144 protein-coding genes and 4 pseudogenes (2 of these 148 running past the window's edge) are annotated in these 163,962 nt (G+C 59.1%); 66 read left to right on the top strand and 82 right to left on the bottom strand.

All coding sequences use genetic code 11. The annotated features are described in order from the left end of the window. Positions 1-662: the 5' portion of an acyl-CoA dehydrogenase gene (locus AC0IXS_RS15330; protein WP_029241618.1), read on the bottom strand. It extends 520 nt beyond the left edge of the window; 662 of the gene's 1,182 nt are visible here — the first part of the coding sequence; it begins with the start codon at positions 660-662; its stop codon lies off the left edge, out of view. A 155-nt stretch (positions 663-817) separates the two neighbouring features. On the opposite strand from AC0IXS_RS15330, the gene AC0IXS_RS15325 reads away from it, so the two are divergent. From AC0IXS_RS15325 to AC0IXS_RS15280, 10 genes are all read left to right on the top strand, one after another. Then, positions 818-1,726, top strand: a complete 909-nt coding sequence (locus tag AC0IXS_RS15325) for a LysR family transcriptional regulator (protein ID WP_122668863.1) — start codon at positions 818-820, stop codon at positions 1,724-1,726. A 426-nt stretch (positions 1,727-2,152) separates the two neighbouring features. Continuing rightward, on the top strand, positions 2,153-3,274 hold the full coding sequence (locus tag AC0IXS_RS15320; RefSeq protein WP_122668862.1) for a Re/Si-specific NAD(P)(+) transhydrogenase subunit alpha: 1,122 nt from the start codon (positions 2,153-2,155) through the stop codon (positions 3,272-3,274). 10 nt (positions 3,275-3,284) lie between these two features. Then, the gene (locus tag AC0IXS_RS15315; RefSeq protein ID WP_004881581.1) at positions 3,285-3,608 is read left to right on the top strand and encodes an NAD(P) transhydrogenase subunit alpha part 2; all 324 of its coding nucleotides are present in this window, start codon (positions 3,285-3,287) and stop codon (positions 3,606-3,608) included. After that, positions 3,605-5,059: an NAD(P)(+) transhydrogenase (Re/Si-specific) subunit beta gene (locus AC0IXS_RS15310; RefSeq protein WP_057409707.1), complete on the top strand. Its 1,455-nt coding sequence runs from the start codon at positions 3,605-3,607 to the stop codon at positions 5,057-5,059. The genes AC0IXS_RS15315 and AC0IXS_RS15310 overlap by 4 nt, the downstream gene beginning before the upstream one ends. A gap of 180 nt (positions 5,060-5,239) precedes the next feature. After that, complete coding sequence (locus AC0IXS_RS15305; RefSeq protein ID WP_122436825.1) at positions 5,240-6,733, top strand: acetyl-CoA hydrolase/transferase family protein; 1,494 nt, start codon at positions 5,240-5,242, stop codon at positions 6,731-6,733. Between the two features lie 320 nt (positions 6,734-7,053). Continuing rightward, on the top strand, positions 7,054-7,269 hold the full coding sequence (locus AC0IXS_RS15300) for a DUF1127 domain-containing protein (RefSeq protein WP_004881584.1): 216 nt from the start codon (positions 7,054-7,056) through the stop codon (positions 7,267-7,269). 319 nt (positions 7,270-7,588) lie between these two features. Continuing rightward, positions 7,589-7,909 (top strand): DUF2388 domain-containing protein, encoded by a 321-nt coding sequence (locus tag AC0IXS_RS15295; RefSeq protein ID WP_025995428.1) that lies wholly within the window; start codon positions 7,589-7,591, stop codon positions 7,907-7,909. A gap of 92 nt (positions 7,910-8,001) precedes the next feature. Further along, complete coding sequence (locus AC0IXS_RS15290; RefSeq protein ID WP_449122155.1) at positions 8,002-8,307, top strand: DUF2388 domain-containing protein; 306 nt, start codon at positions 8,002-8,004, stop codon at positions 8,305-8,307. A 38-nt stretch (positions 8,308-8,345) separates the two neighbouring features. After that, positions 8,346-8,666 carry a DUF2388 domain-containing protein gene (locus AC0IXS_RS15285; RefSeq protein WP_004881587.1) on the top strand — a complete coding sequence of 107 codons (321 nt, stop codon included), beginning with the start codon at positions 8,346-8,348 and terminating at the stop codon, positions 8,664-8,666. Further along, positions 8,663-10,624 carry a DUF7844 domain-containing protein gene (locus AC0IXS_RS15280; RefSeq protein WP_025995430.1) on the top strand — a complete coding sequence of 654 codons (1,962 nt, stop codon included), beginning with the start codon at positions 8,663-8,665 and terminating at the stop codon, positions 10,622-10,624. The genes AC0IXS_RS15285 and AC0IXS_RS15280 overlap by 4 nt, the downstream gene beginning before the upstream one ends. Here the strand turns inward: AC0IXS_RS15280 and AC0IXS_RS15275 are convergent, their stop codons facing one another. The 5 genes from AC0IXS_RS15275 to AC0IXS_RS15255 form a co-directional block, all read right to left on the bottom strand. Beyond that, positions 10,625-11,002 (bottom strand): SCP2 sterol-binding domain-containing protein, encoded by a 378-nt coding sequence (locus AC0IXS_RS15275; protein WP_004881594.1) that lies wholly within the window; start codon positions 11,000-11,002, stop codon positions 10,625-10,627. A 168-nt stretch (positions 11,003-11,170) separates the two neighbouring features. Then, the gene (locus AC0IXS_RS15270) at positions 11,171-11,611 is read right to left on the bottom strand and encodes a hypothetical protein (protein WP_057408736.1); all 441 of its coding nucleotides are present in this window, start codon (positions 11,609-11,611) and stop codon (positions 11,171-11,173) included. A 268-nt stretch (positions 11,612-11,879) separates the two neighbouring features. Next, the gene (locus AC0IXS_RS15265; protein WP_004881597.1) at positions 11,880-12,179 is read right to left on the bottom strand and encodes an HU family DNA-binding protein; all 300 of its coding nucleotides are present in this window, start codon (positions 12,177-12,179) and stop codon (positions 11,880-11,882) included. 188 nt (positions 12,180-12,367) lie between these two features. Next, complete coding sequence (locus AC0IXS_RS15260) at positions 12,368-13,513, bottom strand: NAD(P)/FAD-dependent oxidoreductase (protein WP_471825031.1); 1,146 nt, start codon at positions 13,511-13,513, stop codon at positions 12,368-12,370. A gap of 23 nt (positions 13,514-13,536) precedes the next feature. Further along, entirely contained in the window at positions 13,537-13,704 is a 168-nt protein-coding gene (locus tag AC0IXS_RS15255) for a rubredoxin (protein WP_002555879.1), read from the bottom strand. 186 nt (positions 13,705-13,890) lie between these two features. Between AC0IXS_RS15255 and AC0IXS_RS15250 the strand changes: the two genes are divergently transcribed. Beyond that, the gene (locus tag AC0IXS_RS15250) at positions 13,891-14,451 is read left to right on the top strand and encodes a chorismate--pyruvate lyase family protein (RefSeq protein WP_471825028.1); all 561 of its coding nucleotides are present in this window, start codon (positions 13,891-13,893) and stop codon (positions 14,449-14,451) included. Next, entirely contained in the window at positions 14,451-15,341 is an 891-nt protein-coding gene (gene ubiA / locus AC0IXS_RS15245) for a 4-hydroxybenzoate octaprenyltransferase (protein ID WP_122668861.1), read from the top strand. Before AC0IXS_RS15250 ends, ubiA begins: the two co-directional genes overlap by 1 nt. 20 nt (positions 15,342-15,361) lie before the next feature. On the opposite strand, the gene AC0IXS_RS15240 is transcribed toward ubiA, so the two are convergent. Beyond that, complete coding sequence (locus AC0IXS_RS15240) at positions 15,362-15,739, bottom strand: COG4315 family predicted lipoprotein (RefSeq protein WP_057408739.1); 378 nt, start codon at positions 15,737-15,739, stop codon at positions 15,362-15,364. Positions 15,740-15,901: 162 nt separating this feature from the next. Between AC0IXS_RS15240 and phoB the strand changes: the two genes are divergently transcribed. From phoB to AC0IXS_RS15225, 3 genes are all read left to right on the top strand, one after another. After that, the gene (gene phoB / locus AC0IXS_RS15235; protein WP_004881608.1) at positions 15,902-16,591 is read left to right on the top strand and encodes a phosphate regulon transcriptional regulator PhoB; all 690 of its coding nucleotides are present in this window, start codon (positions 15,902-15,904) and stop codon (positions 16,589-16,591) included. Positions 16,592-16,652: 61 nt separating this feature from the next. Then, positions 16,653-17,975: a phosphate regulon sensor histidine kinase PhoR gene (gene phoR, locus AC0IXS_RS15230; protein ID WP_057408740.1), complete on the top strand. Its 1,323-nt coding sequence runs from the start codon at positions 16,653-16,655 to the stop codon at positions 17,973-17,975. 99 nt (positions 17,976-18,074) lie between these two features. After that, positions 18,075-19,415, top strand: a complete 1,341-nt coding sequence (locus tag AC0IXS_RS15225) for a hemolysin family protein (protein ID WP_025995438.1) — start codon at positions 18,075-18,077, stop codon at positions 19,413-19,415. A gap of 546 nt (positions 19,416-19,961) precedes the next feature. On the opposite strand, the gene AC0IXS_RS15220 is transcribed toward AC0IXS_RS15225, so the two are convergent. The 10 genes from AC0IXS_RS15220 to AC0IXS_RS15175 form a co-directional block, all read right to left on the bottom strand. After that, a protein-coding gene (locus AC0IXS_RS15220) for an IS3 family transposase (protein WP_424481808.1) occupies positions 19,962-21,316 on the bottom strand; the annotation gives its coding sequence in 2 pieces (ribosomal slippage) (positions 19,962-20,842 and positions 20,842-21,316; 1,356 coding nt in all). A gap of 234 nt (positions 21,317-21,550) precedes the next feature. Further along, entirely contained in the window at positions 21,551-22,453 is a 903-nt protein-coding gene (locus AC0IXS_RS15215; RefSeq protein ID WP_025995439.1) for a peptidoglycan DD-metalloendopeptidase family protein, read from the bottom strand. A gap of 138 nt (positions 22,454-22,591) precedes the next feature. After that, positions 22,592-27,820, bottom strand: coding sequence for a deaminase domain-containing protein (locus AC0IXS_RS15210; RefSeq protein WP_471825024.1), 5,229 nt, complete (start codon positions 27,818-27,820; stop codon positions 22,592-22,594). A 468-nt stretch (positions 27,821-28,288) separates the two neighbouring features. Further along, a complete protein-coding gene (locus AC0IXS_RS15205) occupies positions 28,289-29,185 on the bottom strand; it encodes a response regulator (RefSeq protein ID WP_122668858.1) in 897 nt (298 codons plus the stop codon). Between the two features lie 204 nt (positions 29,186-29,389). Then, positions 29,390-30,154, bottom strand: coding sequence for a phosphate signaling complex protein PhoU (gene phoU, locus AC0IXS_RS15200; protein ID WP_004881622.1), 765 nt, complete (start codon positions 30,152-30,154; stop codon positions 29,390-29,392). A 70-nt stretch (positions 30,155-30,224) separates the two neighbouring features. Next, the gene (pstB, locus tag AC0IXS_RS15195) at positions 30,225-31,058 is read right to left on the bottom strand and encodes a phosphate ABC transporter ATP-binding protein PstB (protein ID WP_057408787.1); all 834 of its coding nucleotides are present in this window, start codon (positions 31,056-31,058) and stop codon (positions 30,225-30,227) included. Between the two features lie 70 nt (positions 31,059-31,128). Then, positions 31,129-32,745 (bottom strand): phosphate ABC transporter permease PstA, encoded by a 1,617-nt coding sequence (pstA, locus tag AC0IXS_RS15190; RefSeq protein ID WP_449117662.1) that lies wholly within the window; start codon positions 32,743-32,745, stop codon positions 31,129-31,131. A gap of 69 nt (positions 32,746-32,814) precedes the next feature. Next, positions 32,815-35,100, bottom strand: a complete 2,286-nt coding sequence (locus AC0IXS_RS15185; RefSeq protein ID WP_161987328.1) for an ABC transporter permease subunit — start codon at positions 35,098-35,100, stop codon at positions 32,815-32,817. 138 nt (positions 35,101-35,238) lie between these two features. Beyond that, positions 35,239-36,237 (bottom strand): phosphate ABC transporter substrate-binding protein PstS, encoded by a 999-nt coding sequence (locus AC0IXS_RS15180; protein ID WP_471825020.1) that lies wholly within the window; start codon positions 36,235-36,237, stop codon positions 35,239-35,241. A gap of 153 nt (positions 36,238-36,390) precedes the next feature. After that, on the bottom strand, positions 36,391-37,680 hold the full coding sequence (locus AC0IXS_RS15175) for an MFS transporter (RefSeq protein ID WP_057408791.1): 1,290 nt from the start codon (positions 37,678-37,680) through the stop codon (positions 36,391-36,393). Positions 37,681-38,108: 428 nt separating this feature from the next. Between AC0IXS_RS15175 and AC0IXS_RS15170 the strand changes: the two genes are divergently transcribed. Together AC0IXS_RS15170 and AC0IXS_RS15165 are read left to right on the top strand one after the other, a co-directional pair. Then, on the top strand, positions 38,109-38,510 hold the full coding sequence (locus AC0IXS_RS15170; RefSeq protein WP_004881633.1) for an acyl-CoA thioesterase: 402 nt from the start codon (positions 38,109-38,111) through the stop codon (positions 38,508-38,510). A gap of 109 nt (positions 38,511-38,619) precedes the next feature. Continuing rightward, on the top strand, positions 38,620-39,531 hold the full coding sequence (locus AC0IXS_RS15165) for a D-hexose-6-phosphate mutarotase (protein WP_057408793.1): 912 nt from the start codon (positions 38,620-38,622) through the stop codon (positions 39,529-39,531). 12 nt (positions 39,532-39,543) lie between these two features. Here AC0IXS_RS15165 and AC0IXS_RS15160 read toward each other — a convergent pair whose 3' ends face one another. The 4 genes from AC0IXS_RS15160 to purE form a co-directional block, all read right to left on the bottom strand. Then, entirely contained in the window at positions 39,544-40,077 is a 534-nt protein-coding gene (locus tag AC0IXS_RS15160; protein WP_057408794.1) for a DUF3299 domain-containing protein, read from the bottom strand. 83 nt (positions 40,078-40,160) lie between these two features. Next, positions 40,161-40,406 (bottom strand): GlsB/YeaQ/YmgE family stress response membrane protein, encoded by a 246-nt coding sequence (locus AC0IXS_RS15155; protein ID WP_004881638.1) that lies wholly within the window; start codon positions 40,404-40,406, stop codon positions 40,161-40,163. Between the two features lie 336 nt (positions 40,407-40,742). Then, positions 40,743-41,825 carry a 5-(carboxyamino)imidazole ribonucleotide synthase gene (locus AC0IXS_RS15150; protein WP_057408795.1) on the bottom strand — a complete coding sequence of 361 codons (1,083 nt, stop codon included), beginning with the start codon at positions 41,823-41,825 and terminating at the stop codon, positions 40,743-40,745. A gap of 9 nt (positions 41,826-41,834) precedes the next feature. After that, a complete protein-coding gene (gene purE, locus AC0IXS_RS15145; RefSeq protein ID WP_004881642.1) occupies positions 41,835-42,326 on the bottom strand; it encodes a 5-(carboxyamino)imidazole ribonucleotide mutase in 492 nt (163 codons plus the stop codon). A 363-nt stretch (positions 42,327-42,689) separates the two neighbouring features. Here purE and AC0IXS_RS15140 point away from each other — a divergent pair, with 363 nt between their 5' ends. Beyond that, positions 42,690-43,325, top strand: coding sequence for a hypothetical protein (locus AC0IXS_RS15140; protein ID WP_057408796.1), 636 nt, complete (start codon positions 42,690-42,692; stop codon positions 43,323-43,325). A 40-nt stretch (positions 43,326-43,365) separates the two neighbouring features. Here the strand turns inward: AC0IXS_RS15140 and AC0IXS_RS15135 are convergent, their stop codons facing one another. Next, positions 43,366-44,271, bottom strand: a complete 906-nt coding sequence (locus tag AC0IXS_RS15135; RefSeq protein WP_004881646.1) for a LysR substrate-binding domain-containing protein — start codon at positions 44,269-44,271, stop codon at positions 43,366-43,368. Positions 44,272-44,556: 285 nt separating this feature from the next. Here AC0IXS_RS15135 and aspA point away from each other — a divergent pair, with 285 nt between their 5' ends. The 3 genes from aspA to AC0IXS_RS15120 all read left to right on the top strand — a co-directional run bounded on the left by aspA (position 44,557) and on the right by AC0IXS_RS15120 (position 48,748). Then, positions 44,557-45,981: an aspartate ammonia-lyase gene (gene aspA, locus AC0IXS_RS15130; RefSeq protein ID WP_004881647.1), complete on the top strand. Its 1,425-nt coding sequence runs from the start codon at positions 44,557-44,559 to the stop codon at positions 45,979-45,981. A 283-nt stretch (positions 45,982-46,264) separates the two neighbouring features. Next, on the top strand, positions 46,265-47,716 hold the full coding sequence (locus AC0IXS_RS15125) for an alanine/glycine:cation symporter family protein (protein ID WP_029242125.1): 1,452 nt from the start codon (positions 46,265-46,267) through the stop codon (positions 47,714-47,716). Positions 47,717-47,743: 27 nt separating this feature from the next. Continuing rightward, on the top strand, positions 47,744-48,748 hold the full coding sequence (locus AC0IXS_RS15120; RefSeq protein WP_471825016.1) for an asparaginase: 1,005 nt from the start codon (positions 47,744-47,746) through the stop codon (positions 48,746-48,748). A 67-nt stretch (positions 48,749-48,815) separates the two neighbouring features. On the opposite strand, the gene AC0IXS_RS15115 is transcribed toward AC0IXS_RS15120, so the two are convergent. From AC0IXS_RS15115 to pdxR, 3 genes are all read right to left on the bottom strand, one after another. Beyond that, positions 48,816-49,691, bottom strand: coding sequence for a bestrophin family protein (locus tag AC0IXS_RS15115; RefSeq protein WP_162850630.1), 876 nt, complete (start codon positions 49,689-49,691; stop codon positions 48,816-48,818). Between the two features lie 140 nt (positions 49,692-49,831). Beyond that, the gene (locus tag AC0IXS_RS15110; RefSeq protein ID WP_004881656.1) at positions 49,832-51,043 is read right to left on the bottom strand and encodes a YeeE/YedE family protein; all 1,212 of its coding nucleotides are present in this window, start codon (positions 51,041-51,043) and stop codon (positions 49,832-49,834) included. A gap of 53 nt (positions 51,044-51,096) precedes the next feature. Then, positions 51,097-52,659: a MocR-like pyridoxine biosynthesis transcription factor PdxR gene (gene pdxR, locus AC0IXS_RS15105; RefSeq protein ID WP_471825013.1), complete on the bottom strand. Its 1,563-nt coding sequence runs from the start codon at positions 52,657-52,659 to the stop codon at positions 51,097-51,099. Between the two features lie 90 nt (positions 52,660-52,749). Here pdxR and AC0IXS_RS15100 point away from each other — a divergent pair, with 90 nt between their 5' ends. The 3 genes from AC0IXS_RS15100 to AC0IXS_RS15090 are packed head-to-tail and all read left to right on the top strand — an operon-like array spanning position 52,750 to position 54,518. Beyond that, positions 52,750-53,388 (top strand): FMN-binding negative transcriptional regulator, encoded by a 639-nt coding sequence (locus tag AC0IXS_RS15100; protein ID WP_122446443.1) that lies wholly within the window; start codon positions 52,750-52,752, stop codon positions 53,386-53,388. Next, the gene (locus AC0IXS_RS15095) at positions 53,388-53,834 is read left to right on the top strand and encodes a GNAT family N-acetyltransferase (protein ID WP_057410541.1); all 447 of its coding nucleotides are present in this window, start codon (positions 53,388-53,390) and stop codon (positions 53,832-53,834) included. The genes AC0IXS_RS15100 and AC0IXS_RS15095 overlap by 1 nt, the downstream gene beginning before the upstream one ends. A gap of 12 nt (positions 53,835-53,846) precedes the next feature. Beyond that, positions 53,847-54,518 (top strand): GNAT family N-acetyltransferase, encoded by a 672-nt coding sequence (locus tag AC0IXS_RS15090; RefSeq protein ID WP_057410540.1) that lies wholly within the window; start codon positions 53,847-53,849, stop codon positions 54,516-54,518. 332 nt (positions 54,519-54,850) lie between these two features. Here the strand turns inward: AC0IXS_RS15090 and oadA are convergent, their stop codons facing one another. Continuing rightward, entirely contained in the window at positions 54,851-56,659 is a 1,809-nt protein-coding gene (gene oadA, locus AC0IXS_RS15085) for a sodium-extruding oxaloacetate decarboxylase subunit alpha (RefSeq protein ID WP_057410539.1), read from the bottom strand. A gap of 10 nt (positions 56,660-56,669) precedes the next feature. After that, positions 56,670-58,085, bottom strand: coding sequence for an acetyl-CoA carboxylase biotin carboxylase subunit (locus AC0IXS_RS15080; RefSeq protein WP_025995457.1), 1,416 nt, complete (start codon positions 58,083-58,085; stop codon positions 56,670-56,672). 195 nt (positions 58,086-58,280) lie between these two features. On the opposite strand from AC0IXS_RS15080, the gene AC0IXS_RS15075 reads away from it, so the two are divergent. Next, entirely contained in the window at positions 58,281-59,216 is a 936-nt protein-coding gene (locus AC0IXS_RS15075; protein WP_206336075.1) for a LysR family transcriptional regulator, read from the top strand. Here the strand turns inward: AC0IXS_RS15075 and AC0IXS_RS15070 are convergent. Next, a complete protein-coding gene (locus AC0IXS_RS15070) occupies positions 59,170-59,391 on the bottom strand; it encodes a PA3496 family putative envelope integrity protein (RefSeq protein WP_050575475.1) in 222 nt (73 codons plus the stop codon). The genes AC0IXS_RS15075 and AC0IXS_RS15070 overlap by 47 nt on opposite strands. Before the next feature lie 221 nt (positions 59,392-59,612). Here AC0IXS_RS15070 and AC0IXS_RS15065 point away from each other — a divergent pair, with 221 nt between their 5' ends. After that, positions 59,613-59,924, top strand: a complete 312-nt coding sequence (locus tag AC0IXS_RS15065; protein WP_057410537.1) for a hypothetical protein — start codon at positions 59,613-59,615, stop codon at positions 59,922-59,924. A gap of 98 nt (positions 59,925-60,022) precedes the next feature. Here AC0IXS_RS15065 and hexR read toward each other — a convergent pair whose 3' ends face one another. Continuing rightward, positions 60,023-60,889 (bottom strand): transcriptional regulator HexR, encoded by an 867-nt coding sequence (hexR, locus tag AC0IXS_RS15060; RefSeq protein WP_004881672.1) that lies wholly within the window; start codon positions 60,887-60,889, stop codon positions 60,023-60,025. A 183-nt stretch (positions 60,890-61,072) separates the two neighbouring features. Then, entirely contained in the window at positions 61,073-63,565 is a 2,493-nt protein-coding gene (locus tag AC0IXS_RS15055) for a putative bifunctional diguanylate cyclase/phosphodiesterase (protein WP_471826238.1), read from the bottom strand. A gap of 288 nt (positions 63,566-63,853) precedes the next feature. Here AC0IXS_RS15055 and uvrD point away from each other — a divergent pair, with 288 nt between their 5' ends. The 3 genes from uvrD to AC0IXS_RS15040 all read left to right on the top strand — a co-directional run bounded on the left by uvrD (position 63,854) and on the right by AC0IXS_RS15040 (position 67,833). Continuing rightward, positions 63,854-66,037 (top strand): DNA helicase II, encoded by a 2,184-nt coding sequence (uvrD, locus tag AC0IXS_RS15050; protein WP_025995461.1) that lies wholly within the window; start codon positions 63,854-63,856, stop codon positions 66,035-66,037. 414 nt (positions 66,038-66,451) lie between these two features. Further along, on the top strand, positions 66,452-67,294 hold the full coding sequence (locus tag AC0IXS_RS15045; protein ID WP_471825008.1) for a Tim44 domain-containing protein: 843 nt from the start codon (positions 66,452-66,454) through the stop codon (positions 67,292-67,294). Positions 67,295-67,425: 131 nt separating this feature from the next. Next, positions 67,426-67,833, top strand: coding sequence for an SMI1/KNR4 family protein (locus AC0IXS_RS15040; RefSeq protein WP_004881680.1), 408 nt, complete (start codon positions 67,426-67,428; stop codon positions 67,831-67,833). Between the two features lie 40 nt (positions 67,834-67,873). Here the strand turns inward: AC0IXS_RS15040 and AC0IXS_RS15035 are convergent, their stop codons facing one another. Further along, positions 67,874-69,640 (bottom strand): cation:proton antiporter, encoded by a 1,767-nt coding sequence (locus tag AC0IXS_RS15035; RefSeq protein WP_057411022.1) that lies wholly within the window; start codon positions 69,638-69,640, stop codon positions 67,874-67,876. Positions 69,641-69,942: 302 nt separating this feature from the next. Here AC0IXS_RS15035 and AC0IXS_RS15030 point away from each other — a divergent pair, with 302 nt between their 5' ends. After that, entirely contained in the window at positions 69,943-70,428 is a 486-nt protein-coding gene (locus AC0IXS_RS15030) for an acyl-CoA thioesterase (RefSeq protein ID WP_004881681.1), read from the top strand. Positions 70,429-70,475: 47 nt separating this feature from the next. Here the strand turns inward: AC0IXS_RS15030 and pdxY are convergent, their stop codons facing one another. Next, a complete protein-coding gene (gene pdxY, locus AC0IXS_RS15025) occupies positions 70,476-71,342 on the bottom strand; it encodes a pyridoxal kinase PdxY (protein WP_025995464.1) in 867 nt (288 codons plus the stop codon). A gap of 114 nt (positions 71,343-71,456) precedes the next feature. Here pdxY and AC0IXS_RS15020 point away from each other — a divergent pair, with 114 nt between their 5' ends. Next, complete coding sequence (locus AC0IXS_RS15020; RefSeq protein WP_004881684.1) at positions 71,457-71,849, top strand: DUF3301 domain-containing protein; 393 nt, start codon at positions 71,457-71,459, stop codon at positions 71,847-71,849. Between the two features lie 335 nt (positions 71,850-72,184). Here AC0IXS_RS15020 and AC0IXS_RS15015 read toward each other — a convergent pair whose 3' ends face one another. After that, entirely contained in the window at positions 72,185-73,168 is a 984-nt protein-coding gene (locus AC0IXS_RS15015; protein WP_122668849.1) for a CobW family GTP-binding protein, read from the bottom strand. Positions 73,169-73,229: 61 nt separating this feature from the next. On the opposite strand from AC0IXS_RS15015, the gene AC0IXS_RS15010 reads away from it, so the two are divergent. Next, entirely contained in the window at positions 73,230-73,592 is a 363-nt protein-coding gene (locus AC0IXS_RS15010; RefSeq protein WP_162999137.1) for an NADH:ubiquinone oxidoreductase, read from the top strand. A gap of 6 nt (positions 73,593-73,598) precedes the next feature. Here the strand turns inward: AC0IXS_RS15010 and AC0IXS_RS15005 are convergent, their stop codons facing one another. Beyond that, positions 73,599-74,249 carry a DUF1826 domain-containing protein gene (locus tag AC0IXS_RS15005; protein WP_057408801.1) on the bottom strand — a complete coding sequence of 217 codons (651 nt, stop codon included), beginning with the start codon at positions 74,247-74,249 and terminating at the stop codon, positions 73,599-73,601. After that, entirely contained in the window at positions 74,249-75,457 is a 1,209-nt protein-coding gene (gene zigA, locus AC0IXS_RS15000; protein WP_057408802.1) for a zinc metallochaperone GTPase ZigA, read from the bottom strand. The genes AC0IXS_RS15005 and zigA overlap by 1 nt, the downstream gene beginning before the upstream one ends. A 142-nt stretch (positions 75,458-75,599) precedes the next feature. Between zigA and AC0IXS_RS14995 the strand changes: the two genes are divergently transcribed. After that, complete coding sequence (locus AC0IXS_RS14995) at positions 75,600-75,989, top strand: hypothetical protein (RefSeq protein WP_004881693.1); 390 nt, start codon at positions 75,600-75,602, stop codon at positions 75,987-75,989. Between the two features lie 6 nt (positions 75,990-75,995). Here AC0IXS_RS14995 and AC0IXS_RS14990 read toward each other — a convergent pair whose 3' ends face one another. Then, the gene (locus AC0IXS_RS14990) at positions 75,996-77,222 is read right to left on the bottom strand and encodes an N-acetylmuramoyl-L-alanine amidase (protein ID WP_025995471.1); all 1,227 of its coding nucleotides are present in this window, start codon (positions 77,220-77,222) and stop codon (positions 75,996-75,998) included. A 198-nt stretch (positions 77,223-77,420) separates the two neighbouring features. Continuing rightward, positions 77,421-77,942, bottom strand: coding sequence for a DUF3617 domain-containing protein (locus tag AC0IXS_RS14985; RefSeq protein WP_004881696.1), 522 nt, complete (start codon positions 77,940-77,942; stop codon positions 77,421-77,423). Positions 77,943-78,108: 166 nt separating this feature from the next. On the opposite strand from AC0IXS_RS14985, the gene cls reads away from it, so the two are divergent. From cls to AC0IXS_RS14970, 3 genes are all read left to right on the top strand, one after another. After that, positions 78,109-79,548 carry a cardiolipin synthase gene (gene cls, locus AC0IXS_RS14980; RefSeq protein WP_122668848.1) on the top strand — a complete coding sequence of 480 codons (1,440 nt, stop codon included), beginning with the start codon at positions 78,109-78,111 and terminating at the stop codon, positions 79,546-79,548. Between the two features lie 73 nt (positions 79,549-79,621). Continuing rightward, positions 79,622-80,086: a YhfG family protein gene (locus tag AC0IXS_RS14975; RefSeq protein ID WP_029244171.1), complete on the top strand. Its 465-nt coding sequence runs from the start codon at positions 79,622-79,624 to the stop codon at positions 80,084-80,086. A gap of 4 nt (positions 80,087-80,090) precedes the next feature. Next, a complete protein-coding gene (locus tag AC0IXS_RS14970) occupies positions 80,091-80,678 on the top strand; it encodes a putative adenosine monophosphate-protein transferase Fic (protein ID WP_471825003.1) in 588 nt (195 codons plus the stop codon). 44 nt (positions 80,679-80,722) lie between these two features. On the opposite strand, the gene cfaB is transcribed toward AC0IXS_RS14970, so the two are convergent. The 5 genes from cfaB to hflK (AC0IXS_RS14945) form a co-directional block, all read right to left on the bottom strand. After that, positions 80,723-81,910 carry a C17 cyclopropane fatty acid synthase CfaB gene (gene cfaB, locus AC0IXS_RS14965; RefSeq protein ID WP_471825001.1) on the bottom strand — a complete coding sequence of 396 codons (1,188 nt, stop codon included), beginning with the start codon at positions 81,908-81,910 and terminating at the stop codon, positions 80,723-80,725. A gap of 293 nt (positions 81,911-82,203) precedes the next feature. After that, positions 82,204-84,129 carry a cation-translocating P-type ATPase gene (locus AC0IXS_RS14960; protein ID WP_471824999.1) on the bottom strand — a complete coding sequence of 642 codons (1,926 nt, stop codon included), beginning with the start codon at positions 84,127-84,129 and terminating at the stop codon, positions 82,204-82,206. Further along, positions 84,126-85,196 carry a protease modulator HflK gene (gene hflK, locus AC0IXS_RS14955; RefSeq protein ID WP_449117644.1) on the bottom strand — a complete coding sequence of 357 codons (1,071 nt, stop codon included), beginning with the start codon at positions 85,194-85,196 and terminating at the stop codon, positions 84,126-84,128. Before hflK (AC0IXS_RS14955) ends, AC0IXS_RS14960 begins: the two co-directional genes overlap by 4 nt. Beyond that, a complete protein-coding gene (gene hflC / locus AC0IXS_RS14950; protein ID WP_043305365.1) occupies positions 85,193-86,221 on the bottom strand; it encodes a protease modulator HflC in 1,029 nt (342 codons plus the stop codon). The genes hflK (AC0IXS_RS14955) and hflC overlap by 4 nt, the downstream gene beginning before the upstream one ends. Positions 86,222-86,232: 11 nt before the next feature. Then, the gene (gene hflK, locus AC0IXS_RS14945) at positions 86,233-88,188 is read right to left on the bottom strand and encodes a protease modulator HflK (RefSeq protein ID WP_122668867.1); all 1,956 of its coding nucleotides are present in this window, start codon (positions 88,186-88,188) and stop codon (positions 86,233-86,235) included. Between the two features lie 292 nt (positions 88,189-88,480). Between hflK (AC0IXS_RS14945) and AC0IXS_RS14940 the strand changes: the two genes are divergently transcribed. The 10 genes from AC0IXS_RS14940 to AC0IXS_RS14895 all read left to right on the top strand — a co-directional run bounded on the left by AC0IXS_RS14940 (position 88,481) and on the right by AC0IXS_RS14895 (position 101,720). Then, positions 88,481-89,098 (top strand): CDP-alcohol phosphatidyltransferase family protein, encoded by a 618-nt coding sequence (locus AC0IXS_RS14940; protein WP_004881711.1) that lies wholly within the window; start codon positions 88,481-88,483, stop codon positions 89,096-89,098. Positions 89,099-89,131: 33 nt separating this feature from the next. Beyond that, a complete protein-coding gene (locus tag AC0IXS_RS14935; protein WP_471824996.1) occupies positions 89,132-90,889 on the top strand; it encodes a bifunctional alpha/beta hydrolase/class I SAM-dependent methyltransferase in 1,758 nt (585 codons plus the stop codon). After that, on the top strand, positions 90,886-92,241 hold the full coding sequence (locus tag AC0IXS_RS14930) for a phosphatase PAP2/dual specificity phosphatase family protein (protein WP_471824994.1): 1,356 nt from the start codon (positions 90,886-90,888) through the stop codon (positions 92,239-92,241). The genes AC0IXS_RS14935 and AC0IXS_RS14930 overlap by 4 nt, the downstream gene beginning before the upstream one ends. Positions 92,242-92,336: 95 nt before the next feature. Continuing rightward, on the top strand, positions 92,337-92,792 hold the full coding sequence (locus AC0IXS_RS14925; protein ID WP_057408810.1) for a hypothetical protein: 456 nt from the start codon (positions 92,337-92,339) through the stop codon (positions 92,790-92,792). Positions 92,793-92,800: 8 nt separating this feature from the next. Next, positions 92,801-93,433: a lysophospholipid acyltransferase family protein gene (locus tag AC0IXS_RS14920; RefSeq protein ID WP_439885016.1), complete on the top strand. Its 633-nt coding sequence runs from the start codon at positions 92,801-92,803 to the stop codon at positions 93,431-93,433. After that, positions 93,433-94,362, top strand: coding sequence for a phosphatidate cytidylyltransferase (locus AC0IXS_RS14915; protein WP_025995482.1), 930 nt, complete (start codon positions 93,433-93,435; stop codon positions 94,360-94,362). Before AC0IXS_RS14920 ends, AC0IXS_RS14915 begins: the two co-directional genes overlap by 1 nt. A gap of 410 nt (positions 94,363-94,772) precedes the next feature. Further along, a complete protein-coding gene (locus AC0IXS_RS14910; protein ID WP_122690509.1) occupies positions 94,773-96,392 on the top strand; it encodes a glucan biosynthesis protein D in 1,620 nt (539 codons plus the stop codon). A 656-nt stretch (positions 96,393-97,048) separates the two neighbouring features. Next, positions 97,049-98,350 carry a hypothetical protein gene (locus AC0IXS_RS14905; protein ID WP_471824991.1) on the top strand — a complete coding sequence of 434 codons (1,302 nt, stop codon included), beginning with the start codon at positions 97,049-97,051 and terminating at the stop codon, positions 98,348-98,350. A 10-nt stretch (positions 98,351-98,360) separates the two neighbouring features. Further along, positions 98,361-99,689: a glycoside hydrolase family protein gene (locus AC0IXS_RS14900; protein WP_449122070.1), complete on the top strand. Its 1,329-nt coding sequence runs from the start codon at positions 98,361-98,363 to the stop codon at positions 99,687-99,689. A 147-nt stretch (positions 99,690-99,836) separates the two neighbouring features. Then, positions 99,837-101,720 carry an acyltransferase family protein gene (locus AC0IXS_RS14895; RefSeq protein ID WP_122668841.1) on the top strand — a complete coding sequence of 628 codons (1,884 nt, stop codon included), beginning with the start codon at positions 99,837-99,839 and terminating at the stop codon, positions 101,718-101,720. A 199-nt stretch (positions 101,721-101,919) separates the two neighbouring features. On the opposite strand, the gene AC0IXS_RS14890 is transcribed toward AC0IXS_RS14895, so the two are convergent. From AC0IXS_RS14890 to AC0IXS_RS14875, 4 genes are read right to left on the bottom strand one after another with little or no spacing between them, the layout of a single operon-like run. Continuing rightward, a complete protein-coding gene (locus AC0IXS_RS14890) occupies positions 101,920-102,558 on the bottom strand; it encodes a response regulator transcription factor (RefSeq protein WP_057409831.1) in 639 nt (212 codons plus the stop codon). Beyond that, complete coding sequence (locus AC0IXS_RS14885) at positions 102,558-103,622, bottom strand: sensor histidine kinase (protein ID WP_471824988.1); 1,065 nt, start codon at positions 103,620-103,622, stop codon at positions 102,558-102,560. The genes AC0IXS_RS14890 and AC0IXS_RS14885 overlap by 1 nt, the downstream gene beginning before the upstream one ends. A gap of 51 nt (positions 103,623-103,673) precedes the next feature. Then, the gene (locus tag AC0IXS_RS14880) at positions 103,674-104,975 is read right to left on the bottom strand and encodes an ABC transporter ATP-binding protein (RefSeq protein ID WP_088236329.1); all 1,302 of its coding nucleotides are present in this window, start codon (positions 104,973-104,975) and stop codon (positions 103,674-103,676) included. Positions 104,976-104,999: 24 nt separating this feature from the next. Then, entirely contained in the window at positions 105,000-106,754 is a 1,755-nt protein-coding gene (locus AC0IXS_RS14875) for an ABC transporter permease (protein WP_191957954.1), read from the bottom strand. A 247-nt stretch (positions 106,755-107,001) separates the two neighbouring features. Between AC0IXS_RS14875 and AC0IXS_RS14870 the strand changes: the two genes are divergently transcribed. Next, positions 107,002-107,787, top strand: a complete 786-nt coding sequence (locus AC0IXS_RS14870; protein ID WP_057409834.1) for a substrate-binding periplasmic protein — start codon at positions 107,002-107,004, stop codon at positions 107,785-107,787. Positions 107,788-107,838: 51 nt separating this feature from the next. On the opposite strand, the pseudogene AC0IXS_RS14865 reads toward AC0IXS_RS14870, so the two are convergent. From AC0IXS_RS14865 to AC0IXS_RS14840, 6 genes and pseudogenes are all read right to left on the bottom strand, one after another. Further along, positions 107,839-108,432: pseudogene (locus AC0IXS_RS14865) on the bottom strand (methyl-accepting chemotaxis protein); the annotation flags it as partial. A 309-nt stretch (positions 108,433-108,741) separates the two neighbouring features. After that, a pseudogene (locus AC0IXS_RS14860) lies at positions 108,742-109,719 on the bottom strand (methyl-accepting chemotaxis protein); the annotation flags it as partial. A gap of 292 nt (positions 109,720-110,011) precedes the next feature. After that, a complete protein-coding gene (locus AC0IXS_RS14855; RefSeq protein ID WP_414709719.1) occupies positions 110,012-110,722 on the bottom strand; it encodes a methyl-accepting chemotaxis protein in 711 nt (236 codons plus the stop codon). 159 nt (positions 110,723-110,881) lie between these two features. Continuing rightward, positions 110,882-111,049: pseudogene (locus AC0IXS_RS14850) on the bottom strand (HAMP domain-containing protein); the annotation flags it as partial. A gap of 1,322 nt (positions 111,050-112,371) precedes the next feature. Continuing rightward, entirely contained in the window at positions 112,372-112,635 is a 264-nt protein-coding gene (locus AC0IXS_RS14845; RefSeq protein WP_122668837.1) for a hypothetical protein, read from the bottom strand. A gap of 58 nt (positions 112,636-112,693) precedes the next feature. Further along, positions 112,694-112,918, bottom strand: a complete 225-nt coding sequence (locus AC0IXS_RS14840; RefSeq protein ID WP_004882389.1) for a DUF6555 family protein — start codon at positions 112,916-112,918, stop codon at positions 112,694-112,696. Between the two features lie 429 nt (positions 112,919-113,347). On the opposite strand from AC0IXS_RS14840, the gene AC0IXS_RS14835 reads away from it, so the two are divergent. Continuing rightward, a complete protein-coding gene (locus AC0IXS_RS14835) occupies positions 113,348-114,229 on the top strand; it encodes a manganese catalase family protein (protein WP_122668836.1) in 882 nt (293 codons plus the stop codon). A 36-nt stretch (positions 114,230-114,265) separates the two neighbouring features. Beyond that, positions 114,266-114,445: a hypothetical protein gene (locus AC0IXS_RS14830; RefSeq protein WP_029244195.1), complete on the top strand. Its 180-nt coding sequence runs from the start codon at positions 114,266-114,268 to the stop codon at positions 114,443-114,445. A 188-nt stretch (positions 114,446-114,633) separates the two neighbouring features. Here the strand turns inward: AC0IXS_RS14830 and AC0IXS_RS14825 are convergent, their stop codons facing one another. Next, entirely contained in the window at positions 114,634-115,149 is a 516-nt protein-coding gene (locus AC0IXS_RS14825) for a DUF4142 domain-containing protein (protein ID WP_057409839.1), read from the bottom strand. 242 nt (positions 115,150-115,391) lie between these two features. Here AC0IXS_RS14825 and AC0IXS_RS14820 point away from each other — a divergent pair, with 242 nt between their 5' ends. The 8 genes from AC0IXS_RS14820 to AC0IXS_RS14785 all read left to right on the top strand — a co-directional run bounded on the left by AC0IXS_RS14820 (position 115,392) and on the right by AC0IXS_RS14785 (position 124,255). Then, on the top strand, positions 115,392-115,877 hold the full coding sequence (locus AC0IXS_RS14820) for a CinA family protein (RefSeq protein WP_471824984.1): 486 nt from the start codon (positions 115,392-115,394) through the stop codon (positions 115,875-115,877). A gap of 145 nt (positions 115,878-116,022) precedes the next feature. Beyond that, positions 116,023-117,474, top strand: a complete 1,452-nt coding sequence (locus AC0IXS_RS14815; protein WP_471824982.1) for an iron-containing redox enzyme family protein — start codon at positions 116,023-116,025, stop codon at positions 117,472-117,474. Further along, positions 117,471-118,415 carry a methyltransferase gene (locus tag AC0IXS_RS14810; protein ID WP_471824980.1) on the top strand — a complete coding sequence of 315 codons (945 nt, stop codon included), beginning with the start codon at positions 117,471-117,473 and terminating at the stop codon, positions 118,413-118,415. Before AC0IXS_RS14815 ends, AC0IXS_RS14810 begins: the two co-directional genes overlap by 4 nt. A 180-nt stretch (positions 118,416-118,595) precedes the next feature. Next, complete coding sequence (locus AC0IXS_RS14805) at positions 118,596-120,743, top strand: TonB-dependent receptor (RefSeq protein ID WP_241088900.1); 2,148 nt, start codon at positions 118,596-118,598, stop codon at positions 120,741-120,743. Next, entirely contained in the window at positions 120,743-121,522 is a 780-nt protein-coding gene (locus tag AC0IXS_RS14800; RefSeq protein WP_057409843.1) for an ABC transporter ATP-binding protein, read from the top strand. Before AC0IXS_RS14805 ends, AC0IXS_RS14800 begins: the two co-directional genes overlap by 1 nt. 1 nt (position 121,523) lies before the next feature. After that, the gene (locus tag AC0IXS_RS14795) at positions 121,524-122,483 is read left to right on the top strand and encodes an ABC transporter substrate-binding protein (protein ID WP_057409844.1); all 960 of its coding nucleotides are present in this window, start codon (positions 121,524-121,526) and stop codon (positions 122,481-122,483) included. Then, positions 122,480-123,520: a FecCD family ABC transporter permease gene (locus tag AC0IXS_RS14790; RefSeq protein WP_057409845.1), complete on the top strand. Its 1,041-nt coding sequence runs from the start codon at positions 122,480-122,482 to the stop codon at positions 123,518-123,520. Before AC0IXS_RS14795 ends, AC0IXS_RS14790 begins: the two co-directional genes overlap by 4 nt. Positions 123,521-123,808: 288 nt before the next feature. Continuing rightward, entirely contained in the window at positions 123,809-124,255 is a 447-nt protein-coding gene (locus AC0IXS_RS14785) for a DMT family transporter (RefSeq protein ID WP_025996061.1), read from the top strand. A gap of 199 nt (positions 124,256-124,454) precedes the next feature. Here AC0IXS_RS14785 and AC0IXS_RS14780 read toward each other — a convergent pair whose 3' ends face one another. Beyond that, positions 124,455-125,378, bottom strand: a complete 924-nt coding sequence (locus AC0IXS_RS14780) for a LysR substrate-binding domain-containing protein (protein ID WP_137202747.1) — start codon at positions 125,376-125,378, stop codon at positions 124,455-124,457. 54 nt (positions 125,379-125,432) lie between these two features. Between AC0IXS_RS14780 and AC0IXS_RS14775 the strand changes: the two genes are divergently transcribed. Continuing rightward, positions 125,433-125,846: a VOC family protein gene (locus tag AC0IXS_RS14775; protein ID WP_025996055.1), complete on the top strand. Its 414-nt coding sequence runs from the start codon at positions 125,433-125,435 to the stop codon at positions 125,844-125,846. Between the two features lie 85 nt (positions 125,847-125,931). Next, a pseudogene (locus AC0IXS_RS14770) lies at positions 125,932-126,201 on the top strand (efflux RND transporter permease subunit); the annotation flags it as partial. 115 nt (positions 126,202-126,316) lie between these two features. Here AC0IXS_RS14770 and AC0IXS_RS14765 read toward each other — a convergent pair. After that, positions 126,317-126,976 (bottom strand): hypothetical protein, encoded by a 660-nt coding sequence (locus AC0IXS_RS14765; RefSeq protein WP_231500921.1) that lies wholly within the window; start codon positions 126,974-126,976, stop codon positions 126,317-126,319. Positions 126,977-127,378: 402 nt separating this feature from the next. Between AC0IXS_RS14765 and AC0IXS_RS14760 the strand changes: the two genes are divergently transcribed. Beyond that, positions 127,379-128,878, top strand: coding sequence for a Fic family protein (locus AC0IXS_RS14760; protein ID WP_122690943.1), 1,500 nt, complete (start codon positions 127,379-127,381; stop codon positions 128,876-128,878). 172 nt (positions 128,879-129,050) lie between these two features. On the opposite strand, the gene glmS is transcribed toward AC0IXS_RS14760, so the two are convergent. From glmS to rpmH, 21 genes are all read right to left on the bottom strand, one after another. Next, positions 129,051-130,886, bottom strand: coding sequence for a glutamine--fructose-6-phosphate transaminase (isomerizing) (gene glmS / locus AC0IXS_RS14755; RefSeq protein ID WP_191957343.1), 1,836 nt, complete (start codon positions 130,884-130,886; stop codon positions 129,051-129,053). Positions 130,887-130,895: 9 nt separating this feature from the next. Beyond that, complete coding sequence (locus AC0IXS_RS14750; protein ID WP_004882433.1) at positions 130,896-131,663, bottom strand: DeoR/GlpR family DNA-binding transcription regulator; 768 nt, start codon at positions 131,661-131,663, stop codon at positions 130,896-130,898. A 420-nt stretch (positions 131,664-132,083) separates the two neighbouring features. Continuing rightward, positions 132,084-133,451: a bifunctional UDP-N-acetylglucosamine diphosphorylase/glucosamine-1-phosphate N-acetyltransferase GlmU gene (gene glmU / locus AC0IXS_RS14745; RefSeq protein ID WP_122668573.1), complete on the bottom strand. Its 1,368-nt coding sequence runs from the start codon at positions 133,449-133,451 to the stop codon at positions 132,084-132,086. A gap of 120 nt (positions 133,452-133,571) precedes the next feature. Beyond that, a complete protein-coding gene (locus tag AC0IXS_RS14740; protein ID WP_004882435.1) occupies positions 133,572-133,997 on the bottom strand; it encodes a F0F1 ATP synthase subunit epsilon in 426 nt (141 codons plus the stop codon). A 44-nt stretch (positions 133,998-134,041) separates the two neighbouring features. Then, positions 134,042-135,421: a F0F1 ATP synthase subunit beta gene (atpD, locus tag AC0IXS_RS14735; RefSeq protein WP_025996049.1), complete on the bottom strand. Its 1,380-nt coding sequence runs from the start codon at positions 135,419-135,421 to the stop codon at positions 134,042-134,044. Between the two features lie 27 nt (positions 135,422-135,448). Beyond that, positions 135,449-136,309 carry a F0F1 ATP synthase subunit gamma gene (atpG, locus tag AC0IXS_RS14730; protein ID WP_004882437.1) on the bottom strand — a complete coding sequence of 287 codons (861 nt, stop codon included), beginning with the start codon at positions 136,307-136,309 and terminating at the stop codon, positions 135,449-135,451. A 50-nt stretch (positions 136,310-136,359) separates the two neighbouring features. Beyond that, a complete protein-coding gene (gene atpA / locus AC0IXS_RS14725; protein ID WP_025996048.1) occupies positions 136,360-137,904 on the bottom strand; it encodes a F0F1 ATP synthase subunit alpha in 1,545 nt (514 codons plus the stop codon). Between the two features lie 21 nt (positions 137,905-137,925). Then, positions 137,926-138,462, bottom strand: a complete 537-nt coding sequence (locus AC0IXS_RS14720; protein ID WP_004882439.1) for a F0F1 ATP synthase subunit delta — start codon at positions 138,460-138,462, stop codon at positions 137,926-137,928. A 12-nt stretch (positions 138,463-138,474) separates the two neighbouring features. Next, positions 138,475-138,945, bottom strand: a complete 471-nt coding sequence (locus AC0IXS_RS14715; RefSeq protein ID WP_004882440.1) for a F0F1 ATP synthase subunit B — start codon at positions 138,943-138,945, stop codon at positions 138,475-138,477. 57 nt (positions 138,946-139,002) lie between these two features. Further along, positions 139,003-139,260 carry a F0F1 ATP synthase subunit C gene (gene atpE, locus AC0IXS_RS14710; protein WP_002555987.1) on the bottom strand — a complete coding sequence of 86 codons (258 nt, stop codon included), beginning with the start codon at positions 139,258-139,260 and terminating at the stop codon, positions 139,003-139,005. Between the two features lie 139 nt (positions 139,261-139,399). Continuing rightward, positions 139,400-140,269, bottom strand: coding sequence for a F0F1 ATP synthase subunit A (atpB, locus tag AC0IXS_RS14705; protein WP_004882441.1), 870 nt, complete (start codon positions 140,267-140,269; stop codon positions 139,400-139,402). 16 nt (positions 140,270-140,285) lie between these two features. Then, on the bottom strand, positions 140,286-140,693 hold the full coding sequence (locus AC0IXS_RS14700; RefSeq protein ID WP_004882442.1) for a F0F1 ATP synthase subunit I: 408 nt from the start codon (positions 140,691-140,693) through the stop codon (positions 140,286-140,288). Between the two features lie 146 nt (positions 140,694-140,839). Further along, on the bottom strand, positions 140,840-141,712 hold the full coding sequence (locus AC0IXS_RS14695; RefSeq protein WP_004882443.1) for a ParB/RepB/Spo0J family partition protein: 873 nt from the start codon (positions 141,710-141,712) through the stop codon (positions 140,840-140,842). 9 nt (positions 141,713-141,721) lie between these two features. Next, positions 141,722-142,513 (bottom strand): ParA family protein, encoded by a 792-nt coding sequence (locus AC0IXS_RS14690; protein WP_004882444.1) that lies wholly within the window; start codon positions 142,511-142,513, stop codon positions 141,722-141,724. Between the two features lie 18 nt (positions 142,514-142,531). Then, complete coding sequence (gene rsmG / locus AC0IXS_RS14685; RefSeq protein WP_057409850.1) at positions 142,532-143,188, bottom strand: 16S rRNA (guanine(527)-N(7))-methyltransferase RsmG; 657 nt, start codon at positions 143,186-143,188, stop codon at positions 142,532-142,534. Next, positions 143,185-145,077, bottom strand: a complete 1,893-nt coding sequence (gene mnmG / locus AC0IXS_RS14680; protein WP_471824971.1) for a tRNA uridine-5-carboxymethylaminomethyl(34) synthesis enzyme MnmG — start codon at positions 145,075-145,077, stop codon at positions 143,185-143,187. The genes rsmG and mnmG overlap by 4 nt, the downstream gene beginning before the upstream one ends. Positions 145,078-145,733: 656 nt before the next feature. Continuing rightward, the gene (mnmE, locus tag AC0IXS_RS14675) at positions 145,734-147,104 is read right to left on the bottom strand and encodes a tRNA uridine-5-carboxymethylaminomethyl(34) synthesis GTPase MnmE (protein ID WP_057409851.1); all 1,371 of its coding nucleotides are present in this window, start codon (positions 147,102-147,104) and stop codon (positions 145,734-145,736) included. 79 nt (positions 147,105-147,183) lie between these two features. Then, positions 147,184-148,869: a membrane protein insertase YidC gene (gene yidC / locus AC0IXS_RS14670; RefSeq protein ID WP_057409852.1), complete on the bottom strand. Its 1,686-nt coding sequence runs from the start codon at positions 148,867-148,869 to the stop codon at positions 147,184-147,186. Between the two features lie 2 nt (positions 148,870-148,871). Beyond that, on the bottom strand, positions 148,872-149,117 hold the full coding sequence (gene yidD / locus AC0IXS_RS14665) for a membrane protein insertion efficiency factor YidD (protein ID WP_004882449.1): 246 nt from the start codon (positions 149,115-149,117) through the stop codon (positions 148,872-148,874). Beyond that, positions 149,110-149,511: a ribonuclease P protein component gene (rnpA, locus tag AC0IXS_RS14660; protein ID WP_004882450.1), complete on the bottom strand. Its 402-nt coding sequence runs from the start codon at positions 149,509-149,511 to the stop codon at positions 149,110-149,112. Before rnpA ends, yidD begins: the two co-directional genes overlap by 8 nt. 16 nt (positions 149,512-149,527) lie before the next feature. After that, positions 149,528-149,662 (bottom strand): 50S ribosomal protein L34, encoded by a 135-nt coding sequence (rpmH, locus tag AC0IXS_RS14655; protein ID WP_002551315.1) that lies wholly within the window; start codon positions 149,660-149,662, stop codon positions 149,528-149,530. 584 nt (positions 149,663-150,246) lie between these two features. On the opposite strand from rpmH, the gene dnaA reads away from it, so the two are divergent. The 4 genes from dnaA to gyrB are packed head-to-tail and all read left to right on the top strand — an operon-like array spanning position 150,247 to position 156,467. Continuing rightward, entirely contained in the window at positions 150,247-151,779 is a 1,533-nt protein-coding gene (gene dnaA, locus AC0IXS_RS14650; protein WP_057409853.1) for a chromosomal replication initiator protein DnaA, read from the top strand. A gap of 38 nt (positions 151,780-151,817) precedes the next feature. After that, the gene (dnaN, locus tag AC0IXS_RS14645; RefSeq protein WP_057409854.1) at positions 151,818-152,921 is read left to right on the top strand and encodes a DNA polymerase III subunit beta; all 1,104 of its coding nucleotides are present in this window, start codon (positions 151,818-151,820) and stop codon (positions 152,919-152,921) included. Between the two features lie 20 nt (positions 152,922-152,941). Then, positions 152,942-154,045 carry a DNA replication/repair protein RecF gene (gene recF / locus AC0IXS_RS14640; RefSeq protein ID WP_004882453.1) on the top strand — a complete coding sequence of 368 codons (1,104 nt, stop codon included), beginning with the start codon at positions 152,942-152,944 and terminating at the stop codon, positions 154,043-154,045. A 4-nt stretch (positions 154,046-154,049) separates the two neighbouring features. Beyond that, on the top strand, positions 154,050-156,467 hold the full coding sequence (gene gyrB, locus AC0IXS_RS14635; RefSeq protein ID WP_004882454.1) for a DNA topoisomerase (ATP-hydrolyzing) subunit B: 2,418 nt from the start codon (positions 154,050-154,052) through the stop codon (positions 156,465-156,467). A gap of 102 nt (positions 156,468-156,569) precedes the next feature. Here the strand turns inward: gyrB and AC0IXS_RS14630 are convergent, their stop codons facing one another. From AC0IXS_RS14630 to glyQ, 5 genes are all read right to left on the bottom strand, one after another. Beyond that, positions 156,570-157,103 (bottom strand): glyoxalase superfamily protein, encoded by a 534-nt coding sequence (locus AC0IXS_RS14630; protein ID WP_191957345.1) that lies wholly within the window; start codon positions 157,101-157,103, stop codon positions 156,570-156,572. A gap of 391 nt (positions 157,104-157,494) precedes the next feature. Further along, the gene (locus tag AC0IXS_RS14625) at positions 157,495-158,265 is read right to left on the bottom strand and encodes a lysophospholipid acyltransferase family protein (RefSeq protein WP_004882466.1); all 771 of its coding nucleotides are present in this window, start codon (positions 158,263-158,265) and stop codon (positions 157,495-157,497) included. Positions 158,266-158,319: 54 nt separating this feature from the next. Beyond that, a complete protein-coding gene (gmhB, locus tag AC0IXS_RS14620) occupies positions 158,320-158,877 on the bottom strand; it encodes a D-glycero-beta-D-manno-heptose 1,7-bisphosphate 7-phosphatase (RefSeq protein ID WP_471824967.1) in 558 nt (185 codons plus the stop codon). A 10-nt stretch (positions 158,878-158,887) separates the two neighbouring features. Continuing rightward, complete coding sequence (glyS, locus tag AC0IXS_RS14615; protein ID WP_025996514.1) at positions 158,888-160,942, bottom strand: glycine--tRNA ligase subunit beta; 2,055 nt, start codon at positions 160,940-160,942, stop codon at positions 158,888-158,890. Next, the gene (glyQ, locus tag AC0IXS_RS14610; RefSeq protein ID WP_004882469.1) at positions 160,939-161,886 is read right to left on the bottom strand and encodes a glycine--tRNA ligase subunit alpha; all 948 of its coding nucleotides are present in this window, start codon (positions 161,884-161,886) and stop codon (positions 160,939-160,941) included. Before glyQ ends, glyS begins: the two co-directional genes overlap by 4 nt. A gap of 79 nt (positions 161,887-161,965) precedes the next feature. Here glyQ and AC0IXS_RS14605 point away from each other — a divergent pair, with 79 nt between their 5' ends. Continuing rightward, positions 161,966-162,517 (top strand): DNA-3-methyladenine glycosylase I, encoded by a 552-nt coding sequence (locus AC0IXS_RS14605; RefSeq protein WP_057409856.1) that lies wholly within the window; start codon positions 161,966-161,968, stop codon positions 162,515-162,517. Positions 162,518-162,554: 37 nt separating this feature from the next. Further along, a complete protein-coding gene (locus AC0IXS_RS14600; protein WP_004882471.1) occupies positions 162,555-163,442 on the top strand; it encodes a lysophospholipid acyltransferase in 888 nt (295 codons plus the stop codon). 247 nt (positions 163,443-163,689) lie between these two features. Here the strand turns inward: AC0IXS_RS14600 and trkA are convergent, their stop codons facing one another. After that, positions 163,690-163,962, bottom strand: the 3' end of a protein-coding gene (gene trkA / locus AC0IXS_RS14595) for a Trk system potassium transporter TrkA (protein WP_004882473.1). 1,101 nt of this gene lie beyond the right edge of the window; 273 of the gene's 1,374 nt are visible here — the last part of the coding sequence; its start codon lies beyond the right edge, outside the window; the stop codon is at positions 163,690-163,692.

Raw genomic sequence — 163,962 nt, 5'->3', positions numbered from 1 at the left:
TCGCCGGTGATGGATGCCCGCAGACCGACCTTGCCGTGGATCGCCGGAGCGCTGAGACCCGCCCAGCCTTTCTCGAGAACGAAGCCGCGGATATCACCCGCGTCATCCTTCGCCCAGACCACGAACACGTCGGCAATCGGGCTATTGGTGATCCACATTTTGCTGCCAGTCAGTCGATAGCCGCCCTCGACACTCCTGGCGCGGGTAATCATGGCGCCCGGATCGGAACCGTGGTTGGGCTCGGTCAGACCGAAACAGCCAATCCATTCGCCGGAGGCCAGTTTGGGCAGGTACTTCTGTTTCTGCGCCTGCGTACCGAATTCATTGATCGGCACCATGACCAGCGAAGATTGCACGCTCATCATGGAGCGATAACCGGAGTCGATACGCTCGACCTCACGGGCAATAAGGCCATAGCACACATAATTGAGACCGCTACCCCCAAACTCTTCTGGAATGGTCGCGCCCAGCAATCCCATTTCGCCCATCTCGCGAAAGATGGCCGGGTCGGTCTGCTCGTGACGAAAGGCTTCCAGTACTCGTGGGGCAAGCTTGCTCTGGGCGAACTGTTCGGCGCTGTCACGAACCATGCGCTCTTCTTCAGTGAGCTGCTGATCCAGCAAAAGAGGATCGATCCAGTTGAAACTCGCTTTGCCGCTCATAACCTGCCCTCACGTATGCCTGAATGGTGTGTGCCTGATCCTAGACCCGGATCGCCGCATCGACAAACGAGGAATCCTCAACCTGTTGTGCTAATTTCTCACTCCGAAACGTTGCAAGGCTCGAAAAATCAGAGCGATCAGTGAGGACACCGTACATGAGACGCAAGATACCCAGCACCACCGCACTGATCAGCTTCGAGTCTGCCGCGCGCCACGAGAGCTTCACCAGGGCCGCCGAGGAACTGTCGCTCACCCAAGGGGCCGTATGCCGACAGATCGGCAGCCTGGAAGCGTTTCTTGGCCTCGAGCTTTTCCGACGCTCACGGCGCGGCGTGAAGCTGACGGAAGCCGGACTTTCCTACAGCCGTCGGGTCGCACTGCAGCTGGATGCCGTGGAGCGCGACACGCTGTCGATCATGGGTCAGCAGGGAACGAGCGTCATCGAGCTTGCCGTGGTGCCAACCTTCGGCACTCAGTGGCTGCTGCCTCGCCTGAGAGACTTCCAGAACAGGCACCCTGAAGTGACAGTCAACCTCACCAATCGCACACGTCCGTTCCTGTTCGCCGATACCGACTTCGACGCTGCGATCTACTTTGGCGATGCCGAGTGGTCGGGCACCGAAGCACATCGGCTGATGAGTGAGAATTCCATGCCCGTCTGCAGCCCCGCCTTCATGCAAGGCCGCGAGCATCTCGATGCGAGCGAACTGGCCGAACTGCCGTTGCTTCAGCAGACCACGCGCCCCTACGCCTGGCGACAGTGGTTCAACGCTCAGAACCTCAACATCGCACGCGACATGACAGGCCCTCGCTACGAGTTGTTCTCCATGCTTGCGCAAGCCGCCATGCACGACATGGGCCTGGCGCTGATCCCACCCTTTCTCATTCAGCGTGAGCTGCATGAAAAACGCCTTGTGATTGCCAACGCCCGTTCGTTACCGAGTAACAAGGCTTATCACTTGATGATTCCGGAGCGAAAAGTCGAATCAGCATCATTGCGGGCTTTCCGTGACTGGCTCATTGATCAGGCAAATGGCTACACGCTGCCATCCGTAAGGGCTTGAGCCTCTGTGATAGCGTGTAGTGCATGATGCTTATTACCTACAGATATAAGCATATGTCGCATATAAAACAGTTGTACGATAACGCTCAACAATGCCTTAAACCTTCTATTTATAAGGGTTAAAGCCCGGTTTTTCAGTTCTGCGGCTGCGCGCGGGAAAAACGTCGGTCTTTAGCCCGATTCAGCTATAAACCTAAAAAAACCCCGTAAACAAAGGCTTGAAGGTGACCCTTGCGACAATAGGTCACAGGATGACTTGTAGTTAATTTTCAGTCTCGTTACATAATATGTTGAAGCCCTTTGACTTCGCCTGCAAAATGCGGCGCTCCCTGTATTCAGGGGCGTGCTGGCCGGCTACTCCAGACGCACCAGCCGTAGTGCACTGGTTTATTCATGAAGATAAAAAGATCGCGCAGGAGATTCTGTCGTGCACATTGGTGTTCCTCTCGAAACCCAGTCAGGTGAAACCCGGGTGGCTGCCACCCCGGAGACCATCAAGAAGCTGATCAGCCAGGGACATAGCGTCACTGTACAAAGCGGAGCAGGCATTCATGCCAGCGTACCGGACAGTGCCTATGAGGCCGCAGGCGCCGCCATAAACGGAGCCGACGACACCTTCGCCAGCGAACTTATCCTCAAGGTCGTGGCCCCGAATGAAAGCGAACTGACGCTTATAAAGAGCGGCACGATCGTGATCGGGATGCTCAACCCCTTCAATAACGAGAACATCGCCCGGATGGCCGAGCGTGGCATTACCGCCTTCGCGCTTGAAGCCGCTCCAAGAACGTCGCGAGCACAGAGCCTGGACGTGCTGTCGTCGCAGGCCAACATTGCCGGTTACAAGGCCGTCCTGCTCGCCGCTCATCACTACCCGCGCTTCATGCCGATGCTCATGACGGCCGCCGGAACGGTGAAAGCGGCCAGGGTGCTGATCCTCGGCGCCGGTGTGGCCGGCCTGCAGGCGATTGCTACTGCCAAGCGTCTGGGTGCAGTGGTCGAAGCGTCGGACGTGCGACCGGCTGTGAAAGAGCAGATCGAATCGCTGGGTGCGAAATTCATTGATGTCCCTTACGAGACCGACGAAGAGCGCGAATGCGCTGAAGGCGTCGGCGGCTATGCACGCCCCATGCCCGCCAGTTGGATGCAGCGTCAGGCTGTCGCCGTGCATGAACGCGCAAAGCTTTCGGACATCGTCATCACCACCGCGCTGATCCCCGGCCGCAAGGCACCGGTACTCCTGAGCGCCGAGACCGTGGCACAGATGAAACCGGGCTCCGTGGTGATCGACCTCGCTGCCGCGCAGGGTGGCAACTGCCCTCTGACTGTGGCGGATCAGGTCACGATCGAGCATGGCGTGACCATCGTCGGCCACACCAATCTGCCAGCGCTGGTCGCCGCCGATGCCTCGGCGCTGTATGCGCGCAACCTGCTGGACTTCATGAAGCTGCTGTTCGACAAGGACGGCGCATTCTCGATCAACCTGGAAGACGACATCGTCGCCGCGTGCCTGATGTGCCGCGACGGCCAGGTCATCCGCAAGAACGGCTGAGGACACACCAATGGAAGAGTTGATCTCCCCCGGCATCTACAACCTGATCATTTTCGTGCTGGCGATCTATGTCGGCTACCACGTGGTCTGGAACGTGACGCCTGCGCTGCACACGCCATTGATGGCCGTGACCAACGCTATCTCCGCCATCGTGATTGTAGGTGCGATGCTCGCCGCCGCGCTCACGGTCACTCCGCTGGGCAAGACCATGGGCACGCTGGCGGTCGCGCTGGCCGCGGTCAACGTGTTCGGCGGCTTTCTGGTTACCCGGCGAATGCTGGAAATGTTCAAGAAAAAGGCACCCAAAGCGAAAGACGAGGTGCAGAAGCCATGAGTATGAATCTGGTGACGCTGCTGTATCTGATCGCGTCGATCTGCTTCATCCAGGCACTCAAAGGCCTGTCCCACCCGACGACTTCGCGCCGTGGCAACCTGTTCGGCATGCTGGGCATGGGGCTGGCAGTCATCACGACGATCGGCCTGGTGTTCAAGCTCGCGGCCCTGTCGACCGCTGAAGGCACCAGCGCAGGGATCGGCTATATAGTCGTCGGCCTGTTGGTCGGTGGCACAGCCGGTTCCATCATGGCCAAGCGCGTCGAGATGACCAAGATGCCCGAGCTTGTGGCGTTCATGCACAGCATGATCGGTCTGGCAGCGGTGTTCATTGCCATCGCGGCGGTGGTCGAGCCCCAGTCGCTGGGTATCGTTCGCAACCTGGGCGACGCCATCCCGACCGGCAATCGTCTGGAACTGTTCCTGGGCGCGGCGATTGGTGCGATCACCTTCTCCGGCTCGGTGATTGCGTTCGGCAAGCTGTCAGGCAAGTACAAATTCCGCCTGTTTCAGGGCGCACCCGTACAGTTTGCCGGACAGCACAAGCTGAACCTGATTCTCGGCCTGGCCACCCTGTTCTTCGGTCTGACGTTCATGTTCACCGGCAGCCTGAACGCGTTCGCCATCATGCTCGCCCTGGCATTCGTGATCGGCGTTCTGCTGATCATCCCGATTGGCGGGGCCGACATGCCGGTGGTGGTCTCGATGCTCAACAGCTATTCGGGCTGGGCGGCGGCGGGCATCGGCTTCTCGCTGAACAACTCGATGCTGATCATCGCCGGCTCGCTGGTGGGCTCGTCCGGCGCGATCCTGTCGTACATCATGTGCAAGGCGATGAACCGCTCCTTCTTCAATGTCATCGGCGGCGGCTTCGGTGGCGCAACGGACACGGCAGGCCCGGCAGGTGCCAAGGAAGCACGCCCGGTGAAATCCGGCTCGGCGGACGACGCCACCTTCCTGCTGACCAATGCCGACACCGTCATCATAGTGCCGGGCTACGGTCTGGCAGTGGCACGTGCCCAGCACGCGCTCAAGGAGTTGACCGAGAAGCTGGTGCATCACGGCGTCACGGTGAAATACGCGATCCATCCGGTGGCAGGCCGCATGCCAGGCCACATGAACGTGCTGCTGGCCGAGGCGGAAGTGCCTTATGACCAAGTGTTCGAGATGGACGACATCAACTCCGAGTTCGGTCAGGCAGACGTGGTGCTGGTGCTCGGCGCCAACGACGTGGTCAACCCGGCCGCCAAGAACGATCCGAAATCGCCGATTGCCGGGATGCCGATCCTCGAAGCATTCAAGGCCAAGACCATCATCGTCAACAAGCGCTCGATGGCCAGCGGCTACGCCGGTCTGGATAACGAACTGTTCTATCTGGACAAGACCATGATGGTGTTCGGAGACGCCAAAAAGGTGATCGAGGACATGGTGAAGGCGGTCGATAACGCATAGCCTGCATCTGCTTCAGCACAGCCCCGGCTCGCGTTGCGACCGGGGCTTTTTGCATTTCACGTAACAGTGTTTTGCGCTGAGACCCGCTAATTAGAGCCCTCAAATGCGACCATGGTAGCGGGACGAACAAGGCCCGACTCTCTAGACTTGTCGCTCGTCTCCACCTCCGAGAAAGAATCCATGTACCGTGACCGTATCCGCCTGCCCTCCCTGATGAGCAAGGTAATGAGCGCAGCCGACGCCGCTGCCCTGATCGAAGATGGCATGACCGTCGGCATGAGTGGCTTCACCCGCGCAGGCGAAGCCAAAGCCGTTCCCCAGGCGCTGGCCGAACGCGCCAAGACCTCGCCACTGAAGATCAGCCTGATGACAGGCGCCAGCCTGGGCAACGATCTGGACAAGCAACTCACCGAATCCGGTGTGCTTTCCCGGCGCATGCCGTTCCAGGTGGACAGCACGTTGCGCCGCGCCATCAACGACGGCACCGTCATGTTCATCGATCAGCACCTGTCCGATACCGTCGAGCAACTGCGCAATCGCCAGATCAAGGCCGTGGACCTGGCCGTGATCGAATGCGTCGCCATCACCGAGGACGGTCATCTGGTGTTGAGCACCTCGGTGGGGAACTCCGCCAGCTTCGCCATTCTCGCCAAACAGGTGATTGTCGAGATCAATCTGGCCCAGCCGCTTGAGCTGGAAGGCCTGCATGACGTCTACATTCCGAGCTACCGCCCTACACGTCTGCCGATTCCGGTGCTGGAAGCCGATTCACGGATTGGCAGCCATGCAGTGAAGATCGATCCGGCCAAGATTGTCGGCATCGTCATCAGCAACCAGCCTGACTCCCCGTCCACCGTGCTGCCGCCGGATGTGGAAACCCAGGCCATTGCCCAACACCTGGTGGAGTTCTTCAAGAATGAAGTGCGTGAAGACCGGCTGACCAACACCCTGATGCCGTTACAGGCAGGCATCGGGACCATTGCCAACGCAGTGATGCACGGTTTGCTGGATTCGCCCTTCCATGACATGACCATGTATTCGGAGGTGTTGCAGGATTCCACCTTCGATCTGTTCGATGCAGGCAAATTGAGCTTTGCCTCGGGTAGCTCCATGACGCTTTCAGCCTCCAAGCACGCTCAGGTGTTCGCCGACTTCAATCGCTACAAATCCAGACTGGTGCTGCGCCCGCAGGAAATCTCCAATCATCCGGAGGTCATTCGCCGCCTGGGTATCATCGGGATCAACACAGCCCTGGAGTTCGACCTGTACGGCAACGTGAACTCCACCCATGTGTGCGGCACGCGAATGATGAATGGCATCGGCGGCTCCGGCGACTTCTCACGCAACGCGCATCTGGCCATCTTCGTGACCAAGTCGATTGCCAAGGGCGGCTCGATTTCCAGCGTGGTGCCAATGGTGAGCCATGTCGATCACACCGAGCATGATGTGGACATTCTGGTGACCGAACAGGGTCTGGCGGATCTGCGTGGCCTGGCGCCGCGTGAGCGCGCCCGGGTGATCATCGACAACTGTGTTCATCCTGATTATCGCGCGGCGCTGAATGACTACTTCAACGCCGCCTGCCAGCGCGGTGGTCATACGCCTCACATACTGCGCGACGCACTGAGTTGGCACCTGAATCTGGAAGAGACCGGTCGCATGTTGCCCGCCTGAACAAGACAGTTTGAGGTGAGCAAGTGGTTTTATTGCCCACCTTCCCTTCACCATTCCCTGTACTTGAAAAAACTGTACTGCTGTACTGGTAAAAAACAGCCTGATGCGCGCCAGATTCAGTGCGACCTCTCGCAAAATGCACTAAAAATGTGCAGACCGGTACAGTTGCCCCAATAACGAACAAAACAGTCCCTATAAACAGTTAACTGAACCCTCACAATACAGATGAACTGTGTCTATGGGGACTGGCCAATCAAGCGGAGAATGGGCACCAGTCAAGCAACTCACTTATCCCGCCACAAGCGGAAGGAAGTCACACCATGGAACGTACAATCAGTTCCGATCTGTTCAGCGAAAGCACCGCCACTACTGCCAAATCGTCCTTGCCTCTGCGCATGTTCGCTAACCTGATGCTCTGGCAGCGCCGTCTCTCCAGCCGCCATCAACTGGCTCGCCTGGATGCACGTTTGCTGGCCGACGCAGGTATCAGCGAAGCACAGCGTTACGAAGAGCTGAGCAAGCCGTTCTGGCGCTAATGCAGCGCCCGCTGGCCCCAGACTGCTGAAGTCTCCCGCCAGCAACCCGAATTGCTTCATACACGACCCGATTCAGGCAACTGAATCGGGTCTTGTCATTTGTGCGGCAAGGATTTCAAAAGCAAAACAAGTACAGTTTTAAGTGTTACAAAATAAAGCCAGTACAGTTACCATTTCATGTATGCCGTATGGCGTTTCAACGCGGTATTGCAATAGCAAGCCCGACAGCGCTGATATAGGCTGGACGCCTGATCGGCCTGGCACACAGCCTGTGCCTCCCGCAACCTCTGCCTGTAACTCCATCTGACGGAATTCGACCATGTCCCTGCTACGTACCTTTGGCGCTGCCGTTCTGCTGACTGCCGCTGCCGCAAGCGCCAACGCCTCCAGCTTCATCGTAACGACCGACACAGTCGTCGGCGCTGTCGCGGCATCGACCGATGCGACCTCCGATATTTCGTCTTCGTTCAAGGACGACAAGATCGTTCGCGCAGCACGTGACGATGCGGCCAGCTTCGTGGCCAGCGCCGGCGATATCCGCGGTGCGCAACTGGAAGGCGCCTTCCAGCACATCCGTCAGCAGTTGCCTGAACTGCACGCCACCGATGCCCAGCTGGCTCAGGCCATTCTGGCCATCTGACGAGTGCCTCCGGCGGCCTGCAAGCTGCCGGGGTAGCTCCGGCCAGAGCATTGCGCTAGCCTTGACGCCTGTTTTGCCGGTACGTGAAAGCCATGCGTTCATTGCACTCTCTTTTGCTCGCTTCTCTCGCCATCCTGGTCTGGACGGGTTCTGCCCATGCCTTCGACTCAACCACGCAGGGCCTGGTCAAGACCGGGTATGCCACCAGCCAGGTCAGCAGCTCACCGTTCGATAACAAGCAGATCATGGCAGCTCAGGATGATGCTGCTGCGTTCATCGCCAGCGACGGCAAGATCCGCGGGGCCAGACTCGAGTCGGCCTTGCGCAGCCTGCGCCAGGCTGATGAAAAACTTCGTGCCAGCGACCTTGAACTGGCGCAGGCAATCCTCGTCCAATAGCCACTTTGCCTTTCTGCGTAACTGGAGATGTTACTGACATGCGTACGCCGCTGATTGCTGTTTCCCTTGGCCTGCTGCTGATGGCCGACCTGGCCCAGGCTCAGACCGTTGTTGCCACGAGTAACATCATTGTCCGTGCGTTTGGTCGTACCATCGACTTCACCTCGGACACCACCACCTCGATCCGCGACTCCAAGGTCGTGCGCGAAGCCCGGGACGATGCAGCCAGCTACGTCGCCAGCAACGGCGACATCCATGGCGCCCAGCTCGACGCGGCCTTCGATACGCTGCGTGCCCGCGTGCCGGAAGCGCGCGATGCCAGCGACCAGACACTGGCTGAAGCCATCCTCGCACTGTGAGGCGACTTGGCGTCTGGCTGCTTGCCGGCGCATTGTCGCTGGTCGGGACTTATGCTTCAGCCAGCCTGAAGCTTGAGCTGCAGACCAACGGCCTTGATGCGGCCCAACAGCAAGCCAGCCAGGCGCTGATCGACGAGGCCATGCGCGCTCTGCCGCCCAGCTTCGTCGAGTCGCTGGACCGCACTGTCAACGTGAGCTGGTCCAGTGACATGCCGCAAAACGCCTACGGCCAGGCGGCAGGCCCTTATCAGCTGTACCTCAATACCCATCTGTTGCCTGCGCTGACCGACGGCTCTGCCGCGACGACGCAGACTGGTCGGCCGCACGGCACGGTACGCCGGGAAATGCTCGCCACCGTACTGCATGAGCTGACTCACATTTATGACCGCGCACGCCTGTGGTCGGCGAGCGAGCGGGCGACGCTGGTGCGCTGTTCCCGTCGCAACAGCTCGCTGGGCAACGTCGGCCTGCCCGATGACTGCCGCGGCCAGACCGAACGACGTTTCACTCTGAGTGACGATCCTCGCCTGTTGGACCTTGCCGGCTGGCAGCAGTACGTCGGGCGCCGTGGCGAGCGGGAAGAACATAACGGTCAGGTTGCCCGCAGTCCCGACATCTATGAGACCACCAGCCCGCTCGAGTTCGTGGCGGTAAACATGGAGTACTTCCTGCTCGACCCGGCCTACGCCTGTCGTCGTCCTGCGCTGTACGCCTACTACAAGGAGCGTTTCGGCTGGGCACCTGCTGCAAAAGAGACCTGCCCCACCTTCTATCCCTACCTGAACGCGGGCAGTGATTTTGGCCGGGAGCCTCTGGGCAAGCTGGACCCCGAACGCGTCTACGCCGTCGACTACCTGTTGGCCGAGGCGAATCAGAACTGGGTGAGCCGTTGGGGCCACAGCATGCTGCGTCTGGTGATCTGCAAGCCGGGTCGCCCACGCGGGCCGGACTGTCGGCTCGACCTGGACCAGCATCTGGTCCTGTCCTACCGCGCTTTTGTGGGAGACGTACAGTTATCCAGCTGGGACGGCCTGATGGGCGCGTACCCTTCGCGACTGTTCGTGCTGCCGCTGGCGCAGGTAATCGACGAGTACACCAAGACAGAACTGCGCAGCCTGGCGTCGGTACCGATCACGCTGTCGCGCCCTGAAATCGAAGGGCTGGTCCAGCATGCCGCCGAAATGCACTGGAGCTACGACGGCAACTATTACTTCCTGTCGAACAATTGTGCGGTGGAGAACCTCAAGCTGCTTCGCAGCGGCACACATAATCCCAAGCTGGTTGGTCTGGACAGCATCCTGCCCAACGGTTTGCTCGAAGTGCTCAAAGGGCGCGGCCTGGCTGATACCAGCGTGCTGGACGATCCCAAGGAAGCGCTACGTCTTGGCTACCGCTTCGATTCCTATCGCGACCGCTATCAGGCCATGTTCGAGGTGCTGAAGAAACAACTGCCGATCCGGCAGACCACCGTCGAAGACTGGATGAGCCTGCCCGCTCACGAGCGCAGTCAGTGGTTCGACAAGGCAGACCTGCGCACCAGCGCCGCCATTCTGCTGCTTGAACAGGCCAGCCTGCGTCGGCAGTTGCTGCTGGCCCAGGACGAAGTTAAGCAGAGCTATCTCGGGGCTCGGGAGCAGAAAGACGGCCGCGTCTCGAAAGCAACCGGCACCTTGCAGGAACTGCTGGCCAGCAGCGGCTTTCTCAGCCGCCCTGCAGAATTGCTCGGCAGCAGAGGTTACGGCTTGCCGCAGGCTACGGAATGGCAACAGCTGGAAAGCGAGAGCAGCCAGCGCCAGAAGCAACTCAAGCGCCTGACGGGCGACCTCGACAAGGAAGTACGCGCGTTGCTGGGCCCGGAACGTGCGAAGGAAATCGCCGCGAACGAAGCCAACCTCAAGCAGATGGGTGATCACCTGCGCGCCTTGCACAAGGCATCGGGCGGATTGCAGCTGCCTTGATCAACCGGTCTTCTTTTTAGGCTTGAGATATTTGGTGAGGCCCTGGAACCAGATCACCAGGGCCGGATTGCCCTTGATCTGAATGTCCTTGTCCTGAATACCCTGCATGAAGGCCAACTGCTTGTTCTTGGCCTGCAGGGTGGCAAAGCCGAATGCGGCATCGCGAAACGAGATGGCAAACGCAGGCTCTGCAGCCAGCCCTTTCACACTGTGAATACGCTGATCACGAACCACGAAGTGGCGGGCGATCCTGCCGTCTGTTGTCTGCAACTGGAACGTCAGGTCCTTGCCCGCCAACTGTTGCTGGAACGCAGGGTTGTTACGACTGGCGCGGCCCATCAGCAGGCCCAGCATCCAGAGAAGAAAGCGAAATTTCATGTAACAGCCTCAGCAAGAGTTCGAACCGGCGGTCAGAATCGGCGGCGCAGTGTAGCGGTTTAGCCGCCTGCTTCCTGTAGGAAAATTCTTATTTTCGGCGAGAATCGCGACAATTGTTTCAGCTCGTGAGTGCTGCCCTGGCAGGCAAGGCAGCACTCCGGCGATCAATCAGCGGATGCTGCTGATGCTGCCCTTGTTACCCGTAACCTTTACATCCACCTTCTTGAAGATGAAGTAGTCCTTCACGTTGACTTCATAACGTGGAGCGACGATCAGGTCGGCACCGGAAGATTTGACAGCCTTGTAGGCTGCGGCAGCCTTGGCCGTCGATACCGGGTCTGGAAGTGCCAGGCCCATTCCGCCGCCGCTCGCACCGCCGTAGGCAACGCCGTCCGCGAACTGGGTATCACCGCCGATGCTCAGGAAGTTGAACAGCACGTTGGTCGAGGATTCACCACTGATGATGCCGCCCACTTTCACGTCAGCCTTCAGATCGGTTTTGACGGTGCCTTCCAGTGGTGCAGTCGGCTGGCTCACGTTGTAACTCACGCAGCCCGAGGTGGCGGCGATCAGGGTTGCAACAGCAGCGAACTTCCATAGCTTATTCATTTTTGACTTCCCAAGATTTAGTGTTCAGCGCCGCGAGCCAGAAGAGCTGCGGGAGCGGGACTTTAAGGGAATGGGCAACGATAAAAAGTCAGGAAAGGCTGAGCTGTTGGAAGGCAGACGAGTGCAATCAAGTAGGAAACTTCTTACGCGAAGTCAACGCAACGTCATTGGCGCAACGGTTGTTCTGCGCGCATGAAAAAAGGGCACCCAGTCTGACTGATGTGCCCGTCGCTCACTGCTCACCTCCCGCCGAGGCAAGCCGTTGTTATCAGGATTTCTTCTTTTTGGCTGGCTCGGGATTGACGCTGTCTTTCAAGGCTTTGCCCGGTTTGAAGGCTACCGTGTTGCTTGCCTTGATTTTCACCGGTTCGCCGGTTTGCGGATTCTTGCCGGTACGGGCTCCACGATGGCGTTGCAGGAATGTACCGAAGCCAACCAGGGTGACACTGTCCTTGCGAGACAGAGCGCCGGTGATTTCTTCAAGAATGGCATTGAGAACACGGTTGGATTGATCTTTGGTCAGATCCGCCTTTTCAGCAATGGCGGCTGCAAGTTGTGGTTTACGCATATGAAGCCTCTTTTACGGTTTTTGTTTTTATGTTCCGTACTGCTTATGGCAAACAGTAACAAGGCGCCGCGACGGCTCTACGTAGCGGCAGACGAGAGCGAGGATGGCATGCCGACGTTACCTGCGCCAGTGGATGGACGAGGTTTATCGGTACAAATAAGTGTCCTATCCGACAAAATGACGCGAAATTATGCCAATAACGCAGGTAACGCCTTGTTCAGGGCGAGTTTTTCCATAACGGCGGCCCCGGTCAACGCATAACCCAGCAATTGTCCCTCGGCGTCGTGACACAGTGCCTTGATGTCAGCGCCCTGCCCCTCGACGCTCCAGACACCCTGTGTTCCACGCGGAGGCGGCGAAACCACCAGCGGGCAGGCAGGCGTCTTGACAGTGATCGGCATCGGCCCGTATTTCACCGACATTGGCGTTCCGGCCAGGGTCTGGGCCAACGCTCTTGCGCAGCTCATCAAAGGCATCACGTACAACAGGTTCAAGCCGTCGACTTCCGCACAGTCACCCAGCGCATGGATGTTGGCGTGCGACGTCTGCAGATAACGATCAACCAGAATGCCGCGTCCGGTCTGCAAACCTGCGGCTGCCGCCAGATCGATTCTGGGCCGCAGGCCGATGGCCGACACCACCAGATCGCAGCTGATTACCTGACCGTCGGACAAATGAGCTTCCAACCCCTCACCACTGCGTTGCAGGCGCGTGAGCACCGGCCCCAGGTGGAAACGCGCGCCCAGCCCTTCGAGCCCGTTCTGCACAGCCGCCGCGGCGGCGGGCAGCAGTGTTGGCATGACGTGTTCACAGGGCGCGACCAGATCCACTTCGTAGCCGCCCAGCATCAGGTCGTTGGCAAATTCGCAGCCGATCAGGCCTGCACCCAGAATCAGTACACGGCGCTTGCCTACAGCGGCCGCTCGAAAGCGCGCGTAGTCCTGCAGATCGTTGATCGGGAACACCGCATCTGCTGCGTCGCCCTCGATCGGCACGCGGATGGTTTCAGCGCCCCAGGCCAGCACCAGATCGCGATAATACACAGCCTCTTCACCGACCCACAGGCGATTGTGGCCGGGATCGATACCGCTGATGCGCGTGTGCGTGCGCACTTCAGCCTTCAACTGGTCGGCCATGGCGCCAGGCTCGGCCATGCTCAGTCCGTCGGCCTCCTTGTTCTTGCCGAACCCGGTGGACAGCATGGGCTTGGAGTACGACCGGCCGTCATCGGCAGTGATCAGCAACAGCGGCGTTTCGCTGTCCAGCTTGCGAAATTCCCGAGCGAGGTTGTAGCCCGCAAGGCCAGTACCGATGATGACGACAGGTGCGCTCATTGCTGTTTCCCGAGTGAGGTGGATCAACCGATTTCGATCATTTCAAAGTCCATCTTGCCGACGCCACAGTCGGGGCACAGCCAGTCTTCCGGTACATCCTGCCAGAGCGTGCCCGGCGCGATGCCGTCATCCGGCCAGCCATCGGCTTCGTTGTAAATCAGACCACAGACAATGCATTGCCACTTCTTCATGGTTCGGTTCTCTATTCATCAGGCTGAGTATTGGCGCAGCGGTCGTTCGCCGCTTGAAGGGGCGTTGTACTGATCGGCAGTCCGGGATGCAAGCCCGTTTATATAACTGGCTGTCTTCCCCCCGGCTGTCGGGGTCATCAATCGTGATAAGCTCGCCGCCCCGATAACTGCCGACGCATGCTTACCGTGACCCAGCAAAACCCCGCCTTTACGACGCCAGTCTGGCTTGAGCGCGACCGGTTGCTCGATGCACCCGCGCCGGTGATTCTGGACTGGCTGTTCAATCAGGATTCCCTGACCCGTCGCTTGGACCGTCTGTCCGACGGAGGATTCAGCGTCATTCCGCTGTTCGAAGGCTGGCAGTCATTACGCGATGACGAATGCGCCGCACTGGCGCTGCCCGAGGCGAGCGAGGGTTGGGTTCGCGAAGTGTATCTGCTCGGCAATGGCAACCGCTGGGTCTTCGCTCGCAGCGTAGCGGCCCGCAGCGCCCTGCAGAACGGCGGGTTGCAGATGGACACGCTGGGATCGCGTTCACTGGGTGAGTTGCTGTTCAGTGACCCTGCATTCGACCGTGGCCCGCTCGAAGTCTGCCGTTACCCTGCCACCTGCCTGCCGCCTGCCGATTCTGCCAAAGGCCTGTGGGCACGCCGCTCCTGCTTCAGTCGCGGCCCGTTGCGCGTGCTGGTCGCCGAAGTCTTCCTGCCGTCTTTCCTGAGCCTGGTTCAGAACAAGGACCCCGTCTGATGTACCTGTCGTTGCTCAAATCACTGAATCGCCTGAACCCACGCGTCTGGGACTTCGTCCAGCTGACACGAATCGACAAGCCGATCGGCGTCTATCTGCTGCTGTGGCCAACATTGTGGGCGCTCTGGATAGCCGGCAAGGGCTCGCCGTCGCTGGCAAACGTGCTGATCTTCACGGTCGGTGTATTCCTGATGCGCGCAGCAGGCTGCGTGATCAACGATTATGCCGACCGCAAGGTGGACGGTCATGTGAAGCGTACCGAGCAGCGGCCCCTGGTCAGCGGGAAGGTCAGCGGCCGGGAAGCACTGATTCTGTTCTCGGTGCTGGTGGGCCTGAGCTTTGTGTTGGTGCTGTTCACCAATGCCACGACCATCTGGCTGTCATTCGGCGGTCTGGCGCTGGCGGCCTGCTACCCCTTCATGAAGCGCTACACCTATTACCCGCAGGTGGTGCTGGGCGCGGCCTTCTCTTGGGGCATGCCGATGGCGTTCACTGCCGAGACCGGCGAGCTGCCTGCCGCTGCCTGGCTGCTGTACATCGCCAACCTGTTGTGGACAGTCGGATACGACACCTACTACGCCATGGTGGACCGCGACGACGACCTGAAGATTGGTGTGAAATCCACCGCCGTGCTGTTCGGCGATGCGGACCGCGTGATCATTCTGACGTTGCAGGGTCTGGCACTGGGATGCCTGATGCTCGCCGGTTCGCGGTTCGAGCTGGGGATGTGTTTCTACGCAGGTCTGGCAGTCGCCGCAGGCTGCTTTGCCTGGGAGTTCTGGAGCACGCGCCTGCGCGAGCGGGACGCGTGCTTCAAGGCCTTTCTCCATAATCATTGGGCAGGGTTGGCGATATTCCTGGGAATCGTCGCCGACTACGCGGTGCGCTGATCACCCAATGGCTTCACGCCTCAGGGTTTGGCCACGTGCCAGACACCACCCTTGCCGTCACCGGTGACTTCGCCCGCCTTGGTGTCGCTCTTGAAGGTGTAGAGCGGCTTGCCGTCGTAAGCCCATTGCCGGCTTTTGTCGTCACGGGTGATCACTGTCCATTTGCCCTCGGCCGAACTGTCGGCTTCCGCGGCAAGCGGCGGCCAGTTGATCGCACACTGATCGTTACAGGCGGATTTGCCCGTGCTGTCCTTGTCGAAGGTGTAGAGCGCCATGCCTTTATGATCGACCAGTTTGCCGTCCTGCTCCATGGCAGGCTCGGCCGCGAAGGCCAGTGCGGACGATACAAGGGCAGCGGCAGCCAGCAGACACTTGAGTGAAGTAGAGACATTAGCCATCGGGTACATCCTCTTTTTTATCGTAGAAATGAGTTCGAGACAGCCCACCCAGCTTAGTCCGCCGATGGCATGCGTGATAGCCTCATCCCAACCTGTCACACGACTGCAATAATTCCGTTATCTAATGCGCCCCAAGACAGTTAAATGACACGAGGTTCAAGCATGGTTGGCAGGAGCATTCTGATCGTTGACGACGAAGCGCCTATTCGCGAAATGATCGCCGTTGCGTTGGAAATGGCCGGCTACGACTGTATTGAAGCCGAAAACTCTCAGCAGGCCCACGCGATCATCGTTGATCGCAAGCCGGACCTGATTCTGCTCGACTGGATGCTGCCCGGCACCTCAGGCATAGAACTGGCGCGTCGCTTGAAGCGCGATGAGCTGACCGGGGATATCCCGATCATCATGCTCACGGCCAAGGGCGAGGAAGACAACAAGATCCAGGGCCTGGAAGTGGGCGCTGACGATTACATCACCAAGCCGTTTTCCCCCCGCGAACTGGTGGCGCGCCTCAAGGCCGTGCTTCGTCGTGCCGGGCCGACGGACGGTGAAGCACCCATCGAAGTCGGTGGCCTGCTGCTCGACCCGATCAGCCATCGCGTTACCATCGATGGCAAACCGGCAGAAATGGGCCCGACCGAATACCGCCTTCTGCAATTCTTCATGACCCATCAGGAACGCGCCTACACCCGTGGTCAGTTGCTGGACCAGGTCTGGGGCGGCAACGTTTATGTCGAGGAGCGCACTGTGGATGTTCACATTCGCCGCCTGCGCAAAGCCCTGGGTGACGCTTATGAAAATCTGGTACAAACCGTGCGCGGCACCGGCTATCGCTTTTCCACGAAAAGCTGACAGTCGTTTTCGCAGACACAGGGCACCGGCCAGCGTGCACCAGACAAGGATTTACCCTTAATTGAACCAAAATTGGCATGGCACGCTGATACGCCACATGTTGTTGCTGGTGACCGCCTGCCTGCTGGTCGGCCTGATCAGCGGACAGTATGGCTGGAGCCTGTCCATCGGACTGGGCCTGTATCTGGCCTGGACCCTCAAACAACTGTTGCGTCTGCACGAGTGGCTGAGCAGCCACAAGGCTGACGAACCGCCACCGGATGGCTACGGCCTGTGGGGCGAAGTCTTCGACAGCATCTATCACCTGCAACGCCGCGACCAGCGTGTCAGAGGCCGTCTGCAGGCCGTGATCGACCGAGTCCAGGAATCCACCGCTGCCCTCAAGGATGCGGTGATCATGCTCGACAGCGAGGGCAATCTGGAGTGGTGGAACCGCGCTTCCGAAACCCTGCTGGGTCTCAAGACGCCGCAGGACAGCGGCCAGCCGGTGACCAATCTGGTGCGTCACCCGCGCTTCAAGGAATACTTCGCGCAGGGCAATTACGCCGAGCCGCTGGAAATCCCCTCGCCCACCAACGATCACTTGCGCATCCAGTTGCTGATCACCCGTTACGGCAACAACGAACACCTGATGCTGGTGCGCGATGTCACGCGCATCCACCAGCTGGAGCAGATGCGCAAGGACTTCGTCGCCAACGTCTCCCATGAATTGCGCACACCGCTGACGGTGATCTTCGGCTACCTGGAAACCCTGCTCGATAACGTGGATGAAGTGAATCCACGCTGGGTACGGGCGCTGCAACAGATGCACCAGCAGGGCGGGCGCATGCAGACGCTGCTCAACGACTTGCTGTTGCTGGCCAAGCTCGAAGCCACGGATTATCCGTCTGACAACCATCCGGTGGTCGTCAGCAATCTGCTCAAGACCATCAAGGCCGACGCCAACGCGCTGTCAGGCAGCAAGAATCAGCAGATCAGCCTCAGCATCGAAAGCGATATGCGGCTCAAGGGCAGCGAAACCGAGCTGCGCAGTGCGTTTTCCAACCTGATCTTCAACGCCGTCAAGTACACGCCTGCAGAAGGCACTATCCGCATCCGCTGGTGGGCAGACGAGCGTGGCGCGCACCTGAGCGTGCAGGATTCGGGGATCGGCATCGAAACCAAGCACCTGCCGCGTCTGACCGAGCGCTTCTACCGGGTGGACACCAGCCGTGCGTCGAATACCGGCGGAACAGGGCTGGGACTGGCGATCGTCAAGCACGTGCTGCTGCGTCATCGCGGCACCCTTGAAATCAACAGCGTGCCGAACAAGGGCAGCGTTTTCACCTGCCATTTTGCCACCAGCCAGATGTCCAAACCCGAAAGCGACGACTCAGACTACTAGGCAATCGCTTGTACAGCCGCTACATTGCCGGGTTCATGGCGCTTTTTCAGCGCAGCACCACCTCTTATTCTGTTAGAACGGACCCCGTAAAACCCCACCATGGACCCTTCCCCTAGTTTCAACCTGGCTTCACTCTTTGCCGACTTCGGCATGATTCTTTTTGCGCTGTTCCTGGTTCTGCTCAACGGTTTCTTCGTTGCGGCAGAATTTGCCATGGTCAAACTGCGTTCCACGCGGGTCGAGGCGATTGCCGACAAGAACGGCTGGCGCGGACACATCCTGCGCAAGGTACACGGCCAGCTCGACGCCTACCTGTCGGCCTGTCAGCTGGGTATCACCCTCGCCTCCCTGGGGCTTGGCTGGGTCGGTGAGCCGGCCTTCGCTCACCTGCTGGAGCCGCTGCTCAGTGCGATGGGCGTCGATACGCCGGAACTGGTCAAAGGTATTTCGTTCTTCACTGCCTTCTTCATCATCTCTTATCTGCACATCGTGATCGGTGAGCTGGCACCCAAATCCTGGGCGATCCGCAAGCCGGAGCTGCTGTCGCTGTGGACTGCTGCGCCGCTGTACCTGTTCTACTGGCTCATGTACCCGGCGATCTACCTGCTCAACGCCAGCGCCAACGCGATTCTGCGCATTGCCGGCCAGGGCGAACCCGGCCCGCATCACGAACACAGTTACAGCCGCGACGAACTGAAACTGATTCTGCACTCCAGCCGCGGTCAGGACCCCAGCGACCAGGGCATGCGCGTGCTGGCCTCTGCCGTGGAAATGGGCGAGCTGGAAGTCGTGGACTGGGCCAACTCTCGCGAAGACATGGTCACGCTGGATTTCAACGCACCGCTCAAGGAAATCCTCGCGCTGTTCCGTCGCCACAAATTCAGCCGTTACCCGGTGTACGACGCCGAACGCGGCGAGTTCGTCGGTCTTTTGCACATCAAGGATCTGTTGCTGGAACTGGCGGACCTGGACCACCTTCCCGAATCGTTCAACCTCGCCGAGCTGACCCGCCCGCTGGAACGTGTTTCCCGGCACATGCCGCTGTCCCAATTGCTCGAGCAGTTCCGCAAGGGCGGCGCGCACTTTGCCGTGGTCGAAGAAGCCGATGGCAAGATCATCGGCTACCTGACCATGGAAGACGTGCTGGAGGTGCTGGTCGGCGACATTCAGGACGAACACCGCAAGGTTGAACGGGGCATCCTGGCCTATCAGCCGGGCAAGCTGCTGGTGCGGGGCGACACGCCGCTGTTCAAGATCGAGCGTCTGCTGGGCATCGACCTGGACCACATCGAAGCCGAAACCCTGGCAGGCCTGATCTACGAAACCCTCAAACGAGTGCCGGAAGAAGAAGAACAGATGGAAGTCGAAGGCCTGCGCATCATCATCAAAAAGATGAAAGGCCCCAAGATCGTCCTGGCCAAGGTGCTGAAGCTGGATTGAGGCGGGCTTCGCCAGTCCTTGATTGATCGTGCCCATCGCTCCGCTTGGGCACGATCGGGTACAGATGCCAGCCCTCACACTGATCGTTCCTCACGCTCTGCGTGGGAATACCGCCCAGGACGCTCCGCGTCCGCTCTCGAATGTGGCGCAGATGTGCGCCCAAGCTCCAGGGTTATCCGCGTCATGCGCCCGGCTTACTGAATCCGCAATCCGTGCCATTTGCGACGCGGAGCGTCACGGGATGCATGCCCACGCGGAGCGATGGGCACGATCAGTATCGGGAATGATCGTTCCTCACGCTCTGCGTGGGAATGCCGCCCAGGACGCTCCGCGTCCGCTCTTGAATGTGGCGCAGATGCGCGCCCAAGCTCCAGCGCTATCCACGTCATGTGCCCGGCTCACTGCATCCTTGGTCTGTGCCATTTGTGACGCGGAGCGTCACGGGCGGCATGCCCACGCGGAGCGGTGGGCACGATCAGTATCGGGAATGATCGTTCCTCACGCTCTGAAGTGACCCCGTAAAGCTGGACAGTAATACGCCTATCTCTAAGCGGCCTGCATTCTGTAATCCACAGGACTCAGGCCGTTTAGCTTCAGCTTGATGCGTGAGTGATTGTAATACTGAATGTACTCGACGATGCCCGCCTCAAGCACATCCAGATCATCGAATGTGTTCAGGTAGAAAAACTCGGACTTCAGTGTGCCGAAGAAGCTTTCCATGGCTGCGTTGTCGTAGCAGTTACCCTTGCGCGACATGCTGGGTGTGACCGAGCCTTCCTGCAGCGCCCGCAGGTAAATCGGCATTCGGTATTGCCAGCCCTGGTCGGAATGCAGGATCGGTTTGTCACCGCACTGGAGTCGGTTGAACGCCTCTCGCAGCATGGCGTCGACCATGGAGTACAGAGGCTTTCGAGCTATCTGGTAGGAAATGATTTCGCCGTTGTACAGATCCATGATGGGCGATAGATAGAGCTTTTTACCCCCTACCTTGAACTCCGTCACGTCAGTGGCCCACTTCGTATTAGGCGACAGCGCCTTGAAGTTGCGCTCCAGAAGATTGGGCGCAGCCTTGCCTGTTTCACCTTTGTAAGCACGGTATTTCTTCGCGCGCACAAGGCTCTTGAGCCCCAGTTGAGCCATCAACTTCTGCACCGTCTTGTGAGTGACAAGGTAGCCAGCACGGCGTACCACAAACGTGATGCGACGGTAGCCATAACGTCCCTTATGCTCGTCGAACGTGTTTTGAATCAAGCTCTTGAGCTCAGCGTACTTATCCACCGCCTGCGCAGCTTTTTGCTGATAGTAAAAGGTGCTGCGCGCCATCTCGGCAAACTTCAGCAGGCTTTCCAAAGGATAGAGCGGCCTCAGTTCAACTACGATTTGCGCTTTTTCTGCTGCGCCAATCGGGTTTTTTCCTGAACCAAGGCATCGAGCTTTTTTAGGTAATCGACCTCCATGCGCAGCTGTCGCACTTCGGCCAGAAGCTCATCACGCGAGCGTGATTCGTCATCAATGAGCGTGGACTGAGGGGTAGAAGGTGGCTTACGCATTTTTGGGGCACGTCCGACTTTATCAGGAGAGCTCAACGCACCTTCATCCTGAAGGTGCTGCCATGAGACGATGATGCCGAACTGGCGAATGTCGAACAAGGCTGCCGTTTGTCGCAACGACAAGCGCTCATCGTGCATCCGCTTCAGGACCGTCTGCTTGAACTCGTCACTGTAACGCTGCCGCCCTTTCTTCTTAAGGGCAGAAGGACCGTGTATCTGATACCCGGCGACCCATTGGCGCAAGGATGAAAAGTCCACCTGATGACGCTCTGCAACATCCCTTAAACCCGTTTTGCCGGAACAATAATCCAGCACGGCTGCGAGTTTGATCTGCTCTGTATATTTGCGCATGACACCTCCAAAGTTGTGTTCAACTTTTGGGGGTCACTTCACTCTGCGTGGGAATGCCGCCCAGGACGCTCCGCGTCCGCTCTTGAATGTGGCGCAGATGCGCGCCCGAGCTCAAGCGCTATCCACGTCATGCGCCCGGCTAACTGAATCCTTGGTCTGTGCCATTTGCGACGCGGAGCGTCCCGGAATGCATGCCCACGCGGAGCGATGGGCACGATCAGGGTGAGCTTCAGACTAATTCCCGCCTACCGCAAAGTTGGGCAGGCTCTGCACAGGCTGGGCGAATTCGTAGGGGATGGAGACCAGTTCATGGCCGGTGTTGCGCTGCACGACGAAGTGCAGATGCGGGCCGGTGCTGTTGCCGGTATTGCCGGAGCGCGCCAGCGGACTGCCCACCCTCACCCGCTGCCCTTCATTGACGCTCACCGAGCCCTGCATCAGGTGCAGATAGACGCCCATGGTGCCGTCGTCATGCAGGATGCGCACGAAGTTACCCGAGGCGTTCGAACCCCGGCCTGACTGGCTGTTCTCGACCTTGATCACCGTACCGCCACGCGCCGCGATGATCGGTGTGCCCTCGGGCATGGCGATGTCCATTGCGTAGCGTCCTTTGACACCGAAGTGGCTGTACTTGCCATTCGGCCCCTGGGTCAGGCGAAACGGGCCGCCGATCCAGGGCAGCGGATAGCGGTAGGACTGCGCCGTGCTGCGTGGGTCGCCCAGGGTCGAGGTCAGCATCGACGCGTAATTCATCGCCTTGCTCGCCACCTTGGGGCTCAACACCACCACACGCTCGTTGGTTCGCGCCGGGATCGTGCGGCGCAGGGTTGTCGACGAGCCTGCCACGCCCAGCACGTTGGTCACGCTGGACAGTTTCAACTCGACCTCGACAGGCGCATACAAGTCGTTGCGCACGTAAAGGCTGTGTACACCCCTGTCACGCCGGATGCTCAGGTGCACCTGCTGATCGATGCGCTCCACCATCCGGTCCCGGAACACCATCACGGACGCACCAGGCGAAGCGCGGTCCGAGAACGAGACGACGCCATCGGCATCAGTGGTTTTATAGATCGTGATCGCCCAGGCCACAGGCGTGGCCAGGGTCAGGGCGATCAGGATCAGCAGGCGTTCGAGCATCGGAAGGTTCGGGTTCATGGGCAATGGATGCCAAGCCTAGCAGCGTTAGAGCCCGAACAGCACTCAACGGTATCAATCGGCAACAGACGTCACGCCAAAAACTGCGCGTCAGAAAGCCTGCGAGATGCTCAAAGCGCATCAGCCCGGCGTGTAATCCTTCATATACGTCACCGAGAACAGCGCATCGGGAAAGTCGAGCTTCAGACGCGGCAAGACAAAACCGCCGCACGACCGGCAGGTATCGAGCACCGTAAAGACCTTGATATGAGTCAGCGGGGTCGACGCCATGTCTTGCTTCACGACGGTCGCGATCAGGCGCTCGGAATCCACGTGACGCGAAAACTCCCTGACCACAAGGTGGTTTGCATCACGCACCACCGGCAGGCTGGTGAACGTCGGGTCAGGCTCACGACCCGCCATACGCGCACGCGCGTCGCGAAAGATCACGCCATCGATGACGCGCTCGCTGCCTTCGGCCATGTCGAGTTGCAGCTTAAGGTCCCTGGCGCGCTGCCCGCCGGACAGCGCGTAATACACCATTCGCTCTCCCGACTCGGCATGAATCTGCGCAAACGCAAGGTTGGCACCTTTGATCTGCCCGAGAACCGTCTTCGCCGCCTTGGGCGTGACCACACTCTGCAGATTCAACGCCTCCCACTTGGCCTTTGAGCCCTGCACCGGCAAAAGTTTATTGAGCACCTCCACAATGTGCTGTTGCTCGGGCACGCTTCGTTCGGCAACTTTCATGAAGTCAGGCACGCTGACCTTGACCAGATCGACGAATTTTTTCTGGATTTCCTCACCCGACAGCACGTTACGACCAATGGCCAATAATTCGTTCTTCTCGCCATTGGCCTTGCACCATTGCACATAGTCGTCATAACTTTCGATGGCCCTGTCCCATGAGAGATTCCACGCAGCCCTTTCAGAATCGTCCAGCAGATCAAACAGCAGACGGGCGATGTTTTCCTGATCCACCACGACATTGGGACGCTCGCGAAACACTCGATACTGCTCCGAAACCCGAATGAACTCATTGATCTCGTCTGCCGCTTCAACACGGGCAAACCTGAGTTCCGTGCTGCCTTCGGCTGGCGTGAGGGCCTTGTAGAACACACCGCTATCAGGTTCGATGAAAATCCAGTCTTCTTCAGCAATCTGCAGCCGAATGCCACGTAACGTGCGGGCATCGTTCACGCCTGAAGCCAGGGGTCCAAGCTTGATCACCGGGATATGCTGATAGATCCACATGGCGTCATCTTGGGAAATGTTCGCAGGGAGACCCAACACGTCATCGCGGGACAGCGTCCCCTCCAGCACAGGCAGATACTCGGGCGTTTCAGACAGGGAGAAATGTGCAAGCTCCTGCTCCGAAAGCGGACTGACGACCTTGCCGCTGGACGCTGACGTGGTTGCCCTGACCTCGGCCGGCTCGGCCCACTTGCAGAATTTGCCCTCATTGACGAAAACATCAATGCTCGGCTCGTCATTCGCACGCGTTGAAAGCCTGGCCAGCGTGAACTCACGGGCATCCATGGCCTGACTGGGGTACTTGCCGGTTCGCGTCGGAGACGTCGAGCCTGCCGGAACCGGCTCGGGCACCGGGGTAACAAGCTTGATCCCCGTGGCGCAGACAACCGGCTCCAGATCACGACGAACCCGGCACAGGTTTTCCACCTCCTCCAGAGTACCCGATGCCGTGGAGAGCTTTTCGACCGCCCGCTTGCGTAACGCTGCATCCGGCGCGCCGGAGTCCAGGTGATAGACCTGACCGTCGACCAGAATGTCGTACTCTCCCTCGCCCCTTTCAAGGGTGCTGACGGTGGATGCGCGGTCGACGCGCACCTCATGAAAGCCATCAGCCCTGGAGGTGATGGGCACAACAGCCGGATAGCGATCAGGACCTGTCCCGTCAGCGGCCGATATGGAAGACAGCTCAAGGCGCTCGCCCTGCGACACAGGCGTGAGTGACTTGCCGAAAACGCGGTCATAATCCGGGTCGAGCAGTCTGAAATCGGGTGCCTCCGGGCGGCCGATGTTCCTGACAGCCACAGCCGGGCGGCCATCCACCGCTGCATGGCTGTCCGACGCCACACGCAGCGGCTGCCAGGGGCGTTCGACACTGTCGAGCACCCGATACATGCCCTTGTCGAAGCCGAAGACACTTTCAACCACCGCTCGCGATGAAAATACCGTTTTCAGCGAGGGCGAGACGTGCAGCAGTGCAGCCCAGCCAAGCCTGCTCAGTTTCACACCGGCCTTGCCCAGGTCACGCAACACCGCCAAGCCGCTTTGCTCTGCAAGACCGACCATCAGTCGCCCGAGCGCCTTGCCTGTCAGCCGAGTGATCGACAACACCGTCAGCTCCCCGGCCCGCATCACGATACGAGCGGTTGCGCCTGCAAACTGCCCCAGCGGGACAAGAGCGAATACCCCGTCCAGCACGCACCCCACGACCACCCCGGCGGAATGCTCGCCCGCCCGCAGATCCTGAATGCACCCATAGAACGGAATAAGAAACCGCGCAGCAGTATCGGCATACTCACGCTCCTTCGCCCAGATATACTCCCAGGGGGTTTCGTGTGAATGCTCGGTGTTGCTCTGCTCCAGAAACCGGGCAAGCAGATGTGTGGCGGCGCTGCGGGCCAGCGTGTCGATGCGGGTCTGTTCATCGGCATCCGGCAAATAGATCAGCTTCGCCGAAGGAATCAGCGTTCCTTGCAACGGGGTATGTGGAACCGTGGAGCTGCGCGATACCGTGCCCGTGAGGTACGCGTCGCTGTCCATGGGCAGCAACGGCGTGGTTCTGGCTGCTTCGATACGTTGTTGATGGGCTTCGCGCCGACGTAGCGCCTCAGGAATCGAAACAGGGCCTGACCAGGTCACGCCCTCGACCGAGTAGGTGAACGACTGGCTGACCTCTCGCACCACGCCGCACGCGGGAATCAGCTCGAAAAAGGATTCTTTTACCGAGTGGCCCTCGAAGTCATTGAGGTGATCGCCCTCCTGGCAGCGGACGAAGATGCCCTGAACGCCCTCTTGCGCTTCGAAGCGGACGCGACTGACCTCGCAGGTAGAGCCCGACAGCTTCGCCCGAAGATCGGGCTGCGCCTCGGACAACAGCCTTTTGATGACGTCGATTTCGGCACTCACCAGCGATTCGCCGAACGTCTTGAAAGCAGTGGCATAGGCCTGCGCAACGGTCGGCGTGCCGGAGAGGTAGACCTCTCCCATCATGACCAACTGGATGACGGTAGCCTGGGGTTGACCCACTGCGGTCAGGCGATCAATGGAATAGGAGGCGGCGACCGTAAATCCACAATTCTGCAGGACCGGCCAGTGGTCGATATTTACGGCCTGCTCCCATAGCCATTCCGGCACGTCCGCCTCGGTGAGCATTTGCGCTGCCAGGGCCTTGCGGTCGGGCGGTTTGATTGCCAACAAACGGTTCAATTCCTGAGCGTGCAATTCCTGCTGTGTCTGCAAATAACTCAGGGCCTGAGCAACCTGTGCAGCGGATGCCTGTTGAAGATCATCACTGGCTGCGCCTTCAACAGCGCCATGCGCCGTGGCGTAGCGCCAGGCAGGCAGGGCCAGCGTTCTTGCCCAGAGCGCCTGGACCCCGGGATCATCGGACTCGGCCAGCTCTGCACTGACCTTGATCAGCTCATCGCAAGACGTAACGACCGCAAGCCCCGGCGTCATCGCCTCGACCAGCGCGACGCCCTGAAGCAAGGCAACGCTCTGCAGGGATCGCCCGTACTGCAAATGATCGGGTACGCCGTCTACCAACAGTTCGGGCATCGTTTCGCGCAACAACAGGTAATGCAGCAGGTCGACCGTGCTTGGTGATGCACCGGGCTGCCTGTTCCGTATCAGGTCCCGGACTTTCTCTCTCAGTTGCACATGGCTGTAGTCCAGCACCCAACCGCGTCCAATGAAGGTTTCCAGAGATTCGCCATCGGCTTCTGGAGCGCCCAGGAAAAAGTCGATGATCGAACGCCCGACCAGTGCCTGAGTGATACGGGGAGAAGCCTGCTCTCCGGGATGCGCGCCGTACCAGTCCATGGCCTCGAGCAAGGGCACCACGGCGGACTGAAACTGCACGGTATGGGTCAGCGCATGCCAGGTTTGCTGGGGTGACAAGCGAAGCGTACGGCCTGCTTCGTTTGAATCGCAAAGCAGTTCGATGCCCATTTGAGAGAACAGGTAGTCCGCATTGTGCATCGGACTCCAGGCATCCAACGGCGGGACCTGACTGTTCAGGGTATGAGCTGTGGGTAAGGCATCGTCCGGTTCGACGCTCGTTTCAAGTGCCGGCATCAGTAACAGCGAAGCAAGCATCATGGCTGGCCCGAACGCCAGGTTCCAGTGCTCGAATCGAAGCCTGATGGCCAGCGACAGCGCCCGCATGGCGGGCGCTTGTTCTGCACTGGCGATTGCAGGCGCCAGCCAGTGCTCGTTATCCGGGTTCACGACGAAGGCCGCCAGCTTGCGCAGGTATTCAGCCCGGGTCGGCAATGACATATGCGTGCCCGCATCGATCTGCAGACCGCCAAGGCTCGGCTCGCTGTGCTCGATGCTTGTCAATACATCCATGCAGACGGACCAGCCACCTGGCGTTGCGAGCAGCGGATTCAGCCAGTCGGATAATGCCCGGTCGCGATAGAGATCCGCCGGTATCAGGGCTGAGAAGGTGTCGCAGAGCAGGCTCAAGGCGTCAGGCGTATCGAGGTCGGACTCGCGCGCATGCCGTGCCGTCAGGCCGTTATAGAGCGACTGTGCCGAGCAGTGCTCGATCCACTCGGCGACCGGCACCAGACGAGCACCACGTTTGAACTGCACCATCCACAGACGCAAATCTTCCGGGATAGGCGTAAGCAGCTCACCCAACGCTGTATAGCCCGATTTTCCAGGCACCGCCGCAGCGCCCCAGAACGGCAGTGACTTGAACACATAGTGTTCCAGTTGCGCCCTGGCCGCTTCGCCAGTGACCGTCGATTCATTCAGCCAGGCGATACGGGCGTAGAACTGATGCATGTGCCAGGGGCTGACACCGGTCTCCTCCACGCCCAAGGCATCCGCGTAGAGTTTACGGGCCTTGGCGCTGCGATACAGGAGTGACAGCCTTTGTTCCTGCTCAGCATCTGCGGCAGCCAGATCGCGTGTCGAGAACCGGATGTCCTCGCCCAGCAGGTGAATCAGCACCCGCCTGACGATCCGAAACTGATCGTCTGGCATAACAATGCCATCCGTGATGTAGGACGCCGAATCGCTGGATGCACCCAGTGCACGTTCGATGGCGAGAAGCAGTTGGTTGGCGTCGATCGCCAGGATGTCGGGGGATTGGAACGATGTGGATAACATTCAGTGATTTTCCAGTAGCCTCACGAACGGTGAGGGACTGAAAAAACTAAATAGAACCTGCAGGTTCCGGGAAAGCAGACGACTCGTCTGTATTGGCGAGAAAGCTCATCCCGACCTATCGGACGTCAAACAGACGGGTGTGGGCGTTATCTTCCAGCGGTAACAGCAGCACCACATGTGCCGGTTCCCGGCAGATAGCCGGCAAGCCGCCTCTTATCAAACAACCTGTAACTTACTGAAGGAAAGAGTTTTTTTGTAGGAGCGCGCTTGGTCTGGGCGGCAATCCGACGATAGGATCTTACAGATAGAAAATCAGCGACTGACATAACGCAATCGCGGGCAAGCGCGCTCCTACGGTCCGTGTTTGCTGCGCGACAGCGCTACGTCGAAGACGTGGTGGGGCCTCCCACACTCCCGCTATCGTGGGCAAACGCGCTGTCTGGCAGCGCGTTTCGACAGAATCGAGGATCAAGCCCCCGGAACGAAGTGCTTCTGGGCTGTGCCGCGGGCAATCAGGCGTGACAGGTAGTCCATCTTCTGCGCGTCCTGGTCGACGAAACGGAAGATCACTTGCAGCCAGTCGCTGTCGGGTTTCTGTTCGAAGGCCGCAACCGAATGCAGGTAGCCGTTCAAGCGAGCGGTCTCATTGCTCTCGCCCTGCTCCAGGTCCAGCACAGCGCTGTCGAGGACTTGCGGCAGGTTATCGCTGCGACGCACGACCAGCGACGCTTCCTTCAGGCTCAACGCCTTGATCACGCAGGACTGAATGCCGTTGGGCAGACGCAACTGGCCTTGTCCGCGACCCGAAGGCTCTGCGGTCTTGGCAACCACAGGCGGCGCCTTGGAAATTCCGCCGGAAACCGGAGCAGCGGCTGGTGCAGCACGAACAACTTCGGCCTTGCCACCGGTCAGCGCGCTCAGCGAGTCGTTCAGCGGCGAGTTCATGCGGGCCGGAGCGGTGGACATGACCGCGTCCAGCTTGCCGACCTTGGCCAGGGCTTTCTTGACCTTGGAAAGCAGTTGTTCATTGGTGAACGGCTTGCCGACGAAGTCACTCACACCGGCCTGAATGGCCTGCACAACGTTTTCCTTGTCGCCACGGCTGGTCACCATGATGAACGGCACGGTTTTCAGGTAATTGTCTTGCGAGCGGCACCAGGCCAACAGCTCAAGACCGGACATTTCCGGCATTTCCCAGTCGCACAGAATCAGATCGAACGTATCTTTGCTCAGCACCGCCTGAGCTTTGCGACCATTGACTGCGTCCTCGGTGTGAATCCCGGGAAAATAATTGCGCAGACATTTCTTAACCAAGTCGCGAATGAACGTCGCGTCATCCACCACCAATACACTGACCTTACTCATCGACGCTCCTGCGGACGTGTTCACCCTGGAGGCGAACTGCAAAATGCCAACACGCCCTTTGTTTCGGCAAGCATAGCGTTGACCAGTAGCCAACTGCCATATTGATTGACTGCGCCATGGGATTTAATCCGCAGGCGGCTGAGAATGTACTTCTGCACAACGAAAAACGCCCGGCAGGTGCCGGGCGTTTTATTGCAGGCAATCTTACTTATCGTCAGCGTCGCCCGGAACATTAGCCTTTTCGCTCGCAGAAATGCCCTGCACTTCTTCCTTCATGCGCTTGAGGCCCATGTGACGGACGTCAGTGCCGCGAACCAGGTAGATCACCAGCTCCGAGATGTTGCGGGCGTGATCGCCGATTCGCTCCAGCGAGCGCAGCACCCAGATGACGTTCAACACGCGGGAAATCGAACGCGGATCTTCCATCATGTAGGTCGCCAGCTCGCGCAGGGCGGTCTTGTACTCGCGGTCGATGATCTTGTCGTACTGGGCCACCGACAGGGCCAGCTCGGCATCGAAGCGGGCGAACGAGTCGAGCGCGTCACGCACCATGTTGCGCACCTGATCGCCGATATGCCGCACTTCGACGTAGCCGCGTGGCGACTCGCCCTCTTCGCACAGCTGGATGGCACGACGGGCGATCTTGGTGGCTTCGTCGCCGATGCGTTCCAGATCGATCACCGACTTGGAGATGCTGATGATCAGACGCAGGTCCGACGCAGCAGGCTGACGACGGGCCAGAATGCGCAGGCACTCTTCGTCGATGTTGCGCTCCATCTGGTTGATCCGGTCGTCGACTTCACGAACCCGCTGGGCCAGGCCCGAGTCGGCTTCGATAAGCGCCGTGACCGAATCGTTGACCTGCTTCTCGACCAGGCCACCCATTTCGAGCAAATGGCTGCGAACGTCTTCGAGTTCAGCGTTGAACTGTTGGGAAATGTGATGCGTGTGGCTGTCTTTGTGGATCATGCTGGGTGTCCTTGGAACGTCCGGTTAATTGCGAAAACGCAGCGGTGGTTCAGGTCTGACGAAGCACGTCCTAGCCATAACGACCGGTGATGTAGTCTTCAGTCTGTTTTTTGGCCGGGTTGGTGAACAACGTATCGGTGTCACCAAACTCGACGAGCTTGCCCATGTACATAAACGCGGTGTAATCCGACACCCGAGCCGCCTGCTGCATGTTGTGAGTAACGATCACAATGGTGTATTTGGATTTCAGTTCGTAGATCAGCTCTTCGACTTTAAGGGTCGAAATAGGGTCGAGTGCCGAACAGGGTTCGTCGAGCAGCAGGACTTCCGGCTCCACGGCGATGGTTCTGGCAATGACCAGACGCTGTTGCTGACCGCCAGACAGGCCCAGTGCCGACTCATGCAGTCGGTCCTTGACCTCATCCCACAGTGCAGCGCCTTTCAAGGCCCACTCGACCGCTTCGTCGAGTACGCGCTTTTTGTTGATCCCTTGAATGCGCAGTCCGTAGACCACGTTTTCATAGATCGTCTTGGGAAACGGGTTCGGCTTCTGGAACACCATGCCGACGCGACGGCGCAACTCGGCAACTTCCTCGCCCTTGGTATAGATGTTGTGGCCGTACATATTGATCGCGCCTTCGACACGGCAGCCATCGACCAGATCATTCATGCGGTTGAAGGTGCGCAACAGCGTGGACTTGCCGCAACCCGACGGACCGATGAACGATGTCACCTTCTGCTTGGGAATGTTCAGGGCGATGTCGAACAGCGCCTGTTTTTCGCCATAGAACAGATTCAGCCCCGGCACTTCGATCGCCACGGTTTCGTCGGCCAGATACAGGTTTTGCTTGTGACGCCTCAGAGCCGACATGTTCATGCCGTGATTCGGGCTTTCGTGTTGCATGGATTGCTCCTGTGCGAACCATTCGTTTCATCGGGCCGCCCGCCTCGCTTGAGGGGGCGGCACTCAGGGATCAGTTGTCGAGCGCCTTGTACTTTTCTCGCAGATGGTTGCGAATGCTGACCGCCGACAGGTTGAGCAAGGCGATCACCAGCACCAGCAACAGCGCCGTTGCGTAGACCAGCGGTCGGGCAGCCTCGACGTTGGGGCTCTGGAAGCCCACGTCGTAAATATGGAACCCCAGGTGCATGATCTTCTGATCGAGGTGCAGGTAGGGGTAATTTCCGTCCACCGGCAACGACGGCGCCAGCTTGACCACCCCGACCAACATCAATGGCGCGACCTCGCCTGCGGCACGGGCCACGGCCAGAATCAGTCCGGTCATCATCGCCGGGCTGGCCATGGGCAGCACAATCTTCCACAACGTCTCGGCCTTGGTGGCCCCCAGGGCAAGCGAACCTTCGCGCAGGGTCAGCGGAATACGCGCCAGCCCCTCTTCGGTCGCCACGATCACCACCGGGACTGCCAGCAGCGCCAGGGTCAGCGATGCCCATAACAGGCCCGGCGTGCCGAAGGTCGGTGCAGGCAAGGCTTCGGGGAAGAACAGCCGATCCACCGAGCCGCCCAGCACGTAGACGAAAAACCCCAGGCCGAACACGCCGTACACAATCGCAGGCACGCCCGCGAGGTTGTTGACTGCAATCCGGATCAGGCGGGTAAGCGGACCCTGCCGGGCATATTCGCGTAGATACACCGCCGCCAGCACGCCAAATGGCGTGACGATGACGGCCATGATCAGGGTCATCATCACCGTGCCGAAGATGGCCGGAAAGATGCCGCCCTCGGTGTTGGCTTCACGGGGATCGTCGCTCAGGAATTCCCAGAGCTTCTTGAAATAGAAACTCAACTTGGTGAGCGTACCCATCGCGTTGGGCTGATAGGCATGCACCACCTTGCCCAGACTGATTTCGACTTCCTTGCCATTGGCATCGCGCGCGGTGAGGCTGTCGCGATCGAAGGCCTGATGCAGCGAACTGAGGCGATCCTCGATGGCAGCGTAACGGGCGTCGAGTTCTGCACGCTCGACCGCCATGTCGGCCTGTGCGGCGGCATCGAGTCTGCCGTCGAGTTCCAGCTTGCGGGCCTGTAAGCGCAGACGCTCGATGCCATGGTTGATGGCGCCAATGTCTTTCTTTTCCAGCGCATACAATTCGTCAGCCAGCTTTTCGACGCGCTTGATGCGCTCCTGCAGGGTCGGCCAGGCCGCTTCGCCTTCGGCGACAACTCTGCCGCCCTCCTTCACATTGACCAGATAGCCATAGAAGTTGCCCCACTCGCGACGCTCCAGGGTCATGAGGTCGGCAGGTCGGCTTTCATCCGTCAGCCATTCGCCGATCACCCAGGTAAAATCGCTGGGGTTGAGGTCACGATTACCAACCTTGAACAGCTCACGGGTCATGAATTCAGGGCCCGACTCGGGCACCGGCAGACCTGCATCCTTCAAGCGCACACGCGGCACCTGTTCCTTCTCGACCAGTTCACCCACCAGCACGTGCTTCGCCTGGCCGGGCACGTCGTATTGCGCCGCGATCACATCGGCGGGCCAGAAGTGTCCCAGGCCACGCACGGCAATCACGGCCAGCAGGCCGATGGTCATGATCACGGCGATGGAAACGGCACCCGCACTCATCCAGACGCCGGGGGCGCCGCTTTTGAACCAGCCTTTGAGGGAGTTCCTTTTCACGAACGTCTACCTTCCTTAAAGCGACGAGTATTTCTTGCGCAGGCGCTGACGAATCAGCTCTGCGACGGTGTTCATGACAAAGGTGAACATCAGCAACACCAACGCCGCCAGAAACAACACTCGATAATGACTGCCGCCCACTTCCGACTCCGGCATCTCCACGGCGACGTTGGCCGCCAGCGTGCGCATGCCCTCGAACAGGTTCATGTCCATGATCGGCGTATTGCCGGTCGCCATCAGCACAATCATGGTTTCACCCACGGCACGACCCATGCCGATCATCAGGGCCGAGAAAATGCCCGGGCTGGCGGTCAGGATCACGACACGCGTCAGGGTCTGCCAGGGCGTGGCACCCAGCGCCAGCGAGCCCAGGGTCAGGCTGCGCGGCACGCTGAACACCGCATCTTCGGCAATCGAATAAATGTTGGGGATCACGGCAAAGCCCATCGCCAGCCCGACCACCAGTGCGTTGCGCTGATCGTAGGTAATGCCCAGGTCGTCACGTATCCAGCTGCGCATGTCGCCACTGAAGAACCAGTTTTCCAGATGCGGGCTCATGCTCAACGAGAACCAGCCAACCAGCAGAATGACCGGAATCAGAATCGCGCTTTCCCAGCCGTCCGGCACACGCAGGCGAATCGAATCCGGCAAACGTGTCCAGAAGAAGCCCGCCAGCAGGATGCCGATGGGTGTCAGCAACAACAGGCTGAAAATACCGGGCAGATGGGCTTCCAGATACGGGGCCAGAAACAGGCCGGCAAAAAAGCCGAGAATGACCGTCGGCATCGCTTCCATCAGCTCGATCACCGGCTTGACCTTGCGGCGCATGCGCGGTGCCATGAAGTAGGCCGTATAAATCGCAGCGGCGACCGCCAGCGGTGCCGCCAGCAGCATCGCGTAGAACGCCGCCTTGAGCGTGCCGTAGGTCAGCGGCGCCAGGCTCAGCTTGGGCTCGAAGTCACTGTTGGACGCCGTGGACTGCCAGACGTACTTGGGCTCGTCGTAGTTTTCGTACCAGACCTTGCCCCACAGCGAACTCCAGGACACTTCCGGGTGCGGGTTATCCAGCGTGAGCGGTAACAGCGTACTGCCGCTTTCTACCAGCACTTGGTTGGCACGAGGCGACAAGGCCAGAATGCCCGGGCCGTCAACGACCTTATCGATCAGCAGGGTGCGGTGCGCGGTACTGTGGAACACCCCCAGCTTGCCCGACGCATCCAGTGCGATGAAGCCTTTGCGACGTTGCTCCGGCTTGATCTGCACGATGGGCGCACTGCCCATTCTGAAATCCCGAACGCGCATGAGGCGCTGCTCGCCGTCGGTGTCGCGGGCCATGAACCATTGGGTCATGCCGCCCTTCGAGCTGCCGACGATCAAGGAAATGCCGCCCACCAGTTGCGCGCTGGCAGTGGTCTCGGCGTTGCCGTCTTCCAGCAGTTTATAGCGACCGTTGAGCGTGCGGTCACGCAGACTGAATACGTCGGCCTGAGCGCGACCATTGATCACGTACAACCAATGCTGACGCGGGTCGATGTAGATGGCTTTGACCTCGGCGGACATCTGCGGCAGCTCGATACGGCTCTGCTCGCGGGTCACTTCGCCCGTCATCATGTTTTCGGTCTGATCGAGCGCCATGACATGCAATTGCGTACCGGTGGAACCCGCCAGCTTGAGGCTTTCCCCGTCGGCGCTGACCGTCACGTGCTCGACGGCACGCCCGGCCTCATCCAGCACCAGCGGCGTCTCGCCGAATGGCCAGGCAACGCTTGGCGTGATGGTCTTCTGATTGTTCGGGTAGGTCGTCAGGTACGAGTGCCTGAATATCAGCACCTGCCCGTTGGACAGGCCCAGGGCAATCAGCGGCGCACCCGGCTGGTCCTTGCCGATGGACACGACGCTCGCGCCAGCAGGAATCGGCAGGGCGACACGTTGCAGCTCCGCGCCGTCACTGATGTTGAAGAACACCACTTCGCCCTTGTCGGAGATGCGCATCCCGATCTGGTTCTGTTCTTCAATGGCGAGCATCAGCGGCTTGCCGGCGTCCTGCAGCCAGGCGGCATTCAGTGGCGCAGCGGCGGTCAGGCTCGCGCCCTTGAAAAGCGGAGCCACCACGTAAGCGAGGTAAAAGAAAATCAGGGTGATAGCGGCCAGCACCGCCAGACCACCGATGGCGACATACCAGTGAGTCAGGCGATCCTTGAACGCGCGTAAACGACGCTTGCGCAGCATCGCAGGCGTATTGAAGTCAATACGCTCTGGAGGTGAGTCCTGATTCATTGCGGCTTTAGCCAACTCATTCATGCGCACACACCGTAGCGGCCTTGTATGACAGAAACATTACAGAAGAGTGACGCAAGAAAGCCCGCTGCCCAGGAAAACCGGCGGCGGACTGTTCAACGTGTGACAAGGCCAGTCCATTGAGCCTCGTTGATGCGTCTGTTACTTCGCTGCCACTCCAGCGGCACTCTGCAGGCCGAGGTCGGTCAGCGCCTTCTCGACCACGCGAGCGGGCAGCGGAATGTAACCATCTTTCATCACCACTTCCTGCCCCTGTTTCGAAAGCACCAGCTTGATGAATTCGGCTTCCAGCGGTGCCAAAGGCTGATTGGGCGCCTTGTTCACGTAGACGTACAGGAAGCGGGACAGCGGGTACGTGCCGTTCAAGGTGTTGGCTTCATTGTCTTCGACAAATTCTGCGCCTTCCTTTTTCGCCAGCGGAACCGTCCTGACATTCGAGGTCTTGTAGCCAATCCCCGAGTAACCGATACCGTTCAACGAGTTACTGATCGAACTGACCACCGAGGCCGAACCTGGCTGTTCGTTGACGTTGGGCTTGAAGTCGCCTTTGCACAACGCCTCTTCCTTGAAATAACCGTAGGTACCGGACACCGAGTTGCGGCCAAACAGCTGGACCGGCTTGCCCGCCAGATCGCCGGTCACGCCGACATCGCCCCAGGTCTTCGCATCCGCCTTGGCACCACAAAGGCGCGTCACGGAAAAAATGGCATCGACCTGCTGCAGCGTCAGGCCCTTGATCGGGTTGTCCTTGTGGACGAACACCGCCAAGGCATCCACCGCCACCGGAATGGCCGTCGGCTTGTAACCGTGCTTTTGCTCGAACGCCGAGAGTTCGCCGTCTTTCATCTTGCGGCTCATCGGCCCCAGATTGGCCGTGCCTTCGGTCAGCGCGGGTGGCGCTGTCGATGAGCCGGCTGCCTGAATCTGGATGTTCACGCTCGGGTATTCTTTCTTGTAAGCCTCGGCCCACAAGGTCATCAGGTTGGCCAGGGTGTCGGAGCCGACACTGGAGAGATTGCCCGACACACCGGAAGTCTTGGTGTAGGCCTTGATGGCGGGGTCGACAGCAGCGAACGAATTGGCAGCGGCAACTCCGGCCGCAACGAATGTCAGTGCAGTCATCCAACTCTTGAGTGTCATGCCTTGCGCTCCTGGCAGGGTATGTAGGGATCCAGACGCGCCAGGGCGAGTCTTGTGACCACTCTATGAATTGATTGTGACAATAAGATGAAAAGGCCATCACTCCTGATCGGAGTGATGGCCTTTATCGAATTGCCAGCCGGGGCTGACGTATCAGCGCTTTTTCGAAATCAGGTAGACGCCGATTGCCATGCCTACGCCACACAGGATGGCCACGTACCACGCCGGTCCCATCGGGCTGCTCTTGAGCATGAAGGTCACGACCATCGGGGTCAGGCCGCCGAAGATTGCGTACGCAAGATTGTAGGAAAACGACAGACCCGAGAAGCGCACTACCGGCGGGAAGGCCTTGACCATCACATACGGCACCGCACCGATGGTCCCGACGAACAGGCCGGTGATCGCATAGAGCGGAAACAGCACGCCAGGGTTGTCAGCAAGGATGTGATAGAAGGTCCAGGAACTCGCCAGCAGACCGGCGCAGCCCAGCAGAAACACCCACCCGGCGCCGACGCGGTCAGCCAGCGCACCCGCCGCGATGCAACCAATGCTCAGGAAGACAATGGCCAGACTGTTGGCTTTCAATGCCGTAGCCGCCGGGAAACCGTAAATGGTCTGCAGGATGGTCGGGGTCATCAGGATAACGACGATGATGCCGGCCGACAGCAGCCAGGTCATCAGCATCGACAGCGCGACCGCGCCACGATGGTCACGCAGTACCGCCTTGAGCGGGACTTCTTCAGCCAGCGCCTTGCGCAGTTGCAGCTCGGCGAACACCGGCGTTTCATGCAGAAGGCGACGCAGATAAACCGACATCAGACCGAACACGCCGCCCAGCAGGAACGGGATACGCCAGGCGTAGTCCGCAACCTCGACAGGGCTGTAGACCGTGTTGATCGCCGTAGCGACCAGCGAGCCCAGCAGAATGCCGGCCGTCAGACCCGCCGTCAGGGTCCCGCAGGCATAGCCGATGTAGCGTGCCGGCACGTGCTCGGACACGAACACCCAGGCGCCAGGGACTTCACCACCAATCGCCGCGCCCTGAATGACGCGCATCAGCAGCAGCAGAATCGGTGCCCACATGCCGATCTGTGCGTAGGTCGGCAGCAGGCCCATGATCAGGGTCGGCACGGCCATCATGAAAATGCTCAGCGTGAACATTTTCTTGCGCCCCAGCAGGTCGCCGAAGTGCGCCATGATGATGCCGCCCAACGGGCGTGCCAGATAACCGGCAGCAAAAATACCGAAGGTCTGCATCATGCGCAGCCAGTCAGGCATATCCACCGGGAAGAACAGCTTTCCGACCACCGCCGCGAAAAACACGAAAATGATGAAGTCGTAAAACTCCAGCGCGCCACCCAGGGCGGAAAGCGACAACGTCTTGTAATCGCTACGGGTCAAGGGTCGCGACGGCTGTGCGGTACTGGAAGAAACAGATGACATGACAAGGCTTCTCTTTGCTTGTTCTGAAAGGGCATGCGACAGCTACGCTGGCTGCGGCGGGGTGGCGTGCAGAAGCGATTGTCCGGGGCAACTGTGCAGATAGGCACCAAAATTGCGTGTACAGGCAGTCTTGTCACCTGTAGAGGTCCAGCAAGATAACAAATTGTCTCAAAAAACACCTAGCGAGAACTTCGCAGGGGCAAAAAGAGAACCCGGCGGTCGTTCTATGACGCAACGCCCGATATACTCGCAGGCTGTCAACCGCAGTGGGAATTTGTGCGAAAACGTCTGAATCAGCGGTTTTCGCAGAGTTTCCCTCAAGGGCCATCCCGGCAGCGGAACATACAATGTTCACGTGTGTGGGGTTGAATGGCGCCAGTCAACCGCGGCAAAAAATAATAGAGTCATGGGTCAGAGGCACCCTAGGCATGATCGAGCTCGAACAAGAAGATCCAACTCCGCAAGGCGATCTTGCGTTGCAAATCACGGCCCTTCCCCGTGAAACCAACGGCTTCGGCGATATATTCGGCGGCTGGCTGGTCTCCCAGATGGACCTGGCCGGCACGGCCATGGCCAGCAAAGTGGCAGGCGGACGTGTCGCCACGGTTGCCATCGACCGCATGGCCTTTCTGGTACCAGTGGCCGTCGGCGAACAGCTGTCCTTCTATACACGCACCCTCGAAGTCGGACGCACCTCGATCAAGATGATGGTCGAAGTGTGGAGCGATGACCCTGTGACCAGCGAATGGCGCAAAGTCACCGAGGCGGTTTTCGTCTTCGTGGCCATCGACACCAGCGGCCGTACGCGTTCGGTTCCCGCGCGCCGCTGAGCCGGTCCTGCCTGAGAGCTGGCGCCTGCAAGGGTCGCAGCCTCTCGGGTAAACTCATCCCGTCCATAACGGTCTATTTTCGTCACGGCCCTTGAGTGAGAGATTTCGCATGTCTACATCCCCGGTTGAATCCAGCGTCGAACCCGTCCAGTACGATGAACTGAACTGCTGGCGCATTCGTCATGGCGATGCAGAACTGATCGTCGCTCAGCAAGGTGCGCACATCCTCAGCTACCAGCGCGACGGTCAACAGCCTCTGGTCTGGCTGAACGAAGAAGCGGTCTTCAAGCAGGGCAAGCCGATTCGTGCGGGCATGCCGATCTGCTGGCCGTGGTTCGGCAATCTGGAGCGCAACCCGGAAAGCGTGCAGGCCATGCGTCAAAGCGACGAGCCCGCCAAGGCCCACGGTGAAGTACGCGCGCTGGACTGGGAACTGCTGGGCGTCGGCGAAGATGGCCCCGCCCTGCTGGTGGAGTTCGTGCTGCCGCAGGCCGAAGGCAAATTGCCGGGCTGGCCGCACAACGTTGCGCTCAAGCTGAGCATTCGTCTGGACGATGCGCTGAATGTGAGCCTGGTCAGCTACAACTGCGGCACCGAACCGGTCACCATCAGTCAGGCGCTGCACACCTACTTTGCGGTCAGCGACTCACGTCAGGTCAGCGTCGAAGGGCTGGGCGGTTTGCGCTACATCGAAACCCTGGAGAACTGGGAAGAGCGTCAACAGGCGGGCGACCTGACGTTCACCGGCGAAACCGACCGCATCTATCTGGACACGCCCGGCCTGCTCAGCATTGTCGATCCGCAGTGGCAACGCCGTATCCAGATTCACAGCACCGGCTCGAACTCGGCCATCCTGTGGAACCCCTGGATCGAAAAGACTGCACGCTTCACCGACATGGCGCCGGACGGCTGGCAGCAAATGGTCTGCGTCGAAACCGCCAACGTCATGAGTGATGTGGTGACACTGGCACCGGATGACATGCATATTCTGGGTGTGAGCATCTGGAGCGAACCGCTCTAGATTGGCAACGCATCAAAGGTCCGATTCGACAACGACCCGGACCTTGGCCGCATCCATCGCATAGGCCGCATCGGCCAGATCGTTACTGATCTTCTCGACCTTCAGGGTGCCTTCGACCCACAGCGGTGCGTAGATATCGTCCAGCTTCAAGCCTTTGGGATAGCGCACCAGCACCATCTGGTTGGGTGGCGGTGGCGGAACGTGGATGCAGGCGCCCGGATAAGGCACGAGAAAGAACAGCGTGCTATGGCCTTTGGCATCGGTTTCGAGGGGCACAGGGTAACCGCCCAGACGAATGCTTTTGCCATTCATCGCGGCGACAGTCTTGGTGGAGTACATGACAGCAGGCAAGCCCTTGCTCTGCTTCAGCCCGCCCTTGCTGTCGAAGGTACCCATGGCTTCAGGGGAGTTGTGATCAATTTCGGGCATGGCCTCGAGGGCCTTCTGGTCCGACTTGGGCATGAGTTCCAGCCAGTCGGTTTCCGGCATCTGGGCCTGTGCAAGCCCCGATACCAGCAGCAAAGTCATTAATAGAAAGCGACGCATGATAGTGCTCGGCAAGGGGAAGAATAACTGCCGCGCATTCTAGCCCTCTGCGCAGTACAAAACAGAGGGCTGACGCTGGATTATCAGCGCTTTTTGATCATGCCGTAGATGACCAGCAGGATGATTGCACCGACCAGTGCGCCCAGGAAACCTGCGCCTTCGCCCGCCTGATAGATACCCAGAGCCTGGCCACCGTAGGTCGCAGCCAGCGAACCGGCGATACCCAACAGAATGGTCATGATCCAGCCCATGCTGTCGTCGCCCGGCTTCAGAAAACGAGCCAGCAGGCCGACGATCAAGCCAATGAAGATGGTTCCGATGATACCCATGCCATTTCCCTCTGTATGAATTGAACGTGCCACGACCCAATGCAGCCTTGGCTTACTGCTATCTGAGAACGGCGAAAGGGAATGGTTCCGGCGCAAATGAAGATTGGCGAATGATCGTGTCGCACGCTCTGCGCTCGTCGTTCTGCACACGTATAGCTGGATAACTGCAAACGCTGTGGGAGGCGGCTTGCCGGCGATGCGTTTTTCAGTCAACTCTTCAGTGACTGGACTGACGCTATCGCCGGCAAGCCGCCTCCCATCCTGTGTTCAGCCAGCCTCTACCGCTTCAGATCCGCTTTCCAGAGCCTTTGTCAGCGGTGAGCATGAAAAGCTTGATCAGCCCTTGATCAACGCCTCGACAAGCTTGACCTGACGATCCAGCGTGGCGCGGTCGTGGCTGCGGACGGTGGCGTGACCGACCTTGCGGCCTGTCTTGAACGCCTTGCCGTAGTGGTGCAGGTGGCAGTCTTCAACCGCGATCACCTTGTCCACGGCAGGCACTTCACCGATGAAGTTCAGCATCGCGCTTTCGCCCACCTTGGCGGTAGAACCCAGCGGCAGGCCGGCGACGGCACGCAGGTGGTTTTCGAACTGGCTGCACTCGGCGCCTTCGGTCGTCCAGTGGCCGGAATTGTGCACTCGCGGCGCGATTTCGTTGGCTTTAAGGCCGCCATCGACTTCGAAGAATTCGAACGCCAGCACGCCCACATAATCCAGTTGCTTCAGCACGCGACCCGCGTAGTCCTCGGCCAGCGCCTGCAACGGGTGATCCGTGCTGGCGATGGACAGGCGCAGGATGCCGCTGTCATGGGTGTTGTGCACCAGCGGGTAGAAACGGGTTTCCCCATCGCGTGCGCGCACGGCAATCAACGACACTTCACCGGTGAACGGCACAAAGCCTTCCAGCAGACACGGCACGCTGCCCAATTCGGCGAAGGTGCCGACCACGTCGGCGGCCGAACGCAGAACCTTCTGACCCTTGCCGTCATAACCCAGCGTGCGGGTCTTGAGAACGGCTGGCAGACCGATGCTGACCACCGCAGCGTCCAGGTCGGCTTGCGACTGAATGTCCGCGAAGTCAGGCGTCGGGATGCCCAGGTCCTTGAACATGCTTTTCTCGAACCAGCGATCCCGCGCAATGCGCAAGGCCTCGGCGCTCGGGTAGACCGGCACGAACTGGGACAGGAACGCCACGGTCTCGGCCGGAACGCTCTCGAATTCGAACGTCACCAGATCGACTTCATCAGCCAACTGGCGCAGGTGATCCAGATCACCGTAATCGGCACGCAGATGCTCGCCCAAAGCCGCCGCACAAGCGTCCGGCGCGGGATCGAGGAAGGCGAAGTTCATGCCCAGCGGGGTGCCCGCCAGAGCCAACATGCGGCCCAGTTGGCCGCCACCGATTACACCGATCTTCATGGAAAAACCTCAGGCGTGGCGTGGGTCTGGATTGTCCAGGACGCTGTCTGTCTGCTCGGCGCGGAATTTCTTCAGCGCAACGTGGAATTGCGGGTGTTTGGCGCCCAGGATGCTCGCCGACAACAAGGCCGCATTGATCGCGCCTGCCTTGCCGATGGCCAGTGTTGCAACAGGGATACCGGCAGGCATCTGCACGATGGACAGCAGGGAATCGACACCCGACAGCATCGACGACTGCACCGGAACGCCCAGCACAGGCAGGTGGGTCTTGGCCGCACACATGCCCGGCAAGTGAGCGGCACCACCGGCACCCGCGATGATCACCTCGATACCACGGCCTTCCGCTTCGTCGGCGTACTGGAACAGCAAATCCGGTGTGCGGTGCGCAGACACCACTTTCACTTCGTAGGGAATGCCGAGCTTTTCCAGCATGTCGGCGGTGTGGCTAAGGGTGGACCAATCGGACTTGGAGCCCATGATCACGCCAACCAGTGCGCTCATCGTCGTGCCTCTCATCGGGCGCCCGCAGGCGCGTCTAAAAACAACAAGCCACGCAGGAGGACCGGCGTGGCTTGCTGTACGAATAATGACCGATTCAACCGGCCAAAGGCCGCGCAGTATACCTCAAAGCGGCAGGATGACAGCCCCCTCGACGACCATCCGCACAAGGTTTTTGCAAAGCCTGCGACAGGCGAAGCATGGGACGACACGTCGAGTCGTTCACGGCCTGCAACATCCCGCAAACAAGACTACAGCCGCCGCTGCCCATCCTGACTGCCTGCCGCAGAACATTGCTATTAAGTATTCATGGCCTGACCCAGTCCGGGCAGGCAGACCGTTATATCTACTCAAGGATGAGTATTCATGTTGAAAATCGTAACAGGCCCCCTGCTGTTGATCGCTGCGCTCTTGATGGGCCAGAGCGCACTGGCTGATGGACCCGCCGCAAAACGCCCGCTGTTTCTCTTTCTGTTTCTGCACGACGATGTCAGAGAAAACGACCTTGAGCGTCTCGCCAAGGATTACATCACCTGGTTCGTGACAGACCTTGAAAGCTTCACGCATCGGCGTGTCCAGCTGGAGTTCATCCGCCATGTCCCGACATTGACGGACTTCGCTTATAAAGGTGACGATCTGGAAAGGATCTCAGTGGATTTCAGGAATCGCGTGGATCAGTACATCGACGCGCGAAACCTGCCCAACAATCCGACGACCAAATACATGCTGCTGACTCAGGACATGATCAATCGGGAGGTAGGAGGCGTTGCGCTCATCAAGGGCTACACGGCCATCGCGTCATTGACGACCTATAACGCCACGGCGCACGAGCTTGGCCATATGCTCGACGGGACTCATGAAGCGGCAGAGGTTCTGTACCGCGGCGGCTGGTGGTGTGAGACCAATATGCTGGAGGTCCGCAATCAGATTCGCGCCAACTGCTACGTCTACAGCAATGAGAACAAGCGGCGCATCGAAGCTCACCTCAGTCAGTATCCCTGACTGAAACAAGGGCCGCTCGTGCAAGCGGCCCGTCATGCAATCACTCCTGAGCGGCCGCACTTTCCAGCTTGCGCCACAGCAATCGCACATTGGCCTTGCGCACCAGTGCGCAGCGGTACAGACGAATCTCCAGCGGCACATGCCATTCCGGGCCGCCGCACACCACCAGCTCGCCACGCGCAAGCTCGGCACGAACACTCAACTGCGGCACCCAGGCGATGCCCAGCCCTTCCAGCGCCATGCTTTTCAGGCTGTCGGCCATCGCCGTCTCGTAAACCGTGGTGAAGCGCAAGTTGCGCTGGCGCAGCAACATGTTCACCGAGCGGCCCAGAAACGCACCGGCGCTGTAGGCCAGCAGCGGCACACTGGCCTCGCCGTCCATATCGAACAGCGGCTGGCCCTGAGCATCGGCGGCGCAGACCGGCAGCATCTGGGTTTGCCCCAGATGCAGGGACGGAAAGATTTCAGCGTCCATTTGCAATGCGGCATCAGGATCATAGAAAGCCAGCATCAGGTCGCAGCCGCCTTCACGCAACGCATGCACCGCATCGCCCACGTTGGTCGCGACCAATCGGGTCGCAATGTTCAGGCCTTCATTGCGCAGTTGCGCGATCCAGCGTGGAAAGAAGCCCAGCGCCAGGGAGTGCGCCGCCGCGACCTGCATGACTTCGCCCTGCCCGCCTTCCAGGTGATGCAGATGGCGAACCACCTCACCCAACTGCTCGACCACCGTACGTGCCGTGACCAGAAACAGTTGCCCCGCAGCCGTCAGCTCGACCGGCGTGCGTGACCGATTGACCAGCGTCAGCCCAAGCGCGGCTTCAAGGCTGCGGATACGCCGACTGAACGCCGGTTGCGTCACGAAACGACGCTCGGCGGCCTGGGAAAAACTGCGGGTTGCAGCCAGAGCGCTGAAATCCTCCAACCACTTGCTTTCCAGATTCATCAGGTCCTCCCGGACAATGGCTGACTGCATCAACAGGCGACTGCGGTTAGAGACGATGCCTTTCGCGATGACGCTACAAAAACCTTTTACGTCCTGTCCGCGACAAGAACATGTGAGGGTGCGACATTTTGTCCCCTTTACGCACGGCACAAAAGCCGAGTCACACACCTGTTATGCCGTTTGTGCATAGCCCAGCGTTTAACAGCATTGGTCAATTTTAAACGCAAAGCCCAACATCCGCTGCGTTCCGGCATCGTCCGTACCTAATTTGAGACTTTTTTTATCATGTCCTCGCCTGCATCATCGCGCATCGAAAAAGACCTGCTGGGTGTTCTCGAAGTACCGGCAAACGCCTACTACGGCATCCAGACTCTGCGAGCGGTCAACAATTTCCACCTGTCCGGCGTGCCGCTTTCGCACTACCCGAAACTGGTCGTGGCGCTGGCCATGGTCAAGCAGGCTGCGGCCGATGCGAACCACCAGCTCGGACACCTCAACGATGCCAAGCACGCCGCCATCAGCGAGGCCTGTGCCCGCCTGATTCGCGGTGACTTCCACGATCAGTTCGTGGTTGACATGATTCAGGGCGGCGCTGGCACTTCAACCAACATGAATGCCAACGAAGTGATCGCCAATATCGCGCTGGAAACCATGGGTTTCGAGAAGGGCGAGTACAAGCACCTGCACCCGAACAACGACGTGAACATGGCCCAGTCGACCAACGACGCCTACCCGACGGCCATCCGCCTGGGTCTGCTGCTGGGTCACGACGCTCTGCTCGCCAGCCTCGACAGTCTGATCCAGGCGTTCGCGGCCAAGGGCCAGGAATTCAACCACGTTCTGAAAATGGGCCGTACCCAGTTGCAGGACGCTGTTCCGATGACCCTGGGCCAGGAATTCCGCGCCTTCGCCACCACTCTGACCGAAGACCTGAACCGCCTGCGCAGCCTGGCGCCGGAGCTGTTGACCGAAGTCAACCTGGGCGGCACTGCAATCGGTACCGGCATCAACGCCGACCCTGGCTATCAGCACCTTGCGGTAGAACGTCTGGCGACCATCAGCGGCCAGCCGCTGGTACCGGCTGCCGACCTGATCGAAGCGACCTCCGACATGGGCGCCTTCGTGCTGTTCTCGGGCATGCTCAAGCGTACTGCGGTCAAGCTGTCGAAGATCTGCAACGACTTGCGCCTGCTGTCCAGCGGCCCACGCACCGGCATCAACGAAATCAACCTGCCAGCGCGTCAGCCAGGCAGCTCGATCATGCCTGGCAAGGTCAACCCGGTGATTCCGGAAGCGGTGAATCAGGTGGCGTTCGAAATCATCGGCAACGACCTGGCACTGACCATGGCGGCCGAGGGCGGCCAGTTGCAGCTCAACGTGATGGAGCCGCTGATCGCCTACAAGATCTTCGACTCGATCCGCCTGCTGCAGCGCGCCATGGACATGCTGCGCGAACACTGCATCGTCGGCATCACCGCCAACGAACAGCGCTGCCGTGAACTGGTCGAGCACTCGATCGGTCTAGTCACGGCCCTGAACCCCTACATCGGTTACGAGAACTCGACCCGTATCGCCCGCATCGCGCTGGAAACCGGCCGCGGCGTGCTGGAACTGGTTCGCGAGGAAGGCCTGCTCGACGACGCCATGCTCGATGACATCCTGCGCCCTGAGAACATGATCGCTCCCCGTCTGGCGCCGTTGAAGGCCTGACAGGGAATGACCTGCGCAACAAGCTCACCAGATTGAGGGCCTAGACACCCCTCAATTTTTTGAGGGTCTGGGAGTGATTCTCCAGACCCTTTTTTTTGCCCGCTGGCAAAAAGTGGATCCGATAGCGATTCACAGCCTCTGGCACAACGCTTTGCGGAGTTATCCACAGAGCATTCATTCAGCGCCGTAAATGAAGAATCAGTCTCACAAGAAAGCGGCTACAGACGTAAAAACTTTGCACCGGTATAGTGCGCCCCCTCAAAAGTAGCGAGGAATAACAAAAATGCTGGAAATGATTAACGACTTTCTCTCCGGTAAAGTACTGATCGTACTTATCGTAGGCCTGGGTAGTTACTTCACGATCCGCTCACGTTTCGTTCAGTTTCGACACTTTTTCCATATGTTTGCGGTATTCCGCGACAGCTTGAAGAGCAGCGCAGGTCAACTGAGTTCCTTTCAGGCCCTGATGCTCAGCCTCGCAGGCCGCGTAGGTGCGGGTAACATCGCAGGCGTCGGTATTGCAGTAACACTTGGCGGCCCGGGTGCCGTGTTCTGGATGTGGGTGACCGCACTGGTCGGCATGTCCAGCAGTTTCATCGAGTGCTCCCTCGCTCAGCTCTACAAGCGCAAGGACTCTGAAGGCCAGTTCCGTGGCGGTCCGGCGTTCTACATCCAGCACGGCCTGGGCAAGCGCTGGCTGGGCATGGTCATGGCGGTTCTGCTGCTGGTGACTTTCGGTTTCGCCTTCAACGGCCTGCAATCGCACGCTGTGACCGACTCCCTCAAAAGCGCCTTCGGCGTTGACACCATGACCACCGGTATCTGCCTGGTCGTGCTGCTGGGCCTGGCGTTCATTGGCGGCATCAAGCGTATCGCTGCGATCTCCGACCTGCTGGTACCGGTCAAGACCCTGATCTACATCGCAGTCACTGTCTACGTGATCGTTCTGCAGATCGATCACGTTCCAGCCATGTTGATGACCATCGTGCGCAGCGCCTTCGGTCTTGACCCGGTGTTCGGCGGTCTGGTCGGCAGCGCAATCGTCATGGGCGTCAAGCGTGGCGTGTTTGCCAACGAAGCCGGTCTGGGCAGTGCTCCAAACGTGGCTGCGGTCGCTCAGGTCGAGCACCCGGTTGCCCAGGGCGTGGTTCAGGCATTCAGCGTGTTCCTCGACACCTTTGTGATCTGCACCTGCACCGCCCTGCTGATTCTGCTGTCCGGTATCTATGACGTTGGCTACGACGGCAACGGTATCGTGCTCGCACAGAACTCGCTGGCTGCCGTGGTCGGTGACTGGGGCCGCATCTTCATCAGCGTGGCACTGGCGCTGTTCGTATTCACCTCGATCCTCTACAACTACTATCTGGGTGAAAACAGCCTGCGTTTCCTGTTCGGTGAGAAGAAGAACGCGATCATCGGTTACCGCATCGCGGTACTGGTGCTGATTCTGTGGGGCGCGGTGGTCGATCTGAAAGATGTGCTGGCCTTCGCCGACATCACCATGACCATGCTGGCCTTCGTCAACCTGATTGCACTGGCGATGCTGTTCAAGATCGTGAAGCGTATTCTGGGCGACTACGATGCCCAGCGTCGTGCAGGCATCAAAACGCCGGTGTTCGATTCCAGCAAGTTCCCTGATCTGGATCTGGACCGCACCGCATGGCCAGCCAACCCGTCGCAGACGCCGGTTCATGATGCTGAAGTGGCAGGCAAGCCTGCTCCAGAAGCACGCTAAGCACTCAACGCCATAAGGAGAAGAATCATGACTCATGAAGCACATCAACCCGCTCAGCGAGTGATGGTTCTTTACACTGGCGGCACCATCGGCATGCAGGCCAGCGCCAATGGCCTGGCCCCGGCGTCGGGCTTCGAAGCCCGAATGGCCGGGCAACTGGCCGAACTCCCCGAACTGGTCGTACCGCAGTGGCGCTTTCGCGAGATGTCGCCACTGATCGACAGCGCCAACATGACGCCAGCCTACTGGTTGCGTCTGCGTGAAGCGGTGATCGAAGCGGTCGATGTGCAGGGTTGTGACGCCGTGCTGGTGCTGCATGGCACCGACACCCTGGCCTACAGCGCTGCGGCGCTGGGTTTCCAGTTGCTGGGGCTCGATGCTCCTGTGGTGTTCACCGGCTCCATGCTGCCTGCCGGTGTGCCGGACAGCGATGCTTGGGAAAACGTCAACGGTGCCCTGCTCGCGCTCGGTAACGGGCTCGCGCCGGGTGTTCACCTGTATTTCCATGGCGAGCTGATGGACCCGACCCGTTGCGCCAAGATCCGCAGCTTCGGGCGCAACCCGTTCGCGCCGTTGCAGCGCTCGCGTGGCGGTCATGCTGCCGTTTCCCTGCCTGACGCACTCGACTACCGTCAGCCCAGGACAATGGCCAGCGTGGCGGTGTTGCCGTTGTTCCCCGGTATCGGCGCCGCTCAACTGAATGGCCTGATCGACAGCGGCATTCAGGGTCTGGTACTGGAATGCTTCGGCAACGGCACCGGCCCGAGTGACGACCCGCAGTTCATCGCCAGCCTGGAAGACGCCCGTGCCCGTGGCGTCTGCGTGATCGCAATCACGCAGTGCCATGAAGGCGGCGTGGAGCTGGATGTCTACGAAGCGGGAAGCCGCCTGCGTGGTGCCGGCGTGCTGTCCGGTGGCGGCATGACGCGTGAGGCCGCACTTGGCAAACTGCATGCCCTGCTTGGCGCAGACCTGACGACTGAAGAAGTCCGACGGCTGATCGAGCTGGATCTGTGTGGCGAGCTGCGCTGAGCATTTGAAAGGTTTCGGTGACTCAGGACTGGCCTGAGTCAACCGGAATATCGCATTACCCCTTCCCTCAGGAAACCTTGCTTTCCTCCTGCGCGCCACGAAGCATCGAGTCTAGATTTCGCTCGATATTTGCGCACAGCGCCGTCATCTGAATCTCATGCTCGCTGGCCTTGAACGGGCTTTGCAGATCGGTGCCGATCTTTTCGATTGCCAATAGCATGAAGCCCACCACAGTGGACGCCAGCGGCGTGAACCAGCCAAGGGTTTCGACCAGGCCGATCGGTACGATCAGACAGAACAGAGTGATGAACAGCCTTGGAAACGCCACGTACGGATAGGGCAGCGGCGTATTGGCGATGCGCTCCATGCCGCCCTGGCAGTTGGAAATGTCCACCATCGTCGACTCGAGACGGGCCAGACGGATGCTGTCCAGCCGGCCGGACTGGTATTCCTTGGCCAGCAGCGCGGCCGAGGTGTTAAGCAGGTCATTGGGAAAGTTGTTGGTGTCGAACCGACGCTCGAACTCTTCACGCGGGATCAGGGCCTGAACCTCATCACCGCAATGTCCGCCCTTGAGGTGCGCAGACAGGCATTTGACGTAGGCGACGTGACGGCGCAGCAATGTGGCCTTCACGGGATTGATGCCGCCCTCGTCGTCTTCGACCAGCGTCAGCACCTGACGGGCGAAGCTGCGCGAGCTGTTGACCAGCGCGCCCCACAAGGTACGGGCTTCCCACCAGCGGTTGTAGGCGCTGGAATTACGGAAGCTGGTCAGCACCACCAGCGCCGAACCCAGCAGGGTCAACGGCATGGACGGCAAGGTGATCTTGCGTTCCAGGTACAGCATGAAATCGACCGTGACAATCACGTCCCAAATCAGCAGCCAGAACAACGACCAGCCCACATAACCGATTGTCTTGCCGAGAAATCGGAATTTTCCCATGATCGTCTGCTGCAAAGGCCTACCCCATCGATAAATAAGCGAGACCGCATTCGGACATCCTCGCTACTGCATGGCCTTTGAATGCCATTCCGGGAGATGGTTCGCAAACGGCCCGCTTTATCTCAGGGGTTCGAACTTTTTCAGCAGCCGCTCAACGCCACTTGCGGACGCTCACCGGCAAAGAAGATCGGACGCAGCCGGACACCGATGACGTTACCGGCATAAGCCGCAACCAGCCACAGCCAGCCATGCAGACTACCGGACGCGATGCCGCTGAAATACGCCCCGATATTGCAGCCATAAGCCAGACGAGAGCCGTAGCCGAGCAACAGACCACCGATTACCGCGGCCACGATCGAACGGGTCGGGATATCAAGGTTAGGCGCGAAACGTCCGGCCAGGCCTGCGGCGAGCAACGCGCCGAGCATGATGCCAATGTCCATTACGCTGGTGACGTCTTCCCAGACCGGCGCGGCCAGTGCCTTGGCATTCGCCGCGCTTTGCCAGAACACCCAACTGCCGACATCCACGCCCAGCCCGCTCGCGACCTTCGCACCCCACAGCGCGAACGCTGAGGTGATGCCCCACGGCCGACCGGCCAGCGCGAGTGTGGCGTAGTTGAGGACGGCCAGTGCCACAGCACCCCAGACCAATACCCATGGGCCGCGCAGCAAGCGTCGAAGACCTGTGTGCTCGCTGGTGACAGGCGCTTCGAGTTCGCCATGACGACGTTTTTCAAGGCGCACCGTGACAAAGGCAATCAGGGCGAACAGGGCCAGGTTGCCGATCAGTGCCGGGATCACGCCAAAGCTCTTGACCAGCGAAGTGGCCGGAAACGACGGCAGCGCGAACCACCAATCGACGTGGTGAGTGGCGATCAGCGAACCGAGAATGAAGAACAGCAGGGTCACCAGCATTCGCGCATTGCCGCCGCCTGCCGTGAACAGGGTTCCAGAGGCACAGCCGCCGCCCAGTTGCATGCCGATACCGAAAATGAATGCACCGACTACCACCGAAACGCCGACCGGCGCGACCAGGCCCGTGACCGGTTGCCCGAACAGCGTGCCAGCGCCGAGCGCAGGGAAAAACAGCACCACAGCAACGGCCAGCATCACCATTTGTGCACGCAGGCCGGCACCGCGCCGCTCACGAATGAACACTCGCCAGGCCGACGTGAAACCAAACGCGGCGTGATACAGGGTGACGCCCAGCGCCGCGCCGACGATCCATAGCAGGACCTGATGAGCGCCGACGCTGAGCAGCAGAAACTGCGCGCCCATCAATAACAGAAACAACGCCGCCAGCGGCGCGCCGTAAGCACGGCCGGGTGTTGCAGAAGTGGAAGTGTTCATAGGTCTCTCGACGACAAGTAGCAGAAAGAAACGATTATACGTGTGCCACAGGCTTACTCGGACCAGACCTTGCGCAGCCTGTCCAGCGCATCGCTGATCTGCGCCTCGGGCACGGCGGCAAAACCCAGCACCAGCCCGGCCCGCTCATCCATGGGTTCGGTCGAATCCGGCAGCCAGTAGCTGCTCAGGGCATTGATCTCCACACCGACGCTGGACGCCTTTTCCACCAGCTCCTGCTCGCGTGCCAGACTGTCGACCTTGACCATCACATGCAGGCCCGCTGCCACGCTGGGCATCGCCGCACATCCTGCAAGATCGGTGGGCCAACCGGCGAGCAACGCGTTGCGCCGACTCAGCGCGGCACGACGCATACGCCGGATGTGGCGCTGGAAGTGCCCCAGGGCGATGAACTGTGCCATTACCGCCTGGGTGCTGACTTCGGTGTGGCGCATGTCCACAGCCTTGCGCTGACTGAAGGGCCGAACCAGTTCCTGCGGCAGCACCAGATAACCCAGCCGCAGCGCCGGGAAGACAATTTTGCCAAAGGTGCCGATGTACAGCACTCGCCCGCCTCGATCCAGTGCGGCCAGGGGTGCCAATGGCGCACCGCTGTAACGGTATTCGCCATCGTAGTCGTCCTCGACAATCCAGCCCTGACTCTTCTCGGCCCAGGCCAGCAGTTCAAGGCGTCTGGCCAGGCTCATGACCGTACCGGTCGGATATTGATGAGATGGGGTGACGTAAGCCAATTTACAACTGGCCTGGGCGAGATCGGCGCAGCGCAGCCCTTCCTCGTCGACGGCCACACCTTTCAATCGGGCACCGGCCACGGCGAATGCATGAGCGGCCGCACGATAGCCCGGATTTTCGACCGCAACGCTCTCGCCCGGCTCTATCAGCAGCTGTGCACAAAGGCTGATGGCGTGTTGGGCGCCACTGGTGATCACAATTTGCTCAGCGGTACATTGCAGCCCGCGCGATGAACGCAGGTACGCCGCGATCAGCTCTCGCAGCCTCGGCTCTCCGGCTGCGGCCCCGTAGCCCAGCGAGGCAGGGTCCGGACGACGCCAGAAAGCCGCGTAGAGCTTGCCCCACAAGGCGAAAGGAAACAGATCGAAGGCGGGTACCCCGACACGAAAAGCCTTGGGGCCCTGCTCTGAAGGGGCTGGAAGATGGTGAGTTTTGATCCGATCAAGCGCAGAGCTGTGGATAACTTCACCGTCCATATTATCCGCAGCCTGCTGCAAAACTGTGGATAAGCCTGTGGACAAAGGTGTAGACAAACCTGTGGACAAGTTGGTGGATAGTTTTCTTTTCCCAGCCTGATCGGACGCGCTGGCGCGGTCCGGCAAATGCGTGACATAGGTTCCATCCCCCACACGGGTTTCCGTGAAACCTTCGGCATACAACTGGTCGTAGGCGCGCATCACGCTGTTGCGGGAAATGGCCAGCAGGTCCGCGAGTTCGCGACTGGCGGGCAGGCGCGTTCCGCTGGTCAATCGAGCGTCCAGTATCTGCTGGCGCAGTTCACGATACAGCTGCTTGCTCAGGCCCTGACGCCTGTCCAGCCTGATGCCGGTCAACGTGGAGGGGAATGCAGGCGCATCGGACGTCATCGGATTGGCTCTATGAAATCTATTGAAAATGGATCTTACAACAGACCAATGCCTTGCCTAGGATCTGTTCATCGGCCAAGGAGTACCGCCATGTACACACCCGTAGCATTCCGAGACAACGAAACATCCAGACTCCATGAGCAGATGAACCAGACCCGCCTGGCGATTCTGGTCACTTGGAACGAAGACGGCATGCAGGCATCACACTTGCCCCTCCTGCTGCGCGAGGACCAGGGTCCCAACGGGACGCTCTACGGCCACCTGGCCAGGGGCAATCCACAGTGGCGGCAGCTGGAAACCTGCGCCGAAACGCTGGTGATCTTTCCCGGCGAGGACGCTTATGTCAGCCCGTCGTATTACCCGAGCAAAGCCGAGCATGGTCAGGTCGTGCCCACCTGGAACTACCTTGCGGTTCATGCCTACGGCAAGGCCGAAACCTTTACCGACGCGCCACGGCTGCGTCAGCTTCTGGATGAGCTGACGACCAGACACGAATCTGATCGGGCACAACCCTGGTCCATCGATGATGCCCCCGCCGAGTACATTGCGAAAATGCTGGGGGCTATCGTTGGCTTCGCCCTGCCCGTCCAGCGACTGGAAGGCAAACGCAAACTCAGCCAGAACCGCAGCGCCCCGGACATCGCCGGGGTCCGCGACGGTCTTGCCGCCAGCCCGAAAGTCAACGAACAGCAACTCGCCCGCTTGATGAGTACCCAGGAGAACGTTTGATGAGTGACATCCAGATTCGCCCAGTGACTGCTGACGACCACCACGCATGGCTGCCGCTGTGGCAGGCCTATCTGCGCTTTTACAAGACCGAACTGGCCGAAGGCGTCAGCGAAGTGACCTGGCAGCGCCTGCTCGACCCACAGGAACCGACCCACTCGGCCCTGGCGTGGGTGGACGGCAAAGCGGTGGGCATGGTGAACTTTATCTACCACCGCTCCAACTGGAGCATCAGGAACGCCTGCTACCTGCAGGACCTGATCGTTGCGCCGGAACAGCGCGGCACCGGGATCGGCAGGCAGTTGATCGAGCATGTCTACGTGACCGCCAAGGCCGACGACTGTGACAAGGTTCACTGGCTGACCCACGAAACCAACGCCACGGCCATTCAGCTGTATGAACGCATCGCCGATCGCGCGGGCTACATTCAATTTCGCAAGGCTCTTTGAAGGAAGCAATCGATGTCCGAGACTCCACTGGATTGGCAACCCGCGACATTGCCCGGCCCGCAGACCCTGAATGGTCGCTTCATTCGCCTGGAAAAGCTGGAGACAGCCCGACACGCGGATGATCTGTGGTCAGTGCTCCAGGGGCCGGCTGCCGACCCGAAGCTGTGGGACTACCTGCCCTATGGGCCGTTCAACGAGCGCAGCGCGTTCGACGCCTGGCTGGACGGGCATCAGGTGGCGACTGATCCATGGTTCTATGCCGTGATCAATCAGCAGACCGGCAAGGCCGAGGGCGTGATCAGTTACCTGTCCATCTTCGCGGCACACGGCCGGATCGAGATCGGCCACGTGACCTTCAGCGCCGCCATGCAGCGCACGCCCAAGGGCACCGAGGCGATCTACCTGCTGGCCAGGGAAGCCTTTCGACTGGGCAACCGCCGCCTGGAATGGAAATGCAACGCCAACAACGCCCGCTCCAAACGTGCCGCTGATCGCTTCGGTTTCAGCTACGAAGGCACCTTCCGCCAGCACATGGTGGTCAAGGGTTTGAACAGAGACACCGCGTGGTATTCGATCCTCGACAGCGAATGGCCCAGCCTGCAGACCGCATTCGAAGGCTGGCTGGCTGTGGATAACTTCAAGGAGGGCGTGCAGATCAAAGGGCTGGAAGCGTTTCGGCAGTAGGTTTCAGCGTGCGGGTCCGGGTCGGACACGGAGCGTTCTGAGCGGCATTCCCACGCAGAGCGTAGGAACGATCGTCGATCTCCCGCACACCGATCGTGCCCATCGCTCTGAAGTGGGCATGCATCCCGGGACGTTCCGCGTCCCATTCGAGAGCGGACGCGGAGCGTCCTGAGCGGCATTCCCACGCAGAGCGTAGGAACGATCATCGATCTACCCCACACCGATCGTGCCCATGCTCCGCGCCCCATCCCGGCTGTACGAATAAAAAAAGGGAGCCACGAAGGCTCCCCCAGAGGTAAACGGATCAGCTGTCGGATCGGCTCTCTGCCCGATCAGCCTTCGATTTCGATCAGGACCTCGCCCGGATTCACGCGGTCGCCCTTGGCAACGTGGATGGCCACGACCTTGCCGGCGATGGAAGCCTGAACTTCGGTTTCCATCTTCATGGCTTCGGTGATCAGTACGGCCTGGCCGACCTTGACCATGTCGCCTTCCTTGACCAGTACGTCAACGATGTTGCCCGGCATGGTGGTGCTGACGTCGCCCGGCGCATGTGCCTGTTTACGTTTGCTGGCGCCGCCACTGACGAATTCGTTGAGCGGTTCAAACACCACCTCTTCCGGCATGCCGTCAATCGACAAATAGAAGTGGCGCTTGCCCTCGGCCTTGACGCCCACACCGGTGATGTCCACGCGATAGGTCTCGCCGTGCACGTCGATCACGAATTCGGTCGGCACGCCCTCTCCGCCTGCACGGGCAACGCTGCCCGCTTCAGGGATCGGCAACAGCACCTCAGGTGTCAGCGTTCCGGCCGCACGCTCTTCGAGGAACTTGCGACCGATGTCCGGGAACATGGCAAACGTCAGGACATCCTCTTCGGATTTGGCCAGCGCGCCGATGTCAGCCCGCAGCTTGGTCATCTCCGGCTTGAGCAGATCAGCCGGGCGCACGTCGATCAACTCTTCGTTGCCGATGGCCTGACGGCGCAGTTTCTCGTCCACCTGACCCGGCGCCTTGCCGTAACCACCCTGCAGATAAAGCTTCACTTCATTGGTGATGGTCTTGTAGCGTTCGCCAGCGAGCACGTTGAAGAACGCCTGGGTACCGACGATCTGCGAGGTCGGCGTGACCAGCGGCGGATAGCCCAGGTCCTTGCGCACCCGCGGGATTTCAGCCAGCACTTCGTTCATGCGGTTGAGAGCGCCCTGCTCCTTGAGCTGGTTGGCCAGGTTGGAAATCATCCCGCCCGGCACCTGATTCACCTGCACGCGGGTATCGACAGCGGTGAATTCGCTTTCGAACTGGTGGTACTTCTTGCGCACGGCGTAGAAGTACAGACCGATTTCCTGCAGCAGTTCCAGATCCAGCCCGGTGTCGAACTCGCTGCCCTTGAGCGCCGCGACCATGGATTCAGTACCCGGATGACTGGTGCCCCAGGCGAAGCTGGAGATGGCGGTGTCGATGTGATCAGCACCGTTTTCGACCGCCTTGAGCTGACACATGGCAGCCAGACCGGCCGTGTCATGGGAGTGAATGAACACCGGCAGCGACTGTTCGGCTTTCAGCGCACGGACCAGCTCGCCGGTGGCGAAAGGCGTCAGCAGACCGGCCATGTCCTTGATGGCGACCGAGTCGCAGCCCATGGCTTCCATCTGCCGGGCCTGCGCCACGAACGCATCAATGGTGTGAACCGGGCTGGTGGTGTAGGCGATGGTGCCTTGCGCATGCTTGCCAGCCGCCTTCACCGCCTCGATCGCTACGCGCAGATTACGCACGTCGTTCATGGCATCGAAGATGCGAAACACATCGATGCCATTTACGGCTGCCTTGGCAACGAAGGCCCTGACCACGTCATCGCTGTAGTGACGGTAGCCCAGCAGGTTCTGACCCCGCAGCAGCATTTGCAGGCGGGTATTGGGCAGCGCCGCACGCAGCTGACGCAGGCGCTCCCACGGGTCTTCCTTGAGAAAGCGCACGCAGGCATCGAAGGTCGCGCCGCCCCAGACTTCCAGCGACCAGTAGCCGACCTTGTCGAGCTTTTCGCAAATCGGCAGCATGTCTTCGGTACGCATGCGTGTGGCCAGCAACGATTGGTGAGCATCACGCAGGATGGTGTCGGTAACAAAGATCTTCTTGGACATGGTGTATTCCTTACAGGCCTGCGTGGGCGGCAATGGCGGCAGCGATGGCCAGAGCCAGCTCTTCGGGTTTGCGCTTGATCGAGTAGTTGGTCAGTTCAGGGTGGCTTTCGACAAAGCTGGTGTTGAACTCACCGCTGCGGAATTCCGGGTTGCGCAGAATCTCCTGGTAATAGGCCGCCGTGGTTTTCACCCCTTGCAGGCGCATGTCGTCCAGGGCACGCAGGCCACGGTCCATCGCCTCTTCCCAGGTCAGCGCCCAGACGATCAGCTTCAGGCACATCGAGTCGTAGAACGGCGGAATGGTGTAGCCGGTGTAGATCGCCGTGTCGGTGCGCACGCCAGGGCCGCCGGGTGCGTAATAGCGGGTGATCTTGCCGAAGCTGGGCAGGAAGTTGTTCTTGGGGTCTTCGGCGTTGATGCGGAACTGCAACGCGAAGCCGCGATGGATAATGTCTTCCTGCTTGACCGACAACGGCTGGCCGGACGCGATGCGAATCTGCTCGCGAACAATATCGATCCCGGTGATTTCCTCGGTGATGGTGTGTTCCACCTGAACGCGGGTGTTCATCTCCATGAAGTACACCTCACCATCGGCGAGCAGAAACTCCACGGTGCCTGCGTTCTCGTAACCCACCGCCTTGGCCGCGCGCACCGACAGATCGCCGATGTAAGCGCGCTGTTCCGGCGTCAGTTGCGGGCTCGGCGCGATTTCGATCAGTTTCTGGTTGCGGCGCTGAATCGAGCAGTCGCGCTCGAACAGATGCACGACGTTGCCAAAACTGTCGCCCAGAATCTGCGCTTCGATGTGCTTGGGATTGACGATGCATTTTTCCAGGAAGACCTCGGCCGAACCGAAGGCCTTGGTCGCTTCCGAGATGACTCGGGGAAAGGCCTGCTCCAGTTCTTCACGGCTGTTGCAGCGCCGGATGCCACGTCCACCGCCGCCGGAAGTCGCCTTGAGCATCACCGGGTAACCGATGCGATCCCCTTCAATCAGCGCCTCATGGATGTCGGCCACGTTGCCTTCGGTGCCCGGCGTCACTGGCACACCGGCCTTGATCATGCTGCGGCGCGCCTCGGTCTTGTCACCCATACGGCGGATGACCTCAGCGGATGGACCGATGAATTTGATCCCGCGTTCGGCGCAGATGTCTGCCAGTTCGGCGTTTTCCGAGAGAAAACCATAACCGGGGTGCAATGCGTCACATCCGGTTTCCACAGCGAGATTGACCAGCTTGCGCGGGTTCAGGTAACCCGCGAGCGGCTCGGCACCAATGCTATAGGCTTCGTCGGCGCGTTTGACATGCAGGGCATGGCGATCGGCGTCGGAAAAGATCGCCACCGAGCGAATGCCCATCTCGGCACAGGCGCGCACGATGCGGACGGCAATCTCTCCCCGGTTGGCAATCAGTATTTTTGTTATCACTGGCGTTTCCTCGACCTTAAGGACTAACGTCCTGGCTGCTTTTTGTAACGAAGCATGTGACTGAATGCCGCAGGGACACCCTATGCCTGATCGAGAATTAATAAAAATGAGTAAAAGTTGGGTCAGCCATAAGTAAAAGCTTATAGTCATCATCCTGACCGGTAACCGGAACTTATACGAATGCGTAAGTCATTGATGCGTATGACATTGCGTCAACTGCGTATTTTCAATGAGGTGTGCGACCTGCGCTCCTACAGCCGCGCGGCTGAGGAAATGGCACTGACTCAACCCGCAGTCAGTCTGCAGATTCGCCAGCTTGAAGAACTGGTCGGGCAGCCGTTGTTCGAGTACGTCGGCAAAAAGCTCTACCTCACAGAAGCCGCCGAAGCGCTGCAGGCTGCCAGCAAAGATATTTTTGGCCGCTTGGAAAACCTCGATATGCAGCTCTCTGACATGCAGGGCTCGCTGCAAGGTCAGTTGAAGCTGGCCATCGAATCGAGCTGCAAGTATTTCGTCCCACACCTGTTTGCCGCCTTCAAACGCCAGCACCCGGAAGTCAGCCTGAACCTGACGGTGGTCAATCGTGCATTGGTGATCAGAAGACTCTCGGACAACCGTGACGACCTGGTGATCATGTCAATGGTGCCGCAGGACATGGGACTGGAGTTTCTGCCGTTCCTCAACAACCCCATCGTTGCCGTGGCGCCGCCGGATCATCCGCTGTGCAGCCACGCGTCACTGAGCCTGCGGGACCTGGAACCCTGGCCGCTGCTGACCCGCGAGCCTGGATCAGGCACACGTCGGGCCTGCGAGGAGTATTTCAAGGAGAAGCGTGTGCACTTCACTCAGACGTCGGAAGTGTCTTCAAGCGAGGCCCAGCGCGAATGCGTTGTGGCGGGGCTGGGACTGGCAATGCTGACACGTCATGCGGTGTGTCAGGAACTCGCCACCGGCGCGCTCGCGGAGCTGCCCGTGGCGGAGTTGCCGCTGTATCGAAGCTGGTGCGTGGTTCAGGCCAGAGACAAACGCCTGTCTCCGGTAGCCCACGCCTTTCTGGCATTCATTCGCAGTGAACGTGCGCAGATCAGCCAGCTTGTCGAACGTTTCGACGGCCGTCCTCGGACGGCGTGAGGGTCTGCCAGACGGTGCCGGTCACGCCATCCAGGTAATCAGACAGGTCCTGATTGAGCTGGCGCGCCTCACAGTAGCTCTCGATAGCGCGACGAAATTCCATGCGACGCTGATCTTCCTGCTGACGGCGGGTTTTCACGGTGCTGTTGGGTAAATCGTCGTAGTGCCGAGCCATGTCCTGTCTCCCAATACGTTTCGTGGAAGAGCATCTTCACACCTCGCTGTTACGGAGACGCGGCGAATGCATGACAAGGCCGTTACATTTTTCAAAGCTGTCGAGCAAGAAAAAATACATATGTATTCCGATTCGAGAGACCGATCGACAGACACTGGCCCTGCAGGACGCAAATCACCGGCAACCGGCCGGTGAGACCCTCTACAGCAAGGAGCTGAAAAATGACTATCGACAACAAGAACTGGCGTGCACGCGATGACCGGATGCCAGGTGTAAATACCTTTACAGTAACCGGCATCGTACCCACCAGTGCCAGCAACGATATTCCCACGCTGGCCCTTAGTGGCAAACCGGGTGCAGCGGGCCAGTTGAATCTGGAACTGAGCTACAGCAAAGAAGGCTTCGGCCTGCAGGTTCTGGGCGAGGCGCGAGTTACATACGCCCAGCCAAGCGACGCAACCATCACCACCGTTCATGTTTATCAGAACGACCAGTTGCTGGTATGCATTGACGATGTAGAAGTTACGCACTGATCGACGCGCAACACGCTCTCGAATGAAAACGCCCGCCAGTGACCTCAAGGTCTCTGGCGGGCGTTTCAGTTGCTGCCTGCTACTGACGGCGAACGCTGTCAGTCTTCGTGAGGCTTGATCGATTTCGGCGACAGACGCAGGCTGCGCAAGCTGCGCTTGACGCTTTTAAGGTGATTGACCAGGCTCGGACCACGCGCCATGGCAACACCCATCGCCAGCACATCGATCACCACAAGATGCGCGATGCGCGAGGTCAGCGGAGTATAGATCTCGGTGTCTTCGTGAACATCGATTGCCAGGTTGACCGATGACAGCTCGGCCAATGGTGTCTGACTCGGACAAAGCGTAATCAGGGTCGCACCGCTTTCACGCACCATATTTGCCGTGATCAACAGGTCCTTGGACCGGCCCGACTGAGAGATGCACACTGCAACGTCTGTCGGCTTGAGCGTCGCCGCCGACATGGCCTGCATATGCGGGTCGGAGTACGCCGCCGCCGTCAACAGCAGGCGGAAGAACTTGTGCTGTGCATCGGCTGCTACTGCACCGGATGCACCAAAGCCATAGAACTCGACACGATTGGCACCCGCCATGGCAGTGACTGCCAGTTGCAGCGCATGGGGGTCGAGGTTTTCGCGCACTTCCATCAAGGTATGCAGGGTGGTGTCGAAAATCTTCAGGCTGTAGTCAGCGACCGAATCGTCTTCGTGAATCGCGAACTGCCCGAAGCTGGCACCTGCGGCGAGGCTCTGAGCCAGTTTGAGCTTGAGGTCCTGAAACCCGGTGCAACCGATGGCGCGACAGAAGCGCACGATGGTGGGCTCGCTGATGCCCACACTATGGGCAAGATCAGCCATGGAACTGTGCATCACAGCCGCAGGGTCGAGCAGCACATGGTCGGCTACCTTGAGCTCCGATTTGCGCAGCAGATGACGTGACTGGGCGATGTGTTGCAGCAGATTCAAAAGGCAGACTCGATAATGAAGTGGTGGGCGGGTTGTAGCTTTCTTGTAGTTATACTACATGACCTGCGAGACGCCCAGTTAAACGAACGCGAAAGGTCTGACGCAGCATTTAGAAGGGCAAATCATAAAAATATGTGGGAATAATCCTACATACGCGAAATTCTCCCGCATACGACAGTCAGCTCAAAATGAGTGAAGCAGAATTCCAGCCATCGCGGTCGCTTCAATCGGGCGACTGATCAGATAACCCTGCACTTCATCGCAGCCATGGCTCCTGAGAAATTCCAGCTGGCTCTGGTTTTCCACGCCTTCGGCAACCACTTTCAACCCCAGGCTGTGGGCCATGGAGATAATCGCCTGAATGATGGCGGCGTCCTCGGTGCCATCGCCCAAACCGCTGATGAATGCGCGGTCGATCTTCACGTAGTCCACCGGAAACCGTCGCAGGTAACTCAATGAAGAGTAGCCGGTGCCGAAATCGTCGATGGCCAGTTTTACGCCCAGGTCGCGCAACTGTTGAAAGGTCGCAATGATGTGTTCGACGCTGTCGAGCAACTGGCTTTCGGTCAGCTCCAGTTCCAGCCACTGCGGTGCCAGTCCGGTTTCCTCAAGCACCTGGCGAACCAGGCTCACCAGCTTGCCCTGACGCAACTGATGCACCGAAAGATTGACCGACACCCTGATCGGCGCCATGCCCTGGCGCTGCCACTCACACGCCTGCCAACAGGCCTGGCGCAGCACGAACTCGCCAATGGCACTGATCAGCCCAGTCTCCTCGGCAAGCCCGATGAACTCACCCGGCGCAACCATGCCGCGCTGCGGATGGTGCCAGCGCACCAGGGCTTCGGCAGAATCCAGGCGCCCGGTCCTGAGGCACAGTTTGGGCTGATAGAAGACCTGGAGTTGCTGTTCGTCGACAGCCCTGCGCAGTTGAATTTCAAGCTGCAGGCGCTCGAGCGTGCTGGCCTGCAGGCTCTGGGTGAAAAACTGGAAGTTATTGCCGCCCAGGTGTTTGGCATGCTGCATCGCCATGTTCGCCTGACTCACCAGTGCAGGGACCTCGCGGGCCGAATCCGACAGCAGGCTGATGCCCACCGAAGCGCTGATCACCAGTTCGTGACCTGCCACCGACAGCGGTACGCGCAACTTGCCCAGCAGGCGACTGGTTACACGGGCCAGACTGGAAAGGTTCGAGTAACCGTCAAACAGTACGGCGAATTCGTCGCCGGAGAGCCTTGCGATGGTGTCGGCTTCCGGCATGGCGTTGCTCAAGCGACGAGCAATATGCTTGAGCAGTTGATCAGCGATTTCATGACCCAGGCTTTCGTTGAGCAATTTGAAGCGGTCGAGATTGATATGCAGCAACGCCAGACTTCTGCCTCCCGACCGGACACGCTCGCGAGCCTCACGCAGCCGTTCGTTGAACAGCGAACGATTGGCCAGTCCGGTCAGTTCATCGAAATATGCCAGGTAGCGCATGCGCTCCTCTGCCGCACGGCGCGATGAGAGATCGGAGAAGAAGCCGACAATGTGGCTTAGTTTCCCTGCCTTATCGAGCACAACGTTCAACTGCAGCCATTGCGGATACAGCTCGCCGTTCTTACGTGCTTCGACCAGCTCACCCTGCCATTGCCCGGTCTGTTCCAGGGATTGATGAATGGTCTGAAAGTGACGCCGCGCATCGCGGCTGCTGGCAATGTCGGTCACCCGGCGCCCGATCACATCTTCCGGCTGATAGCCACTGACCCGGCTGAAGGCCTGATTCACCGTGAGGATGCAGTAGTCCGGATCGAAGATCACGATGCCTTCGCTGGCAGCGTCAAACACGGTGGCTGCCAGGCGCGGCGGGCTCTTGCTCAACGCCTGATTGGCCTCCTCCAGCTCAAGGGTGCGCTGAGCCACACGGTCTTCCAGCCAGATCTGCGCCTCCCTCAAGCCGCGCTCGGCTTCGCGGCGCTGATCGATTTCATGAGCCAGTTCGGTGTTGAGCGCATCACTGGTCGCTTGCGCCTGCTGCAAATGCTCGATCAGGGCCTGGTTCTGGAAGCGCCTCAGCAAACTGCGCTCCAGCAGACGATTGACCTGCCACGCCACCACGCTCAAGGCAAACAACAGAATAAGGCCGAGCCACCCCCAACCGCGAAACGGAATGTCACCACCCCAGAACAGGTACAGGATCGGCGGCAACAGGCAAGACAGGCTGAACACCAGAAACGCGGAAATACTGACGGCGTAGGCAACGCTGGCAGACAGGATCGCAGCGCCGATCAGGCCGAATACCCAGGCCTGCTGCTCGAAATTTTCCACCGGGACCAGCACCACTGCCGCAGCGGCCAGGGTCAGGCCGCTGACACAGGCGCCCATGAGAAACATCCTGCGCCAGACCGGTTGCGCCTGACGCTCTCTGGAGGCCGCCTCGAACGCGGCGACCTGGGTGATCCGCAGGCAGACAAGCGCAGACAGCCAGCCCAGCCAGATCCACACCAGCAGATAGCGTTCGGCGCCCCAGAGCAGCCAGGCACAGACAAGACCGTTCAGAAACATGAACAGCGTCGGCAGCAGTGAGCCTTGATAAAGAAGACGCGTGCGTTCGAGCGCCAAAGGCGCGGCGAACTGCCTGTAGAGGTCGCGGCGAGTGTTTTCGAGGACCTCGCCCGCGCTGAAGCGGTATGTCATGGCGTCGTTCTTGTCGTTGATCAGACCCCGCATGCGCCCGGTCAGGAGCGTTCAAAAGGAGTCTTGGCCCTGAGCGTGTGCGGAGCATACACAAGGCCTCGGGCAGACCAAACTGCCGGACCAAACAAAAATATCAATATGCCACTGCGCTGAGTGATCTGCCCTCGCTCAAGGCACGGCGCGCAACGCTCGCTGCACTGACCGACCGGTCGTCAGCGCCAGCGATTTTTTATTGGCCCACGCAAAGCATGGTTTGCCCACCATGACGCAGCACCCTAGAATGCGCCGATGCGCGATGATCTCTCTCTTCTTCTTAATTCCCTCAACGATGCCCAGCGTCAGGCCGTAGCCGCCTCCCTGGGTCGTCAGTTGGTCCTGGCCGGTGCTGGCTCCGGCAAAACCCGTGTGCTGGTGCATCGCATCGCCTGGCTGATGCAGGTCGAGCAAGCCTCCCCGCACTCGGTCCTGTCGGTGACGTTCACCAACAAGGCCGCCGCAGAGATGCGGCACCGCATCGAGCAACTGATGGGCATCAGCCCGGCAGGCATGTGGGTCGGCACGTTCCACGGCCTGGCGCACCGCCTGTTGCGGGCGCACTGGCAGGAAGCCGGGCTGGTGCAGACCTTCCAGATTCTGGACAGCGACGACCAGCAACGACTGGTCAAACGCGTGATCCGCGAGCTGGGTCTGGACGAGCAACGCTGGCCGGCCCGTCAGGCGCAGTGGTTCATCAATGGCCAGAAAGACGAAGGGCTGCGTCCGCAGCACATTCAGGCCAGCGGCGACCTGTTCCTGACCACCATGCGCAGCATCTATGAAGCCTATGAGGCAGCCTGCCAACGTGCCGGCGTGATCGACTTCTCCGAACTGCTGCTGCGCGCGCTCGACCTGTGGCGCGACAACCCCGGTCTGCTGGCGCACTATCAGCGTCGCTTCCGCCACGTGCTGGTGGACGAATTCCAGGACACCAACGCCGTGCAGTACGCCTGGTTGCGTCTGCTGGCTCAGGGCGGCGACAGCCTGATGGTGGTCGGCGACGACGATCAGTCCATCTACGGCTGGCGCGGCGCGAAGATCGAGAACATTCACCAGTATTCGTCCGACTTCCCGGACACCGAAGTCATCCGTCTGGAGCAGAACTACCGCTCCACGGCGAGCATCCTCAAAGCGGCCAACGGCTTGATCGTCAACAACAGCGGTCGCCTGGGCAAAGAGCTGTGGACCGATGTCGGCGACGGCGAGCTGATCAGCCTGTATGCCGCCTTCAACGAACACGATGAAGCGCGCTATGTGGTCGAGACCATCGAGAGCGTGCTCAAGACCGGTATCTCGCGTAACGACATCGCCATTCTGTACCGCTCCAACGCCCAGTCGCGGGTGCTGGAAGAAGCCCTGCTGCGCGAGCGCATTCCATATCGTATCTACGGCGGCCAGCGATTCTTCGAGCGCGCCGAGATCAAGAACGCCATGGCGTATCTGCGCTTGCTGGAAGGTCGCGGCAACGACGCGGCGCTTGAGCGGGTCATCAACGTTCCGGCGCGTGGCATCGGTGAAAAGACCGTTGAAGCGATTCGTGAGCATGCCCGCCATGCCGACGTGTCGATGTGGGAAGCGATGCGCCTGCTGGTCGCCAACAAAGGCCTGACCGGCCGTGCGGCGACTGCGCTGGGCGGATTCATCGAGTTGATCGAGAACCTGTCGGCCAAGGTCATGGACATGCCGCTGCACCTGATGACCCAGACCGTCATCGAGCAGTCCGGACTGATCACCTATCACGAGCAGGAAAAAGGCGAGAAAGGCCAGGCCCGGGTAGAAAACCTTGAGGAACTGGTCAGCGCCGCGCGCGCTTTCGAGAACACCGAAAGTGAAGAAGACCTGACCCCGCTGGCCGCCTTCCTCGGGCATGCGTCGCTGGAAGCCGGTGACACTCAGGCCCAGGAGCACGAAGAAAGCATCCAGCTGATGACGCTGCACAGCGCTAAAGGTCTGGAGTTTCCGCACGTGTTCCTGGTGGGCATGGAAGAAGGACTGTTCCCGCACAAGATGAGCCTGGAAGAGCCCGGCCGTCTTGAAGAGGAGCGCCGTCTGGCTTACGTCGGCATTACCCGCGCCATGCAGCAATTGGTGATGACCTACGCCGAGACGCGTCGCCTGTACGGCAGCGAGACCTACAACAAGGTTTCGCGTTTCGTACGCGAAATCCCGCCCGCGCTGATTCAGGAAGTGCGCTTGTCCAACAGCGTCAGCCGACCATTCGGCGGCACGCAGAAGGTCAATAACAGCAGCCTGTTCACCGGTACCGGCATCCCGGAAACCGAGTTCACCCTGGGCCAGCGCGTGCAGCATGCCGTCTTCGGCGAAGGCGTGATCCTCAACTTCGAAGGCGCTGGCGCCCAGGCCCGCGTGCAGGTCAACTTCGCCGAAGGCAGCAAGTGGCTGATGATGGGCTACGCGAAGCTGGTGGCGTTGTAATCGGATCTGATTGTCCCAGCGCTCTGCGTCCGCCCTTGAAGGTGACGCAGAGCGTCACGGCTGCATGCCCACGCGGAGCATGGGCAGGATCGGTGTGCTTGAGATCACGCTGATCGTTCCCACGCTCCAGCGTGGTAACGCCGCCCAGGACGCTCCGCGTCCGCTCTGGAATGCGACACATATCTCCCTGACAACACGCCCACTTGGAGCATGGACTTAATCCACCATCAATCCGGGTTGTGCTTTCATTCAGCTGTACGCGCGTATAACTGAACGTGCAGACGACCAATCCCACAAGCTGTAGCGAAATGTCTTACGCTGTTTGTGTAAAAGTCCGAAACATTAACGTGCTGGTCATGCAGCCATGTGCTGTGCAACATGACGCGCGTGCAATCACAAAACGGGAATACCCATATGCAACGTTTTCTTAGCTTCGCGATGGCGCTGTGCATCGGGCTCACTCTGAGCCTGGATGTGAATGCCGCGCGTTTCGGTGGTGGCAAGAGCATGGGCTCGGCACCGACCCACCAGGCGCGCCAGACTGCGCCTTCCACGCCTGCCGCAGCCCCTAACGCTGCCGGTCGCCCGACGCCTGCCGCCAGCGGCGCATCACGCTGGCTGGGCCCATTGGCCGGCATCGCTGCCGGTGGCCTGCTCGCAGCCATGTTCATGGGCGACGGCTTCCAGGGCCTGCAACTGTTCGACATTCTGATCGTGGGCCTCATCGCCTTCCTGATCTTCCGCTTCATTGCGCGCAGACGTCAGCAGCAACAGCCGAAAATGGCCGGTGCCGGTGCGCCTTATCAGCGTGAAGCCAGCCAGCCTGCGCAGAACCCGATCTTCGGCAGCAGCCCGGCCGCTTCCGCAGCGCCTGTGATCAACGCACCTGCCTGGTTCAATGAGGAACGCTTCCTTGAAGCCGCTCGCAGCCACTTCCAGTCGCTGCAGCAGCACTGGGACGCCAACGAGATGGACAAGATTGCGGAGTTCGTCACCCCGCAAATGCTCCAGTTCCTGAAAAAGGAACGTGCGGACCTGGGCGATGGTTTCCAGTCGACCTACATCGATAATCTCAACGTCCAGCTGGACGGTGTGGATGATCGTGCCGACAAGACGATTGCGACCCTGACCTTCTCGGGCGTTTCCAAAACATCGCGCCTTGATCAGGGCGAAGTGTTCAGCGAAAGCTGGAACATGGAACGTGCGCAAGGCGACAACCAGCCATGGCTGGTCGCGGGAATTCGCCAGAACGGTTGAACCAGATTCCGTTATTGCGTTCAGAACCCCGGACATGTCCGGGGTTTTTTGTTTATCCGTTCGGATAGTTATTTTGAGAAAGGCTTTACGCTACTGTATAACCCGCGCCATCAAGTAAGAGGATCCGTGTCGTGGAAGAAGTCATCGAACAACTGCGTGAAGCAAACGAACCGGTTCCGGTTCCGCTCGAACTGCCCGATGAAGACCTGTTGGTCGAAATCGAGGAACAGCTGTTCATCAACATCCCGTTCGTCTTCAAGGAGTTTCTCCTGACGGTCAGCGACGTGGTGTACGGCAGCCTCGAGCCCGTTACAGTCACTGACCCGCAGTCGCACACCTACCTGCCGGATGTGGCCGCAACCGCCTGGGATGATGGTGTACCGCGCGAGCTGATCCCGATCTGCCAGGACGGCGACGACTACTACTGCGTCGAAGAAGACGGCACTGTGCTGTTGTGGTCCGCCGAAGAAGAACTGGTCACCGAAGAAAGCTGGGAATCGGTCTGGCACTGGGCGCGGGACGTCTGGCTGGAAAGCTGATACCCGTCGAGCCATGTCTGCAGAACGTGTGTCACCGGGCTCAATGCCCGGATGACTCCGGATTGTTGTTACCCAGTGTCTCTATCAGCGCCAGTTGCATGCGCGTGTGAACGCGGATGAACCAGCGCCACAGCAGCGCAGCGACAAGCGCCGCCACCAGCGTGATGACCAGCAACAGTTCGTTGGCCGGCAGAATGCTGGCTGACAGCGCAGCCAGCATGACGAAAATCAACGCCAGCGAAAGCAGTGGAATGACTTCGGACAGGACCTTGCGCACCCGCACCGTGTGACGCCCCGCCATCTCCGGTTTGACGCCCATCTCTGCCAGCAGCATCGACAACGCCTTGAGCTTGCGATACGCCGCAATCAGGAATGGCAACGACAGCAGCAACGCGGCACCGCAGATCAGCGCCTTCTGATAACTGACATCCCCGACCCATTCGCTCATGTAGCCGCCAATGCGCTCGGCGAAATATCCACCGCTGAAGAAGATCGCCATCACCAGCGCCAGATTGACGCCGACCTGCAGCAGGATGCGACGGATTATCTGCGCCAGCACCGCGCCTTCTCCCTGTGGCTGGATACTGCGCAGCCACTCACCGTACATGTTGAACACTCGCGCAACGCGCCCGGGCACCATCATGGCGAGCTTGTTCGACAGCGGATCGGCACCACGAATCAGGTACGGCGTCAGCAGGGTCGTGATGGCCGACACGGCGACGGCTACTGGATACAGGAAGTCGCTGGTCACCTGCAGCGTCATACCCAATGCCGCGATGATGAAGGAAAATTCGCCAATCTGTGACAGCCCCATGCCTACCCGCAGCGAGGTCCTGCCATCGTTACCGGCGAGAAACGCGCCCAGCCCACAGGACAGCATCTTGCCCAGCACCACGGCAACGGTAATTACGGCGATGGGCCAGGCGTAATCGAGCAGGATTTTCGGATCAATCATCAGGCCGATCGCCACGAAGAAAATCGCACTGAACATGTCCCGGATCGGCTCGATCAGGCGCTCGATTTTTATCAGCTCCCTGGATTCAGCCATGATCGCGCCGATCAGGAAAGCGCCCAGCACCATGCTGTATTCCAGCTTGACGACCAGCAGACAGAAACCGAAACACAGGCCCAGCACCGTCACCAGCAGCATTTCGTTGCTTTCGAATCTGGCCACGTAGGCCAGCACGCGCGGCACCAGCAGAATGCCGATCACCAGCGCGACGATCATGAACAGTGACAGCTTGCCGACGGTCGAGAACACCTCGCCGGAGCTGACCGATCCGCTGACCGCAATGCCGGACAACAGCGCAATGATGCCAATGCCGAGGATGTCTTCGACGATCAGCACCCCGAAGATCAACTGAGCGAAGCGCTCGTTCTTCATCTTCAGGTCGTTGAGCGCCTTGACGATGATGGTGGTCGAGGAGATCGCCAGAATCGCGCCCAGGAACAGCGAGTCCATGGTTTTCCAGCCGAAGAACTGGCCGATCTCGTAGCCGATCCAGATCATCAGGGCGATTTCGAGAAACGCGGCAATGAACGCCGTGGCACCGACCTTGAACAGTTTGCGCAAACTGAACTCAAGGCCCAGGCAGAACATCAGGAAGATCACCCCCAGCTCGGCGAGGGTCTTGATCGTGTCTTCATCGTGGATCAGGCTGAAAGGCGGCGTATGCGGGCCAATGATGAAACCCGCAACGATATAGCCCAGCACCACGGGCTGCCGCAGTCGATGGAAAAGAATGGTTACCACGCCCGCCACCAGCATGATCACTGCCAGGTCCTGAATGAAATTGACGGCATGCATTAGGATGGGGCTCCTTCAGGTGATGAGTTTCCTTGACCGGTACTGGACGCGCTTGCCGCGTCGCCTGCCGAAATTTCGTCATCCAAATCTGACGAAAACGTAGGAAAAAACCCGATCCACGGGTTTTTGAAGGTTAACACTGCACTCTTCGACAAAAAGCCGGTGCAATATATGGAAACAGATGGAATGACGCGTGACGGGCAGTGAATGGCCAGCGTCCCGATACTGTGCAGCCTGAGTGACTGCGACACCTCGAGCGCCAGCATAGGCGTCTTTGAACACCTTGACCGTGTGAGTACGCTATGGAACCCGGAAACGCCCAGCTGTCGATGACTGTATTGATGACCCCGGACATGGCCAACTTCTCTGGCAACGTGCACGGCGGTACGTTACTCAAGTACTTGGATGAGGTGGCTTACGCGTGCGCAAGCCGCTATGCCGGTCGCTATGTGGTCACGTTGTCCGTGGACCAGGTGATCTTCCGTGAGCCGGTGCATGTCGGCGAACTGGTGACCTTTCTGGCATCGGTGAACTACACCGGCAACACCTCGATGGAGGTCGGCATCAAAGTGGTGACCGAAAACATCCGCGAGCGCTCGGTACGCCACTCCAACAGCTGCTTCTTCACCATGGTGGCCGTGGACGACAACCGCAAACCGGCCAGCGTCCCGCCATTGGAACCGGAAAGCCCTGACGCCAAGCGTCGTTATATCCAGGCGCAGCAACGCCGCCAGCTCCGTCAGGAACTGGAAAAGCGTTACCAGGAAATCAAGGAAGAAGCGCTTTAAGGAACGGGCTCAGGCAGGGATGCCCGAGCCGCAGCAACAGTCGGCCGTTACAGCCTGACCGCTTCGAAACGTACCCGCGGATGAGCGATACGGTCCTGAGCACGAACCAGTTCCAGTTCGTAACTGCCGCACGCCTGGGTTTCCAGCAGCACTTCGTGCACGGCGGATGCAGTGAATTCGAACGCTGCGACCAGATTATCGCCCAGCAGGATGCGCGACAGGAACAGGCCCGAGGTCAGATCACCCACACCCACCGGCTGGCGCGGAAACGCCAGTAATGGCCGACGCAGATGCCAACTGGCGTCGGCGGTCACCAGCAGCATTTCAAAGCCGTCGGCCGCCTTGCCGGGGTAATCCAGATGCTTGACCACCACAGCTTTCGGGCCACGTGCCAGTAGCGCCTTGGCCATCCCCAGGCAATCGAGCAGCGACTCAGGCTTGCGCCCCGAGAAACTGTCCAGCTCCAACTGGTTGGGGCACAGGAAGTCGGCCATAGCGGCGGCCTCTTCCAGCAGAAAATCGCTGACTTCAGCCGGGACAATGCACCCCTTCTCGGGATGACCCATCACCGGATCGCACAGATACAGTGCCTTGGGATTGGCCGCCTTGATACGTGCAACGCCCGTCAGGATCGCCCTTCCTTGCGCGGCGCTGCCCAGATAGCCGGAAAGCACGGCATCGCAGTTGCCCAGCTCGCCGATGGCGGCAATGCCGTCGATCAGGGCCGGAATCTGCTGCGGGGCCAGCACTTCGCCGGTCCACTGCTTGTATTGCGTGTGGTTGGAGAACTGAACCGTGTTGAGCGGCCAGACATTGACACCGATACGTTGCATCGGAAACACCGCTGCACTATTGCCTGCGTGGCCGAAGACCACATGGGACTGGATAGCGAGCAAGTGGGGTGTACGTTTCATGGGAATATCCTGAACACGATGCAAATGCAGTAATGAGAAATATAAGTCGCACAGTATGGCTGTAAATCACTCAGGACAGTTAAGCTGGTGGCTCCTTTGCTGGAGCACTCCGTCATGCTGACCCTGGGAAACATTTTCGTGCTGATGCTGTTCGCAAGCGCTGCGGCCTGGTGGTGGCACGCCCATGGTCTGCGCGAGAAAGCGCTGGAACGCGTCAAACAGCACTGCGCCCGCCTTGAGCTCGAGTTGCTGGACGGCAACGTTGCCCTGCGCCGCCTCACCTTTGCACGTGATGCCCAGGGCCACAAGCGGCTCGCCAGGGTATATGGCTTCGAATTCACCGTCACCGGTGAACAGCGTCATCCCGGCACCATCACCATGTTCGGCGCACACACCGCTCAGATCGAACTGGCGCCCTACCCGTTCGAAATCAAGACTCCACCGCCCAGCGCCGAAATCATCCAGATGAGTGAATGGCGCCAGTCGCATCAGAAGTGGAAGCAGTAAGCGCTGTCTTTGTGGGAGGCACCACCACGTCTTTGTCCGCGAAAAGGCCGGTACATCCGATGCATATGCAGTGGCTGAAAAACTGTATTCGCGGACAAGTCCGCTCTTATCAAGCAACCTGTAACTTACTGAAGAAACGCGATTTTTGTAGGAGCGCGCTTGCCCGCGATAGGATCTTAAGGACAGAAAATCAGCGACTGAACTGACGCAATCGCGGGCAAGCGCGCTCCTACGGCCCGTGTTTGCTGCGCGACAGCGCTACGTCGAAGGCGTGGTGGCGCCTCCCACAGTCCTCGTGTGCTGTGAAACAGCGCTGTGCTCAGACAGACCTCCCGCTACCGCGTGTCCGCCAATAGGCATCCCACCATCTGCGCCTGCAACACTTCAGCATCCTGAGGTGTCGAGAAGATCAGCTCCAGACGCGAGTCCTGTCGCCATTCGCTGAGTTGCCAGGCCAGCGGTCCACCTTGCGCAACATTGCCTGAATACCAGCCGCCAGCGCTGTGGATAACCATTTTCGCGCGCTGCCAGTTCAGGCTTTCAAGCCAGAGCAGCAACCGCTGGAGGTCGAATTGCTGCGACGGGTGCCAGCGCCAGCCGATGCTCCAGCCGCCCCCGCCTTGATGGCTCAGGCACAGAGGCGTACGGGGATCGGGCCAGGCGGGGGGTAACTGGCTGATGCTGCGAGGCACGCTCAGGTTATCCACACTGCTTTTATCCACAAGCGTGGACGGCAAATAACCGGGCAGACGATCCAGCGGAAGTTCGCCAAAGCGCGTCCAGAGCAGAGAATGCCCCGCAAGCTCGCCAGCCAGCGCCTCACGGGAGGCCTCTTCCAAGTGTTCGGATTTGTTCATCACCAGCAAACCCGCCATGACCAGCGCTTCCTGCTGGGTCTCGGCCAGTGGCTGCCCGTTATGCATCGCCGCCGCATCCAGCACCATCACACTGGGCTGCACATCAAGCACGCCGAGCCAGGGTGCCTCGCGTAACTGCGCCATGAGCTGCGCAGGATGCCCCAGCCCGGACGGCTCGATCAGCAGGCGATCAGGCCTGGCCTTGCGCAGCAAGCGACCCAGCCCGATCTGGAAAGGCACGCCGTTGACACAGCACAGGCAACCGCCAGCCACTTCGCCAAGTGCGATACCATCCTCGGCCGTGGTCAACAGTGCGGCGTCCAGTCCGATCTGCCCGAATTCGTTGATCAACACCGCCCAACGCTCGCTGGAAGGCTTCTGGGCCAGTAACTGTCTGATCAGGCTGGTCTTGCCGGCACCCAGCGGGCCACCGATGACGTGAGTCGGAATGTTCTGCAGCATGACAATGATTTCTACGAGTGCGTTCGTGATTGAAGAGCAAGGAAAGGTAACCCTGCAAGCCATGAAACGGTCTGCAGGGCTGGCACTGATGCTGCTGGCGCTGTCTTCAGGTGAAACCTGGGCGCAGGCGTGCCTGGTACACAGCCAGGCCGAGCGGCTTGATGTAAAGGTATGTCAGGAGAATATCAATATCCCGGCAAACCTGTTCCACGACAGCTTCTGTCAGCCGCAACTGGCGGGTCAGAAAACCGAGGTCGCTTACTCGCAGGAATGCCCGACCGGCGCATTCGGCGTGTGCCGTAATGCGCAGGTCGCCAACATGCCTTATCGCGAGCATATCCATTATTACGGCGTGGCCAGTGACGCCTTGTACCTCAAGCCTTTCTGCGAAGGCCAGAGCAAGGGTCAGTGGATCACGCCGTAAACAACGCTAGGCCAGCCAGTCCAGCGTAAGGATCAGCCTGCGTTCGCTGCCTTCAAGTGCCGGCGAGCGATGCACCAGGCCTGCACCCTCGTTTCCACGCCAGCGCTCGCCCTTGAGCAGCGCCACGTCTGCGGTATTGATCTGCTGGATGACACTGACATCCAGCGGCTCGGCTTCCGCCCGACCCAGTTGCTTGCGATCAATATCACCTTCCTTGAGCCACTGACTGCCACACCCGGCATACGTGGTAATCAGACGCACAGGCACGTGATCGACGTGAAAGCGCGGACACATTGCCTTGTCGAGCACCCGCAACCGCAGCCCCACGCAGTCGGCACCCAGCAGGCAGGCGTAGGCACTGACCAGCCACGAGACGTCGGCGATGAAGCCATCGTATCCCTGCAGGTCGGCGTAGCCCGACGCCAGCGTACGCAGATCCGGTTCCAGATCACCGCCCTTCACGTCCAGGGTCAAGGACTCGGACAGCGGCTGTTCCATCGACAAGAGCAATGCGCCGAAGTCTTCGATGTGCGCCGGTAACTGACGCTGCCAGACGGCGAGGTTGACGCCGTCTTCCAATACTTCACCCAATACGTCAGGCGTAATCCCGCAGGCCTGCCGAATTGTCGGTTGATACTTCAGAAAATGGGCATGCATCAGGCAGCCACCTCTTCGTGCCAGGGACCGAACGGATCACGCAGGGCGCGCCAGCGTTCGGAACCTGCTGCCATCTCGTCATCGGTCAGCAGGCAGCCGTCCAGTTCAGCGGTCAGTTGGTCAAAATCGATGTTCTGGCCAATGAACACCAGTTCCTGACGGCAATCGCCAGTCTCCGATGACCAGTTGTCCAGGATGGACGCGACATTCTCCTGATCTTCAGGCCAGCTCTCACGCGCGACGAAACGCCACCAGCGGCCCGCAAACCCGTGTCTCATCAATCCACCTGCCTGAGACCAGCTGCCAGCATCCTTGTACTTGCTGGCCAGCCAGAAAAAACCCTTGGAGCGCAGCAGCTTGCCGTTGGTCCAGGGTCGGTTAATGAAGTCGAAGAATCGCTCCGGGTGAAACGGGCGGCGTGCCCGGTAGGCCGTGGACGCGATACCGTATTCCTCGGTTTCCGGAAGGTGTTCGCCGCGCAGCTCCTTGAGCCAGCCCGGTGCCTGAGAGGCGCGCTCGAAATCAAAACGACCGGTGTTGAGAATCTTCGCCAGCGGCACCTCGCCCATCACCATCGGAATGATTTCGGCGTCAGCGTTGAGGCTTTTCAGGATGGCCATCAGCTCTTCGCGCTCGCTGGAGCTGATCAGGTCAATCTTGCTGAGCAGGATCACGTCGGCGAATTCGATCTGCTCGATCAGCAGGTCGGTAATCGAACGGTCATCGTCTTCACCCAGGGTTTCACCACGCGTGTCCAGACCGTCGGCAGCTTCGTAATCGAGCAGGAAATTAACCCCGTCGACCACCGTTACCATCGTGTCGAGACGCGCCAGATCGATCAGGCTCTTGCCTGCTTCATCACGAAAAGTGAAGGTTTCTGCGATGGGCAGCGGCTCGGAAATACCGGTGGACTCGATCAGCAGATAATCGAAGCGCCCGTCCTGAGCGAGGCGGCTGACCTCTTCGAGCAGGTCTTCGCGCAAGGTGCAGCAGATGCAGCCGTTGCTCATTTCGATGAGCTTTTCTTCGGCGCGGTTCAGACTGACGTCGCGCTGGACTTCGCCGCCGTCGATATTGATCTCGCTCATGTCATTGACGATGACCGCCACGCGCAGGTTTTCACGATTGCGCAGCACGTAATTGAGTAAGGTGCTCTTGCCAGCGCCGAGGAATCCGGACAGCACAGTAACGGGTAAGCGGTTCGACATCAGGACTCTCCAACCAGTCTGCAAGGCTTCAGCCTTGTTCGTACTGGCTGCAACTGATCCATCTGGCAGCCAGCTCTAATCATCCACGAATGTTATAGTATAACAACACAAAATAGCTACACCGCTCATTCAAGGGTTCGTCATGAAACAGCTCTCGGCAGGATTGATCGCATTACTGGCTCTGGCCTGCACACAAGCAATGGCTGCCGGTGCACGGCCTGCCGCCGATCTTGCGCTGTGCACGCGCAGCGCTACCGTGCTGGCGTGCAGTGATGCGCAAGGCAATCACTACAGCGTCACCACAGCCGGGCAGACAACCTGGTTGAGAGGCTATGAAGTGCTGGATAAACGCCGCTGGGTGCAGACTAATAGTCGCTACGACCAGCTGACGTTCTTTACGGGATTGGCTTCAGATGGCGAGGCCTGGATCGGCACTATCCAGCGCGTGGGCTGGACGACGATCACGCGGGTTTCAAGCTCGGACGGTACGCGCAGCAAGATCACCTGCAGCCGCCTGAACGGCTGCAGGTAATGCAGATCAGGCCTGCTGTTCCTTCTTCTGCGCCTGCACCCAGGCCATATGCGAATCCATGGGCGGGTTGCGCTGGAAGTAGCGTTGCAGACCTTCGAACAATCCGTCGGCGACCGCTTGCTGATGACGCGCCGTGACCAGACGCTGGCTGTCACGCGTATTGGAGATGAAGCCCGTCTCGACCAGAATCGAAGGTACGTCCGGCGACTTGAGCACGGCAAAACCGGCCTGTTCCACGCGCTTCTGATGCAGCGTGGTGATGCCTTCAAGACTGCCCAGAATGGTATGACCCAATTGCATGCTGGCGGCGATGGTCGCGTTCATCGACATGTCAAGAATCACCCCGGCCAGCATCGGGTCCTTGTCTTTCAGGTTGAGCAACGAGCTTGCGCCCAGCAGGTCCGCGCCATTCTCGCGCTGAGCCATGAAACGCGCTGTGGCAGAGGTCGCGCCGCCTTCGGACAACGCAAACACCGACGCGCCGGACGCTGTCAGGCGCGGCGCGGCATCGGCATGCACCGAGATGAACATGTCGGCGTTGGACTTGTGCGCGAACTCGACACGCTTGCGCAGCGGTACGAAGAAGTCATCGTTACGTACCAGACGCACGTCGAAGCCTTTTTCGCGCTTGAGACGCTTGGCCAGCAACTGAGCGATGGACAGCACGACGTCTTTCTCTCGCTCACCACGAGAGCCGACCGCACCAGGATCCTTGCCGCCATGACCCGCATCGACCACGACCATGATGTCGCGCCCACCGGTACGTGCCTTGGCGGGCTCCTTCACCGGCACCGGTGGCGGTAGCTCGGCCATTTGCACAGGCGCACGTACTGTGGAACTCATGTCCAGCACAAGACGATGGCCCTGATCACCCTGCGGGCCGAGCAGAAAGCTGTTCAACTGCACCGGGGCCGTCAGGTCCAGCACGATACGTGTGTCATCGCCCGACCCGTAATGGCCGGAGCGAATGGACGTGATGACTGTCCTGTCCAGCGCCAACTGGCTGAAGTCACCGGTCAGGCGAGAGCCGCTGACGTCGATGATCAGACGATCCGGGGCAGTGAGCGTGAAGGTCTTGTATTGCACAGGTCCGCTGAGATCCAGGACCAGACGCAGCTTGTCGTTGGTCCGCCACAGGCGTGCGTTACGGATTTGCGTGGCGTAAGCACCCAGTGGCAAGGTCAGGGCCGCACCGGCCAGGAGCATATTGAGCAGCATTTGGCGTCTGTGCATGGGATGTCTCAAGCGCAAAAACGAGCATCCCGGCTCACGAAGGTTTCATCCATGACATTAGTAACAATATAACATGCAGTTACGAATGACATATGAAGCACTTCATGAAGATTAAGTCATGGAACACCCTTGCTGAACGACAATAAATCGTCCATTTTTCAAGAATGTTCCACGTGGAACGTAACTCTATGAATTGACTCAGGTACGTGGTGCAACGGTTCCGCACTGCGCGCCCAGCCAGACGGCACGGGTGTCCATGCTGCCGTTCTGTTGCTGACCAGTGGCGTTGAACGTGCCTACGACGTTGGTCGTGAACTCGCGATCACTGAGGAATTGCGCCTGTCCCGTTCCCTGAGCCTTGGGGCAACTGAACTGGAAGTTCCAGGTCTTGCCGTTACGCGCAGTGATTTTCTGCGTGCAACCCGACTTGGGGTCAGTCAACGGGATGTCGTCCGATTTCACCTGCGCAGGCGTCAGGCAAACACGTACACCCTTGCCGCCCAGCGTTACGCCCTGCTTTTGCATCATCTGCTCCATCATGGCTTGCTGCTCGGGCGGCAGGTTTTTCAGCTGGCCCAGCATCAGTTGCAGGTCGGGCAATTGCTGACCGTCCACTTTCATGTTGCTGGAAGTCAGTTCCCACAAGCCAGGTTGCAGCATCTGGGCCTGAGCCAGCGGCGTCGCCAGACAGAAAAACCACGCCAACATACGTTTATTCATTTGAGTATTCCTGAGCGGCAGTGACAGATACACAAGGCCGGGACAACCGGCCGGAAGATGAGCCTTAGACGACATAACCGCTGCCCAGTTGCACCCGGAATAAAATAGCGACATTCCGGTTCAGCTGTGGTCTGTTAGGCAGCAAAGCCGAGGAGCATTGTTCCACATGGATTATCACGACCCGTATTTTTTCGGTTACGTCCTGGGTTTCATTCATCTGTTGGGCACCGGTGCCGCCATTCACGCGCTGCTGACCGTACGCACCTCGCAAGGCGCCATTGCCTGGGCGATGCCGCTGCTGTTCATCCCCTATTTCACCCTTATTCCGTATCTGGTCTTCGGCCGCAGTTCGTTCGATGCCTATATCAAGGCGCGGCGTGACGCCAACCAGGAGATGCGTGTCGCCATCGGCAGCCTGAACTGGCGGCCCTGGATCGAGGAAGCCGTTGCGGCGCGCCGCTCTAAAGCCTACACGTCGCTACGGGCCATGCCCAAACTCGGAAACATGCCAGCGCTGGCCAATAACAAAGTCCGTCTGTTGATCAACGGCGAAGAAACATTTGGCGCGATCTTCGAGGCTATTGGTGCGGCCCGGCAGACGATACTGGTTCAGTTCTTCATCATCCATGACGATGCGCTTGGCCGGCAGCTGCAAACCCTGCTGCTGGAAAAAGCCGCTGAAGGCGTGTCGATCTTTGTGCTCTATGACCGGATCGGCAGCCACGCCTTGCCCGCAGCCTACATCGATAAGCTGCGCGCCGGTGGCGTGCAGATCAAAGCGTTCGCCACCCACGGTGGCTGGCTCAACCGTTTCCAGATCAACTTCCGCAACCACCGCAAGATCGTGGTCGTGGACGGGCTGAAAGGCTATATGGGCGGACACAACGTCGGCGATGAATACATGGGGCTCAAACCGCCACTCGCGCCCTGGCGGGACACCCACGTGGAAGTCATCGGGCCGGTGGTTGCCTGTCTGCAGGAGTCATTTGCCGAAGACTGGTTCTGGGCCACCCGCGAGCTACCGCCCTTGAGCCTGCCGGAAACCTTCCCTGAGGACGGCGTGCTGTGCCAACTGCTGGCCAGCGGCCCGGCGGATGCGCAGGAAACCTGCTCGCTGTTCTTCGTCGAAGCCATCCATGCCGCCGAAGAACGCGTATGGATCACCAGCCCTTATTTCATTCCGGATGAAGCTGTGTCCGCGGCCCTGCGTCTGGCGGTGCTACGCGGTGTGGATGTCCGCCTGCTGCTGCCCTCGCGCCCAGACCATTACGTGGTCTACGCCGCATCCAGCCTGTATGCCTTCGATGCGGTCCGCGCAGGCGTGCGGGTGTTCCGCTACGGCCCGGGCTTCCTGCACCAGAAAGTCGTGCTGGTGGACAACGAAATCACCGCGATCGGCAGCGCCAACCTCGACAATCGCTCGTTCAGGCTCAACTTCGAACTGATGCTGCTGACCGTCGACCCTGACTTCTCCAATCAGGTCGAGGCCATGCTGAATGCCGATTTCGCCCAGGCGCGGGAAATCTCCATCCAGGAAAGCCGCGAGACGCGGAGATTGCACCAGCTGGGTATGCGCGTGGCTCGGTTGATATCGCCGATCCTGTGAAGCAAAGGCGGGGAACATTCATTAAACTAGCGATGCGCACGGCTTTTGATAACCGTTAAGAGGCCCCGACACCATGGCAACGCTACAGCAGATATTACAAGCTGAGGACATTGAGGATCTGAAGAAGCTCGGAAAGTTCTTCGACCTGAAAAAAGCGGTTGAAAGCCAATTGATGCTCATCCTTGGCGTGAATGGCTGGGCCTCTTTATATCGTCAACTCAAACGCCTTGAACGGTCCATTTCATCGAACAAGGACAGCTTGTATAGGGCTGCTGAAACAAACGATTTCAAAAGCGTCAGGTATTCACTGTCAGAAACAATGGGCTTTACCCTGACCGTAAAAAGTCAGGCTGACCTCGACACGCTCATCAAAAATTGCCTGGCTTATGCCGTTGAACAGGACGTCAGTCCGTATAAGCGCTTCGAAGACAAAAAGATCAAAAACTTTATCAACAGCTCGAAGCTGGAAGGCATTCACCTCCCTTTCCCGGAGAGTAAGGCTTCGTTGGAAAGTGTTTTGGCCAAACACCGAAGGTAATGTCATGGATCGATATGATGCCTCTCAGGATATTTACTGCTACCCGAACTCCTCGGTGCTGAAAAACACATTAAACATACGAGATATGGAAAGTCTTGAGGCGGCGGAAAGAGAGATCACCGCTGTCACCATAGCTCGAGTGCATTACTGCGCCCCGCCCTACAGCCTGAACAATATAAGCACGCTGCACCTGCAGCTGTTTTCCGATCTCTATGAGTGGGCAGGGAAAATAAGAAGCGTCGACATCGCCAAAGGTGGTACTCGCTTTTGCACCTGTGGACGAATCGACGCTGAAGCACAAAAGATCTTCGACGCTCTTCAGAAAGATCATTGGCTGAGTGGACTAAACAAGGAGCGCTTCTGCGAGAAGCTGGCCGAGTATTACTGCGAACTCAACATGATCCACCCGTTTCGCGAGGGTAATGGCAGGGTTCAGCGAATCTTTTTCGAGCACCTTGCACTTTCGGCCGGCTATGAGCTTGACTGGGAAAACGTGAGTCGAGACGAGTGGATTCAGGCCAACATCGATGGCGTAAATGTAAATTACGGACCGATGGAAAAAATCTTCAAACGCATCGTGAGGCCTCTGTAAGAAGCCTCACTCATGGAATGCACCTCGCGCTCGACCATCTGCCATCACCGATAAACATCCTCCCGCGTCAACGGCAACCCCGTACCGCCATCAGCAAAAGGCTTCACCGCCAGAATCTGATGCAGATTGATCCAGCCTCGCGCAAACGCATAGGAGCAGCCTGCAAGGTAAAGCCGCCAGATACGCAAGGTGTGTTCGGGCACCATCGCGGCCGCTTCACTCAAGCGTGTTTCAAGGCGGGCGCTCCAGTGCTCCAGCGTTTTGGCATAATGCGGCCGCAGGCTTTCGACATCGACGACTTCCAGTCCGGCCTCGCTGATGTGGGCGCTGATCATCGCCATGTGCGGCAGCTCGCCGTTGGGGAACACGTAGCGGTCTATGAACTCGCCCGCCCCACGCCCGACGGGTCGTCCATCGGTGTGCCTGGCGGTGATGCCATGGTTCATCACCAGACCGCCCTCCTTCACCGCGCCAAACAGGCGTTGGGTATAGAGCGGCAGGTTGGCGTGACCAACGTGTTCGAACATGCCGACACTGACCACTTTGTCGAAGCGGCCGTCCTGGGGCAGGTCACGATAATCGAGCAGTTGAAGTTCGACCTGATCGTCCAGCCCCTCGGCCGTCACCCGTTCGCCGGCGAGCGCCAGTTGCTCGCGGCTGAGGGTGATGCCGAAAACCTTCGCGCCATATTCGCGGGCGGCGAAGCGCGCCAGACCGCCCCAGCCGCAGCCGACATCCAACAGGTAGTCACCGGGCTTGATGCGCAGCTTGCGGCACAGGTGATGAAATTTATCCTGCTGAGCCTGTTCCAGCGATTCGTTGCCCGTTTTGAAGTAGGCACAGGAGTAGACCATCTCCTTGTCGAGCCACAATTGGTAGAACTCGTTGGACAGGTCGTAGTGGTAAGAAATCGAAGCGGCGTCGGTGTCCTTGTCGTGCCGGGTGCGCACTGGCGTGTCGGACTCGTCTTCCTCCTCCACCAGCGCGTGGGTCAGCTCGTCGCAGACCCTGACCACTTCACTGATGGAGCCCTCGAGTTCCAGCCGTCCTTCCACGAACGCGCTGCCAAGCAGGTCGAGACTGGGGTGGGTGAAATCGGAGACGAGTCGTGGATCCTTCACGACAATCGTGACGCTGGGATCAGGCCCCAGGTCCATTTGATGACCGTCCCAGAGCTTGAGACGCAGCGGCAGATGAAGGTTTTGCAAGACCGACGGAAGTTGCGTAAGCATAATGAATCACCCCCTTATCCAGAAAACTCGAATAGAGCATCCAAGACAAACCCTCCAAAAAGGGCCGATAGGCTATTGGCGATGGCAAAACTGCTTTGAATCAACTTCGGGGGAACAGCCTTGTGCCCACTGACTCGAGCCAGACGACAGCCTGAATTTGGACCGCACTCTGTTGAATGACTCTTAATCTGTAACAGAGTTCTTCAAAGCTCAAGCCATTTCTTATACTTAAAAAAGATGTAATGGCTCAGGCTTTTCAGGCGAAACGGCAGTGCTCGCGATCTGCAGGCTGCTCACAATTTGATCAAGGGCTCCTGAAAGCGCAGCAGACGCCCGGCATTACCCAGGACCAGCAAGGTGCTCAGGTTATGCAGGATCGCTGCGATCATCGCCCCGGCCGCGCCCAGCAGACCGAAGGCTGCCAGTGCGACGATGGCCAGCGTCCAGCCCAGGCCAATGATCACATTGACCTGCAGGGTATGGCGGCAGCGGCGGCTCAGGCGTACGCAGGTGCCCAGACGACGCAGATCGCTACCGATCAATACAATATCGGCCGAAGCGAGTGCAATGTCGGCACCGCCCGCTCCCATCGCCACGCCCACGACGCCTGCCTTGAGCGCCAGCGAGTCGTTGACCCCGTCACCGACCACCATCGGCCTGAAGCCGTTGCCGATCTCGCTCATCACCCGGTTGAGCTTGTCCTCCGGCAGCGCCTGGGCATGGACGTCGGTGATTCCGACTTCTCGAGCCAGTTGATGAGCCACGCCCTGACGGTCACCGGTCAGCAGCAACTGCCTGCCCATGCCCAGTTCACGCAATTCCTGCAGCGCAGCCTGCGCTTCCGGTTTGAGGGTGTCGGCCAGCAACAACCAGGCGAGAAATTCGCCATTCAGCGACAGACCCGCCAGCGGGCCGTCGTGCTCGGGGACGCTGGGCGTCGCGATACCCAGTTGCTCGAACAATTCAGGACGACCCAGCGCCGCATCGCCCTGCCCGGTCGACGCCACAACGCCCAGCCCCTGACGCTCGCGAATATCGGTCAATGGCAGCAGCGCGCTCTTATCCACAAGCCCGGCCAGCGCGCGGCTGACCGGATGGCTGCTGGCCGATCCAAGGCTGGCCGCCAGCTCCAGCAATTGTGCATGCTGCGCCCCTCGCGCCTGTATCGACTGCAACCGCAGGCGTCCGAACGTCAACGTGCCGGTCTTATCCACAACGAGTGAGGTGAGGTCCGCCAGTTCCTCCAGGAAAGCCGAGCTGCGAATCAGGATCCCGTGACGCGCCGCGACGGCGATACCGGCGATGGCGGTTGCAGGAGCCGAAAGCACCAACGCGCATGGACAGGCGGCGACCAGCACTGCCAGCATCGCCTGCGCGTCATGGGTGATGAACCAGGTCAGTGCGGCAATCAGCAACACCAGCACCATGTAACTGCCTGCATAACGCTCAAGCAAGCGAGTGATCGGCGGCTTGGAGCGCTCGGCGCTCTGCATCAGCGCGATGACCTTGCCCAGCGTGGACTCATCACCAATGCGCGTCACTTCGATACGCAGCAGGCCATCGAGGTTGATCGCGCCCCCGAACACTTCCACGCCCACTGTGGCTTCCAGCGGCACGGACTCGCCGGTGATCGACGAGGTGTCGAGGCTGGCCTGACCGGACAGCACCCGGCCATCCGCAGGCACGCGGTCCCCGGCCCGCACTTCGACCTGATCACCCGCTTTCAGGGTGGTGTTGTCCACTTCGCGAATGCTGCCGTCGTCAGCCAGCAACCGGGCATGGCTGCGGGTCAGACGGCCCAGCGCCTCGATGGCTTCCTGCGAGCCGATCACGCTGCGCTCTTCCAGCACGTGGCCGAAGATCATGATGATCGGCAGCAACGCGGCGGTCATCAGATCGCCGGTAGCCCACGCGCCCAGCATCGCCAGCGCGATCAACTGATCAGTGATGCCATGCAGACTCGGGTGCCGCAGGCTGTGCCAACCGGCGCTGACCACCGGAATCGCCACCAACAGCGATGCCGCACCCAGCAGCAACTGGCTGACACCGGTCTGCTCCGGCGCAATAAAACGCCAGATCAGGCCCAGCCCCAGCAAGCCCAGCGCCAGCATTGCCAACGTCAACTGGCGGGCTGCACTTCGCTGTTCGGCACCGCTCAGCATGCTGCCGACCGCTTGCGCTTTGACAGGCTCGTGGGTGTGGACGGCTTCGCCACTCATTGTTGTGCTCCCTGAATGATCAGGCGGGAATCGTCTTTGGGATCGACGGTGGTCACGGAACCGGCCTGACGCAGAATCGCGGGCACCCGCTCGCGGTAGATACGCTGCAACAGATCGGGGTCGTTCCGGTTCTTGACGGACTGCGACAGGCTGACAACGGCAGCGGTGTCGGTCTGCGCCTTGGCCAGTCGTTCGGAAGCCTGAGCATGCGCGACCTGCAGGGTGCGGTCGGCTTGCTGGTTGGCGGTCTGGGTCAGTTTTTCGGCGTCAGTGCGCGCGTTGGCCACGGCCTGATCGGCCTGTTGGCTGGCAGTCAGCACCGCATTGAAGGCGTTGACGGCCGAGGGCGGCAGGCTCGACTGCACGTCGACGCGGGCGACCTCGATGCCGATGCTCATCCCGGCGTCTTTCAGCGCAGTCAGGCGCTGATTGATGCCGCGCACCAAGTCGCCACGCAGTCGTTCGCGGCGCTCGGCGGCCTGGCTGTCGGCGCCCATCAGCTCAGGACGGGCGACCAGAATCGTATCCAGGTCTCGCGCTGCGGCCAGCGCCACCGCACTGCGGTTGACCAGGCGGTCCAGTGCAGGCTCTACATGATCACCCTGCAACACGAAGGCATAAGGATCCGTGACCTTGTAGAACACCGTCACGTCCAGCTGGACCACACCGGCGTCACCCGTGAGCAGAAAGCCCGAACCTGCCAACGCGTCGCTGATCGGTGCCGACAGGGTCGCGATTTCATCCGCCTTCTGGGCCGCTGATGAACGCAACAGCGTTTCGACGCGACGCTCGATAACTCGATCCGCCGACGGCAGCAACACCACCTGCTCGAACGGCTGTGGCCAGGCGGTCAGCAAGCCTGCGTTCTGGATGCGTTCCAGCGCACCGAAACGCATGACCACCGCACGGTTCTGCGGGTCGATCTGCCGCACGTTGGAGGTGATCCAGCCCAGTGCCGCGAGCAATGTCACGCCGTACAAACCCAGAAAGGCCAGACGGCTGGCCTGCAGCCAGGGTCCGTTGACCGCAGGGCGCTGAGCCTTGGTGTCGTCAGCCGGATCACTCATGGCTGCGATCCGCTCTTGCCATCCAGCGTCGGCGGGCCGTCGACCAGCACGCGGAATGGCGCCGCATCAGTGCGCAGAATCAGCCGGGTGCTCGGCGTTACCACAGTGCCCAGCGTGTCCAGCGAGCGCAGCAGGTTGTAGAGCTGGGGCGAGCCGGCATAGGCGCGGCCGTAGATCTGCGCCGCTTCGACGCGCGATTGCGCCTCGATGTCCGCAGCCTTGACCGTGGCGTCGGCTTCCACAATGCGCGCATCGCGCTCGGCCGCGGAGCGAATCTGCGCCGCTTCGCGCTTGCCGACGGCGGTGCGTTCGGTGGCAATGGTTTCGCGTTCGGCGCGCATCCGGTCAACCGTGGCGTTGAGCGTCACCGACGGCAGGGTCAGGCGCTCGACGCCGACCTGCATCACCCGCACGCCGTAAGTGGCGAGCAGCTGTTGATCGATCTGCTGACGCAACTGGTTCTCGAACGCCGTGATGTTCACTTTGTTCGCGTCGGTGTTGATCAGGCTGGACAGGTCGAAGCTGCTGGCCGTGGTTTCCAGCGCCGAGCCGACAAAGGTCCGGATCTGCCGCGCGGCTTCATCCGGCTGGTTCTGCACCGCACGCATGAAGCGTTGCACGTTGTCGGCGTCGCCCTGAACCTGCCACGCCACATAAGCCTGAACGATGATCCGCAGGCCATCACGGGTGCCGACATCCTGCAGACCGCTGGAGGTCGTGCGCAGGCGCAGGTCCACCGGAATGGTCGCTTCGAACGGTGCAGGCCAGCGCCAGTTCAGGCCCGGCTCGAGCAGCACGCGGGACGGGTTGCCAAAACGGGTGACCACGGTCGCCTCGCCCGAACGCACCTGCACCAGACTGGCTGCGGCGATGGCGAACGCGATCAGGACAGCGGCCAGACTCGCCCGCCGCCAGGGAAACGCCGCCGGACCCGCCGCTTCATGATGATGGTGGTGATGGCCGTGACCGCTGTGGTCGTGAGCACCGTGGTCGCTGTGATCGTGATGATGATGGAACAGACTCAAGGGACGACTCCTTACTGAGCGGCTTTACGCGGCGCCGTTGGGTCTGCCGGTGGGGTGAAGGAACGCAGGTCGATGGTCGGCGCGTTATCGCCGCCCAGACGGTGATCGAGTATCAGCAATTTCGCATTGCCCAGGCCTTCGTTGAGGCGGGTCAGGTAGTGCTCCAGCAGGAACGCCTGCCCTGCACCGGTGTAAGCCTGACGCTCGGCGTCGAAACGCAGGTCCGCACTTCGAGCCGTGGCCAGCACTTCACTGGCCGTGGCGCTGGCCTGATCATGGGCGACGCTGGCGTTGAGCTGGGCCTGGTTGGCCTTGTCGCTGGCCGCGCCGCGCTCGCGGGCAATCAGGGCCTGCGCGCCAATCTGCGCGGCTTGTACGGCGTGATAGGCATTGGCGGCACCGGCAGGCGGATGAATCGCCTCGACCACAGTGGCGAGAATTTCCACGCCGCTGTCCAGACGTTGCAAGTCGGCCTGCACCGCCTTGCCGATGTCGTCCGACAGACCGGTGCGCTGTTCGCCAAGCAGTTCATCGAGCGTGCGTGAAGCGAAGTCGTGCACCAGCACGCGGCTGGCAGTGCTGCGGATCAGGGCCGGAATATCAGCGCTGTTGTAGGTCGCCGCCAGGGCTGCCGCATCAGTCAGGCCAATACGGTAGACGAAGCGCACGTCCATATTGACGATCTGGAAGCTCTGTTTGGCGCCAGCGCTGCTGGCGATGACCTGGGATTTTTCATTGATGTGGCTGGCGTCCCACAGGCGGTTGGCGCTGGCCGGTGGCGGACCTTCGGCCGGATCGGCCATCTGCTCGGCGGCACTGGCGGGCGACACGCTGGCGGCCAGCTCATGAACCACACCGTTCTCGACCGCCAGCACACGACCGAACGGCCATGGCAGACCCGCATGCAGGCCAGGACCGAAGACCTCGACCGGCTTGCCGAAGCGCTCGTAGATACCCCGCGCCTGTAGCGGGATTTCATGCACGCCGGTCAGCGCCCAGCCCAGCAGGGCCACGACCGCCAGCACGGGCAGAAAGGCCCGGCGCATGTAGGTGAACGCCCAGATCTGGCGCAAGTCGATGCCGAAGCGGTTATGCAGTTCGTACTGCAGGGCCATCAGCGGACGCGGCGGCCAGCGCAACAGGTCGGCAATGAAACTGCTGGCCAGCAGACGCGGCTCGATCCGCTCGTTGCGCGGGCTGAACAACGACAGCGCGGCGCGCACCAGAAACTCGATGGCGACCGCCATCGGCAGCACACCGATCAGCACAGCCAGACGTGCAGGCCAGACCCGATCGATCCGGGAGAAAAACAGGCACAGGGCTGCGACCAGAAACACGACGATTGTCATGCGCACCAGTCGCGACAACGGCTCGGCTTCGGGCCACTGTGCCTCGCCGCTCAGCTGCCGCTCCAGCACCAGCAAACCGAACGCCATCAACAGCAGCGCGCTGCCCGCAAGATTGGCGACTGGCGAAATGTCGTTGCCGAGCAGCGTCAGGTTCCAGATCGCCTGGACACTGATCAGAACCAGGAGCGCCCATCCGGCAAGCCACAGCGTCGAAACGCCGATCTGACGCAGCAGCGATTCACTGGAGTCGCTCAGGCGGGTGAGTAGCCGCTCATACCAGCCGCTGTCATCGACGTCAGCATCCCCATCAAGCGCAGACGGATCATGCTCTACCCGCGCAGGGACATCCAGCGCGCGGGCACGCCAGTTCGCGACGCTGCGGGCCGATTGCAAACCGGCAGCGAGCAGCAGAAGCGCTGCGCCACTGTTGACCAGCACGGCCATCCACAGCGAGCCGGGAGAGAACAGATCGATGAAAAACGCCAGCACCAGCCCGAAGAGGCCAAGCCCGGCGGCAACATACATCAGACGTGCGAGACGTCGCGCCTGACGCGCCGCCATTTGAAAACGCGGCAGACCTTCAAGGTCCGCATGTTCTACATCCAGATCAACCCGCATCATTACCCCGAACCTGCTCACTGTCGCCCTTGGCCCGCTGGAGGCCCGCATCGGCGGTCTGAATGCTGCCGCATCATAGCGTTACGATGTAACACTCGCCGTGAAATTTTCGTCAGGTTCAATGCCCGTTCAGGTCGGTATAGAGCGGTACGAAATTCTCGTCCCTGAGACATATCGCACAAACAGTACTGCATGGTACGGGTCACATTATGTTTCACTAGCGGCCTGGCCTGTGCCGCTTCGTTTGTTGCCGCAAGGTCGTGTAGTTATCCACAGACACGGATGCTCTTCGTTGATTTCTATCTACCAGCTCAAACCGCGCTTTCAGAACCTGCTGCGGCCCGCCGTGCAGCGCCTTTACGACAAGGGCGTGACGGCCAATCAGGTCACCCTCGCCGCCTGTGCCGTGTCCTTGCTGGTCGGTGCCATCGTCGCGCTGTCGGTGCCGCATTACGCACTGTTCGCGCTGATCCCGTTGTGGATGATCCTGCGCATGGCGCTCAACGCCATTGACGGCATGCTCGCCCGCGAATTCGGCCAGAAGTCCCGGCTCGGGGCTTATCTCAACGAGCTGACCGACGTCATCGCCGACAGCGCCCTGTTCCTGCCCTTCGCATTGATTCCCGATGTCAGCCTCGGGCTGGTACTGGCGGTGACTCTGCTGGCAATTTTCACTGAATACGCAGGTGTGCTCGGCCCGATGGTTGGCGCCTCCCGACGCTACGACGGCCCAATGGGCAAAAGCGACCGCGCGCTGGTGTTCGGCGTGCTGGGTGCTGGCGTGGCCGTTGGCTGGCTCGCGGCCCTGTGGATAAATATAGTGCTCGCCCTCGTCTGCGCACTGTTGGTGTACACGCTGTACAACCGCGTCCGGCGCGGCCTGGAAGAACAGACCTCGCCTCAAGAATAAGCAGCCAAAAGCCTCCGGCGTAAGGAAGTTGCAATGCGTGAGATGAATGATCGGCGCTTCACGACTCATGACGGCGTAGAGCTGTTCTACCGCCATTGGCCTGCCGTCACGCAGGTTTCCGATGCGCCTCGACAGGCCATCGTATTGTTTCACCGGGGCCACGAGCACTCGGGCCGCATTGCGCATCTGGTCGATGAACTGGACCTGCCGGGTTTCGATTTCTTCGCTTGGGACGCACGCGGCCATGGTCAGTCGCCCGGCGCTCGCGGCGACAGCCCAAGCTTTGCGACCAGTGTTCGGGACGTGCAGACCTTCGTCGACCACCTGAGCGTGACGTTCGAGATACCGGAAGAGAACATGGCGGTGATTGCCCAGAGCGTCGGCGCAGTGATCGCGGCCACCTGGGCGCATGACTACGCACCGAAGATCCGCTCGCTGGTCCTCGCCTCGCCGGCCTTCAAGGTCAAGCTGTACGTGCCTTTCGCTCGTTCGGGGCTGGCACTGCTGCGCAAATTCAAGGGCAACTTCTTCGTCAACAGCTACGTCAAGGCGCGCTTCCTGAGCCACGACCCCCAGCGCATCGCGTCCTATGACAGCGACCCGTTGATCACCAAGGCGATCTCGGTGAATGTGCTGCTGGGGCTGTACGAAGCCGCCGACCGGGTGGTTGCCGACGCGCAGGCCATTCAGATCCCGACTCAGTTGCTGATCTCGGGTTCCGACTTCGTCGTGCATCGCGGTCCGCAGGAACAGTTCTTCGAACGGTTGGGCAGCGTGCGCAAGGAAAAACACATTCTGCCGGGGTTCTTCCACGACACGCTGGGCGAGCGGGATCGTCATCTGGCGATCAGCCGTGCGCGACGCTTCGTGCTGCAGAACTTCGAGACCCCGGTGGCGCGCCCTTCCCTGCTCGATGCCGACAAGCTGGGAGTCACCTGCGCCGAGTCCGAAGAACTGGCCGCGCCGTTGCCGCACAACTCATTGCGCGATCTGTACTGGCGCATGACGCGCGCCAGCATGCGCCTGGGCAGCAAGTTATCCACAGGCGTGAAGCTGGGCTTCGACACTGGCTTCGATTCCGGCAGCACGCTGGATTACGTCTACCGCAACAAACCCACCGGCACCGGCGCGCTGGGCCGGATGATCGACAAGAACTATCTTGAGTCCATCGGCTGGCGCGGTATCCGTCAGCGCAAGCTGCACGCCGAAGAACTGCTGCGTCTGGCCATGGCGCACCTGCGCAATCAGGGCAAGCCGGTGCGTATCGTCGATATCGCTGCCGGGCATGGCCGTTACATTCTGGAATCGCTGCACGGCGTGGAACCGCTACCGGAGTCGATCCTGCTGCGTGACTACAGCGACATCAACGTGCGCGACGGCAGCCTGCTGATTGAGCAGAAAGACCTCGAAGACGTCGCACGCTTCGTCAAGGGCGATGCCTTCGACCGCGCCGACCTGGCAGCGCTGGACCCCAAACCCACGCTGGCCGTGGTCTCGGGTTTGTATGAGCTGTTCGCCAGCAATCAGATGGTCGGCGATTCGCTGGCCGGGCTGGCAGCCGCTGTCGAGCCTGGCGGTTATCTGGTGTACACCGGTCAGCCATGGCACCCGCAGTTGGAATTGATCGCCCGCGCCCTGACCAGCCACCGTCAGGGGCAGGCCTGGGTCATGCGCCGTCGCAGCCAGTCGGAGATGGATCAACTGGTCGAAGCCGCAGGCTTTCGCAAAATCACCCAGCGTGTGGATGAATGGGGGATTTTCACGGTGTCCCTCGCGCAGCGCATCCAGTGAACGCGTTTCGCGAGCCGGGCCTGTGGAAAAGAGCGGTGGTCTGGCTGCTGGTGCTGGCGCCGTTCTTCTTCGCCAGCTACGGCTTTGCCACGTGGTATACGGCTCAGCGCAGTGACGTCGGCAGCATGGCGTTCGGCTGGGAAAGCCATATGCCGTTCTGGGCCTGGACCATCGTGCCCTATTGGTCCATCGACCTGCTTTACGGATTCTCGCTGCTCGCCTGCCTGACGCGCCGTGAGCTGGATACCCACGCGCTGCGCCTGTTCAGCGCGCAACTGATCGCAGTCACCTGCTTTCTGCTCTGGCCGCTGCGCTTCACCTTTGAACGCCCGGAACTGGATGGCCTGTTCGGCTGGCTGTTCGCAGTGCTGGCCGGGTTCGACAAGCCGTTCAATCAGGCGCCCTCGTTGCATATCGCACTGCTGGTGGTGCTGTGGGTCTGCTACGACCGCTATGCGCGGCACTTTCACGTGGCGTGGCGCTGGTTGCTGCACAGCTGGTTCGCGCTGATTGGCGTGTCTGTGCTGACCACGTATCAGCATCACTTCATCGACTTACCCACAGGCGCACTGGCCGGTTGGCTCTGCATATGGCTCTGGCCGGATGAAGGTCGCAGCCCGCTGCTGGCCGCACGTCTGACACGTCAGCCGCAACGTCTCAAGCTAGCGCTGTATTACGGCATCGGCGCACTGCTGCTGGCGATACCCGTGTTTACCTTGGGCGGAAGCTGGATGTGGCTGGCGTGGCCTGTGCTGTCCCTGCTGATGGTCGCGCTGAATTACCTTTTGTTCGGGGCCGCTGGTTTTCAAAAACGTTCCAACGGGAAGTTATCCCCAGCTGCGTGTTGGCTGTTGGCGCCCTATCTGATCGGCGCGTGGATAAATTCAAGGGTGTGGACAAGGCAGAGGCCTGATCCCGATCAGGTTGTGGACAACATCTGGCTGGGCCGCATACCGAATCAAGCACAGTTGCAACCGTTCAAAGCGGTTGTGGATATGTGTGCTGAGTTACCGCTGAAATTGAGTACGCAAAGTTATCAACAGGTCGCTGCACTGGATCTGGTACCGCTGACCGTCGAGCAATGCCAACTTGCCGCTGAAGCCATCGAGCGTTTGCGCTCAAACGGCTCGTTGCTGGTGTGCTGCGCGCTAGGCTATTCGCGCAGCGCAATGTCGGTGGCCGCGTGGTTGTTGCTCACCGGAAGAGCGCGCTCTGTGGATAACGCAATCGAGTTGATTCGCCAGGCGAGGCCGGGTGTCGTCCTGCGTAGCGGGCATGTGGATATCTTGAATGCCTTCACAGGATATTCAGTCAAAGCGCCTATAACCGAGACACCGCGGGCCATGAGATGACACAGGATGGTGGGAGGCTCAACGCCGGCAAACCGCCTCCCACAATGGCTTTGCGCAGACCGTAAGAACCCGCTCAATCACAGGAGTGCTCATTCATGTCATTGGAAATGCAGTTGCACGTGGTTGCCGCGCTGCTTCGGCGCGGCAAGTCGCTGGACTATTTATCCACAGGGCTTTTGCTGCTGAGTTTGCTGTTTGGCCTGGCGCAGCTGTGGATAGGTTCTGTGAATATTCTGATGATGGTGTTTGTGGCCTGCATGGTCCTGACCGGGGCGCTGGCTAAATCCCAGGCGTTCAGGGTCGCGTTCGACGCCGATCTGTTCCAGCACATGGCTGACCGTCCCAGCCAGTTGAGCGATCGCACTCAGGAACTCGATCAGGTCCTGGCCGACCTCAAGCTTCAGCCCGCAGAGAAAGGCGGCCGCAACTGGGCGCTGCGCACTCAGGGTGCGCTTCGGCAGTTGCGCCTGCAGGTCCGCTACATCGTGCTGCAGCTGCTCTGGCTGCTGGGCATCATTTTCATTTTTCCCTGGCTGTCCTTCGCTCAATAGGAATTGTCATGTTCGAACCTCTGGTCGCCACGATCATCACTGCGGGTGCGCGCAGCATTACGGGTGCTCGCAGCCTGTGGCTGGGCTGTACGCCTGAACCCCGGCAGCGGATCTACTTTGCCAACCACAGCAGCCACGGCGACTTCGTACTGCTCTGGGCGTCACTGCCGCCCGCCTTGCGCAAAACCGCCCGGCCTGTTGCCGGTGCCGATTACTGGCAGTCCAGTCCGTTGCGCCGCTACATCATCAACCGCGTGTTCAATGGCGTACTGGTGGACCGTAAGCGCAGTACCGCAGTAGACACGCCGGCCAGCAATCCGCTGCAACCCATGCTTGAGGCGCTGGAAAGCGGTGACTCACTGATCCTGTTTCCGGAAGGCACACGCAACCCGGAGGAAGGCCTGCTGCCATTCAAGAGCGGGCTGTATCACCTGGCGAAAAGTTATCCCCAGGTGGATCTCGTCCCCGTGTGGATATCCAACCTGAACCGGGTCATGCCCAAAGGCCGAATGCTGCCGCTGCCGTTGTTATGCACAACCAGCTTCGGCGCGCCGCTGCGGCTGGACAGTGAAGAAAGCAAAGAGCAATTCCTCGCCCGCAGTCGTGATGCACTGCTGGCCCTGGCACCGGAGCCGCTGTAATGGATAACCAGACTCAACTGCTGTTCATGGGCATCGGCGCTGTTCTGCTGCTGGCCTCGCTGATCGGCTACGTTCTCAAGCGTCGGGCGGGCGGCCCGAACTCGGTCATCGACAACCTGAACGCGCGCATCAACGCGTGGTGGGTGATGGTGCTGGTGATCGGCATCGCCTTCTGGCTGGGCCAGGGTGCCGTCATTCTGTTGTTCTATGCGGTGTCGTTCTACGCCTTGCGCGAATTCCTGACCCTGACACCGACCCGACGCAGCGATTACCCTGCACTGGTGGCCGCGTTCTATCTGGCGCTGCCGTTGCAATACGTGCTGATCGCCATGAACTGGTACGGGCTGTTCTCGATCTTCATTCCGGTCTACGTGTTCCTGCTGCTGCCGATCCTCGCGTCACTGGGCGGTGACAGCAAACACTTCCTGGAACGCGCCTCGAAGGTCCAGTGGGGCCTGATGATCGCGGTGTTCTGCGTGTCCTACGTGCCAGCGTTGCTGACCCTTGAGATTGCCGGTTACGAAGGCCGCAACCTGCTGCTGATCGCCTATCTGGTGATCGTGGTGCAGATCTCGGACGTGCTGCAGTACGTGTGCGGCAAGTTGTTCGGCAAGCGTAAGATCGCGCCCAACCTGTCGCCCTCCAAGACGGTCGAAGGCTTCGTCGGCGGCATCGCTCTGGCTTCGCTGATCGGCGGCGCGCTGTTCTGGATTACGCCGTTCAACCCGTGGCAATCGGCACTGATCGCACTGCTCATCAACCTGCTGGGTTTTGCAGGCGGCATCGTAATGTCAGCCATCAAACGCGACCGGGGCGTGAAGGACTGGGGCCACATGATCGAAGGCCACGGCGGCATGCTCGACCGACTGGATTCGGTGTGTTTCGCTGCGCCGATCTTCTTCCACCTGGTGCGTTACTGGTGGACATGAGGACACTTGCCAGGCCCCAACAGGCTGATCAATCAGCGCGCAATCTGGCTTTTGGCGCGTGTCTGGCGGGTCAGTCTGCCAGCAAAATGATTGCTGGATATTGCATAGCCACTACGCTCTCGGCGCTCTGAAAAAAGATCAGGCGGGGTGGCTATTTGCGACCAAATCGCTTGCAGGCCTTGCGCCAAGCGGCGATGAGCGTGATCGGTCAGCCGACACAGACCTGAAAATCGCCCGATTTATGCTTGCGACGCCGTTTTTATTCAGCATGAGCGGCGTTTTTTTTCGGCCAATTTCCGAACCGGATCTCGTCTTTGTTATCTGTTGTGGGTAGTTTGCGTTCGGCAAGGAGTCGTTGGCGCGCCATTTTTTGTGCAGGACGCACAGAATTACCTAGAGGCTTCACCTTTATGAATCGCAGGAATCTCCTGAAAGCTTCCATGGCGTTGGCCGCTTATAGCAGCGTGTCGGCTTCAGGGCTTTTTGCTGCACGCGCACTGGCGGCAGCCGCTGATGGTGAAATCGAGCACTTCGATTTTGCAGAGTTGCAAGCTCACGCGAAGAAGCTGGCTGGCAAAGGTTATGTGAGCACCAAGCAGGTGTTGCCACCGGTGTTGGCGAACCTCACGCCACAGCAATTCAATGCCATTCGCTACGACCCGGAACACTCCTTGTGGAAAGACGTTCACGGCCAGTTGGACGTGCATTTCTTCCACGTCGGCGCGGGCTTCAAGACGCCCGTTCGCATGTACAGCGTCGATCCGCAGAACAAGCAGGCGCGCGAAGTGCATTTCCGCCACGACCTGTTCAACTACGAAAGCAGCGGCATCGACAAGAACCTGGTGAAAGGCGATCTGGGCTTTGCCGGCTTCAAGCTGTTCAAGGCGCCTGAAATCGCCATCAATGACGTGGTCTCGTTCCTGGGCGCCAGCTACTTCCGGGCGGTGGACAGCAACAAGCAGTACGGTCTGTCTGCACGCGGTCTGGCCATCGACAGCTATGCCAAACGTCAGGAAGAATTCCCGGACTTCACCAAGTTCTGGTTCGAAACGCCGGACAAGAACGCCACCCGCTTCGTGGTCTACGCCCTGCTCGACTCGCCGAGCGCGACCGGTGCCTATCGCTTCGACATCGACTGTCAGTCCGGGCAGGTGGTGATGGAGATCGACGCGCACATCAACGCCCGTGTGGACATCCAGCAGCTCGGCATTTCGCCGATGACCAGCATGTTCAGTTGCGGCACCCACGAACGCCGCATGTGCGACACCATTCACCCGCAGATTCACGACTCGGATCGTCTGTCGATGTGGCGTGGCAATGGCGAGTGGATTTGCCGCCCGCTGAACAACCCGGTCAAGCCGCAGTTCAGCGCGTTCTCTGACAATGACCCGAAAGGTTTCGGTCTGGTGCAGAGTGATCACGAGTTCTCCAGCTATCAGGACACGGTGGTCTGGTACAGCCGCCGTCCAAGCCTGTGGGTCGAGCCGATCACCCCTTGGGGCGAAGGCGAGGTCAGCCTGCTGGAACTGCCGACCACCGGCGAGACGATGGACAACATCGTGGTGTTCTGGACACCGAAGACACCGGTCAAGGCTGGCGACTCGATGAACTATGGCTACAAGCTGTTCTGGAGCCCACTGCCGCCTGTGAGCACGCCGCTGGCGCAGGTTCACGCGACACGTTCGGGCATGGGTGGTTTTCTGGAAGGCTGGGCACCGGGCGAGCATTACCCGAAAACCTGGGCCCGCCGTTTCGCAGTGGACTTCCACGGCGGCGGTCTGGACCGTCTGCCGGAAGGTACGGGTATCGAGCCGATCGTGACCGTGACCCACGGCAAGGTGCAGGACTTCAACATCCTCGTACTGCCGGACATCAAGGGTTACCGGATCACCTTCGACTGGGTACCTGACAGCGACTCGGTGGCCCCGGTGGAAATGCGCATGTTCATCCGCACCGGCGACCGCACACTGAGCGAGACGTGGCTGTACCAGTACTTCCCGCCAGCGCCTGATCGTCGCAAATACCCCTGACCGGTGATCACGCCCATGCTCCGCGTCACAGCACAAACCGGACGCGGAGCGTCCTGAGCGGCGTTACCACGCTCTGCGCTCGTCGTTATACACAAATCGACCTGAAGGAACGCGGTGCCCGAAAGTGATGATCGTTCCTACGCTCCAGCGTGGTAACGCCTCTCAGGACGCTCCGCGTCCGATCTTGAATGTGACGCAGAGCGTCGTGGGTTGCACGTCCAGGCTCCAGCGCTCGTCGTTACAAAGGTAATGCGCTCGGCTCACTGAATCCGCAAGCTGTGCCATTTGTGACGCGGAGCGTCACGGGAGGCATGCCCACGCGGAGCGATTGGCACGATCAGTGTTGAGGCGGATTTGTGTATAACGATGAGCGCAGAGCGTGGAACGATCAGAGGCCTCACGTACGCTGATCGTGCCCATGCTCTGTATTACCCCCAGGGGTGCGGCACTCATCGGATAATCCGCCAATCCTGACGAATTAATTGACAGTTTCCCGAACTGCGACTGATATACGTCTTGTCACGCCGTTGCGAGCATTCGCTCCAGACTTCTCATCATCCCCAAAGGCTTCTCCTTCCATCGACCCGCCTGTCGCGGTCGTCGGGCGGTAGCTTTGTCCGTTCGAATTTCCTGACGCCATTCAGAAGGCAGACATCATGGAGCTGAATCCAGCGAACAGCGCCGGCGATTCGTCGTCGATCATTTCCTTCGATAAATCCACAGTGGTCGTGCTGGTCGCGATCAGCCTGCTTCTGGTCGAGACCTTTTCCGGGGCCCTGCGCTTCTATTTCGACAAGGCGGGTATCAGTCCGCTGCTTTACCTGCCCAAAGTCGCCTGCATCCTGTTGTTCGCGCTGGAGCTGCGGACCTTCAAAGCCGGACGGCTGTTCTGGACCTTCGTTATCGTGTGGGCGGTCTCCGGGCTGATCGCCATGCTGCACCGCGCCAGTCCGCACAACCTGGCCTTCAGCCTGTTTGCCCTGAGCCCGCTGGTGTTCGGGCTGGTGTGCAGCGAGCACCTGATCCATCGCAAAAAACTGCTGTGCTGGGCCATCAGGTTCTGCCTGCTTGCCTCGCTGGCGGGGGTGGCGCTGGACAAGTTCACCGCGGTGCCATGGAAGGGCTACAGCTACAACGTCGGCGAAACCGAGCTGAGTGCCAACACTACGTGGAGCGCGGACGATGTGGACCGCGTCGCAGGCTTTGCGCGGGTGTCCAATGTGCTGTCGATCCTGATCGCTTTCTACACCCTGTACCTGTTCATGTTCCTGCGCTCGCGACTGGTGATGATGCTGCTCAGTGCGGTGGCGCTCTACGCCATTGTGCTGACTACCAGTAAAGCGCCGGCCGGGGCGTTCGCCCTGACCATGGGCCTGTTGATGATTCAGCGCATGAGCTGGACCTGCCGGATTCTGTGCGTGCTGGTGGTGTTCATCGGGCTATTGCTGCCAACGCTTGGCATGGTCATGAGCTTCGACGCACTCACGGTCAGCAGCAGCGGCAGCTCGCTGGCATCGCTCTACGACCGGCTGATCAACACTTGGCCCAACGTGATCAATGCCCTGATCCGCGAAGGCTGGGTGCTGACCGGCGCAGGCTTCGGCATGGTCGGCAGCACCATGGGCATCTTCCCGGTGGAAGGCTCTGAAATCTTTCTCGGTATGGACAACTCGGCCCTGTACCTGTGGGCGATGCTCGGCGTGGTCGGCGGCTTGCTGTACACCCTGCAGATCCCACTGCTGTTCAAGCTGATCGAGGATGAAAGCCGGGTCGGTCGCATGCTGCTGTCGATCAGTGTCTGCTGGTGCCTGATCAGTTGGACCACGGACATGTTCGAAGTCGCCGTGGCCAATCTGTTTGCAGGTCTGGCCATCGGTTATGTCATCACCGCAAAGCAGGAGGCCATGACGTCCAGACCGGCCGACCTGCAACTGACCGCCCTGCCGAACCTGCGCTGAGGAGGCCGCCATGAAGCGCGCTTTACGCCACACCGCGTATCTCCTGCTGCTGGGCTGCCTGAGCGGCATGCCTGTGGCTCAGGCCGAATCGCCCTTTATCGTCGGCATCGCGACGCACTTGATGAACTTCGACCGCAAGCTCAAACAACCACTGGACCTGACCGCTCAGGCCGGCTTCAACTCGGTCAAGGACGACGCTTTCTGGTCAACTGCGGCACCCTACCCTCACGAGTTACGCATCACCGACAACTGGCGCAACTACCTGACCATCGCCCGCGAGCTGGAGATGAGCCGCTTGGCGATACTGGGTTACAGCACCTACTTTCACGACAACAAGAAGCCCCGAGACCCGGTGGTGATGAGCGCGTTTCTGAATTACGTCGATTACGTCACCCGCCAGTTGGGCAACCGCATCAGTTACTACGAGATCTGGAACGAGTGGGACCTGGAGGCCTCCGACGACCCTCAATTGGCGCTGGACTACGTGACGCTGGTGCAGAAAACCGTGCCCGTGATTCGCAAGAACACACGCAACGTCACCGGCCCGCCAGCGAAGATTCTGGCAGGCTCGGTGACGCCCGACGGCATGAGGTTCGGCTTCGCCGACCCGTTGATCGAAAGCGGCGCGCTGGACCTGGTCGACGGTCTGTCCGTGCATCCCTACGTCCACTGCTCGGCAACCGATGGCAATACACCTGAAGCCTGGGTGGGCTGGATGGCCGACTACGAGCAGTACATCCGCACCAAGGCTGGTCGAGACGTGCCGATCTACCTGACCGAAATGGGCTGGCCCAGCCATCAGGGGCCATGCGGCAAGAGCGAGACAACCCAGGCGCTGTACATGGCGCGTATCTACTTTCTGGCCCGCACCATTCCCAACGTCAAAGGCATGTGGTGGTTCGACCTCTACAACGACGGCCCGGATCGCTATGACCAGGAACATAACTTCGGCCTGCTCAACGAAGACCTCTCGCCCAAACCCGCCTACACCATGATGAAAGCCATCGCGCCGGTGGTTCGCGACTTCACTTACGACGCTCAGGCCAGTTCGCTGGAGCCGAACCTCTATCAGCTGCACTTCACCAAGGGCAACGAGCGGGTGCTGGTGGCGTGGGCCATCGGCAAGCCGCGTGATGTGCAGGTAGTCAGCCAGGCCAACATGAGCGGCCCGGTGCGCATGATCGACACCGCCTATGCCGAACGCGGCGAAGTGGACAGTCGTCAGTCCTGGCGCTGTGAAAGCGGGCAGTGTTCGGCATCGATCAACCTGATCAACTTTCCCAAGATCATCCGGTTGAGCCCGGTGAGTCATGGCGGGCAGATGGTTCGCAAAGAATAGTTCGCGAAGACTGACGACCAGGCGACACCTGATCGACTGAAGAAACACCACTTTGCGGGAAGCCCCAGCACGTCTTCGACGTAGCGCTGTCGCCCGGCGGAATCCGCAGCTCAATCACCCCGATCATCCACTGGCCGGCACTCTCCCATGGACTTCAGAAAAGACATCAATGGCCTGCGTGCCATCGCGGTTCTCGCTGTGCTGCTGTTCCACTTCCATCCCGCCTGGCTGCCGGGCGGCTTTGCCGGGGTGGATGCGTTTTTCGTGATTTCGGGCTACCTGATCACCGGCATCATTCTGCGCGGCTTACACACCGGCACCTTCAGCCTGACTGCATTCTATCGATCACGGGCACGGCGCATCATTCCGGCGCTGGCGGTGGTGTGCATCGCCTTGCTGTCGCTGGGCTGGTTCTACCTGCTGCCGCTGGACTACAGCGCTCTGGGAACACATGTCGCGAGCAGCCTGGGGTTCGTCTCCAACTTCGTCTACTGGCGCGAAGCAGGCTACTTCACTGCCAATGCCCACGAGAAATGGCTGCTGCACACGTGGTCGCTGTCGGTCGAATGGCAGTTCTATCTGCTGTACCCGATCACCTTGCTGGTGCTCAGTCGCTTCGTGGCGCTGAGGAATCTGCGCTGGTGGATTCTGGGCGGCAGCGTAATCGGCTTCGCGCTGTGCGTGTTTGCTTCGGCACGCTGGCCCGAGGCGTCGTTCTATTTGCTGCCAACCCGGGCCTGGGAGCTGCTGTTGGGCGGCGTGGCCTGCCTGTTTCCCTTCAAGCTGCGCAGCGCTCAGAAGCGCATGCTGGAAGGCGTCGGGCTGGCGCTCATGCTGGCAAGTTTCTTTCTGGTGTCGGTGCAGGACCTGTGGCCGGGCTATCTGGTGCTGTTACCTGTGCTGGGAACATTCGCAGTGATCATCGCTGCCCGGCAGGACTCGTTTCTGACCACTAATGCGCTGTCGCAATGGACCGGCAAGCTGTCGTACTCGCTGTACCTCTGGCACTGGCCGGTGGTGGTGCTGATGAACTACGCCGGCTGGCTGGGCGATGCCGATAACGTGCTGCTGGGCATGGGCATGGCTTTCCTGCTGAGTGTGGCTTCGTACGGCCTGATCGAAAGGCCCACAGGCCGTTGGCGCGAAGGTGCCCGCTGGAGGTTCGCCACTCTCGGTACGCTGGTTGCCATGGTTTTCGGCGGCGGCGCGGCAGTGAGTGCGACACAGGGCGTGGTCTCGCCGATGCGCGAGATCAGTCTGTCCGAAAAAGCGTCGTTCATTCAAGACTACGTCAATCGACAGCAGAATCTGTACGAGCCTTACTGGCTCAAGTGCGACGCGTTTTCTGCGTTCACTCAGCGCGGTCAGTCGGGCATCGATGAGTCGTGTACGCGCAAACAGGGCGAAGGCGGCGTGTTCCTGTGGGGCGACTCGCATGCGCAGGCGTTGTCGCTCGGTCTGCGCACCTTGCTGACCAGAGACACGCCGTTCTATCAGGTCGCATCCGCCAGTTGCCGTCCCAGCCTGAGCGTTCATCAAGGCCGCACATCGCCGACCAGCCGGGCCTGTGACTATTCCAACAGACTGGCCCTGCACAGCATCGAAACGCTGCACCCCGACATCGTGGTCATCGCGCAAAAGGACGGACACGACAAGACCGACTGGAACGGCATCGCGATCCGGCTCAAGGGTTATGGCGTGAAACACGTGGTGCTGATCGGTCCGCTGCCCCAGTGGAGCCCTTCACTGCCCAGCGTCATCGCCAACCGCCATTGGGGGCTGAATGAATCACACATCAGCGACCCGGCCCTCGACCAGAGCGTCATGGCCGTGGATCAGGCGACCCGGCAACTGGCGGCATCGGCGGATATCCAGTTCGTCTCCCTGATCGACAGACTCTGCGTGGCCGATGCCTGCCTCGTGCGGCTCGAAGATACCGACTCGCTGCTACAGATCGATTCGGGGCACCTGAGTACCGAAGGCTCGCTGTTTGTGGTGAAGAACTATGTGCTGCCGGAATTGGTGAATTAGCACCGTGTGCTGCGTCCGCTCCACACCGAGATCCCCGATCGTTCATACGCTCTGCGTGGTAACGCCTCTCAGGACGCTCTGCGTCCGGCCGTGAGGTGACGCGGAGCATGGGTACGATCAGCGTGACTGAGATCACTGATCGTTCCTACGCTCCAGCGTGGGAATGCCGCTCAGGACGCTCTGCGTCCGCTTCACGCACTCAATCACCTGTCTGCAAACGCTCGGCAAACCTCACCAGCTCGGCCAGTGAGTCGGCCTCCATCTTGCGCATGACCGAGCCGCGGCGGACTTTGACGGTGATTTCGCTGACGTTCAGTCGGGCGGCTATCTGTTTGTTCAGCAGACCGGCGACCACCAGCGCCATGACCTGCTGCTCGCCCGTATTGAGGCTCGCATGCCTGCGCTGCAGCTCGGCTTGCACCGCCGCGCTCTGGCGCCGCACGCGGTCCAGCGCCAGGCCTTGCTGAATGGCGTCCAGCAGGTCCTGCTCGCGAAACGGCTTGGTGAGAAACTCCACCGCGCCCGCTTTCATGGCCCGCACCGACATCGGAATGTCGCCGTGCCCGGTGATGAAAATGACCGGCAGAAAAATCCCCGAGCGCGCCATCTGCTCCTGAAAATCCAGACCGCTCATGCCCGGCATGCGGATGTCCAGAATCAGGCAACCCGGCGCATCGGGCCGGGGCGTGTCCATGAACTGCTGGGTGGAGCCGAACAGCAGACTGCGCAGCCCGACTGAGGCCAGCAAGTCTTCCAGCGAAGTGCGCACCGACAGGTCGTCGTCGATCACGTAGATGATCGGCTCTTCAGCCTGCGCAGCGGGATCGGTCGTGTTCATCAGGTGTCCATCTTTCCGGTGGGCAGGGTGAAGTGAAACGTAGCACCGACTGACAGCTCGGGCATTACCCAGATGCGCCCGCCGTGTGCTTCGATAATCGACCGGCTGATCGCCAGACCAACCCCCATGCCCTCCTCCTTGGTCGTGTAGAACGCATCGAAGATACGATCAATGTTTTCCGGCGCCACGCCCATGCCATTGTCACGCACCGAAAACTTCACCTCCCCGCCTGCGTTCACGTCCACCGTCACCGCCAGCCGGGCCTGACCGGGCTCGACCCTGCGCATCGCGTCCACCGCGTTGAGCATCAGGTTCAGCAGCACCTGCTGGATCTGCACCCTGTCCGCCAGCAGCGGCGGTAACCCCTCCGACACCTCGACCGTGAGCACGACCTGCTGCTCGTCGATTTCACTGTGGGCCAGCGATACGATTTCGGCCACGGTATCGGCCACGTTGATCCATTCCTTGTGCGCCGCCGAGCGCTTGGCGAGCGCCCGCACCCGCACGATGATATCGCCCGCCCGGTTGGCATCGCCGATCATGCGCGCCAGCGCCTGCCGCGCCCGGTCCAGATTGGCCGGCTCAGCGGCCAGCCAGCGCGTGCAGGCGTTGCCACTGGTGACAATGGCCGACAGCGGCTGATTGATTTCATGGGCGATGGACGCAGTCAGCTCACCCAGCATGTTGACCCGGGCGATCTGCGCCAGCTGTGAGCGCGCCTCGTGAACGGAGCGGATCGCCACCGCCATGCGCAGCGCCAGATAGGTCACCATCGCAATCGCCGCCAGGCTGATGATGCAGTTGATCAGCGCCGCCTCGCTGCCGCGCGATATCGTCAACTCGTAGCTGAGCACCGTCAGCGCCATACAGGTCAGCGCGATGGCGATCACACCGGCAACCGGCAGAAACCGGACCGCCATGAGCACCACAGCGATCTGGAACACACCGACGGCAATTTCCAGATCGGTCAGGGTGTCGGCAATGGCGATCACCACGGCCAGCCCCAGCAAGGCGGCCAGCCGAATCGCCATCGCAGCCTTGCCAAAGGATTCAGGCTCGCGCATCTGCAACCTCTCGCTCGTTCAAAGGGCCAGCGCAGTATGCGCCGACACGCCTCAGGATGGGTTATCCAGACTGAACTGATCCGCCAGCTCATCGTAGGCGAACAGCTCGGCATAACGTCCCCACTGGGTTACCGAGTCGAGCGTCTGGCGGGCATCGCTTTCGGACATGAAGTCTTCCAGTTGATCCCGAAAGCGGCGTGCCGGAGCGGTGTGCGTCGAGCGATCATCCAGAACCCGGCGAATATGTGCCACCAGCGGCACGAAGCTCAGCAGGTGCTGGGCGAACAGGTGCTTGCGCTCATCCACGTCCGCCAGCGCATAACGGTTGGCCGCAGGCAGCAAACGAATGTCGCCGCCCTTGAGTTCGGCGAAACGCAGCAGTTGCAGGACTTCGGCAATCGGGAACAGCTCGTCCGCGTTGTAATGCAGCGCACTGGCCAGCTCCGGCAGGTCGGCCTTCATGCCGTAGGGCGGCGCATGAATCGCCTCGATCAGACCGGCCAGCGCGTTGGTGGACACATGCGGCAGCACCATGCCCAGCCCGGTTCCAGGGAATACGCCCTGACGGGTTTCGCCTGCGTCGCTGTCCTGAGTCATCAGCACGTAGATTTCTTCGACCAGCGCCTGAAAGATCGGGTCCTGACGGTTGCGCGGCTGAGGCAGATCCACCTTGATTTCACTGATCACCCGCCCCGGATTGGACGAGAACAGCAGGATGCGATCACACATCAGCACCGCTTCGGCGATGTTGTGCGTCACCATTAGGATCGACTTGATCGGCATGCGGCCTTCGCTCCACATGTCCAGCAGATCGGTGCGCAGGGTTTCGGCGGTCAGCACGTCGAGCGCCGAGAACGGCTCGTCCATCAACAGCACGTCCGGGTCGATCACCAGCGCACGCGCCATGCCGACCCGCTGGCGCATGCCGCCCGACAACTCCTTGGGATAGGCACTCTCGAACCCATCCAGACCGATCAGGTCAATCGCCGCCAGCGCCCGCTTACGGCGCTGTTGAGCCGGAACGCCCTGAGCCTCAAGCCCGACCTCGACGTTTTCCAGCACTGTCAGCCACGGAAACAAAGCGAAGCTCTGGAACACCATGCCCACCGACATGGCCTTGCCCGGCGTACGGTCAGGGAAAATCACTTTCCCTTCGGTCGGCACTACCAACCCTGCGATGGAGCGCAGCAGCGTGGATTTGCCCGAGCCGGAGCGACCCAGCAGGCCGATGATTTCGTTTTCGTTGAGTTGCAGCGTCACATCGTCCAGCACCAGCCGCTCTTTGCTGGCCTTGCCGTACACATGACGAACCTTCTGCACATCAACCAGGCAACGCTTTTCGACAGCCATCATCGTGGCATCCTCCACACAACTAAATCACACAAGACTCAGACGTCGCTCGGCAAACCCATACAGCGGGCGCCACAGCAACCGGTTGAACGCGATCACGAAGACCGACATGACGGCAATACCCAGCGCGACCCGTGCGTAATCACCTGCCTGAGTGGCGTTGGCGATGTACGAACCCAGACCGGCGGCTTCCAGATGTTTGTCGCCCCAGGACACGGCCTCGGCCACGATGCTGGCGTTCCAGGAACCGCCCGACGCTGTCAGCGCGCCGGTAACGTAGTAGGGAAATACGCCCGGCAACGCCACCCGACGCCACCACTGCCAACCGCGCATGTTGAACAGGGTGGCCGCTTCGCGCAGGTCGGTCGGCAAGGCGCTGGCCCCGGCGATGACGTTGAACAGGATGTACCACTGGGTGCCGAGCACCATTAGCGGTGACAGCCAGATATCGGGATTCAGGTGCAGACCGACAATGGCGATCACGGCAAACGGAAACAGCACGTTCGCCGGAAAGGCCGCCAGAAACTGCGCGACGGGTTGCAACCGCTCGGCCCACACCGGGCGCAGACCGATCCACACACCAATCGGCACCCAGATCACACTGGCCACGATGATCAGCACGATCACCCGCAGCATGGTGGTCAGCCCCAGCCCGAGCGCGGTGGCCAGATCGCCGAACCCGAGCGATGCTTCGATGAACCGGAACAGGCAGACGCTGGCTGCCAGGCAACCGGCAATCACCAGCCCAAGCCAGGCAGTATCGAGGAACCGGCTGACACCTGGCGCAGGCGTGACTTTCCAGAAGCGCGTCAAACCGCGCCCATTGATCAGCATCAGGCCCTTCCAGGGCGCGACCAGCACAGTGCCCAGCAGCGGCGCGAGTCGGGAGCGGCCCAGCAGGCTGTACATCCACGAGCGAGGGCGCTTTTGCGAAGCGGTCTGCTCGAAACGAAACTTGTCCGCCCAAGCCACGACCGGCCGGAATAGCAACTGGTCGTAGGCCAGAATCACCAGCGCCATGGCCGCAACAGCCCAGGCAATCGCCGTCAGGTCTTTCTGCTCGATCGCCAGCGCCAGCCACGAGCCGATGCCGGGCAGATTGACGGTGGTGTCGCCCACCGAAATCGCCTCGCAGGCCACCACGAAGAACCAGCCGCCGGACATCGACATCATCATGTTCCAGACCAGCCCCGGAATGGCGAACGGCAGTTCTAGACGGGTGAACCTGAGTACCGGCGACAGGCCGAACTGACGACTGACTTCACTCAGGTCATTGGGCACCGTGCGCAGCGACTGATAAAAGCTGAACGCCATATTCCAGGCCTGGCTGGTAAAAATGGCAAAGATCGCCGCGCACTCGACACCCAGTTGCCGCCCCGGAAACAGGCCAATGAAGAAGGTCACGGTGAAGGTCAGAAAGCCGAGCACCGGGACCGATTGCAGAATATCCAGCGCCGGAATGATCACCTGTTCGGCCTTGCGGCTTTTGGCGGCCAGTGTGGCCACGATCAGGGTGAAGACCAGCGAGGCCGCCAGGGCGATGAACATGCGCAGCGTGGTGCGCAGTGCGTATTCCGGCAGGTTCGCCGGATCCAGGGTCATCGGGCTTGAGGTCAGCAGCGACAGCGGCTGGAACATCTGTCCGACACCGTGCAGCAGCAACGCAACGACCGTTGCCAGCAGGCCCAGGCAGACGATATCGACCCCATAAGGTGTGCGCGTTCTGGCGTCGCCATATCGGGAGACTCGCAGACGCTTGCCGGACTCGAAAATAGACTGCATGGGCTCACCTCGACGCGGCTGCACGAGTACGCGCCGGCAGCGTTTCAGAAAACGGACTGTCAGCGGATACATAAAAAAGGGCAGTGAGTGTTTAACCACTCGTTGTATAAAAGCTTATAGACTTTTGACGGGTGTTTAAAACCTGCAAACGTAGACGCTGCAGACCCGAAAGTATGAGTGTCATATACGAAGGTATATAAAGGCTTAACGGCCAACTGCGTATGGATAAACCACGAAAGGATAGTGAATGAAGGTATTTCGTTTTCTCGTTCTGACGTGCGCCTGGGTCTGTTTTCAACCCACAGCACTGGCACAGCCCTACGTGGCGGCCAGCACCGAGTGGCGTCCCTTCATCTATACCGACGAATACAACACGCTGCGAGGCGTCTCGACCGATATCGCTCGTCAGGTCTTCAGGCAGGCCAATATCGATGTGCAATTTGTTTCCTATCCGGCCAATCGCATGCAAGTGATGCTGGACAAAGAACAGATCGATATCAGTTATGCCGAATCACCGGGCTGGACCCGCGAAGAGGCCGCGAGCCAGTATGTATTCTCGGTGCCTTATCTGGCGGTACGCGAACACTTGTACTTTGCTGCGGATGATCCACTTTCAAGCGTGCCATTGAATGAACTGCGGGATGTCACGATCGGCATGATCCGGGGTTATACCTACCGCGCCCTGGACTCGGCCTTTCAGGAAAAGCGCATCAGCAAACTTGAAACCTCGGAGGACTCGGCGCTGCTGGAGTTGCTCGCCAACAAACGCGTGAATGCCGTCGCCATGGTCGATGACCTGTACGACTACCTCGCCACTACCCATCAAATAGATCCCGACCGATTCCGGCGAGGCGCTCTGCTGAATGAGTCGAATCTGTCGATCATGCTGTTGAACAGGCACGCCTCGCTGCTGCCGAAGATCAATGCCGCAATCCTCGACATGCAGCGCCGCGGCGAACTGCAGCGCATCCGCGATGCCTACCTGCCCAGCGCATCGACTAAGGCATGCGTCGTCGGCGGCAAGTCCTGCTGAACGCGATTTTGTGGGAGGCAGCGCGCCTCAAAGGTCCCTTATGCTCAGCCATCATATCCGGAAGTGGCTGACCAGCATTTGCAACTGCCCACCCAGACGCGCCAGTTCAACGCTGGAGGCGGCGGTTTCTTCGCTGGCTTCTGCGGTCTGCTCGGACACGTCGCGCACATTGACAATGCTGCGGCTGATCTCGTCGGCCACCGAGCTTTGCTGCTCGGCGGCGGCAGCGATCTGCTGGTTCATGGCCTGAATGTTCGACACGGTCCGGGTGATGCTTTCCAGCGACACACCGGCCTTGCGGGTCAGCTCGACGCTGCTGTCGGTCAGCGTGCGGCTGCCGAGCATGATCTCCGAGACCTGACGGGTGCCGTTCTGCAGACCGGCGACCAGGCTCTCGATTTCCTCGGTCGATTGCTGAGTACGCTGCGCCAGGCCTCGCACTTCGTCAGCCACGACAGCAAACCCACGACCTGCCTCGCCAGCGCGTGCTGCCTCGATGGCGGCGTTGAGCGCCAGCAGGTTGGTCTGTTCGGCCACGGCCTTGATCACGTCCATGACCTTGCCGATCTTGTCGCTTTCCTGCTCGAGCACAGTCATGGCGTCGGATGAGCGCACGACCTCGGCAGCCAGTCGTTCGATCTGGCCGATGGCCTCACCCACGACCTTGTCACCGGCGCGAGCTTCCTTGTCGGCATCGGCGGCAGCAACGGACGCCTGCTCGGCGTTGCGTGCAACCTCGTGCACCGTGGCCGACATTTCATGCATGGCGGTGGCAACCTGATCGGTCTCGACCTTCTGGCTGTTCACGCCAGCGCTGGTCTGTTCAGTGACCGCCGAGAGTTCTTCAGCCGCGCTGGCAATCTGCGTTACGCCGTCGCGAATCCCGGAGATCAGATCCCGCAGGGTTGCACCCATGCGCTGAATACCTTGTTGCAGCACGCCCAGTTCATCGCGACGAGTAACGACTTCGTTGTGCGTCAGGTCGCCAGAGGCAATGCGGTCGACAATCGCCAGGGTTTCCTGCAACGGACGCGTAATCTGACGCGTGATGATCACCGCAGCCAGAATGCCAAGGACCAGCACCAGCAGGATGCAACCGATCTGCAGGCTACGCGCCTGAGCAGTGTCGTCATCGCCGAGTTTCATTTGCAGGTCGTACAGCTCATCGCCCAGCTTGACGATGGTTGCGCCCTGCGTGGTCAGGTCCTTGCGCACGGTTGCAGCTTCGACAGTTGTGGCCTTGAAGGCTTCGACCGAACTGCGATAGCTGCGCAGTCCGTTCTCCAATTGCGCGACTCTGGCCGCGCCAAACGTGGATTTGAGGCTGTCCAGGTGCTGAATGGCGGTGTCCAGTTGCTGGAAGGCGGCCCTTTCTGATTTGTCATCGGGCTTGCCGGTGTAACCACGCACCTCATAACGCACCAACGTCAGGTCCTGCCGAGCGGTGTTCACCCACTGGACCTGATCGAAGCGGGCCGGGTCCGATGGGTCCATCTGCAGAACGGCATTGTTGAGCGCATCGATCGACTGTGTGGCGGTCGTGGCATTGGCCGTCATCTCGGCACGCACTCTGGCGCTGGTCTGGTAGACCGCCCGCATCTGGTTCAACGACGCTTCATAAGCGCGAATGACGTCGGTGAGCTGGCCAAGAGGCTTGACGTTGACCGGGTTGGTGAACGTGCCGAGCAGCGATTGCTGGTGCTTCTTGAAGGTATCCAGCTTGCCCTGCATGTTCTGCGCTGCGGTTTCGTCGCCATCGGTCAGCATGTATTGCAGACGGGCAATGCGCAGGTCGGTCAGTTTGTTACCGAGTTGGGTGATGTCACCGATTCTGTCGGTGCGGTAGATGAGTTTGTCGAGGCTGGTCCAGCCGACGAGCGCGAGTATGGCAGTAAAAAAAAGGACCGCCCCAAAGCCCAGGGCCAACTTCATGTTGACGCTGATGTTCGCAAAGCTGCTGTTCATGCAATCTCCTGAATATGCTTTTTATGCGCAACGAAAGAGCTGAAGATTTGTTTTTATGAACAGCAAACCTGCGCGCCAGAGCTATCGGCCGGCATCAGGCATAACTTGACCAAAAAGACAGAATCAGCGGCAAGAGCGCTGATTCAGGGAGATTCGCTGTGCGTCGACACAGCGATTTGACGTGGCAAATGGGGAAGCGCGAGAGCGTCGCCTCCCACAAAAACGTGTTCGTTCAGCAGAGAACGTTTATTCAGCCAAATCACGTCCCAAGCTTGAAGCGCGACACCACCGAGCGCATTTCGCTGGCGACGCGGCCCAGTTCGCTGGCCGTGGTGGCGTTGTTTTCGATGCCCTGCATGAGCGTTCCGGAACTGGTGCGGATGCCCATCACGTTGCGGTTGATGTCTTCGGACACGGCATGCTGTTGCACGGCGGCGCTGGCGATCTGGGTGTTCATTTCCACGATCCGCTCCACGCCCTGACTGATGCTCGACAGACTGCCCGAAGCTTCGCCAGCGGCACTGATGCACGCCTGTGCTTTCTGCTGACCGGCCTGCATCTGCTGCACGGCAGCCTCGGTCGCACCCTGCAACTGCTGGATGATGTTGCGGATTTCTTCGGTCGACGACTGGGTACGCGACGCCAGCGTGCGCACTTCATCGGCCACCACGGCAAAGCCACGGCCCTGCTCGCCGGCCCGCGCCGCTTCGATGGCAGCGTTCAGCGCCAACAGGTTGGTCTGGTCGGCGATGGTGCTGATCACCTGGATCACGCCACCAATCGACTGGCTGTGCAGCGCCAGCGCCTGGACTTTCTGAGCGCTGAGTTCCACTTCTTCGGCCAGAGCCTGGATGGTCGAATGCGCCTGATGCATGACCCGCAGCCCGGTACGCGAAGCCGCGTTGGCTTCGTCAGCGGCCTGCGCGGCACCTTCGGTGTTTTGCGCGACGTCAGCGACGCTGGCAGTCATTTCGTTGATGGCGGTCGCCACCTGTTCGGTTTCGGCCTGCTGCGCGTTCATCGACTCTTTGGCCAGACTGATGGAGTTGCCCAGACGCGCAGCCACTTCGGACAGCTCGTAGGAAGTGCGATCCATGTGCGAGATGGAGCCGGAAAAAGCTTCGGCCATCATATTCAAGCCATTGCCGATATCGGCTACTTCGTCCTGGCTGGTGACATTGACGCGTGCACCCAGATCACCGTCGGCCAAACGGCGCGTGACCTCAAGCAAACCGTCGATGGCCAGACGCAAGGCCTTGTAGATGCTGCAGAACGCATAGAGCAGCAACAGGCCCATGATCACGCACATGCCGATGACGATTTCGCGTTGCAGCAGCAGTGCGTCGTAACGTGTGTCCAGTTCGCCTTGCAGCGATGTCTGGATTTCGTCCTGTGCTTTGTAGAACCCAGCAACCACTGCGTTGCCACGAGCACTGAACGATAGCCCTTGTTGAGTCGACAGGGAGGTGCCCGATACATAAGCCTTGAGGTCATCGCGATAGCTGTCCATCGCGGCAATGGCTGCTACGACCGGCGCGTTGACGCGTTCAGTCAGTTCAGGCGCACGACGCTTGAGCAAACGAATGCTCTGTTCCAGTTCAAGCCGGGTTTGCGCTTCCTGTTTGAACAGGCTGTCGAGCGAGCCTCGCATGCCGGGGCTCAGATTCTGCCCGGTGCTCAGGGCGGCAGATATTCCGCGGATCTGCCCGGCCATATTGATCTGGCGCGGCATGCGGATGGTGCTCAGATCGATCAGGAACAGCGACGCATAGTCTTCATCCAGCACCAGCCCGGACGTGGCCGACAGGTAATAAATGAAGTTGAGGGTCTGGGTCAGTTGCTCATTCCACTGAGCGAACGCTTCATCAGGCGATGCACCGGGCTTTACGCCGTCCATGATCGTGCGAGCACCGTCACGCAGGCGCTGAACGCGGCTTTCAGTCTCCAGCGTGCGGCCCTGACGAGCGTCAATCTCAGCCAGATTGGCGAACGCGGTTTCGAGCTGGCTGCGATTGGCGACGAGGTCTTGCGCGGCTGCGGTATCGCCCGTCAGCATGCGGTTGGTCAGTGCGCGCTGCAGCATGGAAAGGCGCAGTACCGGTGTCACGACATGCAGGTATTCACGACCCATACGCTCTTGCGCGACGGTGTCGATACTTGCATTTAAACTGTTGAACACGCGCATTCCGAGCACAAGCAGCGGAATCACGATGATGATGGCAAGGACAGCGAATTTGGCAGGAAAGCGCAGGCGGTTAGTCAGGTAGATACCGGGCGACAGAATATTCATATCGTTCTCTTTATAGTAAGGGGGCCTGATCCGGCTGAAAGAACTCCCTTCTTTACGTCGCGACAGGTGGCAATAAGTCACGTTTACAAATGGAGGGTGTACCTGACCAAGTGAAGGCATTGTGACATCACTTCAGAGCTTGCCCCGATTGGTTAGTTCAATGGGGGTCATGCAATCTGATACCGACCTATCGGCGTGCTGGCGAAAAACGTGAGGAAGGGAACCGGACAAAACCCGAGCATCTGTCAACTAGCTCAACAGGCGCCTTGTGTAACACACTGTTTCCAATACCAATTGGCGAGAACGTGCTGGAAAGCAGCCGTGGGTGGTTATTCGGAATCGCCTCTGGCGCCGTCCCGATTCTTTTTGAAACCCCGGAGATTGATGACGCAGAGACCTGCCTGCAGCACGATCAGCGCATAGGCATGGGCGTGAAGCCCCCAGATGATCCAGAGGACGTTGCTGAAGATGAAGCACCAGAAGGCGAGCATGCGCCTGGCAGGTCGTTGCGACCCGATGAACCAGGCTGCCAGTAACGTCACGGCCATTGCTGGCCACTGAATCAGATCAATCACATCACCTCCATCCACCATCGTGCGACATCGGACCTGCACGCTGGTGAACGTCTATCACCTGCTCGGTTATCGAACCCTACGCCCGTTTCCACTCCACATTCGAAAGCCCCAGTTTCTCGGCCTGAGGTTTGCTCAGCTTCGGTACTCTGTCGGAACGGTACTTGGGAATCGCGCCAAACCCTGCATCAACCGTCGCCCAATGCCAGGCTTCCTGATTGTCCATGTCGACGGCCCTGATGTAGAAAGTCTTATAGCTACCGTGCAATAAATAATCGATCCGGTAGTGTTTTTCATCAGCCATTTTGTTACTCCTGCTTTGTCCACTCGCAAAACAGATCGTGCTCATTTCAAAAAATTCCCAGTATTTTAAACCCTGTTTCAGGCGATATCATATAGCCATAATTCACGTACCCTCGTTTGGATTTAGACTCCACAAATTGATTCATAGGTATTATTAATAAGTGCAAAAAAACCGACGTCTCCAGACTGTCCCCGGCAACAGGATGCACTCCCCGTCATCAGGCGCTGTCCGCCGACTTTGTGAAACTTTCCACCTGCAAGTGGGGAATAACGAAATTCTATTGAACTCACTTTTTTCAACCATTCATCCCGTCACTGCATAGTTTCGAGCAACGTTCTGCGCCTCGCTCTTTCATAACCCATGACTGCACCGCATCGTGTTCAACCCATGGACACATGCTTACCGAAAGAGCCAGCCTGAGGAAATGATATGTTCATACATAACAAGCGCCTTCAGTACACCGTACGTGTAGCCCGTCCGAACCCGGGGCTTGCCAACCTTCTATTGGAACAATTCGGCGGCGCGCAAGGCGAGCTTGCCGCAGCAGGCCGCTACTTCACCCAGGGCCTGAGTGAGGACGATCCCGGTCGCAAGGATCTGTTGATGGACATCGCGACAGAGGAACTGAGCCATCTGGAAATCGTCGGCTCCATTATCGTGATGCTCAATAAAGGCGCCAAGGGCCAGTTGGCGGAAGGTATCGAGGAAGAAGGCGAGTTGTACCGGTCCCTGAACGGCGCTGGCAATGACTCCCATATCACCAGTCTGCTGTATGGCGCCGGAGCGCCGCTGGTCAACTCCGCAGGTGTGCCATGGACAGCTGCCTACATCGACACAATCGGCGAGCCGACCGCAGACTTCCGCTCCAACATCGCTGCCGAGGCACGGGCCAAGATCGTGTATGAGCGTCTGATGAACGTCACGGATGATCCGGGCGTAAAAGATGCGCTGGGCTTTTTGATGACGCGCGAGATCGCTCACCAACTGTCCTTCGAGAAAGCCCTGCACGCCATCCAGCCCAACTTCCCTCAAGGCAAGTTGCCCGGCATGCCCGAGTTCACCAACAAGTACTTCAACATGTCGGGCGAGCCCAATGTGCGCGGCGCCTGGAACCAGGGCGGCGAGTGGGAATACGTTGAGTCGCCACAACCGGCAGTGGATGGAGGCGACGGTTCCGCATCGGTGACGTTAAGCGCCAATGACGCCGAGGTTCTGGAAGCCATGAAAATCCGGACCATGTCCGACCCGGAAGCCAACCCCATTACCGGCGCAGACCTGGGATCAGGATTCGTGCAAGGTAAGGAAAGTTGATAACAGCGCGTTGAACCGTTATTGAGGATGAGCATCATGAAAACAAACCGTACACGTGTCACGACGAAGATAGAGATGGGTAACGCCGTCTTTGATAAAGGACTTCAATCTTTTGATGCAGAGGCACGTCTGGCCCGTCGAGGTTTTCAAGTAGTGATGGCCACCAAAGTATTCGGTGTTGCGTCGCTGCTGGATAATAACTTACCGAGTCGATAACGCTGCCATCACCATGAACGGCCTCGTTTAACGGCGGGGCCTGTTCAGGCAAACACGATAACCGGCCTTGCGCCGGTTTCTTTATGGATCAAAGAAAGGTTATTAATGGCTGATCAGGAACCGTATCAAATAACCGCATGACCCAGTTCCTCAACAGAGGTCCCGATCATGCGGCATTACTGCATACGTTACTGTTTGGCAGCGTCACCACCGTGAGCGGCGGCCAGTTTTTTGGCATGCTCCAGATGCCCTTCCAGCGTAGGAAGCGTTGCCTTGGCGAACGCCTTCAACTCTGGATCCTTACCATTCTCGGCTTCTTCCTTGAACAGTTTGATGGTCTGCTCGTGCGCCATAACCTGATTGTTCGCATAGGCTTGGTCAAACGATTTCTCGCGCATTTCCAGAATCAACGCTTTGGCCTGGTCCATCAGCATGGGGTCGTCGGAGACCTCAAGATTCTTGCTCTTTGCAATGCTGCTCAATTTCTCATTGGCTGCGGTGTGATCCTTTACCATCTGTTGGGCAAACGCTTTCACATCTGGTGAAATACCCTTCTCATCCTGGGCAAGCTTTCCGACTTGAACCTCGGCGATGCCTTTGGCAGAGGCATCTTTTACAAAGTCTTCAGCATCAGCGGCAAACGCCACCTGCGAACCCAGCGACAGCGTTACTGCAAGAGCGCTCATACGAAAATAGTTGGTCATTTTCGGTCATCCTTTTTTATGGGCCAGATACGTCGTCGATGACGACACGACTTTTACGACCCCTCTCGAAAATCTGCGTTCAGCCTTTTTGACCGTCGGCCTGCGCGCCGTCAATCAAGTTGCAACTGGTCGGGTGACCTGTCGGTTTTTCGGAACGGGACTATGCCTGCTCTGTCCACAGGCAAGTCACCGGGCGGCAAGCAGCGCGTCCCGAGAGAACAATAAGGACGGCAGGTTCAAGCATGAAGATCGTCGAAGACGTGGTGTCTTATCTACACAATGAAAAGTTGTTACTCGTCACTGCCGAATCCTGCACAGCAGGCGAGATCGTCACGCTGCTGGCACAGATTCCCGGCAGCGGCTCGCGGATCGAGTGCGGCTATGTGGTGTATTCCCCTGAAGCCAAACAGCGAGTACTCGGCGTCAAACCCGAGACCATTGAGCAGTTCAATCTGACCAGTTGCGAGGTGGCTCGGGAGATGGTGAAGGGGGCGCTGCATGAAAGCCCTGCAACTGTGGCTGTCGCGACCACAGGCATCTGCGGTCCTGACGATGTGGACGGCATACCCGCCGGAACCGTCTGCTTCGCCTGGGGTTTTGTGAAGGATGGACAGCAACACATCGTCAGTCGTCAGCATCGCTTTCAGGGAGACAGGGAATCAGTCCAGCATCAGGCGGCGTTATACGCGCTTGAGCACATTCCGGCGTTTCATCGGCAATGCAATTGATTGGACCAGCAAAACGCCACCCATCGGCCGCAGGCAAAAAACGCTGAATTTTCCAAACGGCCCGGCACTCTTTTTTCAATAGAACAACAGAAAGTCTCGTGCGACCGCTTCTCTCGTGACTCTCAACTGCCGAGGTACGATTTTTATGACGTCTCTTCAGCTGATGACAGGTAACACTGTCGTCAAACCGACTGTAGTGGAAGAAGAATCAAAGGCTGTCTATCAGTCCTTGTTGAGTGAGAGCACTGACGAGTCGCGGCACGAGGCAGTCGCTTTTCTTGAGCACTGCCTTGCGATGGCAGACCGGGAAAATTGCGAGCTGCCACCGCAGCCGGAAGCACTCGAACACTGGATCGAGCAGAACGTCGGCCAGGTCGCTGAGCAATACGCGACTTATCTGGAGCAGCGCCGCTCAGGTCAGCCGCGCCGTTTCTTCAAGAACAAAGCCCATGCGATGTATTTCATCCAGCAGGTCGCGCCCACCAAGCTGGTCGATGGCGCCTGGCTGTATGGACTGCTGCCGCATTGGGCGGACTACCGTTTTCACGGTCTGATTCGCACCTACCTCGAAGAGCTGGGCGATGGCGAGCAGGCGCAGAATCATGTGTCGCTGTACCGCAAGCTGCTGGCCGATCTGGACTGCGACACCAACGTACCGCTGCCGGACGAAGCCTACCTGCAAGGCGCTATCCAGCTGGCGTTGGGGCAGTCGGGCGATGAGTTTCTTCCAGAGGTGATTGGCTACAACCTGGGTTATGAACAACTGCCGTTGCACTTGCTGATCACCTCGTTCGAGCTGAACGAGTTGGGCATCGATCCTTACTACTTCACCCTGCACGTGACGATCGACAACGCCAGCACCGGCCATGCGCGCAAAGCTGCGCAGAGCGTCATGGCGCTGTTGCCGATGGGCCAGAAGCGTGACGCGTTCTACCGTCGGGTCGCCAGCGGCTACAAGCTCAATGAGCTGGGCATCGGTTCATCGGCCGTCATTCAGTCGTTCGACCTGGAGCAGGAAGTGATCGCCATGCTCGAGCGCAAACGCACCTTCGGCCAGCACATGCATTCCGACTACTGCCGCCTGGATGGCAAGACCGTCAACGAATGGCTCGCCAGCCCCGATCAGATTCCCGAGTTCCTTAGCGTTCTGGAAAACCGTGGCTGGATCAAGCGCCACGAAGACCCGATCCACAGCCGTTTCTGGCAATTGTTCGAAGGTGTCGGTGCACCGATGTTCGGTGTGTTCAACGGCTACGAAAAACAGCTGGTGCACGATTGGATCGCTGGTGACTGGCTGCCGGACGGCAGCGCCCAGCCCAGCACAGGCAAACGTCTGCCCGAAGCGTTCCGTTCAAGGTTCCGCAACCTGCCGGGCAGCGGCCAGCCTGTTCCTGCACAGGCAAGCGATGCCGCAGCGGACGCCGATCCGGATGTGCGTGAACTGCACCTGAAACTGGAGTCCGTGGCGGCAACCGAGAAGATGCCCGTGCTGATCGAAAGCCTGTCGCCCGCCCGCCATTCGAGCGCCGCAGGTCTGTACGCCACGCGCCTGTTCGTCTCGCACATGGCCGAGCGCATGACGGGAGTCCCAGCATGAGCCTGACCTTGCCGGACCGCATGGCACTGACCACCCTCGCCCAAAAACTGGCGGCGGGCGGTTATCGCTTCATCACCCCGACGCCACTCACTCACCAGCGCGTCAACGAGCGCCCGGAAAATCGCACGGCCCTTTCGCTGCGTGATGTCTTCGGCTGGAGCCGGATCATTCCCGAGTCCATGCTGCCAGCCTCTGAAGCCCAAGGCCTTCTGGAAGCCGGGATTCTGCAGCGTAGCGAGGACGGCTTGAAAAGTCGGGTCAGGTTCTCGAGCCTGGATGATCTGCTTTTGGTGCATTCCGCCTACCCGACCCACGATGAAGATTCGGTATTTTTCGGGCCAGACACGTACCGTTTTGCACAGTCAATCAAGGGCCATCTGCAACGCACATCGCACTCTATAAAACGCGCTGTGGACATCGGGTGCGGAACGGGGGCAGGCGCGTTGCTCATTGCACAGGCTCGTCCTGATACGCAGGTTCACGCGGTGGATATCAACCCCAGAGCCTTGCATTTTGCGCAGGTCAACGCCGCCATCGCGGGCATTGGAAATCTGACGTGCAGCCAAAGCGATATCCTCACCGGCCTGACTGAAAGCTTCGACCTGATCGTGGCCAACCCGCCCTACATGAAAGACACCCAGAAACGTGCCTATCGCCATGGTGGAGATTCGCTGGGCGCGGACCTTTCAGTGCGTATCGTGCACGAATCCATCGACCGCCTCGCCCCCGGCGGTTCGCTGCTGCTGTATACCGGTGTCGCCATGACCGGCGAGCGGGATCCTTTTTTCGAAGCTGTCAAAGACGCTATCGATCACGCCGAACTGACCTGGACGTACCGCGAGCTGGACCCGGATGTGTTCGGAGAAGAGCTGCTTGAAGAAGGTTACGAAGAGGCCGAGCGGATTGCAGCGGTCGAATTGATCGTGACACGTCGAGGCTGAATTAGACTTATCCACAGCCTGAAGCGGTCTTTGGAGCCTTGATATACCCACACGATGCCCGAACCCTGTTCGGGCATCGTGCTTTCAGGGCATCGAAAATCGTGGACGAACGGTCGCCAAATGTTATGTTATAACACTAGCACCTTTCTCAAACGCAGTTTCCCTGAGCGACCCGCCTCCATGATCCGCTCCTTTTCACGATCCAGAACCGCAGCCGCCAGCCTGTGTCTGCTGGCAGGCAGCAGCGCCGCTTACAGCAACGCTTCAGAACAGATAGAGCTTGCTCCGTCCATGATCAGATCCACCGCCAACGGGCAAGAAAGTAACGCTCTGGACGCCGTGACCGGTGCCGGATCACGCCTGCAACTGACAGCCTTGCAGACTCCGGCAAGCACCAGTTCGCTTGATGGCGATGAGGTGCGCAGCCGGGGCGACGCCAACGTGCAGCAAGCCGTGGCTCGCAGCCCGGGCATCACCGCTATCGGTACACCGGGTGATGGCGGCACAGCGTTGTCAGCTCGAGGTTTTACGGGACAGGGATCGGTAATGCAGCTGTATGACGGCAGCCGCATGTACAGCGCCATGGGCACTGTCACGATGCCGGTCGATACGTGGGCAATCGATCGCATCGAAGTACTGCGCGGCCCGGCTTCGGTGCTCTACGGCGAAGGCGCGACGGGGGCGGTGATCAACGTCATTCCCAAGAAGCCCTTCGAAGGCGAGATCCAGAACCACCTTCGCCTGGGCTACGGTTCTTACGACAGCCGCCAGGCAGCACTCGACAGCGGCGGCTCGTTGTCCGATCAGGTGAGCTACCGCTTGAACATCAACCAGCTGAACAGCAACGGCTGGGTGGATCGCGGCGATTCGGCCAGCACTTTCTTCAGCGGCGCACTGCGCTGGCAGGCCAGTGACACCCTGTCCTATACCCTCGCCCACGACGGCGGCAGACAGCGCCCGATGAATTATTTTGGCGTGCCGATGATCAACGGCCGTTACCACGAAGGCCTGCGGGACAAGAACTACAACATCCAGAATGACGTGCAACGCTACGACGATCAGTGGACGCGACTGACCACTGACTGGCAGATTTCCGATCAGGTGACGTCGTCCAACGAGCTGTATTACCTGACGTCGCACCGACGCTGGCAGAACGCTGAAAACTACAACTGGGATGCCGCCACACAGGAACTGTCGCGCAGCGGCTATTTCAGTATCAAACACAATCAGGAACAGGTGGGCGATCGCCAGACCTTCACGTTCAAGCACAGCCTGGCCGGCCTTGAAAGTCAGAGCGTGCTGGGCATGGACGTCAACCGTATCCGCTTCAAGCTGACCAACAATTCGCCGTATGACGACGTAAACCCGGCCGGCGATCCGATCGACATCGAAAACCCCGCGTCCGGTCGCTTCCAGAGCGCTTCGCCCTACTCCGAGCTGTTCAAAAGTACGACTCGGCAACTGTCGGTCTTCGGCGAAAACCGCACCCTGCTGACCGATCAGTTATCGATCATCACAGGCGTACGGCGCGACTACGTGAATATCGAGCGCAACGCGTTGCGTGACGACAGTCGAACCGAAAAGGACCTGATCGGCAACAACTGGAAAGTCGGCCTGGTCTACGCACTGACCCCGACCAGTTCGACCTACGCGCAATACTCGACCAGCACCGACGGCGTCGGCAGCTTGGTTTCACTCAATCCGGGCCAGCAACAATTCGATCTGGCGACCGCCCGGCAATCGGAAATCGGCTTCAAACAGGCGCTGTGGGATGAGCGTCTGGAATGGACGCTGGCCGCCTACCACATCGTCAAGAAGAAGCTGCTCACCACCGATGCCGGCAATCCTGATCTCACCCAACAGGTAGGCCAGCAGTCTTCCAACGGACTGGAAGCGAGCCTGAAGCTGCAGTTGCCGCAGGACTGGACGCTGACCGCCAACGCAGCTTTCGTGCGGGCTCGCTACGATCAGTTTGATCAGAGCGTTGCGGGTGTGGCCGTGTCGCGTGACGGCAACACTCCGGTCGATGTGCCGAAACGCACGGCCAACCTCTGGCTCGACAAACAGCTCAGTAGCGCGCTGCAGATCGGCGGCGGGCTGCGCTATGTCGACAGCCGTTACGCCGATATCGCCAACACCCGTGAGCTGCCCGCCTACACCGTGGCTGACGCGAGTCTTTCGTGGAAAGCGCTGCGCACTACCACGCTGGGTCTGCAGGTGCGCAATCTGTTCGACCGTCAGTACGCGGCCAGTCAGTACAACGAGGGCCAGCAATGGATCCTCGGGGAGCCGCGCGCTCTGTACGTCACTGCGGACATGAGTTTCTGATGCTTACCCTGAAGAACCTGGCCTGGGCGCCGGAACAAGCGTCTGTCTGCGACCACGAACATTTCGCCCTCAAGGACATCGACCTGCAGATTGCCGCAGGCGAGTTCGTGGGGCTGATCGGTCCCAATGGAAGCGGCAAGACCAGTCTGCTGCGCTGCGCGTTCCGCTACAGCCGTCCGCACAGCGGCAGCGTCACGCTGACCAACCATGACATCTGGAGCCGCAGCCCGCGCTGGTGCGCGCAGCATGTAGCGGTGGTTGCCCAGGAGTTTCCCGACGCCTTCGGCCTGACGCTGCTGGATGTCACGACGATGGGGCGCGCACCTCATCAGGGGTTTTTCGCAGCGGACAGTGCCGAAGACCGCGCCATCGTTCAGCAAGCGCTTAAAGCCGTCGGGCTGGAAGGTTATGAACAGCACCGCTTCGACACGCTGTCCGGCGGCGAAAAGCAACGTTGCCTGCTGGCCCGTGCACTGGTCCAGCAACCGCAATTGATGGTGCTGGACGAGCCGACCAACCACCTCGATCCGCGTCATCAGCTCGAACTGCTGGGGCTGGTCAGGCAGCTTGGCGTGGCAACGCTGGCCAGCATTCATGACCTGAACCTGGCGGCGGCATTCTGCGACCGGTTGTATGTCGTGCATCACGGTCGGCTGGTTGCCCAGGGCACGCCTTGGGACGTACTGACCCCGGACCTGCTGCTCTGCGTATTCGGCGCCAAGGCGCTGGTCGATTGTCATCCCCTGCGTGATTACCCACGCATCACCTGGATTCCCTGAAATGAAGCCTTTGTTGACTTGGCTGACCCTGGCCGCACTAACGATCAGCCCGATGGTGCACGCCCAAGCCACGAACTATCCGGTCACCGTGCAGAGCTGCGACCGCTCGGTGACATTCAACGCTGCGCCGCAACGCGCGGTCAGCAACGACGTCAACCTCACCAAAATGATGGTTGCGCTGGGCCTGCAATCTCACATGGTGGGCTACAGCGGCATCACCGGATGGAACAAACCCGATCCCGCGCTGCTGCACGATCTGGGCACGCTGCCCGAGTTGTCCAGCAAATACCCGTCCGTGGAAAACCTGCTCAGCGCCAACGCCGATTTCTATTTCGCTGGCTGGAACTACGGCATGCGGGTCGGCGGCGACGTCACGCCGCAGAGCCTGGCTACGCTGGGCATTCAGACCTACGAGCTGACTGAATCCTGCGCGCAGATCATGCCTCGCGCCGAAGCGACGCTGGATGACGTGTACAACGATCTGCTCAATCTGGGTCGCATATTCAATGTGCAGGACCGGGCACAAGCATTAGTGGCCGACATGCAGAACCGGGTGAGCCGGGTCCATGAGCAACTGGCAGACAAAGCGCCTTCACGAGTCTTTCTGTACGACAGCGGCGAAGACCGGCCCATGACTGCCGGGCGTCTGGCCATTCCGCAAGCGCTGATCAGCGCAGCGGGCGGACGCAATGTCATGGGCGACGTCGCAGCCAGCTGGACTCACGTGAACTGGGAGTCGGTGGTGCAGAGCAATCCCGAAATCATCGTGATCGTCGACTATGGCGAAGTCAGCGCCGCACAGAAGCGGCAATTTCTGGAAAACAACCCGGCCCTGCAATCCGTCGATGCGGTTCGCAACAAACGCTACGTCGTATTGCCCTACGTCGCCGTCACACCGGGCATCGATAACGTGGCAGCCATCGAGACTCTGGCGGCGGCCTTTCACGACGTGGCGCGATGACTCTGTCGCAGTGGCTCACGGAACGGCGGAGCCGCTACACCGGGTTGCTGATCGCTCTCACAATTGTGCTGCTGATCTCGTGCCTGGTGTCTGTCACCTTCGGCGCAGCGCCTGTGCCGCTGGAGCAGGTCATCGGCATCCTGACGCTCAAACTGTCAGGCGCCGGTCATGAGCCACACCTCTGGACAGCGGGACAGGAAACCATCGTCTGGCTGATCCGCATGCCGCGTGTGTTGCTGGGCGCTCTGGCAGGCGCAGGTCTGGCGCTCATAGGCTGCGTGCTGCAAGCCGTGACCCGCAACCCGCTGGCCGATCCGCATCTGCTGGGAGCCACCTCGGGCGCCACACTCGGCGCCGTGATTGTGGTCATGCACGTCGGCGAAATCCTCGGCATGCTGACCTTGCCACTCGCCGCGTTCGCAGGCTCGCTCGCTAGCCTGATCCTGGTGCTGTCGCTGTCCAGCCGCAACGGCCGCCTCGACAGCCAGCGCCTGCTGTTGAGCGGCGTCGCCGTGTCGTTCGTCATGATGGCCATCGCCAACCTGCTGCTGTTTCTGGGCGATCACCGCGCCAGCTCTTCCGTGCTGTTCTGGATGCTGGGCGGCCTTGGCCTTGCTCGCTGGGAACTGCTGCCAGTGCCACTGGTGACCGTGCTGGCAGGCTGGATATTGCTGCAGGGACTCGGGCGCGCGTTGAACGCCCTGATGGCAGGCGATCAGACCGCCGTGAGCCTGGGCCTGCAAGTGAGCAACGTCCGGTTGCTGGTGTTCCTGATCGCCTCGCTCATGACCGGCGTACTCGTCGCCCTGTGCGGCTCCATCGGCTTCGTCGGCCTGATGGTGCCGCACATCGCCAGACGCCTCGTGGGCTCGGAACACCGGCGGTTGCTGCCGGTTGCGACGCTGTTGGGCGCGTTGCTGATGGTCTGGGTGGACGTGGTATCGCGCACGTTGATTGCGCCTGAAGATCTGCCCATCGGGATTTCGACGGCGTTGCTGGGTGGGCTGTTTTTTATTTTCATGATGAGGCGGGGGTGAGGCAGCGGCTCATCAAAAGGGCTGAGACGATTCCACCTCATTACCGCAAGCGTGCTGCATTGTTTAAAGATGAGTCGATGAACCAATAACAGAATAAGTCTGACTATCTGGCAACACCACGACTTAATGACGCTCACGCCAGAGCCCGTTCAGGTCTCATCAGGTGCTCGGCTAGTTCCTAGCCAAAGGCCACTACTTAATAAGCCTCACTAATACCGCCCATCAGAACTGAGAATTGGTCAGTGCGCGTCCGGCTGGGTAACACTGAAAAAAAGAGGAACCTGTCTGATGAATGTAGTGACTGCTTTTGCTCTAAGTCTGGCCGCCGGTTTTGCAGTTCCGTTACAGGCGGGGACCAATGCAAGATTGGGCGTCGCCTTGGGACATCCTTTGTTGGCGACCACTGTTTCATTGATCGTCAGTCTGATCGCCGTGGTTGGCGTGATGTTGATTTTCAAGGTTCAGCGTCCGAGCCTGATGGCGCTGCAAGGTACGCCCTGGTGGGCCTGGCTGGGCGGAATAGCCGGCGTTTTCTACATAACAACTGCCCTGTTGATGGCGCCAAGAATGGGCACGCTCAACTTCATGATGGCGGTCATTGTCGGGCAATTGATTATCTCGTTGGTGATTGATTACTTCGGACTGGTGGGCCTGCCACGACAGCCTGTCAGTGGACAGAGAGTGATCGGTGCGCTGGTGGTTATTGCAGGTTTCCTGATCACCATTAGAAGTTAGTTAGACGGTCTGGATTCAACATGACAGAGGAAGTTAGTAATGCCTGCTCAATCCGCAACTTATGATTCCATTGGTGAACGTTTCGAAGCTTTTACCGACAGCGCTTCACAACGCTCGGTTGAAACTGAAACCTTTTTTCACATGGTCGGCGATATCAAAGGCAAGTCCGTACTAAACCGGACCTGCGTCTGCGCCCGACTCACCTGGCAGGGTCTCCATGAGACGCCACCTGTTCGACCTGTTCGCGTAGCCACTTATGGGCAGGGTCTTCGTTGAAGCGGTGGTGCCAGATCTGCACGAACGGAAACGGCGGTATGGCCAGCGGCGGGCTGAGCTTGATCAGCGTGTCGTCCACCTCCGCCTCATCCAGCGTGCGGGTGGCGACGGTGAGGATCAAATCGGTCTGGCTGATCATCCGGGGGGCCGTACGCCAGTGCGGCACGCTGACAGCGATGCGGCGATGCAGACCCTGAGCACGCAACAGGTTATCGATCTCGCCGATGCTTCCATTCATGGACACGGAAATGTGTGGACGCATCAGGTAACTGTCCAGGTCGAGCACGCCATTGGATGGCAGCGTCTTGCGATCAAGCAGGCACGAGAATGTCTCTTCGAACAGCGTGGACTGGGCGATGTCGGCGGGCAGACCGGGAAACACGCCAAGCGCCAGATCGATCTTGCCCTGAGTGACCTGCTCAAGCATGCCGGGGCGGCTGCCCTGCGTCACGACGACGGTGGTGTTGGGAGCCTGTTTGCGAATGCGCACCAGCAGCCTGGGCAACACGATGGCTGCACCGTAGTCGGACATTGCCAGATTGAAGGTACGTTGCGAGCTGGCAGGTTCGAAGGCAATGGAGTTGCCGAACAGGGTCTCGATCTGGCTCAGCACTTCCTTGACGGGCATCTGGATGTTGAGCGCCAGCGCGCTCAGGTAAACCTCGTTGCCCTTCCTGATCAGGATCGGGTCGTCGAGCAGGCTGCGCAGTTTGCTCAGGGAGTGGCTGATTGCAGGCTGACTCAGGTGCAGACGCTCACCCGTGCGGGTGACGTGCTTTTCTGTCAGCAAGGCATCAAGCACCACCAACAGATTCAAATCGATGTTACGCAACAAGACATTCACCATCCATGGCCTTCCAAACCCGAGGGGTTTCTTTGTCTCAAAAAAGGAGAGCGACACATGCCACGACTCAACAGGATCATTGAGACAGCGCTCTATGTGAAAGATCTTACAGAAGCCAAGAATTTTTACTACAACACGCTCGACCTTGAAGTCATGGTGGAAAGCAGTGTACTGGTCGCCCTGAACGTCGGAGGTCTGAACACGCTGCTGCTGTTCAAACGCGGTGCCTCGCTGGAAACCAAACACTTGAGCGGTGGGGAAATTCCGCCACACGATGCGAGCGGACGCATACACGTGTGCTTTGCTATAGACGCCCGGGAGATGGACGCCTGGGTGGAACGTCTCGATCAGGCTGACGTGCCCATAGAGGGCCGTACGGAATGGCCAAAGGGCGGATCGAGCATCTACTTCCGCGATCCGGACGAGAACCTGATCGAGCTTCTGACCCCTGGCTGCTGGCCAATCTACTGAACCATTGAGTCAAGGATGAACGTTGATGATTTACGTCGGTGCAGTGAAGCGCCATCCCTACGTGCTGATCGCCCTCAGCGGTAGCACATCCGCCCAAGACATCGTAAGCGCCTCACGCATCCGCCTGTGTACCATCCTGATGACCACAGCCGCAATGGTCGTGGGCCTTATCCCATTGCTGTTCGCATCAGGCGCTGGCGCCAACAGCCGCTTCGGCCTGGGTCTGGTGATCGTCATCGGCATGATGACAGGGACCTTGTTCACGCTGTTTGTGCTGCCTGCGATTTATACGGTGTTGTCGCAGAAGGGCAGATCGGTGGGCGAGGGAGCTGCGGGTGAATTGAGTAGGGTGTGATTTTTTGGAGCGGGGGGAAGTTGGCGCCTTCCTTTGGCTGGCTGCTGTTGCGACGCCAGAAAAGCCCGCAGTTTATCGTCCGGCAACGCGAGCTGGCGGCCGAGCCTCCCGGTACCTATTTGTTGCACCCATGCTCAGCGGCTTTCTTGAGATAGCGGAGTCTTTCCTGTCCATCGTTTTTCCTCGACATTTGAGTTGCATAGCTCATATAGAAATTGGCGCGAAAGCTTCTCTCGTCGATCCAGACAATCGGGTTGCTGCGAGAGCGACTGCCCTTATCGCAACTTGGCCTCATCGCGGGTTGTGGGTAATACTTGCCGTACAGCGTTTCATCGTCAGGTAAAGCATCGACGAGCGCCCGGAATTCAGGTGTTTTAACCTCATCGAAGCAGTACGAAAGCATCTGCAAGCCTGCCGGGGTAAAACTCTGGCTAAAGCTAGACCTGAGGAGGGTGCAGACTTTCTCGGCAGCCTGCTGGCCAGATTCGAAATTCGAGACCATCACGGCCAGTCGATACTGTGCAGCCGGGTTGAGTTCCTCGGCAGAACGCGTGAGCAAAGGCAATGCTTCTTTTAGAAGTCCCTGGAGCTCGGTTTTCACTTCCTCTCTTTTTTGATCCGGGAATTTTTCGTTGGCGGACAACTCGTCCCGGACACTGAATATTTCATTGTTCAGCTCATCAATCTTTTCCAGAGAAGGTAACGCTTTGAAGTAGAGCGATTCGCCTTCGGCGGACAGATTGAGTTCGGCAGCGTTTGTGATCGCTGAGAACATACAGACAGTCGCTAGAAAAGCTTTGAGGAAAATGCTTACCACTGGGGAACGTCCATTTTCATTTTCGTTGGGATTGCGACTCTAGCTGCAACCCTGTGTAAGTTGCTCAGCCGAGCAGTCGAGAATTGGGCATGGGAGGACGCGAAACAGAACACGTCCTCAGCCCTTTTTTTGCTGCTGGGCCTACCTTCAGGCTGCCACGCTGAGAGACCGGTGCCGTAATACATCCAGTAGAACAACACCCGATGACAACTACACAGATTCCCGGCGCGCCGATAAGCGGAAAGCCCAAAAATAGTGGAGGCACGGCCATTTTCGGTTAATATTTTCTGAGCGTTCGACGCATATTTTAAGAAAATCTTGGCTCGGTTAAGAAAATCTGGTCAGAGACAGGGGAAAACAATGGGGAATCTGGTGGGTTACGCCCATTTGATCAATGTGATGGGCCTGAAAGCTATCGGGGTCAAGAAACCTGCACTCGTTCAACCAGTCACACGCATTGAGCGGATCAGCGGCGCGCTTGCAGTGCCGCAGGCGGTTGCACCGGAGGCTGGGGATTTTCTCGCCCACATCATCTTTGCGCTCAAACATGAGGGCGTCAACCTCTCTATTTTGGCGCAGGCTCTGCCTCGTATTGATGGTCGACTACTTGTCGAGGCCATAACTCAATCTCCCAGCAGCGGCTATCTCCGCAAAGTCTGCTTCCTCTGGGAAGCCTATTCAGATCTTTTACTCGACTACACGGACAAGCCTCGGGGTCCCGGCGTCCTGCTGTTTGATCCTGAGCGGTACATCACGGGCCCATCTGTGCGAAACAACCGCTGGCGCGTGGACTTCAATGGGCTAGGGACGCTCCAATATTGCGCGACGGTAGAACGCACGCCTGAGGTCCAGGCCTTGCTTGAATACGACATTCTAGGGCGTTCGAAAGAGTTCATTGCTTCCTTGCCTAAGGAAATGATGGATCGCGCCATCAACTGGGCTTACCTGAGCGAAACAGATTCCTCATTTGCGATTGAAAAGGAAGCACCAAGCCAGCAGAAGTCAGAACGTTTTGTTCAATTACTGCGCCAGGCACATGACCGCCAGCCGCTCACCGAAGACTACTTGGTCTCTCTGCAAAACAATGCAATTTCCCAACAACTCGAATGGGCGGTGGCCTTCCGGCATGAACAAAACCATCTGACCAACTCCTTTCGAGGAGCGGCGGGGGTCACCTATATACCCCCTCCTCCAGATATTTGCCGGGAGCTGATGGTCGAACTCATGGCCTTCGCAAACCGTGCTCCCTTGGAGCTTGACCCGCTGGTGGCCGCCGGCATTGCCTCATTCGGATTTGTCTTCTTGCACCCCTTCATGGATGGGAATGGGCGACTGTCGCGCTTCTTGATACACCAGGCATTGTGCTGCAGCGGTGCGCTGGAGAACGGTTTGTTACTTCCTGTCTCCGTCGCCATGAAACGAGAGGAGCAACGCTATTTAGAAGCTCTGCAGAGCTTCTCGAAACCTGCACGGCAATTCTGGGACGTTCGTTGGATCGATGCCGACAACATGTCGCTTAACTTCACCGGCGACCCAAGCCTATATCGCTACTGGGATGCGACTGAGTGTGTGGCCTTCACGCTGGAAATGGCCAAGCGGGCATTGGAAGTCGAACTGAGGGAAGAAACCGAGTATCTGCAACGATACGACACGTTGCTCAAGGTGGTTAATGACAACTACGACGTGCGCGGTAGCCTCTTGAGTAAGCTGATTATGCAGTGCTTAGATCAGAATGGGGTCGTATCAAAGGGTCGGCGGAAGCAATACAACGGGTATATCCAAGAGGAAGTTTTCGACTTCCTTGAAGGTCACGCCCAGGCCCTACTGGCAGAAGCTTACGCAGAGTCTGACGACGAATAGTCCAGCGACCAGTTGACCACTACAAAGCGAAGCCGCTAATCCGAACCAACGGCTTGGTCCAGAAACAGAAAACCCCCGTATTTTCGGGGGGTTTTCGAGCTGTTTCAAACTTTAATAGGTTGTGTCAATCTTTATTCTGAACAGCCACCTGATGTCCGGCTTCTGTAGATAACTACTCCACCGTCACCGACTTCGCCAGATTCCGCGGCTGATCCACATCCGTGCCCTTCAACACTGCCACGTAGTACGAAAGCAGTTGCAGCGGAATGGTGTACAGAATCGGTGCCAGGGCATCGATGATGTGTGGCATGGCGACAACGTGGGTGCCTTCGCCGTTTTTCATGCCGGCCTGTTCGTCAGCGAATACCACCAGCTCTCCACCGCGTGCACGGACTTCCTGCAGGTTGGATTTGAGCTTTTCCAGCAGTTCGTTGTTCGGCGCGACGGTGACCACGGGCATATCGGCGTCGACCAGCGCCAGCGGGCCGTGTTTGAGTTCGCCGGCCGGGTAGGCTTCGGCGTGGATGTAGGAGATTTCCTTGAGCTTAAGCGCGCCTTCCATGGCGACCGGAAATTGCGCGCCGCGACCGAGGAACAGGGTGTGGTGCTTCTCGGCGAACAGTTCGGCGACTTTCTCGACGGTGGTGTCCATCGCCAGTGCTTCGCCCAGGCGGGTTGGCAGACGGCGCAGTTCGTCGACCAGTTGCGCTTCGACGCCCTCTTCCAACGTGCCTTTGACCTGGCCCAGCGACAGGGTCAGCAGCAGCAAGGCGACCAACTGGGTGGTGAATGCCTTGGTGGACGCTACGCCGATTTCCGGTCCGGCCTGGGTGAGCAGGGTCAGGTCGGATTCGCGCACCAGCGAGCTGATGCCCACGTTGCAGATCGCGAGGCTGGCGAGGAAGCCCAGCTCCTTGGCATTGCGCAGGGCAGCCAGGGTGTCGGCGGTTTCGCCGGACTGGGAGATCGAGACGAACAGGGTGTCCGGCTGGACCACGACCTTGCGGTAGCGGAATTCGCTGGCGACTTCGACCTGACACGGAATCCCGGCCAGTCCTTCAAGCCAGTAACGCGCAACCATACCGGCGTGGTAGCTGGTGCCGCATGCCACGATCTGCACGTTGCGCACCTTGGCGAACAGCTCGGCAGCCTGTGGACCAAAGGCATGGACCAGCACCTGCTGCTGGCCGAGGCGACCTTCAAGCGTGCGCTGCACGACCTTGGGCTGCTCGTGGATTTCCTTGAGCATGAAGTGGCGGTACTCGCCTTTGTCAGCGGCTTCGGCACCTTCGTGGTATTGCACGACTTCACGCTCGACCGGCAGACCGTCGACGCTCCAGATCTGCACGCTGTCGCGACGGATCTCGGCGATATCGCCCTCTTCCAGGTACATGAAACGGTCAGTGACCTGACGCAGTGCGAGCTGGTCGGAGGCGAGGAAGTTCTCGCCCAGACCCATGCCGATCACCAGCGGACTGCCGCTGCGTGCCGCCAGCAGACGGTCCGGTTGTGCAGCGCTGATCACTGCCAGTCCGTAGGCACCGTGCAGTTCCTTGACCGCAGCTTTCAGGGCCGCCGCCAGATCGGGCGTGTCCTTGAGTTTGTGGTGCAGCAGGTGAACGATGACTTCGGTGTCGGTATCGGACGAGAACACGTAGCCCAGAGCCTTGAGCTGTTCACGCAGGGCTTCATGGTTTTCGATGATGCCGTTGTGGACCACTGCCAGCTCGTTGGCCGAGAAATGTGGATGGGCGTTACGCTCGCACGGCGCACCGTGGGTGGCCCAGCGGGTGTGGGCGATGCCCAGACGACCCACCAGAGGCTCGCCAGCCAGTGCCTGCTCGAGTTCGCTGACCTTGCCCGAGCGACGGCGACGCTCAAGCGTGCCTTCATTGCTGAAGACGGCCACGCCCGCGCTGTCATAGCCCCGGTATTCAAGACGCTTCAGGCCTTCGAGCAAAATGGCCGTGATATTACGTTCGGCGACTGCGCCAACGATTCCACACATGGTTCTCTCCTAGCTGACAGCGGCACAAATCAGATTGATGCCGCGGGCCTGTATCTGGTCGCGCGCCTCGGTGGGCAGACGATCATCGGTAATAAGGGTGTGGATACTGCTCCAGGGCAGCTCCAGATTGGGAATCTTGCGGCCGACCTTGTCGGCTTCGACCATCACGACGACTTCCCGGGCAACTTCAGCCATGACGCGGCTCAGGCCCAGCAATTCGTTGAAGGTCGTGGTGCCACGGATCAGATCGATACCGTCGGCACCGATGAACAATTGATCAAAATCGTAGGAGCGCAGCACCTGTTCGGCGACTTGCCCCTGAAAGGATTCGGAATGCGGATCCCACGTCCCGCCAGTCATCAGCAGGACGGGTTCCTGTTCCAGTTCGGTCAGTGCGCGTGCGACGTGCAGCGAGTTGGTCATGACCACAAGGCCAGGCTGCGCGCCCAGTTCAGGGATCATCGCTGCGGTGGTGCTACCGCTGTCGACGATGATTCGGGCGTGCTCGCGAATGCGGGTGACGGCAGCGCGTGCGATTGCCTGTTTGTATTTGGAGACAGGTTGAGCACCTTCGCTGATCAGTTCGTGCGGCAAGGTGACTGCACCGCCATAGCGGCGAAGTAGTAGACCGTTGGTTTCGAGCGCGGCCAGATCCTTTCGAATCGTAACTTCTGAAGTTTCAAAGCGCTTTGCCAGATCGTCCACACTGACCTCACCCTGCTGGCTCAGCAGGGCAAGAATGTTGTGACGACGTTGGGGTGTATTGCGCTTCGACATGACAACCTTAAGTTTCGATTCGAAAGATAACGAAGGCAATCAAAACCTATTTGGAGGGATTGGTCAAGGGTCGTAGCGGTTTACTGTGGCATTCGGCATGTGGAGCAATTACCGATAAACAGAGTCGTGGGAGGCGCCACTATGTCTTCGACGTAGCGCTGTCGCGCAGCAAACACCGGACCGTAGGAGCGCGCTTGCCCGCGATTGCGTCATGTCAGTCGCTGATTTTCTGTCTGTAAGATCTTATCGTCGGATTGCCGCCCAGACCAAGCGCGCTCCTACAAAAAATCGAGTTTCTTCAGTAAGTTAAAGGTTGTTTGATAAGAGGCGGCTTGCGGGCGATGCATTCTTTCAGGCGACCTTGTCAGTGACTGAACTGACGCTATCGCCGGCAAGCCGCCTCCCACGGCCTGTGGATAACTAGTCTTTCCTGATCTTGACCGGCCGCTTCCAGCCGTCGATGTTGCGCTGGCGGGCTCGGCCGACGGCCAACTGGGACTTATCCACATTCTGAGTGATTGTTGATCCAGCCGCCGTATTAGAGCCGCTCCCGATATCCACAGGCGCAATCAGAGAGTTGTTTGAGCCAATAAAGACGTCTTCGCCAATAGTGGTCTGGTGTTTGTTCGCACCGTCGTAATTGACGGTGATGGTGCCCGCGCCGATGTTTGTGCGAGCGCCGATGACCGTGTCACCCAGATACGTCAGGTGCCCGGCTTTCACGCCTTCACCCAGCACGGCATTCTTCAGCTCAACAAAGTTACCCACATGCGCCTTGGCGCCCAACACGCTGCCAGGACGCAGACGCGCGAAAGGTCCGGCATCGCTGCCCTCGCCCAGAATCGCGCCTTCGATGTGGCTGTTGGCTTTCACCACGACACCTTTGCGCAAGGTGCTGTCCTTGATGACGCAGTTCGGACCGATGATCACGTCATCCTCGATCACGACCTTGCCTTCCAGTACCACGTTGATGTCGATCAGCACATCACGACCGACGCTGACTTCACCGCGCACGTCAAAGCGTGCAGGGTCGCGCAGGGTGACGCCAGCGGCCATCAGACGGTGGCCTTCGCGCAACTGGTAATGACGCTCAAGCTCGGAAAGCTGCTTGCGGTCGTTGGCGCCCTGCACTTCCATGGCGTCGTACGGCTGTTCCGTCGCAACCACCAGGCCATCGTTCACGGCCATGGCGATCACATCGGTCAGGTAGTACTCGCCCTGCGCGTTGTTGTTCGAAAGACGCCCCAGCCACTCGGCCAGACGCTTGCCGGGTACCGCCAGGATGCCGGTGTTGCCTTCGGTGATCGCCTTCTGAGCGTCGGTTGCATCCTTATGCTCGACGATAGCAGCCACCCGGCCTTGCTCGTCGCGCACAATACGGCCATAGCCGGTCGGATCCTTCAGGGTGACGGTCAACAGACCCAACTGCTCAGGGCTAACCAGTTTGAGCAGACGCTGCAGCGTGTCGACTTCAATCAGGGGCACGTCGCCGTAGAGGATCAGGACCGTTTCCGCCGTCAGTGCAGGCACGGCCTGAGCCACGGCATGGCCTGTGCCGAGTTGCTTGTCCTGCATCACGAAATTCAGATCATCAGCCGCCAGACGCTCGCGCACCACATCCGCGCCGTGGCCGATCACTACATGGATGCCGCTTGGGGATAACTGGCGGGCACTGTGGATAACATGGCCCAGCATGGAATTGCCCGCAACGGGGTGAAGTACCTTCGGCAGGGCCGAACGCATCCGGGTACCTTGGCCAGCAGCAAGAATGACAATATCGAGAGACATGAGGACTACCAACTGAGCGGCGCGGCAATCATAGCCAGCGGCCGGGGACGGGCTTATTCGGAAAAAGAAAAAGGGTAGCCGAGGCTACCCTTTTTCTCAATCGCGCATGAAGCAGCGGGGTTAGCCGCCGAACTTCTTGCGAATTTGCTGAACGGTACGCAGCTGGGCTGCGGCCTCGGCCAGACGAGCAGTTGCAGATCCGTAGTCGAAGTCTGCGCCTTTCTCGTTCAGGGCCTTCTCTGCAGCCTTTACAGCTGCTTGAGCGGAGGCTTCGTCCAGGTCGGCAGCACGTTGCACAGTATCGGCAAGCACCTTGACCATGTTCGGCTGAACCTCAAGGAAACCACCGGAGATGTAGAACACCTCGGCTTCCCCACCCTGCTTGATCAAGCGGATCGGGCCCGGCTTCAGATCAGTGATCAGCGGCGCGTGGCCTGGAGCGATACCGATATCACCCAGGTTACCGTGCGCAATCACCATCTCGACCAGACCGGAGAAGATTTCCCCTTCCGCGCTGACGATGTCGCAATGGACTGTCATAGCCATTTGCTTGCCTCAACCTGATTAGCGCCCGTTTCCGGGCGCCGGGATTACAGTTTCTTGGCTTTCTCGATCGCTTCTTCGATGCCGCCAACCATGTAGAACGCTTGTTCTGGCAGGTGGTCGTAGTCACCGTTGAGGATGCCTTTGAAGCCAGCAATGGTGTCTTTCAGGGAAACGTATTTACCCGAAGCACCGGTGAAGACTTCTGCCACGAAGAAAGGCTGGGACAGGAAGCGCTGGATCTTACGAGCACGGTTAACCAACTGCTTGTCGGTCTCCGACAGCTCGTCCATACCCAGGATCGCGATGATGTCTTTCAGCTCTTTGTAACGCTGCAACACGTACTGAACGCCGCGAGCGGTGTCGTAGTGTTCCTGGCCGATAACGTTCGGGTCCAGCTGGCGCGAAGTCGAGTCGAGTGGATCGACCGCCGGGTAGATACCCAGGGAGGCGATGTCACGGGACAGTACGACGGTTGCGTCCAAGTGGGCAAACGTGGTCGCTGGCGACGGGTCGGTCAAGTCGTCCGCTGGTACGTATACCGCCTGGATCGAGGTGATCGAACCGTTCTTGGTCGAAGTGATGCGCTCTTGCAGAGTACCCATCTCTTCGGCCAGAGTCGGCTGGTAACCTACTGCGGAAGGCATACGGCCCAGCAGTGCGGATACTTCAGTACCGGCCAGTGTGTAACGGTAGATGTTGTCGACGAACAGCAGAACGTCGTTACCTTCGTCACGGAACTTCTCGGCCATGGTCAGGCCGGTCAGGGCTACGCGCAGACGGTTACCCGGCGGCTCGTTCATCTGGCCGTAGACCAGAGCAACCTTGTCCAGAACGTTGGAATCCTTCATCTCGTGGTAGAAGTCGTTACCCTCACGAGTACGCTCACCCACACCGGCGAACACGGAATAACCGCTGTGCTCGATGGCGATGTTACGGATCAGTTCCATCATGTTTACGGTCTTGCCGACACCGGCACCACCGAACAGACCGACTTTACCGCCTTTGGCGAACGGGCAGACCAGGTCGATAACCTTGATGCCTGTTTCCAGCAGATCGTTGCCGCCCGCTTGCTCAGCGAAGGTTGGCGCAGGACGGTGAATGCCCCAGCGTTCTTCGGTGGCGATCGGACCGGCTTCGTCAATCGGGTTGCCCAGTACGTCCATGATCCGGCCCAGAGTCGCTTTACCGACCGGTACGGAGATGGCTGCGCCAGAGTCTGTTACTTCCAGACCACGCTTCAAGCCCTCGGTGGAGCCCATCGCAATGGTACGAACCACGCCGTCGCCCAGCTGCTGCTGAACTTCCAGGGTGGTTTCTGCCGCGCTCTGTACTTTCAGCGCGTTGTAGATACTCGGTACGCTATCGCGTGGAAATTCCACGTCGATCACGGCGCCGATGATTTGAACGATACGTCCGCTACTCATTAGCTGGTTCCTCTAATATTTGAACCGTTAAACCGCGGCAGCGCCGCCGACGATTTCCGAGATCTCTTGGGTGATCGCTGCCTGACGCGCCTTGTTGTAGATCAGCTGCAAATCGCTGATCAGATCACCGGCGTTGTCGGTGGCGTTCTTCATTGCAATCATCCGCGCCGCTTGTTCAGCTGCGTTGTTCTCGACCACCGCCTGGTACACCTGCGACTCAACGTAGCGAACCATCAAGCCATCGAGCAGCTCTTTGGCATCGGGTTCGTAGAGATAGTCCCAGTGGTGCTTGAGTTCCTGATCCGGGGTTGCCACCAGCGGAATCAACTGCTCCACCGTTGGCTGTTGCGTCATGGTGTTGATGAACTTGTTGGATACCACGGACAGGCGATCAATACGGCCATCCAGGTAGGCATCCAGCATCACCTTGACGCTGCCGATCAAATCATTGATCGACGGCTCTTCGCCCAGGTGGCTGATTGCAGCGACGACGTTACCGCCGAAGTTGCGGAAAAATGCCGCACCTTTGCTGCCAACCACGCACAGATCGATCTCTACGCCGTTTTCACGGTTTACCGCCATGTCCTTGACCAAAGCCTTGAACAGGTTGGTATTCAAGCCGCCGCACAGACCACGGTCACTGCTCACCACGACATAACCGACACGCTTTACTTCGCGCTCGATCATGAAAGGGTGGCGATATTCCGGGTTAGCGTTGGCAAGATGACCAATCACCTGGCGGATACGATCCGCGTAAGGACGGCTAGCAGCCATGCGCATTTGAGCCTTGCGCATTTTGCTGACCGCCACTTTTTCCATGGCGCTGGTGATCTTTTGCGTGCTTTTGATGCTCGCAATCTTGCTGCGAATCTCTTTTGCGCCTGCCATGTAACACCTATCAGGTTAGCAAGCGGGAGCCTTCCGGCCCCCGCTGCGGCTTACCAGGTTTGGGTGGCCTTGAACTTCTCGATGCCGGCTTTCATGCCAGAATCGATTTCGTCATTGAAGTCACCCTTCACGTTGATCTTCGCCATCAAATCGGCGTGATCGCGGTTGAAGTAAGCAATCAGCGCTTGTTCAAAGCTGCCAATCTTGGCGATTTCGATGTCGGTCAGGAACCCACGCTCAGCGGCATACAGCGACAGCGCCATGTCAGCGATCGACATTGGTGCGTATTGCTTCTGCTTCATCAGCTCGGTAACGCGCTGACCATGCTCAAGTTGCTTACGGGTCGCTTCGTCCAGGTCAGAAGCGAACTGGGCGAATGCCGCCAGTTCACGGTACTGAGCCAGAGCGGTACGGATACCACCGGAGAGCTTCTTGATGATCTTGGTCTGAGCGGCACCACCTACACGCGATACCGAAACACCGGCGTTCACAGCTGGACGGATGCCAGAGTTGAACATGGCCGATTCCAGGAAGATCTGACCGTCGGTGATGGAAATCACGTTGGTCGGAACGAACGCGGAAACGTCGCCAGCCTGGGTTTCGATGATCGGCAGTGCAGTCAGGGAACCGGTTTTGCCGGTCACTGCGCCGTTGGTGAACTTCTCTACGTATTCTTCGGAAACACGCGATGCGCGCTCCAGCAGACGGGAGTGGAGATAGAACACGTCACCCGGGTAGGCTTCACGGCCTGGTGGACGGCGCAGCAGCAGGGAAATCTGGCGGTAAGCCACTGCTTGCTTGGACAGATCGTCATAAACGATCAGCGCGTCTTCACCGCGGTCGCGGAAGAATTCACCCATGGTGCAACCCGAGTACGGTGCAAGGAATTGCAGCGCAGCGGATTCGGAAGCACTTGCAGCCACGACGATGGTGTTAGCCAGTGCGCCGTTTTCTTCGAGCTTGCGAACAACGTTGGCGATGGTCGATTGTTTCTGACCGATTGCCACGTAGACGCAGAAGATGCCGCTGTCTTTCTGGTTGATGATTGCGTCGATGGCCAGAGCGGTCTTACCGATCTGACGGTCACCGATGATCAGCTCACGCTGGCCACGGCCGACTGGAATCATGGCATCGACAGCCTTGTAGCCAGTCTGTACAGGCTGGTCTACCGACTTACGCCAGATCACGCCTGGAGCAACTTTCTCGACCGCATCGGTCTCGGTGTTGTTCAGCGGACCTTTGCCGTCAACTGGGTTACCCAGTGCATCGACTACGCGACCCAGCAGTTCCTTACCAACCGGAACCTCCAGGATGCGGCCAGTGCACTTGGCGCTCATGCCTTCAGCCAGAGTCGTGTAAGCGCCCAGTACAACGGCACCCACGGAATCCTGCTCAAGGTTCAACGCCATACCGTAGACGCCGTCCGGAAACTCGATCATCTCGCCGTACATTACGTCGGCCAGACCGTGAATCCGCACGATACCGTCAGACACGCTGACGACTGTGCCTTCGTTACGGGCTTGGGAGGTTACATCGAGCTTCTCGATGCGACCCTTGATGATTTCACTTATTTCGGAAGGATTGAGTTGCTGCATTGCTCTGCTGCCCCTTCAAACTCAAGATTTCAATGCTTCGGCTAGTTGCGCGATTTTGCCGCGAACTGAGCCATCGATAACCAGGTCGCCGGCGCGGATTACGACACCACCGATAAGGGTGGCATCCTCCGCAGCATGCAGGCGCACTTCCCGGCCGAGCCGTGCACTGAGAACCTTGGCGAGTTTGTCTTGCTGTTCTTGGTTCAATGCAAAAGCACTGGTGACATCCACATCGACCGATTTTTCCTGCTCTGCCTTGTACAGGTCGAACAGTTCGGCGATCTCCGGCAGAAGCGGGAGACGGTCGTTTTCAGCAACGACGTGGATGAAATTCTGTGCCTTGGCATCGAACTTGTCGCCACACACTTCAATAAAAGTGGTGGCCTTTTGTGCGCTCGTCAGTCGCGGGGCCTTGAGCATGCGCTGCATGGTGTCGTCTTGCGACACCGCAGCAGCCAGGCCGAGCATGGCTGACCAATTGGCCAGTTGCTGGTGGGCCTGCGCGTGCTCGAAGGCCGCCTTAGCGTAAGGTCGGGCCAACGTGGTCAGTTCTGCCATGATCGCCCTCGCTTAAATTTCAGCAGCCAGTTTGTTAACCAGCTCCGCGTGCGCGTTTTGATCGATTGTGGCACCCAGGATCTTCTCTGCACCATTGACTGCCAGGCTGCCCAACTGGGCGCGCAAGGCGTCTTTGACACCGTTCAGTTCCTGCTCGATCTCGGCCTGAGCCTGAGCCTTCACACGGTCAGCTTCAACGCGAGCCTGTTCACGGGCTTCGTCGACAATCTGAGTACCGCGTTTCTTGGCTTGCTCAATGATTTCAGCTGCTTGAGCCTTAGCTTCGCGCAGTTGTTGACCCACTTTGTCTTGGGCCAGCTCCAGGTCGCGAGCTGCTCGGGAAGCAGCGTCCAGTCCATCCGCGATCTTCTTCTGACGTTCGTGCAAAGCCGCGATGACCGGAGGCCACACGAACTTCATGCAGAACAGCACAAAAATGAAGAACGCAACGGACTGGCCAATCAGGGTTGCATTAATGTTCACGCCAACACCTCGCTCGTTCGTTGTCCATCACACCAATCAACTCGAAAATTCGAGTGATCAGCCAGCGAGTTGACCAACGAAGGGGTTCGCAAAGGTGAAGAACAGAGCGATACCAACACCGATCATGGTCACGGCGTCGAGCAGGCCCGCTACGATGAACATTTTAACTTGCAGCATTGGAACCATTTCCGGCTGACGCGCTGCGCCTTCCAGGAACTTGCCGCCCAACAGGCCGAAACCGATTGCAGTACCCAGTGCGCCCAGGCCGATCAACAGTGCAACAGCGATAGCGGTTAGACCAACTACAGTTTCCATCTTTCCTCCCGACTTTTACGTCGTATTGGTTAGGTTTTTTTAATTAAAGCGGTAAAGCAAAATCGTTTGTTACATCAGCCCTTGCGGGCACCGTCCCGCAGTTTGCGGGACGGTCATCAGATACGCCCGGAGGCGGATCTCAATGGTTATCTTCGTGAGCCATCGACAGGTAGACGATGGTCAGCATCATGAAGATGAACGCTTGCAGGGTGATGATCAGGATGTGGAACACAGCCCATGCCCATTGCAGAACGATACCCAGCCCGCTCAACCAGAGCAGACCGCTGCCGAACATGACGGCGATCAGGATAAATACCAGCTCACCAGCATACATGTTGCCGAACAGACGCAGTGCCAGAGAAATCGGTTTGGCTACCAGCGTCACGAATTCCAGCAGGAAGTTGACCGGGATCAACAGTGCCTGAACGAAGATGTTCTTGCTGCCGAACGGGTGCAGGGTCAGTTCGCCGATGAAGCCGCCGATGCCCTTGACCTTGATGCTGTAGAAAATGATCAGCGCGAAAACCGACAGGGCCATGCCCAGTGTCGCGTTAGGGTCAGTCGTCGGTACGGCACGGAATGGAATGTGCTCGTCACCGGAGATCAGCATCGCCAGCTGAGGAATCCAGTCGACCGGTACCAGGTCGACGGCGTTCATCAGGAATACCCAGACGAAAATGGTCAGAGCCAGTGGCGCGATGACCGCGCTGCGGCCGTGGAAGCTGTCTTTCACGCTGCCATCGACGAACTCGACCAGTACTTCAACGAAGTTCTGCAGGGCGCCCGGCTGGCCGGAAGTCGCCTTCTTGGCCGCCATGCGGAAAATCAGAACGAAAATCAGACCCAGCGCAACCGACCAGCCGAGGGTATCGACGTGGAAAGCCCAGAAACCCATTTCCTTGGCTTCTGCTGCGGTGTGGGCAAAGCCCCATTCGCCATTGGGCAGGTGCCCGAATGTCAGGTTCTGCAAGTGGTGCTGGATATAGCCCGAAGCTGTTTGCTCTGCCATGGTTGCCTCAAACGCCCTAAGGTCTCGAAAGTCTTGTTCTCGTAAGCAGTGGAGCGAACCAGTTGACCACCTGGATCAACATGAACACTCCGAAAACCGCCAGCGGTGCCAGCGGTTTCACGCCTGCAAACGTCAGTGCAAAAAGCACTGCCGTCAAAATAAGTTTGCCCGCCTCGCCAGCGTAGAACGACCGGACGATGGCTTGAGCGGCTCGGGCTCCGGAAAACCGGAAAGCCTTGTGAGCGAAGTATAAATTGGGCAGCCAGGCTATCAGGCCTCCGCAGAGCCCCGAATATCCCGCTACGACTCCACGCCACTGCCACAGCGCCAACGCGGCTATCAGCAGGACGATCAATTGAGCCAGCAAAACCGGAAAAACCGCCAGGCGATGAAACGGCAAGCGGTCTGGCATGCGTGATTCCATCGCATTTGCTCCTTCGCTGTCGGTCGCCATCATCTGTAACTTGGCATAATTTGTGCCGACAAAATGCGCGCAGAGTATAGGGGCGGTTAAGTCCCTATTCAACAGTCAGGTAGTGATTTCCGACTATACGCTACAGAGCAATTGTTTCAGCGGATGTGAGCAAGCACACCTTGCAACTCATCCAGCGAGTTGTAGCGGATCACCAACTGCCCTTTTCCCTTCTGCCCGTGGCGTATCTGGACCGCAGACCCCAAACGCTCGGCCAGACGCTGCTCGAGGCGGCTGATGTCGGGGTCGGCCTTGGCAGGTTCCGCAGGGGTTTCCTTGCCGCTGAGCCACTGCCTGACCAGTGCTTCCGTCTGGCGTACGGTCAGCCCGCGTGCGACAACGTGTCGCGCTCCTTCAACCTGCCTTTCCTCCGGAAGACCGAGCAGGGCACGTGCATGGCCCATCTCCAGGTCACCGTGGGACAGCATGGTCTTGATCACTTCCGGCAGCGCAATCAGTCGCAGCAGGTTGGCCACGCTGACACGGGACTTGCCGACGGCATCGGCCACCTGCTGCTGGGTCAGCTGGAATTCCTGCTGCAGACGCTGCAACGCCATTGCTTCTTCGATGGGGTTGAGGTCTTCACGCTGGATGTTTTCGATCAGCGCCATGGCGATGGCGGTTTCATCCGGCACATCGCGAACCATGGCCGGAATCGTCTCGACACCTGCCTGCTGACTGGCACGCCAGCGACGTTCACCGGCAATGATTTCAAAACGGTTGTTGCCGATCGGGCGAATCACGATCGGCTGCATCACGCCCTGGGACTTGATCGACTGCGCAAGTTCTTCAAGCGCCTGGGGATCCATGTCACGGCGCGGCTGGTACTTGCCGCGCTGGATCATGTCCAGCGGCACATGCTGCAGCTCACGTTCGGGGGCCTTGATGGCCTGTTCTTCCAGCGAACTGACGGTTGGACTGCTCAGAAGTGCGTCCAACCCACGTCCGAGACCTCGTTTCTTGACGGCCATGGAAATTCCTTAGGTAGGCTGAGCGGTTTTCGCGCCGCGACGTTGACGACGAACCAGTTCACTGGCGAGCGCCAGATAAGCCAGCGCCCCGCGGGAAGACTTGTCGTAGGCCAGCACCGGCATACCGAAGCTCGGCGCCTCGGCCAGTCTGATGTTTCTCGGAATAACGGTATCGTACAGCTGCTCGCCAAAGTGTTCCTTGAGCTGCGCCGATACATCGTTTATCAGGCTCAGACGCGGGTCATACATCGTGCGCAGCAGGCCTTCGATCTTGAGCTGCGGGTTGAGCAGTTGGCCGATCCGCTTGATGTTATCCACAAGGTCGCTCAGACCTTCCAGTGCGAAATACTCGCACTGCATGGGGATAATCACGCCATCAGACGCCACCAGGGCGTTGAGCGTGAGCATCGACAGCGATGGAGGGCAGTCGATGAGGATGTAATCGTAGTTTTCGCGGATTGGCGCCAGCGCATTGCGCAGACGGCTCTCCTTCATCTGCATTTCCAGCAGCACCACCTCGCCTGCGGTCAGGTCGCGGTTGGCCGGAAGCAGTTGGTAACCGCCGTGCTCGGAGAACTGCATGGCCTCGGCCAGATCGCATTCGCCAATCAGCAGGTCGTAAACGGAGTTTTCGAGGTTGTGTTTATCCACACCACTCCCCATGGTCGCATTGCCCTGGGGATCGAGATCGATCAGCAGCACGCGTCGTTTGGTAGCAACCAGTGACGCGGCGAGGTTGATGCATGTGGTGGTCTTGCCTACCCCACCTTTCTGGTTCGCTATCGCGAATACCTTAGCCATTATCGCTTGTGTTCCCAATCATGCCGTGCGGCGCAGTATCAGCAGATGGCGTTGGCCTTGGCAACCCGGAACGGTCAAGGCTTGTGCGCTATCAAGGTGAAAATCCGTGGGCAATGCTACCAGTTCATCGGCAGGATGCAGCCCTTTCATCGCCAGCCAGCGTGTCTGTGTGTCGCCCATGTGGCGAGTCCATCCGGCAAAGTCTTCCAGACTGCTGAACGCACGGGAAATGATTCCGTTGAACGGTACGTCCGGCTGGTAGGTTTCTGCGCGGCTGTGGATAACTTCGAGGTTATCCAGCTTAAGCTCCAGTTTGACCTGGGTCTGAAAGCGGGTCTTCTTGCCATTGCTGTCCAACAGCGAAACCTTCATCCGCGGAAACATGATCGCCATGGGAATACCGGGCATGCCGCCCCCGCTGCCGACATCGAGCCAGCGTTCGCCTTCGGCGCTACCTTCGATGAAAGAAATCACACTCAGGCTGTCGAGCAAATGCCGGGACACCATCTCGTCCGGGTTACGCACAGCCGTGAGGTTGTACGCCTTGTTCCACTTGATCAACAGCGCCAGATAGGCAAGCAGTTGTTCGTGCTGGACCTGAGTGAGCTCGATACCCAGAGCGCGGGCGCCTGTGGATAACTCTTCGGCGTGTTGCGGGGTAACCATAGAACTCAAGCGCTTTGCTCCAACTGACGGCCCGCGCCGCGTTTTTTCAAGTGAATCATCAACAGGGAAATCGCTGCAGGCGTGACACCCGGAATGCGCGAGGCCTGTCCGAGAGTTTCGGGGCGAGTTATCCCCAGCTTGCTTTGAATTTCTTTGGACAGACCGGAAATCCCGGCGTAATCGATGTCTTCAGGCAGCTTCGTGTCTTCGCTGGCACGCAAACGGGCGATTTCGTCCTGCTGCCGATCAATGTAACCGGCGTACTTGGTCTTGATCTCCACCTGCTCGGCAACCTGTGGATCAATGCAGCCCTCACCGGTAAGGGAAATCAGGCTGGCATAATCGATTTCCGGACGCGTCAGCAGATTGAGCAGGTTGTATTCGTGGGTCAGCGGCGTGCCGAAATGCGCGGCAATGGCATCGCCCTGTTCGGTACCCGGACGAACCCAGGTACTTTTCAGACGCTGTTCTTCCAGCGCGATGTTTTCACGCTTGGTACAGAACGCGGCCCAACGCGCGTCATCGACCAGACCCAGCTCACGGCCTTTTTCGGTCAGACGCAGGTCAGCGTTGTCTTCGCGCAGGATCAAACGATATTCGGCGCGGGATGTGAACATCCGGTAAGGCTCTTGCGTACCCAGCGTGATCAGGTCATCAACCAACACGCCGATGTACGCCTCGTCACGACGCGGGCACCAGCTGTCGCGACCTTGCGCACGCAATGCCGCGTTGGTTCCGGCCAGCAAACCTTGAGCACCCGCTTCTTCGTAGCCGGTTGTGCCGTTGATCTGGCCTGCGAAGAACAGACCGCCGATCACCTTGGTTTCGAGGCTGTACTTCAGATCACGCGGATCGAAGTAGTCGTACTCGATGGCGTAGCCCGGGCGAACGATGTGCGCATTCTCCATGCCGCGAATCGAACGAACGATCTGCAACTGTACGTCGAACGGCAGAGAGGTCGAGATACCGTTCGGGTACAGCTCGTGCGTGGTCAGACCTTCCGGCTCGATGAAGACCTGGTGGCTTTCCTTGTCGGCAAAGCGATGAATCTTGTCTTCGATCGATGGGCAGTAACGCGGACCGATACCCTCGATCACACCGGAATACATCGGCGAACGATCAAGATTGGACGCAATGATTTCGTGTGTCCGCGCATTGGTGTGGGTAATCCAGCAACTCACTTGCGACGGATGTTGTTCCTTGGAACCCATGAACGACATGACGGGAATCGGCGTATCGCCCGGTTGCTCGGTCATCACCGAGAAATCGACAGAGCGGCCATCGATGCGTGGCGGCGTACCTGTCTTCAAGCGCCCTACCCGTAATGGCAGCTCGCGAAGACGGCGTGCAAGCGCGATGGACGGCGGATCACCCGCTCGGCCACCCGAATAATTCTGCATACCGATGTGGATAAGACCGCCCAGGAACGTACCGGTGGTCAATACAACGGAATCAGCCAGGAAACGCAGGCCCATTTGCGTGACAACGCCACGGACCTGGTCCTGTTCGACAATCAGGTCGTCGCAGGATTGCTGAAATATCCACAGGTTCGGCTGGTTTTCAAGCGTCTCGCGAATAGCGGCCTTATACAGAACGCGGTCTGCCTGGGCACGGGTCGCACGTACGGCCGGGCCTTTGCGGCTGTTCAACACGCGGAACTGTATGCCGCCTTTGTCAGTGGCCATGGCCATCGCGCCGCCAAGGGCATCGATTTCCTTGACCAGATGACTTTTGCCGATGCCACCGATCGCAGGGTTGCAGCTCATCTGGCCGAGTGTTTCCACGTTATGCGTCAACAGCAGGGTTTTGATACCCATGCGTGCTGACGCAAGTGCGGCCTCGGTACCGGCATGACCGCCACCGATGACGATCACTTCAAAACGGGAAGGGAAATCCACCACGCACCTCGTGCCTGTTGTCGATGGGAAATTGGGATAGCTGACAAGTATAGGGACTTACCCCACCTGAATGAAACCCGTTGCACAAAATTTAACCAGCTGTGGAAAACTCGCGGATAAAAAAAATAAAAAGGAAAGAAAGTTTATAAAGCCTTGTTTTTATGTTTATTCTTACTGAGCCATGTTTCTGTGGATAGATTCCTACAGGCCTTTATTTTCAATGTGTACAGAGATTCAAAAGCCTGTGGTCATGTGCCTGTGAGGTGTTGGGATAACCGTCCTGAGCCTGTGGATTAAAGTGCGCTTTGTCCACAGGCGGGTTTATCTTCAGGTTTCAAGCCCGGTTATCAACCGAGCTGAGGCGTGGTTATGCACAGGGCTTATTTCACAGAAAATGATGAAATCGGCGGTTGGCCGACTGCTGGTCAGTGAAAAAAGGACTGTTGGATCGACGTGGGGAGAGCGTCTCGAGGCATCTGAAGGATTGAAAGCGATCAATCATCCACAGCTGAAACCGCGATCAGACCGTATGCGAGGGAAGGTTTTGGCTTTGCGGGAGGGTTATCAACAGGTAGCGGGACGATTGCCGTCCCTTTCAGACTGATTCGGATCTGATACCTGACGCTGTCAGAGGCGTGACAGCATCTGTTTCGTGACTATTTACCGATGCAGAAGCTGGAAAAGATCCTGCCAAGCAGGTCATCGGAGCTGAAAGCACCGGTGATTTCCCCCAGTGACTGTTGAGCCTGGCGCAAATCCTCTGCCAGCAGCTCTCCAGCACCGGCAAGCGTCAACTGTGCCCTGCCGTGCTCCAGGGAGTCACTGGCGTGGCGAAGCGCTTCAAGGTGGCGACGACGAGCGCTGAAGCTGCTCTCGGAGGTCTGCTCATAGCCCATGCACGCCTTGAGATGTTCACGCAGCAGTTCAAGCCCTTCGCCGCCAGCCTTGGCGCTCAGGCTGATGGTGACATGACCGTCGGGACTGGTTTCCAGGCCTGTAGTGTCGCCGCTCAGGTCAGACTTGTTTCGAATCAGCGTGACCTTGGCCGGATCAGGCCTCTGTTCCAGAAACTCGGGCCACAGCGCGAAGGGATCACTCGCTTCCGGTGCCGTTGCGTCTACCACCAGCAGGATCCTGTCCGCTTCGCCAATCGCCTTGAGTGCACGCTGCACGCCGATCATTTCAACCTGGTCCTGAGTGTCACGCAGACCTGCAGTGTCCACCACGTGCAGCGGCATGCCGTCGATGTGGATATGTTCACGCAGTACATCGCGCGTAGTGCCGGCGATCTCCGTCACGATGGCAGCTTCACGTCCGGCCAGGGCGTTGAGCAAGCTGGATTTTCCGGCGTTGGGTCGTCCGGCAATCACCACAGTCATGCCATCACGCAACAACGCACCCTGCCCGGCTTCGCGCAGGACTGTGGATAACTCATCGCGCACGTCATCAAGCATGCTTAACACATGGCCATCGGCAAGGAAGTCGATTTCCTCTTCCGGGAAGTCGATTGCCGCCTCGACATAGATCCGAAGACCGATCAGTTTCTCGGTCAACTTATCCACACGTTGGGAAAACGCACCCTGCAACGAGCGCAATGCATTGCGGGCAGCCTGTGCAGAACTTGCCTCGATCAGGTCTGCAATCGCTTCGGCCTGTGCCAGGTCCAGCTTGTCGTTGAGAAACGCGCGCTCGCTGAACTCACCAGGACGGGCCAGACGGCAACCCAATTCCAGGCAACGTTGCAGCAACATGTCGAGCACGATCGGACCACCGTGGCCCTGCAGCTCCAGAACATCTTCGCCGGTAAAGGAGTTGGGTCCGGGAAAGTACAGCGCGATACCCTCGTCCAGTGTCTGGCCCGATGCATCGGCGAAAGGTCCGTAATGGGCATAACGGGGTTTGGGCTCACGCCCGATTATCGCCTGCGCTGCCTGGCTGGCCAGCGGACCTGAAATACGGACGATGCCGACGCCACCACGACCTTGAGCAGTCGCGATAGCGGCGATTGTTTCACGAGGGACGTTCATGGTCCGCCTCCTGTACAACTGACAGATAGCAAAACGCCCCACTGAGGGGGCGCCTTGTAGAACTTATTCACAGGTTAGATCAGGCAGCTGCTTTCTTGGTAGCCGCTTCGATCTTGCGAGTGATGTACGCCTGCTGTGCGATCGACAGGGTGTTGTTCACAACCCAGTACAGAACCAGACCGGCAGGGAACCACAGGAAGAAGAACGTGAAGATGATTGGCATCATTTTCATGACCTTGGCCTGCATCGGATCCGGAGGAGTCGGGTTCAGACGCTGCTGAATGAACATGGTCGCGCCCATGATGATCGGCAGAATGAAGAACGGGTCCTTGATCGACAGGTCGGTTATCCACAGGATCCATGGAGCCTGACGCATTTCCACGCTTTCCAGCAGTACCCAGTACAGCGACAGGAAAACGGGCATCTGCACAAGAATCGGCAAGCAACCACCCAGCGGGTTGATCTTCTCTTTCTTGTACAACTCCATCATTGCCTGGGACATTTTCTGGCGATCATCGCCATGTTGTTCCTTCAGCAAGGCCAGTTTCGGAGCCACGGCGCGCATGCGGGCCATGGATTTGTAGCTGGCTGCGGAGAGCGGGAAGAACAGACCCTTGATCAGCATGGTCAGGACGATGATCGACCAGCCCCAGTTGCCAAGAATCGCGTGGATATGTTGCAGCAGCCAGAAAATAGGCTGGGCAATGAACCACAGAAAGCCGTAATCAACTGTCAGTTCCAGACCTGGGGATAACTCTTTGAGTACCGCCTGGCTTTTCGGACCTGCGTACAAGGTCGCAGTGGTCTCGCCTTTGGCACCCGGAGCAACGGTCAACGTCGGGCTGGTGAAGCCGATGATGTAATTGCCCTGGCTGTCTTTGCGGGTCTGAACCAGGTTGGTTGCGTTGTGATCAGGAATCCACGCAGTCACGAAGTAGTGTTGCAGCCAGGCAACCCAGCCACCTTGAACCGTTTCCTTGACCTGACCCTTGTCGATATCTTTCATCGACACTTTTTTGTAGGGCTCTGCAGCTGTCCATAGTGCCGCACCCAGATAAGTGGCGGTACCGGTAGCCGTAGTCGACGATGGATCGGAACTGGCGTCGCGCTTCAATTGCGCGAACAGGTTACCGGCCCATGGCTGAGCGCTCTGGTTATCCACAACGTAGGTCACGACCAGGTCGTAAAGGCCTCGTTTGAATGTGAAGCGCTTGATGTAATTGATGCCGTTTTCCGAGAATTTCAAGTCCACGACCATATCGTTCTGGCCATCAGCCAGTTGATAAGTCTTCTGTGTGGACGTGTAAACCGGACGACCGGCAGCGCGAGCATCGGGACCATTGGTACCTGTCAGGCCACTTTGTGCCAGAAAGGTACGCTCGCCACCGTTGTCGAACAGCTGAAACGGCACTTCAGGGCGGTCCTGACGACGTGGATAAAGAGGCAGACGAAGCTGAACCACGTCACCACCCACCGGATCGATCGCCAGATCGAGCACGTCGGTCTTGACCTGAATCAGGTCTTTGCTGGCTACGGCCGGAGTTTCAAGAGGAGCCGCGGCATTGGTCGCATTCGCGCTTGGAACATCAGCGCTGGCGGAACCATTATTACCAGCAGCCGTATCCGGAATACCCGGTGCGGTGTTGCTGGCTGCAACATTCTGGGTCGGCATGGCTGCCTGACCGTAGTCCTGGTTCCATTTCAGAACCCCGACGTAGGTCACGATTGCCAGGGCGACGATCAGGATCGTGCGTTTAATATCCATGATTACTCGGCCATCGAAGAAGAACGGGAGGTGGGGACAGGTGGAACCGGGTCATAACCACCGGGATTCCACGGATGACAGCGACCCAGGCGGCGCATTGCCAGCCAGCCGCCGCGCAAAAGGCCATGATTATCGATGGCTTCATACGCGTAGCAGGAGCAACTGGGGTAGAAACGACAGTGACTGGCCATCAGCGGGCTAATGGCATAGCGATAAAACTGGATCGGAACGAGTGCCAGTTTACGCATCGGGACTGTCCACCCCTGCAGGTTCGGTTTTTGTCTGTGGAGCAGGTTGGCTGCGTGCCAGACGTTTCCACAGCTTGCCGAAATGCTGAATCAGTTCAGGGTTTTCTACATCACCCAAACCTTTACGCGCGACGATAACGATATCCCAACCGACCAAACTGTCTTGGTGTTGGCGAAATGATTCGCGCATCAGGCGTTTCAAACGATTGCGCTGAACGGAGAGCTTGACGCTCTTTTTACCTATCACAAGCCCCAGGCGGGGATGATCAAGGTCGTTGTTGCGCGCAAGGAGCAGGAGATTTTTCCCCGGAACCTTGCCGGTAGGGGAGTCAAAGACTGCCTTGAAATGCCGGGGAGTCAGCAAACGCTTTTCCCGACTGAAGTCTCGACTCACCTCCTGTGCCGATTTATCAAACTGCCAGACGCTTACGGCCTTTGGCGCGACGACGCGACAGAACGGCACGGCCGTTTTTGGTGGCCATACGTGCACGGAAACCGTGGGTGCGGGCGCGCTTGATAGTGCTGGGTTGGAAAGTACGTTTCATGGCGTGTTACCTGGTTCGTCCACTACGGGCCGGAATGGCCCCCGTTTTAAGAGACCGGGGATTCTAGAGAAAGCAGGCCCGCAGGTCAATTTCCAACCAGCTTTTCTTCAATAACGTTCTATATGGCCAATTCGCCGGTCTTGAAGGGGACGAATCGTCATGCACACCGCACTGTTATAGAAATAAAAGAGAGAGAGTATTTAAAGCTTTTCTATAGAGCTTATAATTCTTACGTCGGGCATATCTGTGGATAAAATGCTGAGAGCTATGATATACAAGGTGTACAGCGTTTCAAAAGGCTGTCGAAAAACCGTGCTCTGCCTGTGCTGCACCCTCGGAAAAGCTGTGCATGAAAGGCTTTTTTATCCACAGCCATGTTATCCACAGACTTCAACCCCGACTTATGCAACGGGCTGAAGTGAGCTTATCCACAGAGCTTATGCACATACCGTTCGTCGTCTGTCATTCCTACAAATCAACGATTTATAGCCGACTGTTAGCAACCTACATGTGGATAAGTCTTCAGCGGACCGTTACAATGGCGGCTGTTTTTGCCACACCGGCTTTTGACTTAGGGGATATCCGTGTCAGTGGAACTTTGGCAGCAGTGCGTGGAGCTTTTGCGCGATGAGCTGCCTGCCCAGCAATTCAACACTTGGATCCGTCCGCTACAGGTCGAAGCCGAAGGCGACGAGTTGCGTGTCTATGCACCGAACCGCTTCGTGCTTGATTGGGTGAATGAAAAATACCTGGGCCGATTGCTCGAGCTCCTTGGCGAACACGGTCAAGGGATGGCGCCTGCGCTTTCCTTATTAATAGGAAGCAAACGCAGCTCTGCGCCGCGTGCCGCACCTAACGCCCCGCTCGCCGCAGCTGCTTCGCAAGCCTTGTCTGCGAATTCGGCCAGCAGCGTTCAGACTCCTGCCCCGGTTGCATCGCCCGTTGCCCAGGCGGCGTCGCCCTCTCCTGCTCAGGAACTGCCAGCTCACAACGAGCCATCGCGCGACAGTTTCGATCCCATGGCCGGTGCGAGTTCTCAACAGGCACCAGCCCGCGCTGAACAACGTACCGTGCAGGTCGAAGGTGCGCTCAAGCACACCAGCTACCTGAACCGTACGTTCACGTTCGAGAATTTTGTAGAGGGTAAATCCAACCAGCTGGCGCGCGCTGCTGCCTGGCAGGTCGCAGATAATCCGAAGCACGGCTACAACCCGCTGTTCCTTTATGGCGGTGTCGGTCTGGGTAAAACGCACTTGATGCATGCTGTGGGTAACCATCTGCTCAAGAAAAACCCGAACGCCAAGGTCGTCTACCTGCATTCGGAGCGTTTCGTGGCCGACATGGTCAAGGCGCTGCAGCTCAACGCGATCAACGAGTTCAAGCGGTTCTATCGTTCGGTCGATGCGCTGCTGATCGATGACATTCAATTCTTCGCCCGCAAGGAACGTTCGCAGGAAGAGTTTTTCCACACGTTCAACGCGCTCCTTGAAGGCGGACAGCAGGTCATCCTTACCAGCGACCGTTATCCGAAAGAGATCGAAGGTCTCGAAGAGCGTCTCAAATCGCGTTTCGGCTGGGGTCTGACCGTAGCGGTCGAGCCACCGGAACTGGAAACCCGCGTGGCGATCCTCATGAAGAAGGCGGATCAGGCCAAGGTCGATCTCCCCCATGACGCAGCATTTTTCATCGCGCAACGCATTCGCTCCAACGTCCGTGAACTCGAGGGCGCGCTCAAGCGAGTCATCGCGCACTCGCACTTCATGGGACGTGACATCACGATCGAACTGATTCGTGAGTCGCTGAAAGACCTGTTGGCTCTGCAAGACAAGCTGGTGAGTGTGGATAACATTCAGCGCACCGTTGCCGAGTACTACAAGATCAAGATATCCGACCTGTTGTCCAAGCGTCGTTCCCGCTCTGTAGCCCGTCCAAGACAGGTTGCGATGGCGTTGTCCAAAGAACTGACCAACCACAGTCTGCCGGAAATCGGTGACGTGTTTGGCGGTCGCGACCATACAACCGTTCTGCACGCGTGCCGAAAGATCAACGAGCTCAAGGAATCCGACGCGGATATCCGCGAGGACTACAAGAACCTGCTGCGCACTCTGACTACGTGATGACGCCAGTGCAGCTTATTAAGGCAAGGGACTAGACCATGCATTTCACCATTCAACGCGAAGCCCTGTTGAAACCCCTGCAATTGGTGGCCGGCGTGGTTGAACGCCGTCAGACCTTGCCGGTGCTATCCAACGTATTGATGGTCGTCGAAGGCCAGCAACTGTCGCTGACCGGTACCGACCTTGAAGTCGAACTGGTTGGACGCGTGCAGTTGGAAGAGCCGGCCGAGCCTGGGGAAATCACTGTCCCTGCGCGTAAGCTGATGGACATCTGCAAAAGCCTGCCCAACGATGCGTTGATCGATATCAAGGTTGACGACGCCAAGCTGGTGGTCAAGGCTGGCCGTAGCCGTTTCACCTTGTCCACGCTGCCTGCCAACGACTTCCCTGCCGTGGAAGAAGGTCCGGGTTCGCTGACGTTCCAATTGGGTCAGAGCAAGCTGCGCCGTTTGATCGAGCGCACCAGCTTCGCCATGGCTCAGCAGGATGTGCGTTATTACCTCAATGGCATGTTGCTTGAAGTCAGCGCAGGCGTACTGCGTGCTGTCGCGACCGATGGCCACCGTCTGGCAATGTGTTCCATGACTGCCGATATCGAACATGCCGACCGCCACCAGGTCATCGTGCCGCGCAAAGGTATTCTGGAAATGGCTCGTCTGCTCACCGAGCAGGACGGCATGGTCAGCATCGTACTGGGTCAGCATCACATCCGCGCAACCACAGGCGAGTTCACCTTTACCTCGAAACTGGTCGACGGTAAATTCCCTGACTACGAACGAGTACTGCCAAAAGGTGGTGACAAGTTGGTGCTGGGCGATCGCCAGGCGCTTCGCGAAGCCTTCAGCCGTACCGCGATTCTGTCCAACGAAAAGTACCGCGGTATTCGTCTGCAACTGGCCAGCGGTCAGCTCAAGATTCAGGCGAACAACCCTGAGCAGGAAGAAGCGGAAGAAGAAATCGGCGTCGAGTACAACGGTGACTCGCTGGAAATCGGTTTCAACGTCAGCTACCTGCTCGACGTTCTGGGCGTGATGACCACCGAGCAAGTGCGTCTGATTCTGTCTGACTCCAACAGCAGTGCGCTGGTGCAAGAGTCCGACAATGATGACTCGGCATACGTTGTCATGCCGATGCGTCTGTAACCATGTACAGCGCAACCTAGATGTCTCTCAGCCGCATCTCGGTCACCGGGGTGCGCAATCTGCACCCGGTGACCCTCTCCCCCTCTCCGCGTATCAATATCCTTTACGGCGCCAACGGCAGCGGCAAAACCAGCGTACTGGAAGCCATCCATCTGCTGGGCATCGCTCGATCGTTCCGCAGCAGCCGCCTGCTTCCAGTCATCCAGTACGAGCAACCGTCTTGCACGGTCTTCGGTCAAGTCGAGCTTGCCCAAGGCGGTCATAGCAGTCTGGGTGTAGCGCGTGACAGACAAGGTGAATTCCAGATCCGCATCGACGGGCAGAATGCGCGCAGTGCTGCACAGCTCGCTGAAATTCTGCCGTTGCAGCTCATCAATCCAGACAGTTTCAGATTGCTTGAAGGCGCACCGAAGATTCGCAGACAGTTTCTGGACTGGGGAGTGTTCCACGTGGAACCTCGTTTTATGGCCACTTGGCAACGGCTCCAGAAGGCCTTGAGGCAGCGAAACTCATGGCTTCGGCATGGTACACTTGACGCCGCTTCGCAGGCGGCATGGGATCGAGAACTGTGCCTGGCGAGTGATGAGATCGACGAGTTTCGTCGGGCTTACATCAAGGCATTGAAGCCAGTCTTTGAACAAACTTTGAGCGAACTTGTTGAGCTTGAAGGTTTGACCCTGAGCTACTACCGAGGATGGGACAAGGAAAAAGAGTTGAGCACCGTGCTCGCTTCTTCCCTGAATCGCGATCAGCAGATGGGCCATACACAGGCCGGACCACAACGCGCTGACTTGCGTCTTAGATTAGGCGCACACAACGCCGCGGACATTTTGTCCCGGGGTCAGCAGAAGCTGGTGGTCTGTGCGTTGCGCATCGCGCAAGGACATCTGGTTAGTCAGGTCCGGCGCGGCCAGTGTATCTATCTCGTCGATGACTTGCCTTCCGAACTGGATGACAACCATCGCCGAGCGCTTTGCCGTTTGCTGGAAGAATTACGCTGCCAGGTATTTATCACCTGTGTAGACCAAGAATTTTTGAGGGAAGGCTGGCAGACGGAAACGCCAGTCGCTTTGTTCCACGTGGAACAAGGCCGTATCACCCAGACCCACGACCATCGGGAGTGATTGCATGAGCGAAAATCAAACGTACGACTCGTCCAGCATTAAAGTGCTGAAAGGACTTGATGCCGTACGCAAGCGTCCCGGAATGTACATCGGCGATACAGACGACGGTAGCGGTCTGCATCACATGGTATTCGAAGTGGTTGATAACTCGATCGACGAAGCATTGGCAGGCCATTGCGACGACATCAGTATCATCATCCACCCTGACGAATCGATCACCGTCCGCGACAACGGTCGCGGTATTCCGGTAGACGTGCACAAAGAAGAAGGCGTGTCGGCAGCTGAGGTCATCATGACCGTGCTCCACGCTGGCGGTAAGTTCGACGACAACTCGTACAAGGTGTCCGGCGGCCTGCACGGCGTGGGCGTCTCGGTGGTGAACGCCCTCTCGGAAATTCTGCTGCTGACTGTGCGTCGCAGTGGGAAGATCTGGGAGCAAACCTACGTCCATGGTGTTCCACAGGAACCGATGAAGATCGTAGGCGAGAGCGATACCACGGGTACCCAGATCCACTTCAAGCCTTCTGCAGACACGTTCAAGAACATCCACTTCAGCTGGGACATTCTGGCCAAGCGGATTCGTGAACTGTCCTTCCTGAACTCCGGTGTCGGCATCATGCTGAAGGACGAGCGCAGCGGCAAAGAAGAGCTGTTCAAGTACGAAGGTGGTCTGCGTGCATTCGTTGAATACCTGAACACCAACAAGACGCCGGTCAACGAAGTGTTCCACTTCAACGTCCAGCGTGACGACGGTGTGGGTGTCGAGATCGCGTTGCAGTGGAACGACAGCTTTAACGAAAATCTGTTGTGCTTCACCAACAACATCCCGCAGCGCGACGGTGGTACTCACCTCGTGGGCTTCCGCTCTGCGCTGACCCGTAACCTGAACAACTACATCGAGCAGGAAGGCCTGGCCAAGAAGCACAAAGTCGCCACCACCGGTGATGATGCGCGTGAAGGTCTGACAGCGATCATCTCGGTGAAAGTGCCTGATCCCAAGTTCAGCTCGCAGACCAAGGACAAGCTGGTTTCGTCCGAAGTCAAAACTGCTGTCGAGCAGGAAATGGGCAAGTACTTCTCCGACTTCCTGTTGGAAAACCCGAACGAAGCCAAGGCTGTCGTCGGCAAGATGATCGACGCAGCGCGCGCGCGTGAAGCTGCTCGCAAGGCCCGCGAAATGACCCGCCGTAAAGGTGCATTGGACATCGCCGGTCTGCCAGGCAAACTTGCTGACTGCCAGGAAAAAGACCCTGCCCTCTCCGAACTGTACCTGGTGGAAGGGGACTCTGCTGGCGGATCAGCCAAGCAGGGGCGTAACCGTAAAACCCAGGCCATCCTGCCGCTCAAGGGCAAGATCCTGAACGTTGAAAAAGCGCGTTTCGACAAGATGATCTCTTCGCAGGAAGTGGGCACCTTGATCACTGCGCTGGGCTGTGGCATCGGCCGCGAAGAGTACAACATCGACAAGTTGCGTTATCACAACATCATCATCATGACCGATGCTGACGTCGACGGTTCTCACATCCGTACCCTGCTGCTGACCTTCTTCTTCCGTCAGTTGCCTGAGCTGATCGAGCGTGGCTACATCTACATCGCTCAACCGCCGCTGTACAAGGTCAAGAAAGGCAAGCAGGAGCAGTACATCAAAGACGACGAGGCCATGGAAGAGTACATGACCCAGTCGGCTCTGGAAGACGCCAGCCTGCACCTCAGCGAATCCGCACCGGGTATCTCCGGTGAGGCGCTGCAACGTCTGGTGAACGATTTCCGCATGGTCATGAAGACGCTCAAGCGTCTGTCGCGCCTGTACCCTCAGGAACTGACCGAGCACTTCGTCTACCTGCCTCCTGTCACGCTGGAACAGCTTTCCGACCATGCTGCCATGCAGTCCTGGCTGGACCTGTTCGATGCGCGCCTGCGCACCGGTGAAAAGTCGGGCCTGGTCTACAAGGCCAGCCTGCGCGAAGACCGTGAACGTAACGTCTGGCTGCCAGAGGTCGAACTGATCTCCCACGGTCTGTCGAATTACGTCACCTTCAACCGCGACTTCTTCGGCAGCAACGACTACAAGACCGTCACTGCCTTGGGCCTGCAGATCAGCTCCTTGCTGGAAGAAGGCGCCTACGTGCAACGTGGCGAGCGCAAGAAGCAGGTTACGGAGTTCAAGGACGCCCTCGCCTGGCTCATGGCCGAAAGCACCAAGCGCCACACCATCCAGCGATACAAAGGTCTGGGCGAGATGAACCCGGATCAGCTGTGGGAAACCACCATGGACCCAAGCGTGCGACGCATGCTTAAGGTCACCATCGAAGACGCCATCGGCGCTGACCAGATCTTCAACACCCTGATGGGTGATGCGGTCGAGCCACGCCGTGACTTCATCGAGAGCAATGCGTTGGCGGTGTCCAACCTGGACTTCTGATCCAGAACGCATGCTTCACCATCAACCCCGGCGAAAGCCGGGGTTTTTGTTTGTGTGCGTTATGGACGGGTTACGGGGTTACAGGATCAGGCAAGTGCCACTTCAACTCTCGCAAAACCGAATCCGATTCCCGAACGGGTCGTAGACCTCAAGCACTCTCCCCCACCCCTGCTCTACGATATCGGGACGTCCATACCCATAACGCTTGGCCTGCAATTCATCGCGCAGCATTTCGATATTCAGCATCGGGACAAACACTGTCGAACCAGGGCTGCTATCGCCGTGGTGCTCGGAGAGGTGAAGCCGCAAACCGTCCCTGATGATGCCCAGGTACAACGGCAGATCAGCTTCGAAGCGATGCTCGAACTCGACGCTGAAGCCTAGAAAGTCCAGATAGAATTCACGGGCCTTGGCTTCGTCGAACATCCGCAATATCGGGATTGGGCTTTTGAAGGTAATGGCTGTGGGCAGGGGCGTTTCTTGCGGCAGCAGGGCCGAGGCTGTGTTCCAGTCCTTGTAGCCCAGTTGCCGGGAAACCAGTTCCAGCGCCTCCGAGTGGGACACGTGCTGATCGTGCGCTGCCAGCGCGGTACGTAGCGCCTTGGCCAGCTCTTTGGCGTTCTCGATGGATGACATCATTTCTCCCTGAGTCGAAGCATGCTGGTGCCCGCGTTGCCAAGCCTCGACCGGTCGATAACGATGCAGGTGAGTTGGAAGTCGCAATGCTTTCACCTTTCCTTGCGGAGCGAGCGGCGGGCAGCATCGGCCTGAGTTGGATAGTACACAGGCGTCATTCGAGGCGAAAGTCGGCAACTGTGTACCGAAACCCTGAGGCCTGAGTTTTTATGAAAATCGTCATTTGAAAGGCAATAAAAAACCGACCTGAAACAGGTCGGTTTTTTTGTATCACCAAAACTTATGCACGTTTTTGGGTTGTTAATGGCTTAAAGAAATAAATAGCCCGATCAATACCTTACGTGCATTTTTCGCCGTTTATCTAAAAAGCGTACACAGGTTATCCACAAAATCAGGCTGGGACTTTTTCGCCGCTCGATACAGGTGCAGCCGGCGAACCCAGTGCACGCTGAGTCTCTTCATTCCACGTCTGAACGCGCTCATTCAGTGCGGCGATGGCGCGGGGGCCTGTGCCTTCGGCGTACATGGGTTCGCCGATCACAACCTGTATCGTTCCGGGCTTTTTCGCCCAACCGTCTCTCGGCCAGTATTTGCCTGCGTTATGAGCTACAGGCAGTACAGGCAGATCGGCATTGACTGCCAGCGCCGTGCCGCCACGGGAGAACTTGCCGACCTGGCCATACGGCACGCGAGTGCCTTCCGGGAAGATTAGAACCCAGACTCCGTCCTTGAGCAGTTCGTCGCCCTTCTTGGCGATTGCCTTGAGCGCAGCCTTGGGGTTATCACGGTCAATCGCAATAGGACGAAGCATGGCCATGGCCCAGCCAAAGAACGGCACATAGAGCAGTTCGCGCTTGAGCACCTGGCTCAGTGGCTCGAAGTAAGCCGATAGAAAGAAGGTTTCCCATGTGCTCTGATGGTTGGAGATGATCACGCACGGGGTTTTCGGGACATTCTCGGCGCCAGTGACTTCAACCTTGATGTTGAGAAACACACGGGTCAGCCAGATAGCGCAGCGGCACCAGTAGACGTTGATGAATCGATAACGAGCCTTGAACGGCAGGAACGGTGCGATGAAAAAGCTCAAGGTGCACCACAGCAGCGAGCTGGTGCCCAGCAACAGGTAGAAGAAGAAAGTCCTGATTGCCTGCATGATCGACATAGTTACGTTTACCGTACGGGCAGGTGCCCGCTCCTTGAGCGCTGCGGACCGAACTCAGTGGTTGTTCTGCGCAACGCTGGTGTGGATAAGTTCTGCGGCAACCGCCGCCAGATCGTCAAAAACAAGAGTGCCGGTCGGCACGCCACCGGCCAGGGTCTTCTGACCTTTGCCGGTCTTCACCAGAACAGGCTGAGAATCGACGGCCAAAGCCGCCTGCAGGTCACCTTTGCTGTCGCCCACAAACCATAGACCCTTCAGGTCCGCTGCGTAATGTCGGGCGATGGTCTGCAACATGCCGGGCCGTGGCTTTCGGCAGTCGCAGCATTCGTCTGGCCCGTGCGGGCAATAGACGATCAAGCCAACCTCGCCGCCCTGCTCTGCCACCAGCTCGCGCAATCGCGCGTGCATGGCGTCCAGAGTGGCCAAGTCGTAATAACCTCTGGCAATGCCGGACTGGTTGGTGGCAATCGCCACTGTCCAGCCGGCTTTGCTCAGCGCTGCGATCGCCTGGATCGAGCCGGGAATGGGAATCCACTCCTCCACCGACTTTATATAAGCGTCGGAGTCCTCGTTGATCACCCCGTCCCGATCCAGTATCAGCAGTTTCACCATGGACTCCTTGTCAGCCCAGCAGCGAGATATCGGCAACGCCGAGGAACAGGCCACGCAGGCGGGCCAGCAACGCATAGCGGTTGGCACGTACGTTGGCGTCTTCAGCGTTGACCATCACCGCTTCGAAGAACGCATCGACCGGCTCACGCAGACTGGCCAGACGCGCCAGCGATTCGCTGTACTGACGCTCGGCGGCCATTGGCTGCACAGCGTGGTCGGCCTGCTGAATCGCGGAATACAGCGAGAACTCGTTGGCATTGTCGAAGTACTTGGGCTCGACGGTCTGGGCAATGTTGCCCTCGGCCTTGCTCAGCAGGTTCGACACGCGCTTGTTCACCGCTGCCAGTGCGGCTGCCTGTGGCAGCTTGCGGAAGGCCTGAACGGCCTGCACGCGCTGGTCGAAGTCCAGCGCAGAACCTGGCTGCAGCGCACGCACCGACAGGTACACCGCCACTTCGACGCCTTCGTCTTCGTAACGCGCACGCAGACGGTCGAAGATGAACTCCAGCACCTGCTCTGGCAAACCGGCCGACTTCACCTTGGCACCGAATTGAGTGACTGCGAATTTCACCGTCTCGATCAGGTCCAGGTCCAGCTTCTTCTCGATCAAGATGCGCAGGATACCCAGCGCTGCGCGACGCAGTGCATAGGGGTCCTTGCTGCCGGTGGGCAGCATGCCGATACCGAAGATACCCACCAGCGTGTCGAGCTTGTCGGCGATGGCAACGGCGGCACCGGTCAGGGTGGTTGGCAGTTCGGCACCTGCGCCGCGCGGCATGTACTGCTCGTTCAGCGCCAGCGCCACATCTTCGGCTTCGCCGTCGGCCTTGGCGTAGTAGTAACCCGCCACGCCCTGCATCTCGGGGAATTCGCCGACCATTTCGGTCGACAGGTCGCACTTGGACAGCAGACCCGCACGCGCTGCACGCTGAGCGTCGCCGCCGATGCGTGGTGCGATGTAGGCGGCAAGCTTGGAAACACGCTCTGCCTTGTCGTAGACACTGCCCAACTGAGCCTGGAACACGACGTTCTTCAGGCGCTCGTTGAAGGTTTCCAGCTTCTGCTTCTTGTCCTGCTTGAAGAAGAACTCGGCGTCGGTCAGGCGTGGGCGAACCACTTTCTCGTTACCGGCGATGATCTGTGCCGGGTCCTTGCTCTCGATGTTAGCGACCGTGATGAAACGCGGCAGCAGCTTGCCGTCGGCATCCAGCAGGCAGAAATACTTCTGGTTGTCCTGCATGGTGGTGATCAGCGCTTCCTGAGGCACTTCAAGGAAACGTTCCTCGAACGAGCACACCAGCGGCACTGGCCATTCGACCAGACCGGTCACTTCGTCCAGCAGGCCTGGCGGCACGATGGCAGTGCCTTCCTGTTGGGTGGCCAGCTCTTCGACGCGTTTGCTGATGATCTGACGACGCTCGTTGAAGTCAGCCAGTACATTGGCTGCACGCAGGTCGCTCAGGTAGCCGGCAGGCGAGGAGATACGCACGTCTTCCGGATGATGGAAGCGGTGGCCACGCGAATGACGACCCGAGGTTTGAGCCAGGATTGTGCAATCGACGACCTGATCGCCGAACAGCATCACCAGCCACTGGGTCGGACGCACGAACTCTTCCTTGCGAGCACCCCAGCGCATGCGCTTGGCAATCGGCAGGTCATTCAGCGAGTCTTCGACGATGGTTGGCAGCAGCGACACGGTCGGCTTGCCGACGATGTTCTGGCTGTAACGCAGCTTCGGGCCGCTCTGATCGATTTCGCTCAGGTCAACGCCGCACTTCTTGGCGAAGCCCAGGGCAGCCTGTGTAGGGTTGCCATCAGCATCGAACGCCGCCTGACGTGGCGGGCCGTCCAGATTGACCGCACGATCCGGTTGCTGCGTGGACAGCTCGGTGATCAGCACAGCCAGACGACGCGGTGCGGCGTAGACCTGTTTGGCGCTGTAAGTCAGGCCGGCGCTCTGCAGACCCTTCTCGATACCGGCCAGAAACGCGTCGGCCAGCGAACTCAGGGTCTTGGGTGGCAGCTCTTCAGTGCCCAGTTCTACGAGAAAATCTTGAGCACTCATTGTGCAGCCTCCAGCTTAGCCAACACTTCGTCGCGCAGATCGGGCGGTGCCATCGGGAAGCCGAGTTTGGCCCGGGCTTGCAGATAAGCCTGAGCCACCGAGCGAGCCAGTGTGCGCACGCGCAGGATGTACTGCTGACGCGCAGTCACGGAAATGGCGCGACGGGCATCCAGCAGGTTGAAGGTGTGCGAGGCCTTGAGGACCATCTCGTAACCCGGCAATGGCAGCTCGAGTTCGATCAGGCGGGCCGCTTCGCTTTCGTAGAAATCGAACAGCTCGAACAGCTTGTCGACGTTGGCGTGTTCGAAGTTGTAGGTCGATTGCTCAACCTCGTTCTGATGGAACACATCGCCGTAGGTGACTTTACCGAACGGACCGTCAGCCCAGACCAGATCGTAGACCGAGTCCACGCCCTGCTGGTACATGGCCAGACGTTCCAGGCCATAGGTGATCTCACCGGTCACCGGATAGCATTCCAGACCGCCGACCTGCTGGAAGTAAGTGAACTGCGATACTTCCATGCCGTTGAGCCAGATTTCCCAACCCAGACCCCAGGCGCCCAGCGTCGGCGATTCCCAGTTGTCTTCGACGAAACGTACGTCGTGCACCAGCGGGTCGAGGCCGATGTGCTTGAGCGAGCCCAGGTACAGTTCCTGGAAGTTGTCCGGGTTCGGCTTCAGGATCACCTGAAACTGGTAGTAGTGCTGCAGGCGGTTGGGGTTCTCGCCATAACGGCCGTCAGTAGGACGACGGCTTGGTTGAACGTAGGCGGCATTCCAGGTTTCCGGGCCTACGGCGCGCAGAAACGTGGCGGTGTGGAAGGTGCCGGCGCCTACTTCCATATCGTAGGGCTGAAGTACCACGCAACCTTGTTCTGCCCAGTATTGCTGGAGGGCGAGGATCAAGTCTTGGAAGGTACGCACGGCTGGCGTAGGCTGGCTCACAAATTTCACCTGTGCTGGGCTGCGATTCAAAGAGCGGGAGTATACCCGATTCGGCTGCACGTCCACCCTTGGGAGCCCTATGACACGCTGCTTTTGGTGCAACGAAGACCCCCTTTACATCGCTTATCACGATCAGGAGTGGGGCGTGCCGCTGCGCGATGCGCAGAAGCTCTTCGAGTTGCTTTTGCTCGAAGGGTTCCAGGCCGGCCTTTCCTGGATCACGATTCTCAAACGTCGGGCCCGATATCGAGAGGTGCTGTTCGGTTTCGATGCCGAGCGTCTGGCGCAACTGACCGACACTGAAATCGATGCATTGATGCTTGATCCGACCATCATCCGCAACCGCCTCAAGCTCAGGGCCGTGCGCACCAACGCCAGGGCCTGGCTGGCGCTGAAGGATCCGGTTGACCTGCTCTGGTCGTTTGTCGGCGGTCAGCCGAAGATCAACCATTTCAAGGACCGCAGCGAGGTGCCCGCCATCACCGTTGAAGCCGAAGCCATGAGCAAGGCGCTGAAAAAAGCCGGCTTCATCTTCGTCGGTCCGACCATCTGTTATGCCTATATGCAGGCCAGTGGAATGGTCATGGACCACACCGTTGACTGTGATCGGTACGCGATCCTGAGCCGCTGACGGTACAATGCCTGCCTCAAGAATCCGGGAGTGATCTGTGGAAAAGTTCAAAGGCGCCATGATGGTCGGGGCGTTACGCCTGTTTGCCCTCCTGCCCTGGCGTGCCGTGCAGTGGGTCGGCACCGCCATCGGCTGGCTGATGTGGAAGCTTCCCAACCGTTCGCGCGAAGTGGCGCGGATCAACCTGTCCAAGTGTTTTCCGGAGTTGAGCGAGCCCGAGCTTGAAAAGCTGGTGGGTAGAAGCCTCATGGACATCGGCAAGACGCTGACCGAAAGCGCCTGTGCGTGGATCTGGCCTGCTCAGAAATCCATCAATCTGGTGCGCGAGGTCGAAGGCCTCGACGTGCTCAAGGACGCGCTGGCATCCGGCAAGGGCGTGGTCGGCATCACCAGCCACCTGGGCAACTGGGAAGTGCTCAATCACTTCTATTGCAGCCAGTGCAAACCGATCATTTTCTACCGTCCGCCAAAGTTGAAGGCCGTCGATGACCTGCTGCGCAAACAGCGGGTTCAGCTGGGCAACCGCGTGGCGGCGTCCACCAAGGAAGGCATCCTCAGCGTCATCAAGGAAGTCCGTAAAGGCGGTTCGGTGGGTATTCCGGCTGACCCGGAGCCAGCAGAATCTGCAGGCATCTTCGTACCCTTCTGCGGCACCGTGGCGCTGACCAGCAAGTTCGTGCCGAACATGCTGGCAGGCGGCAAGGCCGTTGGTGTTTTCCTGCACGCCATGCGCCTGCCGGACGGTTCCGGTTACAAGGTTGTCCTGGAAGCGGCCCCTGAAGCCATGTACAGCACTGATACCGAAACCTCGGCAGCGGCCATGAGCAAAGTGGTCGAGAAGTACGTACGCGCCTACCCGAGCCAGTACATGTGGACCATGAAGCGCTTCAAGAAGCGTCCTGAGGGTGAGAAGCGCTGGTATTGAACTGGCGCTTCAACCTCGCAGATTTGCGTGATCCGACCCACTGGGACGCGGAGCGTCCCGGGCGGCATGCCCACGCGGAGCGATGGGCACGATCAGTGTTGAGGCGGACGTATGTATAACGATGAGCACGGAGCATGGGCACGATAGGTGTGCTTCAGGCTTGTGATCGTTCCTCACGCTCCAGCGTGGGAATGAAGCTTGGGACGCTCCGCGTCCCGGCGACATCTGCAGCGAAATATCTGCCAGATCAGAAAAAGCTCAACCCCACCTGAAACAGCCGCTCTACGTCGCGGATGTACTTTTTATCCACAAGGAACATGATCACCTGATCGCCGGATTCGATCACGGTGATGTCGTGGGCGATAAGCACCTCTTCGTTGCGGATGATTGCGCCAATCATGGTGCCGGTCGGCAGGTTGATGTCCTTGATGGCGCGGCCGATGACCTTGCTGGATTTCGAGTCGCCGTGGGCCACGATCTCGATGGCTTCGGCTGCACCCCGGCGCAGGGAGTGGACGCT

The organism is Pseudomonas sp. AC016 (assembly GCF_979253365.1).
The sequence above is the reverse complement of the archived record's forward strand: the minus strand, read 5'-3'. Positions and strand labels throughout refer to the sequence as shown.

Excerpts from the sequence above, each read along its gene's own strand:
- AC0IXS_RS15325 (WP_122668863.1), top strand. The coding sequence starts at position 818 with ATGAGACGCAAGATACCCAGCACCACCGCACTGATCAGCTTCGAGTCT.
- AC0IXS_RS15315 (WP_004881581.1), top strand. The coding sequence starts at position 3,285 with ATGGAAGAGTTGATCTCCCCCGGCATCTACAACCTGATCATTTTCGTG.
- AC0IXS_RS15310 (WP_057409707.1), top strand. The coding sequence starts at position 3,605 with ATGAGTATGAATCTGGTGACGCTGCTGTATCTGATCGCGTCGATCTGC.
- AC0IXS_RS15305 (WP_122436825.1), top strand. The coding sequence starts at position 5,240 with ATGTACCGTGACCGTATCCGCCTGCCCTCCCTGATGAGCAAGGTAATG.
- AC0IXS_RS15300 (WP_004881584.1), top strand. The coding sequence starts at position 7,054 with ATGGAACGTACAATCAGTTCCGATCTGTTCAGCGAAAGCACCGCCACT.
- AC0IXS_RS15295 (WP_025995428.1), top strand. The coding sequence starts at position 7,589 with ATGTCCCTGCTACGTACCTTTGGCGCTGCCGTTCTGCTGACTGCCGCT.
- AC0IXS_RS15290 (WP_449122155.1), top strand. The coding sequence starts at position 8,002 with ATGCGTTCATTGCACTCTCTTTTGCTCGCTTCTCTCGCCATCCTGGTC.
- AC0IXS_RS15285 (WP_004881587.1), top strand. The coding sequence starts at position 8,346 with ATGCGTACGCCGCTGATTGCTGTTTCCCTTGGCCTGCTGCTGATGGCC.
- AC0IXS_RS15275 (WP_004881594.1), bottom strand. The coding sequence starts at position 11,002 with ATGAAATTTCGCTTTCTTCTCTGGATGCTGGGCCTGCTGATGGGCCGC.
- AC0IXS_RS15270 (WP_057408736.1), bottom strand. The coding sequence starts at position 11,611 with ATGAATAAGCTATGGAAGTTCGCTGCTGTTGCAACCCTGATCGCCGCC.
- AC0IXS_RS15265 (WP_004881597.1), bottom strand. The coding sequence starts at position 12,179 with ATGCGTAAACCACAACTTGCAGCCGCCATTGCTGAAAAGGCGGATCTG.
- AC0IXS_RS15260 (WP_471825031.1), bottom strand. The coding sequence starts at position 13,513 with ATGAGCGCACCTGTCGTCATCATCGGTACTGGCCTTGCGGGCTACAAC.
- AC0IXS_RS15255 (WP_002555879.1), bottom strand. The coding sequence starts at position 13,704 with ATGAAGAAGTGGCAATGCATTGTCTGTGGTCTGATTTACAACGAAGCC.
- ubiA (WP_122668861.1), top strand. The coding sequence starts at position 14,451 with ATGTACCTGTCGTTGCTCAAATCACTGAATCGCCTGAACCCACGCGTC.
- AC0IXS_RS15240 (WP_057408739.1), bottom strand. The coding sequence starts at position 15,739 with ATGGCTAATGTCTCTACTTCACTCAAGTGTCTGCTGGCTGCCGCTGCC.
- phoB (WP_004881608.1), top strand. The coding sequence starts at position 15,902 with ATGGTTGGCAGGAGCATTCTGATCGTTGACGACGAAGCGCCTATTCGC.
- AC0IXS_RS15225 (WP_025995438.1), top strand. The coding sequence starts at position 18,075 with ATGGACCCTTCCCCTAGTTTCAACCTGGCTTCACTCTTTGCCGACTTC.
- AC0IXS_RS15215 (WP_025995439.1), bottom strand. The coding sequence starts at position 22,453 with ATGCTCGAACGCCTGCTGATCCTGATCGCCCTGACCCTGGCCACGCCT.
- AC0IXS_RS15210 (WP_471825024.1), bottom strand. The coding sequence starts at position 27,820 with ATGTTATCCACATCGTTCCAATCCCCCGACATCCTGGCGATCGACGCC.
- AC0IXS_RS15205 (WP_122668858.1), bottom strand. The coding sequence starts at position 29,185 with ATGAGTAAGGTCAGTGTATTGGTGGTGGATGACGCGACGTTCATTCGC.
- phoU (WP_004881622.1), bottom strand. The coding sequence starts at position 30,154 with ATGATCCACAAAGACAGCCACACGCATCACATTTCCCAACAGTTCAAC.
- pstB (WP_057408787.1), bottom strand. The coding sequence starts at position 31,058 with ATGCAACACGAAAGCCCGAATCACGGCATGAACATGTCGGCTCTGAGG.
- pstA (WP_449117662.1), bottom strand. The coding sequence starts at position 32,745 with ATGAGTGCGGGTGCCGTTTCCATCGCCGTGATCATGACCATCGGCCTG.
- AC0IXS_RS15185 (WP_161987328.1), bottom strand. The coding sequence starts at position 35,100 with ATGAATGAGTTGGCTAAAGCCGCAATGAATCAGGACTCACCTCCAGAG.
- AC0IXS_RS15180 (WP_471825020.1), bottom strand. The coding sequence starts at position 36,237 with ATGACACTCAAGAGTTGGATGACTGCACTGACATTCGTTGCGGCCGGA.
- AC0IXS_RS15175 (WP_057408791.1), bottom strand. The coding sequence starts at position 37,680 with ATGTCATCTGTTTCTTCCAGTACCGCACAGCCGTCGCGACCCTTGACC.
- AC0IXS_RS15170 (WP_004881633.1), top strand. The coding sequence starts at position 38,109 with ATGATCGAGCTCGAACAAGAAGATCCAACTCCGCAAGGCGATCTTGCG.
- AC0IXS_RS15165 (WP_057408793.1), top strand. The coding sequence starts at position 38,620 with ATGTCTACATCCCCGGTTGAATCCAGCGTCGAACCCGTCCAGTACGAT.
- AC0IXS_RS15160 (WP_057408794.1), bottom strand. The coding sequence starts at position 40,077 with ATGCGTCGCTTTCTATTAATGACTTTGCTGCTGGTATCGGGGCTTGCA.
- AC0IXS_RS15155 (WP_004881638.1), bottom strand. The coding sequence starts at position 40,406 with ATGGGTATCATCGGAACCATCTTCATTGGCTTGATCGTCGGCCTGCTG.
- AC0IXS_RS15150 (WP_057408795.1), bottom strand. The coding sequence starts at position 41,825 with ATGAAGATCGGTGTAATCGGTGGCGGCCAACTGGGCCGCATGTTGGCT.
- purE (WP_004881642.1), bottom strand. The coding sequence starts at position 42,326 with ATGAGCGCACTGGTTGGCGTGATCATGGGCTCCAAGTCCGATTGGTCC.
- AC0IXS_RS15140 (WP_057408796.1), top strand. The coding sequence starts at position 42,690 with ATGTTGAAAATCGTAACAGGCCCCCTGCTGTTGATCGCTGCGCTCTTG.
- AC0IXS_RS15135 (WP_004881646.1), bottom strand. The coding sequence starts at position 44,271 with ATGAATCTGGAAAGCAAGTGGTTGGAGGATTTCAGCGCTCTGGCTGCA.
- aspA (WP_004881647.1), top strand. The coding sequence starts at position 44,557 with ATGTCCTCGCCTGCATCATCGCGCATCGAAAAAGACCTGCTGGGTGTT.
- AC0IXS_RS15125 (WP_029242125.1), top strand. The coding sequence starts at position 46,265 with ATGCTGGAAATGATTAACGACTTTCTCTCCGGTAAAGTACTGATCGTA.
- AC0IXS_RS15120 (WP_471825016.1), top strand. The coding sequence starts at position 47,744 with ATGACTCATGAAGCACATCAACCCGCTCAGCGAGTGATGGTTCTTTAC.
- AC0IXS_RS15115 (WP_162850630.1), bottom strand. The coding sequence starts at position 49,691 with ATGGGAAAATTCCGATTTCTCGGCAAGACAATCGGTTATGTGGGCTGG.
- AC0IXS_RS15110 (WP_004881656.1), bottom strand. The coding sequence starts at position 51,043 with ATGAACACTTCCACTTCTGCAACACCCGGCCGTGCTTACGGCGCGCCG.
- pdxR (WP_471825013.1), bottom strand. The coding sequence starts at position 52,659 with ATGACGTCCGATGCGCCTGCATTCCCCTCCACGTTGACCGGCATCAGG.
- AC0IXS_RS15100 (WP_122446443.1), top strand. The coding sequence starts at position 52,750 with ATGTACACACCCGTAGCATTCCGAGACAACGAAACATCCAGACTCCAT.
- AC0IXS_RS15095 (WP_057410541.1), top strand. The coding sequence starts at position 53,388 with ATGAGTGACATCCAGATTCGCCCAGTGACTGCTGACGACCACCACGCA.
- AC0IXS_RS15090 (WP_057410540.1), top strand. The coding sequence starts at position 53,847 with ATGTCCGAGACTCCACTGGATTGGCAACCCGCGACATTGCCCGGCCCG.
- oadA (WP_057410539.1), bottom strand. The coding sequence starts at position 56,659 with ATGTCCAAGAAGATCTTTGTTACCGACACCATCCTGCGTGATGCTCAC.
- AC0IXS_RS15075 (WP_206336075.1), top strand. The coding sequence starts at position 58,281 with ATGCGTATGACATTGCGTCAACTGCGTATTTTCAATGAGGTGTGCGAC.
- AC0IXS_RS15070 (WP_050575475.1), bottom strand. The coding sequence starts at position 59,391 with ATGGCTCGGCACTACGACGATTTACCCAACAGCACCGTGAAAACCCGC.
- AC0IXS_RS15065 (WP_057410537.1), top strand. The coding sequence starts at position 59,613 with ATGACTATCGACAACAAGAACTGGCGTGCACGCGATGACCGGATGCCA.
- AC0IXS_RS15055 (WP_471826238.1), bottom strand. The coding sequence starts at position 63,565 with ATGACATACCGCTTCAGCGCGGGCGAGGTCCTCGAAAACACTCGCCGC.
- uvrD (WP_025995461.1), top strand. The coding sequence starts at position 63,854 with ATGCGCGATGATCTCTCTCTTCTTCTTAATTCCCTCAACGATGCCCAG.
- AC0IXS_RS15045 (WP_471825008.1), top strand. The coding sequence starts at position 66,452 with ATGCAACGTTTTCTTAGCTTCGCGATGGCGCTGTGCATCGGGCTCACT.
- AC0IXS_RS15035 (WP_057411022.1), bottom strand. The coding sequence starts at position 69,640 with ATGCATGCCGTCAATTTCATTCAGGACCTGGCAGTGATCATGCTGGTG.
- AC0IXS_RS15030 (WP_004881681.1), top strand. The coding sequence starts at position 69,943 with ATGGAACCCGGAAACGCCCAGCTGTCGATGACTGTATTGATGACCCCG.
- pdxY (WP_025995464.1), bottom strand. The coding sequence starts at position 71,342 with ATGAAACGTACACCCCACTTGCTCGCTATCCAGTCCCATGTGGTCTTC.
- AC0IXS_RS15020 (WP_004881684.1), top strand. The coding sequence starts at position 71,457 with ATGCTGACCCTGGGAAACATTTTCGTGCTGATGCTGTTCGCAAGCGCT.
- AC0IXS_RS15015 (WP_122668849.1), bottom strand. The coding sequence starts at position 73,168 with ATGCTGCAGAACATTCCGACTCACGTCATCGGTGGCCCGCTGGGTGCC.
- AC0IXS_RS15010 (WP_162999137.1), top strand. The coding sequence starts at position 73,230 with ATGAAACGGTCTGCAGGGCTGGCACTGATGCTGCTGGCGCTGTCTTCA.
- AC0IXS_RS15005 (WP_057408801.1), bottom strand. The coding sequence starts at position 74,249 with ATGCATGCCCATTTTCTGAAGTATCAACCGACAATTCGGCAGGCCTGC.
- zigA (WP_057408802.1), bottom strand. The coding sequence starts at position 75,457 with ATGTCGAACCGCTTACCCGTTACTGTGCTGTCCGGATTCCTCGGCGCT.
- AC0IXS_RS14995 (WP_004881693.1), top strand. The coding sequence starts at position 75,600 with ATGAAACAGCTCTCGGCAGGATTGATCGCATTACTGGCTCTGGCCTGC.
- AC0IXS_RS14990 (WP_025995471.1), bottom strand. The coding sequence starts at position 77,222 with ATGCACAGACGCCAAATGCTGCTCAATATGCTCCTGGCCGGTGCGGCC.
- AC0IXS_RS14985 (WP_004881696.1), bottom strand. The coding sequence starts at position 77,942 with ATGAATAAACGTATGTTGGCGTGGTTTTTCTGTCTGGCGACGCCGCTG.
- cls (WP_122668848.1), top strand. The coding sequence starts at position 78,109 with ATGGATTATCACGACCCGTATTTTTTCGGTTACGTCCTGGGTTTCATT.
- AC0IXS_RS14975 (WP_029244171.1), top strand. The coding sequence starts at position 79,622 with ATGGCAACGCTACAGCAGATATTACAAGCTGAGGACATTGAGGATCTG.
- AC0IXS_RS14970 (WP_471825003.1), top strand. The coding sequence starts at position 80,091 with ATGGATCGATATGATGCCTCTCAGGATATTTACTGCTACCCGAACTCC.
- cfaB (WP_471825001.1), bottom strand. The coding sequence starts at position 81,910 with ATGCTTACGCAACTTCCGTCGGTCTTGCAAAACCTTCATCTGCCGCTG.
- AC0IXS_RS14960 (WP_471824999.1), bottom strand. The coding sequence starts at position 84,129 with ATGAGTGGCGAAGCCGTCCACACCCACGAGCCTGTCAAAGCGCAAGCG.
- hflK (WP_449117644.1), bottom strand. The coding sequence starts at position 85,196 with ATGAGTGATCCGGCTGACGACACCAAGGCTCAGCGCCCTGCGGTCAAC.
- hflK (WP_122668867.1), bottom strand. The coding sequence starts at position 88,188 with ATGCGGGTTGATCTGGATGTAGAACATGCGGACCTTGAAGGTCTGCCG.
- AC0IXS_RS14935 (WP_471824996.1), top strand. The coding sequence starts at position 89,132 with ATGCGTGAGATGAATGATCGGCGCTTCACGACTCATGACGGCGTAGAG.
- AC0IXS_RS14925 (WP_057408810.1), top strand. The coding sequence starts at position 92,337 with ATGTCATTGGAAATGCAGTTGCACGTGGTTGCCGCGCTGCTTCGGCGC.
- AC0IXS_RS14920 (WP_439885016.1), top strand. The coding sequence starts at position 92,801 with ATGTTCGAACCTCTGGTCGCCACGATCATCACTGCGGGTGCGCGCAGC.
- AC0IXS_RS14915 (WP_025995482.1), top strand. The coding sequence starts at position 93,433 with ATGGATAACCAGACTCAACTGCTGTTCATGGGCATCGGCGCTGTTCTG.
- AC0IXS_RS14910 (WP_122690509.1), top strand. The coding sequence starts at position 94,773 with ATGAATCGCAGGAATCTCCTGAAAGCTTCCATGGCGTTGGCCGCTTAT.
- AC0IXS_RS14905 (WP_471824991.1), top strand. The coding sequence starts at position 97,049 with ATGGAGCTGAATCCAGCGAACAGCGCCGGCGATTCGTCGTCGATCATT.
- AC0IXS_RS14900 (WP_449122070.1), top strand. The coding sequence starts at position 98,361 with ATGAAGCGCGCTTTACGCCACACCGCGTATCTCCTGCTGCTGGGCTGC.
- AC0IXS_RS14895 (WP_122668841.1), top strand. The coding sequence starts at position 99,837 with ATGGACTTCAGAAAAGACATCAATGGCCTGCGTGCCATCGCGGTTCTC.
- AC0IXS_RS14890 (WP_057409831.1), bottom strand. The coding sequence starts at position 102,558 with ATGAACACGACCGATCCCGCTGCGCAGGCTGAAGAGCCGATCATCTAC.
- AC0IXS_RS14885 (WP_471824988.1), bottom strand. The coding sequence starts at position 103,622 with ATGCGCGAGCCTGAATCCTTTGGCAAGGCTGCGATGGCGATTCGGCTG.
- AC0IXS_RS14880 (WP_088236329.1), bottom strand. The coding sequence starts at position 104,975 with ATGATGGCTGTCGAAAAGCGTTGCCTGGTTGATGTGCAGAAGGTTCGT.
- AC0IXS_RS14875 (WP_191957954.1), bottom strand. The coding sequence starts at position 106,754 with ATGCAGTCTATTTTCGAGTCCGGCAAGCGTCTGCGAGTCTCCCGATAT.
- AC0IXS_RS14870 (WP_057409834.1), top strand. The coding sequence starts at position 107,002 with ATGAAGGTATTTCGTTTTCTCGTTCTGACGTGCGCCTGGGTCTGTTTT.
- AC0IXS_RS14855 (WP_414709719.1), bottom strand. The coding sequence starts at position 110,722 with ATGACTGCCAGCGTCGCTGACGTCGCGCAAAACACCGAAGGTGCCGCG.
- AC0IXS_RS14845 (WP_122668837.1), bottom strand. The coding sequence starts at position 112,635 with ATGGTGGATGGAGGTGATGTGATTGATCTGATTCAGTGGCCAGCAATG.
- AC0IXS_RS14840 (WP_004882389.1), bottom strand. The coding sequence starts at position 112,918 with ATGGCTGATGAAAAACACTACCGGATCGATTATTTATTGCACGGTAGC.
- AC0IXS_RS14835 (WP_122668836.1), top strand. The coding sequence starts at position 113,348 with ATGTTCATACATAACAAGCGCCTTCAGTACACCGTACGTGTAGCCCGT.
- AC0IXS_RS14830 (WP_029244195.1), top strand. The coding sequence starts at position 114,266 with ATGAAAACAAACCGTACACGTGTCACGACGAAGATAGAGATGGGTAAC.
- AC0IXS_RS14825 (WP_057409839.1), bottom strand. The coding sequence starts at position 115,149 with ATGACCAACTATTTTCGTATGAGCGCTCTTGCAGTAACGCTGTCGCTG.
- AC0IXS_RS14820 (WP_471824984.1), top strand. The coding sequence starts at position 115,392 with ATGAAGATCGTCGAAGACGTGGTGTCTTATCTACACAATGAAAAGTTG.
- AC0IXS_RS14815 (WP_471824982.1), top strand. The coding sequence starts at position 116,023 with ATGACGTCTCTTCAGCTGATGACAGGTAACACTGTCGTCAAACCGACT.
- AC0IXS_RS14810 (WP_471824980.1), top strand. The coding sequence starts at position 117,471 with ATGAGCCTGACCTTGCCGGACCGCATGGCACTGACCACCCTCGCCCAA.
- AC0IXS_RS14805 (WP_241088900.1), top strand. The coding sequence starts at position 118,596 with ATGATCCGCTCCTTTTCACGATCCAGAACCGCAGCCGCCAGCCTGTGT.
- AC0IXS_RS14800 (WP_057409843.1), top strand. The coding sequence starts at position 120,743 with ATGCTTACCCTGAAGAACCTGGCCTGGGCGCCGGAACAAGCGTCTGTC.
- AC0IXS_RS14795 (WP_057409844.1), top strand. The coding sequence starts at position 121,524 with ATGAAGCCTTTGTTGACTTGGCTGACCCTGGCCGCACTAACGATCAGC.
- AC0IXS_RS14790 (WP_057409845.1), top strand. The coding sequence starts at position 122,480 with ATGACTCTGTCGCAGTGGCTCACGGAACGGCGGAGCCGCTACACCGGG.
- AC0IXS_RS14785 (WP_025996061.1), top strand. The coding sequence starts at position 123,809 with ATGAATGTAGTGACTGCTTTTGCTCTAAGTCTGGCCGCCGGTTTTGCA.
- AC0IXS_RS14780 (WP_137202747.1), bottom strand. The coding sequence starts at position 125,378 with ATGGTGAATGTCTTGTTGCGTAACATCGATTTGAATCTGTTGGTGGTG.
- AC0IXS_RS14775 (WP_025996055.1), top strand. The coding sequence starts at position 125,433 with ATGCCACGACTCAACAGGATCATTGAGACAGCGCTCTATGTGAAAGAT.
- AC0IXS_RS14765 (WP_231500921.1), bottom strand. The coding sequence starts at position 126,976 with ATGTTCTCAGCGATCACAAACGCTGCCGAACTCAATCTGTCCGCCGAA.
- AC0IXS_RS14760 (WP_122690943.1), top strand. The coding sequence starts at position 127,379 with ATGGGGAATCTGGTGGGTTACGCCCATTTGATCAATGTGATGGGCCTG.
- glmS (WP_191957343.1), bottom strand. The coding sequence starts at position 130,886 with ATGTGTGGAATCGTTGGCGCAGTCGCCGAACGTAATATCACGGCCATT.
- AC0IXS_RS14750 (WP_004882433.1), bottom strand. The coding sequence starts at position 131,663 with ATGTCGAAGCGCAATACACCCCAACGTCGTCACAACATTCTTGCCCTG.
- glmU (WP_122668573.1), bottom strand. The coding sequence starts at position 133,451 with ATGTCTCTCGATATTGTCATTCTTGCTGCTGGCCAAGGTACCCGGATG.
- AC0IXS_RS14740 (WP_004882435.1), bottom strand. The coding sequence starts at position 133,997 with ATGGCTATGACAGTCCATTGCGACATCGTCAGCGCGGAAGGGGAAATC.
- atpD (WP_025996049.1), bottom strand. The coding sequence starts at position 135,421 with ATGAGTAGCGGACGTATCGTTCAAATCATCGGCGCCGTGATCGACGTG.
- atpG (WP_004882437.1), bottom strand. The coding sequence starts at position 136,309 with ATGGCAGGCGCAAAAGAGATTCGCAGCAAGATTGCGAGCATCAAAAGC.
- atpA (WP_025996048.1), bottom strand. The coding sequence starts at position 137,904 with ATGCAGCAACTCAATCCTTCCGAAATAAGTGAAATCATCAAGGGTCGC.
- AC0IXS_RS14720 (WP_004882439.1), bottom strand. The coding sequence starts at position 138,462 with ATGGCAGAACTGACCACGTTGGCCCGACCTTACGCTAAGGCGGCCTTC.
- atpE (WP_002555987.1), bottom strand. The coding sequence starts at position 139,260 with ATGGAAACTGTAGTTGGTCTAACCGCTATCGCTGTTGCACTGTTGATC.
- atpB (WP_004882441.1), bottom strand. The coding sequence starts at position 140,269 with ATGGCAGAGCAAACAGCTTCGGGCTATATCCAGCACCACTTGCAGAAC.
- AC0IXS_RS14700 (WP_004882442.1), bottom strand. The coding sequence starts at position 140,693 with ATGGAATCACGCATGCCAGACCGCTTGCCGTTTCATCGCCTGGCGGTT.
- AC0IXS_RS14695 (WP_004882443.1), bottom strand. The coding sequence starts at position 141,712 with ATGGCCGTCAAGAAACGAGGTCTCGGACGTGGGTTGGACGCACTTCTG.
- AC0IXS_RS14690 (WP_004882444.1), bottom strand. The coding sequence starts at position 142,513 with ATGGCTAAGGTATTCGCGATAGCGAACCAGAAAGGTGGGGTAGGCAAG.
- mnmE (WP_057409851.1), bottom strand. The coding sequence starts at position 147,104 with ATGAACGTCCCTCGTGAAACAATCGCCGCTATCGCGACTGCTCAAGGT.
- yidC (WP_057409852.1), bottom strand. The coding sequence starts at position 148,869 with ATGGATATTAAACGCACGATCCTGATCGTCGCCCTGGCAATCGTGACC.
- yidD (WP_004882449.1), bottom strand. The coding sequence starts at position 149,117 with ATGCGTAAACTGGCACTCGTTCCGATCCAGTTTTATCGCTATGCCATT.
- rpmH (WP_002551315.1), bottom strand. The coding sequence starts at position 149,662 with ATGAAACGTACTTTCCAACCCAGCACTATCAAGCGCGCCCGCACCCAC.
- dnaN (WP_057409854.1), top strand. The coding sequence starts at position 151,818 with ATGCATTTCACCATTCAACGCGAAGCCCTGTTGAAACCCCTGCAATTG.
- recF (WP_004882453.1), top strand. The coding sequence starts at position 152,942 with ATGTCTCTCAGCCGCATCTCGGTCACCGGGGTGCGCAATCTGCACCCG.
- gyrB (WP_004882454.1), top strand. The coding sequence starts at position 154,050 with ATGAGCGAAAATCAAACGTACGACTCGTCCAGCATTAAAGTGCTGAAA.
- AC0IXS_RS14630 (WP_191957345.1), bottom strand. The coding sequence starts at position 157,103 with ATGTCATCCATCGAGAACGCCAAAGAGCTGGCCAAGGCGCTACGTACC.
- AC0IXS_RS14625 (WP_004882466.1), bottom strand. The coding sequence starts at position 158,265 with ATGTCGATCATGCAGGCAATCAGGACTTTCTTCTTCTACCTGTTGCTG.
- gmhB (WP_471824967.1), bottom strand. The coding sequence starts at position 158,877 with ATGGTGAAACTGCTGATACTGGATCGGGACGGGGTGATCAACGAGGAC.
- glyS (WP_025996514.1), bottom strand. The coding sequence starts at position 160,942 with ATGAGTGCTCAAGATTTTCTCGTAGAACTGGGCACTGAAGAGCTGCCA.
- AC0IXS_RS14605 (WP_057409856.1), top strand. The coding sequence starts at position 161,966 with ATGACACGCTGCTTTTGGTGCAACGAAGACCCCCTTTACATCGCTTAT.